The organism is Pseudoalteromonas sp. B131b (assembly GCF_037162545.1).
GTDB classification, from domain to species: Bacteria; Pseudomonadota; Gammaproteobacteria; order Enterobacterales; family Alteromonadaceae; genus Pseudoalteromonas; species Pseudoalteromonas fuliginea.
The window spans coordinates 2,018,502-2,249,187 of the sequence record NZ_JARLUZ010000001.1 but is presented as its reverse complement, the minus strand read 5'-3'; the positions used below and the strand labels follow the sequence as shown (position 1 = coordinate 2,249,187).

182 protein-coding genes, 7 tRNA genes, 1 other RNA gene and 29 pseudogenes (1 of these 219 running past the window's edge) are annotated in these 230,686 nt (G+C 39.3%); 76 read left to right on the top strand and 143 right to left on the bottom strand.

What is annotated here, in order from left to right; all coding sequences use genetic code 11:
* Both corC and lnt read left to right on the top strand, forming a co-directional pair.
* Nucleotides 1–808 (top strand): annotated as a pseudogene (gene corC, locus P4S65_RS10305) (CNNM family magnesium/cobalt transport protein CorC) (it extends 76 nt beyond the left edge of the window).
* Nucleotides 789–2,339: an apolipoprotein N-acyltransferase gene (lnt, locus tag P4S65_RS10300; RefSeq protein ID WP_337120112.1), complete on the top strand. Its 1,551-nt coding sequence runs from the start codon at nucleotides 789–791 to the stop codon at nucleotides 2,337–2,339. Before corC ends, lnt begins: the two are co-directional and overlap by 20 nt.
* A 202-nt stretch (nucleotides 2,340–2,541) precedes the next feature.
* Here lnt and P4S65_RS10295 read toward each other — a convergent pair whose 3' ends face one another.
* The 8 genes and pseudogenes from P4S65_RS10295 to P4S65_RS10260 all read right to left on the bottom strand — a co-directional run bounded on the left by P4S65_RS10295 (nucleotide 2,542) and on the right by P4S65_RS10260 (nucleotide 8,097).
* Entirely contained in the window at nucleotides 2,542–3,450 is a 909-nt protein-coding gene (locus P4S65_RS10295; RefSeq protein WP_337120111.1) for a hypothetical protein, read from the bottom strand.
* Nucleotides 3,450–4,400, bottom strand: a complete 951-nt coding sequence (locus tag P4S65_RS10290) for an ORC-CDC6 family AAA ATPase (protein WP_442961877.1) — start codon at nucleotides 4,398–4,400, stop codon at nucleotides 3,450–3,452. The genes P4S65_RS10295 and P4S65_RS10290 overlap by 1 nt, the downstream gene beginning before the upstream one ends.
* A 29-nt stretch (nucleotides 4,401–4,429) precedes the next feature.
* Nucleotides 4,430–5,218, bottom strand: a complete 789-nt coding sequence (locus tag P4S65_RS10285) for an ORC-CDC6 family AAA ATPase (protein WP_337120109.1) — start codon at nucleotides 5,216–5,218, stop codon at nucleotides 4,430–4,432.
* Nucleotides 5,215–5,385 carry a hypothetical protein gene (locus tag P4S65_RS10280; protein WP_337120108.1) on the bottom strand — a complete coding sequence of 57 codons (171 nt, stop codon included), beginning with the start codon at nucleotides 5,383–5,385 and terminating at the stop codon, nucleotides 5,215–5,217. Before P4S65_RS10280 ends, P4S65_RS10285 begins: the two co-directional genes overlap by 4 nt.
* 2 nt (nucleotides 5,386–5,387) lie before the next feature.
* The gene (locus tag P4S65_RS10275) at nucleotides 5,388–6,389 is read right to left on the bottom strand and encodes a metallophosphoesterase family protein (RefSeq protein ID WP_337120107.1); all 1,002 of its coding nucleotides are present in this window, start codon (nucleotides 6,387–6,389) and stop codon (nucleotides 5,388–5,390) included.
* Between the two features lie 81 nt (nucleotides 6,390–6,470).
* Nucleotides 6,471–6,758, bottom strand: coding sequence for a type II toxin-antitoxin system RelE family toxin (locus P4S65_RS10270; RefSeq protein ID WP_337120106.1), 288 nt, complete (start codon nucleotides 6,756–6,758; stop codon nucleotides 6,471–6,473).
* Nucleotides 6,748–6,998, bottom strand: a pseudogene (locus tag P4S65_RS10265) (type II toxin-antitoxin system Phd/YefM family antitoxin). Before P4S65_RS10265 ends, P4S65_RS10270 begins: the two are co-directional and overlap by 11 nt.
* An 88-nt stretch (nucleotides 6,999–7,086) precedes the next feature.
* A complete protein-coding gene (locus P4S65_RS10260; protein WP_337120105.1) occupies nucleotides 7,087–8,097 on the bottom strand; it encodes an RDD family protein in 1,011 nt (336 codons plus the stop codon).
* Between the two features lie 234 nt (nucleotides 8,098–8,331).
* Between P4S65_RS10260 and P4S65_RS10255 the strand changes: the two genes are divergently transcribed.
* The 3 genes from P4S65_RS10255 (at nucleotide 8,332) to P4S65_RS10245 (ending at nucleotide 9,472) form a co-directional block, all read left to right on the top strand.
* Nucleotides 8,332–8,907 (top strand): hypothetical protein, encoded by a 576-nt coding sequence (locus tag P4S65_RS10255; protein ID WP_008134668.1) that lies wholly within the window; start codon nucleotides 8,332–8,334, stop codon nucleotides 8,905–8,907.
* A 17-nt stretch (nucleotides 8,908–8,924) separates the two neighbouring features.
* A complete protein-coding gene (locus tag P4S65_RS10250) occupies nucleotides 8,925–9,086 on the top strand; it encodes a hypothetical protein (RefSeq protein WP_337120104.1) in 162 nt (53 codons plus the stop codon).
* A 74-nt stretch (nucleotides 9,087–9,160) separates the two neighbouring features.
* Nucleotides 9,161–9,472, top strand: a complete 312-nt coding sequence (locus P4S65_RS10245; protein ID WP_007378267.1) for a hypothetical protein — start codon at nucleotides 9,161–9,163, stop codon at nucleotides 9,470–9,472.
* A 65-nt stretch (nucleotides 9,473–9,537) separates the two neighbouring features.
* Here P4S65_RS10245 and P4S65_RS10240 read toward each other — a convergent pair whose 3' ends face one another.
* Both P4S65_RS10240 and P4S65_RS10235 read right to left on the bottom strand, forming a co-directional pair.
* The gene (locus tag P4S65_RS10240; protein ID WP_337120103.1) at nucleotides 9,538–9,936 is read right to left on the bottom strand and encodes an MATE family efflux transporter; all 399 of its coding nucleotides are present in this window, start codon (nucleotides 9,934–9,936) and stop codon (nucleotides 9,538–9,540) included.
* A 14-nt stretch (nucleotides 9,937–9,950) separates the two neighbouring features.
* Entirely contained in the window at nucleotides 9,951–10,910 is a 960-nt protein-coding gene (locus P4S65_RS10235; protein WP_337120102.1) for an MATE family efflux transporter, read from the bottom strand.
* Between the two features lie 154 nt (nucleotides 10,911–11,064).
* On the opposite strand from P4S65_RS10235, the gene P4S65_RS10230 reads away from it, so the two are divergent.
* Nucleotides 11,065–11,892 (top strand): AraC family transcriptional regulator, encoded by an 828-nt coding sequence (locus P4S65_RS10230; protein WP_008134662.1) that lies wholly within the window; start codon nucleotides 11,065–11,067, stop codon nucleotides 11,890–11,892.
* Nucleotides 11,893–11,904: 12 nt separating this feature from the next.
* Here the strand turns inward: P4S65_RS10230 and P4S65_RS10225 are convergent, their stop codons facing one another.
* Nucleotides 11,905–12,492: a LysE family translocator gene (locus P4S65_RS10225; protein ID WP_138584833.1), complete on the bottom strand. Its 588-nt coding sequence runs from the start codon at nucleotides 12,490–12,492 to the stop codon at nucleotides 11,905–11,907.
* 193 nt (nucleotides 12,493–12,685) lie between these two features.
* On the opposite strand from P4S65_RS10225, the gene P4S65_RS10220 reads away from it, so the two are divergent.
* Nucleotides 12,686–13,210: a CIA30 family protein gene (locus P4S65_RS10220; RefSeq protein ID WP_096792748.1), complete on the top strand. Its 525-nt coding sequence runs from the start codon at nucleotides 12,686–12,688 to the stop codon at nucleotides 13,208–13,210.
* 21 nt (nucleotides 13,211–13,231) lie between these two features.
* On the opposite strand, the gene P4S65_RS10215 is transcribed toward P4S65_RS10220, so the two are convergent.
* The 4 genes from P4S65_RS10215 to P4S65_RS10200 form a co-directional block, all read right to left on the bottom strand.
* Nucleotides 13,232–13,759: a hypothetical protein gene (locus P4S65_RS10215; RefSeq protein WP_096792747.1), complete on the bottom strand. Its 528-nt coding sequence runs from the start codon at nucleotides 13,757–13,759 to the stop codon at nucleotides 13,232–13,234.
* A 144-nt stretch (nucleotides 13,760–13,903) separates the two neighbouring features.
* Nucleotides 13,904–14,377: an FKBP-type peptidyl-prolyl cis-trans isomerase gene (locus tag P4S65_RS10210; protein ID WP_096792746.1), complete on the bottom strand. Its 474-nt coding sequence runs from the start codon at nucleotides 14,375–14,377 to the stop codon at nucleotides 13,904–13,906.
* Nucleotides 14,378–14,379: 2 nt separating this feature from the next.
* Nucleotides 14,380–16,803, bottom strand: coding sequence for a Lon protease family protein (locus P4S65_RS10205; RefSeq protein ID WP_007378260.1), 2,424 nt, complete (start codon nucleotides 16,801–16,803; stop codon nucleotides 14,380–14,382).
* 77 nt (nucleotides 16,804–16,880) lie between these two features.
* Nucleotides 16,881–17,339, bottom strand: a complete 459-nt coding sequence (locus P4S65_RS10200) for a zinc ribbon-containing protein (protein ID WP_007378259.1) — start codon at nucleotides 17,337–17,339, stop codon at nucleotides 16,881–16,883.
* A gap of 196 nt (nucleotides 17,340–17,535) precedes the next feature.
* Here P4S65_RS10200 and leuS point away from each other — a divergent pair, with 196 nt between their 5' ends.
* From leuS to lipA, 13 genes and pseudogenes are all read left to right on the top strand, one after another.
* Entirely contained in the window at nucleotides 17,536–20,124 is a 2,589-nt protein-coding gene (gene leuS, locus P4S65_RS10195) for a leucine--tRNA ligase (protein WP_096792745.1), read from the top strand.
* 1 nt (nucleotide 20,125) lies between these two features.
* Entirely contained in the window at nucleotides 20,126–20,617 is a 492-nt protein-coding gene (locus tag P4S65_RS10190) for an LPS-assembly lipoprotein LptE (RefSeq protein WP_033028517.1), read from the top strand.
* Nucleotides 20,617–21,654, top strand: a complete 1,038-nt coding sequence (gene holA, locus P4S65_RS10185) for a DNA polymerase III subunit delta (RefSeq protein ID WP_007378256.1) — start codon at nucleotides 20,617–20,619, stop codon at nucleotides 21,652–21,654. Before P4S65_RS10190 ends, holA begins: the two co-directional genes overlap by 1 nt.
* A 21-nt stretch (nucleotides 21,655–21,675) precedes the next feature.
* Nucleotides 21,676–22,310: pseudogene (gene nadD, locus P4S65_RS10180) on the top strand (nicotinate-nucleotide adenylyltransferase).
* Between the two features lie 55 nt (nucleotides 22,311–22,365).
* The gene (gene rsfS, locus P4S65_RS10175; RefSeq protein ID WP_007378254.1) at nucleotides 22,366–22,683 is read left to right on the top strand and encodes a ribosome silencing factor; all 318 of its coding nucleotides are present in this window, start codon (nucleotides 22,366–22,368) and stop codon (nucleotides 22,681–22,683) included.
* A 37-nt stretch (nucleotides 22,684–22,720) separates the two neighbouring features.
* Nucleotides 22,721–23,191 (top strand): 23S rRNA (pseudouridine(1915)-N(3))-methyltransferase RlmH, encoded by a 471-nt coding sequence (rlmH, locus tag P4S65_RS10170; RefSeq protein WP_002958522.1) that lies wholly within the window; start codon nucleotides 22,721–22,723, stop codon nucleotides 23,189–23,191.
* 9 nt (nucleotides 23,192–23,200) lie between these two features.
* Nucleotides 23,201–25,078, top strand: a complete 1,878-nt coding sequence (gene mrdA / locus P4S65_RS10165) for a penicillin-binding protein 2 (RefSeq protein WP_033028520.1) — start codon at nucleotides 23,201–23,203, stop codon at nucleotides 25,076–25,078.
* Entirely contained in the window at nucleotides 25,078–26,184 is a 1,107-nt protein-coding gene (gene rodA, locus P4S65_RS10160) for a rod shape-determining protein RodA (protein ID WP_033015254.1), read from the top strand. Before mrdA ends, rodA begins: the two co-directional genes overlap by 1 nt.
* The gene (locus P4S65_RS10155; protein WP_096792743.1) at nucleotides 26,184–26,945 is read left to right on the top strand and encodes a septal ring lytic transglycosylase RlpA family protein; all 762 of its coding nucleotides are present in this window, start codon (nucleotides 26,184–26,186) and stop codon (nucleotides 26,943–26,945) included. Before rodA ends, P4S65_RS10155 begins: the two co-directional genes overlap by 1 nt.
* Before the next feature lie 53 nt (nucleotides 26,946–26,998).
* Nucleotides 26,999–28,159, top strand: coding sequence for a serine hydrolase (locus tag P4S65_RS10150; RefSeq protein ID WP_007378250.1), 1,161 nt, complete (start codon nucleotides 26,999–27,001; stop codon nucleotides 28,157–28,159).
* A 233-nt stretch (nucleotides 28,160–28,392) separates the two neighbouring features.
* The gene (gene ybeD, locus P4S65_RS10145) at nucleotides 28,393–28,671 is read left to right on the top strand and encodes a DUF493 family protein YbeD (RefSeq protein ID WP_002958517.1); all 279 of its coding nucleotides are present in this window, start codon (nucleotides 28,393–28,395) and stop codon (nucleotides 28,669–28,671) included.
* Nucleotides 28,672–28,690: 19 nt separating this feature from the next.
* Nucleotides 28,691–29,344, top strand: a complete 654-nt coding sequence (gene lipB / locus P4S65_RS10140; RefSeq protein ID WP_096792742.1) for a lipoyl(octanoyl) transferase LipB — start codon at nucleotides 28,691–28,693, stop codon at nucleotides 29,342–29,344.
* Nucleotides 29,341–30,306, top strand: a complete 966-nt coding sequence (gene lipA / locus P4S65_RS10135) for a lipoyl synthase (protein WP_002958515.1) — start codon at nucleotides 29,341–29,343, stop codon at nucleotides 30,304–30,306. The genes lipB and lipA overlap by 4 nt, the downstream gene beginning before the upstream one ends.
* A gap of 81 nt (nucleotides 30,307–30,387) precedes the next feature.
* On the opposite strand, the pseudogene P4S65_RS10130 reads toward lipA, so the two are convergent.
* Nucleotides 30,388–31,673, bottom strand: a pseudogene (locus tag P4S65_RS10130) (VCBS domain-containing protein).
* A gap of 255 nt (nucleotides 31,674–31,928) precedes the next feature.
* On the opposite strand from P4S65_RS10130, the gene P4S65_RS10125 reads away from it, so the two are divergent.
* On the top strand, nucleotides 31,929–32,168 hold the full coding sequence (locus tag P4S65_RS10125; protein ID WP_002958513.1) for an RNA recognition motif domain-containing protein: 240 nt from the start codon (nucleotides 31,929–31,931) through the stop codon (nucleotides 32,166–32,168).
* A gap of 163 nt (nucleotides 32,169–32,331) precedes the next feature.
* The gene (locus tag P4S65_RS10120) at nucleotides 32,332–33,951 is read left to right on the top strand and encodes a M28 family metallopeptidase (protein WP_096792738.1); all 1,620 of its coding nucleotides are present in this window, start codon (nucleotides 32,332–32,334) and stop codon (nucleotides 33,949–33,951) included.
* Nucleotides 33,952–33,989: 38 nt separating this feature from the next.
* On the opposite strand, the gene P4S65_RS10115 is transcribed toward P4S65_RS10120, so the two are convergent.
* From P4S65_RS10115 to P4S65_RS09925, 39 genes and pseudogenes are all read right to left on the bottom strand, one after another.
* A complete protein-coding gene (locus P4S65_RS10115) occupies nucleotides 33,990–34,937 on the bottom strand; it encodes a PDC sensor domain-containing protein (RefSeq protein WP_024603579.1) in 948 nt (315 codons plus the stop codon).
* 220 nt (nucleotides 34,938–35,157) lie between these two features.
* Nucleotides 35,158–35,352 (bottom strand): annotated as a pseudogene (locus P4S65_RS10110) (calmodulin); the annotation flags it as partial.
* Nucleotides 35,353–35,734: 382 nt separating this feature from the next.
* Complete coding sequence (locus P4S65_RS10105) at nucleotides 35,735–35,941, bottom strand: calmodulin (RefSeq protein WP_337120101.1); 207 nt, start codon at nucleotides 35,939–35,941, stop codon at nucleotides 35,735–35,737.
* Between the two features lie 169 nt (nucleotides 35,942–36,110).
* On the bottom strand, nucleotides 36,111–36,323 hold the full coding sequence (locus P4S65_RS10100; protein ID WP_337120100.1) for an EF-hand domain-containing protein: 213 nt from the start codon (nucleotides 36,321–36,323) through the stop codon (nucleotides 36,111–36,113).
* Nucleotides 36,324–36,963: 640 nt separating this feature from the next.
* Nucleotides 36,964–38,172, bottom strand: a pseudogene (locus P4S65_RS10095) (IS4 family transposase).
* A 146-nt stretch (nucleotides 38,173–38,318) separates the two neighbouring features.
* Nucleotides 38,319–38,843, bottom strand: coding sequence for an isopentenyl-diphosphate Delta-isomerase (gene idi / locus P4S65_RS10090; protein ID WP_007378763.1), 525 nt, complete (start codon nucleotides 38,841–38,843; stop codon nucleotides 38,319–38,321).
* Between the two features lie 31 nt (nucleotides 38,844–38,874).
* Nucleotides 38,875–39,309, bottom strand: a pseudogene (locus P4S65_RS10085) (TIGR02466 family protein); the annotation flags it as partial.
* Between the two features lie 150 nt (nucleotides 39,310–39,459).
* Nucleotides 39,460–47,460 (bottom strand): RHS repeat domain-containing protein, encoded by an 8,001-nt coding sequence (locus P4S65_RS10080; RefSeq protein WP_337120099.1) that lies wholly within the window; start codon nucleotides 47,458–47,460, stop codon nucleotides 39,460–39,462.
* A gap of 1 nt (nucleotide 47,461) precedes the next feature.
* Complete coding sequence (locus P4S65_RS10075) at nucleotides 47,462–47,749, bottom strand: hypothetical protein (protein ID WP_337120098.1); 288 nt, start codon at nucleotides 47,747–47,749, stop codon at nucleotides 47,462–47,464.
* Nucleotides 47,749–48,291 (bottom strand): phytanoyl-CoA dioxygenase family protein, encoded by a 543-nt coding sequence (locus tag P4S65_RS10070; protein ID WP_337120097.1) that lies wholly within the window; start codon nucleotides 48,289–48,291, stop codon nucleotides 47,749–47,751. Before P4S65_RS10070 ends, P4S65_RS10075 begins: the two co-directional genes overlap by 1 nt.
* 318 nt (nucleotides 48,292–48,609) lie before the next feature.
* Nucleotides 48,610–50,574 carry a hypothetical protein gene (locus P4S65_RS10065; protein WP_337120096.1) on the bottom strand — a complete coding sequence of 655 codons (1,965 nt, stop codon included), beginning with the start codon at nucleotides 50,572–50,574 and terminating at the stop codon, nucleotides 48,610–48,612.
* Nucleotides 50,575–50,741: 167 nt separating this feature from the next.
* Entirely contained in the window at nucleotides 50,742–51,332 is a 591-nt protein-coding gene (locus P4S65_RS10060) for a hypothetical protein (RefSeq protein ID WP_337120095.1), read from the bottom strand.
* A gap of 68 nt (nucleotides 51,333–51,400) precedes the next feature.
* The gene (locus P4S65_RS10055; protein WP_007378770.1) at nucleotides 51,401–51,571 is read right to left on the bottom strand and encodes a hypothetical protein; all 171 of its coding nucleotides are present in this window, start codon (nucleotides 51,569–51,571) and stop codon (nucleotides 51,401–51,403) included.
* 120 nt (nucleotides 51,572–51,691) lie between these two features.
* Nucleotides 51,692–51,970 (bottom strand): hypothetical protein, encoded by a 279-nt coding sequence (locus P4S65_RS10050; RefSeq protein ID WP_007378771.1) that lies wholly within the window; start codon nucleotides 51,968–51,970, stop codon nucleotides 51,692–51,694.
* Between the two features lie 273 nt (nucleotides 51,971–52,243).
* A pseudogene (gene tnpC / locus P4S65_RS10045) lies at nucleotides 52,244–53,753 on the bottom strand (IS66 family transposase).
* A gap of 95 nt (nucleotides 53,754–53,848) precedes the next feature.
* The gene (gene tnpB / locus P4S65_RS10040) at nucleotides 53,849–54,196 is read right to left on the bottom strand and encodes an IS66 family insertion sequence element accessory protein TnpB (protein ID WP_337120094.1); all 348 of its coding nucleotides are present in this window, start codon (nucleotides 54,194–54,196) and stop codon (nucleotides 53,849–53,851) included.
* Nucleotides 54,193–54,492 carry an IS66 family insertion sequence element accessory protein TnpA gene (gene tnpA / locus P4S65_RS10035; protein ID WP_337120093.1) on the bottom strand — a complete coding sequence of 100 codons (300 nt, stop codon included), beginning with the start codon at nucleotides 54,490–54,492 and terminating at the stop codon, nucleotides 54,193–54,195. The genes tnpB and tnpA overlap by 4 nt, the downstream gene beginning before the upstream one ends.
* Nucleotides 54,493–54,709: 217 nt before the next feature.
* Nucleotides 54,710–55,801, bottom strand: a pseudogene (locus P4S65_RS10030) (IS4 family transposase); the annotation flags it as partial.
* A gap of 116 nt (nucleotides 55,802–55,917) precedes the next feature.
* Complete coding sequence (locus P4S65_RS10025; protein ID WP_002958506.1) at nucleotides 55,918–56,133, bottom strand: TIGR02450 family Trp-rich protein; 216 nt, start codon at nucleotides 56,131–56,133, stop codon at nucleotides 55,918–55,920.
* A 70-nt stretch (nucleotides 56,134–56,203) separates the two neighbouring features.
* Nucleotides 56,204–56,557, bottom strand: a complete 354-nt coding sequence (locus P4S65_RS10020; protein ID WP_096792736.1) for a cupredoxin domain-containing protein — start codon at nucleotides 56,555–56,557, stop codon at nucleotides 56,204–56,206.
* Between the two features lie 20 nt (nucleotides 56,558–56,577).
* A complete protein-coding gene (locus tag P4S65_RS10015; RefSeq protein WP_337120092.1) occupies nucleotides 56,578–58,824 on the bottom strand; it encodes a heavy metal translocating P-type ATPase in 2,247 nt (748 codons plus the stop codon).
* Nucleotides 58,814–59,257: a MerR family transcriptional regulator gene (locus P4S65_RS10010; protein ID WP_007378490.1), complete on the bottom strand. Its 444-nt coding sequence runs from the start codon at nucleotides 59,255–59,257 to the stop codon at nucleotides 58,814–58,816. Before P4S65_RS10010 ends, P4S65_RS10015 begins: the two co-directional genes overlap by 11 nt.
* Before the next feature lie 215 nt (nucleotides 59,258–59,472).
* The gene (locus P4S65_RS10005) at nucleotides 59,473–59,970 is read right to left on the bottom strand and encodes a DUF2059 domain-containing protein (protein WP_337120091.1); all 498 of its coding nucleotides are present in this window, start codon (nucleotides 59,968–59,970) and stop codon (nucleotides 59,473–59,475) included.
* Nucleotides 59,971–60,100: 130 nt separating this feature from the next.
* Nucleotides 60,101–60,433, bottom strand: coding sequence for a Na+/H+ antiporter subunit G (locus P4S65_RS10000; RefSeq protein WP_007378492.1), 333 nt, complete (start codon nucleotides 60,431–60,433; stop codon nucleotides 60,101–60,103).
* Between the two features lie 9 nt (nucleotides 60,434–60,442).
* Nucleotides 60,443–60,712 carry a K+/H+ antiporter subunit F gene (locus P4S65_RS09995; protein ID WP_007378493.1) on the bottom strand — a complete coding sequence of 90 codons (270 nt, stop codon included), beginning with the start codon at nucleotides 60,710–60,712 and terminating at the stop codon, nucleotides 60,443–60,445.
* Complete coding sequence (locus P4S65_RS09990; protein ID WP_008134633.1) at nucleotides 60,706–61,242, bottom strand: Na+/H+ antiporter subunit E; 537 nt, start codon at nucleotides 61,240–61,242, stop codon at nucleotides 60,706–60,708. The genes P4S65_RS09995 and P4S65_RS09990 overlap by 7 nt, the downstream gene beginning before the upstream one ends.
* Nucleotides 61,242–62,759 (bottom strand): monovalent cation/H+ antiporter subunit D, encoded by a 1,518-nt coding sequence (locus P4S65_RS09985; RefSeq protein WP_033028529.1) that lies wholly within the window; start codon nucleotides 62,757–62,759, stop codon nucleotides 61,242–61,244. The genes P4S65_RS09990 and P4S65_RS09985 overlap by 1 nt, the downstream gene beginning before the upstream one ends.
* Complete coding sequence (locus P4S65_RS09980; RefSeq protein WP_010554685.1) at nucleotides 62,756–63,109, bottom strand: Na+/H+ antiporter subunit C; 354 nt, start codon at nucleotides 63,107–63,109, stop codon at nucleotides 62,756–62,758. The genes P4S65_RS09985 and P4S65_RS09980 overlap by 4 nt, the downstream gene beginning before the upstream one ends.
* Nucleotides 63,109–65,900: pseudogene (locus P4S65_RS09975) on the bottom strand (monovalent cation/H+ antiporter subunit A). The gene P4S65_RS09980 and the pseudogene P4S65_RS09975 overlap by 1 nt, the downstream one beginning before the upstream one ends.
* 216 nt (nucleotides 65,901–66,116) lie before the next feature.
* Nucleotides 66,117–67,268 (bottom strand): hypothetical protein, encoded by a 1,152-nt coding sequence (locus P4S65_RS09970; RefSeq protein WP_007378498.1) that lies wholly within the window; start codon nucleotides 67,266–67,268, stop codon nucleotides 66,117–66,119.
* 10 nt (nucleotides 67,269–67,278) lie between these two features.
* Nucleotides 67,279–68,157 carry a lipoprotein NlpI gene (nlpI, locus tag P4S65_RS09965; RefSeq protein ID WP_007378499.1) on the bottom strand — a complete coding sequence of 293 codons (879 nt, stop codon included), beginning with the start codon at nucleotides 68,155–68,157 and terminating at the stop codon, nucleotides 67,279–67,281.
* A gap of 281 nt (nucleotides 68,158–68,438) precedes the next feature.
* On the bottom strand, nucleotides 68,439–70,565 hold the full coding sequence (gene pnp / locus P4S65_RS09960) for a polyribonucleotide nucleotidyltransferase (protein ID WP_337120090.1): 2,127 nt from the start codon (nucleotides 70,563–70,565) through the stop codon (nucleotides 68,439–68,441).
* 395 nt (nucleotides 70,566–70,960) lie between these two features.
* Nucleotides 70,961–71,230: a 30S ribosomal protein S15 gene (rpsO, locus tag P4S65_RS09955; protein ID WP_002958490.1), complete on the bottom strand. Its 270-nt coding sequence runs from the start codon at nucleotides 71,228–71,230 to the stop codon at nucleotides 70,961–70,963.
* Nucleotides 71,231–71,383: 153 nt separating this feature from the next.
* The gene (truB, locus tag P4S65_RS09950) at nucleotides 71,384–72,343 is read right to left on the bottom strand and encodes a tRNA pseudouridine(55) synthase TruB (RefSeq protein WP_007378501.1); all 960 of its coding nucleotides are present in this window, start codon (nucleotides 72,341–72,343) and stop codon (nucleotides 71,384–71,386) included.
* On the bottom strand, nucleotides 72,327–72,812 hold the full coding sequence (gene rbfA, locus P4S65_RS09945; RefSeq protein ID WP_007378502.1) for a 30S ribosome-binding factor RbfA: 486 nt from the start codon (nucleotides 72,810–72,812) through the stop codon (nucleotides 72,327–72,329). The genes truB and rbfA overlap by 17 nt, the downstream gene beginning before the upstream one ends.
* Nucleotides 72,813–72,970: 158 nt before the next feature.
* Nucleotides 72,971–75,631, bottom strand: coding sequence for a translation initiation factor IF-2 (gene infB, locus P4S65_RS09940; protein WP_007378503.1), 2,661 nt, complete (start codon nucleotides 75,629–75,631; stop codon nucleotides 72,971–72,973).
* Between the two features lie 25 nt (nucleotides 75,632–75,656).
* Nucleotides 75,657–77,156 carry a transcription termination factor NusA gene (gene nusA, locus P4S65_RS09935; protein WP_007378504.1) on the bottom strand — a complete coding sequence of 500 codons (1,500 nt, stop codon included), beginning with the start codon at nucleotides 77,154–77,156 and terminating at the stop codon, nucleotides 75,657–75,659.
* Between the two features lie 39 nt (nucleotides 77,157–77,195).
* On the bottom strand, nucleotides 77,196–77,651 hold the full coding sequence (gene rimP, locus P4S65_RS09930) for a ribosome maturation factor RimP (protein ID WP_007378505.1): 456 nt from the start codon (nucleotides 77,649–77,651) through the stop codon (nucleotides 77,196–77,198).
* A 280-nt stretch (nucleotides 77,652–77,931) separates the two neighbouring features.
* Nucleotides 77,932–78,008, bottom strand: a tRNA-Met gene (locus P4S65_RS09925).
* Nucleotides 78,009–78,576: 568 nt separating this feature from the next.
* Here P4S65_RS09925 and P4S65_RS09920 point away from each other — a divergent pair.
* The 5 genes and pseudogenes from P4S65_RS09920 to P4S65_RS09900 all read left to right on the top strand — a co-directional run bounded on the left by P4S65_RS09920 (nucleotide 78,577) and on the right by P4S65_RS09900 (nucleotide 83,715).
* Nucleotides 78,577–79,038 (top strand): globin, encoded by a 462-nt coding sequence (locus P4S65_RS09920; RefSeq protein ID WP_096792729.1) that lies wholly within the window; start codon nucleotides 78,577–78,579, stop codon nucleotides 79,036–79,038.
* Nucleotides 79,039–79,338: 300 nt separating this feature from the next.
* Nucleotides 79,339–80,891, top strand: a pseudogene (locus P4S65_RS09915) (cryptochrome/photolyase family protein).
* Nucleotides 80,892–81,001: 110 nt separating this feature from the next.
* The gene (locus P4S65_RS09910) at nucleotides 81,002–82,015 is read left to right on the top strand and encodes a phospholipase (protein ID WP_337120089.1); all 1,014 of its coding nucleotides are present in this window, start codon (nucleotides 81,002–81,004) and stop codon (nucleotides 82,013–82,015) included.
* A gap of 29 nt (nucleotides 82,016–82,044) precedes the next feature.
* Complete coding sequence (locus P4S65_RS09905; protein WP_337120088.1) at nucleotides 82,045–83,208, top strand: peptidylprolyl isomerase; 1,164 nt, start codon at nucleotides 82,045–82,047, stop codon at nucleotides 83,206–83,208.
* Nucleotides 83,209–83,400: 192 nt separating this feature from the next.
* Nucleotides 83,401–83,715, top strand: coding sequence for a hypothetical protein (locus tag P4S65_RS09900; RefSeq protein ID WP_337120087.1), 315 nt, complete (start codon nucleotides 83,401–83,403; stop codon nucleotides 83,713–83,715).
* Between the two features lie 455 nt (nucleotides 83,716–84,170).
* Here the strand turns inward: P4S65_RS09900 and P4S65_RS09895 are convergent, their stop codons facing one another.
* The 3 genes from P4S65_RS09895 to P4S65_RS09885 all read right to left on the bottom strand — a co-directional run bounded on the left by P4S65_RS09895 (nucleotide 84,171) and on the right by P4S65_RS09885 (nucleotide 86,432).
* Nucleotides 84,171–84,617 (bottom strand): Hsp20 family protein, encoded by a 447-nt coding sequence (locus tag P4S65_RS09895; protein ID WP_337120086.1) that lies wholly within the window; start codon nucleotides 84,615–84,617, stop codon nucleotides 84,171–84,173.
* A 231-nt stretch (nucleotides 84,618–84,848) separates the two neighbouring features.
* On the bottom strand, nucleotides 84,849–85,376 hold the full coding sequence (locus P4S65_RS09890) for a redoxin domain-containing protein (RefSeq protein ID WP_033028534.1): 528 nt from the start codon (nucleotides 85,374–85,376) through the stop codon (nucleotides 84,849–84,851).
* 588 nt (nucleotides 85,377–85,964) lie between these two features.
* Complete coding sequence (locus tag P4S65_RS09885) at nucleotides 85,965–86,432, bottom strand: DUF1643 domain-containing protein (RefSeq protein WP_337120085.1); 468 nt, start codon at nucleotides 86,430–86,432, stop codon at nucleotides 85,965–85,967.
* A gap of 171 nt (nucleotides 86,433–86,603) precedes the next feature.
* Here P4S65_RS09885 and P4S65_RS09880 point away from each other — a divergent pair.
* A pseudogene (locus tag P4S65_RS09880) lies at nucleotides 86,604–86,735 on the top strand (IS110 family transposase); the annotation flags it as partial.
* Nucleotides 86,736–86,777: 42 nt separating this feature from the next.
* Here the strand turns inward: P4S65_RS09880 and P4S65_RS09875 are convergent.
* The 5 genes and pseudogenes from P4S65_RS09875 to P4S65_RS21900 all read right to left on the bottom strand — a co-directional run.
* On the bottom strand, nucleotides 86,778–87,005 hold the full coding sequence (locus P4S65_RS09875) for a hypothetical protein (protein WP_337120084.1): 228 nt from the start codon (nucleotides 87,003–87,005) through the stop codon (nucleotides 86,778–86,780).
* A 267-nt stretch (nucleotides 87,006–87,272) separates the two neighbouring features.
* A pseudogene (locus P4S65_RS21905) lies at nucleotides 87,273–88,784 on the bottom strand (transposase).
* A 285-nt stretch (nucleotides 88,785–89,069) separates the two neighbouring features.
* Nucleotides 89,070–90,359, bottom strand: coding sequence for a group II intron reverse transcriptase/maturase (ltrA, locus tag P4S65_RS09860; RefSeq protein WP_337120081.1), 1,290 nt, complete (start codon nucleotides 90,357–90,359; stop codon nucleotides 89,070–89,072).
* Between the two features lie 626 nt (nucleotides 90,360–90,985).
* The gene (locus P4S65_RS09855; protein WP_337120080.1) at nucleotides 90,986–91,783 is read right to left on the bottom strand and encodes a hypothetical protein; all 798 of its coding nucleotides are present in this window, start codon (nucleotides 91,781–91,783) and stop codon (nucleotides 90,986–90,988) included.
* A gap of 228 nt (nucleotides 91,784–92,011) precedes the next feature.
* Nucleotides 92,012–92,145, bottom strand: a pseudogene (locus tag P4S65_RS21900) (transposase); the annotation flags it as partial.
* Between the two features lie 3 nt (nucleotides 92,146–92,148).
* Here P4S65_RS21900 and P4S65_RS09850 point away from each other — a divergent pair.
* A pseudogene (locus tag P4S65_RS09850) lies at nucleotides 92,149–92,549 on the top strand (group II intron maturase-specific domain-containing protein); the annotation flags it as partial.
* A gap of 68 nt (nucleotides 92,550–92,617) precedes the next feature.
* Here P4S65_RS09850 and P4S65_RS09845 read toward each other — a convergent pair.
* From P4S65_RS09845 to P4S65_RS09820, 6 genes are all read right to left on the bottom strand, one after another.
* Complete coding sequence (locus P4S65_RS09845) at nucleotides 92,618–93,454, bottom strand: hypothetical protein (protein ID WP_007376786.1); 837 nt, start codon at nucleotides 93,452–93,454, stop codon at nucleotides 92,618–92,620.
* 503 nt (nucleotides 93,455–93,957) lie between these two features.
* On the bottom strand, nucleotides 93,958–94,410 hold the full coding sequence (locus tag P4S65_RS09840; protein ID WP_337120079.1) for a hypothetical protein: 453 nt from the start codon (nucleotides 94,408–94,410) through the stop codon (nucleotides 93,958–93,960).
* Nucleotides 94,407–95,405, bottom strand: a complete 999-nt coding sequence (locus tag P4S65_RS09835) for a S41 family peptidase (RefSeq protein ID WP_337120078.1) — start codon at nucleotides 95,403–95,405, stop codon at nucleotides 94,407–94,409. Before P4S65_RS09835 ends, P4S65_RS09840 begins: the two co-directional genes overlap by 4 nt.
* A 238-nt stretch (nucleotides 95,406–95,643) precedes the next feature.
* The gene (locus P4S65_RS09830; RefSeq protein WP_337120077.1) at nucleotides 95,644–96,768 is read right to left on the bottom strand and encodes a helix-turn-helix domain-containing protein; all 1,125 of its coding nucleotides are present in this window, start codon (nucleotides 96,766–96,768) and stop codon (nucleotides 95,644–95,646) included.
* A gap of 409 nt (nucleotides 96,769–97,177) precedes the next feature.
* An RNA gene (gene ffs / locus P4S65_RS09825) (signal recognition particle sRNA small type) lies at nucleotides 97,178–97,274 on the bottom strand.
* A 137-nt stretch (nucleotides 97,275–97,411) separates the two neighbouring features.
* Complete coding sequence (locus P4S65_RS09820; RefSeq protein WP_337120076.1) at nucleotides 97,412–98,290, bottom strand: DUF3014 domain-containing protein; 879 nt, start codon at nucleotides 98,288–98,290, stop codon at nucleotides 97,412–97,414.
* 239 nt (nucleotides 98,291–98,529) lie between these two features.
* Here P4S65_RS09820 and P4S65_RS09815 point away from each other — a divergent pair, with 239 nt between their 5' ends.
* Nucleotides 98,530–99,675, top strand: coding sequence for a patatin-like phospholipase family protein (locus P4S65_RS09815; RefSeq protein ID WP_007376790.1), 1,146 nt, complete (start codon nucleotides 98,530–98,532; stop codon nucleotides 99,673–99,675).
* A gap of 15 nt (nucleotides 99,676–99,690) precedes the next feature.
* Here P4S65_RS09815 and P4S65_RS09810 read toward each other — a convergent pair whose 3' ends face one another.
* Nucleotides 99,691–101,664 (bottom strand): monovalent cation:proton antiporter-2 (CPA2) family protein, encoded by a 1,974-nt coding sequence (locus P4S65_RS09810; RefSeq protein ID WP_008133904.1) that lies wholly within the window; start codon nucleotides 101,662–101,664, stop codon nucleotides 99,691–99,693.
* A 133-nt stretch (nucleotides 101,665–101,797) separates the two neighbouring features.
* On the opposite strand from P4S65_RS09810, the pseudogene P4S65_RS09805 reads away from it, so the two are divergent.
* Nucleotides 101,798–102,693, top strand: a pseudogene (locus P4S65_RS09805) (GGDEF domain-containing protein).
* A gap of 108 nt (nucleotides 102,694–102,801) precedes the next feature.
* On the opposite strand, the gene P4S65_RS09800 reads toward P4S65_RS09805, so the two are convergent.
* The 6 genes and pseudogenes from P4S65_RS09800 to lpxB all read right to left on the bottom strand — a co-directional run bounded on the left by P4S65_RS09800 (nucleotide 102,802) and on the right by lpxB (nucleotide 110,751).
* Entirely contained in the window at nucleotides 102,802–103,149 is a 348-nt protein-coding gene (locus tag P4S65_RS09800; RefSeq protein WP_008133901.1) for a hypothetical protein, read from the bottom strand.
* A pseudogene (tilS, locus tag P4S65_RS09795) lies at nucleotides 103,149–104,452 on the bottom strand (tRNA lysidine(34) synthetase TilS). Before tilS ends, P4S65_RS09800 begins: the two are co-directional and overlap by 1 nt.
* 82 nt (nucleotides 104,453–104,534) lie before the next feature.
* A complete protein-coding gene (gene accA, locus P4S65_RS09790) occupies nucleotides 104,535–105,491 on the bottom strand; it encodes an acetyl-CoA carboxylase carboxyl transferase subunit alpha (protein WP_008133897.1) in 957 nt (318 codons plus the stop codon).
* A gap of 16 nt (nucleotides 105,492–105,507) precedes the next feature.
* A complete protein-coding gene (dnaE, locus tag P4S65_RS09785; protein ID WP_033028549.1) occupies nucleotides 105,508–108,999 on the bottom strand; it encodes a DNA polymerase III subunit alpha in 3,492 nt (1,163 codons plus the stop codon).
* A gap of 2 nt (nucleotides 109,000–109,001) precedes the next feature.
* On the bottom strand, nucleotides 109,002–109,604 hold the full coding sequence (gene rnhB, locus P4S65_RS09780; protein ID WP_096792712.1) for a ribonuclease HII: 603 nt from the start codon (nucleotides 109,602–109,604) through the stop codon (nucleotides 109,002–109,004).
* Nucleotides 109,594–110,751, bottom strand: a complete 1,158-nt coding sequence (lpxB, locus tag P4S65_RS09775) for a lipid-A-disaccharide synthase (protein WP_007376798.1) — start codon at nucleotides 110,749–110,751, stop codon at nucleotides 109,594–109,596. The genes rnhB and lpxB overlap by 11 nt, the downstream gene beginning before the upstream one ends.
* A 301-nt stretch (nucleotides 110,752–111,052) precedes the next feature.
* On the opposite strand from lpxB, the pseudogene P4S65_RS09770 reads away from it, so the two are divergent.
* From P4S65_RS09770 to P4S65_RS09745, 6 genes and pseudogenes are all read left to right on the top strand, one after another.
* A pseudogene (locus P4S65_RS09770) lies at nucleotides 111,053–112,635 on the top strand (cytochrome ubiquinol oxidase subunit I).
* Nucleotides 112,632–113,770, top strand: a pseudogene (gene cydB, locus P4S65_RS09765) (cytochrome d ubiquinol oxidase subunit II). The pseudogenes P4S65_RS09770 and cydB overlap by 4 nt, the downstream one beginning before the upstream one ends.
* 12 nt (nucleotides 113,771–113,782) lie before the next feature.
* Entirely contained in the window at nucleotides 113,783–113,947 is a 165-nt protein-coding gene (gene cydX / locus P4S65_RS09760; protein WP_007376801.1) for a cytochrome bd-I oxidase subunit CydX, read from the top strand.
* Nucleotides 113,937–115,729 (top strand): annotated as a pseudogene (gene cydD, locus P4S65_RS09755) (thiol reductant ABC exporter subunit CydD). Before cydX ends, cydD begins: the two are co-directional and overlap by 11 nt.
* Nucleotides 115,722–117,467 carry a thiol reductant ABC exporter subunit CydC gene (gene cydC, locus P4S65_RS09750; RefSeq protein WP_337120075.1) on the top strand — a complete coding sequence of 582 codons (1,746 nt, stop codon included), beginning with the start codon at nucleotides 115,722–115,724 and terminating at the stop codon, nucleotides 117,465–117,467. The pseudogene cydD and the gene cydC overlap by 8 nt, the downstream one beginning before the upstream one ends.
* A 567-nt stretch (nucleotides 117,468–118,034) precedes the next feature.
* On the top strand, nucleotides 118,035–120,011 hold the full coding sequence (locus P4S65_RS09745) for a pectate lyase family protein (RefSeq protein WP_337120074.1): 1,977 nt from the start codon (nucleotides 118,035–118,037) through the stop codon (nucleotides 120,009–120,011).
* 61 nt (nucleotides 120,012–120,072) lie between these two features.
* Here P4S65_RS09745 and lpxA read toward each other — a convergent pair whose 3' ends face one another.
* The 13 genes and pseudogenes from lpxA to rpsB all read right to left on the bottom strand — a co-directional run bounded on the left by lpxA (nucleotide 120,073) and on the right by rpsB (nucleotide 132,896).
* The gene (gene lpxA, locus P4S65_RS09740; protein ID WP_337120073.1) at nucleotides 120,073–120,843 is read right to left on the bottom strand and encodes an acyl-ACP--UDP-N-acetylglucosamine O-acyltransferase; all 771 of its coding nucleotides are present in this window, start codon (nucleotides 120,841–120,843) and stop codon (nucleotides 120,073–120,075) included.
* Between the two features lie 2 nt (nucleotides 120,844–120,845).
* Nucleotides 120,846–121,298 (bottom strand): 3-hydroxyacyl-ACP dehydratase FabZ, encoded by a 453-nt coding sequence (gene fabZ / locus P4S65_RS09735; protein WP_007376807.1) that lies wholly within the window; start codon nucleotides 121,296–121,298, stop codon nucleotides 120,846–120,848.
* Between the two features lie 27 nt (nucleotides 121,299–121,325).
* Nucleotides 121,326–122,347 (bottom strand): annotated as a pseudogene (gene lpxD / locus P4S65_RS09730) (UDP-3-O-(3-hydroxymyristoyl)glucosamine N-acyltransferase).
* A gap of 7 nt (nucleotides 122,348–122,354) precedes the next feature.
* On the bottom strand, nucleotides 122,355–122,873 hold the full coding sequence (locus P4S65_RS09725) for an OmpH family outer membrane protein (protein WP_007376809.1): 519 nt from the start codon (nucleotides 122,871–122,873) through the stop codon (nucleotides 122,355–122,357).
* An 11-nt stretch (nucleotides 122,874–122,884) separates the two neighbouring features.
* Nucleotides 122,885–125,356 (bottom strand): outer membrane protein assembly factor BamA, encoded by a 2,472-nt coding sequence (gene bamA, locus P4S65_RS09720; RefSeq protein WP_337120072.1) that lies wholly within the window; start codon nucleotides 125,354–125,356, stop codon nucleotides 122,885–122,887.
* 97 nt (nucleotides 125,357–125,453) lie between these two features.
* Nucleotides 125,454–126,806 carry a sigma E protease regulator RseP gene (rseP, locus tag P4S65_RS09715; RefSeq protein WP_337120751.1) on the bottom strand — a complete coding sequence of 451 codons (1,353 nt, stop codon included), beginning with the start codon at nucleotides 126,804–126,806 and terminating at the stop codon, nucleotides 125,454–125,456.
* Complete coding sequence (gene ispC / locus P4S65_RS09710) at nucleotides 126,806–128,011, bottom strand: 1-deoxy-D-xylulose-5-phosphate reductoisomerase (RefSeq protein WP_337120071.1); 1,206 nt, start codon at nucleotides 128,009–128,011, stop codon at nucleotides 126,806–126,808. Before ispC ends, rseP begins: the two co-directional genes overlap by 1 nt.
* Nucleotides 128,008–128,874, bottom strand: a complete 867-nt coding sequence (locus P4S65_RS09705) for a phosphatidate cytidylyltransferase (protein WP_007376813.1) — start codon at nucleotides 128,872–128,874, stop codon at nucleotides 128,008–128,010. The genes ispC and P4S65_RS09705 overlap by 4 nt, the downstream gene beginning before the upstream one ends.
* Before the next feature lie 20 nt (nucleotides 128,875–128,894).
* Nucleotides 128,895–129,674 (bottom strand): isoprenyl transferase, encoded by a 780-nt coding sequence (locus P4S65_RS09700; RefSeq protein WP_007376814.1) that lies wholly within the window; start codon nucleotides 129,672–129,674, stop codon nucleotides 128,895–128,897.
* A gap of 58 nt (nucleotides 129,675–129,732) precedes the next feature.
* Nucleotides 129,733–130,254, bottom strand: a complete 522-nt coding sequence (frr, locus tag P4S65_RS09695) for a ribosome recycling factor (protein ID WP_370587472.1) — start codon at nucleotides 130,252–130,254, stop codon at nucleotides 129,733–129,735.
* 49 nt (nucleotides 130,255–130,303) lie between these two features.
* Nucleotides 130,304–131,053, bottom strand: coding sequence for a UMP kinase (gene pyrH, locus P4S65_RS09690; protein ID WP_008133874.1), 750 nt, complete (start codon nucleotides 131,051–131,053; stop codon nucleotides 130,304–130,306).
* Nucleotides 131,054–131,211: 158 nt separating this feature from the next.
* Nucleotides 131,212–132,063 (bottom strand): translation elongation factor Ts, encoded by an 852-nt coding sequence (tsf, locus tag P4S65_RS09685; protein ID WP_008133872.1) that lies wholly within the window; start codon nucleotides 132,061–132,063, stop codon nucleotides 131,212–131,214.
* Between the two features lie 104 nt (nucleotides 132,064–132,167).
* A complete protein-coding gene (gene rpsB, locus P4S65_RS09680) occupies nucleotides 132,168–132,896 on the bottom strand; it encodes a 30S ribosomal protein S2 (protein ID WP_007376819.1) in 729 nt (242 codons plus the stop codon).
* A gap of 271 nt (nucleotides 132,897–133,167) precedes the next feature.
* On the opposite strand from rpsB, the gene map reads away from it, so the two are divergent.
* From map to dapD, 3 genes are all read left to right on the top strand, one after another.
* Entirely contained in the window at nucleotides 133,168–133,953 is a 786-nt protein-coding gene (gene map / locus P4S65_RS09675; RefSeq protein WP_007376820.1) for a type I methionyl aminopeptidase, read from the top strand.
* Between the two features lie 66 nt (nucleotides 133,954–134,019).
* Entirely contained in the window at nucleotides 134,020–136,638 is a 2,619-nt protein-coding gene (gene glnD, locus P4S65_RS09670) for a [protein-PII] uridylyltransferase (RefSeq protein ID WP_007376821.1), read from the top strand.
* A gap of 9 nt (nucleotides 136,639–136,647) precedes the next feature.
* Entirely contained in the window at nucleotides 136,648–137,475 is an 828-nt protein-coding gene (gene dapD, locus P4S65_RS09665) for a 2,3,4,5-tetrahydropyridine-2,6-dicarboxylate N-succinyltransferase (protein ID WP_337120070.1), read from the top strand.
* Nucleotides 137,476–137,596: 121 nt separating this feature from the next.
* Here the strand turns inward: dapD and P4S65_RS09660 are convergent, their stop codons facing one another.
* The 10 genes from P4S65_RS09660 to pspA all read right to left on the bottom strand — a co-directional run bounded on the left by P4S65_RS09660 (nucleotide 137,597) and on the right by pspA (nucleotide 146,757).
* Nucleotides 137,597–138,754 carry a lipase family protein gene (locus P4S65_RS09660; protein WP_337120069.1) on the bottom strand — a complete coding sequence of 386 codons (1,158 nt, stop codon included), beginning with the start codon at nucleotides 138,752–138,754 and terminating at the stop codon, nucleotides 137,597–137,599.
* A 20-nt stretch (nucleotides 138,755–138,774) separates the two neighbouring features.
* Nucleotides 138,775–139,227 carry a DUF6795 domain-containing protein gene (locus P4S65_RS09655; protein WP_007376823.1) on the bottom strand — a complete coding sequence of 151 codons (453 nt, stop codon included), beginning with the start codon at nucleotides 139,225–139,227 and terminating at the stop codon, nucleotides 138,775–138,777.
* A gap of 918 nt (nucleotides 139,228–140,145) precedes the next feature.
* On the bottom strand, nucleotides 140,146–140,490 hold the full coding sequence (locus tag P4S65_RS09650) for a 4a-hydroxytetrahydrobiopterin dehydratase (RefSeq protein ID WP_002958326.1): 345 nt from the start codon (nucleotides 140,488–140,490) through the stop codon (nucleotides 140,146–140,148).
* Between the two features lie 37 nt (nucleotides 140,491–140,527).
* Nucleotides 140,528–141,325: a phenylalanine 4-monooxygenase gene (gene phhA / locus P4S65_RS09645; RefSeq protein WP_002958327.1), complete on the bottom strand. Its 798-nt coding sequence runs from the start codon at nucleotides 141,323–141,325 to the stop codon at nucleotides 140,528–140,530.
* 237 nt (nucleotides 141,326–141,562) lie between these two features.
* A complete protein-coding gene (gene megL, locus P4S65_RS09640) occupies nucleotides 141,563–142,744 on the bottom strand; it encodes a methionine gamma-lyase (protein ID WP_337120068.1) in 1,182 nt (393 codons plus the stop codon).
* Between the two features lie 150 nt (nucleotides 142,745–142,894).
* Nucleotides 142,895–143,920 carry a TIGR01620 family protein gene (locus P4S65_RS09635; RefSeq protein ID WP_337120067.1) on the bottom strand — a complete coding sequence of 342 codons (1,026 nt, stop codon included), beginning with the start codon at nucleotides 143,918–143,920 and terminating at the stop codon, nucleotides 142,895–142,897.
* Nucleotides 143,917–145,335: a YcjX family protein gene (locus tag P4S65_RS09630; protein ID WP_337120066.1), complete on the bottom strand. Its 1,419-nt coding sequence runs from the start codon at nucleotides 145,333–145,335 to the stop codon at nucleotides 143,917–143,919. Before P4S65_RS09630 ends, P4S65_RS09635 begins: the two co-directional genes overlap by 4 nt.
* Nucleotides 145,336–145,398: 63 nt before the next feature.
* Complete coding sequence (gene pspC / locus P4S65_RS09625) at nucleotides 145,399–145,800, bottom strand: envelope stress response membrane protein PspC (RefSeq protein ID WP_008134760.1); 402 nt, start codon at nucleotides 145,798–145,800, stop codon at nucleotides 145,399–145,401.
* Nucleotides 145,797–146,030 (bottom strand): envelope stress response membrane protein PspB, encoded by a 234-nt coding sequence (pspB, locus tag P4S65_RS09620; RefSeq protein WP_306724066.1) that lies wholly within the window; start codon nucleotides 146,028–146,030, stop codon nucleotides 145,797–145,799. Before pspB ends, pspC begins: the two co-directional genes overlap by 4 nt.
* 67 nt (nucleotides 146,031–146,097) lie before the next feature.
* A complete protein-coding gene (gene pspA, locus P4S65_RS09615) occupies nucleotides 146,098–146,757 on the bottom strand; it encodes a phage shock protein PspA (RefSeq protein WP_007376832.1) in 660 nt (219 codons plus the stop codon).
* 186 nt (nucleotides 146,758–146,943) lie between these two features.
* Here pspA and pspF point away from each other — a divergent pair, with 186 nt between their 5' ends.
* From pspF to P4S65_RS09580, 7 genes and pseudogenes are all read left to right on the top strand, one after another.
* Nucleotides 146,944–148,008, top strand: coding sequence for a phage shock protein operon transcriptional activator (pspF, locus tag P4S65_RS09610; protein WP_007376833.1), 1,065 nt, complete (start codon nucleotides 146,944–146,946; stop codon nucleotides 148,006–148,008).
* 15 nt (nucleotides 148,009–148,023) lie between these two features.
* On the top strand, nucleotides 148,024–149,631 hold the full coding sequence (locus P4S65_RS09605; protein WP_007376834.1) for an ABC transporter substrate-binding protein: 1,608 nt from the start codon (nucleotides 148,024–148,026) through the stop codon (nucleotides 149,629–149,631).
* Entirely contained in the window at nucleotides 149,631–150,665 is a 1,035-nt protein-coding gene (locus P4S65_RS09600; protein ID WP_007376835.1) for an ABC transporter permease, read from the top strand. Before P4S65_RS09605 ends, P4S65_RS09600 begins: the two co-directional genes overlap by 1 nt.
* Nucleotides 150,652–151,545: an ABC transporter permease subunit gene (locus P4S65_RS09595; RefSeq protein ID WP_337120065.1), complete on the top strand. Its 894-nt coding sequence runs from the start codon at nucleotides 150,652–150,654 to the stop codon at nucleotides 151,543–151,545. Before P4S65_RS09600 ends, P4S65_RS09595 begins: the two co-directional genes overlap by 14 nt.
* The gene (locus P4S65_RS09590) at nucleotides 151,546–152,538 is read left to right on the top strand and encodes a peptide ABC transporter ATP-binding protein (RefSeq protein WP_007376837.1); all 993 of its coding nucleotides are present in this window, start codon (nucleotides 151,546–151,548) and stop codon (nucleotides 152,536–152,538) included. It begins immediately after the preceding gene.
* A complete protein-coding gene (locus tag P4S65_RS09585; RefSeq protein WP_007376838.1) occupies nucleotides 152,538–153,299 on the top strand; it encodes an ATP-binding cassette domain-containing protein in 762 nt (253 codons plus the stop codon). Before P4S65_RS09590 ends, P4S65_RS09585 begins: the two co-directional genes overlap by 1 nt.
* Before the next feature lie 422 nt (nucleotides 153,300–153,721).
* Nucleotides 153,722–154,211, top strand: a pseudogene (locus P4S65_RS09580) (VOC family protein).
* A gap of 66 nt (nucleotides 154,212–154,277) precedes the next feature.
* Here P4S65_RS09580 and P4S65_RS09575 read toward each other — a convergent pair.
* From P4S65_RS09575 to P4S65_RS09525, 11 genes are all read right to left on the bottom strand, one after another.
* On the bottom strand, nucleotides 154,278–156,179 hold the full coding sequence (locus tag P4S65_RS09575; RefSeq protein WP_096792697.1) for a SurA N-terminal domain-containing protein: 1,902 nt from the start codon (nucleotides 156,177–156,179) through the stop codon (nucleotides 154,278–154,280).
* 171 nt (nucleotides 156,180–156,350) lie between these two features.
* Nucleotides 156,351–156,641 (bottom strand): HU family DNA-binding protein, encoded by a 291-nt coding sequence (locus P4S65_RS09570; RefSeq protein ID WP_157847577.1) that lies wholly within the window; start codon nucleotides 156,639–156,641, stop codon nucleotides 156,351–156,353.
* 191 nt (nucleotides 156,642–156,832) lie between these two features.
* Nucleotides 156,833–159,193, bottom strand: a complete 2,361-nt coding sequence (gene lon / locus P4S65_RS09565) for an endopeptidase La (protein ID WP_096792696.1) — start codon at nucleotides 159,191–159,193, stop codon at nucleotides 156,833–156,835.
* A gap of 151 nt (nucleotides 159,194–159,344) precedes the next feature.
* Nucleotides 159,345–160,628 (bottom strand): ATP-dependent protease ATP-binding subunit ClpX, encoded by a 1,284-nt coding sequence (gene clpX, locus P4S65_RS09560; RefSeq protein ID WP_007376843.1) that lies wholly within the window; start codon nucleotides 160,626–160,628, stop codon nucleotides 159,345–159,347.
* A gap of 134 nt (nucleotides 160,629–160,762) precedes the next feature.
* Nucleotides 160,763–161,380, bottom strand: a complete 618-nt coding sequence (gene clpP, locus P4S65_RS09555) for an ATP-dependent Clp endopeptidase proteolytic subunit ClpP (RefSeq protein ID WP_007376844.1) — start codon at nucleotides 161,378–161,380, stop codon at nucleotides 160,763–160,765.
* A 165-nt stretch (nucleotides 161,381–161,545) separates the two neighbouring features.
* A complete protein-coding gene (gene tig, locus P4S65_RS09550; protein WP_337120064.1) occupies nucleotides 161,546–162,850 on the bottom strand; it encodes a trigger factor in 1,305 nt (434 codons plus the stop codon).
* Between the two features lie 377 nt (nucleotides 162,851–163,227).
* Nucleotides 163,228–163,304, bottom strand: a tRNA-Pro gene (locus tag P4S65_RS09545).
* A gap of 67 nt (nucleotides 163,305–163,371) precedes the next feature.
* Nucleotides 163,372–163,448, bottom strand: a tRNA-Pro gene (locus tag P4S65_RS09540).
* 14 nt (nucleotides 163,449–163,462) lie between these two features.
* Nucleotides 163,463–163,538: transfer RNA gene (locus tag P4S65_RS09535), tRNA-His, on the bottom strand.
* A gap of 23 nt (nucleotides 163,539–163,561) precedes the next feature.
* A tRNA-Arg gene (locus tag P4S65_RS09530) sits at nucleotides 163,562–163,638 on the bottom strand.
* A 57-nt stretch (nucleotides 163,639–163,695) separates the two neighbouring features.
* Nucleotides 163,696–163,772 (bottom strand) — tRNA-Pro (locus P4S65_RS09525).
* A 351-nt stretch (nucleotides 163,773–164,123) separates the two neighbouring features.
* Here P4S65_RS09525 and folD point away from each other — a divergent pair.
* The gene (gene folD, locus P4S65_RS09520) at nucleotides 164,124–164,978 is read left to right on the top strand and encodes a bifunctional methylenetetrahydrofolate dehydrogenase/methenyltetrahydrofolate cyclohydrolase FolD (protein ID WP_002958348.1); all 855 of its coding nucleotides are present in this window, start codon (nucleotides 164,124–164,126) and stop codon (nucleotides 164,976–164,978) included.
* Nucleotides 164,979–165,050: 72 nt separating this feature from the next.
* On the opposite strand, the gene cysS is transcribed toward folD, so the two are convergent.
* Nucleotides 165,051–166,430: a cysteine--tRNA ligase gene (gene cysS, locus P4S65_RS09515; RefSeq protein ID WP_096792695.1), complete on the bottom strand. Its 1,380-nt coding sequence runs from the start codon at nucleotides 166,428–166,430 to the stop codon at nucleotides 165,051–165,053.
* 155 nt (nucleotides 166,431–166,585) lie between these two features.
* On the opposite strand from cysS, the gene P4S65_RS09510 reads away from it, so the two are divergent.
* The 4 genes from P4S65_RS09510 (at nucleotide 166,586) to P4S65_RS09495 (ending at nucleotide 168,743) form a co-directional block, all read left to right on the top strand.
* Nucleotides 166,586–167,077: a peptidylprolyl isomerase gene (locus tag P4S65_RS09510; protein WP_096792694.1), complete on the top strand. Its 492-nt coding sequence runs from the start codon at nucleotides 166,586–166,588 to the stop codon at nucleotides 167,075–167,077.
* Between the two features lie 89 nt (nucleotides 167,078–167,166).
* A complete protein-coding gene (locus P4S65_RS09505) occupies nucleotides 167,167–167,904 on the top strand; it encodes a UDP-2,3-diacylglucosamine diphosphatase (protein ID WP_096792693.1) in 738 nt (245 codons plus the stop codon).
* 54 nt (nucleotides 167,905–167,958) lie between these two features.
* Nucleotides 167,959–168,204, top strand: coding sequence for a hypothetical protein (locus P4S65_RS09500; protein WP_337120063.1), 246 nt, complete (start codon nucleotides 167,959–167,961; stop codon nucleotides 168,202–168,204).
* On the top strand, nucleotides 168,153–168,743 hold the full coding sequence (locus P4S65_RS09495; RefSeq protein WP_337120062.1) for a substrate-binding periplasmic protein: 591 nt from the start codon (nucleotides 168,153–168,155) through the stop codon (nucleotides 168,741–168,743). The genes P4S65_RS09500 and P4S65_RS09495 overlap by 52 nt, the downstream gene beginning before the upstream one ends.
* On the opposite strand, the gene miaE is transcribed toward P4S65_RS09495, so the two are convergent.
* Complete coding sequence (gene miaE, locus P4S65_RS09490) at nucleotides 168,744–169,511, bottom strand: tRNA isopentenyl-2-thiomethyl-A-37 hydroxylase MiaE (RefSeq protein WP_096792691.1); 768 nt, start codon at nucleotides 169,509–169,511, stop codon at nucleotides 168,744–168,746. It abuts the gene before it with no gap.
* A gap of 205 nt (nucleotides 169,512–169,716) precedes the next feature.
* Between miaE and P4S65_RS09485 the strand changes: the two genes are divergently transcribed.
* Nucleotides 169,717–170,316, top strand: a complete 600-nt coding sequence (locus P4S65_RS09485; protein WP_007376851.1) for a Yip1 family protein — start codon at nucleotides 169,717–169,719, stop codon at nucleotides 170,314–170,316.
* Between the two features lie 116 nt (nucleotides 170,317–170,432).
* Here the strand turns inward: P4S65_RS09485 and purF are convergent, their stop codons facing one another.
* The 12 genes and pseudogenes from purF to fadI form a co-directional block, all read right to left on the bottom strand.
* On the bottom strand, nucleotides 170,433–171,959 hold the full coding sequence (gene purF, locus P4S65_RS09480; RefSeq protein ID WP_007376852.1) for an amidophosphoribosyltransferase: 1,527 nt from the start codon (nucleotides 171,957–171,959) through the stop codon (nucleotides 170,433–170,435).
* Between the two features lie 18 nt (nucleotides 171,960–171,977).
* Nucleotides 171,978–172,472, bottom strand: coding sequence for a CvpA family protein (locus P4S65_RS09475; protein WP_007376853.1), 495 nt, complete (start codon nucleotides 172,470–172,472; stop codon nucleotides 171,978–171,980).
* Between the two features lie 195 nt (nucleotides 172,473–172,667).
* On the bottom strand, nucleotides 172,668–173,303 hold the full coding sequence (locus tag P4S65_RS09470) for an SPOR domain-containing protein (protein WP_007376854.1): 636 nt from the start codon (nucleotides 173,301–173,303) through the stop codon (nucleotides 172,668–172,670).
* A gap of 11 nt (nucleotides 173,304–173,314) precedes the next feature.
* A pseudogene (gene folC / locus P4S65_RS09465) lies at nucleotides 173,315–174,579 on the bottom strand (bifunctional tetrahydrofolate synthase/dihydrofolate synthase).
* A 25-nt stretch (nucleotides 174,580–174,604) separates the two neighbouring features.
* On the bottom strand, nucleotides 174,605–175,480 hold the full coding sequence (accD, locus tag P4S65_RS09460) for an acetyl-CoA carboxylase, carboxyltransferase subunit beta (protein ID WP_007376856.1): 876 nt from the start codon (nucleotides 175,478–175,480) through the stop codon (nucleotides 174,605–174,607).
* 155 nt (nucleotides 175,481–175,635) lie between these two features.
* On the bottom strand, nucleotides 175,636–176,430 hold the full coding sequence (gene truA, locus P4S65_RS09455; RefSeq protein WP_007376857.1) for a tRNA pseudouridine(38-40) synthase TruA: 795 nt from the start codon (nucleotides 176,428–176,430) through the stop codon (nucleotides 175,636–175,638).
* 148 nt (nucleotides 176,431–176,578) lie between these two features.
* On the bottom strand, nucleotides 176,579–181,390 hold the full coding sequence (locus P4S65_RS09450; RefSeq protein ID WP_337120060.1) for a FimV/HubP family polar landmark protein: 4,812 nt from the start codon (nucleotides 181,388–181,390) through the stop codon (nucleotides 176,579–176,581).
* Nucleotides 181,303–181,752: a FimV/HubP family polar landmark protein gene (locus tag P4S65_RS09445; RefSeq protein ID WP_242401500.1), complete on the bottom strand. Its 450-nt coding sequence runs from the start codon at nucleotides 181,750–181,752 to the stop codon at nucleotides 181,303–181,305. Before P4S65_RS09445 ends, P4S65_RS09450 begins: the two co-directional genes overlap by 88 nt.
* A 353-nt stretch (nucleotides 181,753–182,105) precedes the next feature.
* A pseudogene (locus tag P4S65_RS09440) lies at nucleotides 182,106–183,121 on the bottom strand (aspartate-semialdehyde dehydrogenase).
* A gap of 48 nt (nucleotides 183,122–183,169) precedes the next feature.
* Nucleotides 183,170–184,291, bottom strand: coding sequence for a 4-phosphoerythronate dehydrogenase (locus P4S65_RS09435; RefSeq protein ID WP_096792688.1), 1,122 nt, complete (start codon nucleotides 184,289–184,291; stop codon nucleotides 183,170–183,172).
* A gap of 504 nt (nucleotides 184,292–184,795) precedes the next feature.
* On the bottom strand, nucleotides 184,796–187,042 hold the full coding sequence (gene fadJ / locus P4S65_RS09430; RefSeq protein WP_337120055.1) for a fatty acid oxidation complex subunit alpha FadJ: 2,247 nt from the start codon (nucleotides 187,040–187,042) through the stop codon (nucleotides 184,796–184,798).
* Complete coding sequence (fadI, locus tag P4S65_RS09425) at nucleotides 187,042–188,352, bottom strand: acetyl-CoA C-acyltransferase FadI (RefSeq protein ID WP_008138643.1); 1,311 nt, start codon at nucleotides 188,350–188,352, stop codon at nucleotides 187,042–187,044. The genes fadJ and fadI overlap by 1 nt, the downstream gene beginning before the upstream one ends.
* Before the next feature lie 306 nt (nucleotides 188,353–188,658).
* Here fadI and P4S65_RS09420 point away from each other — a divergent pair.
* The 9 genes and pseudogenes from P4S65_RS09420 to P4S65_RS09380 all read left to right on the top strand — a co-directional run bounded on the left by P4S65_RS09420 (nucleotide 188,659) and on the right by P4S65_RS09380 (nucleotide 197,960).
* Nucleotides 188,659–189,614, top strand: a pseudogene (locus P4S65_RS09420) (AAA family ATPase).
* 3 nt (nucleotides 189,615–189,617) lie between these two features.
* Nucleotides 189,618–190,562 (top strand): DUF58 domain-containing protein, encoded by a 945-nt coding sequence (locus P4S65_RS09415; RefSeq protein WP_007377763.1) that lies wholly within the window; start codon nucleotides 189,618–189,620, stop codon nucleotides 190,560–190,562.
* Between the two features lie 2 nt (nucleotides 190,563–190,564).
* Nucleotides 190,565–190,999: a DUF4381 domain-containing protein gene (locus P4S65_RS09410; RefSeq protein ID WP_004335624.1), complete on the top strand. Its 435-nt coding sequence runs from the start codon at nucleotides 190,565–190,567 to the stop codon at nucleotides 190,997–190,999.
* A complete protein-coding gene (locus P4S65_RS09405) occupies nucleotides 190,992–191,978 on the top strand; it encodes a vWA domain-containing protein (protein WP_182712767.1) in 987 nt (328 codons plus the stop codon). The genes P4S65_RS09410 and P4S65_RS09405 overlap by 8 nt, the downstream gene beginning before the upstream one ends.
* Nucleotides 191,978–193,921, top strand: coding sequence for a VWA domain-containing protein (locus P4S65_RS09400; protein WP_337120050.1), 1,944 nt, complete (start codon nucleotides 191,978–191,980; stop codon nucleotides 193,919–193,921). The genes P4S65_RS09405 and P4S65_RS09400 overlap by 1 nt, the downstream gene beginning before the upstream one ends.
* Nucleotides 193,915–195,573: a BatD family protein gene (locus P4S65_RS09395; protein ID WP_337120048.1), complete on the top strand. Its 1,659-nt coding sequence runs from the start codon at nucleotides 193,915–193,917 to the stop codon at nucleotides 195,571–195,573. The genes P4S65_RS09400 and P4S65_RS09395 overlap by 7 nt, the downstream gene beginning before the upstream one ends.
* A 60-nt stretch (nucleotides 195,574–195,633) precedes the next feature.
* A complete protein-coding gene (locus P4S65_RS09390; RefSeq protein WP_077538584.1) occupies nucleotides 195,634–196,191 on the top strand; it encodes a sigma-70 family RNA polymerase sigma factor in 558 nt (185 codons plus the stop codon).
* Nucleotides 196,191–196,943 carry a DUF3379 family protein gene (locus tag P4S65_RS09385; RefSeq protein WP_337120042.1) on the top strand — a complete coding sequence of 251 codons (753 nt, stop codon included), beginning with the start codon at nucleotides 196,191–196,193 and terminating at the stop codon, nucleotides 196,941–196,943. The genes P4S65_RS09390 and P4S65_RS09385 overlap by 1 nt, the downstream gene beginning before the upstream one ends.
* Nucleotides 196,944–197,105: 162 nt before the next feature.
* The gene (locus P4S65_RS09380; RefSeq protein ID WP_337120040.1) at nucleotides 197,106–197,960 is read left to right on the top strand and encodes a Tim44 domain-containing protein; all 855 of its coding nucleotides are present in this window, start codon (nucleotides 197,106–197,108) and stop codon (nucleotides 197,958–197,960) included.
* A gap of 47 nt (nucleotides 197,961–198,007) precedes the next feature.
* Here P4S65_RS09380 and ggt read toward each other — a convergent pair whose 3' ends face one another.
* Both ggt and P4S65_RS09370 read right to left on the bottom strand, forming a co-directional pair.
* Nucleotides 198,008–199,681 (bottom strand): gamma-glutamyltransferase, encoded by a 1,674-nt coding sequence (gene ggt / locus P4S65_RS09375; protein ID WP_337120038.1) that lies wholly within the window; start codon nucleotides 199,679–199,681, stop codon nucleotides 198,008–198,010.
* A 92-nt stretch (nucleotides 199,682–199,773) separates the two neighbouring features.
* Nucleotides 199,774–200,316, bottom strand: coding sequence for a GNAT family N-acetyltransferase (locus tag P4S65_RS09370; protein WP_008138626.1), 543 nt, complete (start codon nucleotides 200,314–200,316; stop codon nucleotides 199,774–199,776).
* Between the two features lie 51 nt (nucleotides 200,317–200,367).
* Between P4S65_RS09370 and P4S65_RS09365 the strand changes: the two genes are divergently transcribed.
* Nucleotides 200,368–200,733, top strand: coding sequence for a hypothetical protein (locus P4S65_RS09365; protein WP_008138625.1), 366 nt, complete (start codon nucleotides 200,368–200,370; stop codon nucleotides 200,731–200,733).
* Nucleotides 200,734–200,807: 74 nt separating this feature from the next.
* On the opposite strand, the gene P4S65_RS09360 is transcribed toward P4S65_RS09365, so the two are convergent.
* Nucleotides 200,808–203,030, bottom strand: a complete 2,223-nt coding sequence (locus tag P4S65_RS09360) for a TonB-dependent receptor (RefSeq protein WP_337120033.1) — start codon at nucleotides 203,028–203,030, stop codon at nucleotides 200,808–200,810.
* Nucleotides 203,031–203,603: 573 nt separating this feature from the next.
* Here P4S65_RS09360 and P4S65_RS09355 point away from each other — a divergent pair.
* The 4 genes and pseudogenes from P4S65_RS09355 (at nucleotide 203,604) to P4S65_RS09340 (ending at nucleotide 207,098) form a co-directional block, all read left to right on the top strand.
* The gene (locus P4S65_RS09355) at nucleotides 203,604–204,731 is read left to right on the top strand and encodes a porin (RefSeq protein WP_008136003.1); all 1,128 of its coding nucleotides are present in this window, start codon (nucleotides 203,604–203,606) and stop codon (nucleotides 204,729–204,731) included.
* A gap of 12 nt (nucleotides 204,732–204,743) precedes the next feature.
* Nucleotides 204,744–205,150, top strand: a pseudogene (locus P4S65_RS09350) (phosphate ABC transporter substrate-binding protein).
* 382 nt (nucleotides 205,151–205,532) lie between these two features.
* On the top strand, nucleotides 205,533–206,678 hold the full coding sequence (locus tag P4S65_RS09345) for a porin (protein ID WP_337120030.1): 1,146 nt from the start codon (nucleotides 205,533–205,535) through the stop codon (nucleotides 206,676–206,678).
* Between the two features lie 12 nt (nucleotides 206,679–206,690).
* Complete coding sequence (locus tag P4S65_RS09340) at nucleotides 206,691–207,098, top strand: hypothetical protein (RefSeq protein WP_007377777.1); 408 nt, start codon at nucleotides 206,691–206,693, stop codon at nucleotides 207,096–207,098.
* Nucleotides 207,099–207,180: 82 nt separating this feature from the next.
* On the opposite strand, the gene P4S65_RS09335 is transcribed toward P4S65_RS09340, so the two are convergent.
* From P4S65_RS09335 to rlmE, 8 genes and pseudogenes are all read right to left on the bottom strand, one after another.
* Nucleotides 207,181–208,806 carry a methyl-accepting chemotaxis protein gene (locus P4S65_RS09335; RefSeq protein WP_033023762.1) on the bottom strand — a complete coding sequence of 542 codons (1,626 nt, stop codon included), beginning with the start codon at nucleotides 208,804–208,806 and terminating at the stop codon, nucleotides 207,181–207,183.
* 207 nt (nucleotides 208,807–209,013) lie between these two features.
* Nucleotides 209,014–209,097, bottom strand: a tRNA-Leu gene (locus P4S65_RS09330).
* A 79-nt stretch (nucleotides 209,098–209,176) separates the two neighbouring features.
* The gene (gene secG / locus P4S65_RS09325) at nucleotides 209,177–209,530 is read right to left on the bottom strand and encodes a preprotein translocase subunit SecG (protein ID WP_007377779.1); all 354 of its coding nucleotides are present in this window, start codon (nucleotides 209,528–209,530) and stop codon (nucleotides 209,177–209,179) included.
* Nucleotide 209,531: 1 nt separating this feature from the next.
* The gene (tpiA, locus tag P4S65_RS09320) at nucleotides 209,532–210,281 is read right to left on the bottom strand and encodes a triose-phosphate isomerase (protein WP_337120027.1); all 750 of its coding nucleotides are present in this window, start codon (nucleotides 210,279–210,281) and stop codon (nucleotides 209,532–209,534) included.
* An 81-nt stretch (nucleotides 210,282–210,362) separates the two neighbouring features.
* Nucleotides 210,363–211,703 carry a phosphoglucosamine mutase gene (glmM, locus tag P4S65_RS09315; protein ID WP_007377781.1) on the bottom strand — a complete coding sequence of 447 codons (1,341 nt, stop codon included), beginning with the start codon at nucleotides 211,701–211,703 and terminating at the stop codon, nucleotides 210,363–210,365.
* A complete protein-coding gene (gene folP, locus P4S65_RS09310; RefSeq protein WP_337120025.1) occupies nucleotides 211,703–212,548 on the bottom strand; it encodes a dihydropteroate synthase in 846 nt (281 codons plus the stop codon). Before folP ends, glmM begins: the two co-directional genes overlap by 1 nt.
* 235 nt (nucleotides 212,549–212,783) lie before the next feature.
* Nucleotides 212,784–214,727, bottom strand: a complete 1,944-nt coding sequence (gene ftsH, locus P4S65_RS09305; RefSeq protein WP_033015932.1) for an ATP-dependent zinc metalloprotease FtsH — start codon at nucleotides 214,725–214,727, stop codon at nucleotides 212,784–212,786.
* 66 nt (nucleotides 214,728–214,793) lie between these two features.
* Nucleotides 214,794–215,422, bottom strand: a pseudogene (rlmE, locus tag P4S65_RS09300) (23S rRNA (uridine(2552)-2'-O)-methyltransferase RlmE).
* An 88-nt stretch (nucleotides 215,423–215,510) separates the two neighbouring features.
* On the opposite strand from rlmE, the gene yhbY reads away from it, so the two are divergent.
* Nucleotides 215,511–215,807, top strand: a complete 297-nt coding sequence (gene yhbY, locus P4S65_RS09295) for a ribosome assembly RNA-binding protein YhbY (protein WP_007377785.1) — start codon at nucleotides 215,511–215,513, stop codon at nucleotides 215,805–215,807.
* 78 nt (nucleotides 215,808–215,885) lie between these two features.
* Here the strand turns inward: yhbY and P4S65_RS09290 are convergent, their stop codons facing one another.
* Nucleotides 215,886–216,389, bottom strand: coding sequence for a SixA phosphatase family protein (locus P4S65_RS09290; protein WP_096792672.1), 504 nt, complete (start codon nucleotides 216,387–216,389; stop codon nucleotides 215,886–215,888).
* The gene (locus P4S65_RS09285; protein WP_337120750.1) at nucleotides 216,386–217,480 is read right to left on the bottom strand and encodes a serine hydrolase domain-containing protein; all 1,095 of its coding nucleotides are present in this window, start codon (nucleotides 217,478–217,480) and stop codon (nucleotides 216,386–216,388) included. The genes P4S65_RS09290 and P4S65_RS09285 overlap by 4 nt, the downstream gene beginning before the upstream one ends.
* A 173-nt stretch (nucleotides 217,481–217,653) precedes the next feature.
* On the opposite strand from P4S65_RS09285, the gene P4S65_RS09280 reads away from it, so the two are divergent.
* The 6 genes and pseudogenes from P4S65_RS09280 (at nucleotide 217,654) to P4S65_RS09255 (ending at nucleotide 223,372) form a co-directional block, all read left to right on the top strand.
* Complete coding sequence (locus P4S65_RS09280) at nucleotides 217,654–218,457, top strand: hypothetical protein (RefSeq protein ID WP_337120022.1); 804 nt, start codon at nucleotides 217,654–217,656, stop codon at nucleotides 218,455–218,457.
* Between the two features lie 92 nt (nucleotides 218,458–218,549).
* Nucleotides 218,550–219,407 (top strand): MipA/OmpV family protein, encoded by an 858-nt coding sequence (locus P4S65_RS09275; protein ID WP_007377789.1) that lies wholly within the window; start codon nucleotides 218,550–218,552, stop codon nucleotides 219,405–219,407.
* Nucleotides 219,397–219,780, top strand: a complete 384-nt coding sequence (locus tag P4S65_RS09270; protein WP_008136943.1) for a DUF3019 domain-containing protein — start codon at nucleotides 219,397–219,399, stop codon at nucleotides 219,778–219,780. The genes P4S65_RS09275 and P4S65_RS09270 overlap by 11 nt, the downstream gene beginning before the upstream one ends.
* A 21-nt stretch (nucleotides 219,781–219,801) precedes the next feature.
* Nucleotides 219,802–220,506, top strand: a complete 705-nt coding sequence (locus tag P4S65_RS09265) for a response regulator transcription factor (protein ID WP_007377791.1) — start codon at nucleotides 219,802–219,804, stop codon at nucleotides 220,504–220,506.
* 14 nt (nucleotides 220,507–220,520) lie between these two features.
* On the top strand, nucleotides 220,521–221,813 hold the full coding sequence (locus P4S65_RS09260) for an ATP-binding protein (RefSeq protein WP_337120018.1): 1,293 nt from the start codon (nucleotides 220,521–220,523) through the stop codon (nucleotides 221,811–221,813).
* Between the two features lie 204 nt (nucleotides 221,814–222,017).
* Nucleotides 222,018–223,372: pseudogene (locus tag P4S65_RS09255) on the top strand (sodium-dependent transporter).
* Between the two features lie 76 nt (nucleotides 223,373–223,448).
* On the opposite strand, the gene P4S65_RS09250 reads toward P4S65_RS09255, so the two are convergent.
* Both P4S65_RS09250 and P4S65_RS09245 read right to left on the bottom strand, forming a co-directional pair.
* Nucleotides 223,449–223,895, bottom strand: coding sequence for a GNAT family N-acetyltransferase (locus P4S65_RS09250; RefSeq protein ID WP_337120016.1), 447 nt, complete (start codon nucleotides 223,893–223,895; stop codon nucleotides 223,449–223,451).
* A gap of 60 nt (nucleotides 223,896–223,955) precedes the next feature.
* Nucleotides 223,956–224,699: a sporulation protein gene (locus P4S65_RS09245; protein WP_096792667.1), complete on the bottom strand. Its 744-nt coding sequence runs from the start codon at nucleotides 224,697–224,699 to the stop codon at nucleotides 223,956–223,958.
* A 265-nt stretch (nucleotides 224,700–224,964) separates the two neighbouring features.
* Here P4S65_RS09245 and P4S65_RS09240 point away from each other — a divergent pair, with 265 nt between their 5' ends.
* Nucleotides 224,965–226,536 carry a cation:proton antiporter family protein gene (locus tag P4S65_RS09240; RefSeq protein ID WP_033028584.1) on the top strand — a complete coding sequence of 524 codons (1,572 nt, stop codon included), beginning with the start codon at nucleotides 224,965–224,967 and terminating at the stop codon, nucleotides 226,534–226,536.
* A 576-nt stretch (nucleotides 226,537–227,112) separates the two neighbouring features.
* Entirely contained in the window at nucleotides 227,113–227,349 is a 237-nt protein-coding gene (locus P4S65_RS09235) for a DUF3820 family protein (RefSeq protein ID WP_337120011.1), read from the top strand.
* Between the two features lie 60 nt (nucleotides 227,350–227,409).
* On the opposite strand, the pseudogene P4S65_RS09230 reads toward P4S65_RS09235, so the two are convergent.
* The 4 genes and pseudogenes from P4S65_RS09230 to P4S65_RS09215 all read right to left on the bottom strand — a co-directional run bounded on the left by P4S65_RS09230 (nucleotide 227,410) and on the right by P4S65_RS09215 (nucleotide 230,670).
* A pseudogene (locus P4S65_RS09230) lies at nucleotides 227,410–228,680 on the bottom strand (ATP-binding protein).
* A gap of 26 nt (nucleotides 228,681–228,706) precedes the next feature.
* Nucleotides 228,707–229,399, bottom strand: a complete 693-nt coding sequence (locus P4S65_RS09225; protein WP_007378650.1) for a response regulator — start codon at nucleotides 229,397–229,399, stop codon at nucleotides 228,707–228,709.
* The gene (locus P4S65_RS09220; RefSeq protein WP_337120009.1) at nucleotides 229,377–229,781 is read right to left on the bottom strand and encodes a DUF3019 domain-containing protein; all 405 of its coding nucleotides are present in this window, start codon (nucleotides 229,779–229,781) and stop codon (nucleotides 229,377–229,379) included. Before P4S65_RS09220 ends, P4S65_RS09225 begins: the two co-directional genes overlap by 23 nt.
* A gap of 13 nt (nucleotides 229,782–229,794) precedes the next feature.
* Entirely contained in the window at nucleotides 229,795–230,670 is an 876-nt protein-coding gene (locus P4S65_RS09215; protein WP_337120007.1) for a MipA/OmpV family protein, read from the bottom strand.
* Between the last annotated feature and the right edge of the window lie 16 nt (nucleotides 230,671–230,686).

The following is a 230,686-nucleotide window of genomic DNA, read 5'->3' as shown; positions in this document are numbered from 1 at the left end:
AAGGGGAACCCCAGAATAGAGAAGAGCTGGTCGAAGTTATTGCCGATGCGCAAGAACGAGACGTAATCGATCCAGAAACAAAAGAGATGATAGAAGGTGTGCTTGGCGTGTCTGAGCTTAAAGTGCGAGACATAATGGTTCCGCGCTCACAAATGATCACTCTTGAGATCGACAGCCCGCTTGAAGAGCTAATTCCAATGATGGTCGATTCAACTCACTCACGTTTTCCAGTGGTGATTGAAGACAAAGACCATGTAGAAGGTTTTTACTCGCTAAAGATTTGCTACCGCTTATCTTAAATAAAGACGAGCACTTACCATCAATACGCGATTATTTACGCCCAGCTATGGTAGTGCCAGAAAGCAAACGTGTTGATACATTGCTAAATGAATTTCGTCAGCAACGCTACCATATGGCCGTTGTTATTGACGAATATGGCGGCGTATCGGGCTTAGTAACGATTGAAGATATTCTTGAAATAATTGTTGGCGAAATCGAAGATGAGCACGACGAAGAAGAAGAACATCAAGATATTCGTCAACTTGCTAAACATGTTCACGTAGTGCAAGCACTCACACCTGTAGATGACTTTAACGAGCACTTTAAAACAGGTTACAGCACAGACGAAGCCGACACTATTGGCGGGACTGTACTGCACGCATTTGGCCATATGCCAAGTCGTGGTGAAACGATTGATATAGAAGGTTACCAATTTAAAGTAACCAACGCCGACAATCGTCGTATTTTGCAACTGCAAGTCACCGTTCCTAAGGCTGATGATAACGACATTGAAGAAACTGCTAACTAGGCTTACCGTATTAGCAAAAGATAAAAAAGCATGGCTCGCACTCGTTGCGGGCCTTATTTTAACTTTTGGCTATGCCCCCTTTGAAATTTGGCCCATCGTATTTATTAGCCTTGCAGCCATAATTTTTTGCATCAACCCAAATAATACCGGTAAAGCACACGCAAAAAGTGCCGCTAAGTATGGCTTTATATTTGGCCTAGGCTGGTTTGGTGCAGGTATAAGCTGGGTACATGTCTCTATTGCCACCTTTGGCGGCATGCCGCTTATTGCGTCGCTCTCGTTAATGGCCTTACTGTGTTCATACTTAGCGTTATTCCCAGCCCTTGCCTTTTGGGCAACTACTCGCTTTGCCACAGGCCCTAAAAGCTTTGGCGCATCACTAATTGCCTGCTTTGCAATTAGTGAGTATTTACGTGGCACTGTACTTACCGGTTTCCCGTGGTTAAGTTTTGGCTATACACAAACTGACGGACCTTTTAGGCTGCTTGCCCCTTATATTGGCGAGTTTGGCCTGACTCTTGTGTGTATTATCATTGGTTTTGCGCTTTATCGTGCAACTCAAAAAGATTTTAAAACCCCTGTAGTTACCGCGATTACCTTTGCCCTTATTTTTACAGCAGCACTTACCACAGGGTCGGTGCAATATTCAGGTAAAAGCATGTCGACTTTACTGGTGCAAGGTAATATAAAACAACACCTGCGCTTTGAGCCAAGTGAGTTTTGGACCACAATGAGCAAATACCAAGACATGACACGCCCACATTGGGATGCCGACTTAATAGTATGGCCAGAAGCCGCAGTGCCTGAAATAGAAATGCTTGCCGATTCCTACCTAGCCAATTTAGACAGTGCCGCCTCGTTTAATAAAACCGCTCTTGTCACCGGTATTGTTGACTACCAGCGAGACACCAAAAATATATTCAACACACTTATTGTGGTCGGTAATAAAGAACGTGGCGACGAGCATGGGCATTACCATTACCTTGATAAAAACCGCTATCAAAAACACCAGCTACTACCTATTGGCGAATTTGTACCGTTTCAAGACTTTTTGCGCCCTATTGCCCCATTATTCGATTTGCCTATGTCATCGTTTACCCGTGGCGACAAAGTGCAAAACAACTTACGCGCCAATGGCTATAACTTACTCCCTGCTATTTGCTACGAAATTGTTTTTTCCGACTTAGTACGCGGTAATTACAAAAGCGACTCTGACCTACTCTTTACAGTAAGTAACGATGCCTGGTTTGGTGACTCTATTGGGCCTTTGCAACACATGCAAATAGCACGTATGCGCGCGCTCGAACTACAACGCCCTCTAGTGCGTGTTACTAACAATGGTGTAAGCGCCGTATACGACCCCATAAGCCACGCACAACAAACCATGCCTCAGTTTGAAGCTACCATATTGAAAGCTAACATTAAGCTTATAAAAGGCGACAGTGTGTACAGCCAATACGGCAATGTGTTTGTATGGGGGTTTGTGTTGTTGATGGGAGTTGTTGGGTTTGGGGTTAGGTTTAACCGATGAACTATCATTATAAACTGAGTCCAATAAAAATCTGGACTTAATCTTTTATTAATATAAATATTTAAGGTTTATAGCTTCTTAATGAACTTCATCAGTAAAAATTTACCATACTAACCCTTATGGTTAAATTAATTACTTTATGTATAAAATCAATTCTTGTTCCATAAACCTACTATTCATAAGCCTTACACCAAAATCATATCTATTTAGTTACAGAGAAAATTATCTCTTTTTGCGATGCTCGTTCAACAGGAGTCTCAGAGTGCAACGATGAAACCCTCCAGACAGGTAATTCGGGGAAAAGTTCATAGCCTAATATTACAGCAATTGCTGATAATATCTTAGGGCCTAGGGGTATTAAGACAACTCTAGAAAAGTCTGATAATGACAACAACAAAGACTTTAGATCTACATATGTAGAATAAGGCTTTGAAACATCATATGTGAAAACACTTTCTTGATTCAAACCTTCAAGCAGAACCAAATTATTTGTCCTTACATGAGTCTCAAAATCTGATAACCCATTTTTCGGAATAAAAGCAAATGTATGTTCCGCATCATAATAGTTATGTACACCTAAAGCCTTATTCTCTTCGTAACCTAAACCAAAAACAAGGCTAGTTGGCAAAGACAAATTTCCTAGACTGCCACTGAGTTCATCAATAATTGGCCCCATTTTCTTTACTGGCTGAATACCTTTTGGGGGAGCTACGAAACTTGATAAGTTATAACAAATTGAAATACTACTACCTTCTTTCAACTCATTCAGTAAAAAGTAAAGAACATTAGCAAGGCGACTTCTACACATAACTGTAATATCGACAAGTACAGATATTGGCTCCACATCTAAATAATTTTCTACAATTATGTTTTTCAGTAAAGGTACAACTTTTGAATTATCTAATTCATGAATATTAGCGCTTAAGTCTTCATAGTAAGCTTTATTTTCTTTATATCTCAAGCACTCTCTATTTGAAGTATAACCAAGTACAATTGATAACTTTGATTTGGAAGCATACCTCTCTGAAGCCGTAATTGACCTACTTTCATACCCTAAGCCGAATATAGCTAAGTTAAAATTATCTACTTCCGCTACTTTGTTGAAGTACATTAGAATAACTCCTTTTGGCTTACTAATTTCCCGGATGGATCGATAACATCAATATGTGTATTATTGAGTATCTTTATTAAATCAATTGGACGTTGATTGTTAAGTAAAAGCTTATAATCTGCAGCAAATAAATATGAAAGCCTAAACCTAGAATTTTTAATGTTATCTATTTCATGAAATGAATCTAATTTCTCTTTCTCTATAATTAATGCGCCAGAGTTTAATGCTAATCCAATTGCTTTAATATAATTCAAATAGTCTTTACTATTAAGCTTTATACTCCCAACTGGATCTGGGTTAAAGTCGTGGCTATATATCTCATATTGAAAATACTTTGCAATTTTATCAATTATATCAAATAAAGTTGGGAACATATTTCCTGTAGAGTCTATCGCAATAGTACTTAACAATGATTTAAATGATAACGAGTATTTTTTTATGCTTTCTAACTGCTCATTGCTCTTTATTTTTCCTTTTTCTTTTGCTGTAGCGGCAAATGCATTCATTATACCCACCAGCATACGAGGGTTGTATTCAAGCATTGAACATATATTATTAAATCCAATATAATATGATGGAGGTGTTTTCCTAGATGCTTTAGTATCTTGGTTTTTCATATAATAATTTCTTAAGTGAACATTAAATTGAATTCGCCGATAAACATCCCTTTTTGATGAGTCTAAATCTTCATAGTTATCAAATAGAAGTTCATTTCTTAAAATGTAGCTTTTAAATGACTCATCTTTATTCATTAAACTATTTAGATCTTTTTCCCTATTTACTTTATTCGAACTTTCAAAGTAACTTTCGATATCATTGTTCAAATTGTTTTTTCTAAAAATATTTTCACTTAATTTTTTTGCAAAATTAAAACCATCTTTTCTTACACCACTCAGGTTTATGATAGACAAGTCTTCAGCGTTCATCCCAGAAAATGCGTCTTTTGTAATATTTACACCTTGATGATAGGGTGATAATGCTAATTTAAATATAATATTCTGAGGCCCCCCCTCATTGCTGTAATTAGAGGCTGTATTAATTCTTCTGGAGCAAGCTCTAATTCATCAAAAAGAAAAGCCCATTTACCATCCCCCTCACCTAAATACTCATTAATCACTAAAATACTGTGTTCTAAAATACTGAGAAGATGTCCATCAATAATTTTAAAATCAGCGACTTCAGAATCGTCTCCTTTTGAAAGAAAAGTTGAGATCTTTTGCTTTTTCAAAGATGTCGCAATTAACAAACCTCTTAAGGATGGGATTTTACTATTTACCTCCCAAAAGTGAGATAAATTTTGCACTAACTCCGCCTCATCAAATTTACTTAAGCTGATGTGACGAAAATTATTTTTTTTACATATATTTCGATTTGTTCTATAGCAAACCACTTGTAAAAGACATTCTAAAGTATGATATAAAAAGGTCGACTCCAAGTATTTAATAAAAATATTGGATTGACTGTATTTTTTTGAAAACCTCTCATATTGGGTCTTCCAAAACCTATCAGTAGGAACAAATACACCAGAAAAAGAAATTTTTTCTCTGTATGCACTAGCATGAGGTTTATCCCAAATATCTAAAGCCTCTGCGTCAAGCATTCTCAATAAAGTTGTTTTTCCACTTCCCCGTGGCCCTATCATTATTGAGTTATTTGGCGAAGACAACAGTTCATAGTAAGCATTTGAAATAAAGCTACTCACCAAGTTAACTTTAGATGTTGCTTTAGCGTTAAACGAATCATTAAAATTTATATTTTCATCAATCATGAGCGAGCCACCTGAATTAACTTATTTCCAATAAACTCTATTTCAAAACTGTTTTTTTCCATTCTTTTCATCAATTTTTTGAATTCAACTGGGGTACAAAAATCGAGTTCTTCTTGAATGTTTTTCAAATCAACTTCTTCAAGAAACTTAGAGCCTTTTAGTAACATTTCTATATCTTGAAGAAAGTTTTGAGGACTTTTTTCAAACCAAAACCGCCTTTATGTGGTAAATGGTCACATTCTGAGGGGTGCCAACCTTTCATTAAGTTCCATGAATAAGCTTCAAACTTACCAACTAGCCTCTCTTCAGATGAAGTCTTCAATAAGTCAATTTCGATAATGTAGAATTGATTACAGGTTCTATTTTCAATTTCTGGGTATAAGTTAGCTCCAAGGCTACCAGCAGAAAATATCACTGGTGGTTCACCAGTCTGGGAAGGTCCATAAGTGAGATTCGCAAAATGTTTATGCCCGTGAATAATCAACCATGGGCCCACATCGGCTTCTTCTAATTCATTGAGCAACATTTGCCCACCTTCCATAGATTCTTCGTCAAACCGACTATCAACTTGTTCCATTTTCATTGGATGGTGATGACATAATAGAATATTAAACTTTTTTTCTTCAAATTTTGGTGACTCTAAATAATGTCTGATTTGCTTTGATGTTTCAATCGCTACACGTCCATGCCTATACTCATTATTTAATCCATGATAAGCACTAGAGTTTAATTTAATTATATTGCAATCATCAAATTCGATATGACTCCAATGCCATCCCCAAAAATGAGTGTTGGACTTTCTACTTTCAGATGGGAATGAAGGTGTTACAAATTTAATTTCGTGTATAGCGGAGAAACTAGTTCCAGGTCTAGATTGGTGATCGTGATTACCAGGAACACATAAAAGTGTGTCTATACTTAAATCGTTCTTAATTTTATTAATAAATGACCAACCAGCCTTGAACCCATCAACATCTCCTTTATTAGAAATATCCCCGGGACATACTAAAAAGTTAAAATCTTGATTAAGACTCTCTAAATACTGGATAAATGTATTACCGTGCTCACCGCTCGTACCATCACTATTAAAGGTAAGCTTTGAATCTTCACAGTGCTCTTTTCCAACACTTGAATGAAGATCTGATATTATTAAAAACTTTAACTTGTCCATATCATCCTGAATGAAACTAAAATAATTTAAATCTCAGTTCTATAAACTATTGTAAATCGATGTAGAAGATAAACCTAAAAATCACTTAATGCGCGACACTAACTTTTTATATATTGCATCTTTATCGCGTTTACCAATTGCCAGTACATAAACCACAATTTCGTCATCAATAACTTCGTAAGCTAGGCGATATCCTGCCGTACGCAATTTTATTTTGTAAACATTATCGAAGCCGCGTAATTTAGAGGCTGGCACATGCGGATTATCTAAGCGCTCAATGAGCTTCTTTTTAAACTGGCTTTTAAGTGGAGGTGCAAGCTTCCCCCACTCCTTTAGTGCCGCAGGTAAAAACTTTAACTTATAAGTCATCTATACTAACTGTAATCGCTTGAGATAAATCGCCTCTGCGGCTCTGAACAACTTTAGTTAGTTCATAATCATCCAGTTGTTCCATTAGTAGCTCATACATTTGTGCAGGCACTAAGTAAGCTGCGGGCTTATTATGATTTAATATGGCTATTGCAGCACCATCTGCTTCATTCAAAAGCGCGGTTGGATTTTTTTAAGTTCTGAAATACTTGCCGAACAATCAGCTAAAACCTGTCTCATAAAACACCTAAAAAGAACTAAATTAAGCTCTAATTTTAGACCTTTTTTTATTTTTAGCTATACTTTTTTATAATTTCGTCAGTTTTTGTTACTCTTTCACTGTATCTACAACGGTTTCAACATTTACAACTTGATTCAAGTTACCTTTAATAACCACAGTCGCTGATATTTTATCTTGAATGGCTTGCCTGTTTGGGTCCCAGTATATCTGCAGGAACCCCAATAACCCCGTAGCAAAACCTGCGCCGTAGCCGCCGTAACGACCAAAGCAATCGAGCAACCCTAATGGCTCACCATTTAAAGCAACAACACGGATATTGCATGCTTTTTTACCCGGTGTTTGGCCTCGCCAAAGTAACGAGAACAACGTAAAGTAAACAGCAGCCCAGCCAAAACCTAAGCCCAAGTCTTGAATAACGCCTTTGCTCCACTGCAAAATACTATTTGTGCTTGTTTGTGCAGGTTTTTCTTCTATTAACTGCGCAGGCTTTATTTCGTTATTTTCACTGAGCACCAATAGCTGTAAAAGTACGGTAGCAAGTTGTGGGTTTTGTAGGTCGTCCATTTCTGCTAATTTGGGAACTTGCCCTATTAAATTATCAAGCGCGCTTTGTTGGCAAGGTTGCTCACAGCTGTCATCGGCTGTTTGCGCTAAATAAGTATTTACCTGTTGTTTTTCTGTGGCGGTAAGCTGAATTTCATCTTGTATTTTTACGCCCTGAACAGCCAAACTTTGATCTGCGTTATCGTCTTCTGGGTAATCTATGCCAATTGAAAGCACAGTAAGTGCGCTTACAAATAAAATACTTGCTGCCGTTACTTTTAAGATTCTTCGCCACACATTCGACATTTTTGGAAGGTATTGCTGCGCCGTACCTTTATAAAAAGCCATTGCAGCAACAAATGCTATTAAAGTCGCGCTGAGTTTGGCTGCTAAAAATATCAGTGCAACATCAATAATAATCGCTAGTGCACGCCGAATTGGCGTAGCTAAAGGCAAGCCCAGTAAAGCACTGTCAATTTTAAAGGCGTAGGGGGTAATCACTTCTCTGGTTTCAGAATTTGATAATTCTAATTGTTCTATCTCTTTGGCTTTCATTTATTTTCTTGTTATTAAAATAGGTAACCCGGTTAACTTACGCGTTTTTTATTTTTTGCTCAACATTAACTTTACCCCAATTTACTAAAAGTATCGTCTCGGCCAATGGGATAAAAGGAAATATAAGCCTCAAATTACAAACTTTAGGTTAACATCATTTACAAATGTACCTATTGAACATATATTAATGCTCGAATTTCTTTCATCCTTAAAATTAAATACATGGAGTATATTTTGAAGTTATTAACTAACGTGTTTTTCTTGTTTTCTGTCCTTATTTTGAGTGGCTGTGCCCACCAAATAAGTTTAAATCCAGACACTGAAAAACTTCAAGTTACAGAAAATAAATCAGCATCAGCTGTAGGTTATTATATTTCTGAAGATGATATAAAAAAGCAAGTAAAAACACCTGGTGGTGGTGGCGATAATGTTAGTTACAAACCTTATAAAGACACAGAAGCAGCGCTGTATACTGTGCTTTCTAATAAATTTGAAAACGTTTATAAGCTTGAATCATTAACTAATAGTGCATTTTTAAAAGATAAAAAAATTGAGTATGTATTCATACCGACAATAACAACGGAATCTAGCTCAGATAGCTTATTCACATGGCCTCCTACAGAATTTACTTTCACGCTAAACTGTAAAACTTTAAATAACAATGGCGATATAGCATGGAATAGTGAAGTTAAAGGTTTTGGCAAAGCTGAATTTGATGAGTTTAAAAATGATTTTTCTTTATCTGCAAAACGTGCAACAGAAGAAGCATTCAACAAACTAGTTATAGAGCTTGATCAATCAAACTTATAAATAAGGACCGAAATAAAATGAAATATAAAAGTTCACTGGGTTTAATCGCAGCTTTATTTTTAAGTGCATGTACCATTCAAGTTCCACCTTATAGTGCAGATATCAGCAACGTTTCTAAACTAAAAGAAGAGTCTAATACACCAGTCTCAGTCGGAAAAATTGAATCTGAAAAAAATTAAATAAGATATCGCTTCGAGGCTCACCTCTTGTTTCATCAGTAGGCAACAGCTATGGTGAATATATTGAGAGCGCTTTGATACAAGAATTAAAACTAGCAAAACTATGGTCTGGCGTTGCAACAAAGCAAGTCTCGGGAAAAGTAATTGAGCAAGACATTGATGTAACAGGTTTCTCTGAAGGCAGTGCGTTTATAAAAGTTAAATTTACTGTATCAGATGGCGATATTACTTTATTTGATAAGGTAATATCTGCCGAACACACTTTCGACTCTTCTTTTCTCGGAGCAATTGCAATACCAAACGGGCAGCGAAGTTATGTAGAATTAGTTCAAAAATTGCTTACGAATCTATACGCTGATGAAGAATTTATAGCTTCAATAAAGTAAATAAATAAACTAAAAAGGAGCTTTATGATTTCATACAGCTCCTTTTTTATATTACATAAATTTATTTACTTTAAAATTACTAAGCGCTCATCAATAGGCTCACTTTTAGGTAAGCGATACCTAAACTCTCTGCGTAATAACATAAAACTAATAACTGCCTGAACAACAACTGTGCTTGCCGATAAATACCACAATTGCGTTAAATTAAAGCCATCCATTTGGCTTAATAAAAGAGCTGGTAAAACAAATAAAATAATCCGCAGTGTAGTACTATAAAGTGAAGGGAGTGTGTTACCGAGAGACTGAAATAGCCCCGAACACGTAAACACTATGCCCGTAGGAATAAAGTTAATACAAATAATTTGTAAAAATGTAGCTGCAACTAAAATAACATTTTGATCATCAGAGAACCCTTGCACTAGTAATTCTGGAATAAAAAAGCAAACTACGCTTAACACTGCCATTAAACTACATGTCATTAGGGCTGACCAAAAAAGGTTTCTCGGACACGGTCAAATTGCTTTGCACCAAAATTTTGACCCGCGACGGCTGGTGCAGCAAACGCAATTGCCATTGCAGGTAAAAACAATGACTGCATTATGCGAGAACCTAAACCAAAGCCAGCTTGGGCTTCAGGTCCAAAATGTTGAATTAACCAATAAATTAACCCCATATATGCAAACATTAAAAAGAATTCACCTCCTGCGGGTAATCCAATCCCTAATAAGCGCTTTATAATAGCGCTATCTACGCGCCATAAACTGACTTTAAAGGTAACGAACTTTTCAGCCTTAACAAAGTATACGCATAGCATTACTACCGCAACAACTACCGAAATAGTACTTGCCAACCCAGCTCCGGCTATACCCATTGGAAAGTCAGTTCCCCAACCTATAATTAAAATAGGAGATAAAATAATATTGACGATAATAGACAAGGTTTGAATCAACATAGTTGGCTTAACAATACCGGCTCCTCTTAACGCAGCACTAACTGCAACTAAAGGAAACTGCAATGCCATACCCGGCAAAAACCAATGCAAATAACGTTGTCCCGCTTCAATTGTTGCAAGGTCTGTTGAAATGCTAGTTAAGTATGTATCAGACCCTAAATAACCTAAAAACATGACAACCAAGGCCATTAAGCTAGCCAGCATCATACTTTGATTAAACACTGCATTTGCATCTTTGGCATCTTTTCGACCCGCTGCATGAGAAATCAACGCGGTTGTTCCCACATTAAGAATTTGCGTGAGTGCAAAAATTAAAAACATTGCATTACCCGCTAAGCTGAGTCCTGCTAAAGCATTTCCACCTAAATTACCTACAAAATATAAATCAACTAAAAAATACAATGTTTGAATTATCATTCCTATCATCATAGGAATAGCCATTTTGATTAAATGCTTCGGTATGGAGCCACGAGTTAGATCATGCATATTATTATCTTAACCATTAATAAGAATAGTTATCATAACAAGTTGCGTGCAATTAAGCATACTTTTAATAGTTATGGAAAGGTGTTTTATATAGCGTGAATTTCATACTACAACTTTGCTATACTGGCGGTAAGTCTTCATTAAAAGATTCATTATGATTCCTTCAACATACCCTCTTTTTTGGCGAGATAACGCCCTACCTTATGTAGAACTAAGGCAAGTTTTGGATGGTCGAAAAGTAACTTACGCCGCCCATTCTCATGCTCAGTGGTCAATTGGTGCTATTTTAGAGGGCCAAAGTGAATTTATTTGTGAAGACAAACTTTACCAAATAGATAAAGGCACTTTAGTGCTAATGAACCCCGATGCTGTACACGCATGCAACCCCAACCAAAACTCGCCCTGGGCTTATTATATGATGCATGTAGATAAAAGTTGGTTAGCTCAATTGCTTGTTAAGTTTAATATAAGGGCAAGTAACCACTGGTGTAATAGCCAACCTGATACATTAACAACCCCTGTATTTTACCAGCAGTTTGTTTTAGTTTGCCGAAACCTTATGTCGAATAAGCTGTCTTCTTTAGAAAAAGAGTCTTTACTTAGCCAGTATTTGATTACGTTATTTGAATACATCGATAGCACTGATATTAAAGAAAATACGTGCCTACCTCCTAATAGGCTGTATAAAGTTGCAAACTACCTCGCCCTTTATTGTCAGGATGACGAACCAATTAAGGTTATTAGCAAAAAATTTGGCTTTAATACTAGCTACTTGATACGTACATTTAAACGCCACTTCAATATGAGTCCACATGCTTATCGGATAAATCTGCGTATACAACTAAGTCAACAAGCGCTTAAGCAAGGCGATGCCATTTCAACGGTGGCTCAAAATGCAGGATTTAGTGATCAAGCTCATTTTCAACGTGTATTTAAACAGCGGGTTGCTGCAACACCAGCACAATATCGACGCTGTATTTAGAATAAAAACACATTAACTTATAATAAAAAAGCAACTCCCGGCAAGTAACACTGCCAATGCTTTATTCATAAAACGTATTTTTGCAGGACTTTGAAAGTACTGCCCTAGCACTATACCTATCCATACCCACACGCTCAGCGACAACCAGCAAATTGGTAAATACACACTGGCAAACGTAAACACTTCAAATAGCTCTGCATTAGGGATGTAAGTCGCAATTCCCGATAGTGATGCTAACCATGCTTTTGGGTTTAGCCATTGCATGATTACCCCAGTAATAAAGGTAGGTGAACTTTTATTACTGTCTGAGTTTAATTCACCATTATCTACAAATAATTGATAACTTAAATAAAGTAAAAAAGTAATACCAGCCCATTGCAATACTTCAGTGATCCATTGCAATTTATCAAGAAGATAGTTTAAACCCCATCCAATAACTAAAAACAAAAAAATAAACCCAAGTGTTGCACCGGTTATAAATATTAAGCCATTTCTTAGCCCATACCGTGCGCTGCTCAATGAAACTAAATTAACTGGCCCTGGCGATAAAGACGCAGCTAATGCAAATAACGACATTGACATAATTAAAGATAAAGTCATGGTTCACTTTCTAATTAATTCAAACTGATGGTGAGTATCTACATTAAATAGAGGCTGGTATTGAACAAAATTGACTTAATCAAATAAAAGTAAGTTATTTCGCGCATATCAATACTAGTTTTTGATTTTCAGCATTGTGAACTATTAATATTTTTAGTCGTATCAATAAAGTGTTAATTCATTAGGATCGACCATGACCACTAAACAGCTTTCGTCACTGTTTGTATTTAACTTAGTCTTAGCGACAAGCGAGGCCAATGCAAATCAGCAATGGTATGTTATTAGCGACTCTGTAATGGGCGGCGTATCTAATAGCCAAGTAACAAAAACACAAGATAGCTTGCTGTTTACAGGCAATGTTTCGCTTGATAATAACGGCGGTTTTGCATCAATACGTACCGAAATTGACACGCAAGGTCAAAACTCAAAAACTATAGCGCTGCGTGTTAAAGGCGATGGGCAAATCTATCAGCTTAGGCTCAGAACAACTACTTACCTTGATGGCGCAGCGTACATCCACTCATTTAAAACAATAAAAAGCGAATGGGTAGAAATCGACTTTACCCCGAGTGATTTTACTTTAACGTATCGCGGACGAGTGCTTGAGCAACAGCCTATTATTGATTTTGATGATATAAAACAGCTAGGCTTTATGATTGCAGGCAAGCAAGAAGGTAAATTTAAACTTGAAGTGAGTAAAATCGAATTTAAAAGCTAACCCACCAGCATGTTAGTGGCGCTATACAGTATAGTCGTGATCGCCCCGCCTTTTCATTTCACTAATAACCAGCTCAACCATTTGTTGCTTTATTGCCGCTTGCTCTGATTTTAACTCCCCTAATTGCAGCTCTAACATATCTATTTGCTCTTGCTGTTGCGTGTTTTTATATTTTTTAGAACCTAGGTGCTCAGCGTCTAAAGTTAAACTCGCATCACTTTCATCTAGCTCACTTACAGAAGTATTTATAGTTAAACTACGTTGTACGGGGCTTTGTTTAAGTTTATTAATTTGCTCTTGCAACGCAATAACTCGCCCAGTGAAGTGTTTATATACTTTTTCGAGATTTTTATACTGATCGCCAAATGTTGCGTTATCTTCACTGTATTTTTGCGCTTTGGTATCTAAAAACTTTGATAACACATATTTTGGCTCTTCCTCATTCTCTTCCTCACTTCCTTTTTCAACAGCTAGTTTATCTGATTGCGCTAAAGGTTGAGTATTTGAGCTATGTACTTGGTATGGAATGGGAGCCGCTGAAATCTTCATTATTTTGTCCCTAAAATAGCTTGCATCTTTTATAGGTATCGACCTCGTATTAAAATCCTTGAGTAAATTTTATTGTTAGCTAAAAACAAAAAGCCCCACTTTATTAAAGTAGGGCTTAGTAGTTTATTACTTCAAATAAAATTACTATTCAATTGCCAGTAACTCTACTTCAAAAATAAGTACTGAGGCAGGTGGAATACTGCCTACACGTTTTTCGCCATACGCTAATTGATGCGGTACATAAAACGTGTATTTATCGCCTGGGCTCATCAACTGTAGGCCTTCGGTCCAACCTTTAATCACTTGGTGCAAACCAAAACTAATCGGTGTTTTACGCTCTACTGAGCTGTCAAACACTGTGCCGTCGATTAGCGTGCCATGATAATGCACGTTAACCATACTTGTTGAGCTTGGTGTGTTTTCACTCTCACCTTTATGCATTACTTTGTACTGCAAGCCAGAAGCTGTTTCTACTATACCTTCTACTTTTGAATTAGCGGCTAAGTAATCTGCCCCTATTTGCGCATTTACGCCTGCTTGTTGTTTTGCTTTTTTACTATTTTTAAATATTAAAAAACAAAAAATGGCGATAACCACCGCCAAAATTATATTGATCATTATTAACCTTTTTCGTTATCTAGTTCTTCGTCTTTTTCGTCGTCATTATCGCCATTTACAATGTCGGCAATCTCTTTTAGACGCGCAAGCGCAATACCGTTTACTGAGTTTTCTGGATACTGGTCATCAATAATATCGCCTGCTTCTATATCCATTAATAAGTTAAGCGCTTGATCTACGGTTTCAACTGCGTAAATATTAAATTTACCCGCCTCTACCGCGTTGAGGATCTCGTCATCAAGTACTAAGTTAACTTGGTTTGATTTAGGAATAATAACGCCTTGCGAACCGGTTAAACCACGCATTTTACACAGTTTAAAAAAGCCTTCTATTTTTTCGTTTACGCCACCAATAGCTTGTACATCACCATGTTGGTTAATAGAGCCTGTCAGCGCGATAGATTGGCTAATAGGGAGGCTTGTAATAGATGAAATAAGCGCACAAAGCTCTGCTAAAGATGCACTATCGCCATCTATGTAACCATAACTTTGCTCTATGGCAATATTAGCACTAAGCGTTAAGCTAAACTGCTGTGCGTACTTATTGCCTAAATAGCCGGTAAGCAACATCACGCCTTTTGAGTGGATAGCTTTACCTAGTTCGGCTTCGCGTTCAACGTCTATTACGCCATCGGCGCCTGCATAAACAGTTGCCGTAATACGCGCAGGTGTACCAAACGAGGTATCGCCAATGTGTAGTACTGTTAAACCATTTACTTTACCTATAGCTTGGCCATCGGTTGCAATAAGTGTATGGCCTTCTTTTATATCGCTAAGCATGTTTTCGCTGATCTGACCGGTACGATATTGTTTGCCTTCAATGGCTTCGTCAATATGGTATGCATCAATAACCGTTAAGTTATCTTGTTTCGCGTAATAACTCGCTTCAGCAACTAATTCAAGCACATCAGCAAAGCGCGCCGAGAGTTTATTATGATGCTCAGCTTGGCGGTAACTAAATTTAAGTAACCGTACCATAGCAGCCTCTGTAGCGGTGCATTTTAATGTTTGCTCGCAATACTCAGTCACTTTGGTAATAAACTGGTACTGTAATTTATCGCTACTTGGTAAGTAGTAATCAAAATCGGCAAGTACTCTAAATAGCTCAGCAAATTCTTCGTCGTATTCACCTATGGTGTAGTACAACTCGCGCGAGCCCAATAAAATAATCTTCACATCAAGTGGAATAAGTTGCGGGCGAAGCGTAAAACTTGTCCCGACTGTGCTGTCTTGATAGGGTAAATCATTTTTTATTTGATGTGTTTTTAAACACAGCTTTAAACCATCCCACACTTGTGGATTAGCCATTATTTTTTCGGCATCCATTATTAAGTAACCACCATTGGCACGATGCAATGCACCGGGCTGAATTGAGCGATAACTCGTAATCAATGTACCTTGGGATGTAGCGTATTCAATTTTACCAAATATATTACCAAAGGTTGGGTTTGGCTCATAAACGACTGGCGCTGCGTCGTCTTCTTTAAATTCAACTAAAATGTTAGGTGCAAAAAAGTCGGTAAGCATACCTTTGCGGTCAAAGTCTTCTTTGCTTTCTTCGCTTTCGTCTTCGTCATCTAGCCATTCAAGTACCGCGTCGATAATTTCAACGCGAATATCTTTTAAATAACGCAGTACGCCAATGTGTGTCGCGTACTTATGTTCTAAGTCTTTTAAAAGTGGTTTAGTGGCTTGCTCTGCGGTCGATTTTTTAAGATTACGAAGTTTTTCTTTTGATTCGCGTTTCCACCGTGGTAGCTCTATTAACGCTTCTATTAATGCATCTTCTAGCTTTTCGATTTTTTCAAAAAACTCTTCGCGCAATGTTTCTTCAAGCTCACCAAATTCACTGTCGCTCAATTGTTTTCCATCAACAAGTGGTGCAAAACCCACTGAGCTTTTTTCTTCTACTAGAGCAACACTTTGCTCAAGTGCTGCGATTTCAACTGCGGTAATTGCGCTGTCGTAAGCGTCGTTAAACTCGCGATCGATTGATTTTTTCTTGCGTTGGTACGCTGGATTATCAAATGCCGCTGGAAAAGTGTCGAGCACTTCATCTAAGAATGAGTCTATGTCGTCGCTAAGTTGCTTACTTTGCCCTGCTTGCATAAAAAGTGCGATAGGCTCACGGTGATCGGCGTAATTATTTACGTACAACCATTCATTAGGCGTTGCTCTGTCTTTTGCGTGTTGCTTAAGTTTATCTTTGACTAGCGTATAACGTCCATGAGCCGCTTCGCCCATTACATAAACATTATAGCCAGGTAAATCCATACCTAATGAAAAGTCGAGCGCACTTTGGGCACGTTGTTGGCCTATAAAAGTAAGTTGCTCTGGGTACGGGTTACTCATGCATGTATGTACATGATTACTAGAAATACTCGGTGCGAGCTTTGAAACAGATAGTGGCAGCAATTTTTTCGTCATTCTAACTTCTTTGTTTACCAGCATATTCACTGGCTTTTGGGCGTATTAAGTGGCACGCAGCCACCTAATACCAATATTTAAGGGTTCAGCGCCTTACGACTAAAGTAGATTCCATCACATTGCGTGCAAGGTATTATTTGCGTTGCGTGATAAATGTCGTGGCTATGGTTGCAATTCTTACATACTAATGTGCCCATGGCTATCCATTCGCCTGCGTGATACACCCCATTGTGCTTAAAATCTTGGCTTAAAGATTGCCACTCTAGTTGTGTTTTATCTTCTATGTGCGAGAGTTCAAACCATAAAGATTCTTTAAGTTCTTGCCATGCAAGCGAATTGTAATAAGCTTCGTGCTCAATAATGTGTTCAATATCATGCTTTAAGTAACTTTTATAAAGTTCATACCTTTCTTGACTTAAATCTTTGATTGCTTGCTCAGATTCAACAAACCCAGTAACTACATCTTTTACACCATGATCTTTTACATCTTTTAGCCAACTAGTAAAACTGCTAAGCCATGCTTTGTAATCAGTCATTTTTTACTCCTTCAAAATTGCTGTTAAATCAGTCTGTAACTTATGTATTTAGCTAACTACATTATAAAAAAGCAGGTTAACCTGCACTGAAAGTTACAATTTAATAAAAGCATGTTTTTGACGCTGTGAATAGTGTTTTATTTGGGGTATCCTAACGGCAATTTTTTATTAGTTTGCAAGAAGTCTGGAACCATAGATGCAAGAGCAATATAACCCGCAAGATATAGAGTCAAAAGTACAAAGCTACTGGGAAGAAAACCAGGTATTTAAAGTCACTGAAGATGAGAATAAAGAAAAGTATTACTGCCTTTCTATGTTTCCTTATCCGAGTGGTCGACTGCATATGGGTCATGTACGTAACTACACCATCGGTGATGTTGTTTCTCGTTTCCAGCGCCTGCAAGGCAAAAACGTAATGCAACCTATGGGTTGGGATGCGTTTGGTTTACCTGCAGAAAACGCCGCTATTAAAAACAAAACAGCACCAGCTAAGTGGACATACGAAAACATTGATTACATGCGTACACAGCTTAAACAATTAGGTTTTGGTTATGATTGGGATCGCGAAATTGCGACGTGTCATCCAGAATACTACAAGTGGGAGCAGTGGTTTTTCACTAAGCTTTACGAAAAAGGCCTAGTGTATAAAAAAATGTCGACAGTTAACTGGGATCCAGTGGATCAAACAGTATTAGCTAACGAGCAAGTTATTGACGGTCGCGGTTGGCGTTCAGGCGCTGTGGTTGAGCAAAAAGAAATTCCACAGTGGTTTATTAAAATTACTGATTATGCACAAGAGCTACTAGACGACTTAGATCAGTTGGAAGATTGGCCAGAGCAAGTTAAAACAATGCAGCGCAACTGGATTGGCCGCTCTGAAGGCTGTGATATTGAATTTAAACGCACCGATAACGACGAAACATTTAGCGTATACACAACTCGTCCAGATACCTTTATGGGTGTTACGTATGTTGCTGTTGCCGGTGGTCACCCTATTGCGCAAGAAGCGGCTAAAAATAGCGATGCTATTGCAATGTTTGTTGAAGAATGCAAAAACACCAAAGTTGCCGAAGCAGACATGGCAACAATGGAGAAAAAAGGCATTGCAACAGGCTTTTACGCCACTCACCCATTAACGGGCGAGCAAGTACCAATTTGGGTTGCTAACTTTGTATTAATGCATTACGGCTCAGGCGCTGTAATGGCAGTACCTGCACACGATCAACGCGACTTTGAGTTTGCAACCGCTTACGGTCTTGATATAAAACAAGTCATTGCACCGGTTGAAGGTTCAGACCTTGAAGTAAACCTTAAAGAATCAGCGTTTACTGATAAAGGCGTACTTGTAAATTCAGGTGAGTTTAACGGCCTTGATTTTGACGCTGGTTTTAAAGCCATTGCGGATAAATTAGAAGCTCTCGGTGTTGGTGAGCGCAAAGTAAACTTCCGCCTGCGTGACTGGGGTGTGAGCCGTCAACGTTATTGGGGTTCACCAATCCCAATGCTTAGCGACGAAGATGGTAAAGAGCTTGCAGCAACAGAAGATATGCTACCCGTTCGCTTACCTGAAGATGTGGTAATGAACGGTGTAACTTCACCACTTAAAGCAGACCCAGAGTGGGCTAAAACAACAGTTAATGGCGCACCTGCGTTTCACGAAACGGATACGTTTGACACCTTTATGGAGTCTTCTTGGTACTACGCACGCTACTGTAGCCCACGCTACAACGAAGGCATGCTAGATCCCGCGGCTGCTAACTACTGGTTGCCAGTAAACCAATACATTGGTGGTATTGAGCACGCTATTTTACATTTATTGTACTCGCGCTTTTTCCATAAATTATTACGTGACTTTGGTTTAGTTAATTCAGACGAGCCGTTTGACCGCTTACTTTGTCAAGGTATGGTGCTTGCTGAAACATTTTATCGTAAAGATGAAAAAGGCGGCGATATTTGGATCTCGCCAAGTGATGTAAACACTGAAACCGACGATAAAGGCCGCGTGACTAAAGCATGGCATAAAGAGGACGGTGAGCCAGTTTTCTCATCAGGCATGAGCAAAATGTCCAAGTCTAAAAACAACGGTATAGACCCGCAACATGTAATTGCCCAATATGGTGCAGATACTGTGCGTTTATTCATGATGTTTACAGCACCACCAGAGCAAACGCTTGAATGGTCAGACTCAGGTGTTGAAGGCGCGCATCGCTTCTTAAAACGTGTATGGAAATACGCGGTAGACGTTAAAACAGTAGGTTACCAAGCACTTGATAAATCAGCGCTAACAAACCCACAAAAAGTATTACGTCGCGACTTACACAAAGCGATTGCTAAAGTGACTGATGATGTTGAACGTCGTCAAACCTTTAATACCGCCATTGCAGCTATTATGGAGCTTTCTAATAAATTATTAAAAGCACCTTTAATAGATACCCAAGATATAGCAATTGCAAACGAAGCATTAGAAGCGCTTATTATTATGCTTGCACCTATTACGCCACATTTATCGCACGAGCTTTGGAAAGAGTTAGGTAAAGAAGGTGAGATTTTGGATGCTGCATGGCCAAAAGTTGATGAGTCGGCACTTGTTGAAGATGAAAAACTAATCATCGTACAAGTAAACGGCAAGCTCCGCGCTAAGTTAACCGTTGCAGCTGATGCAACGCAAGAGCAAGTAGAAACCCTTGCGTTTGCAGAATCTAATGTAACTAAATTTACTGATGGCTCAACCATTCGTAAAATCATTTACGTACCAGGCAAGCTACTTAACGTGGTAGCTAACTAATATGGCTGCATTTAACGCCATTAAAAACGGACTAGCCTTAGTGCTAGTCTGTTTTTTGATAACTAGCTGCGGGTTTCATCTAAAAAAAGCCTCTAGCATGCCTGATAACCTAAAACAGCTAACTCTTGTAGGTGATGATGAAAAGTCAGCCTTATTTGAAAGCCTTAAAAACGAGCTAAGAGCGAGTAATGTAGAGCTAATATCAGCAGCTAAAGATAAAGCCCAATTATATTTGTATAAAGAAAGTATTGAACGTCAAACACTATCGTTATTTCAAAATGGTCAAGTAGCTGAATACGAACTCGCTTATGGCGTATCGTATGTAGTTAAACGCCCTGGCGAAAAAGCCATTGAAAAGCGCTTTGAGCTTTACCGTAATTACCAAGACGATCCAGATCATGCGCTAGCTAAAGCAAAAGAGCTTGAGCTACTCATTAGCGAGATCCGTGAGCAAGCCAGTCGTCGTATTGTTAGAGAGCTGTCGCAACTATAATGCGCTGTTATGCTAATCAACTACCGAGTGAATTAAATAAAGGGCTAAAGCCCTTTTATTTAGTGTTTGGGGAAGAGCCTTTTCAAGAAGCACAGTGCGTACAACAAATTCGCGACAGTGCTAAAGCACAAGGCTTTGACGAAGTAATTAAGTTTACTTTAATGCAAGGATTCGATTGGCAAGAAATCATAGCTCAATATCAAAGCATGTCACTATTTAGCGCGCGCACTATTATTGAGCTTGATTTAAACCAACAAAAACCAGGCGTTATTGGCAGCAACACCTTTAAAAAAGTAATTGAGCTGGTTAATCCAGATACTATTTTAATTGTTAAAGGCGCTAAAGCCAGCCAAGAAGTACAACGCGGTGCATGGTTTAAAGCCCTTGATAAGCAAGGCGTATTTGTACCTTGCTACCCGCTTACCGGCACGCATGTAAAACGATGGCTTGATGAACAGTGCCAACGCTTATCGCTCAACATGCAAAACGATGCCAAACTGAGTTTAATAAATGCCACAGAAGGTAACTTATTAGCGTGCTTCCAAGAGCTTGAAAAGCTCTCACTACTGCACGGCAATGCATTAATTACTCAGCAATTAGTAATGCAAGGGCTGTTAAACCAAGCCAAGTTTGATATTTTTGATTTAAGCGATGCACTATTAAATGGCCACGCTAAACAAGCTATAAAAGTATTAAACAAACTTGCCAGCGATAACACCGAAGTGGTGAGTATTTTATGGGCTATAACCAAAGAGCTTAATACGCTAATAAATGTGCAACTTGGTTTATTAAATGGCGAACCAATCGCTAATTTATTTAAACAAAATGCTATTTGGAAAAACCAGCAAGGGCCAGTTCAAAACGCAATTAACCGCTTAAACATACACACACTTGAACAAATAAATAGTGATGTAGCTTTGTTTGATGCCAGTTATAAGCAAGGTAATTTAATTGCCCCTTACCAAGCGCTTGCTCATATTTGTATTAAATTTTGCCAGCCGCTCAACATTCCTATGCCGTGCCACGCGGTTAATTAATAAATAGCTAATAGGTGTTAAATGATCGCAATTTTTGGTGGCACTTTCGACCCTGTCCATTTAGGCCATATAAATATGGCGCAGCAATGTGTTAATGCGTTTAATTTAAACACGCTTTATTTTATGCCTTGTGCATTACCGGCGCATAAAGCAGCGCCTGGTATTAGTACGCAGCACCGTATTAATATGCTAAACGCGGCTATTGTGCCCTACCCTCATTTTAAACTCGATTTAAGAGAACTTAACCGAGCCGGCCCATCGTATTCGTTACTTAGCTTGCAAGAACTTCGTAAAGAGCACCCTACTACACCTATCTTATTTTTAATTGGTATGGACTCATTTAACAATCTCGATAAATGGTTTGAGTGGAAGGCAATTACGCAGCTTTGTCATATTGTGGTATATCAGCGCCCTGCTCAACATTGTACTGCAAGTGGTGAACTAAAAGGCTATATGCAAGATGCGAATGTAGACGAAGCAACCTTACTTGAGCACTCACTTGCTGGTAAACTTTATTTTTTACCGGGTAAAATGCTCGATGCTGCTTCGAGTACAATTCGCGAACAACTGAAAAAAGCAATAAAAAGAATGAACTATTACCCGCTGCAGTGAGTCATTACATAGAACAGCATCAGCTCTATCAAATTGATGCTTAAAAACGCCTAGCGTGTTAAAATGCGCGCCATTAAATTTTTAAATTGAGACAAAACCTTGGATTCAAAACAACTACTCGCCTTTGCAATGGATAAAATTGACGATATGAAAGCACGTGACATCGTTCATATTGACGTAACAAAGACATCAGATATTACAGATTACATGGTAATTTGTTCTGGTACTTCTAAACGTCACGTGCAGTCAATTGCCGATCACTTAGCAAAAGAAGCGCGTCACGCAGATTCAGAACCATTAGGTTATGAAGGTGAAGGCGATGGCGAATGGGCACTGGTTGATTTAGGTGATGTAGTTGTACACGTGATGCAAAACGAAGCACGTAGCTATTACGATCTAGAAAAACTATGGGGCTAAACACGCACTCATTTTAGACAATGCTTGGAAGTAATACGTGAAAATACAAATGATTGCTGTTGGTACAAAAATGCCAGCATGGGTAGAAACGGGATTTGCAGAATATCAGCGCCGTTTCCCTAAAGATATGGCCCTTGAGTTAATTGAAATCCCTGCCGGTAAACGTGGCAAAAACGCAGACATAAAGCGCATTTTACACATTGAAGGTGAAAAAACATTAGCGGCTATTCCAAAAGGCAATCGTATTGTAACGTTAGAGGTAACAGGGAAAGCACTGGATACTCACCAACTTGCTAAAAATATGGAAAAATGGCAACTCGATGGTCGTGATGTAAGTTTACTTATTGGCGGACCTGAAGGGCTTGCTCCAGAGTGCATTGCAGCGTCTGAGCAAAAATGGTCGTTATCTAATTTAACATTGCCGCACCCCTTGGTGCGTATTATTGTTGCAGAGAGCCTTTACAGAGGCTGGAGCTTAAATAACAACCATCCTTATCATCGCGAGTAATGCCTTGCCATGCTAAAACATAGACCCACTATTCGTGACCACTCCGCAGAAGCAAATTTATTTGCTAGGCGAGCATTTGTGGGTTTTGTTTTTGTATTAGCTATGGTGGCTATTTTGCTGTCAAACCTATATAAAATTCAAGTAGAGAACCATCAAGATTACCAAACCCGCTCTAATGACAACCGTATTAAAGTTATTCCTATTGCACCCAACCGTGGTTTAATTTACGACCGTAATGGTGTACTCCTTGCTGAAAACAAACCAGTTTACAATCTTGAAGTCATTCCCGAAGATGTAAACGATTTAACCGAATCGCTCGATCAAGTCAGTAAAATAATTACTATTAGTGAGCAAGAGAAAGAAGATTTTTTAAAAGATATTAAACACACTCGGCGTTTCAAATCGCAAATTCTTAAAGCACGCTTAAACGAAACTGAAGTCGCTAAGTTTTCTGTAAATCAACATAAATTCCCAGGCTTTAGTATTGAAGCACGCCTAGCCCGCTACTACCCCTTTGGCGATACCCTAACCCATGCACTCGGTTATGTGGCAAAGCTTAATAAAAAAGAACTTAATAAACTAGATCAAGAAGGTCAAGCAACCAATTATCGAGCCACATACGATATTGGAAAATTAGGCATAGAAAAATATTATGAACAATTATTACACGGTGAAGTAGGCTCCCAGCGCGTAGAAGTAAATAATCGCGGCCGCGTTATTCGCACACTCAGTATGATCCAACCTAAGCCTGGTAGTGATATTGTACTTACGCTTGATATTGGGCTACAGCAAATAGCACAACATGCGCTTAAGGATATGCGCGGCGCTATCGTCGTTATGGATGCAAAAGATGGTGGCGTACTCGCACTTTATTCAAATCCAAGCTACGATCCAAATTTATTCGTACATGGTATAAGTAGCAAAAACTACAAAGCATTGCTTAACCAAGATCGCCCGCTAATTAACCGAGCAACACAAGGTCGTTACGCGCCAGCTTCGACTGTTAAACCTCACATGGCAATTTTAGCCCTTGAAGAAAATATTGTAAGTGAAAGCACTTCTATTTGGGATCCTGGCTTTTTTGAAATACCAAATGTGGAACATAAATGGCGCGATTGGAAACGCTGGGGTCATGGCCATGTTGATGTATATAAAGCGATTGAAGAGTCGTGCGATACTTATTTTTATGATGCAGCTTATCGCTTAGGTATTACTAAAATAAGCGATTTTATGGCGCGATTTGGCTTTGGTGATTTATCCGGTATTGATATTCATGAAGAAACCACTGCAATTTTACCTTCAAAAGAATGGAAAGAAGGCCGCTTTAAAGAATCATGGTGGCGAGGTGATACTATTTCTGTAGGTATTGGACAAGGCTATTGGACGGCAACCCCGATTCAAATTGCTAACGCAACGAATATTCTTGTTAATAAAGGGATTAATCATCCACCGCATTTAGCTCAAGTTGCAAAAAAAGAAGATCAAGTAACGCAAATTAACGGTGATGAAAAACCGCCGGTAATACTTAAAAACCCTGATAACTGGCGCATTGCAATTGATGCAATGCATAACACGGTAAAAAAAGTAACAGGTACCGCACACAAAGCTTTTAAAGGTGTAAGCTACGATCCGGCGGGTAAAACAGGTACTGCGCAAGTAGTTAGCATTGCCCAAGGCGAACGTTACGACGCTAAATCATTAAAAGAGCGTCAGCGTGATAACGCCATTTATGTTGGTTTTGCACCTTATAACAACCCACAAATTGTGCTCTCTATCGTTGTAGAAAACACTGGGGGCGGAAGCTCGGTAGGTGCGCCAATTGCTCGTCAATTAATGGACTACTATTTTGCAGCTAATCCTGTTGAACTTGCAGGGAATATAAAATAATGACCATTTTACACGATAAACGATCCATATGGATGCGAATGCATCTAGACCTACCATTACTCATCGCTTTGCTTATCATGATGATTGGCAGTATTACCGTTGTATATAGTGCAAGCGGGCAAGATACAGCAATGATGATCCGCCATATGACTCGCATGGGCGGAGCCGTTATAGGCATGATTATTCTAGCCCAATTTTCTCCAGCAACACTTAAACGTTTAGTTATCCCACTTTACTGTGTTGGCTTACTCATGCTGGTGGGTGTACTTTTATTTGGGGTCAGCTCAAAAGGCGCTCAACGCTGGTTAAACTTGGGGATCACTCGCTTTCAACCATCAGAACTAATGAAGCTAGCCGTCCCAATGATGGTGGCTTGGTACATAGGCAGAAACCACTTACCACCTCGCCCACTGCATTTAATTATTGGCTTTATGATTGTAATGCTTCCGACATTATTAATTAAAGAACAGCCAGATTTAGGTACGTCTATACTTATTGCGAGTTCGGGTATATTTGTGTTGTTTTTATCCGGTTTAAGCTGGCGCTTAATCGGCTTTTTAAGTTCTGTTGTTGCGCTTGCTGCATGGCCATTTTGGCACTATGGTATGCACGACTACCAAAAACAACGTGTACTTACTTTTTTAGACCCCGAAAGCGATCCGCTTGGTTCCGGTTACCATATTATTCAGTCAAAAATAGCAATAGGCTCTGGTGGTGTTGAAGGCAAAGGCTGGCTGCTTGGTACACAATCGCAATTAGAATTTTTACCTGAGCGTCATACTGATTTTATATTTTCGGTTTTAAGCGAAGAGTTTGGCTTATTCGGCGTATGTGTTTTACTTAGCCTGTACTTATTTATTATTGGCCGAGGCTTGTACATTGCCGTTAATGCGCAAGATGCATTTGGTAAATTACTGGCAGGTGCACTCACTCTGACATTTTTTGTTTATGTATTTGTAAACATAGGTATGGTATCAGGGTTATTGCCTGTTGTAGGAGTTCCTTTGCCTCTAATCAGTTATGGAGGAACATCGATGGTGACGCTCATGGCTGGCTTTGGCATTATTATGTCAATAGCGACAGATAAAAGGATGCTTTTAAAATAATGAAATTCACTTTGCGTGTTCTAATAACTGTTTTTTTAATACTCACCTTAAGTGCATGTAGTAGTTCAAGTAACCGCTACCATATGCGCCATGATTCAGCACCACTTAGAGCCCCAACTGCACTTGAAATGCAAGACGCAATAATCACTGATGTTACTAAAAGCGCCAGTGCAAGTCGTCCATATACAGTGCTTGGTAAAAGTTATTCGCCAATGCTTGATGAGTCAGGCTACTCTGAGGAAGGCATTGCCTCTTGGTATGGTCGTAAATTTCATGGTTATCACACCTCTAATGGTGAAACCTACGATATGTTTGCCATGACTGCTGCGCACAAAACACTGCCGTTACCTAGCTTTGTTAAAGTAACCAATACAGCGAACGGTAAATCAGTAATCGTGCGCGTGAACGACCGCGGCCCATTTCATGACGATAGAATAATTGATCTTTCGTACGCTGCCGCTTACAAACTAGGCTATTACACCCATGGTACAGCAAGGGTTAAGCTAGAAGCCGTTACGCTTGCGGGTGCATCTGCCCGTCAAACCTATATTCAGGTAGCTGCAGGTAGTACACTTGCTAATATTGAAGCGCTTGCCAGCACATTGCGAGAGCAATACAAATTACCAACAAATATCGTGCAAAAAGACGATATTTACAGACTGCATTTAGGGCCAATAAAAGATACCCCTCATGCAGACGAAGTATTAAAAAAATTAAAACAAAATCAATTTCAAAACGCGTTCTTGCTTTACACTCAGTAAGACCTTTAAAATGGCGTAACGCGAATCTTTAACTTTAACCATTAATGAGTATGATGAAATCTATTAAACATAAAATCCTCAAAGGTGTATGCGGCTTAGTTTGTACAGCCGCCGTATTTTCAGCCAGCGCCCAAATTATCCCGGCACCACCTCAAGTTAATGCAAAAGGTTATTTTTTAGTAGACTTTACAACAGGTAAAGTAATTGCCCAAGGTGAAGCTGATACGCAGCTAGCTCCAGCAAGCTTAACTAAGATGATGACCAGTTATGTAATTGGTACTGAAATTAAAGCCGGCAATATTGCACCAACAGATATGGTAACTGTGAGTGAAAAAGCATGGGCTAAAAACTTCCCTGAATCGTCTAAGATGTTTATTGAAGTAGGTAAGCAAATTAGTGTTGATCAGCTTAACCACGGCATTATTATTCAATCTGGTAATGATGCCTGTGTTGCAATGGCTGAACATATTGCTGGAAGTGAAAGCGCATTTGCTGATTTAATGAATGCACATGCTACTAAATTAGGTATGAGTAACAGCCATTTTATCAATAGCCACGGCCTTGATACGAATGAGCATTATACTACTCCACGCGATATGGCAACCTTAGGCGCAGCACTTATTCGTGACGTACCGGATGAATACGCACTTTATAAACAAAAGTCGTTTACTTATAACGGTATTAAGCAATATAACCGTAACTCACTATTATGGGATGAAAGCTTAGACGTAGACGGTATAAAAACAGGCCACACCTCGGAAGCTGGCTACAGTTTAGTCACTTCAGCAACTAAAAATGGTATGCGTTTAATTGCCGTTGTAATGGGCACTTCAAGCGAACGTGCTCGTAAAGTGGAAAATAAAAAACTACTTAACTACGGTTTTCGTTTCTATGAAACAATTACTCCGTACAAGGCCGGCGATAGCTTTGCTGAGCAACGTATTTGGATGGGTAACAAAGAAAATGTATCTTTAGGTATTTTAGAAGATACACCAATTACTATTCCACGTGGTCAACATAAAAACCTTAAAGCTAACTTTGAGCTAGATAACACGCTTGAAGCACCACTCGCTAAAGGCACTAAAGTAGGTACGTTATTCTTACAATTAGAGGGTGAAGACATTGCTCAATACCCACTAGTAACACTTGAAGAAGTGGAAGAAGGCAGCTTCTTTAGTAAGATTTATGACTACTTACGTTTACAAATAATGTAGACGTAAAAATAAACTCACAGCTATTGTGAAAGTTAAACGAGACGCCTCTATTATGAGGCGTTTTTTTTGCTTGAAAAATGCTAGAATACGCCCCATATAAAGCAATCATATTGAGTTGTTATTTTTGGCACTCCAAAAAAGCAGCATTAGCTCAAGATTGTCATAACCCTTTCAGTTTAGCGCCTAGCATTTTGCTCAGAGCCAATACTTTATTTGTTTGAGGAGTCACCGTCGTGGTTCAACCTGTTAAAGATACAAAATTTGATGAGTACTTAGAGTACCCTTGCCCATTTACATTCAGAATAATGGGTTTAGCTAACGTAAACTTAACTGATCAAATTTTAGCTAAGTTACAACCAATAGCACCTGGCGATTATGCCCCTAAAGTAAAACCAAGCAGCAAAGGTAATTACGAGTCAGTAAGCCTTGTAGCAACAGTTACTAGTGGCAAACACATTGAAGAAATTTACAACGTGATCAGCAATATTGATGACGTACGCCACATGCTTTAATCCATAGTTGAGATTTGTTGTGAACGAAAACACTTTGATCGTACGCCAACTGGGTCGTCAGCGTTATATGCCTATTTGGCAAAAAATGCAGGACTTTACCGACACCCGTGATGAAAATACGCCAGATGAAATTTGGCTTGTAGAGCACGAGAGTGTATTCACCCAAGGTCAGGCTGGTAAGGACGAACACTTACTAGCTCCTGGCGACATTGAGGTGATTAAAGTTGACCGTGGCGGGCAAGTAACTTACCACGGCCCTGGCCAGCAAATGATGTATGTATTATTTAATCTACGTCGTTTAAAGATTGGTGTACGTGAACTGGTTACGTGGCTTGAAGAGTGCATTATTGAATCACTCGCCGAGTATGGTATTGAAGCTTATGCTAAAGCTGATGCACCAGGTGTATACGTTAACGACAGCAAAATTGCATCCCTTGGGTTAAGGGTTCGTCGTGGCTGCTCGTTTCATGGCTTAGCATTAAATGTTAACATGGACCTAAGTCCATTTTTACGCATTAACCCATGCGGTTATGCGGGCATGAATATGGTGCAAACTAAAGAATTAGATGGTCCTCAAAACCTAGAAAGTGCGGGTGAAGGATTGGTAAAACACATGATCAATAAGCTTAATGCAACACAGGTTAAGCATACTGAAGGGTTTGAAAACGAATGAATAAACCAGTCAAAATGGAACCAGGTGTAAAACTACGCGACGCAGAAAAAATGGCGTTGATCCCAGTAAAAGTTTTACCTACAGAAAAAACTGAAATGTTGCGTAAGCCAGAATGGTTAAAAATTCGCTTACCTAAATCAACCGATCGTATTGACGGTATTAAAAAAGCACTACGTAAGCATGGCTTACACTCGGTATGTGAAGAAGCTTCGTGCCCTAACCTATCTGAATGTTTTAACCACGGTACAGCTACCTTTATGATTTTAGGTGCTATTTGTACTCGTCGTTGCCCATTTTGTGATGTTGCTCATGGTCGCCCATTAAAACCTGATGCCACTGAACCTGAAAAGCTAGCACTTACTATTAAAGATATGAAGCTAAGCTACGTTGTAATCACTTCGGTTGACCGTGATGATTTACGTGATGGTGGTGCACAGCATTTTGCAGATTGTATTCGCGAGATTCGTAAACATAATCCAACTATCACTATCGAAATTTTAGTACCTGATTTTCGTGGTCGTATGGACCGCGCACTAGAGATACTAATCGAGACGCCACCAGATGTGTTTAACCACAATCTTGAAACTGCGCCACGTTTGTACAAACTAGCTCGTCCAGGTGCTGACTATAAATGGTCATTAGAGTTACTTCGTCGCTTTAAAGAAGCTCATCCAGAAGTAAAAACTAAATCAGGCTTAATGGTTGGTTTAGGTGAAGAAATTAGCGAAATTGAAGAAGTACTTCGCGATTTACGTGCACACAACGTTGACATGCTAACTGTAGGCCAATACCTACAACCTTCTAAGCATCACTTACCGGTTAAACGCTACGTGCCACCAGTAGAGTTTGACGGCTTAAAAGCGTATGCAGACGAAATTGGCTTTACTCACGCGGCTTCTGGTCCGTTTGTACGTTCAAGCTACCATGCTGATCAACAAGCAGCGGGTAAAGAAGTGAAATAATCACTTTTCTCAAAAAATTAAAAAAGCCGTTAATGATGCAGAATCATTAACGGCTTTTTTCATGCTAATTGATAAAATAGCTTACTGCGCTATCTTACCTTTTGTAATAGAAAAATCAGCAAACCTAACACGTTCTTCATCAGCGCGAAGGCTGTCGGTTTCAACAATTGAGCGGTATATTCCCCACTTAGGACGAGCAAAATCAGCATCACTAAAGCCGCGCCACATATCTATGTTTTGCTCGCTTATATTAAATATCTCTGCGTTGTCGCTTAAGCGCGTTAACGTCATATCAAACTTGCCATTTTCACTAAATGTAGCTTGTACAAATACTTCGACCCATTCATCTGTAATGAGTGACCAGTCGGTTTCAATGAGGTTTTTATCAAGCCCTGTGCTGTTACCGTTTTCATCAAAGCCTGCACTATATCGCACTTGCAGCTGATTTCCTGTACTGTTTTTTGAGCCCCAGAGAGCGTAATAATAGGCTGGTCGTCGTTGCCATTAGTATTATCGTTGCTGTCATTTCGGGCTTTTATTTGAAAAAAATGGCTAAACTTACTCGTAAGCTCAAGCTCGCTGCTTACTTTAAATTTCCAGCTATATTGAAATGTCTCACCCTCAAACGCCAGTGTTTCTTGTGGTGATTTATCGTAGGTTTTTATTTCGTTACGTTGTCTATCACTTGCGCCTTTGTCTTTATCTTGGTCATCATCTCGGTGAGCTAAAAAGACAAAATGGTTACCAATTATCGTATCGGTATCTTCAATAATATGGACAACACTTTCATGATTGCCAGCGTATAAGTCTGGAGATTCAATTGACCCTTCGCCGAAGGCATTTTCAATAAGTGTGTATGCGTCAAGCCCCGAATTAACGCCATCTGATCGCAATAAAACGTGTGATATTTTTTCAAAGCCATCAGCTTGAGCTATTGGTGCACCTACAATTGTTATGATAATTTGTGCGCTAGTACCATCTACAGAGTTTACTGTTATTGTATCTTGTAGTGTTTCACCTTCACTTAAAGATGTTATTGATGCGTTTAAATCGTCAAGTGTGTATGACCAATCTCCACCAGCATTTAAGCTAAAAAAACCATAGCTTGTAGCGCTATTTTCTTGTGCTGCAAAAGCAGCTTCACCTGATTGTTGATCCGCAATAGTTAACGAGCCTGTTATTGCATCATTACTATCGCTAATAACTTCACCTAGAGTGTTACCAGCAATTGTTGCAGGCGTTTGTGAAGAAATCGCTTCATTATTTTGCACCGTAGGATCAGAGCCTGAGCTGCCACAACCAGTAACTAAACAAGATAGAAGTATAGCTGTAACTGTATTGCACGGTTTAAGGGTATATTTAGACATGATTAGTTCTGTGGTTAATAGCAAGTTAATTAAATGTGAATTTACCAATTTATTGTACAAATAACCACAATTCAATTACCAATTAACATTACCAATTTACTGATATTTCAAATTTAATTATAAAATCTATTATTTTCATAGTGATACAAAAAATTATTTCTATCGAGTGTTTATTTATATTTGTTTTAAAATAAAATTAGGTTAAACCTGAGTTACTTGAGATAATTAGTACTGACATAATTATTTAGGTTCATTATGAAACTATTAGTTCGTAACTTGTCTCGTGCTACCACTGAGCATGAGCTTCGTACTTTATTTGCAGAGCACGGTAAAGTGACTACCTGTAACTTGGTACTTGATAAAGAAACTGGCCAATCTAAAGGTTTTGCCTTTGTAGAAATGCCAAACGACATAGAAAGTAAAAGCGCAATTACTGCACTTAACCAATCTACTGTTGATAAAAGTAAGATCCGCGTGAAATTAGCGGATGCTTAAGTAATAATTTATTACTTAAAGTTAAAAGAACCAGCTTGCGCTGGTTTTTTACTAATGACTGATAGTTAATCTGCAATTGAATGAAAAGTTCTCTATAAAAATTCGACATCGCTGCGGTGCTTCCTTTATATTGAAAGCCTATTTAAATAACAATATGAAGACTATGGCATCTACTCTTTTAAAAAGCGCTAGCCTAAGCCTGCTAGTTGCACTCTTTGGCTGCTCAGAGCCTGCAAGCGAACAAACTCCATTAGAAAATACAGCAGGTGTAAGCCTTAGCAATATTAAACAGCATATTAAAACGCTAGCCTCTGATGACTTTCAAGGCCGAGGCCCGCTAACTCATGGTGAAGTGAAAACCGTTGGCTATTTAAGCGAGCAATACAAAGCGCTGGGGTTAACCGGCGCTTATAAAGGCAAATACTTACAGCCTGTAAAAATGGCAATGGTGACAGCTAATCAGAATATGCAGTTAAAGGTAGGTGATTTGAGCTTTGAATCAGGTAAAGACTTTACCGCACGTACCGAGCAACTTCAGCCATTAATTGATGTAAGAAGCTCTGACGTTGTATTTGCGGGCTACGGTATTAATGCGCCAGAATATAACTGGAATGACTATAAAAATATTGATGTAACGGGTAAAACAGTGGTTGTGCTAGTTAACGACCCAGGCTTTGCGACTCAAAACGATACGCTTTTTACTGGTAATGCAATGACCTACTACGGTCGCTGGACTTATAAATATGAAGAAGCGGCTCGCCAAGGTGCAAAGGCTGTATTTATTGTTCATGAAACAGCCCCTGCGGCATATCCTTGGGGCGTAGTTGAAAGTTCAAACACCGGCACTAAATACACGTTAATGGATAACAACTTAAACGCGTCAAAATTACCGGTTATGGGCTGGCTAACAATTGATGCGACTGAGAAAATGTTTAACGCCGCAAAGCTTAACTATCAAGATTTAAAACAAGCAGCATTAAATGACGACTTTAAAGCGACGCCACTTAACTTAAAAGCAAACCTTGCCTTTAAAAACGAAGTGTCACATGCCAAATCACATAATGTAGTTGCACAAATTACAGGAAGCGAATCGCCTGACGAATACGTTGTTATTAGCGCTCACTGGGACCACTTTGGTACTAAACAAACTGACACCGGCCCTAAGATTTATAACGGCGCGGTAGATAACGCTTCAGGCACTGCAGCCACGCTTGAAATAGCACGTATAATGAGTAAAAAGAACAAGCAAAAGCCATTTAAACGCTCAATTATTTTTGCTAACTTTACAGCAGAAGAAACGGGGTTAATTGGCTCTGAAGAATTTGCATCGGGTGCGGTTGTACCTACAAAACAAATGGTCGGTCTATTAAATATTGATGGCATGAACGTGCTTGATGGCACTGACTACATTTTACAATACGGTAAAGATTTATCGACAATGGAAAACTATTTAGCAAAAGCTGCAAAATCACAAGGCCGTTTTGTTAAAATGGATCCTCGCCCGCAAAATGGCTTGTTTTTTAGATCAGATCATTTCTCGCTTTCTAAGCAAGGCGTGCCTAGTTTATTATTTATGAGTCTGGGTGATACCGATCCTGAGTACATTGCGCATAAATACCATAAAGAAGCAGACGACTACTCAGCTGATTGGTCGTTAGGTGGTGTTAAGCAAGATATAGATCTTATTGTTGATATAGCCACACAGCTTGCAAATAATGGCGATTGGCCAAAGTGGACGAGCGAGTCTGACTTTAAAGCCAAGCGCGCGCAAGATAAGCAATAAATAGCTATTAAATAGAGTTATGTAATATAAAAATCCTCCTACTTGGAGGATTTTTGTTTTAAACGAGCGCGCATTAATAGCGTTTCGGCCTTTGCCCCTAAATAAACATAAATAGCCAGTGCAATTAAAAGCCCTACCACTGCCAGCATCATCGCTATGGCAGGCATTAAATATTCCGATTGCCCCAACGCCGCTTTAAACATAGTTAACAGCGCCTCAATTGATATAGCAATCAACACAGTAGAGATAAACCGTGTAATAGTGCGCCGCGTAGACGAGTGCCTAAAAATATCCTTATGCATAAGGATTTCTTCTTCGAGTATTGTTTTACCTAAATCAAACACTGCTAGTGCCAAAGTGATGTAAATAATGATACTAAAAGGCTCAAGTGGGTCTGATGAGGTATCTACATGGGTTAATAGCGCGTATATATCACTAAAAACGATATTCAATAAAAATAATACTAAGCAAAATAAGCACGCCACAATAATACCGTAACCTGCTTTGAAGTAAGGCGACATATTAGCGCGCGCAGTATCACCCATTACAAACTCAATAAGCTGCGTTAAGCTCACATCAACGACCAAGTAATGCTGATTATTAATTGGTTTTTTTAGCTCTTTAATCGCCGATATACATAAATGGTTAGTCGCTATAGAAATGTAGGGATCAGTAAAGCACACTTTATCACTTGCTTTAGCGTTCAAAAAATAGGGTCGCTCGCTTAAATCTTGTTGATTACCACTTTCACCTAGTTTTTTGCTGTATGCGCGTTTAAAGCAGACATTATTACCCTGCTGCAAACCTTCTGCATTTAAACAATATTGTAATTCTAAAAATGGGTACTGCTTAATCAGGTAGCGGGTATCACGCTCTTTGGTTAATCCGTCCTCAATACTCATTAAAATAGATTCAAGTAAACTGTGTATTACATGCTCATATTCGTGGTAGCGCTCAACACTACTGATATAACTCATTCGCGCCATTTTAAATACTCATTAACCTAAGTTATAAATAGATTTGCAAGTTTAAAACCAACAATAAAATAACTTAATAATCAGTAACTTGACACTATTCAAACTCAAGTTTTGCACCACTTTGGTGACTAAAAAGTAATATATTAAATTAAATGCACAAAAAAGCAGCTAAGTATTAATTACTTAGCTGCTTTGTGAGTATGACTGGTAAGGTTCTACATAGAGCTTATTACTGAACCTTCGAAAACTCTTCTTTAGATAACTCGCCATTTCCATCTGCATCTAATTGATCAAAAAGCTGTACTAGTTGCGAGTTTACTTGGGCTTCTGTTTTATTAATTACGCCGTCGCCATCTGTATCAAAAGAATCAAAATCTACCGCAGCAAACGCCGCTGAAGAAGAAGCTAGGGCTACAAGTGGTAGGGCGTGTTGATCTTTGGTGGGTGAATTTGCAGCAGTATGTTTGGTTTTTAGGCAAGGCAGAGCCTATGTAGTGTGGTTATTCCCCATAAATAGGCGATAACGCAGCATAAATACCAAACATGCGCTGCCCTTTGGGTTCTTTCTAGGGACGATTAACTCTTTGTTGCTCGGTTTTTACTTAGCCCACTAGGTTACAAACCTCGCGCCGCGATTTAATCTCCCCTAGATTGAACAAATTTCAATGCACAAAGATCAATACGCCCTAAAGTTTTGTGTAATGTTTTCATAATCGTTTCCTTAGGCTTTGGGCCTGATTAGGGGTGACCTGATTAGGGGTAAGAAGTCCTTTTCAAAGATCCTTTAGGAGTAAAGTGTCTATAAATTAATATTCAAAAAAATCATTTTCTGTCGGGCCACCGCTACTTTGAACATTCAGCTCGTCAAATTGATCTATCACTTGCGCCGATTCTTCAGAGCGACTAATTGAAGCGTTGTCGTCTGCATCGCGTGTTTCAAAGTCTGTGTTTGCAAATACTACTGACGAAGAAACAATAGCCATAAGTACAAATGTTGATTGTAGCTTTTTCATAATTTAATCCTTCAAAAGTATGCGGTGTCCTAAATAAACTTGCTCTATAGTGCTCTCTAGTCACTTCCTGGTTATTCTTTTTAGTAAGCTCCCTTGCCTACTTAGGTTGTCTTTGGCAACTCAGAATTTAGATAACATTACAGAGCATTAACTGTTTAAGGCTTTAATTTTAGGCCTTAGAAAACTCATCTTCAGATAGCTCACCATCTTGGTTTGTATCGAGTTCATTAAACTTGCTTAAAAGCTCAGCATCTACTGAAGCTTCGGCTTGGCTGATTGCGCCATTACCATCTAAGTCTAGCGTATCAAAATCTGTTGCTGCAAAAGCCGCTGATGAAGAAGCTAGCGCCATTAGTACTAATATTGATTGAAATGTTTTCATAATAGTATTCCTTCATTGGGTTGTTGCGATTAAGGCCTTTGGCTTTCATCACGTTTTGTTTAATACACTCTAGGTATTACAACTTCGGTGCCACTTTTTATTTATTATTTAAAAACAATGATTTAAATGATATAAAGCGAGAAAAGCTTAATTTGGGGAGATGTTATTGTTGCTATTTAGCAACAGCCATTCAACTAAAAAGAATAAACCATTATAAATCAATTTGTTAAGTTTAATTAAAAAGACACACTTTGGCTAAAAAGCCAATAAAGGGGGCGTTTAGGTTAGCCTTCAAAATAAACTGAATATGAACATGGAAATGACATCGGATTTATTTGCGGCTATTAAATAATTAATTTATTTTTAATCAGTAAGTTACATTATTTTTTTGAGATTTATTATAAGAATTCTGAAAGGATATTTTGAAATTAACTGTTTTGTTGCCAAATGGCGAATTTATCTAGGAAAGTTGCAATGTGAAAGCTAAGTTGTAGCATTCAACTCATAATTTAATGCGTTGTAAAATATAGGTTCGCTTGAGTTAAGCAAACCTACATCGTGTGCCAGCTATCTGCAAAAGTGCCGATATTGGAGGGAGGTAAATTATATAGATTTAAACCTGAGGGATCCCCACGAATATTTATTCATGTAATCCCTCAATATTGACTGTTAAATTTGAGAGTTCGGACAATACATAAATGTACTCTTCTAATGGTATGAAATACCTATCGTCATCAATGATTTCACGCGCAATCGTTATTATTGATAATACCATTCGCGCTTTTTGTGTATTCGCTTGCAATGAATAGTGGAGCTTTTTCATGACTGCGGCACACCTATACACCATAATAAATATAAAATAAGCGCCGCTATAAGCAGTAAATTATCAAATCGGTTAACACTTCGGGAGTTAGCGCACTCCAAGCCTATCCCTAATTTATTATTTTTTGTATCTCTAAAATTTTCTTCTATTTGCATACGTTGGCTATAAAGGTTCACTGCTGTTTTTGCACTCTTCATAAACTTTCAAGCAAGTTAAACACCAGTAACCACGGCTCTTTCGCATCTTTTTGATGAACTTTATCTGTTGTTCTTTGTGACGTCCCGCCTCGTTTTTTCTTCGCTTGTCGGCCTTTTGGCGTTCGCTTATAAATTGCTGCATTGCACGGGAACTTTGCCGTTTTACCATAGTAAATTGAGCCAAGGTTATCAGCCTTACCAATACGCGCATCGGCAAACCATTGATAACTGATTTTCCATTCTTGCTTATCTTGGGAGAGAGATACTCACCCTCTTACTCTCCCTATCCAATACCAATTTTTTCTTCAACTATTTTAAACCATGGGGCATGATAGATAGCATCTGACACAATGATTGGCATGCATCCTTCAGGTAATATTTGTTCGAGCGTGTCTAAAAATGCTTGATGTGCTTTATTGGTATTCAGTTCGCTCTCAGGATGAATTTTTTCATAGAGCGTTAAGCTTCTCCCATTCATTGGAATACTGGCGCGCAATACTTGAAACATCCCTTGTCCATTAATAGGTAACCAATCGACTAATATGATGGGGGACTTTTTATTTCCAATTAACTGCGCTGACATATAGCCATAAAAGAAAAGGCGCTCGCTGTGTAAGAGCGTGTTACCGATTAAGCGGTCAGCGCGTTTAATATCATTTTTATTTGTTATTTTTGATAAGCTTTTCAATCCCCCACCTAAATATGTCACAGACACACGTTGATCATACATACCAGAGTCAATGAAGGTAAATAACGTGTTTAATCGAGTAGAGTGAATTTCAGGGTAGGCAGCAGCGATATCATTCTGTATTATATTTGTGATCTTCATGGCTATTGTTTTAAGTTGTTTTTGGCGAAGTAATTTGATCACAATTAGTCATGAAGGTCGATCCCCTTTACTCATCTTTTTTTAATTCATTTCGTGGGGATTCGTCAGGTTTGGATATAGATTGAATAAATTTCAATCCTAAAAGGCTAATATCCAACAAGAAATGGCTGTAGTTTTTGCAGGGCAATGGGTAGCCAACGAGTATAATGCTCGGGGTTAGTCGCTAATTGTGATTGAATATCATCTAGGTTTTCCCAGCGCCAATCGGATACTTCTTCAAGATTAACTTTTGGACTACCGTCGTAATAGCCCACTAAAACATGATCAAACTCATGTTCGAATAGCCCGTTTTCCATTTTACAAATATAAGTGAAGTGAATTAATTCTGTAAGCTGGGTAGTAAAACCCATCTCTTCCATTAATCGCCGCTGACCTGCGTCAACAACAGACTCACCTTTACGTGGGTGACTACAACATGTATTAGTCCATAACCCTGCTGAGTGATATTTATTAGCGCTTCTTTGATGGATCATTAACTGGTTATTTGCGTTAAAAATAAAGATAGAAAATGCGCGATGTAGCACCCCTTTTTGATGCGCTTCTAATTTAGGCATAAGTCCTGTCTCGTTTCCTTGCTCATCCACTAAAACAACGTTTTCAAATTCTGACATATAAGGTTTCCACGCTCGTTGCTCTGGTTAATTAACTAAACGCGACGTTAAAGCTTAATGCGATGCGGTCATGTTCGGATTCGTTTTGGCTAACATGGTGCGGTACTTGGCTGTTAAATAAGATAAGCCTACGCTCAATTGCTGGATAACTAACAGTGTTAAAGTTTTCACGTTTGGTTCTCTGCGACAACCACATATTGTCTTCTAGGTTCTCAAAATAAATATCGCCACTGTTATCTGGTGCTTTTATGTAATATACCCCACTAATGTATGATCCCGGATGCGAGTGCATACGTTCATAATTCCCTTTAGATGAAATGCTTACCCACGAATTAGTGATAATAGGGTTTGCCGTTTCACGGGTTTCTATTTGAGCCAAATAGGCACCTATATTTTCACTTAAACGCGCTTGTAATAAGTCAAAAGGCGCTTGTTGCAAAATATTGTTAATTGTTTGGTAAGTTGTATAAAGGTTATCGCGCGTGGAGTGCGGTAATTCTTTTTTAGCGCGATGACTGCCCGAGCGAGCAGATTATTCTGCTCGTCAGACAATACCTGATCCTCATAGTAAAATGTTTTAGGAAAAAAGAACTCAAAAGGCATAAATATCTCTAATTTACTCTGAATAATTACCAGATACGCGGCTTTTCACTTTGCCACCTGAAACAGCCCCAGAAAGTGCTGCACTAAACACAGTCTGCCCTAACCCGCTATCCCAATCATTGCCTGATGCTAGATTCATTGCGGTATTTTTGGTAATGCCTATTGCTTCACTTTTAGCAATAGCTTTTGTCGCGTCGGTAATATAGCCTTTTATACCCGGAGCAGCACGTGTATCGGCAACGGTTTCTCCAAGCCAAACAACGCCTTTTTTTGCCCCATTAAGCACTTTACCTGCATTGGATAGCTCACTGGTAGATGCTTTTACGCCTTTAGAAGCCGACGCCGCAATGCTACCCGCAGCTTCACCAGCAAAAACGGACAAGCCCCCAGTGATAAAGCCAGCGGCCGCACCAATACCCATATCAACACCGTACTCTTTCCAGTTAAAATCGGTCGCGTTAAACACTGAATAAGTTATCGCAGAGACACCCGCACCGTAAAAAGCCCCTGCAGCTGCGGCTAATGCTGCTGACGCTGGGGTGGACAGGCCTCCGGTGATAACTTCTAACACTCCAGCGACAACATCGATGACTACTCCGACCAGTATTTCAACAGCACCTATAATTGCGCCTGCGATTGCACTAAACAGGCTAGAGATTGAAAAACGACCTGTTGGATCGATGTAAAGTACAGGATTATTGGACGCATAAATGTATGGACTAAAGTACTGTTTGTCAGGATCGGTTGCAATAAAGCGGCCTAATTCCGCATGATAGAAACGAGCTCCAAAGTTGTACATGCCAATTTCGCGATCAAATTCCTGGCCAGTGAACAAATAAGGCAGAAATCCTGGTTCAGGCTCTATGGCTTTGCTAAGTGCACCAAATGTTAGGTAATCGTATTGCGCTATTATCTGGGCATTTTCATCAAATACTGTACGTACCGAGCCTAAATGGTCTTTACCTACACTGTAATTTTTATTGCCTTTTCTGAACGCAATTAGTCCAGTTGGGCCGTAAAAGTAGATCATAGATGAAGTCGCCACATCGTGCTGCTGGCTCGAAATTTTAGTGAACTCGGTTAACGGCTTACCATTTAAGTCCCTGACATATAATTTTTGTTGGTACTCGCCACTTGCACCTTGAACCGTTTTTAATACTCGTTGATTACCTCTCCCATACGCAAAGTGCAACGTATTGCTTTCAGGGCCTCCCGTGTCGGTAATTTGTGTTGTCATTTTGGAACCGGGATCGTAGTCCAATCCAAGTTCATGTGGTTGCAAAGACAAATGAGTATTAAATTTCGCTGTCGTCGCATTGCCATTGAGGTCATACGCATAATCTGCTAACACGGTATTATTGCTGGTGCTGTTTGTAATGGATTGTACTTGCTGCGTGCCAGAAATATATTTATAAACGTAGTCACTACTGCCAAAGGTGACGTTTTTAATATTGCCGTTGTTGTCATAGCCACGGCTGCCATTTATTTTTAAAGTGTGCTCTGGGCTTAATTCGCTATTCGCGTCGGTAATACCGCCAACATCATCAACTGCGTATTTAAATTGGCTTGTGGGCTTGTCGTTAATAGCCGTGGTTGATGAGGCAATGGTGCCGTCAAAATATGCAGCCCCCTCATATCCGCCCTCAGAATAAGAAAGTGTTTGTTCAAACAAAGGTTTGTTTGCACCAGCCAAAGTTTGGTTTATTTCTTTTAACCATTCTGGTGAGTTGTAGTTCAACTCGCGAATTATCTGCAACCCCGCCTCAGTTATCACTTGCTCTCGATACACTTGTCCGTTTGCCAGATAACTAAAACCAGCTATTTGACTGTCAAAACTCGGGGAGCCAGATATCGCGCTAACGAGGTTTTGCCTATTTGTATTGAAGTAAATAGCGTATCCGTCTGCAGTGCCGTCTGGGTAGATAGTTTTCGCTGTATTACCTAAATTATCAAACGTGTACTGCACGCTTTGTTGTTGATTGCCATCAAAATCGGCGACCGACAGCGTACGCAAAGTTGTATTTCCGAACACATCAAATGAGAAAGTTTCATTAACGTCCGTTTGCCCTGCGATACCATTATTGGACTCAGTTTTATAAGCTCGCCCTATCGCATTGACAGATGCGTCGTCGTAACATAGTTTTTGTCGCCAAGTGTTAGGCGTTGCAGGCCAATTAGGGCTTACATCGCTATGCGCTTGCAACGCAGTGTGATCCCAACTACCGACGACATAACCTTTTTCAATATCCCGCCCCACACGGTTATATTTTACGTAATTGTAGTTACCACTTTGTTGCCCCTGTTGGTCTTGTACGAAGCGAATTCGACCACTTTTATCGTAAACATAGTTCGTTGTTTGCTGATGCTGAGTGCTCGATATCATATTACCATTAAAATCAAACGCTTGAGTTATCACCCAATCTTCAGGAACGGAGCCTGTAGGTGGAGAAAAATAGTTTGGCGACTGAATTTTAATTGCGTTTCCGGCATCATCAAATAAGGTGGTACTTTTGTTTTGCCCTTCCCCATTAATCGACACTTTACTTAAAAGCTGATCGCGCTGATTTTTAATTTCATAGTAAACATTTTGGTTTGGATCGGTAGAGACAAGTTTGTAAAACTTATTGTCTACGTTAGTATATTGGTAAACACTCGGATGTGCGTCTACCTGAAATTTAGCCCCAGGGTTACCAATTTTATTTACTCGTGCCAGTGGCGATGTTTCATATACTTCACGGGTATAGCTGTAACCCCCGTCTGCTGGATTGGCAGTATCAACAAGCCCAGTCATTTTCCCTGTATGCCAATTAAGGCTTGCCAAATTAGAACCGTATTTAAATAGTGGGTTTTCACTATTTTTTACAAAAACACTTTTAGATGTAACCGCCGCGCGGCCTAGGTTATCGGTCACTTTTTGATGTGCCACAACTTGTTTATCGTCCAAGCTTTGCTCTTGAATTAACACACCTCTAGAATCTTTATATTTAACTTGAGCTTGCGGACTAATCAGGTGAGCAATTTCAGAAATAATAACTTTGTTATTGAAGAACAATTGTGGTGCACTATTTAGCACATGTGCTAACTGACAACTAAATATTAACTGACCATTTGCCCAAAACAACAGGGTTTTGTCATCAATAATCAGATCCCAATTTGTTTGTGGACGATAAACCTCAATCGAGTCACCATTTTGGTTTAACTGATATAAGTACCGCGTATTCTCACTGTTCAAAGTCCAACTAATTTGGTCAACGGGGCCAGTGACCACGCTTGCGTCTTGGCTTAACGGGTAATCTGATTTAGCAAACTCATTGAGCAGATTGTTACTGATTTCACCTTGATTAAGCTCATTTACATAAGGCATGCTCGGTACACTAAATATTGACTGGTCGCTTGCAAGTTCTGTTGAGTCTGATTGAATGAGTTGCCAATTAAAAAGACTCGGGTTCCACTGAATTTTAGTGTTGTCATCAAGCTGAATGCCAAGCGTACCATCTAGTGCTTCTCCAGTTTCAAACCTCACAGCTAACGCATAACGATTATTATTGGGAGCGTTTAATAAGGTCAGTGTACCCGGTTGATTATGTGCTTTTTGACTTAATCTGCCTGCTTCGACTTGCCAAACGTCGGGACTTGGTTGCCAACTATTCTGCCACTGTGCACCGCGTTTAAAATTACAAAGGGTTCCACCCTCGGCAGCTTGAATGGCCAAATCATGATTTGGCGACTGAGTAGAGTATTGCCCTTGATTGCCTTGAGATGAATAGTAACGACTTTTAACCGCGGTCATTACATCACCAGCATTGGTGCTTAGCGATCCTTGCTCAAGCTCATTGTAGGTAGATTGCTGCGTTTCGCCATTTGCGGCTAACTCTGCGATTACAGTCCAGTTTTTACTGTTATATACACTTGCGGTATAAGTACTATCAAGTGGCGAAAAGCGAAGATTATCAATATAAACTGGTGCTTGGGTATTTTTATTTTTACAGGTAATGGAAATTGACGTATTTGCATTGGTGACATCAAATGTTTGATGAATATAGAGCCATTCACCTGTCGTTTCAGGAAAATCCAGCTGAACGTAGTCACCACTAGAAAGCTCGATACACCAAACCGCGTCACCTTGGTTATTTTTGAAGTCGGCTGGCTTTTTGACCCATGCAGAAAAAATAAACTTAAGATCCGTTAGTTGTGGGATAAATGTTGCTGTTATTCCAGAGTTATCTTGCGTATTAGGTGCTAATTGGAGGCTATTTACCCCAGTATGTGCATCAATCACGGTATTACCTACGCTAGGAATAATAGTGCTATTACTACCTAACTGCCACATACCACTTTTTTCATATGATTCAAATCCATAGTAGCTCGCTTCTTGTTGTGAAATAGCGGCTCCTGGGAATTTAGCAATGTTATAGCGTTCATTTTCATCATAAATAAAGGACGTTGGTATACCGTCTACATTAAGCTGTTCGTGAATAGCGCCACCTATCTGACCGCGCTTTGTCACTTCTGACAGCAGCAACCAATTTTCATTTTCTTTCCCTGAAGAATAATCGAAAATAGGTGCGCTCGCACCAGGGGCAGTCCAAACATATTTTTGGTGTGCGGCAAGTTTGATTTTATTTGGATTGTCAGACCAATTTTTATAGGTTGTTATCGTACTTTTGGTGAAGTTACTGGTACTTGCTTCGCTGTTGACGACACTGGTAGTTTCTTCAATAACGGTATTAAGGATGTGTGCGGATAGAAATAACGATTGGTACTTAGGCTCTTGCCATGCATACTTTGTATGCGTACGCATTAATTTACGTGTGCCATCATTAGCGTAATATTCTTGTTCGTGGTTAACCGGCAGGCCTGTTGTGTCATCATAGGTGACATAATTGTTGGTTCTTACGCCATCTAATACACTATTTGTTTGTCTTGATCGCACATACGCACCGTACAGCCGCTTTCCATCGCTATTGTTGATGATTTCCCAGTAATTAAGCTTACTTCTAACCAGTCGATTAGCCGAGTCAAACTCTTTTTTGGCTAACAACATTCCATTGAGAATATTAGCGTAGTTATAAGTCCACGTTGCTTGTGGATATAACCCCGCGTGACCAGAAAGACCATTGGAGAAATAACGTTCAGTTCGCCCTTCAGGTGTTTCTGGTGGTGTGTTATTGGTCGATTTAACGCCTGCTACTTCAATTACTATTGGGAATTGTGCGAGCCCAATTTTACTATTGTAGCTGATTTGAGACTCATTTGAATTAGCGTAAAAATAAGACTGGTAAAAAGATGCCTCATTATCGTGTGCGTCTTCAATTTCAATATAGGCTACGGGATGTATAACTATATTATCGCTTAAACTTTTGTCATCGACATTGAGTAAGAAAAGTTGGTCAGCTGCGTCAAACTCAGCACTGGTATAACTCACGATGAAACGAGGCCCCACGAGGTTGCTTCCAACCAAGGGGACACCATTGTGCTCTGGCACCGTAATTTTTTGTGAGCCACCAGGCATTTCAATAGAGTTACTTATCTGACCATTATTGGTCGTGATTAAGTAACTATTAGCGTCGGCATTAAGATTGTTTTGATAAGCAATAAAATTAGGCCCGCGATTTTGAATGGTTGATTCTGCAGTGGTCATAATTTCGTTAGCTTGGGATTGCCATTGACCATTTACATCGCGCATGTAAACCCTTGCTCCCATAGTGAGAACATTAGCTTGCACCGTTGGCAAGGTTCCAGCTTGTGTTATATCTTTCTTTTCCCAAGCCGAGTTATCAGGGATGTTAGGGTTGAATGTCAGTAGTTGATTGGTGTTAATTGTACCGTCTGATGAAGACATAACAAATGTGTCTTGTGCTGCCGCCACAGAAAATTCGGTTGTATTGTTTGGATTCAGAAATTGCTTCGACAACCAAGTACTATTGGCCCCTGTGCCGACTTTACGAAGGTTAACAATATTATTGTTAACAAAAGTACCATCAGTGATGGTTTGAAAAATATCGTACAGTGCTTTTCCATTTTCAACTGGAGTAACTAAATCTTGGCTCACAGAACCAGCAGGGTTCAGAATTTGAAAGTGCTCATCCCAATCGTATAACGTGACGGTATAAGAAATTGTTGCATCGTCGACTTTTGATATATAGGTTAACGCAACGCCTGTTGGAGTAGCGATGAGTGAAAACAGGTACTTCCCTGCATTCTCAACCACTTCGATACCACTGGTTTTCCATTGTTGTTTTGGTTGCCAATTCCCTTCTAAATCTCGAAATACAATTTCAAAACTAAGCGACTGAGTTGAATGAGTGTAATTACAATTAACATAGTAATTTTGCAGCGCAGCAACATAGCCCGTATCCCCACCTGTAATTGGCAGTGTATTAGGTGTTTGCCACTGGCCTGTTTGCCAATGAAATGAGCGTACTTGATACGTCTGTTGAGTATAACCTTTGTTGTGGGCAACAAAGAACTCACTACCAGACGTGATCAGAGAAGAGCCAGCATCACCCTGCACATAAAATAAGTATGGTTGATCATTAGAAAGATTCCACTCACCAAATTTTTTATCGTCACGCATAAACACATAGATTTGATCGCATGAACGGGCCTGATTTCTTACGCTTAGTAAAATGTAACTAGAGTGAGCCTCGACCTGGACGCTTTGTGGATCGGCTGTAATAGCAGCCATATCAGAAGATGTTAGTTCGGCTTCGACCCAACGCCCTTGCCATGACTGTACAAATACCTTAAACCCAGCACTGTTTTTATTACAAAAAGTGAAGACCACGTAATCATCACCGTGCCAAACTCCGGGAGTACTGCCTGGCAGTGGGTTATCTATGGCAATGCGTTTTGGTGAATTAATTTGAAGTTCTTTATATGTAATCCGTGCAACGCCGCCTGTGGGGTAGGTTACCGATTTAAGTGTCCCAGGTGATATTGCTTGGCCGTCGTTATAGTCAAAGTGCAGGCCAGGTAATGATGTGCCGTCAGGCGTAAATTGAAAAACAGATTTAAGCACACGCTTCCAACGCAGTTCATAGTCAATGTCACTTGGTGATGCGTTATTGATGAAGTCATACGTATACTTCATAGTGTAAAGGTGTTCGCTATCGGCATTGATTACATCAAGGCTATCTAGATAACGTGTTTCGTATTTATTCTGAAACGCGTTTGGTTCGGGCGATTGCGCGTTTTCGGCTTGATATTCAGCAATCCCTTGCGCACTTTGATTCAATGCACCATATTTTTCTTGGTAATTAAATTCAACTTTGCGGCCAAAGCTATCGGTCACCGTTTTTAGGTAAGAGGCCTGTGTAAATTCAAGACCCGTTTGTCCTACTCGATGCATTACGTTTTCATAATCATATTGCACCTTATGTCCCCAAGCAGATTCGATTGAAATGAGGTTCCATGCGCTGCAATATTGTTTTTGTTCAGATGCATTAACACTGCTACCAATCCAGTTCCCCCAACGCACTCCATATTGACATGCGTTTTGGTTTCCACCGTAGCGATATTGAGTGCCATCTTCTTTTATAATGAGCCAACTTTCATCTATTGGGTCGTAACTAATTTTCCAAAACTGATAATTTCTCGTTTCAAACAACCAAATACCGCCTTGTTCGCCCACTTTTACAAGCGGGTTAGCACTGCCCCCTGAGACCAAATAAAATAAATCAGAACCCGAGTTTTGACTGTTTGCTTTGTATACCGAGATAAACTCAAACGACATATCCCAACCAAGCCCTAGAACGCCTGTCGGCGCTTCGATATTCCACGTATCTAGGTTATTTTTAATGTTACTCCCGTACATAGCCGAGACCTTGATATCTAAGCCCTTATAACCGGTTAAGGTCAGAAAATCGATAGGAAGTTGAATGTTGCCACGAAAGTAATTAACCCCTGATTTGATGTTACCAATCGCCTTATCATCAAGCTCGAATGAACGAATTTCAGGGGTTTGCGATTGTTGTTGTGCTGCTGGATTATTTGCGACAGATTGTGTATTCATTTTAAACCTTCTCCGTAAGGGATAATAAATTATGATGGGTTTCCTGGGATGTTGGCGTTGTAACGGGCAAAATAAACTTAGGTTTTAAATGGTTTGGCCTGCAACCTAATTGGTGAGAAATATAAAAATCCTCTTCAACATCATATATTTCAATTTTCTCAGGCGCATTTTGATAATCTCTGTGGCAATAAATTAAATTGGACTCAACAGGTACAGCCACACCCGCTGTAACCACTCTATCATGATGCGACTTGTTGGAAGGTGAGCCATGAATAATTCTATTGTCCATTAGCAGAACTTCCCCGGCTGCATCGAGAGGTATGTCATATACTCATTTTCTATTGTTTCAACGAGGTTTGGGTATGCAAATACACTCGCATCGCGATAATCAGTATTGAAATGATGGCTGCCGGGAACAACGCCTAACCAGCCATTATTCGCATTTACACTTACTAGCGGGCACCAAATGCTTAAGCCGACATACTTGCCTTCGTTTTCGATAAAGGTGATGTCTTGGTGCAATGCTACTTTACTGTGCTCTGAGTTCGCTTTTTTTGACGCAAAGCTTCCTACTACTAGTCGATAGTTTTCCAAAATTGGTCGAATTCGACTCGAAAACACACTGCGTATCTCTCGGTGAACATACTCCCTCAAGGGCGTATTTTGGATAAGTACCGTTGCGGTAAAGGGAAACGCATGATGATCAGCAACATTGTCATAGAGTGCTTTTAACTGCAAAACATCTTCATCAGACAACAACTTTTTAATAATAAAACCTTGTTTACTGAATAAATCATTATCTGTGTTATTTTTAAATATTGTATGTGTCATCGTATAGGCCTTACAAAGCGTATTTTGGTCAAGGGTTTGAGTATTCGTTTAATGTAGTGCCAATAGATAGTAATAATTGCACGCGGCACTGCGCGAAATACGTCATTAGCAAGCCAATACTTCTCATGTGAGATCAGTACTAACTGACCTTTCCAATCAGGGATATTAATGGGTAACCGGTGTGCTTGTTTTGAGTCAATTGCGTATCGCTGAATACAACCCAAAGATAACAACACAACGATGGCGGACAACCGCCGGCAAGGGGGACATTGGTGGCAGTAGCGCAATTTATAGCGAGGCACACCCTTAGCATAAAAATTATCCATCTATACTTCCTTTTAATGGCGGTAATATTGATAACAATTGAGTAAGCACCCGAATAATCGTCGCGGTCGTTATCGTTCCGTTCAAATCAGTATAATATTTACCTTCAGGGTGATCCCAAGGCTCATAACAAGTGTTTTCAGTAACTCGTAAATTTGCGCAGCCCTGCCACACACCAGTGGCTTGTTGCCAATTTAATAAGGTACGCAGTGCTTGCGCATTGTGGCTTTTACGTTGTGAGCGAAAATAATGAATTCCGAGTGCACATGCAAGATCAAATGCGTTGTCAACAGCCATGCTTGGTTGCTCTGTTATCGGTGTGTCTAAGTGCAATAAATTTAATTGTTCTAGCACCTCAAGTGTTTGAAAGGTGCTGTAAAACGGCGTTCGCCACCAATAGCTTCGATAAAACCCTTGCGCCGTATGATTATGTTTTAAACCTTGCATAAAAGCTGGTTTGAAGGAAAGTTGCTCTTTTTCAGGCAGTATCAGGTAACCAACTGGGGTAACATCCCAATGAGCGTCTCCCCATGCATTTGCCTCTTTGTATGTTGCTAAGCCCAGCTCATGGTCCCAATGGTCAACTATAAAATCATGATCTTGCTTATCGATTGGCAGTTTCAGTTCACGCAGTAACGCCATTGCCATTGCGCTGGAATCTGCATCGGCACCTGTTGTATGGTTATATCCCCAGCCTGCGTGATATGCGCGCTTTTTTATCAGCCACTGCGCAGCATTTATCGCCGCTTTTAGCGCTTTGGAATGATTTAGCTGATTGCCCGCTCGAGCTAATGCCAGACCAACATAACCCGTGATCCACTCAGTTGATTCTCCTACAGGTAGTTTATAATCTGACCACAGTCCATTTTGCTGTTGCAGCCCTATGAGGTAATCAATAGCATCATCAATTGCTGCCCGCGTTTCGTCCTGGCTAGGTAATTTATAATTTTTAGAATTATTCAAATAGATATTGAGGCGGTTTTTGCCTTTGCTATCGAGGCCAAAACCAATAAACGCAACATTACACCCTTGCTGATTTAAAACCTTTTTTAAATCTAACGGCTTTAAGCCAAATGTTTGCGTTAATCGCGTACTGACTTGTTGCCATTCGGCATTTGTGTATTTTAGACAGTGACCACATAAGTCCAATTTAATATCTGCTACTTCACCGTTTGATAGATTAATACCAAGTCCTAGAAGCAAGCCATCTGCATCGACACCATGTGTCCCCATAGCAATAGTAAGGTATTGTAAAATAGATGGATGTGTGTATAAATCAAGACCTAAATCTGAAAGTGAAACCTGTGGTTTCAAACGAAAATATATCTTTGCTCGCGTATTTTCAGATGTCGTACCTTCTAAACCAACACTCGCAACATTGGCACACTGTTTAATATTGGACAATAATATTTGTACGTTTGCAGACTCTGGCAGTAAAGCATCGAGCCATTTTTCAACACGTTGCCATGCGAGTTCTTGGCCCAAGGGAGCGGTTTCAAGATAAAAAGCAACACCTGCTTTATCTGGACTTAACGCTAGCCAAACAAACCCTTTTTTGTAATTATCACGTACTCGTTTATCATTAGGAATTATTTGGGTCAGTGTTGTTTCGACTAAAGGTAGTAGCTTCTGTGCACCTCCTTTTATGACGCCACGTTTTAAGGCTTCTACTGATTGAAAGTAACGATCCTCAGTGTCATAAATATCTGAGCAAGGGTCTCCAATAACCCTTAATACGACTTCTTTTTCTGATGATGATAGACATAACTGTAATGGAGCACCATCGTTATTTAACGCTGATGCTCCAATAAGGTGTCCATCCAAATTTTGAGGAGTGGATAAAACATCACGACATAGCTCCCGCGCTAATCTCGCATTACAAGATAAGCTTTCAGCCACTGCGGTTAGTGCCTCGACTTTTAGTTTTAGACGTTTAGAGCTGTTAGGTATGGAAACCATGTCGTATTCTCCTTATACTGGACGTTGACCTTGTCTAACGTTAATCGTACTCAATTGGCCGCCTGAATCACCCGGTGCACCTGATTGACCGACATTACCGGCGTTACCACCCGTGCCGTTTGAACCACCTGGACTACCACCTTTACCTGCACTACCGCCTGCGCCACCTACACCACCGCTCCCCCATTACCTGGTTGGCTTTTGACTTGTACAGGAACGAATTCACTGTTTTGACTTTTTTCACCGTAGGTGATGTCAACATTACTGCCGTTGCCTCCATCACCGCCTTTACCGCCGTTACCGCCACTACCGCCACTACCGCCGCTACCGCCTGAATAGCCACCTCTTGAATAAGCCCCGCTACTAGAACCATTACCACCAGCACCACCAGCTCCACCGCCGCCGCCATTGCCGCCTACTCCACCATCACCACCATTACCGCCCGCACCTGCTACAAATACTGTGCCAGTCAATTGAGCAACGTAGATTTTTGCTGGTAACACATTATCACCATCAGCACCTTGCGATGCCAACCCACCGCTACCACCGTCGGTACCATTTGAACCATTAGAACCATCGTCACAACCGCTGGCCCAATTACAACTGGCATTTTGACCTGTCGCCCCTTCTTGACCAGTTTGGCCTGTTAAACCATTAGTACCGCTTTTTCCGTTATCTGCAAAAACAGTAATGTCAGGTGTAGATTGTCCATTAGCTAATGCTTCTGAGATTAAATTGTTATGTGCTTCAATATCCATTGAATTTCTCTCAATATTGTTTGGTTGATTTCAAATAATTTGACGCGTGTGAACGCATGAATACCCAGTTACTGCTTTACCAGGTGTTCAATTATGACCTGTGCAGCCGTTTGGATTGCGAGTTGACCACCCTGTTCTATAGTGACTGTACCAAAGTTGCGATCATTATCTGTAACAGGATAAATATCACCAGCCTTTACTGTGATATCTTTTTGTTCAGTATTCGTATCGTTTGTCATCGTACTTTCCTTTCTACTTTGTGTTTATGTTTGGCTTTAAAGTTAAGCCTCCTAAAGGTGTCGACCTATGACTTAATCGACACCAATTCGAATACATATTTTCCAATCGAAAGCTGTAAACTAGTGATGTTGGCAGTGCTCGATTGACTCTTGAATGCCATCCCAAATAGCACTTGTCGGAACAAGCATCGGCTTTTTTATTATGGTGTATTGAATCGACTCTTTGTCTGGCATGTAATTGAAGCCGAGTACCACTTTCCCAACAACCGAGTCTGTTGTAGCTGTGCCTTGAAGTGCATCAGCGGGTTCATAAACAGTACTGTGCTCTTGTTCGCTCGTACGTTTAACACAAGACCATACTGCTTGGGTGACGCCGCCAAATGTCCGTTTTTTAGTCATTTCAATCTCCTTGTTTATATGAATTTTTATGTGTAAATACGCGAACAAGTGAAAAATCAGGGCCACTTGTTTTGTTAAAAACAACAATAGCATAGAATTTTATTGCAAGTTATTACACGTTATTACAGCGTTTTTGGAAGAGATCGCGACGTTTCATACCCATATAAATATGTGGAAATGTTCTAAGTGTTTGAAGGATAATGTGGTTCGCATCCAAACCACCTTAATATGCGAGCGTCGTTTAAATTAAAGTAAGCGTATAGCTAACGGCACCTAGCTTTGCTTTATGTTCCAAGGTAGCAGTGGCGCTAGATTATCTGGCTGCTCCGCAATATGTTGTAAGCAAGTAGTAATATAGTCATGCACCACAAGGTCATTTGCCTTTGCGGTTTCAACAAGACTGTAGAGTATGGCGCTGGCATGTGCACCATTGCAGGTATTTGAGAATAGCCAGTTTTTTCGCCCTATCACGAACGGTTTTATGGCTCGCTCTGCGCGGTTATTATCAATACTGAGCCTGCCATCATCGAGGTAACGCCTGAATTTCTCAAACTGATTTATCGCATAGCTAATTGCTTTACCTAGCGCCATTTTGGGAGGGATTTTATCTTTGTGCTTGAGTAGCCATTGATACAATTCATCAACGATTGGTTTCGCTTTTTGTTGCCTAACATTGAATTTTTCATCGTGCGTTTTATCTTTGATGCTTTGTTCAATACCGTAAAGTTTGCCTATCAGGTTGAGTGCAACATCTGCTTTACCTGTTTTTTATTGTTCCCTTTCGCTTCGATGAATTTACGACGGATATGGGCTAGACATGCGACGAGTGTTGCTTTTTTTGCTCGTATGCCTTGTTGCCGTCAACGTGCATATAGCCTTGGTAACCATCAAGAAAATCAACCACACAGTGTCCTGCGCGACTGTTATGATAATCAAACAGGACAATATTCGTGCCTTTACCCGGCTTATCATCGCCACAACAATACAACCACATATAGCTGGTCGCTTTCTCTGCGTTAATAACGTTGAGCGGAGTTTCATCACCATGAATAACTGCTTGAGATAACAACGCCTCTTTTAAGCGTTGATACAAGGGGGACAGCAGGTCTGCGCAGCGTAGCATCCAACTCGACATGGTTTGCCTACTCAACTCAATACCGATATCGGCAAACAATGTTTCTTGACGATAAAGCGGTAAGCCAAACTAGTATTTACACATGATTATTTGGCTCAGCAAGCTGGGCGTTGCGATGCTTTTTGGGACCGCTGTTGTGGGCATAAGGGCGGTTTTTACCACACTTTCAATGGCTTCACGCTCACAGTGACGGCACGTATATTTAGGACGAATGGTTTTGATAACTTTGATATGCGCTGGCACAAACTCGAGCGCTTCACTGCTGCTTTCACCCATTTTATGTAGTGGGCTGTGACAGCAATCACACATTTTGCCACCCTCTTCAAGGTCAACAATCACCTCAATTCGCGGTAACTGCGCCGGCAGTGGACGGCGTTTCGGTTTGGCTTTTTCTTTCTTTACTGAGGCCGGTGTCGCCAATAGCGCTTTATCATGTTCATCAAGAATATCTTCTGCTTCATTGAATACTTCGCCTGCCCCCGGCATCTTTTCAGATTTCTTGGCGAACTCTTTGGTAAGCTTAGCGTTATAAGCTTGAAGCAATTCGTGAATTTGAGCATTTTTTTCAGCAACGACTTGTTGCAACTCAAGCACCATGCGCTTGAGTTGTTCTGGGTCGTCAGGAAGTGAGTGTACATCAATTTTCATGTTCGCAATTTAACAGAATTTGACGCTGTTTTCTTGCTTGACGCAAAGATAAAACAGACGGTGTGGCAACGAGCATTTACTGTCAATATGATCGATTAGATCATCGATTGATACTGCAATTCTTCATGACCAAGCACATCATATCCCGACAACAACCAATCCAATTGTTGAGGACTGAGTTCAAATTCCTGCAAGCTGATTTTGTTTGGCCATTTGAACTTTTGTTTTTCTAAGCGCTTGTACCACAAAGCAAACCCCGTTTTATCCCAGTAAACCAGCTTGAGTTTATCTTTCGCTTTATTGCAGAACAAAAATAATGCGCCAGTGTAAGCGTCACGTTCAAGCTCGCTTTCAACGAGTGCGACCAGACCATCAATGGACTTTCGAAAATCCACGGCGTCACGATGCAAGTAAATACGCGCGGGTTCAACAAACATTTTCATAAGGCAAGCTCACGCAATAATTGACTCAAATAAGCGACAGGCATTGTGGGTGGTAAGCTAATTTTTACGTTGCCGATAGCAAGCGTGATTGACTGTTGCTGTTCGATAACGTCAACGTGTTGAGTCACTTTAGCGCGAACAAAACTACCGGATTCAGTATTAAGCTTACTTCGTGCCGCATAAAAGCTTGTTTTTGATAAAGCATTTTGCTGGCAATAGTCAGTGATAGTTAAATTACTGACTTGTTGTTCTTCGATAATACTGCGCCACTGTTCAAGGCTACGTGTTTTTCTCATGACTATCTCCTCATTGAAATTCGGAAATAGCTTAATCATTTTGACGAGTTACTGGCAGGTGCACTTTGCTAGACGTTTACAAATTAAAAGCAATTTAGGCATGTAGATAATGGTTATTCTCTTGTTAAAGTCAGTCTTTTATGAAAGTAACGCAGCATAAATCATTTAAACCAGCCCTTTTGGCTGGCTTTACACAGGTATTTACTCTTCGCGTTGTTATTATTGATAATACCATTCGCGCTTTTTGTGTATTCGCTTGCAATGAATAGTGGAGCTTTTTCATGACTGCGGCACACCTATACACCATAATAAATATAAAATAAGCGCCGCTATAAGCAGTAAATTATCAAATCGGTTAACACTTCGGGAGTTAGCGCACTCCAAGCCTATCCCTAATTTATTATTTTTTGTATCTCTAAAATTTTCTTCTATTTGCATACGTTGGCTATAAAGGTTCACTGCTGTTTTTGCACTCTTCATAAACTTTCAAGCAAGTTAAACACCAGTAACCACGGCTCTTTCGCATCTTTTTGATGAACTTTATCTGTTGTTCTTTGTGACGTCCCGCCTCGTTTTTTCTTCGCTTGTCGGCCTTTTGGCGTTCGCTTATAAATTGCTGCATTGCACGGGAACTTTGCCGTTTTACCATAGTAAATTGAGCCAAGGTTATCAGCCTTACCAATACGCGCATCGGCAAACCATTGATAACTGATTTTCCATTCTTGCTTATCTTGGGAGAGAGATACTCACCCTCTTACTCTCCCTATCCAATACCAATTTTTTCTTCAACTATTTTAAACCATGGGGCATGATAGATAGCATCTGACACAATGATTGGCATGCATCCTTCAGGTAATATTTGTTCGAGCGTGTCTAAAAATGCTTGATGTGCTTTATTGGTATCCAGTTCGCTCTCAGGATGAATTTTTTCATAGAGCGTTAAGCTTCTCCCATTCATTGGAATACTGGCGCGCAATACTTGAAACATCCCTTGTCCATTAATAGGTAACCAATCGACTAATATGATGGGGGACTTTTTATTTCCAATTAACTGCGCTGACATATAGCCATAAAAGAAAAGGCGCTCGCTGTGTAAGAGCGTGTTACCGATTAAGCGGTCAGCGCGTTTAATATCATTTTTATTTGTTATTTTTGATAAGCTTTTCAATCCCCCACCTAAATATGTCACAGACACACGTTGATCATACATACCAGAGTCAATGAAGGTAAATAACGTGTTTAATCGAGTAGAGTGAATTTCAGGGTAGGCAGCAGCGATATCATTCTGTATTATATTTGTGATCTTCATGGCTATTGTTTTAAGTTGTTTTTGGCGAAGTAATTTGATCACAATTAGTCATGAAGGTCGATCCCCTTTACTCATCTTTTTTTAATTCATTTCGTGGGGATTCGTCAGGATTTAAACTACTTCCACCCTTGTAGCCACTTTTGGTTATCTTTTAAATCTCGCCAACTAATTGGATATTGATTTTTTGACATAACAGCCTCGGTAATACATTCAATTACGTTGCCATCTTCATCAAATTCCACCTCAACAATAATGAAGTGTTTTTCTTTATTTATAGCAGGTGTTGCGGTCCATTTACTATTCAATAATTTTTTAGGGTTTAATTTATTCATTTAATATAGCGACTCCTACTCGTAACTTACATAAGGCAACTATACGACCCCAACACCTACTTAGTTCAGATTACTCTGCAACTAGCTTGCCTTTGTACATTTGCATTTGGCAATGAAAGTCATACTCACCGGCTTCAAGCGCGGGTAGTTTAACTGTATTGCCATCACCCATTGCCAGCGTTTTACTTATATCAAGCTGTGGAAATACCACGGTTTCGGCGCACGGCGCGCTGTCTTTTCTGTCAAAGGTAAGTACAACCTCTTTGTTGACTGCCACTTTAATGTGTCCTGGCTTATAAACACCGTTATCAACGACTATCGTTACTTTGTTATCATCACTTTTTGTTTGCTCTGGTTTGTATAGCCAAAACCAATAAATAATTGCGGCTATTAACAGTGCACCACCTATATTAATCATCAACATAATGTACTCCTTAGCTTAAATTACGATTTATTTGGTTTGAAAAAACGTAAGCGATTAGCGTTACTTACCACTGTAAGCGATGAAAGTGCCATAGCTGCACCTGCAACAACAGGGTTAAGTAGTATTCCAAAAAATGGATACAACACGCCGGCTGCAATCGGAATACCCGCCACGTTATAAATAAAGGCACCAAATAGGTTTTGTTTAATATTTGATATAGTTGCATTACTCACTGCAATTGCATCAGCAAGGCCATGTAACGAACCACGCATTAAGGTAATGTCTGCACTTTCTATTGCAACATCGGTACCTGTGCCAATTGCAAACCCTACATCCGCTTGCGCAAGTGCTGGGGCATCGTTAATACCGTCACCTGTCATACCCACTATTTCACCGTTTGCTTGGCGCTTTGTTACTTCGTTTACTTTATCATCGGGCATTACTTCTGCAATAAAGTCATCAATACCAACTTGTTTAGCAACGGCTCGTGCAGTGGCTTTGTTGTCACCTGTTAGCATAACTAGATGGATACCTTTATCTTGCAGGCGTTTAATAGCCTCAACTGAATCCTCTTTAATAGGATCTGCTACTGCTATAATAGCGTGGAGCTTATTATTACTTGCAAAATACATGGGCGTTTTAGCATCACTGGCAAGTGTTTGAGCTTGCTCGGTTGCATCATCAACGGCTACATTGTATTTATCCATTAGCGCTTTATTGCCAAACAATAATGTTTGCCCGTCAACACTGCCGGCTACACCTTTACCTGTAATTGCATCAAAGTCGGCTACTTTACTTAAAGCTAAGCCCTGCTTTTGAGCATATGCCGTAATTGCTTGGGCCAGTGGATGCTCTGAGCTACTTTCAAGGCTTGCGGCCAGTTGCATTACTGTATTTTCATCACGGTTGTTAAAGGTAACTACATCGGTAACTTGTGGAGTGCCTTGAGTAATAGTACCTGTTTTATCTAAAATCATGGTGGTGATTTTAGATGTTGTTTGCAGCGACTCACCATTTCGAATTAATATTCCTGACTCTGCAGCTTTACCAATACCCACCATAACCGACATAGGGGTTGCGAGTCCTAGCGCACAAGGACAAGCAATAATAAGTACGGTGGTAACCGCAACAACGGCATAAGCAATTGATGGCTCAGGTCCGAAGTTTAACCATGCAAGGCCTGCAAGCACCGCAATAATCATGACTGTTGGTACAAATATTCCTGATATAACATCAGCTAAGCGCCCTATTGATGGCTTAGAGTTTTGTGCACGCTTTACCATATTGATAATATTGGCAAGTGTGGTTTCGCTACCAATGTACGTGGTTTTAAATAATAAAGTGCCACTTTTATTAATACTTCCGGCAACGACTTTATCGCCCGTTTTTTTGCGGACGGCCATTGGCTCACCAGTAAGCATTGACTCATCAACCGTACTGCTGCCTTCAATAACATCGCCATCCGCAGGGATTTTTTCACCCGGGCGTACGCGTACTTCATCATTTTTTACAACATCACTCATGTCGATGTCTTGCTCTTGCCCATCGCGAATTACGCGTGCAGTTTTTGGTTGCAGGCCAATTAAGCGTTTAATTGCTTGTGAGGTGCGCCCACGTGCTTTTACTTCAAAAGCGAGCCCTAAACTAATTAAACCGATGATCATCGATGATGCTTCAAAATATACGTGTCTTGCAACTTGTGGTAATAAGTTTGGTGCTATTACTACGAACATTGAATACAACCACGCAGTACCTGTACCAAGCGCTATTAATGTATCCATATTGGCAGCATGGTTTTTGAATGCCTGCCAAGCACCGTTGTAAAATTGCTTACCTGATATAGCCATAACCACAAGCGTGACTATACCCACTAAAAACCAGGCTATTCGTTGTGTGTCGGTGGTCACACTCATGTCAAAAATAAGCCCGTATATCATTAATGGTGCACCGACTCCTAACGCTAATATCATATTACGCATTAGCTTTTTGTAATGTGCCTCGTCCGACTTTGCTTTTTCATCAAGTGCATCTTGATCAGACTCATTACTCATTGGCTTAGCTGAATAACCAATGTTTTCGACTGCTTTAATAAGCGTGCTTTCGCGGGCTTTACCTTCTACACGTACTGTACGCTGTGCAAAGTTCATTTCCACGTTTTGCGCGCCTTGCACGCTATTAAGGGCTTTTTCAATTTTAGCCACACAACTGCCGCAATTAGCGCCTTCAATAATAAAGTTCTGCGCGGTGTCTTTTGTATTAGTCGTCATTACGCTGCTCCTTATTTGCAGAATCGTTTATTGGATCAACAAAAGATTCTATTAAACTACACACGTCACTGGCATTTGCACCATCGGCTGATGTATCCCATTGATCCAGAGCTGCATGCATCCTGTTTCGTAGTTTTAATGTTTCTTGAAATAGTGCTTCGGTTTCTTCTAGGCGTTTAGTAATGAGTTTTCGCGTTAACGGACAAGGACAATTCCCTTGCTCTGACTCGCCTATAATGTGTTGAATATCTTTGAGTGAAAAACCAAGTTGACGCGCACTAATAATAAACTTTAAACGTTGCTGGTCTTGCTTTGTATATTCTTGATAGCCATTTTCTTCACTGCGTATTGGGTTAAGTAACCCAATACGTGTGTAATGACGGACAGTATCGGCAGTCACGCCCATTAATTTGGCAAGTTGTTTAACATACATAATTTAGCCCCGTGGAATTTCAATAGATCAATAATAAACCTATGTGCAACACACAGGTCAATAGAGAGGAGCATTAAAGCATAATTTAAATTTACTGAAACTGATTTAGCGAAAAAGTGAAAGCGCTCTGGCTAGAGCGCTTAAATAAGAGAGGTAAAAGTATTGAATCTATTGTTCTTTAAAGGTTAAATTTAACCAGCAAATATCAGCAGTCTCTAGTTAGCATGCTCGCGTGAAGCTTTTAGCTCTTCGCTTAGCTTGCCTGCTATACCTTGAATTTTAGGCATAGCATCTTTCATTAAGCTTTGTGACATTTGCATAGACTCTTGCATTACAACAGGCATTTTTTCAAGTATTTTTTGCCCTGTATCTGTTTTATAAAACGCTAACATATCAGCAATTTCTTGCTCACTAAAATGTTTGTCGTACACGCTAATCATCATTGGCTGCATTTTAGCCCAGCTCATTTCGGTTTTTAATACCGTTGTCATGTCGCCGTAGTATTTATCAAAAATAGCCTGTTCAGAAGGCTTAACGCCCATTTGGTCTGACATGCCTTTCATCATACCTTCAACCTGGCCGTACATAGAATCAACCATTGCATCCATGTTCATTACATTAATGAGTTCATCTATTTTTTGCTGCTTAGAATTTTGTTCAGCATACAAACTACTAGAAAAAATCAGTAATGATAAAAGTAGTACCTTACCCATAATAATATCCTTTCATATAAATAATGGACTTATGGTCACATGAATAATTTGTATTGTAAAGGGTACAAGTAATCATTAAAAAGGCCGAATAAAATAAATTTATTCGGCCTTTTATAAATATATTTTTATGCTAATCGTCTTCTACATTATCTAGGCCTTTAGTGCCTTCTTTGGCTTTTAGCTTATGATGGATAGCAGACTTTATTAACATGTAGCCACTAATCGGTGCCGTAATTAGTAAAAATATAGTAATGAGTATTTCTTTAACACTTAGGCCATGCCCTGAATTTGCAAAATAAACCATAGCAGCAATTAACATACTCGCCATGCCCAACGTGGTTGCTTTAGTTGGTCCATGCAAACGCATAAAAAAGTCAGGTAGTTTAATTAAGCCTATTGAGCCAATTAAAATAAACGTACCACCAAATAACAATAATATTGATACAACCCATTCGCTGATCATGTTTTCACCTTATTCAATTATATCGCCACGTAGTAAATACTTACACACTGCAACTGTACTTATAAAACCGAGCATAGCAATAAGCAGTGCAGCTTCAAAATAAAGCCCTGTATCCATACTAATACTGTATAAAATAATCAGTGCGATGACGTTAATGTACATAGTATCGAGCGCTAAAACACGGTCAGGCACTGACGGACCGATGATCAATCGCCATAAATTAAGTAATAATGATAAGCCAATCATCGAAAAAACAATGAGTAATACAGTATCTAACATTGAAATATCTCCTTTAGTGGAGCTTCGTAGCGTTGTTTTATTTGTTTGATAAGTGCTTGTTCATCTTTAAGATCAAGCACATGTATTAATAAGTAGCGTTGCGTTGGCTCTTCACCCTCAAGTAACGATTCAGCAATTGGGTAAACCTCTGCACTCACAGTACCAGGTGTAAGCGATACACAACTGGCCAATATAGTAATTGGCATATCATGGGTTAAATCTATCGGTACTTTTATAAAGGCCGGACGCAAATTTTTAGATGGCCCAAGTATAAGTAAAGCCACTTGTAAATTTGCTACAACAATATCGTACAGCACAATAAGCAACTGCTTGAGAGCCAAGCCCGGCTTTAAAATTAGCGGCTGAGGCTCGCGAAGCGAAAAACTTAATATCGGGATAAGTATTGCAAAAATAGTCGCTAATACTAAGTGCCCTACCGACACGCTATTATTTAACAATAGCCAAACCATAAACAAAAATAAGCTACGAAATGGCGTTGGTAACCAACGAAAACGGGCTTGTAATCTCATCACATGCCTCCTTTAAGTACAGCATTAATGCCGCCGCTTATGTCATGTAACTGCACAGCAGCACCCAGCATATATTCACTAATGGGCCCGCCAAAAATTACTAATAATGGTGAACACGCAAGTAAACCTATAATTACAATTACTTGCAATGGGTTCGCATTTACACACTCAGCATTTTCACTATTTTTACTTTTATGCTCCCAGAACAAGGTTGTGCCAGCGCGCGAAAGCGCTACTAACAACGCAAAACTTGTTACTAAATATACTGGCCAAAATAGTAAAGCTTGCTCACTGTTTAATGTCGCTTTAAGTATCCAAATTTTACCTACAAAGCCTGATAGTGGCGGCATACCAACTACCGTTAAAGCCGCAATAATAAAGCACACACCTAATAAAAATGGCTGTTTAACAGAGCGACCCGCCACAAGCCTATCGCCAACTTTACCGCGCTGGATTGAAACTAAGTCTGCTAGTAAAAATAGAGCGGCACTAACAAGTGTTGAATGCACTAAATAATATAAAAGTGCAGCAGTGGCATTTACATTTTGCAATGCAATTAGCGCAACCAACGTACCTACCGATACTAATACTAAGTTAGCCGTTAGTTTACGTAAATCTTGCGCTGCCATAACACCAATGGCACCCACTATAATGGTGGCAATTGCTAAGCCCCAAAGCCAAGGCTGCGCCATGTGTTCAAGCGCTCCGGCTTGTTCGCCAAATATCACAGTGTAAACTCTAAGCATGGCGTAAACGCCTACTTTGGTCATAATCGCAAACAATGCAGCAACCACAGGTTTAGCACTTGCATACGTATTTGGAAGCCATAAATGCAGAGGTAATAGTGCGCCCTTTAAAGCAAATACAATGAGTAATAATAAACCACCTGCTTTTGCTAGGTATACATCATCGCCCGAAAGCTCCGATACCTTTTGCGCCATATCTGCAATATTGAGCGTACCAAGTACACCGTACAAAATACCCAAACCGATTAAAAATACGCTTGAGCCAACTAAATTTAATATTACATATTGCAGCGCAGCACGGGTGTTTTGTTTATCACCTGCGTGCATTAACAATGCATATGATGCAATCAGTAATACTTCAAAAAATACAAATAGGTTAAATAAATCGCCAGTTAAAAACGCGCCATTTACACCCAATATTAAAAAGTGAACAAGTGGGTGATAAAAACTGCCTTTTTCATCATCGCCAGCACTACCATATAAAATAGCGCCCAAACCTAAAAGTGAAGTTAACGTAACCAATAAGGTAGACAACATATCGGCTACTAAGACGATTCCAAATGGTGCAGACCAATTACCAATAGCGTAAACGTTAATACCCGTATTATTAATATGTACAAGTAAAAATACACTAATGGCAAAAGTAGCTATTGCCATTACAATTGAAACTAAGCGGCGTATTTTAACGCTTTTACCACATGGTGGCAGTAATAAAATAACGGCCGTAAGCATAGGTAATAAAATAGGGAGCGAAGCTAAATGTTGGATCATTTTTGCTCCTTGTTATCTGCTGAGGTATTAGGCACATAACCATCAACATGGTCGCTACCTAAATCGGCGCGTCCACGTATTGCCAAAATAACCACGAATGCGGTCATCGCAAAACCAATAACAATAGCTGTAAGCACTAAAGCTTGAGGTAGAGGATCGGCGTATTCTGTGCCAGTACCAAGTACTACCGCTTTATTAATAGTAAGACGACCTGCTGAAAACAAAAATAAGTTAACAGCATATGAAATCATAGTAAGCCCAAGTACTACAGGGAACGTACGAGCTCTTAGCAGTAAAAACACACCGCAACTGACCAATACTCCAACGCAAGATGCGTACAATAATTCCATTAAATATTTACCTCTTTTTTCTGGGTATCTGCCGTCATATTACCTAAGCTTGCTAAAATCATTAGCGTAGCGCCTACAACCGTTAAGTAAACACCTAGGTCAAATGCAATCGCGCTGGCAAGCTCTGTTTTACCGACAAACGGAATATCAAAGTAGTCAAACCAAGTTGTTAAAAATGGCTTATCAAAGAACCAGCTACCCACACCTGTAAACAGTGAAATACCAATGCCTGAAGCTATGATTTTACGATAATTAACATCAAAACGTTCGTTTATCCATGCCGTACCATGCGCCATATATTGTAAAATAAACGCGATTGACGTTACCAGTCCTGCAATAAAGCCACCACCAGGTAAGTTATGCCCTCGTAAGAAAATATACGCCGACACCAACAACGCAAGCGGTAATAAACTTTGTGAAATACTCGCCAATAATATTGGATGACGTTCTTTAGCCCATGGGCGGCCTTCGCTGTCACTTGCAGGCATAAATAATGGAATTCGAGAAAGTACTTTAAATATACCTAATGCGGCAATGCCTAATACGGTAATTTCTCCAAGCGTATCAAAGCCCCTAAAGTCGACCAAAATAACGTTAACTACGTTAGTACCACCGCCACCAATTTTAGCGTTAGCAATAAAGAAGTCTGAGATTGAATCTAATGGGCGTGTGAGTAACGCGTAACAAATACTTGCTATAACTACACCTAAGGTAGAGGCTATTGCTAAATCTCGAAGTACACGTAATGAACTTGATTCTTTTGGCGTATGTTGGGGCAAAAAAACAATGCCAGCATAAGTAAAATAATAGTAACCACTTCAACGGTTAGCTGCGTAAGCGCTAAATCTGGAGCAGAAAAACGTGTAAATACAACCGACACCATTAACCCCACAATTGAGAGCATTAACAACGATACCATTCGAGAGCGATGCCAAATAACGGTGGCAAGAGCACCAATAATCAATAAGCCTGCACCAATTGCATTGTGCACATCAACAGGCGTAAGTGGCATGCTACCGGCAAGTTGTTGCATTTCAAATAATGGCCAACCTGCACACAGTAATACTACCGCTAACATAATTACAAGGTAGCGCTGCAGCGATCCATTTTCTGTACTGCTTACCTTTGACTGACACCAAGCAATAACGCTTAATATTACACGTTCAAACGTTTTTTTAGCGTTTAGAGGTGGTAACGATGCTTGAAATTGAAATAGATATTTACGATTAACATAAATAAATAAGCCGCCAACAACAGCCATTGCACTCATAAGTAAAGGTAAGTTAAATCCATGCCAAATAGCTAATTCGTAATGTGGCATTTTTTGCCCTAATACAGCTAAGGATGCCGCAGATAAGATGCCATCAATTGCAAAGTGCGGAAACATCCCTACTAATAAACAAATGACAACGAGTATCTCTATTGGTACACGCATATAACGTGGTGGTTCATGAGGTATTCGTGGTAAATTAATTGGATCACCGTTAAAAAAAACATCGTGAATAAAGCGTGCGGAATACGCAACCGCAAATGCGCCTGCAACAGTTGCCAGTACTGGTATTAGCCACGACATAGAACCAAGTACTTGCTGATGCAGCGTTTCTGCAAAAAACATTTCTTTAGATAAGAACCCATTAAGTAATGGTACACCCGCCATTGCAGCCGCCGCGACCATCGCAAGCGTTGCAGTGTATGGTAAGTATCGCCACATACCATTTAATTTACGCATATCGCGCGTGCCTGTTTCGTGATCAATAATACCAACGGCCATAAATAACGACGCTTTAAACGTGGCATGGTTAATGATGTGGAATATTGCCGCAACAGTTGCAAGCTCAGTATCAAGCCCGAGTAACAGCGTTATTAAACCCAAATGGCTTATTGTTGAATAGGCTAACAAGCCTTTTAAGTCATGTTTGAATAATGCTATATAAGCACCAAACAACAGCGTAGCTAAACCCGTTAACCCAACGAGCAAGAACCACGTATCGGTGCCGGCTAAAGCAGGGTGAAAACGTGCTAACAAAAATATACCGGCTTTTACCATAGTTGCAGAATGTAAATACGCGCTCACTGGCGTAGGTGCAGCCATTGCATGAGGAAGCCAAAAATGAAATGGAAATTGTGCCGATTTAGTAAATGCACCCAATAGCACCAATACCAATGCTACTTCGTATAAATCGTGAGATTGAATTATTGCTTTACTCGCTAGAATAACATCTAAGTCATAACTACCAACAATATCACTCAATAACATTAAGCCAGCAAGTAATGCTAAACCGCCAGCACCAGTCACAGCAAGCGCCATGCGCGCGCCCTTGCGTGCTTCGGACTTATGCCACCAAAAGCTAATTAATAAAAATGAGCTGATGCTGGTTAATTCCCAAAACAACCACAGTTGAATGACGTTGTTAGACATAACAATACCAAGCATTGCAGTCATAAATAGCATTAAGTAACTATATAACTTGGCCATTGAATCGTTAGCGCTTAGGTAGTAACGCGTGTAGAGGATAACGAGCAAGCCTATGCCTAAAATCATAAACATAAACAATAAACTGAGGCCATCTAACCGCAGAGATAAATCGAGTCCTATTGACGGGATCCAAGCTAATGAATAACGAATGGTTTCGCCCGCTAAAACTGCAGGTGCATGGTATAGAGTAATCCCCAAAGCCGTCAAAGGCGCGAGAGCCGTTAAACTAGTGCTTAAATTGCGGGATAACTTACCTGTGCATGCAGAAATAACACTGCCAATTAAGGATAACAAGGGTATCCAGAGCAAAGTCATAATGTAGGGCCTTTTATAATCATAAGTTTATCAGGGCGTCACTCTTTTAGGATTAAGTGATGCTTTTACTGCCTGTTTTTTAACGACATTAATAGTTATAGTTATACTGAAAAACACTAATTTTGTCTATATAAAGCGGGGTTATATGAATGTTTTCAAAACAAAAACTAACAATTTTTTCAAGCTAAAAAATCAATATAGCATTGCTGACGATTGTTAATTTAATATAGCCTTATTTATAGACGTAAGCTCATCTGAGTGACGGTAGAAGTCCCCCTTAGTCATATCTAAATACTTCAACCAAAGTTCCCTGTATTGCGTTGAGAGCCCTAATTGTTGATACTGCATAATAGACCACTTTTCACTTGGTTTATAAGCAATACCTCCTTGTTGACAACTTTCACTTTTATGCCAACCTTCTGGTGCAGGTTCACCATGTGTAATATATAAATTTGGTGCTACAAACCCACTTTGTGCGCACAACCATGCTTGTTTTGATATAGGCAAAGTATACTCATCCTCAAAACGGTTAAAGTGCATAAGTTCGTGTAAAAATATACTGTAGTTTGCCTGTGAGTTAATAAGCATTTTGCCTTTACTGACATTTGCAGTGCCATGCTTTGGCATCATTACTAAAAAATCATAATTGCTAAGAAGCTCATTTTTAAATCTAGAGGCCTGCCAATCACATTGCGCAGCATTATTGATATTACTTTTACAATTGAGCGCAGTCGCAACATACACGGGCTTTGAAAAACAAAATATATTTTCGCGTGGCTCTGGCTGCCGATTGTATGTAGTTATAAAGTCACCTAATTTATATAAACCATTTCGGTGATCGCTCATTACAATTACATTAAACATACAGTGCTTTTTAGGCTCATCAATATCCTCTAAAAAAGAAAAACCCAAATTTTGTATAAATTCACGCGGTATATTATTTTCCGCTATAGATAAATGCAACCTGAGGTGATTAAAAACATCCCCTTCTGGTAACTGCTTTATATCGGCTAAAAGCTTTAAATCATCCCAACGTGATTGAGCTAATAACTGAACAGCTAACTCTTTACGCTCAATTGCATTTAATTTATTTATACCTGCCAACCAAAATTGTTTAGCCGTATCACTGTCGTTATTATTTAAAAGTCTTATTGAATAAGCATATTGTGCAGAGGGAATGTGATTTCTAGCCAATATAGCAAGGGAGGTATCTGGTAGTTGCGGTAAATGAACCGCAAAATAATTAGGGAAGCGTCTATAGACTTTTAACACACTGGCCTTTGTGTTCAAAACATGCCAAAAGCCAATCGCGTCAAGGTGATTACCAGAGCCTGTTATTAAAAGGCTACACAGTAATACACCTGCCAATTTTAATGCCTTAACTTGCGTCGTCACCAGCCATTAACTCAAGTTCTAAACGTGCATATTTATACTCAATAAACTCATGTACATTAGTTGCTAGAGCTAATCTAAAATAATCAGCGGCTAAGTATTTATCACCAGCAGCCTGATGCAATTTAGCTAAGTAAAAATAAGCTTCACATAAACGCTGAGCATATTCTTGTTCCGACTTAACACCCTCACTAATGCCAGATAAAAAAGCATGCTCGCTCATATCACCTGCAAAAAGCGAAATTAGTTGAAACGCCCATTGTGAATCGTCAAGTGCTGTTGCATTCGTTTTAAGTTCAACAAGAGCTTGCTCCTTATTTACCTTAGCATCTGCTAAATAAACCCATAATACACGATAAGGGTCATTTGGAGAGCGAGCTAAAAATGCACTAAAATCGGTTTTAGCAATACCAGACCTATCACCATAATAAAGTGCAATACCTCGATTTAAATAAGCATATTCATGATCTTCATCAAGCTCAAGGGCCGAATCGAAAAATTCATAGGCTTTTTCATATTGTTGCATTAGCGTATGTTGAATACCCAAAAAATTATATACTTCAGCTAAATCAGGCTTAAGTTTTACAGCGCGGTTAAAATCAATACGCGACAGCGTAGTCATGCCTAAGCTATCAAATAACACACCACGGTCATAATATAACTTCGCTTGTTGATCAGGGCTTAAATCTGCTCTATTCAATAACTCTGAGTAGCGTGCAATAGCAATTTCACTTCTAAAGTCAGAGGCCAAAGGTGCAGTAAATGGCACATTAACAATCGGGGTTGGTTCTGATTCTGTTGTAGTTTGGCAAGCGCTTAAAGACAAAATAGCGAAAGATGCCAAAGCTAAATGTTTGAGTATCATTAAAATCCTTAATACCAAGATAGGTAGCAATATGACAGACGATGTCTCAATAGGTTCATAGCAAATGATGAACTATTATTGCTCTAGGTAAACTGCTCAGTAATTAGGTAAAATTATGTTGTGAGTTTGTCACTTTTAAATTTGAACACTATTTATGAGTAATTTAGCTTCCTTGAATAATCTTTGTTTAAATTTAATTAGCCTCATTAAAGCATAAAAAAAGGGGCTAAACAGCCCCTCTTTTATATTATCCAGTAAATATCTGGATGAAGTATTAGCAATTACGCGTCAGTTGGCGCGTCAGCTGCAGGTGCTGCTGATTCCATTGCTTCTTTAATACTTAGACGTACACGGCCTTGGCGATCTACTTCTAGTACTTTAACTTTAACTTCTTGACCTTCAGAAAGGTGATCAGCCACGTTATTAACGCGCTCAGTACTAATTTGAGAAATATGTACTAGACCATCTTTACCAGGAAGAATGTTTACAAACGCACCGAAGTCTACGATACGTACAACTTTACCTTCGTAGATAGTACCTACTTCAAGTTCAGCTGTTAATTGCTCAATACGGCTAATCGCATTAGCTGCACTTTCGCCATCAGTAGCGGCAATTTTAATTGTACCGTCGTCACCGATTTCAATCGTTGTACCAGTTTCTTCAGTAAGCTGACGAATAGTTGCGCCACCTTTACCAATAACTTCAGCGATTTTCTTCTGTGGGATTTTCATTGTGTATATGCGAGGAGCAAACATTGATAGCTCTTCAGAAGGAGCAGAAATCGCTTCATCCATCACTTCTAAGATATGTAAACGTGCAGCTTTTGCTTGTTTAAGCGCAATTTGCATGATTTCTTGAGTGATACCTTCGATTTTGATATCCATTTGAAGTGCAGTAATACCCGCAGCAGTACCGGCAACTTTAAAGTCCATGTCACCTAAGTGATCTTCATCACCTAAAATGTCAGAAAGAACAACGAATTTATCGTCTTCTTTAACTAGACCCATCGCAATACCGGCAACAGATGCTTTAATTGGTACACCCGCGTTCATAAGTGCTAGAGAAGTACCACAAACAGACGCCATTGAAGAAGAACCGTTTGATTCAGTAATTTCAGATACTACACGAATTGAGTAAGGGAACTCAGTAAGTGTAGGCATTACAGCTGAAATACCACGCTTAGCAAGGTTACCATGGCCGATTTCACGACGCTTAGGAGAACCAACAAAACCAGTTTCACCTACACAAAATGGAGGGAAGTTATAGTTAAGCATAAAGTGGTTTTTATGAGTACCCGTTAAATCGTCGATTAACTGTGAATCACGTTCTGTACCAAGTGTCGCTGTTACTAACGCCTGAGTTTCGCCACGAGTAAAGATAGCAGAACCGTGAGTACGCGGTAATACGCCAGTCATTACATCTAGTGCACGAATCATATCTGGTTCACGACCATCGATACGTTTTTCGCCAGCAGCGATACGGCCACGAACGATTTTCTTCTCAAGTGAACCGAAGATTTTGCCAATTTCTTGCTTGTCTAAAGACTCGCCTTCAGCAAGTTCAGCTGTTAATACTGCAACAACTTCATCTTTAGCTTCACCAAGTGCTTCTTTACGCGCTACTTTATCAGTGATTAAGTAAGCTGCGCCTACCTTATCAGCAGCGATAATTGCTACTTTATCTTCAAGTGCAACATTTTTCTCAGGTGCAGTCCAATCCCAAGTAGGCTTGCCTGCTTGCGCTTTAAATTCTTCGATTGCAGTGATAATCGCTTGAGATTGCTCATGACCATATACAACAGCACCAAGCATTACGTCTTCAGCAAGTACGTTAGCTTCTGACTCAACCATAAGTACCGCTTTATCAGTACCGGCTACCACTAAATCAAGTTGGCTTTCTTCAAGCTCTTTTAATGTAGGATTAAGTACGTATTCGCCATTGATGTAACCAACGCGAGCTGCACCAATTGGGCCACTGAACGGGATACCAGAGATAGCAAGTGCTGCTGAAGTACCAATCATCGCAACCATATCTGGTTGGATTTCAGGGTTAACAGAAACAACAGTTGCAATAACTTGTACTTCGTTTACAAAACCGCTTGGGAAAAGTGGACGAATTGGACGGTCAATAAGACGTGCAATAAGTGTTTCGCCATCGTTAGGACGACCTTCACGCTTTAAGAAACCACCTGGGATACGACCAGCAGCATACATACGCTCTTGGTAGTTAACTGTTAGTGGAAAAAAGTCTTGGCCTGGTTGTGCTTCACGCTTACCAACAACAGTGACTAAAACTGAAGTATCGCCAATGCTTGCAAGTACTGCGCCGTCTGCTTGACGAGCGATTGCACCAGTTTCTAGTGTCACTGTGTGTTGACCTAGTTGAAATTCTTTAATAATTGCTTGCACTTAAAATATTCCTTAAATGTATTCTAATAAGTTGTCATCAAAGTACCAATTACAGTACATAATTGTATTCAGTTGGAAATCAATTAAGTACTACAATTGGCAATGATGTGGATAAGCGTAGATAAACCTTTTTATCTACGCGCATAGTATATACCAAAGCTACTTCAAAATGCGAGTCTAGGGTGTGTTGTTCTTTGCGGATTGAAATTTGTTCAATCTAACTACTCGATTTCAGCTGGGCTTATTTAGCGGTTAAATACAATAGCTCTTGGTAAGCTATGAAATGGGGGTTTTATATTGCAATTCAATAGGTTTAAGAATTTTCTTAATTTAAAAACACAAATTTCAGGCACAAAAAAAGGAGCTAAAAAGCTCCTTTTTCTATAATCTAGTTCTTAGCGACGTAGGCCAAGTTCTTTGATTAGTGCAGTATAACTAGTGATATCTTTACCTTTAAGGTAATCAAGTAGTTTACGGCGAGTGCTTACTTTACGAAGCAGACCACGACGTGAGTGGAAGTCATGCTTGTGATCAGCAAAGTGACCTTGAAGCTTGTTGATATCATAAGTAAGTAATGCTACTTGTACTTCTGATGAACCTGTATCGCCTTCTGCACGTGCAAATTTAGCAATGATATCGATTTTTTCTTGATTGCTTAGTGACATAGTAACTCCAAAAATTAAATTTAAAAGGTGTCTTAGCCGATCACTAATTCAGCCAAAACGATTAAGCGGGCGTATTCTACCAACTGTGGGAATAACTACAAGTTAATTATCCCCATCTACAACTAATAAGCCACTACTGGGCACATTAGTTGCTTATTCAGGCTTTACGTAATCATCTTGCTGGCTAGCAAGACCACGTTTAACCTTTAAATGTCCATTTGAGTTGCGCTCACCAGTACCAATAAATATATTATCCGCAACAACTTTAATTGCACCATCAGGTAAAGCGATTGGTAATTCTACAGCTTGCCCGTGACTAAAAACTCCCCCTTGTTCTTTTGTGATTTCAACAACGGGTAAATCAGTTAAAGCAGTGTCTATAGGTAATAACAACGAGTCTAAATAAGTTGAAGGCGCAAGCTCTTCTTCTTTCGCTTTAGCAAGTAATGCTTCAATTTCATCAAGCGATACCATTTTATCTGCCGGATACTGACCAACAGCGGTTCTGTGGAGCATAATAACGTGTGCACCGCAGCCTAGGTTTTCGCCTAAATCGTCAACGATTGTACGAATGTACGTCCCTTTAGATACATGAGCCGTCATTTGTAATACGTTGTTTTGTTCATCAAATTCGTCAAACGATAAGCTAAACACGTTTATTTTTCTGCATTTGCGAGGTACTTCAATACCTTCGCGAGCGTACTTATATAACGGTCTACCTTGATACTTAAGTGCCGAGTACATTGACGGATATTGATCAGACTCACCAACAAAAGCAGCAATTTCTTTTGTTAGCTGTTCACGCGTTACGTTCACATCTTTAGTGCTAACAATTTCGCCATCAGAATCTGATGTTGTTGTACGCTCACCCAGTTGTGCACGAACGATATAGGTTTTATCTGTATCGAGTAAAAACTGCGTAAACTTAGTCGCTTCACCAAAACAAATTGGCAGCATACCTGTAGCAAGTGGATCTAAAGCACCTGTGTGCCCAGCTTTTTGCGCAAAATAAACACCTTTTGCTTGCTGTAATGCTTTATTTGATGAAATGCCTTGCGGTTTGTTTAACAACAAAATACCGTCAACTGCACGGCCTTTACTGCGCTTTGCCATCTGTATCAGTGCCTTCTTCGCTATCTGTATCGTCTACGTGCTCAGTACTTTCTTCGCTATCTAAAACTTCATCAGCATCAACACTTTCTACGTCTTCATCAACATGCTTTGCGTTATCTTCGCGGATAATAGAATCCACTAAATTAGAAATACGCATACCTTCCATTAATGAGTTATCAACAACAAACTTTAACTCAGGCATTATACGTGCACGAATACGCTTACCAAGTAACGAGCGAATATAACCCGTTGCTTCATTTAGTACTTTTGCGCTTTGCTTTGCTGCATCTTCATCTTGTGTGTTAAACACAGTAATGAAAATTTTGGCATAAGATAAATCGCGCGATACTTCTACCGCTGACACTGTCACCATACCTAAGCGTGGATCTTTAATTTCGCGTTGTAAAATTACAGCAATTTCTTTTTGGATTTGCTGTGCAACACGATCAGTGCGAGAAAATTCTCTCATTATACTTGTCCTAAAATAATAACTTATTGAAATTAAATAATAAGTTAACTAAATAATGGATATGCAAATGGGGGCTAAGCCCCCATTTAAAATCTTAGCGTAGAGCGTGTAGAACGCCCGGGCGTTAACCTTAAGCGTTCAATACACCCTAGTAACAATTATAGAGTACGTTGTACTTCAACTGTTTCAAATACTTCGATTTGGTCACCAACACGTACGTCATTGTAGTTCTTAACGCCGATACCACATTCCATGCCGTTACGAACATCAGCAACATCGTCTTTAAAGCGACGAAGTGACTCAAGCTCACCTTCATAGATAACCACGTTTTCACGTAGTACACGGATTGGAGCGCTACGTTTGATAACACCTTCAGTAACCATACAACCAGCAATTGCGCCAATTTTTGGAGACTTAAATACGTCACGAACTTGAGCAAGACCAATGATTTCTTGTTTAAACTCTGGCGCTAGCATACCTGACATGGCTTGCTTAACTTCTTCGATTAAGGCATAAATTACGCTGTAATAACGAAGGTCTAAGTTTTCAGTATCAATCACTTTACGAGCAGAAGCATCAGCACGAACGTTAAAGCCAACTACAATTGCGTTAGACGCTGCTGCTAGGGTTGCATCAGTCTCAGTAATACCACCAACACCTGAACCAACAATCTTCACTTTTACTTCATCAGTAGAAAGCTTAGTTAGTGAATCAGAGATTGCCTCGATAGAACCTTGAACGTCTGCTTTAAGTACCACGTTAACTTCAGAAACATCGCCTTCAGTCATGTTAGTAAACATGTTTTCAAGCTTAGCTTTTTGCTGACGTGCTAGCTTAACATCGCGGAACTTACCTTGACGGTATAAAGCAACTTCACGCGCTTTACGCTCGTCTTTAACAACAGTCGCTTCGTCGCCCGCAGCTGGAATACCAGAAAGACCTAAAATTTCAACTGGAATAGATGGACCAGCAGATTTAATGTCTTTACCGTTTTCATCGCGCATTGCACGAACACGCCCATACTCAAGACCACATAATACAATGTCACCTTGGTTAAGCGTACCAGATTGAACAAGTACTGATGCTACTGGACCACGGCCTTTATCAAGACGAGATTCAATAACAACACCTGCAGCCATACCTTCAGTAGGTGCAGTTAATTCTAAAAGCTCAGATTGCATAAGCACAGCTTCAAGAAGGTCGTCAATACCTAAACCAGTTTTAGCTGAGATATGAACATACTGCGTATCGCCGCCCCACTCTTCTGGAATAACGTCAAGTACAGCTAGTTCGTTTTTAACGCGATCTGGATCTGCGCCTTCTTTATCCATTTTGTTTACAGCAATGATTAAAGGAACGCCAGCTGCACGTGCGTGCTGTACCGCTTCTTTAGTCTGTGGCATAACGCCATCATCTGCTGCAACCACTAGGATTACGATATCTGTCGCTTTAGCACCACGAGCACGCATTGATGTAAATGCAGCATGTCCTGGTGTATCTAGGAACGTGATCATATTGCCGTTTACATCAACATGGTATGCACCAATATGCTGTGTAATACCACCGGCTTCGCCTGAAGCAACTTTTGCAGAGCGAATATAATCAAGAGTCGATGTTTTACCGTGGTCAACGTGACCCATAACAGTTACTACTGGAGCACGTGGCTCTGACTTACCATCTTCATGGCGGTCATTAAGTACTGTTTGCTCTAATTCGTTTTCTTTAACAATGATAACCTTGTGACCCATTTCTTCTGCAACTAATTGTGCAGCTTCTTGGTCAATCACTTGGTTAATGGTAACCATGTCACCCATTTTCATCATTGTTTTTACAACTTCAGCGCCTTTAACAGCCATGCGTGATGCAAGCTCAGCAACTGTAATTGTTTCGCTAATACGCACTTCATTTTTAACATCAACAGTTGGTTTTTGGAAACCATGCTGCAGCGATGCTGGTGCTTTTAACTTAGACTTGTTACGGCCTCTTGACGCTGCAAATTTATCTTTTGCTGGCGCTTTTTTCTTTTTCTTAGCACGGCGTGTACCTTGCTCATCACGAGCATCGGCAACATCTTCTGCTTCACGTGCGTAAGTAGAAGTCGTAAGATGGTGATCCGCTGTTTCTTCGCGTTTCTTACGCTCTTCTTCTTCTTTCTTCCAGCGTGCCGAGTTTTCTTCAGCTAGCTTTCTTGCTTCTTCTGCTTGACGTTTCGCTTCTTCTTCAGCTTTCTTCAATGCGGCCTCTTCTGCTTCTTTTTGCAGACGCTCAGCTTCTATGCGATCTTTCTCAGACTTAGCACTTTGCTCTGGGGTCATCTGCTTTTGTTTCGCTTTACGCTCTGCATCTGCTTTGCGTTTAGCTTCTTCTTTGGCTTTACGGTCAGCGTCTTCTTTCGCTTTGCGCTCTGCCTCTTGTTTCGCTTTTAATTCTGCGGCTTCTTGCTCAGCTTTTTGCTGCTCTTCAAGACGTACTTTTTCTTCAGCGGCTAGGCGTGCTTGCTCTTGTTCTTGTTCCATTGCGCTTTTTTTCACGTACGTACGTGTTTTGCGAACTTCAACTTGAACAGCTTTAGCTTTACCCGTAGAGCCAGTCACACTTAATGTGCTTTTGCTCTTACGTTGTAAAGTCATACGCGCTGGACCATCTGAACCTGTACCGCCATGATGCTTGCTTAAATGATCAAGTAACGTTGCTTTTTCAGCTTCTGTTACATTATCAGTTGCTTGCTTAGTGATACCTGCTTGTGAAAACTGCTGTAGCAATTTATCAACAGTTGTACCTATATCGCCGGCTAGTTTTTCAACATTTACTTCTGCCATAGTGTGTAATACCTCCGTTAATAAATTACTCGTCTGCAAACCAACAAATGTTTCGTGCAGCCATAATTAGTTCACCCGCTTTTTCAGATGAAAGTTCTGTAATATCAACTAATTCGTCAATACCTTGCTCTGCCAAGTCTTCAAGTGTAACAACACCCTTGCTTGCCATAACAAATGCTAAGTGACGCTCTAAGCCTTCAAGCGCAAGTAAGTCTTCAGCAGGCTCTGCGCCTTCTAAGCTTTCTTCCGTTTTAAGTGCTTTAGTTGTTAATGCATCTTTTGCACGTGAGCGCAGCAGATCAACTGTTTCTTCGTCTAAGCCATCAATTTCTAAAAATTCAGATGCTGGTACGTACGCTACTTCTTCAAGTGTCGAGAAACCTTCATTTATAAGTAATGAGGCAAACTCATCATCAATTTCTAAATTTTCAGTGAATAAGTTAAGCAACTTATCTGATTCAGCTTCATTTTTAGTACGCATGTCTTCAACAGTCATTACGTTTAGTTCCCAACCTGTTAGTTGGCTTGCTAAACGAACATTTTGACCATTACGACCAATCGCTTGCGCTAGGTTATCTGCATCAACTGCAATATCCATTGAGTGAGTGTCTTCATCCATTACGATTGAAGCAACTTCTGCAGGTGACATTGCATTAATAACAAACTGCGCTGGATTATCGTCATAAAGAACGATATCAACACGCTCGCCGCCAAGTTCTGACGATACAGCCTGAACACGTGCGCCACGCATACCAACACATGCACCAATTGGGTCAATGCGTTTGTCGTTAGATTTAACTGCAATTTTAGCGCGAGAACCTGGATCACGCGCAGCTGCACGTAACTCAATCATTTCTTCGCCAATTTCTGGCACCTCAATGCGGAATAGCTCCATAAGCATTTCAGGCTTAGAACGCGTTACAAATAATTGTGCGCCGCGAGCTTCAGGCTTAACTTCGTATAAAAGACCACGGATACGGTCACCCGGGCGGAAGTTTTCACGTGGAAGCATATCATCACGGTAGATAACAGCTTCAGCGTTATTGCCTAAATCAAGAACGATAGAATCACGTGTTGCTTTTTTAACAACACCGGTTACTAACTCACCAACTTGATCTTTGTATGCATCGACTACTAAAGCACGCTCAGCTTCACGTACTTTTTGTACGATTACTTGCTTAGCCATTTGTGTAGTTATACGGTCAAATTTAATTGAATCTATTTGCTCTTCAACGTAATCGCCCATCTGCAAATCAGGTTCTTCAACCTGCGCAGCTTCTAACGTAATTTCGCTGTATGGGTTCTCTAAAGAACCATCTTCTAATACTGCTGCAATCTGCCAACGACGGAACGTATCGTAATCGCCGGTCTTACGGTCAATTGCTACACGTACTTCAATTTCGCCATCATGCTTTTTCTTTGTCGCTGTCGCTAATGCGAACTCTAAAGCTTCAAAAATCTTTTCTTTTGGAACCGCTTTCTCATTGGAAACGGCTTCAGCAACCAATAATATCTCTTTTGCCATGGGTAATGCCTCGCTTGCCCTATTCCTTCGCACTCGAATTTAAAACTTAGCGATTAAATTCGCACGTTCGATGTTACTAAGCATGATTAGATGCTCTGCACCATCACTAGATAGTGTGATCATATCGCTGCTAACTGCTACTAAGTCGCCCTTAAAATTACGGCGACCATCCTGTGGAAGTTTAGTACGCACGCGTACTTCCTCTCCTTGCGCCTGCTCGTAATGATCTTGTTTGAATAATAGACGATCAACACCAGGAGACGATACTTCCAAATCATATTCATTTGTAATTGGGTCTTCGACGTCTAAAATCGCACTAATTTGGCGACTTGCATCCGCACAGTTATCAACTGAGATCCCATCCTCATGAGCAATATACACTCTTAAGGTAGAATGGCGACCCGCTTGTACAAACTCAAGACCATGTAATTCAAAGCCTAACATTTCTACCGCTGGCGATAACATGGTTACTAAATCTTGTTCAAGTTTTGTCACGAAAATCCTCCATACAAACAAAAAAAGGGCTTATAGCCCTAAAATACTGAGTTTAAGTTTTGATTTGATGACAAAAGCCATAAATCGAAAGGTGCAGATACAACAACGCCCCGAACCAAGCGGGGCGTCACACCAATAAAGCATAAAACTGTGTGGCCGAGGGCCGAGCTTGGTTGCGAGTCAGTAACTGACCAAATTAAACTACATTAGCCTAAACGCAAAACGCGCATTACTTAGAATGCGCGATATAAATTAATAAGCTTACACTTATTAGTAGAATTGGTTGCGGGAGCCGGATTTGAACCGACGACCTTCGGGTTATGAGCCCGACGAGCTACCAGACTGCTCCATCCCGCGCCAATAGATATTAAACCTTAATTTAATATCGCTGTTAGCGGTTATACAACACACTAAACAATGGCGGCTATTATAAGGATGTGCGGGATAATTAGCAACCATAATAACTAATAAGTTTATAAAATTTGCAATTCGTCAAGTTGTTAATTTAATGTATTACAAATTAACATTTGTTGTAATAACCTTTAGGGCCTCATTATCTTGTGAGCCTAAATTTAAAGCACCCGTTTAGCTTCTACGCAAGGCTGTGTCGATCATGTGTGGTTATTCCTCACAAATAAGCGATAGCACAGCATAAATGCCAAACATACGCTGTCCTTAGATAAAACAGATTTAATCCTCAAAGATCAACAACCCCAATCGTGGCATTGAAGTAAATATTAAACAGCCATCCCAATGAATAGATAATCAATCTCATTAACAAAAACAAAATAAATAAAATCAGTAACTTATTAATTAAACCCTCTATTTAAGCCAATAAACCCGTGCGGTTTCAACTTCTCTAGCTATAATAAAAGCAACGAAAGCAATAACAATCACAATCACACTTAATGCAAAGAGGCATTTAATGAACACAAACCAATCAGTATTATTAAAAAGCCTACAGATTGTTAAGCCGAATTTCCATGCTTTTACAGCACGCTTTCATCGTAAATTAGCAGAATCAGGTATTGTAATGAATTACCCAACTGCAAATCAATTCAACGAAAAAAGTTATACGTTTTACTGCGTGCTAGAGCGCATAATTAAACATTTAGATAATCCATCTTCTGTCACTCCTTTTTTAACACATTATTTAGAACACCTAAATAAACGTAATATTCAGCAAACTGATATTAAAATATTGTGTGATATTTTTTACGCTACTTTAGAAGCTCATCTTGGTCAGCATTTTTGCTTACAAAGCCAAACCGCATGGCAAGAACTTCTAACCTTTTTTGAAAACTGCACTAACAGTTCACTTTTCAATATAAGTAACGTTATTTCACTTCAACAACGAATAAGCAAAACAAAAAATAATACCAATTAGAACCTGTATTTATTGCTCATTCTTTTATAACAAATGCGCTTATATATAAGTAGGTATTGAAATACATATAAGCTAAGCATAACAACACTCAAGTTTATAATGAGCCGGTTAAGCTTCATTAAGTAGTAAAAAACAGCCCCTTATAAAACCAGCAAAGCTCAATACCTTTTTAGAATTAGCTCATCGAGCATTAAAAACACCAGCTATTGTAAAACTCCACGCATAATTAAGCGGTACTACAACACCTTTAAAAGATCGTTTTACGACACTTTGGCGTACTAAACATATTTGGTTCTAAGTATGAAACACTATAAAACACTCAGGCTTATTTTGGGCGACCAACTAAACCCATCGCATTCTTGGTTTAAACAAAAAGATAATGAGACCCTTTATATTATTGCTGAACTTGCACAAGAAACTCATTATGTTAAACACCATATCCAAAAATTATGTGCTTTTTTCCATGCTATGGAAAACTTTGCTTCAGCGTTAAGCCATGCTGGTTTTAATGTATTGCATTTAACCTTAGATGAGACTTGTAACGACAACAATTTACCCGATTTGCTTAACCGTATTGCAAAACAATACCAATGCTCGGTAATAGAGTATCAATACCCTGATGAATTTAGACTTCACTCGCAATTAGAACAATTTAAAAAAACGCATATGCTAAGTGTGAGGGCTGTGGATAGCGAACATTTTTTGTTCCCCTTTTCACAAATTAAAAAACGCTTTGTAAAAAACAAACATGTAACGATGGAGCATTTTTATCGCGATATGCGCAAGCAGTTTGATATTTTAATGGACTCCGGTAAGCCAGAGGGAGGTAAATGGAATTTTGATAGTAACAACAGAAATAAATTTTCTAAGAACGACATACACGACATCCCCTCTCCAAAGCTATTTACTAATGATGTAAAGTCAATTATACCTCGCTTAAACAAACATAAAGTCGCTTATTTTGGCAGTATAGATAATCAACTCTCTTGGCCAACAACGCGAAAGCAAGCAATTAGTAGCCTTGATTACTTTTGTGAGTATTTGCTCGTTAATTTTGGCAAATTTCAAGATGCTATGACTGACCAGAGTAACCATAATACTAGCCTTTACCATAGCCGTTTATCGTTTGCTTTAAATACAAAAATACTACACCCGCTTTATGTAATTAAACGCGTAATTGCTGAATATGAACAAAGACCCAACGAAATATCCATTTCACAAGTTGAAGGTTTTATAAGGCAAATACTGGGTTGGAGAGAATACGTACGCGCCATCTATTGGGTTAACATGCCCGACTACGCAACTAAAAATCAACTACAAGCCAATAATAAGATGCCATCCTATTTTTGGACAGGCTCTACTAAAATGAATTGTTTAAGCCACGCACTTACACAAAGTTTAGAAACCTCATACGCGCATCATATTCAGCGCTTAATGGTTATTGGAAACTTTTGTATGCTCACGGGAATTAATCCTGATGACGTAGATAATTGGTATTTAGGTGTCTATATAGATGCAATCGAGTGGGTAGAAATGCCTAATACTCGAGGAATGAGCCAATTTGCCGATGATGGCATTATTGCTACAAAACCCTACGCAGCAAGCGGAAACTATATTAATAAAATGAGCGATTACTGTAAGAGTTGCCAATACGATGTTAAACAAAAAGTGGGAGAAAAAGCATGCCCCCTTAATAGCCTGTACTGGAACTTTATGCACACCCACCGCAGTAAATTAGAAAAAAACCCGCGTATAGGCATGGTTTATAAAAACTGGGACCGACAAACCGAAGAGCAAAAAAAGCGCTGCTAAAACAAGCTGCTGCGCATTTAATTGATTTAGAAAGTTTGTGATATATAAAACAGGTGAATTTGTTAATTAAATGTTTAATTTCTCTGTCACTGTAATGTAATAGCACTATCTTTTAATAGCGTTAATTTTTAAATACAGCAATGAGATAAAAATGAAAAAAATATTAACATCGGCAATTATATTACTTACAAGTATCAACCAAGCACATGCATTTAGCCAAGAAACCCATAAGCGGATTGTTATTGACGCTGTAAGTTATATGGAGCAAAACCCACAATCAACGAAATATGCGGAGCTGTCGCAATATGCTTTACAAAATAAAATGTCAGTTTCACAGCTGGCTGAGCTACTAGGGCAAGCAGCCTATGATGTTGATGATTTTGAAGATACTTTTTTATGTGGTGCCATTACCGGCTCATGTGTCCAAGCTCCTCTTTGGGGCGCGGCTGAAAGCATTGTAAAATATACTAGCTATTGGCACTTTCAAAACCATACGCAAGGCGCGGATCAGCATGGTAATGATTTTGGCGGCTATAACTACGACAAACTCACTGTATGGGGCACCATTGATAGCTTAGCTGCGGCTTGGTTAAAAGGGGACTATTTAGATGATGGAAATGGAAGAGAAACAGGCTGGTTTAATGCTGACTCTTCAAAATATAATAGTTATGACATTACCGAAGCTCATTACCGAATTGATAGTCAATCAAACTATAGTATGTATGATGATTTTGAAAAAATCCCTTTTCAACCAATCGATAACTTAGGCCAATACTGGTTTCAAAGCTATTTAGACAGTGGTAATCCACAAGTACTGGGCTTTGTATTCCATACAACTGATTTACTTCAGCCGCATCACACATGGACAACTTCAGATTTAAATCACTCTAGCTGGGAAAGCTGGATAAAGGATTATTATGATCAAGAACAACTCAATGATCCTAGCTTAATAGGTCAAGCAATAAATACCTTTTCACCGTTAGATAAAGCCTCAACGGATGTACGTCCATTGCTAACACAGGGCGGTTCTTTTTCGTACGCTCAAGGAGGTATTGTGCTTAATTCGGAAGATCATTACGACCGTGTTGATACCGCAAAACAAGTTATCCCTCATGCTATTGCAATGGTTGTACATTTATTAAACCATGCCATGGTTGCCCGCTAATGAGGTATTTAGTCTACCTATGTGCAGTAATGTTTGGGCTGCTTTACAGCAGCCAAGCATTTACGAGTGTTGAAAAGTACACACCCGCTGAAATACAGTTGATGCATCAAATATATCAACAGCAAAATAGTGACATTGGTCTTTCGCAAACACGTTATCGTTTATACGAGAACCAATTTTTACTAAGTGAGGCACAACGCCTAATGCCCAACAAGGTAGCGCGTTTATCTGATGTAGGTTTTACCACCGATTACCATGTAGAGCGCTACCTAAATAACCTTTTTATAAATCAACTACATTTACCACCGAGCATCGAAGCTTCTAATAATGTTAAACATTTTACGACCAGCTGGCTTACGAATACATTAGGTGAATATCCTGCGAATGGACAATATTCTGAAACGCAAAAAAACACATTAAATTTAGTAAAACTTGAAAACTTTGCGTTTCCTACAATGTCTGTTTATGACTTCATTAAACCACTTTCTATGCAAATACGATTTAGATTGCATCAAGGCGATAACCAGTTATTTCATACAGAAATAGCTAAAAAGCATCAATATTTTATAAATTTAGAAAAAGCGACCAACGTATTTAAAGCAAAAGATATCAACATTGATAATTTAATAAGCATTGCTCAAGGTGACATATTGCGCCCTTCGATTCAAAGTTGGCTTGGCGTAAAAGACATGATGCATGGACAAAGCCCGATACTCGAACAATTAGAAAAACAAGTTTCTGAACAACAAATAAATCAGTATTACCAAAAGAATAAAAGTCGCTTCAAATATTTATACCAAATAACAGCCCAAGGTGCTGAATTTAAAAACAGAAATGACGCGGTTAAATTTAAAAATGAAGTGGCAAAGAGTACTTTCAAAGTTGCTTTAAAAGCGGCTAATATGAATGATATTTATAGTAAATTTAATAATAATATCAATCGAGAGCATAAAAAAGAGTGGGTAGTACAACTTGCATTTACTCAAAATGAGAATGAGCTTTCTGAAGTCATTCGTTCGCCAAAGGGATTGTGGGTTGTGGTGTTAACTAGTAACTATGAATATAGGTATTTTGCAGCAACGGGCCAAACAGTTCGCTATCAAGCGATTAAGTCTGTGGCGTTACAAAATGCTCATCAGCAATACCAGCAAAAGTGGGCTGCGTGGCACACACAAAATGAGATTAAGTTATGAAAATAAAGCTCTCGGCACTCATTATAATGTCTTTAGGCATCACCCTCATATACTACTTATCTGGCTCCACCGAGCAGAAAAAATGGCACTAGCGACTAAACAACCAACAGATGAGGGCCTTACAATAAAGCAAACAGTACACGCCGTAAAAAAATTGAAGATGTACATTTTTCAAATATTAAAAAAAGTACCTTGGATGAGCATGCTCAACAGGCAATTACCGAACCGAATTACTTACCCCCACTAAATAAAAGTAAACTAAGCAGTGTTCAATACAAGGGGGATTTAGACGACCATAAAGCCTACGAACAATTTCAACAAGAGAAGCAGCACGCACTAGAAAGTAGCTTTGTAAGTGCTGTTAATAGCAAAGTAGCAACGCTAGAAAACTTACTTGCTAAAGGGCGTAAACAAGGAATGAAGCAAGAGCAGCTTCAAGAAGCGATTGATAAAATTGCTCTGCTGAAAAAAACACAAAAGCACTTAATTAACCTGAACTCTGGTTAAGAGATTTACTAACGTATTGAATAATAGTGATATTTAAATTTATTTTCTCTAGCCAACGATTTGCAGTGAAAACAAGGCGGATTTACGCGTCAATAGCTAGCCTATTGCAAGTAAATTCAACGTAGTTAGCGCTGAAAATAGCTGCTTGAGATAGATTTATTATCCAGAGTTCTGGTTATACCAATTTGCTTATATATGGGGTCTATTTAACGTTAAGAAAATTACGCTAGAACTAGGCAAAAGTTTTTGTATCTAGTGTTCTAAATAAAAAATTTTAACGCCGTTATAGTGCAATTTAATTCGTTAAATTGATCAAAGATTTATGCAGGTTGGTATTACTTAGCCAAGATTAAGAGAACGTTCTAGATTCAAGACCATTTAAAACTCTATTGCATAAAAAAGCCGTCTCAAGCGAAACGGCTAAACAATCAGGGGAAACTAAGGTTAAACAGGGTTTATTTGTCTTCGATTAAATGGCCTTGCCCTATCTCTATTTTACGAGGTTTAAGTGCTTCCGGTATTTCACGCTGTAACTCTATGCTCAATAAGCCATTAGCTAAGTCTGCACCAAGTACTTTTACATGGTCGCCAAGCTGAAATTTACGCTCAAAGTTACGCTCCGCTATACCTTGATGAATAAACTTACGTTCATTATTCTCATCTTTATTAGCTTTAATACCGGCGACTTTCAACGTATTGTTTTCTGACTCAATGGTCAACTCGTTATCACTAAAACCAGCAACGGCCATAGTAATTCTGTATTTGTCTTTATCAAGCGCTTCAATGTTATAAGGAGGAAAACTTGGCTGCTTGTCTGTATTTGCTGCCGCATCCATAAGTGATGCTAAATGTTCGAAGCCGATAAATGAACGATAAAGTGGTGATAAATCTACTGTACGCATAATAATATCCTCATATTTAAGCGATATTTTGCATGTGCTTTTCTATTGAACAAGCTCAAGCAAAGTATAATTAATAATATAAATTTCAATTGTTTAAGTTTAATTTAGGACCCATCAGGCGTCCTACTTAACTATATATGGACGGTAAAATTGTTTTCAAGTAAATTTATTAAAAAATAAAATATAAATTTAAGCGCGCTATTAAACACGCCTAAATTTATGCATAACAACTTAAGAAAATGTTCCTCTAATAGGGTAATCATTTTCGCGTGTATATTGAATACCTGAAAGTAACTGCTGCATATCAGGGCGTGAAAACGGGCTGTTTGATTTATCTAAAACTTGCACTTGATTTTGCTCGTTTAGGACAATAATTGCAGGCTCTGCAAACGGATGATCTGTCTCAGTGTTACTTCTTGGCTCACTGATATACAAACCTAATTCAGTCATTTGCTCAAGCGTTAAATTATAATAAAGAGGAAAATTAACGTCTAGCTTTTCAAAGTGCGCTTCCAACTGAGCATGGCTATCACCACTTACAGCAACAACTTCAACACCAATATCTTTAAAATCTTGAGTCATTTTAGCCAAAGCATTTAATTGCTTCGTACACATAGGGCAATGCTGACCTCGATAAACAACTATCATTTTCCATGGAGCATCTGTTATACGCTGCGTAATATCAACCTGTTCTCGCTCTGTATTACTTACAATCAGCTCAGAGAGTTTTGATGCGGGTTTTACTGTGTTATTACTCATAATGTTCTCCTTAAGAAATGTTATAAACCATTTACCAAATAGACCTTAGGGCAGATAACTAATTTTCAAGAGGATAAATTGTAACCAAGATTGAATTATCGACTCTAATAACATCAATACATACATAATCTATTTAAATAAACTTAGCTAAACGCATTATAAAAATACCTCTGAAGCTTCGTAGCTAATTAAAAACATTTTCTGCATCGTGTAATTAATTATGCTTATGGCACGCTTTATAAAGCTTAAAATATAGCCATTAATGGTAAAGCTTAAAGGAAGGTTGGTATTAGACCCAAAGGTCGTTTTATTGGTAAGCAGATTTATTTTTGGTAACAAATTTATGACGATTTTTAATGCGCAATATGTCATTTTATTTTGTACGCTAAAATTAACGATTGAAATTTGGGTAAACTGTAACTTTATGTCAGCTTATTCGGATTAATTGGGCTACAGCTAATCAAGTGAAGTATATGCCGGCATAAAGTTACAAACAAAGCCTTATAAAGTTAGATTCCTGAAAGCACAATCGACTGGTACGGACTGCGCTATGCACCATGAGAGGACGTTGGCAATGTTAATTGCTTATTATATGCCCATCGGTATAGGCTTTAACTTAGCTGATAAATACAAAGGATGAGCAGGCTCCCCTGATTTATTTAATTTTAAATAATTTAAGTTAGGCATTAGTTCCAAAATTTGTTTAGAACGCTTTAAAAAAGAACCGTCATTACCCCATGCACAAATAACTAATTGTGCATCATTGGATAATTTTGTAAGCCAAGCGTCATTATTTGAACCAATAGGATCTTTAGCTGCTTTCATATCTCGTGGTTCGGTTGCTCTATATGCAAATAAATTAGACATGCATACACCACCGTAACCCCAAAATTTAGCAAAATTTATACAACGAATTAGTGTTGGATCATCATTATTTTCATCTGCCGTCGATGGATTTAAACCAATAAACATAACTATTGGTTTTGTTGCATCCCATGTTCTCCATAGTGCATATCTGTATTTACGGCATTCAGAAAGTTCAGCAGTATTCTTCATGTCTGGAACCTCTAAGGGTATATAACGAGGCTATAGAATAACTCCAACAGCAAAATCCAATTAAAAATCGAGTTCCTGTAATTAACGCTAAGCGCTTTTAAAGCATTAGGTAATCATCTGAAAACCATAAAACAGGCTTTTTTCTTAAAAAGAGTAATTCTACAGCCTCCATTGGCATTTAAGTGGATACGAATCCTATTTTGCTGGAAAGCACATACGCCCTACGATGAATCAACTTACTTAACCGCATTGAAAAGTAAGGGATTACCGCTGTTAAAATTTGCGGTGGAAAGTGAGCTTTAGCACTTGCTGTCCACCTCAGGGCGTGTTGTTATGTGATTGTACTCAAACCGATGCAATTGATATTTTATCGCAACCTAATTCTTTTAACATATCCATGATTATAGGAATCTTTTTATGCTCGATATTTCTATCAATCATTAAAATTACTTTCCCCTGACAATCAAATGATTCTTGGATATATTGTTTGAGATCATCAACTATTTCTTTATCAACAAACAAGCCTTCATTTTTTACTTCAATAATTAAATTATCAAATTCGTTAGCATTCATATAGTGGGTATTTAACAACAGAAAGATAAACAAAACATATTTGAACACACTAAACCTCAGAATCACATAACGAGCCTGTAGATTAACTCGTTTTTTTATTTGTTTTTATTGATAAACAAACCATAGCTGAGTTCCTATTTTGGTTCAATTGATTACTGTATTTTTCATAGAATATAAAAGCTGGTTTGGTATTGTTTTAACTGGCGTTTTGGAGGGATTTACGGGTGTTTCAGTGGCTTTATTTTAGGTTAAAAGGACTTCCCCTTCTTAATGTATCGTATTTTGCAGCTTTTCTATATTATGAACTAGGCAATACAGTTGCCATTGCGCATTCACTTTCGTTTGACCCCGTAAGGTCAATTTATTCATCCCTTTATTCACTGTGATATTACCGAACACTGGCTCTATACAGCCTAATCGCTTACTGTATTGTCGTCGACCTATGGGGCTGTCTATTTTTACTTTCATCTTATCAACATAGCTCAGCTTTTTGTGCGATTCATTATTTATAAACTGTACTTGTCGCCCCGTTTTAATGGGTGGCTTTCGCATGCATTGCTGCTGTAGCGGGCACGTTTTACAGTCTTTTAAATAACCGCAGAATCGCGTGTATTGCTGGTTGTGGCTTTTTACATTGATACCACTTCGCCACATGGCATTGCCTGCGGGGCAGCGGCGAGTTTGGGTTGCTTCATTATAATGAAAATCATCTGAGGTAAATAATCGTGGCTTGCCTTTGCTGCGTTTTAGTCGGCGCTTTTCTTGCTCCGTTTCGTATGTTTCGCTGTCTTTAAACAGCGGATTTCGTTTTCTAAACTGATTATCCGCAATGTAGGTATCGAACCCACTTTTCGCCATATATTCAAGGTTCACTTCGCTGTTAAACCCGCTGTCTGCGGTGAATTTAATGGTGTGTTTATCTGCCATTTTTTCTGTATTGAGTTTAGCGAGTTGCTGTTTTAATTGTGCAACGGCTGGCTGCAGAGTTTGTTGTTCGCCCACTGAACCCCATGCTTGAGCTTGCCGCTATTTACCCAATGCAAGTATTTGGTGTTTATCGTCATTAATCGCGATGCCGTTGTAGCCTTGAATTGTCCCTTTTGAGGTCGTCATTTTCGCGCTGTCGGGGTCGGTGATATTACTTTTAACAGGCTTGCCTTTGCTGCCTGTTTTTTCTTTGTGAGTGGCTAAGAACTCGGTGATTTTATCTGCACTTTTATCCAGCTTTTCTTTTTGTTTTAAGTCCTGAGTTATCAACTCTTTGCCCAGTCCATCTTGTGATTGGTGGCGTTCAATAATACGTTTTCTTGCACGTTCTAGTTTTGCTTTTTTACGCCCTAGCTCATCGAATGTGCCACTCCACTCTTTACTCGCATTGGACTTTAATTTACACCCATCAATGGCAAACATGTTGCGGCCTATCAAGTCTTCCTCATCACATATCATCAGCACTTGCGTAAAAAGCGGCTCAATCTGTTTATGCATTTTAGCCACAAAACCCGCTATAGATGTATAATGCGGCTGGATATCTCCCGACACACTCATAAATAAAATATTATGCTCGCAAGCCTTTGCAATCCGACGGCTACTGATAAAACCATGTGCATAGCCCAATAAAATAATCTTTAGCATTACTGAAGGCGGATACGCAGCAGCGCCCGTTTTGTCGTTGTTATACCACCCGTCAAATCCCGATAAATCGAGTTTATTTTCGACGATATAACAAAGGGCATATTCAAATGTGCCAGGCAAAATTTGCTCAGCGAAATTGATAGGAATGAATTTATTTTGACAGGATAAGTCAGGCTTGACTTATAACCTAAAAAAAGTGCCACAACAGTTTACCATGGGTGAATAATATCTATTAGATCACAGCGAACAGATGGATTCAAGGTTAAAAAACAATCAATTGGAAATAGTAGAATACGTTCCTAAAAAGAGTAATTCTACAGCCTATCGTGGTAGAGCGACCTATTGCTAGGCCGACCCCACACAGATCCGGACGTGCGGAACTACCGCATCCGGCTCTTCAGTTATATATTCACTCGTGTAAAACACACTACCCTAGTACCAATCAACAAAGATATTTCGCTTGCTGACTTTGATACTCTCAATGTTAAAATACCCTATCATCTTCTTGAAATTACTCCAGTTATAACTTCGTCGACCACTGCGTCTGTTCAACCATTTATATAAACTATGTAGCACATAGTCATATATTGTGGATAAGCTTCGGCTGTTGTCTGGTAAACCAAAGTAATTTCTAAATCCTATCAGTTTTCGTCTCAATTGAGGTAGCCAGCTTTTCAATTTTAATGAATACCTTGCTTTGATCCATCGATAATATTCACTCAGCGTCGCCTTTTGCTTCTTCGCAGCCGTTCGTCGCCTAAGTCGTGGCTTACCATTTGAATCTGTGCCCCAATAGAACTCAAACCCTAGAAATACAAAGTGACGTTTTCGACCAACATGAAATCTACTAAATCGCATTAGCGAGGTTTTGTCTTGCGCAACGTCTAAATTAAATTTCTTTAATCGCTTGGGTAACACTTTATAAAAGCGCTCTGCGTCATTTGCAAATTGAAATGCGCAAACAAAATCGTCTGCATAGCGGATCATCATTGCACTTCCACGCATCCTCGGCTTTACTTTCTTTTCAAACCAGAGATCTAAAGCATAATGCAGATATATATTAGCCAACACTGGGCTGATAATTCCACCTTGAGGGCTTCCACTTGATGGTTTAGTGAATACGCCATCGGGTGATTTTATCCGCGCTTTTAACCACTGGTTGATTAAATTAAGCATTGCCTTATCATCAATGCGTAACGCTAACATTTTCATCAGCCATTCATGCTCAAGGTTGTCGAAGAAGCCTTTAATGTCAGCTTCAACGATATAACCATATCCTTTAAATTGAAGATTCATTGTTAGGCTATGTACTGCTTGATGTGCACTTTTATTCGGCCTATACCCATAGCTATTGCGCATAAAGTCTTGCTCCCAGATACTTTGCAGGATCTGACTAACACTTTGTTGCACAAGTTTGTCATCAACTGTTGGAAGCCCTAGCGGTCGTTCTTTACCATTGGGTTTTGGGATGTAGATGCGTTTAATATCATTAACTCGATAACTTTTCTGTTTGAGTTGCTGACTTAAACGTTCGATATTTTCAATTAACGTCGACTTGTATTTTGGCATCGTAATGCCATCAATACCCGGACTGGCTAATTTATTGAGTTGACCCCAGCTTTCATACAGGCTTGCGGCATCTAGCAATCCATATAGATTCTGAAACCTGTGCTTAGGGTGAGTATGTGCTTTAAATGCAAGGGTATTAAGTGTTGTTGTCATAATATTTCCAGCCCTACTTTGTCCGGTCTATGTGTCGACTTAGTACCCGATATAACTGTCAGCTCCTTCGCCATGTACAGGGCTTTCCCCTGCCCAGACTACTATGGGCTGATCTGACTTCCAAAAGGTCATCGTTAGCTTTGCTTTTCGTTAAGCTTTCCTACCACCATCCTTGTGGAACACCTTTGGATCTCTCAAGTTCTCAAACCATCTCTTTATACATGCCACGGCTTTGAAACTCCGCTGACTCGCCACAACCTTACTAACACGGCTGTTTTGCATGGACTTCGGTGGCGTTGCAAACCTCGTCAGTCAGATCTAATATTTATCGGAGCGATATCAGCACTTCAGGATCACGATAACCCCTATGGCCTACATAATTCTCTGTGTACGCTTCGCCAATCTTGTTCGTGTGATGCTATCCTCATAACTGAAAAGCAATTGCTAATCCCACACTCCGCCAAAGGCGCAACACTCGATACAGGAGGTTAGTTAGACCTTGCCCGACAGGGACTTGCACCCTGCAAGATGGATCAAGCTTAGCTTGACGCACCAACGCCGCAGTAAACGGCGAGCAATAGCGAGTCCGGGGAGCTCAGCGGACGTATTTGACCGCATTGTTAGCATTATTCGTAATCCCACAAGTCTTCACAGTCAGCCTCCAATGCCTTTAAATCCTGACGAAGCCTAGAATAATAGCAATCTGTAGATGTTTTTTTGAAACAAAGAACAGGCGGTGTCTTTCTCGCTTTTGAATAGTAGTATGGGGTGACAACCGCCCTGTGCTCACTTAAAAATGTAGATTGGGGGTTAAAGTAGTGGTGTCCAACTATTCTAATGTGATCACCTTTTGTAGAAATCTCTTGAATCATTTTTATTGATTCTCTGATTTTAATTCTAAAGCTACTTTCATCACTTCCGACTTTCTTACAGATAATCTCAACCATATTTGAGTCCGGGTGTTGAAGAAATATTGTTGTTTTCTTCTTCTCATCTTTAAATCGCTCCTCTAAATGCCGGAGATTATTGGAAATCCAAGTTCTACCATCATTCAAAACAACCCGCAGAACTTCTGAGTTTTTTATTATATCTCCGTAATCGTATGCACCCGACGATCCGAAAGAATGCGTTAATCCAATCTCTTCCTCATGGTCTATAGCTGATAGTCTATTTAATATTTTATCGGAGTTCTTTTCCAAAACTTTTATGAACTCCTGCCGGAGTATCAACTCGTATATTCCACCCCAAACACCTCCAATTAAAAATACCGAAGATAATTGAGATAGTACCGATGCTTCTATTGATGATTTATTGTCGGAGAAGGCATACAAAACCAAGAGCCCAAGACCCAATATTAAAAGCACTAAAGTGGCTAATAGAGCACCACTTCTATATTTAAATTTTTCTAAAGTTCCATCAGTCATACTCAATTCCCAATTTAAAATGTGACAATGCTAACGAGCCTGTAGATTAACTCGTTTTTTATTTATTTTTATTGATGAATCAACCATAGCTGAGTTCCTATTTTGGTTCAATTGATTACTGTATTTTTACGCAGAATATTGAAGTGTTTGATATTGTTTTAATTGGCGTTTTGGAAGGGATTACGGGTGTTTGAGTGGCTTTTATTTAGAGTAAAAGGGCTCCCCTTCTTAATGCATCGTGTTTTGCAGCTTTTCTATATTATGAACAAGGCAATACAGTTGCCGCAGCATAAACTAAAGGCATTCACTTTCGCTTGACCCCTTAAGGTCAATTTATTCATGCCTTTGTTCACTGTAATATTCCGCTAAAGAAATTTAAAGCAAGTGTAAGAGAACTCACTAACCGCAACTGGGGATCTCAATGACCCTACAAATTCATAAACTCACGCAGTATTTACGTGGCTGGGGACACCATTACCTAATAGCCAACACTTATCAGTTAACGGTGGATTTAGATCATTGGATCCGCCGTAGGATAAGAATGTGCTACTGGCGGCAATGGCGAAAACCTCGTACCAAAGTACGCAGTTTAATGAAATTAGGTGTTAGCAAACGACTCGCCATAGCCTGTGGTATCACCAGTAAAGGCCCTTGTCGAAGCTCAAAAACAAAAGGAATTAACATTGCGCTAGGCAATGATTACTTAGCGTCACAAGGTTTAGTGTCATTGAGAGATATTTGGATCAATATTCATTACGGGAGATGAACCGCCCATTGCGGACCCGCATGATGGGTGGTGTGGGGGCTGGAGGTTAGAGACCTCCGGCTACCCGATTATACACGCATTTCAGCAAGCTTCTGAAAGAAATTCACTCCAGAAAGTGTAATGCCATCTTCGAAATAGCCGTTATCCTCTAAATCTCGGATATAGGCCCGAGGTTGTTCACTCAAAAAGTCGTTGATACGCCTCATGGCATGAGTAGTACTAGAAGTAAGTAATACTTTTTCTCCAATTTGAGGAATTATGTTGTTGTAAGTGTAATCCTCGAATCCTTTTTCAAACTCTCGGCCTTCTTTTTTACGCATTCGATCCATGAGTAACCTTTTACCCATTTTATTCAATTCTTTTTGAGAAGAAGATAGCTCATCTTCTTTTTCTTTTAATTTTGATAGAATTTGACTTTTTTCTTCTTCTTGAAGTTGTGCTCTATCTAGTAAATTACTAACAATTTCATTTCTTTCTTCTATGACTTTTTCTATCTCTTCTTTTCCGTCTTTAATTTTTTCTTTTGTTTCACTAATTTCACTATTTATAGAGGGAGAGTTTTGTAAATAATCCCTCATTGAAGAGTAACCTTCATCGAGGTTTCTCAATTTCTCACCAAAGCCACTCTCCATTTTAGCAAGTAATTGAGCAATATTTTTAGTGAAATTATTCGTATTATCATAGAATGTATTACTGGTTTCAGTCGCTTTAAAGTAAAAAAGAGCAGCTAACGCTACAGAAAATAATGCTAATAAAAGCGAAAGTAATGTTGGAAAGTCTACTGTTAAATCAATAGGCGTTAAATACACCTTGTAAGACAGAACGCCTACAACAGTAATAGTACAAATAGCCTTAACCCAATCCCATAACCCGGCTTTAGTTAAAGTATAAATTTTTTCGGTCAATTCAAATTCTCCTTGTGTGTATAACACTTTAGTATTTATGCAACACGCAGTTTGTGTTGCATAATCGCTTGTTGGGCTGAGGCGCTACCTGCTCGGTGTGTCAGAGTAGGTGTTGTTTATGCTATGGGAATTTGCTTTTTATGGCCTAACCAATATCTAGCCAATTTAATTGGCGTGTATATCGTATCTAAGCTGTCCCTGCATTGCTCAGCGTTTATTATGTCCTTATTACACCTAAATTTGGCTTGATAAGCAACCACTGTAGACTATTTCAGTTTTTACTTGTTCAATGAGTGTATTCATGGCTTACCTTCAAGTAATGGGTGGCCAAAATCACTGTACCACTACAATGTGCTATTTGCAGACGGTCAGGAGTATAACGTCTAAAGTCTGGATTCTGACCCGTCTGGATTTGTCTGGCTTTCTGAAAATTCGCAATATTTTGCATAGTATTTTCCATTCGATTTCAGTTTATATAACAGTCATAAGCTTTTATGACATATTTATTGGAGCGTGTTAATAGTCGTTTGCCTATTAGCGGTAATGTATTTTGCTAAGTCTTTCACTGCCTCATTCGAATTTATTACTTGGTTCGACAAATAAACATCTGGTTCGATAGGTTGCTGACAATGCTCTTTTCCAGATGGGCGAGTAAAGATAAGTGTCGGCATGGTTAGTTCTAAATTAGAACCAGACAAAACATGAGTTTCTATACGCCCAGTAGTGCAAGACCTTACATTTGAGTGACCCGCAATGACAGCTTGTCGAGAGTCCTGTAGTGAGGTTAAAAACAAAAGAGTGGATGAATAACTGAGCGGCCCCATTAGTAAATATGCCCGTCCAGGTATCTTTAAACCCTTATGCGCGTCGACAGGCACTAATTGATTAAATGTGCCTTCAATAATCTCACCTTGTTTACCCTGAATAGGTCCTAGTTTAATATTTCGTTCCGTCATACGAATTTTAAAGTTTGACAGAAATGGAAATGGCTTGCTCGCAATGTAAGGTGCAATACCTTGCTGCCAATAGTGATCGGTCCCCCCGGGTTGTGGCGAACGTCGATAATCACATCTTTGACGTTCGCATCTTTAAACGCCAGCCACGTTTCATCTAGAAATGTGAAAAAAGGTTGTTCTTGTTCTTGAGAATAAAAAAAGCGATCGACACGCAAATACCCTATGTCATTGTCTAGTATTCGACTTTGGACAAATTCCCTCACACCACCATTGTGATTTTCTGGGTCATCACTGACACCCATTATAGATAATTGCTTGCGCTTATTTTTATGCATAAACTCAATTTGATAATCTTTGCTACTACCAAACAGTAACCAGTACATTTTGTTAAATCGACTGGCAGTAAAAGCAGCCCTAAACTCTAATGAGTCGCCATACATTCTTGCCAACATAGTTTCAATTATTTTTGATGCCCTAACTCCGTTGACTGAGGTAATCTCATCACCGATTTTAATATCTGAATAGCCCTCAAGAGTTTCCGCCACAAGCAAACGTTGGGATGCATCTATCATTACGTCAAATGGAAATAGACGACCACCTTTCTGAATGTGGCTCTTAAATTGCTCATCAAGCTGTGGCGAAGCAATTAGCATGTGTCCATCTTTAAAGTAAGGATTCAGCTGAGAGAAGTATTTCCATGCTTCATAATGTGTCATGGGTGAAGTTATACCTTCTGACAAGGATTCTATCTGCGATTTAACTTCAGATACATCCATAGTAAAGCCCGGATCTGGGTGGATCGTATCAAGGCGTTCACTTAGCTCAGTCAGGTTGCTTTTTAATGCCTTAATGCTCACTATCTTGCCAGATGAAGACAGGTTAGTCTGAGTATTACCTTCTTGCGTTATTGTGTTTTTTGCAAATGGCTTTGGTTCATTCAAGCTAGTGCAGCCAACTAAAAACGCAATAAGCAAAATTAAAATTATATTCTTCAATTTTTTGTCCTCATTTCTCTTTTCCACTATATAAATCGACTGATGAACCTTGTTATCCACTTGCAAATAATTTTCAAGTTTGCTTGATACAGCGGCAAAAGTAGCTACTCGTACCCGAGGTTAATAAATATTCACCAAACGTTTTATCCACGGCGATTAGGAGCTGTATTAAAGAGGTGTTCATGAGAAAAAGCGTCTGATTTTGACGAGTTGGGCGTGCGATTCGGTCGGTTCGCACTTATTCACTATCGAGTTTCAGTTGTTTCCTATACTGGCTTGGGGTCATTCCTTTGAATTGCTTGAAAACGGCATTAAAGGTACTTTTTGAGGAAAACCCAGCAGATAGAGCTAGATCAATAAGTCTCTCTTTTGGATTAGAAGAGATTTGAGAACAGACTGTTTTTATTCTGTATTCGTTAACAAATTGATAAAAGTTCTTATTTGCTTGCTGATTGAGGATTTCAGATAAGTGATGACTACTAAGGTTGGTATATCTTGCTAGCGCATCTAAGGTAAGTTCACTTTCTAGATAAGGTTGCTCTTCTTCCATATATTGAACAATGTTTTCTAATAATTTGGCTCTAGTATTAGAGTCGAAGCATTGTGCCTTGGTTGTCGAGTTGAGTGCTTCCGCTGGAGTTTCACCCAAGTTACCAATGACAAATAAGTTTGGCTCACGCCACTGAGCCATCGAAACGCTGTATATCAAAGTAAAGGCAATGAGATCACTAGCAATAGCCAAAGTAGAATTTGCACCGATTATTGTGCTGACAGCTTCTGTCAGCAACATTCCTGCGTACAAATTTAATACTATCCATAACCAGGTAAATATTTTGGGATTAAAGTTGGAAAGCGTGTCACGCGCATGGCGTCCACTTTTAGTTATCAGTTTGACACTCAATGCTAAATAAAAAAATGCCTGTACGAACATAATAATCTGAGTCAGCAGTTGGATATTTTCTTTGTGTAAAGCGTTATTAGCGATGTTGATTTTTTCAGTCGGGGTAGAAAATAAAAAATCTATATTTAAGAGAAGACAAAGTAATAAAGGCGTAGCGTGAATACCATCCTTTAAATGGAATGACTTTTTAATTATCGCTGACCGAAAATATAAATATAAAAATGCACCAAAGCTGGCGGGAACAAAGTAGCCCCATCCAATTAAATTGGCAAAAACAGTATCCTCAGCATGCACTACAATCAAAGGGCTGCAGAAATAAAATGCTTGAAAAAGACACCAAACGCCCATTATGCGCCCAGTATTGTTAACGCCTGCACTAAACAAAAGCATTGCTGCTAATAAAATGCCTTGGAATGTTCCGATGGCATGAAGATATTGCATTGGCAAGGAAATAAACAGCATGGGGATAGTTGTAAATAGAAATTAGGTAGATGTTTAATGTTGCTAGGTTAGCAGATTGCTAAACTTATTGTTAGCTGTGTCTGACATTTTATTCAGTTTGAGCTGTAGAGGTGATTCCAGAAAACAGAGCCAACGAGATCAAATCTTGACTTCATACTTTACAATTCTTGACCGTCCGCCGTTCGCTCTAAATCGACCATTAATTACTATACAAAGACACTGATTGTATTGAATGCTAACTTGCTACGCTTAATTGCTTTTACAGTATGTTATTTAAGTAGAACTTGCTGAGTTTATTTTAAAGTGTGTGATGGCATGGGTAATGAAATAAAAAATAAATTTTTATTAATGTGCTTTAGGTTAAATTAGATTGGAGGTTTAACACCCAAATGAGGAATTTGGGTGGCAGTCTTACCAGCCACATCTCGGCACACACGTCACAAACTGTGGCTGCTCCCTTCCGGGCCTGACCAGGTTCGCCTGCTAGTGTTGCGAGAGGACCAATAAGACTACCATTGAGGGCCTTGGTTGGCGCGGGGGGATTATCTCTACTTTTGCTCTGTTATTCAAGGGATAATCTAAAAGAAAGTGCGATTGCATACTTCATATACAATCGCGGTGCATTTAGCTGTTTTGATGCGTATTAATTACTCTCTAACTGAGTTTTAATATTACGTAATGCTGCTTTTACTTTTTTCATGTTCTCAGGGCCCATGCGTAAAAGTTGTTTTTGTGCGGCTGGTAATTGCTCCCACTCTGAAAATGCGTATTGATATGTTACTGAATTACGAAGTAATGGTAAGTCGCCCTCAGGTTCTGGCGTATCAAGTAACAAATCAATTGCATCGGTTAGGGTTTGATTAAACTCATCATCGCCATAACCTATTTCAGTATATGCACTATTAATAAGCGGTTTATATTCTTCGTACATACGCACTGCTTGAGCTGCACTCATACTGGTGAATACTTTTACATACGGTGTATAACGCTCATAGCTATTAGGATCAATCGTTAAAATATCCCCTTCTGTTACGCTAAAACTCTCTTCTGGCTTAATAACAGGTGTATGCTTTTTGGCTATTTTGCCTTGGGCAATGTTATCTATAAATACAACACCACGGCGAATCACATCGTCGGTTACCATTAAGCTCATCACAGAATCACTTAAGTACTCATCCATTTTAGCAACAACCACCGCGTCACTTTCGTCAAGCGTCACTAATGGTTCTACTTTTGGGGCCGGCTCAACAGGGCGTTGTGTTGGCACTTCAAGTTCTTCAGGTTCCTCTGATTTTACTGCAGAAGGAGTATCAATAATAGGAGCAATTTCTGGTTTAAGCTCCATTATTGGCTGCTCTTTAGCTGGCGGTTCTACCTCTGTGCGTGTTACTTCTTCATCACTTGGTTTAAGTAATACGAAAGCAGCCGCGCATGCTACGACTATTAAAATAATAACGGCAAAAAGAAGATTGTTATTAGGTGGACGTTTTTGAACATCTGACACTTCTGGTTTATCTGACATACGAACTCCATAAAAAATTAAAATGCGATATCACTTAGAATACGCTAAGTGGATTAAATTCATTCTGACACACATACTATGACATTTAATAACACGGCAATAATAGCTCAAAGGTTAAGCGCTAAATTGCAAAGTTAAATAATGTAATGAGTATAAGGGCAGTTATCCTTTGATTCTTCTAGCTTAAAGACTTACAGTGAATAAATAAAGCAAAGACGTAGAACAGTTTAACCACCAATATGAAAATCAAGCAAGTTGATCCCAAAAAACCTAAAATAGCCTTGTTACTTACAGGTGGTGGCGCACGTGCTGCTTACCAAGTGGGCGTACTAAAAGCACTCGCTCATAGCATGCCGCGTACAGCTCCATTACCATTTAGGGTAATAAATGGCACCTCAGCTGGGGCAATTAATTCTGCAGCGTTAGCATGTTACGCCTCGTGTGCGCATTTGGCTGTACGAAAGCTCGAATCTGTTTGGAAAAACTTTTCAACCTCTATGGTGTATAAAAGCGACTTTTTAAGTGTGTTTGGTCATATTGCGCGTAATATTTTAACGAGCTTTCAGTCAGAGCATATTAATCACCCGCCTGCGAGCTTGCTAAATAATCGCCCTCTTCGTAGTTTATTAAACGAAATTTTAGATTTACACCGCATTGAACGCAATTTACATCGTAATTATTTAGATGCGCTGTCTATTACGGCCTCAAGTTATACAACGGGTGACTCGGTTGCATTTTTTCAATCTAATACGCAAACATCTTGGCAGCGTGCTAAACGCGAGGGTCGTGCTACGCGCATTAATGTTGAGCATTTAATGGCGTCGAGTGCCATTCCGATGGTATTTCCTAGCGTAAATATTTATAACCATTACTTTGGTGATGGCTCTATACATCAGCTTTCACCGCTTAGTCCGTCGATTCACTTAGGGGCTGAAAAAATATTTATTATTGGGGTCGATCAACCTAAAGAATTACACCCACCGGGTTATTCTGCGCATTACCCAGGGCTTTCTGCTGTCGCAGGACATTTACTCGACAGTGTATTTACCGACACTATGCAATCGGATTTAGAACGTTTGGACCGTATTAACCGAACCTTAGGGCTATTACCTGCACGCGATAAACATCAAGAGCTTAAACAAATTGATACGTTTGTAATTAACCCTTCGCAAAATTTTAATGCCATTGCAGCGCAGTATTACAACGATATGCCATGGGCTATTAAAGTATTGCTTCGTACCATAGGTGTAAAAAAACATTCGCAATCGAGCTTAACCAGTTATCTATTGTTTGAAAAACGCTACACCCAGCATTTAATGCAAATTGGTTATGAAGACGGTATGAAAAAATTACCGGAGATACGCAAGTTTTTAGAACTAGATTAAGCCCAAACAGAAACGTTATTCTATTCCGTCGAGCAGGTAGTGCTCTACCCGCTCAACGCGCCTTGGTTTTCCTTGCAGTACTAATATATCGTTAGCCAGTAATAAGGTTTGATCCGATGGAGCGTCTATTTCGCGATCTTGCCTGCGTAACGCTTTTATAAACACTCTTCGTTTTGTTAAATTAAGCTCACTAATACTTTTATTTACAGCAAACGCTTTATCGGGCAAAGCTATAACATGCAGGTATTCTAATCTATCGCTATTATTTTCATCGCTATCAATGTGCTCACCGGAAAAAAAGCTTTGCAAAAATTTATAGCGATTACGGCGCTCTTTACTTACACGCCTAACAATTCGGCTCATGGGTACACCCGACATAGATAAAACATGCGACACTAACATTAAACTTGCTTCTAAAGTTTCGGGCACAACTTCGGTTACCCCCAATTCTTTTAACTTTTCGAGCTGACTGTCATCTCGCGTGCGTATAAGTATTTTAACTTCGGGCGCTATTTGCTTTATAGCGTCTATTACTATTTGTGTTTGCTCAAATTCAGTAAAGGTAATAATGACTAAGCGTGCACGCTCTACCCCTGCACATTTTAAAATGTCTTTTTGTTTAACGTGTCCAAATATTACGGGTTCTCCAGCGGCTTTACCTTCTTGAACGAGTATTGGGTTACTCTCAATAGCGACATATTCTATTGCCTCAGGCTTTAAAAACCGCGCAATGGTTTGCCCAACTCTTGAAAAGCCACAAATAACAACATGATTACTATAAAGCGCGCTACTTTTAGGTTCATTTTCCCATCCCATACTTGCGCGTTTTAATACGCCTAAACGTTTTAAAATAAGCGGTGTTTTATCAATTAAAAATGGTGTAAAGGCCATTGAAAGTACACCCAATGCAATTAAAAATGAGGTTTGATCACTCGTTAATAATTGCTGTTGTCCACTTAAGGCAATAAGTACAAAACCAAACTCTCCCATTTGCCAAAGCATAATTGCACAAGCCAATGCATCTTGTCTTCGCTCCCCCATAAGCTGCGCGCTTATTGCAACAACGGTTATTTTTAAAATTAATAAGCCAAGTAACGCACCAATTATAAATAAGCCATTACTAAACACATATAATAAATCAAGCTGCATGCCGACAGTTACAAAAAATAGGCCCATTAAAATATCGCGAAAGGGCCTTATATCAGCCTCTAGTTGGTGTCTGTAATGACTCTCGCCCAACATCATACCGGCTAAAAAAGCGCCAAGAGCCATTGATAGACCAAACATATATGTTAGCAACGCGGCAAATAACGCAACCAGTAATGTTGTAAGCACAAATAACTCATCGGTGCGTACTAGCGCTATTTCGTTAAATACTTTAGGCAGTATCCATTTGCCTATAGCCCATAACAATAGGCAAACAAATGCGCCTTTAGTTAATGCAAAAGCAAGCGCCCAACTAATGCTTTGTGAATCGCTAGATGCTAATAAAGGAAGAATAATAAGCAAGGGAACAACCGCTATATCTTGAAATAACAATACACCAACGGCTAGTTGTCCACGACGCTGGTTTAGCTCGCCGGTTTCTTTTAATAACTTAACCACCACGGCAGTGGATGAAAGCGCCATAATGATACTAATAGCAAAGCTAGTTAATAAGCTGAAATTTAAGCAATATAAAACAACAATAAGTATCAGGCTGGTCACAACTACTTGTAGTGACCCAAGGCCAAACACAATATTGCGCATTGCCATTAAACGTGAAATAGAAAACTCTAACCCTAAACTAAATAACAAAAATACAATACCAAGCTCTGCCACAAAGTCGATTTCATGCGTGTGTGCCATCCAACCAATACCATGGCTGCCAGCTAAAACCCCTGTTGCTAGATACGCCAAAATAGGCGGCAATCCAATGCGCTTAAAAAACCATACAAAAAGTACTGCAACAACTAATAAGCCAAAAAATTGAACATTAATACTCTGCAAACTGAACCTCACGCTTAAATTAAACCAAGGGACTTACATTAAATATAGCAACCATCTGTTTTTCGGCCAGTTTTAAAATATGGCATAAAAATAGCTTAGTAATTGTAAAGCAACACCCTCGGGGGAGAATTTAATGGAAAACGTCCATATTTTGACACAACGTGTATCAGGTCGCGGTGATTTTTTGCCGTTCTCGGCAGAACACACACGTGTAGATGAACCAACTGAAACACACGAACTTGTTACTGAACTACAAACTAGTTTAGTTATTGAAGATGTTTTAGCTATGTATGCTAAGTTCGCAAAACAATTGCTAAACTTTTCGGGTATACAGTTTCAATCGACACTTGGCACAGCGCAAACATCAGATAGTGATACAAACAATACACCCTATATTTTTGACTTAACAATAGCAGCAGAACACTTAGGACAACTAATTTACTTTAGTAAATATCCTCTTAGTGCTGTAATTGAAAAAAATTACGCGTTTTACATACCGCATTAATTTACCCACTTCGAAATGCGATGATGTATAGCCGAGTATTAAAACTTGCGACAAAAGATACCTTAACGGGATTAAATAACCGTAGTCAATTTAATGATATTTTGTCGCAAAAACTCGAAAATTGTCGCCGCTACCAACGTCCTTTTAGCTTAATGCTGCTCGACTTAGATAACTTTAAACAAGTTAACGATAACTTTGGTCACAAAGTGGGCGACGATACATTGAAAGAATTCGCTAAAGTTTTATGTAGCAGTATTCGTGGTACAGACTCAGTATTTAGGTTTGGCGGCGATGAGTTCTCAATTTTAATCGAAGACCCTGAGTTTACAACTAACAAAGTAGTTGCTGAACGGATCATGCGCCTTGTTAGAGAATCAAGTTTAATGTCGCAATATGGCGTAACAACCAGCATAGGTTTTACCTTAGCAAGCAGTCAAGATTGTGATAATGAGATATTTGCTCGCGCAGATAAAGGCCTGTATAAAGCAAAGGCCTCGGGCAGAAACTGTGCTAAAGCATATTAAAATTTAAAAATACATTTAAAATAGAAGAGTCTAACTTCCCCCGTTAGGCTTTTTATTTTGCTGTATTGTCCTATTTAAAACTCAGGACAACACACTAAAAAGCATGGCTTAACGCTCTGACTTTATTGGTAAAAATCTATATATAACAAGCACTAAGCAAAAGCCAAAAAAGAAACCACTCACTAAGTTAAGCAATGCAGCACTTTTTGCAATTGGCGTGAATAAAACTAAAATTAACGGCGTACTGACTCCTAAAACAAAAAACAGCCCACCTTTACCTAACCAATAAGCCAGTAATAATGCACCACATAATATTCCACCAGCAATAGCGTGACCCAAAGTAATTAGGTTAAGCGAAAACAAGGCATTAGCTAATACCGCAACGATAGCTGTAACTAACATCCCCAGTGGTGCTTTGTTTACTAGTGATAAGCCTACATGTGGTTGTTCTGTCATTATTTACACTCCCAAAAAATACCTGTTTCGTCAAGATGATTGGCACTCATAAAGTAGCCAACCACTTGAACCAATTCGTCATTATAAAAAATTAATGGCACATTAGCACGTAACCAAGGGGCTACTTTTGCATCTTTAAACCAATGTTTTAATGTATTACCACCTGGTTTTTTTTCCGGTTTGATCCGCGCATTGTTACAGTTAAAACGCACAGTAACTTGTTCATGCTTAAACGGCGGTCGAATACCCTTGCCATTTTTTTTATTAGCAAACGGTCATCATTAAATTTAAGCTCATCACTTACAAGCATTTGATCTTGTAATATTTGATATGGATTCACAAAATACAAATAGCCTTGATGGCGACGTACTTGCCCACCAGCCAAATCAATAAGCATTTGCGAATCGCTCTTAGCGCATATAGCTTGATTAATAATTTGCTCAAGTTGTTTTTGCGATGGCATAATTTGTGTAAATAATGCAAGCCACGCACGCACTATATTTGCAATGCGCGTAGTGCTGTATTCGCTTATTTTATTAATACACAATGCTTGATGCTGGTTAATACACTTATTTAAATCAAGCTGAGTATATTCATCTAGTAATGTTTGTTGCTGCTGCAGTAGCTCAATACTTCGCGCTGTACATTGCTCAAACCCATTAAAGCGTTCGGCTAATAATGGAATAACTTTGGAACGTAAAAAGTTTCGATCAAAGCGCTCATCTGTATTAGAGTCATCAGTAATATGCTTAATATTAAACTGCGCCGCAAAGGTTTCTATATCACTTCGCTTTACATTCAATAACGGCCTGAAACACACACGGCCACTTTGTAGAAAACGCGCTTGGTGCATAGCGCCAAGCCCTTTTAAACCCGAACCACGCTTTAAGCGCAGTAAAAACGTTTCTACTTGGTCGTTTAAATGTTGGCCCAGTAAAATAATGCTGCCTTGTGGGCTTAGTTCATCAAGTGCTTTATAACGGGCGTCGCGCGCTTGGGCTTCAAGGCTCGTGCGCGACTGCTGCTCAATTACCACTTTCGCAGCTTCAAAAGGCACATTGAGCTCAACACATACGTTTTTGCAAAAGCGTTGCCAGTCATCAGCATACTGGCTTAAACCATGGTGAACATAAATAGCCGATACATCAATTACAGGGTTATCTTCTTTTAACGCACGCATTAAATGCAGTAACACCACAGAATCAACGCCACCAGATAACGCAACTGTAAAAACAGTCTTACCTTGCTCAATATAGCTACTTAGTGATTTTTTTAATTGTTGATAAATTGCTGATATATACATGTGTCCGCACTTTAATATAAAAACTCTGAGTATTTTAAAGTAAAAAAGCCGCATAAGCGGCTTTTTTTAACATTTAATGTGCTTAGCAATAGCCAAACGACATTAAACGCTTGTAACGCTGATCAAGCATTTCTTCAAGCGTAAGAGCTTGTAGGTCAGCTAAATCTCGTTTTAGGCGCACTTTTAAGTTACGTGCCATAGCATCGTAATTACGGTGCGCACCACCTAGTGGCTCATCAACTAAGTTGCTGATTAAATCTAGTTCTTTAACGCGCTCTGCGGTTACACCCATTGCTTCTGCTGCAAGGGGTGCTTTGTCGGCGCTTTTCCAAAGAATAGACGCACAACCTTCAGGCGAAATTACAGAATAAGTACTGTATTGCAACATATTAACTCTGTCGCCAACACCAATCGCTAATGCACCGCCTGAACCACCTTCACCAATAACTGTACATATTGTCGGCACTTTAAGTGTCGCCATTACTTTTAAGTTACGTGCGATTGCTTCAGATTGGCCACGCTCTTCAGCGCCTACACCTGGGTATGCACCCGGCGTGTCGATAAAGGTCATGATTGGCATTTTAAAACGCTCAGCCATTTCCATTAAGCGTAATGCTTTACGGTAACCTTCTGGCTTTGGCATACCAAAGTTGCGTTTAATTTTTTCAGCAGTGTCGCGGCCTTTTTGTTGGCCAATAACCATTACTGGTTCGCCATCTAAACGCGCTATACCACCTAAAATAGCCGGATCGTTAGCAAAAGTTCGATCGCCAGCAAACTCGTCAAATTCCGTGAAAATACGCTCGATATAATCTCGAGTATAAGGACGCAACGGGTGACGTGCCAACTGTGATACTTGCCAAGCGCCAAGTTCAGAGAATATCTTCCCTTTTAACTGGTCGCTTTTCTCTTTTAATTTGCTGACTTCCTCTTCTAATCCAAGGTCTAATTCGCCAGCGCGGCTTACATTTTGTAATTCTTCAATTTTCGCTTCTAATTCTGCAATCGGAAGCTCAAAATCAAGATAATTGAGGCTCATGCTCTAAACTACCTAATTAGTTAAATTCCAGTTCTACATCTTGCGCCGCCATTAGCGATAACTTATGAATTAAGTCATCACTTGGCGTAACACACCATTCGATCCCAAGAGTTAATTGTGCCAACGCATCTGGACGTTGGTAATAAACCTTGATCGGACACGTTCCCATTTTGTAGGGTTCGAGTACTTTTTGTAATTTATCGAAGAAACCAGCCTCGATTTGCACCATGTTCAGCGTCATTTTAATCGCTTTAATACGCTTTTCACGCGCCTGAGCAATGGTGTTTATTTCTCTGGCGGTCATTGTAATACCACCAGAGAAGTTATCAAAGCTGACCTGTCCAGATATTACCAAGATATTATTAACTTGGAGCATATCTTGGTACTTTTCAAACTCGTCTGAATACAAGCGTACATCAATGCGTGCACTCTTGTCATCTAAAGTTACTAAGGCCCAACGATTTCCTTTTTTATTAATTAGCACCCTAGAAGCAATCACTAAACCAGCAGCTGTGGCAAACACATCGCGATTAGTAGGCTGTAAATCAACTATTTTCCCACTGGTGTAATGCTTAAGTTCACGGCGGTATTGATTTATCGGATGCCCTGTTAAATAAAGGCCTAGGGTCTCTTTTTCGCCCTCTAACCATTCGTTATCAGTGAGGCCTATGGCTTTAATAAAAGCTTGTTCAACTTCATCAGGCTCAGTGGCTAATAAACCAAACAAGTCACTTTGCCCTAATAGCTCAGCTTTGTTGTGTTGGTCGGCCGCACGCATTGCACTTTTTAAACTAGCCAATAACGTGGCACGTCCAGGTTGCGTTTTTTCAGGCCCAAGCTTATCAAGTGCGCCTGAGTAAATTAATTTTTCGGTCACACGCTTATTTAAGCGTTTTAAGTCAACGCGGGCACAAAAATCAAATAAATCTTTAAATGGGCCGCCTTTTGCACGCGCTTCTAGGATTGCATCAACCGGTGCTTCACCCACGCCTTTTATTGCGCCAATGCCGTAAACAATTTCACCTTCAAGGTTTACTGTAAACTTAAACTCACCTGCATTTACGTCTGGCGGTAATAAGGTGAGTTTCATGTTTTCACATTCATCCACCAAAATAACGATTTTGTCGGTGTTATCCATATCGGCCGACATTACAGCAGCCATAAACTCTGCCGGATGATGGGTTTTCATCCACAATGTTTGATACGAAACCAGTGCGTAAGCTGCCGAGTGAGATTTATTAAATCCGTAACCTGCGAACTTTTCTACCAAGTCGAAGATTTTTATCGCGAGCTCGCCGTCGATACCGTTATTTCTTGCGCCATCTTCAAATGTTGAACGCTGCTTTGCCATTTCTTCGGGTTTTTTCTTACCCATTGCACGGCGAAGCATATCGGCGCCGCCTAGCGTGTAACCTGCTAGTACTTGCGCAATTTGCATTACTTGTTCTTGATACAAAATAATGCCGTACGTTGGATCAAGTATTGGTTTTAAGCTTTCGTGCTGATATTGCGCATCAGGGTATGAGATTTCTTCTCGGCCCAGCTTTCGGTCGATAAAGTTATCTACCATGCCTGATTGCAGCGGACCTGGGCGGAACAAGGCCACAAGTGCAATCATATCTTCAAAGCAGTCGGGCTTAAGTCGGCGTACTAAGTCTTTCATACCGCGCGATTCTAGCTGGAATACAGCAGTCGTTTCAGCGCGAAGTAGTAGCTCAATACTTTTTTTATCATCCAGTGGAATAGTGTTTATATCGACAGGGTCTTTACCTTGGCGCTCCATGCGCACGTTGGTCATATCGACCGCCCACTGCAAAATAGTCAGTGTACGTAAACCCAAGAAATCGAACTTAACTAAGCCTGCAGTTTCTACATCATTTTTATCAAACTGTGTGACCGGAAACTTACCTTCGTCATCGCAATAAAGCGCGGCGAAATCGGTAATCGTGGTTGGCGATATTACTACGCCACCAGCGTGCTTACCGGCGTTACGTGTACACCCTTCTAGGATGCGACACATGTCGATTAAATCTTTTACTTCGTTATCGCCATCGTAGGCTTCTTGCAAGCGCGGCTCTATATCAAACGCTTTAGCAAGTGTCATCCCAGGATCGCCTGGAATCATTTTTGAGATACGATCAACGAATCCATAAGGATGCCCAAGCACTCGCCCAACATCGCGTATTACCGCCTTTGCAGCCATAGTACCAAAGGTAATAATTTGCGAAACCGCATCTCGACCATACAAAGCCGACACGTGATCAATTACTTCGTCTCGTCTATCCATACAAAAATCGACGTCGAAATCGGGCATTGATACACGTTCAGGATTCAAAAATCGCTCAAAAAGCAAGTCGAATTCAAGTGGATCCAAATCGGTAATTTTAAGCGCGTACGCAACTAATGAACCCGCACCTGAACCACGACCAGGTCCAACCGGAATATTGTTATCTTTACTCCACTGGATAAACTCCATTACGATTAAGAAGTAACCTGGGAATCCCATTTGGTTAATTACGCCAAGCTCTATATCAAGTCGCTCATCGTATTCAACGCGTTTTACTTTTCGCTCTTCTTCATCAGGGAATAAAAACTGTAGACGTTCTTCAAGGCCGTCTTCTGACACTTTAACTAAAAACTCATCAATCTTAAGTGAGCCAGTTGGGTAATCAGGTAAAAAGTAAGTCCCTAGCTGAACCGTTACATTACAACGTTTAGCGATTTCTACGGTGTTTTGTAGCGCTTCAGGAATGTCGCTAAACAGCTCAGCCATTTGCTCTGGTGTTTTTAGGTATTGTTCTTCAGAGAATCGTTTAGGCCTGCGTTTATCATCAAGTGTGTAACCGTCAAAAATAGCAACACGAATTTCGTGCGCTTCAAAGTTTTCAGGTTTTAAAAATACCACTTCGTTGGTGGCTACAACAGGTAACTGCTCTTTAGCTGCAAGCTCTACCGCCATGTGTAAGTAATCTTCTTCAAGCGGGCGATTGGTGCGAACAAGCTCTAGGTAGTAGTTATCGCTAAAATGCTGCTTATAAAAACTAACAACCGATTCAATTACACTCGGATTATTTTTTAATAACGCCTTACCTAAATCACCGTCTTTAGCACCCGAGAGAATAATTAAGCCTGCTTTTAGCTCAACTAACCACTCACGATCAATCACAGGGCGATGAAATACATGCCCACGTTGATACGCTTTAGATATTAATAAGGTAATATTTTTATAGCCGTCGTTGTCTTTGGCTAATATGGTTAAGCGGCTTGGCTCGTCAGGAAATTCTGGGCTACGAACCCAAAAATCAGCACCCACTATAGGTTTAATACCTGCATTATGTGTTGCGCCATAAAAGCGCACTAAACCACAAAAGTTCATTTGGTCGGTAATCGCAATCGCGGGCATTTGCAGCTCTTGCGCTTTAGCGACTATTGGCTTTGTTTTAGCAAGGCCGTCAACCATCGAAAAATCTGAATGAACTCTTAAATGAACAAAATCAGGAGCAGCCATGCTTAGCCCTCACCATTGGCTTGCGCCAATACACGCTGCACAGGTTTAAAGCTTTTACGATGCTCGTCAATCGCGCCGTACTGCTCAAGCGCTGCAAAATGCGCTTTAGTTGGATACCCCTTATGCCCTGCAAAACCATATTCAGGGTGGCGTTTATCAAGCTCAATCATTTCGTCATCGCGCGCTACTTTAGCTAAAATAGACGCTGCTGAAATTTCTGCCACTAGGCTATCGCCTTTAACAACAGCTTGCGCTGGCATAGTGAGTTTTGGCAAACGATTACCATCTATAAATACAAATTCAGGTTGCGTACTTAATGCCTCCACTGCGCGAGTCATGGCAAGCATAGTCGCGTGTAAAATATTTAATTCATCAATTTCTGTTGGACTGCAGCGACCATATGCGTAACACAATGCTTTTTCTTTAATTTCAATTGCCAGTGCTTGGCGTTTTTTATCCGTTAATTTTTTAGAATCCGCTAAGCCAGCAATTGGTTTAGTGGGATCTAAAATAACGGCGGCAGTAACTACATCACCAACAAGCGGGCCGCGCCCAACTTCATCTACACCGGCAATTAGGGTTACATTTGGTCTATCAATTTGCATTTATTAACTCCGCCACAGCGTTGGCTGCTTGTTCACTGGCATTTAATCTAATTTTTTCGTGAATAGCTAAAAAGCGTGCTTTTAGCGCTTTGTTATCTGTGTTGAGCATAGGGGTAAGTGCGTTTGTTAAGTTAGTCACATTACACTCACTTTGTAAAAACTCAGGCACTAGCTCTTCGTCGGCTAATAAATTAGGCAGCGAAAAGTACTTAATATTAAACGTAAATAGAGTTTTAAAAATCCAATAGCTCAAAGGCTTTATTTTATAACCCACTACCATTGGCTTTTTATAAAGCATGCCTTCAAGTGTTGCAGTGCCCGACGCTAATAAAATAGCATCGGCAGCTTGCATCGCTAATTTTGATTGCCCATCAAGCAGATTAACATTAAGGTCGGGCGCGGTGGCGTTTAATATTTCAGTAAACTGCGCTTTGCGCTTTTCGTTTACCAGTGGCACCACAATTTTAAGATTTGGGTTTTGCGCTTGCAGCTTTTCAGCTGTTTTAATGTAAGTTTCACTTAGTAAACCAACCTCAGAGCCTCGACTACCAGGTAGCAACGCCAGTACTTTGTCATCAAGGCTTAAGCCGAGTTCTTCACGCGCTTTGCTGTCGTCGTGTTCAAGTGCTATATCGTCTGCCAAGGTATGACCCACAAACGTACACGGTACTTGATGCTTATCATAAAATTCTTTCTCAAAAGGCAACAATGCAAGAACTAAGTTAGTCGCTGCACTTATTGTATGAATGCGCTTTTCGCGCCACGCCCAAACAGATGGACTTACGTATTGCACCGTTTTAATACCCGCATCTTTGAGCGGCTTTTCTACTCGTAAGTTAAAGTCGGGTGCATCAATACCTATAAATACATCAGGTGGGTTATCTACAAAATGCTGCACGAGTTGTTTACGTATTTTAAGCAAACGCGGTAAACGCCCTAACACTTCAACAAGCCCCATTACCGAAAGCTCATCCATGTCGTAAAGTGTTTTACAACCCTGCGCTTGCATTTTAGGCCCCGCTATCCCTTCAAAAATAGCGTCCGGAAAGTGCTTTTGAAGGGCTTTAATTAAGCCTTCACCTAAAATATCGCCCGACAGTTCACCTGCCACAATACCAATTCGTAGTTGTTTTTTATCTTTATTCATTTGATTTTATTTCACAAGTAAACCAGGCGTTCATGCTTATTAGTTTACCGTGTTTTACTGTTTGATTAAACGCTTTAAATAACTGGTTTTTTATCACCTAAGTTAAGCCTTTATGTTGTTTGTTTTTAATACTGATGTAGCATATAAAATATATATTAAGTTTTACTAATATACATATTGACAAAAATTGCACAAACGTAAATAATATTACAAACTTTCAGTAATTACTGAAAGTTCATTAAATATTAACTTTGCCAATTAAGCATTGCCCTGTTAATCCGTCACTCTCAAGGAGCCAATAATGATAGATGAAACCTTTGTGGATCTATCGCGATTACAGTTTGCTGTTACCGCTCTCTTTCATTTCTTATTCGTACCGTTAACTATAGGTATGACCTGGATTTTAGTTATTATGGAATCGGTTTATGTAATGACCGGTCGCGAAATTTATCGTGATATGACTAAGTTTTGGGGAAAATTGTTTGGTATTAACTTTGCGATTGGTGTGGCCACAGGCCTTACCATGGAGTTTGAGTTTGGTACTAACTGGTCTTATTACTCGCATTACGTAGGTGATGTTTTTGGAGCTCCCTTGCTATTGAAGGTTTAATGGCATTCTTTTTAGAATCGACCTTTGTAGGTATGTTCTTTTTAGGCTGGGATAGACTCTCTAAACGCCAACATTTAGGTGCAACCTTTTTAATGGCCATTGGTACCAACATGTCGGCGCTGTGGATTTTAATTGCCAACGGTTGGATGCAAAACCCAGTAGGCGCTGAATTTAACTATCAAACCATGCGCATGGAAATGACCAGTTTTGCAGAGCTTGTGTTTAACCCTGTAGCCCAAGTTAAGTTTATTCATACCGTATCGGCAGGTTATGTAGCTGCATCTATGTTCGTTCTAGGCATAAGCAGTTGGTACATATTAAAAGGCCGTGATTTAGCATTCGCTAAACGTTCTTTTTCAGTCGCATCAGGCTTTGGGTTAGCGTCAATTTTATGTGTAATTTTACTCGGTGACGAATCAGGCTACGAAGTAGGCGAAGTCCAAAAAGTGAAACTTGCCACAATTGAAGCCGAATGGCACACAGAAGAAGCTCCGGCTGCGTTTACCGCATTTGGTTTTCCTGATTCAGAAGAGCAAGTAACACATGCGGCGGTTAAAATACCTTACGCACTTGGGTTAATTGCTACGCGCTCACTTGATGAGCAAGTAACGGGTATTAACGACCTAGAAAAACAACATGAAGTACGTATTCGCAACGGTATGATTGCTTATGAATACCTTACAAAACTCAGAAACGGTGAAGATACGCCAGATAATATTGCCAAATTTAATACTCTAAAAGATGATTTAGGTTATGGCTTGCTACTTAAGCGCTACACACCTGATGTTGTAGATGCGACTGAAGAGCAAATTCAAAAAGCAGTTAAAGACTCTTTTCCTAAAGTAGGGCCTATGTTTTGGTCATTTAGGATTATGGTTGCCTGTGGTGTAGCCATGCTTGGTGTATTTATATTGGCTTTTTACTACAACGCACATCGCGTTATTGAGCAAAAACGCTGGTTGTTATGGGCTGCCGTATTGAGTATTCCACTACCTTGGATAGCGATTGAATTTGGCTGGATTGTTGCCGAGTATGGTCGTCAACCTTGGGCTATATCTGAAATACTGCCGACCTTTTTAGCCACGTCGTCACTAACAGTAAATGATATTTTAATTAGCTTAACTGGGTTTGTTATTTTCTATACTGGTTTAGCCATTGTTGAAGGCTGGTTGATGATCCGCTTTGTTAAGCAAGGACCAAGCTCGCTACATACTGGTAAGTATCATTTTGAATTACCAAACAAAACTGATCAAACTGAAGGAGAGCAATCATGATTTTTGATTATGAAACATTAAAAATGCTTTGGTGGTTGATCATTGGTGTGCTGCTTATTGGTTTTGCTATTACCGATGGCATGGATATGGGCGTTGCTATGTTACTTCGCCTCGTTGGTAAAACAGATTCAGAGCGCCGCACAGTAATAAACACAATTGGCCCGCATTGGGATGGTAACCAAGTATGGTTTATAACTGCAGGCGGCGCGTTATTTGCAGCGTGGCCCATGGTTTATGCTGCCGCGTTTTCGGGCTTTTACTTTGCCATGATGCTAGTACTCTTTGCTTTGTTTTTAGACCACTTGGGTTTGATTACCGCAGTAAAGTAGATTCAAAACGCTGGCGCAATAACTGGGATTGGGGTTTGCTTGCAGGCAGCGCGATTCCAGCATTAGTTTTTGGTGTTGCGTTTGGTAATTTATTTTTAGGCGTACCGTTTAATATTGATAACCTTATGCGTGTTAGCTACCAAGGTTCATTTTTTGGCTTGCTTAACCCATTTGGATTACTTGCAGGTTTAGTGAGTATTACCATGTTAGTTGCGCATGCGGGTATGTGGTTACAACTTCGCACAGCAAGTGTGGTTGCAGAGCGTTCGGGTCAATATGGTCGCTATTCTCTGATTGTGTTTATCGTGTTATTTGCTGCAGCTGGCTTTTGGGTTGCTAATTTAACGGGATACCAAATTGTATCTATGGCTGATACACAAAGTCATGCAGATCCTCTAGCTAAAGTAGTCACTACAGCGCAAGGTGCTTGGTTAAGTAATTACAGCACCCGTCCGTGGACAATGACCTTCCCTATTTTAGCCTTTGCAATGGCATTAAGTGCACTTGTGTTTTCAAAATTAAATAAACCTGCACTTGGTCTTATTTCAACAAGCTTAATGTTAATTGGCGTAATTATGACGGCCGGTGTTTCACTGTTCCCATTTATTATGCCATCTATCAACAACCCTAATATTAGCTTAACAATTTGGGATGCGGTATCGAGCCATAAAACGCTCAATATAATGTTTATTGCAGTGTGTATTTTTGTACCACTAATTTTGTCCTACACTACTTGGTGTTACGTAAAAATGTGGCGCAGAGTAACGGTAGAAGAAATTGAAAACAACACTCACGGTAGCTATTAAGGAGACTAAACTATGTGGTATTTCGCTTGGATTTTAGGTGTACTTTTGGCCTGTACCTTAGGTGTAATTAATGTAATGTGGTATGAGTTTCATCAAAATAAAAACAGTATTGCTGATGATGAGCAAGTTATGCATGATTTATTAAATGAAAATAACTCGACCAAAGATGACGACTAACCCCCGACCAGATCGCGCGCAGCAGCAATCACTGCGCGCTTTTTTAAAGCGTCAAAGTAAACCCGCTGCAGTGTGGTTAAAGTTAAGCATTGCATTGGGTACTTTTAACGCATTACTAATGATTGCAGGTGCTTATTTACTGGCTCAAGCTATTCATAATGTAATGTTTGAAGGTAATAACTTAGCCCAAGTCACTCATTTATTATGGCCCTTAGCAGGCATTATTTTATTGCGCGCGGTGTTTTTAGCGTTAAGTGAGCGCTTAAGTGCATTTGCTGCGCTTAAAATAAAATCGGCTATGCGCCAAACACTTCTCCATAAGCTCAGCTTACTTGGGCCTAGTTATATAGAACAACACGGCCAAGGCGCTACATTAAACACCCTGCATAATGGCGTAGAAGCACTTCACGACTATTATGCTAAATACTTGCCAGGTGTTGCTTACAGTGCACTTATTCCGCTGGCAATATTGGTTGTTATTTTTCCGACAGATTATAAAGCAGGGCTGATATTTTTATTAACCGCCCCGCTTATTCCTTTTTTATGATTTTAGTAGGCTCAAAAGCCGAGGCTTTAAACCAAAAACGCTGGAAGCAACTTGCTGTACTAGGCAATTACTTTTTTGACCGCGTACAAGGTTTAACTCAACTCAAGCTATTTAATGCAACACGTACCGAGCTTAAACAAATAGCTAAAATTTCAGACGACTTTAGACACGCGACACTCGATGTTTTAAAAATCGCGTTTTTATCATCATTTGCACTTGAGTTTTTAGCCACTATTAGCGTGGCACTCGTTGCCGTAATTATTGGTTTTAGACTATTTTTTGGCACTCTTGATTTTGCTACTGGCTTTGTGGTGCTACTTTTAGCGCCTGAATTTTATTTACCACTGCGCCAGCTAGGTAGCCATTACCATGCACGTTTACAAGGTATTAGTGCGGCGGCCGATATGGTTGCGATTTTAAATGCGCCATTGCCAAGTGACGAAAATGCGTTAGTGGCTACAAGCACGCCTGAAAATAATTTAACTTTAAATACAATTAACTCAATAAGTATTACCGACCTTAATTTTATATACCCAGATAGTAACGAAGGCATTAAAAATATAAATTTAACACTGCCAAATAAAGGCTTAATTGCAGTTGTGGGCAGTAGTGGCTCAGGTAAAAGTACGTTGTTTGATTGTCTATTAGGGTTTCACCCTGAAGTGATTAACAACCTATCTATTAATGGGCAGAGTTTAAGTACAACCGATATTACTTACTTGCAAAATAATATTGCATGGATACCACAAAAAGCGACGCTATTTTACGACACCATTGCTGCCAACATTAAATTGGCCAAACCCACTGCCACACAGCAAGAGCTTGAACACGCGGCAAAACAAGCTGGTGTGCTTGAATTTATAAATACCCTACCCGATGGTTTTAACACGCTGATAGGAGAGCAAGGCGAAGGGCTTTCTGGCGGTCAAAAGCAACGTATTGCACTGGCTCGTGCATTCATAAAACAAGCACCAGTCTTAGTGCTTGATGAGCCCACAGCGCACCTTGATAGCCAAACAGAGCTGCTTATTCAAGATGCTATTAATGAATATGCTAAAAACAACTTAGTGTTAGTTATTGCCCATAGATTAAATACGGTTAAACATGCCAGCAATATCATTGTGATGCACGATGGGAAAATAGCTGAGCAAGGTCACTTTGAAACACTTGCAGCGCAAAATGGTGCATTTGCTGACTTACTAAAAACGGCTGAACAAGGGGTGGCGCATGCGTAATTTTATTCGCTTATTAAAGCTTTGTGCTCCTCATTACAAAGCTATGCTATTGGGTACATTTTTAGCAACGATTACGGTATTAGCTAATGTGGGCCTGTTGGCTATATCTGGCTGGTTTTTAGCATCAATGGCCGCTGCTGGTATTGCGGGCGTACAAATGAATTATTTTACTCCTGCCGGCACGATTCGTTTTTTAGCTATTGTGCGAACAGCATCGCGCTATGGCGAACGCCTAGTTACTCATAACGCCACGTTTTTATTACTAAGTGAAATACGTACCAATGTATTTGCAACGTTAAGCAAGCTTAACAATGTTGATTTAGCAATGAGCCGCAGTGCTGATTTAGTTAACCGATTACAAAACGATGTAGACGCACTCGACAAATTTTATTTAAACGTTTTACTGCCTATGCTGGTCGCTCTTTTAAGTGTGCCAATCATCATGCTGTTTATGTCGGCCTATAATGGCAACGTCGCCCTTATTTGCTTTACTGGCATTATACTTATTGGTGTAGTTATACCTGCCCTACTCAGCGCAAAGCTCACTAAAAACAGCTATAAAGAAACACAACTTAGTGCACAACTTCGCTCTGAGCTTTCAGATACACTCACAGGCCTTAGAGAGCTTAGTATTTATCAAGCCCGTTCGCAGCAGCTTAATAAGTGCGACGAATTAAGCGAGCAGTACAATCAGCAATTATTTATTCGCCACAAAGCACTGGCAAACTCTGATGGGTTAAGCTTGTTGGTTGTTCAATTAGCCATGCTTGCTAGCATAGTAACCATTGTCCCACTAGTTTACGCAAACAGTATGGTAAATGTAGAGCTTGCTATGTTGAGTTTATTTGTACTGGCAAGCTTTGAAAGTGTATTGCTACTACCCAATGCGTTTATAGAGCTTCCGAGTGTTTTAAAAGCAGCAGAGCGATTGTTTACACTTGAAGATAAGGCTGCTAGTTCGCAAATTGAAAGCACACATATAGACGTTGATGAAAACTTTAATGCGCAAAACCACACGTTAGTACTTAACAATATTAGCTACCAGTATGGTGAGCAGACGGCACTAACGAATGTCAATTTTGAACTAAAGCCCCAGCAAAAAGTAGCGATTGTAGGTAGAAGCGGCAGCGGTAAAACGACGCTTGTAAATTTACTAACTGGTTTATGGCCTTTGCAGCAAGGCAGCATAACGCTAAAAAATCAAAATAGCGTTGTTGACTTACATTCGTTAAATAATGATATACGCGCAAATGTTATAAATATACTCGCCCAGCAGCACCATATTTTTGATGGCACATTAAGTGAAAACTTACGTTATGCCGCGCCAAATGCAACTAAAGAGCAAATGATTGAAGCGCTCGCATTAGCTCAATTGAGCCCATGGTTTAATGAGCTAAAAGAAGGTTTAAAAACACGATTAGGCACTGGCGGGCGTAACGTGTCGCAAGGTCAATCTAGGCGTATAGCTATTGCCCAAGCATTACTTAAAAACCCTGCTATTTTGGTTCTTGATGAACCAACAGAAGGTCTTGATAATCATTCTAAGCAAGGAGTAATGCAAGCAATAATGCATGTTATGGATAACGCAAGCGTGCTGACAATTACGCACGATCCCGCTCTACTTGCTCAAATGGATAATGTTGTGTGGTTAGAAGACGGCAAAGTAGTTGCGCAAGGCTCTCATAAAGAGCTCAGTGGCACTTATCCCAACTATGTGGCGCTCACTACTCGGTTTTAGTTAAAGTCACCTGAACTCTGGATAATAAATCCTTTAACCAGGGTTCAGGTTAAGTAACAATTCCATTTTTAGTTTTTCAGTTGAACAGTACCGCTTAAACCAACCTGCATAAATTTTTGAGCAATTTAACAAATTAAATTGCCCCTGAGCAAAACCGTACGGGCAGCGCATGTTTGGCATTTATTCTACGTTATCGCCTATTTATGGAGAATAACCACACTACATAGGCCCTGCCTTGTCTAAACACCAAGCTTACTGCTGCAAGTTCAGCCTCGAAAGATAAACAGGCCCAAAATGAAGTATTTCTTAGTCGATTACAAAAAAAGGCTGTGATTACAAATATACACACTTTTTTAAATGCATGATATTTATATGTTATTTTATTGTAAATTAATTATTACAAAAAAGATCGCTCCATCTAATCCTTTTTACTTATTGTTATTATTATTATTTAAAGTGAATATGCCACCGGTGGCATTTGTAGTTCAAGAATAAAACTTGTTAATGATCACTGCAGTCTTAAATACAAAAGTTTTTACACTGAAAACCATTTTAATTGGAGTTAAAATGAAAAAAACTAATATTTTAAAATACTCTTTACACACAACAGCAATATTAGCCGCAATTTATGGCGGCAGTGCCCTAGCTGCAAATGCATCTGGATATGCTTCAACAAACGGTAATACAACAGGTGGTGCCGGTGGTGATATAGTATATGCAACAACAGGAACCCAAATACACCAAGCTTTATGTAATCGTGCATCGAGTGATACACCAATTATCATTCAAGTTGAAGGCACAATTAATCATGGTAATACAAGCAAGGTATCTGGTGATAGCTGTAACACTGGCCCTGACTTAATTGAACTAAAAGAAATTAGTAACGTTTCTATTATTGGTGTTGGCAGTGGTGCTTTATTTGACCAACTCGGTATCCATATTCGTTCTTCGTCAAACATTATTATTCAAAATGTTCATGTACGAAATGTAAAAAAATCAGGCTCACCAATCTCAAACGGAGGTGATGCAATTGGTATGGAATCTAATGTTCGAAATGTATGGGTTGACCATGTAACACTTGAAGCAAGTGGTGGTGAAAGCAGTGGCTATGATGCACTTTTTGATATGAAAAATAATACAAAATACGTAACTTTATCTTATAGCATTTTGCGTAATTCAGGTCGAGGTGGTTTGGTTGGCTCGAGCGACAGCGATGATGCTAATGGCCCTGTAACATTCCATCATAACTACTATCAAAATATAAATTCACGAACACCCTTACTCAGACATGCAACAGCCCATGCTTATAATAACTACTATAGTGGCATACAGTCATCTGGGATGAATCCACGCATAGGTGGTAAAATACGTGCAGAAAATAACTACTTTCAAGACTCTAAAGATCCACTAGGTACTTTTTACACTAACGATATGGGATATTGGCAAGTAAGCGGTAATATCTGGGACAATATTGATTGGTCTGAAGATAAAAGTAAGCTTCACCCAGCAGGCCCAAATCCTTCATCAACTACTTCTATTAGCATACCTTATAACTATCAACTGGATAATACTCAGTGTGTTCCTGCAATTATTGCAGCAACCGCAGGTGCAAATAAGGGCTTAAAAGAGTCCAATGGTGAATGTGGTACGACTGAGCCCACAGATCCAACTGAGCCGACTGATCCAACAAATCCACCTGAGCCGACTCCTTCAGGGGAAAATCTTGCTTTGACTGCAGGTGTAGATGGCAGCTCTAAAGCCAGCGGTACAAGTTATGGTAATGTTAAAGATGGAGATACATCCACTTACTGGTCGCCAAATTCCTCTACTGGCACAATAAATATTAAAAACTTAAATACGACAATTAATGCAGTAAAGATTATTGAAGCGTCAGGTGCTCAAGGAAATATTACTTCATGGTCGCTGGTTAATTACGATACAGGCACAACGCTCGCTAATGGCGGGGCTGTACCTAATGTAATCACCTTTTCGAGTGTAAATTTGTCAAAAGTCAGTTTTGTTATTAACTCTTCAAACTCAACACCGAGAGTTGCTGAATTTGAGGTTTACAATGGCTATAACGACTCAGGTAGTTCAGTCACTAATACCCTAGTTAATGGCGTATACAGGGTTACACCTAAGCACAGTGCTAAATCACTTGATGTAGCTAATTGTGCAAATAGCAATGGTGCTAACATATCGCAATGGTCATGGTTAAATAACGATTGTCAAAAATTCAATATATCAACGGTCGATGGTATTTGGCATAGAATTTCACCAGTTAATGCTCCATCGAAGGGCCTTGATGTAGCCGCTAACTCAACGGTTAATGGTGCAAACATTGCTCTGTACACATATACCGGTAGTTATAATCAACAATTTAGATTCCAAGCCGCTGGTACAGGAAAATGGCGGATAATAAATCGTAATAGTGAACTTTGTTTTGATGTTGAGGGAAATAAAGCAAATGACGGGGCAAATCTATTGCAATGGACTTGCAGCGCTGGATCTGAAAATCAAATGTTTGAACTAACGCGACAGTAAACTTTAAATAATAAAAAACCACCTTCGATTTCTCTAAGGTGGTTTTTTTATTAAGAAGCCGTTATCTTACAATACCGCGCTCAGAACCTTTAACAAAGTCGATCATCAACTGCACTGCAGGATACTTTGCAGCATCTTCACTAAGCGACTCAATAGCTTCTTCAGCACCTAGGCTCTTACGATAAAATGCTTTATATGCACGGCGTACAGCCATAATTTCGTCACTTTCAAAACCACGGCGTTTCATGCCTTCTTTATTGATAGCTGCAGGGCCTGCTGGCATACCAATGGTAGTAACAAATGGTGGTACATCTTTGTTAACACCAGAATACATGCCAATAAAGGCATGTGAGCCGATTTTACAAAACTGATGAACTCCCGAATTACCACCTAAGATAACCCAATCGCCTACATGAACATGCCCGGCCACACTTGCGTTATTGGCAAAAATTACGTTATCGCCAATTACCGCGTCATGTGCAACGTGTGTATAAGCCATAAACAAATTATTACTACCAATTTTAGTAACGCCTTGGTCTTGAATCGTACCACGGTGAATAGTGGCACATTCACGGATAACGTTGTTATCCCCCATGATTAATGTGGTTGGCTCGTTGTTGTATTTTTTGTCTTGGCAGGCTTCGCCTACAGACGCAAATTGAAAAATATGATTGCCAGCGCCAATAGTTGATGGCCCTTTAACAACAACGTGAGACTCAATAATACAGTTATCACCGATAACAACATCATTGCCAATATAACTATACGGACCAACTGAGACATTGTTGCCTAGTTTAGCGCCAGGTTCGATTATTGCTGTAGAATGGATCACTATTAAAACTCTCTTCTAGCACACATAATTTCGGCACTACATACTATTTTGCCGTCGACTCTTGCTTCTGCCGAAAATTTCCAAATGTTGCGACGTTCCTTTAAGAACTCAACATGAAGATGCATTGTATCACCAGGAATTACCGGTTGCTTAAAACGCGCATTATCGACTGCTGCAAACAAGTAAAGCTCGTTTTCGCTACGATTTTCAACCGTTTTAAAACCAAGTAAGCCCGTTGCCTGAGCCATTGCTTCTAAAATTAACACACCTGGAAAAATAGGCTGATTTGGAAAGTGCCCAGTAAAAATAGGTTCGTTTATAGAAACATTTTTAATAGCATGTAAAGATTTACCAGGAGTAAAGTCAATAACACGATCTATTAATAGCATCGGATAACGGTGCGGTAATAAAGCTAAAATTTCTTGAATATCAAGGCTATTTAATTCGTTTGCCAAAATAGCATCCTTATTAGTGTTCAACGTTTATGACTTAGCCAATGCTTCAAGCGCTTTAAGACGAGATTTCATATCTGAAAGGTTACGCAAGTGAGCTATTGATTTACGCCATTCTTTGTTTGTTGTATGGGGCATACCAGATGAGTAAATACCTGGTTCGGTGATTGATTTTGTCACCATACTCATGCCGGTAATTATAACACCATCACATACAGACATGTGACCATTAATTGCAACCATGCCACCAATTTGACAGTTTTTGCCAATGGTAACGCTTCCAGCAAGTACAGTGCAGCCCGCAATTGCGGTGCCTGAATTAACTTCAACGTTGTGCGCTATTTGACATTGATTATCGATAATAACATTGCTATGGATGATGGTGTTGTCCAGTGCGCCACGATCAATTGTTGTGCTAGCACCCACTTCAACTTTGTCACCTATGATCACAGAACCTAGCTGGGGTATTTTAACCCACTGCCCGCGTTCGTTCGCATAACCAAACCCATCGCTACCTATAACACTATTTGCTTGAAACAAACAATCTGTACCAATTTCGACATCGTGATAAATAGTCACACTAGGCCAAAGCTTAGTGCCAGAACCAATTTTAACACGTTCCCCGATAAAACTGTTCGGACCAATTTGCGCGTTGTCACCTATCACTGCATCAGCTTCAATGACTGCGTTAGCACCAATAGCCGCGCTGTCACTAACAATCGCTGTTGAATGGACAGTGGCACTTGGATGAATACCCGTCGAGGCTGAGCGTGGCGTAGTATCCATAAATTGCGCTAATTTAGCGTAACTTACATACGGATTAGCAACAATAATTTTACTGCCATTAAAGTACTGTGCATCGGCTTGGCTTACTATTACAGCACTAGCTTGAGTAGTCTCAAGTTGCGATCGATATTTTGAGTTCGCTAAAAATGCAATATGCCCAGAATGGGCATTTGCAAGTGTCGCTATTTTTTTATTTCTAAAGCGCCATCACCCTGAAGTTCGGCGCCTAGAAGTTCCGCAATTTGCGAAAGCGTATAATTTTGCATGGAGTGATTATTTCTTACTAACAGCGGCTACAACTTTAGATGAAAGATCGGTAACTTCTTTAGGGTTAAAGTAAATTGTCGTGTCTTTTACTTTAACTTCATCAAAGTCGCCATCTTTAGCAATTTCTTCAATTGTTTTAATAATAACACCCTGAACTTTAGCAAGTTCTTGGTTTTGGCGTGCTTTAATTTCTTGCTCTAAAGGACGACCTTGTTCCGCAAGGTTTTTTTGCATACCTTGAATTTTGTCACGTAGTGCATCTTTTTGAACTTGGCTCATCGTTGTGCTTTCACGCTTAAACTTTTCAGCCTCAAAGCGAATATCACCTTGTAACTTTTCAAGTTCTTGACGGCGCTCAGCAAACTCTGTTTGTAAAGACTGTTCGATTTTTGCCATTTGAGGAATTTGTTTATAAATTTCCTGCATATCTACGATACCGACTTTATGTGCAAGTGCACTCGCAGAAGTTCCCATAATAAGTGTTGCTAAAACAGCTACTGCTGTTGATTTAAATAATTTTTTCATAAAAAGCTCCTTTAAAAAGTGTTACTAATATTAAAACTGATGGTTTTCGTATCGTCATCTTCTTCTTTTTGCAATGGATACGCAAAACTTATCAGCATAGGACCCATTGGAGAGATCCACTGTAATGATAAACCGGTTGAAATCCTAAAACGCAGCGGATCTGAATAATCGTCTAATTTGGCACGCTCATCAACACCTAAGTTTTGAAAGCGATCTACATTAAATTCAGTATCCCAAACGTTTGCCGCATCAACAAAGAAACTCGTACGGACAGAACTGGTATTTTCTTCATCTAAGAATGGCGTAGGAACAATTAGTTCCATTCCAGCTACCGCTTTAGCATTACCACCAATTCGACCTTGAGGTATTAATACATCAAACTCAGACGCACCGCCTATAGTGCCTGTTGTAGCACCGTCTGTGCCCGGTGTACCCGGAATAGACTGCGGTATACGCGATACAGCACGTGGTAATATTGTATTACGGTCAAAGCCACGAAGTTCCATTTCAGTTATACGAAAGTATTCTTGAAATGGTAATGTTTGATCATAACCATTTGTTGAACCGTAACCGTTACCATAACCAAGCGCTGCACGCGTTGAAAATACCCAACGGTGGTCATTTGATATAGGCCAATAAAAACGTGAATCGTAATTCAGTTTAAAGTACTGAAGATCAGAATTTGGCGTTGTCGCAGTTAGGTTAAGTGTTTGACGTGAGCCCGCTGTTGGAAATAAACCACGGTTAACAGTAACGCGCGACCAACCTACACTTAGCTCATATTTATTAAAATCGAAACCAGCATCTGGGTTTTCCGGATCTAAGAATGTTTCACGCAATACTCGTGTTTGCTCATACTCAGCAATATCCGATAGCTCTTCTTTAATCCAGCGCACACCAAAGTTAATACGATTAATCGCATCAATTGGGAAACCTATATTTGTACCGATACCGTAACTTTTCGATTTGTAGTCAACAAGGCTAAAGGCACTCGCATCATAGTTACTGTAAAAAATACTACTACCTTGTGATACACCATCAGGCGTAAAGTAAGGGTCAGTGTACGATAAACTTACACGTTCAGAACCCTTAGAGGTATTAATATTGAATCCAATTTGGTTACCAGTACCTAAAAAGTTAGATTCTGTCACACCAATATTAAATTGTAAGCCTTGGTAAGAACCATATGCCAAACCGGCATTAAAGCTACCGGCTGATTGCTCTTTTACTGTAAAATCAACATCTACTTGATCATCCACACCAGGGACTGGCACTACATTAAAATCAACTTTTTCCATGTAGGCCAAACGTTGAATTTGTAGTTTTGAACGCTCTAGGTTTTGATTAGATAACCAAGCGCCTTCAAGTTGTGTCATTTCACGGCGAAGTACTTCATCAGCCGTATTTTGGTTACCACCAACAATAATACGACGCACATAAACACGTTTACCCGGATTAACCGACAACGTTAATTGCACTTCTTGCTTTTCGTCGTCAATCTCTGGAATAGTACGTACTTCAGCATTTGCGTAGCCAAAACGTGCTAAGTAACTTTTAATAAACTCTTCAGAAGACGTTACTACTGAACCGTTATATAACTCGCCTGCACGAAGTGGAATAACACTTTTAATTAAGTCTTCGCGGCCAAGTAAGTCACCAATAAAATCAAAACCCTTAACTTTGTATTTTACGCCTTCAGTTAAGTTGGCTGTAACATATACTGACTCACGTTCTGGACTTACTGACACTTGTGTTGAATCGATATTAAATCGTAAGTAACCACGGTCTAAATAAAAGCTGCGAATTTTTTCTAAATCACCTTCAACCGTTTGCTTTTGGTAACGGTCGCTGCCCATAAATTGCCACCACGGTAAATCTTGTTGTGACTCGACAAGCTTTAATAAGTCTTCATTAGAAAAAAGTTCGTTACCAACCAAGTTTATTTGGCGGATGGAGGCGGCATCACCTTCATCAAACTCTAATTTAAGCTTAACGCGGTTACGTGGTAATTTAGTTACACTAATATCAACTTTAGCGTTGTATTTACCAATACTGTGGAAGAACTCAACTAACCCTTTTTCGATATTATCGATAACAGTTTTATCAAGCGGTTCACCTTGGCGAATATCTTGTTGTTCAAGCGACTCATTAAGTTGCTCGTCTTTTATATCTTTATTGCCTTCAAACTCAATAAAGCTAATCGTAGGACGTTCTGTTACTTTAAAAATAACATTATTGCCATCACGAAGTGCTTTTATGTTGTCAAAGTGACCAGAGCGGTAAAGTGACTTTATTGTTTTTGAAATCGTATAGTCGTCAACATTATCGCCCACATTGATAGGAATATGCGTTAATGCAGCACCCAGTGCTACGCGCTGTAAGCCTTCAACTTTAAGATCTTCAACAATAAAGGAAGTTTGGCCCAGTGCTGCAAAGCTTGCACCCAATAAACTTGAAACTGCCAAATGTTTTTTTATAGCCATTTTATTATCTTTATCCTATACAACTGTATTACCGCTTAGCACCTAAAATTAATGATGCTTTACAATCGTGTTCTAATTAGTAATTGTCACGCTGTAGCTACAAACGTGATACATCATTGAACAAAGCGAAACATGTTAGAAAAATGAGTAGCAAGGCTCCCACTTTAAAACCAAACTCTTGTGTCTTTTCAGAGACTGGCTTTTTACGAAAAAGTTCAATTATGTAATACATTAAGTGTCCACCATCAAGCACTGGCAAGGGTAATAAATTAAATACACCCAAGTTAACGCTAATCAAGGCTAAGAAGCTTAAAAATGCAACTAAGCCATAGCTTACGCTAGTTCCAGCACCGACTGCAATGCCCACGGGACCACTTAAATTTTTAACAGAAACTTGGCCTGTAATTAAATTACCTATCATGTCAAAGCTAAGAGTAATCAAGCGCCATGTTTCTTTTGTTCCTCGGACAATGCTGTCAAGAGGGCCGTATTGTCTAGTCTCTACATACCCTTCTGGCCATTGTTGAACAACCGGTGCTACGCCCAAAAAGCCCTGTTCAATACCGCTATTATCAAGGCGGCTTTGCGGGGTTACTGTAATGCTTTTTATACTATCTTGTCTTTTTACACTAAATTGTAAAGATTTGTTAGCCGATTGCGTAATAAGATTAACTAATTGCTGCCAACTGCTTATTGTTTCGCCATTTACAGCCAAAATAGTGTCATTAACCTTCAAATCTGCTTGTTTTGCTGCTGAATTTTCAGTCACAGCGGCAATAGTCAGTGTTGCCTGAGGTCTAAATGGAACAATACCTAACGAACTCAGTGGCGGAACATCTTGCTGATCAAGTTTCCAACCATCTAAATTAAGCGTTTTAATACGTGGTTGTAGATTTTTATCACGAACCGTAACCTCAACGCTTTCCTCACCTAAGCTCGACATTAGTGCAAATGTAGCATCTTGCCACGTTGTTATATCGTCATCGCCAATTTTAATAATATGCTGGCTTGGCATTATGCCCGCCTGCTCCGCTCGACTCCCTTCAGTAACGCTGCCAACAACTGGCTTAACCGATTGCACACCCACCATATACATGGCAGCAAGTGCAAAAATAGCAAACAAAAAGTTTGCCATAGGACCCGCTGCAACAATAGCAATACGCGCTTGAACCGATTTAGCATTAAACGATAAGTGACGTTGGTTTTGTGGTACTTCATCAACGCGCTCATCAAGCATTTTTACATAACCGCCTAGTGGTATTGCTGCAATTACGTATTCAGTATTATATTTATCGTGCCATTTTATAAGTGGTTTACCAAAACCAATTGAAAAACGCAGCACTTTAACGCCCATTTTGCGCGCAACCCAAAAATGGCCGTACTCATGTATGGCCACTAAAATACCAAGCGCTAAAATAAATGAGCCTAGGTTCCAAAAAATCAAACATATTAATGCGCCACTTTTGTTATAAATTGCAAAGCGCTAATCCGCGCTAATTTATCGCACTCTAAAATTTCATCTAAGCTTTGCACATTGGTGTACGTTGCAGCTTCAAGTGTTTGTGCATTTATTTTGTATATATCGGTAAAACCAATTTTACCATTTAAGAACGCGTTTACTGTTATTTCATTCGCTGCATTTACTGTCGTTGTAGCACCTTGCCCTGCACTACATGCATCAACCGCAAGTTGTAAATTAGGATAACGGGCGTAATCAGGCTTGGTAAATGAAAAGTCTGTAATATCAGAGAAATTGAGAGGCTTTACACCCGCATTAATTCGCTCAGGATATGCAAGTGCATGGGCAATAGGAGTGCGCATATCAGGGTTACCCATTTGCGCTAAAATAGAACCGTCGTGGTACTGCACCATTGAATGAATAATGCTTTGCGGATGAATAACTACATCAATATCACTGGTGTCACAATTGAATAACCACTTGGCTTCAATAAACTCCAAGCCTTTGTTCATCATAGTGGCCGAATCTACTGATATTTTTTGACCCATAGACCAATTAGGGTGAGCGACTGCTTCGCTAACAGTGACATCTTTTAACGTATTTATATCACGGGTTAAAAATGGGCCACCAGAACCGGTAAGCAAAATTTTACTTACGCCATGTTGCTGTAAATTTTGATCGCCTTTGGCATTTTGTAACGAAGAAGGTAGACATTGAAAAATAGCATTATGTTCGCTATCAATTGGTAGTAAAGTTGCTTTATGTTGTTTAACTTTGTCAATAAACAACTGGCCAGACATCACAAGTGATTCTTTATTGGCAAGCAGTACTTTTTTACCTGCTTCTACTGCACTTAATGTTGGCAATAAACCAGCTGCACCTACAATTGCCGACATAACAACATCAACATTAGGATAAGCACACACGTCACTCATAGCTTGCTCGCCATGCCTTACTTTAGTTTTACACTGAGCATTAGTTAAATACGATGACAACTGCTCAGCAGCCGTTTGCGAAGCCATAACTGCATATACAGGTTCATGCTCTATGCATAACGCAGCCATTTTTTTTGCATTTTGTCCGGCGGTTAAAGCAAAAACATCAAATAGTTCTTTATTTAGCGATACAACATCTAATGTGCTTAAGCCAATAGACCCTGTTGCACCTAAAATAACCAGTTGTTGCTTTGAGCTCATAAACTCAGCGTCCATGCATAACACATAACAAACATTGGAGCCGCAGCGGTTAAGCTATCAATTCTATCTAAAATCCCACCGTGACCAGGTAAACAATTACCACTGTCTTTTAAGCCAGCTTCGCGTTTAAACATGCTTTCGAGTAAGTCACCTACAGCAGAAAACAACGCAATCAAAGCGGTCATAATGGCGTATACAGGCCAAACAACTAAATCAACATCGGTGAAATGACAAAATATTAAGACAAAAATAACAGCAGCAACGACACCACCGGCGAGCCCTTCAATTGTTTTATTTGGGCTCACTTTAGGCATCAATTTATGCTTACCAAAACTTTTCCCGGTAAAGTAGGCACCCACATCAGCGCTCCACACAATACCTAAAACGACTAAAATCAGCATAGAACCAAAATGAGCCGATTCAGCATACTGCGCACTGCGTAAGGTATTAAGTGCAAGCCACAATGGCACAAGCGTTAGTAAACCAGCGATGCCTCGCATCACAAGGCCTTCATTCCAAGCTTTCGCCATAGCGGGATAACGCCATACTAAATAACTGGCAACAATCCACCAAGCAAATGCAAGTGTAAATAAATAATTTGCATCACCCACTAATTTACCATTTTGCCATAAAGCTTCAATTGGCCAATGTAAGTTGAGCACTGCGAGTAAAGCCGCAACTAAAAGCACAAAAGCACTTCTTTTGAGTTTGTCACACAGGCCCATAAATGCAGACCATTCCCATGCACCTAATAATACTATTGCACCTGCAAAATAACTAAATAAAGTAAGCGGTGTATAAAAAACCAATGCTAATGCTAAAGGCGCTAGCACGAGCGAGGTTAAAATGCGTTGTTTTAACAAAATTGTGACCCTTATTCTATTTAGGTTTGAGCGAGTAATTGTTTTATTTGTTCGCCCGTACAACCAAAACGTCGCTCTCTGGCAACGTAACACGCAATGGCCTCAGCAAATGCTGCTTCATTAAAATCAGGCCAAAGTGTGTCGGTAAAGTAAAGTTCTGCGTAAGCGGCTTGCCATAATAAAAAGTTACTAATACGAACATCGCCACCAGTGCGAATAAGTAAATCAGGTTCTGCCTGATCTGCCATGCTCATATGCTGCGCTAAACGCTCTTCGGTAATATCTTCGGCGTTAAGTGTGCCTTTTTCTACTTGCAACGCAAGTTGCTTAGCTGCATTAGCCATATCCCAACGACCACCATAATTAGCTGCAACATTTAAGTGCAGCCCGGTGTTATTCTCAGTCAACGCTTGTGCGGAATATACTTTACTACGCAAGCTCTCCGAGAATCGTGATAAGTCTCCAATAATGGTCAGTTTTACATTGTTTTTGTGAAGCTTTTTAACTTCTTTTGTTAAAACAAACAAAAAAAGCTCCATTAACGTATTCACTTCATCCTCAGGTCGGCGCCAGTTTTCACTGCTAAAAGCAAATAAAGTTAACGATTGTATCCCTAACTTAGTGCAAAACTGAACAGACTGACGAACGGCATCCACGCCTTTTTTATGCCCGTATACACGAGGTCTATTTCTAGCTTGCGCCCAACGTCCATTACCATCCATTATGATGGCAACATGTTTAGGTAAACATTGCTGTGAAATTGTGTCAGCGTCTAGAACCATAAATATTGAATATTCCATAAAAAAACGCCGCCTAGTATACCCCAGACGGCGTTTCAAAACTAATAATTTTAGTTGCCTAGATTTCCATCAATTCAGTTTCTTTGGCAGCTAATAGCGTATCCATTTCTTTAATAAACTTATCAGTAAGTTTTTGAATCGCATCATCTGATTGACGCGCTTCATCTTCTGATATGTCTTTATCTTTTAATAACGCTTTCACATCGCCATTAGCATCGCGACGAATATTACGAATAGCAACACGACCACCTTCAACTTCAGCGCGTACAATTTTGATTAAGTCTTTACGACGCTCTTCTGTAAGTGGAGGAAGTGGTACACGAATAACAGTACCTGCTGACATAGGGTTTAAGCCTAAGTCAGACGCCATAATCGCTTTTTCAACAGCTTGCGCCAAAGACTTATCAAATACACCAATAGCAAGTGTACGAGAATCTTCAATTGTCACGTTAGCAACTTGGTTTAAAGGCGTTGGTGCACCGTAGTACGACACCATAATGCCATCTAAGATAGCTGGATGTGCGCGGCCAGTACGAATTTTAGATAATTGGCTACCTAGTGCAGTTACACTTTTTTGCATGCGCGCTTGCGCGTCTTTTTGAATATCGTTAATCACGGTTTAATCCTAATTATTTGATTATTTCATCTGAGGCTTGTGAAGAAATAAGTGTTCCTTCTTCTTCACCCATAATTACGCGTTTTAGCGCGCCTGATTTATTCATGTTAAATACGCTCAACGGCATATTGTGATCGCGGGCTAGAGTAAATGCCGCTAAATCCATAACTTTTAATTCTTTATCGATGATTTCATTGTAGCTTAAGTGGCGATAAAGCGTCGCTTCTGGGTTTTTTACAGGGTCATCACTGTACACGCCATCCACTTTCGTTGCTTTAATTACAGTATCCGCTTCAATTTCGATACCGCGTAAACACGCTGCAGAATCAGTCGTGAAGAATGGATTACCCGTACCCGCTGCAAAAATAACAACGCGGCCCGTTTTTAATAAGCTAATTGCTTCAGCCCAGTTATATGCATCACACACACCATTTAATGGGATAGCCGACATTAAACGACAATTTACAAATGCACGATGCAGCGCGTCACGCATTGCAAGGCCATTCATAACTGTTGCAAGCATACCCATATGGTCACCAACAACGCGATTCATACCTGCTTCTGCAAGCGATCCACCGCGTAAAAAGTTACCTCCACCAATAACTAAACCCACTTCTACGTCGAGCTCTACTAGCTCTTTAATTTCTTGTGCCATACGGTCTAAAACTTTAGGATCGATGCCGAAGCCTTCGTCTCCCATTAAAGCTTCACCACTTAATTTGAGAAGAACACGTCTAAAAATAGGTTTACGATTGATAGTCATAGTATTGGGGCCAACTTTTATTGAATTATGGATAAAAAATAACCGCGCTTATGTTAAACATAAAAGCGCGGTTATTTTAAAGAATTTCTAGCTGTGAAGCAAAACCAAATAGTACTTTAATTGCATCTAATTTCCTTTTGCATCACAAATAGTTAATCTTACTGACCTTTAGCTGCAGCAATTTGAGCAGCAACTTCAGCAGCAAAATCTTCTTCTTTCTTCTCGATACCTTCACCAACTTCTACACGTACGAAGCTAGTAACTGTTGCGTTTTTCTCTTTAAGAATATCGCCAACAGATTTTTTAGGTTCCATGATGAAAGCTTGACCAGTAAGAGAAACCTCACCAGTAAATTTCTTCATACGACCAACAACCATCTTCTCAGCGATTTCAGCAGGCTTGCCTTCATTCATCGCGATTTCGATTTGTACTTGCTTTTCTTTTTCAACAACATCAGCAGGCACATCAGAAGGTGTTAAGTATTCAGGGCTAGATGCAGCAACGTGCATTGCAACGTGCTTAAGTGTTTCTTCATCAGCAACACCAGCAACAACAACGCCGATACGATCGCCATGACGGTACTCAACTAGGTTTTCACCAGTTACGTACTGTATACGACGTACGTTGATGTTTTCGCCAATTTTAGTAACTAGCTCAACACGGTCTTCTTCAAACTTAGCTTGTAAGTCTTCGATAGAGATTGTGTCAGCAATTGCAGCGTCAGCAACTTTGTTAGCAAATGCTAAGAAGCTTACGTCTTTTGCAACGAAGTCAGTTTGACAGTTAACTTCTACTAGTACTGCAACACCCGCATTTTGCTTGATGATGATAGTACCTTCAGCAGCAATGTTACCTGCTTTTTTAGCAGCTTTAGCAGCGCCACTTTTACGCATATTTTCAATCGCTAACTCGATGTCGCCATCAGTCTCAGTTAACGCTTTTTTACAATCCATCATGCCAGCGCCTGTGCGCTCGCGTAATTCTTTAACTAGGGCAGTAGTTACAGCCATTAGTAAATCCTCAAATCTGAAATCTGGTTTAGATAAGCGGGTTACCCGCTCTACAAGAATAGCAAGTCTTCACCTTAAAAAGATGAAGACTTGATGACAGCTAATTACTCAGCTTCAACGAAATCGTCTTTCTCAGCTTGAGCAACGATGTTATTCTCGCGACCTTCAGTGATAGCAGCTGCAACAGCGCTAGTGTAAAGGCTTACAGCACGGATAGCATCATCGTTACCAGGAACGATGAAATCAACGCCGTCTGGATTAGAGTTAGTATCAACGATTGCAACAACTGGAATACCTAGGTTGTTAGCCTCACGGATAGCAATGTGCTCGTGGTCAGCATCGATAACGAAAAGCGCGTCTGGAAGACCGCCCATGTTTTTGATACCACCAAGGCTTTTTTCAAGCTTGTCCATTTCGCGGTTAAGCATTAACGTTTCTTTCTTAGTTAATTTCTCGAAAGTACCGTCTTGGCTTTGTACTTCAAGGTCTTTAAGACGCTTGATTGATTGACGAACTGTTTTCCAGTTAGTCAACATACCACCTAACCAACGGTGATTAACGTAATACTGGTCGCTTGCAATAGCTGCTTCTTTAACTGCTTCGCTTGCTGCGCGCTTAGTACCAACGAAAAGAACTTTACCTTTGTTTGAAGCAGCACCAGTTAAAAACTTAAGTGCGTTATTGAACATTGGTACTGTTTGCTCAAGGTTGATGATATGAACACGGTTACGTGTACCGAAGATGAAAGGCTTCATCTTAGGGTTCCAGTAACGTGCTTGGTGACCAAAGTGAACACCAGCTTGAAGCATATCGCGCATTGAAACATTTGCCATTTTATAGATCCTCTATAGTTGTTTAGGGTTAGGCCTCCACATATCCCATAGCACCAACACCGAAGTAATTAAACTTCAAATGCACCCAAGTGTATGTGACGATACGTGTGTGTGTTAAAATCAAATTGTGTTTGCCTTAAATACAAAAAATCATTTAAGAATTTATTTGTAAAAAGACGGCGCGCTTTATACCATATTAAAATTAAATACTCAACGTCGCGTGCAAAATTTGTTCGACGATAAATGTTAAAAACTCAACTTTGGAGCCTCAATGAGCGCTATTATCAAGACCCCTGAAGAAATAGAGAAAATGCGCGTAGCTGGGCGCTTAGCGGCCGATGTACTTGAAATGATCGGCCCTCATGTAGTGCCAGGTGTTACCACCGATGAGCTAAATACACTTTGTCATGATTATATTGTTAATGTGCAACAAGCAATCCCTGCTCCATTAAATTATCATGGCTTTCCAAAATCAGTTTGTACGTCAGTTAATCACGTTATTTGTCACGGAATTCCAAATGACAAAGCATTAAAAGAAGGCGACAGCGTAAATATTGACGTAACTGTCATTAAAGACGGTTACCACGGCGACACATCTAAAATGTTCCACGTTGGTACACCAAACATTCAAGCTAAGCGTCTTGCAGAAGTAACACAAGAAAGCTTATACCTTGCTATTAAAATGGTAAAACCAGGTGTGCGCTTAGGCGATATTGGCTCAGCGATTCAAAAATATGCAGAAAGCTTTAACTACTCAATCGTACGTGAATATTGCGGTCACGGTATTGGCGCAGGGTTTCATGAAGAACCACAAATAATGCATTATGGTAAAGCCGGCACTGGCGAAGCCTTAAAAGCAGGTATGTGTTTAACTATTGAACCTATGGTTAATGCGGGTAAACGCCAATGTAAGCTTCTTAAAGATGATTGGACAGTAGTAACACGCGACCGTAGTTTGTCTGCACAGTGGGAACATACTTTATTAGTGACCGAAAATGGTGTTGAAATTTTAACGCTACGATCGGATGATACTATCGACAGGATAATAGAACACTAATAAAACCGAAACACTTGATAAGACAAACCTTATCCGTGTGAAAGGTTCAACAAGGAGCCAGCCCACGTGGCATTACCCAACAAAGTAAAAAAGTTGCTTAGCGATGCTGAGCAACTTAGTGATTATCGCGATTGTTCTAGCTATTTTTATAAATGGCTACATAACGAATTTTCTAAGCAACCGGTTGGGAATTTAATTAATGCCCGGGCTGAGTTTATTGACCGCCTATTAATTAAGCTCTTTCATGTTTATGAGTTATCGCACGAACCTGATTTAGCGCTAATTGCTGTGGGCGGATATGGACGCGGCGAACTTCATCCTTATTCCGATATTGATTTTCTACTTTTAGTCACTGAACAACCCAGTGAAGAAATATGCGAAAAAATAGGCCAGTTTGTCACTATGCTGTGGGATCTCAACTTAGAGATTGGCCATAGCGTGCGTACCATTGAGCAAGCTATTGAGCAAAAACGTGAAGACGTCACCTTTGCCACCAGCTTGCTCGAAAGTCGGCTTATTTTTGGCAACCATATCGAGTTCGAAAAACTTAAAACCTTTGTACTAGAAACCCCTGTTTGGGGTTCTAGCGACTTTTTTGTTGCCAAAGTACAAGAGCAAAACTTACGTCACAGAAAGTGCCACGGCACTGCGTATAACCTTGAACCAAACATTAAAGAAAACCCCGGTGGCCTTCGCGACTTACAAACCATCATTTGGGTTGCTAAAAAACACTTTAGAGCCGAAACACTGCAAGAGCTAATTAGCCACGGTTATCTGACTCACGAAGAGTTTCAAGAGCTATCAGAGTGCCTAGAAAACCTATGGAACATTCGTTTTGCCCTTCATTTGGCTGCAGGGCGTTCAGAAAACCGTTTATTGTTTGATCATCAACCCCAAGCCGCCGAAATTTTAGGTTTTGGCAGCGATGGTAAAGCCTCGGTTGAGCGTATGATGAAACGCTTATTTAGAATAATGAGCCGCGTACGCGAGCTTAACCAAATGCTGCTTTCGTATTTTGAGCAAAGCATTTCACCGCAAAACAGTGAAAATGTTGTAGAAGTACTCGACAGAAATTTTGAACGTGTTGGCCATCAAATACGCGTAAAAGATCCATCCGTATTTTTTAGACGTGACCAGCTCTTTGTATTGTTTGAGCACATCGCCGACAACCCCGAAATCACCCATATTTACCCAAGTACTATTCGTACTATTCGACAAGTACGCCGTCGTTTATTGGGTGATTTACAAGATTATGCAGCCTGTCGTGAAGCATTTTTACGCTTAGTCAAACACCCTAACGGTATGGGACGCGCATTTACGTTAATGCACAAACATGGCATGCTTGCCGCCTACTTACCGCAGTGGCGTAATATATTTGGGCAAATGCAGTTCGATTTGTTTCATGCTTATACCGTAGATGAGCACACTCACAAATTAATCAAAAACATTTACGAATATTTTGATAAAACAGGCATTAGCGAGTTTCCTATTTGCAGTGAAATAGTCACTCGCATGGATAAACCGGAGCTACTTTATTTAGCCGGTATATTTCACGACATCGCTAAAGGCCGAGGGGGCGATCACTCAGAGCTTGGCGCTGTTGATGCTATAGCCTTTGCTAAATTACATGGTTTTTCATCGGCTGATGCAAAATTAGTAGCATGGCTTGTAAGTAACCATTTACTTATGTCGGTTACCGCGCAGCGTAAAGACATTAACGACCCTGCTGTAATAAAAGACTTTGCAACACGTATTAAAACAGAGCGCCAACTCGACTATTTATATTGTTTAACCGTTGCCGACATACGTGCAACCAACGACAACTTATGGAACGATTGGAAAAACACCCTACTGCGTGAATTGTACTTGCACACGCAACGCGCGTTGCGCTTAGGGCTCGAAAACCCAATGGATCAACGCGACCAAATTCGCGATAAAAAGCACCAAGCTAAACAACGTCTACTTAACTTGGGCTATCAAGAGGAAAAAATTGATTTAATTTGGAGTCGCTTTAAAGCCAATTACTTTACCGCCTTTAGCGAACAGCAAATATCGTGGCAAAGTGAGCATTTATTAAGTAGCACCGATTTAAGCCAACCTAGTGTAATTGTATCTAACAAAGCCATGCATGGTGGTACACAAGTATTTGTATACAGCCCTTACTCTGGTGCACTATTTGCGAGATTAGTGAGTGTCATTGGCTCTAAAAAAGCACAAATACAGCACGCGCAAGTACTGACCACCAAAGACGGTTACGTCCTGTTTAGCTTTGTCATACTTGAAGTAAGTGGCGACCCAATAGCGAGCGGTCGAGCGCAATCAATTAAACGCGGGCTTGAGCAAGCACTTAGCGATCCACGTAAAAAAATTCGCTTTAAAAAGAGCCGCTCTCAACGCTTTAAAGATTTTAATATTAAACCTAAAATTGTGTTGCGCCCACATGCACGCAAAGACCGTAGCTTAATAGAAATTCAAGCCGTCGATATACAAGGTTTACTAACCAAAATAGCCGAAGTTTTCCAAGCGCATTTACTACACATTCACGCTGCCCGTATTACCACGGTAGGTGAACGTGCAGAGGATTTCTTTGTTGTATCTAATAACGAATACCAAGCGCTGACTGATGAAGAGCAAGCAAAAATTCATCAGGCATTACGTAAAAAATTCAACGCCGAAACTGAATAGAGGACACACATGTCAGATTTAAAAACGATGATCGAAAACGCATGGGACAACCGCGATAGCATTAGCCCAAGCACAGTATCAAGCGACATAAAACAAGCTATTATCGACGCACTTGATTTACTTGATAGCGGCGCAGCACGCGTTGCCGAAAAAATATCAGGTGAATGGGTTGTACACCAGTGGCTTAAAAAAGCGGTTTTACTGTCGTTTCGTATTCGCGACAACCAACCAATGAACGACGGCGTAAACCAGTTTTACGACAAAGTACCACTTAAATTTAGCGACTACACGCCAGAGCAATTTCAGCAAGGCGGTATGCGCGTAGTACCAAACGCTGTAGCACGTAAAGGCAGCTTTGTAGGTAAAAACGTCGTACTTATGCCATCGTACGTAAACATTGGCGCATACGTTGACGACGGCACCATGGTTGATACATGGGCGACTGTAGGCTCATGTGCACAAATTGGTAAGAACGTACATTTATCAGGTGGCGTTGGCATAGGCGGCGTTTTAGAGCCTCTACAAGCTAACCCAACCATCATTGAAGACAACTGTTTTATTGGCGCACGTTCTGAAATTGTGGAAGGCGTAATTGTTGAAGAAGGCGCAGTAATTTCAATGGGTGTTTACATCAGCCAAAGCACTCGTATTTATGACCGCGAAACTGGCGAAATTCACTATGGCCGCGTACCAGCAGGGGCAGTAGTTGTTCCAGGCGCACTACCGTCAAAAGATGGCACTCACAGCCTTTACGCTGCAATTATCGTGAAGAAAGTAGATAAGCAAACACGTGAAAAAGTAGGCATCAACGCCCTACTACGCTCAATTGATGAGTAACACGTAGGTTGGGTTGAGTGAAACGAAACCCAACGATACTTTGAAGTGAAGTGTTTTAGCTAAACTTTAATTGTATATAGAAAGCTCTAAATCTAATGTTTAGAGCTTTTCTATAAATAATTTAAATCGACTTTTGTAATGCATGCCCTGCCATTTTGTACAAAGCACGAGTCATTATCTCAAATACCGAACGTATAAGTGCAACAGTTAAGGAGCCTACATCATGATATTGTCCAGCAAATACCAACATGTGTCCTAGTAGACCTTTAACATCTTCTTTTTTACTCTTAGAAATTTCCACAATTTTATGGATTGTTCTAGCCAAAACATCGTAAAGTGTCATAGTACATGACCCTGCAACATTTAATAACGCTGATACTGAATAACCTGCATCTACTAGCAAGCTCATCAATGCGTTTGAGATTTTCTGTGCCCATTCAGCAGAAAATCTAGCTTGATTACGGTTTTTATAGTCCAATTTAATACGCTGTCGGGCACTTAGACAAGATATCTTATTAGCAATATCATCATAACTTTCATATGAACCTGCAGTATTGACATAGCCAGGTGTTGGCTCAACCATGGAGTGAGCACCTAAACTAAATCTAGCCCCCTTATTACTCGCAAGTAAATACTCATCATCTGCATGCATAAATGGCCATAATGGGATCCACGGCACAGGATCCATTCCATGTGTAACTCTATACGTAGGAATAAATGCCTTAATTTGTGTGGCAAATGATTGGTCACCAACTCTAGGTGCACCAAAAGTATAAATGCTAGTTGAGATCCCATATTTAGATTGCAACCACGAAGCTGTTAATGTAGCAAGTGCTCCACCTAGACTGTGACCAACACAATAAACATGCTTAGGATTATGCTTACTGATATATTGTTCAAAAGAGGGGATTAAACTATTAAAAGCTTTCATAAAACCAGCATGAACGTCTTTATTATTTGGACCCGTAGTAAAGCCTATATTTAAGTTACTCATCCAGTCAGGCACCATAACTTTAGTTCCGCGAATAGCTATAACATGATGGTCTTTGTTATTATCATTTTTTCCTTTCGCAGTAATAGCAAACCCATATGTTTTGTTAAATAACTGAAAAGGTAAACCTCCCGAGGTACCTTTAATTGCACCATCAGAAAGACTTACTTCGAATAGATTCGAAATATTCCTGGAAATAATATCGAAAGATATAGGTGCTTTTCTAATAAACTTATATGGTAAAGCAGCCAGTTCAGCTGCTACTTGTGGTGATAGTTTTTCATGCATTTTTCATTCATCCTTGATAATTAATAAATCTGAAAATCATTTTCCCAGCGACATATACCTCTAGCACTATATGTCCGTTGAGAAAAATCACTTTTAAACTCGAAGGTTACAATCGGGTTACTCAAATCACAATTTAGTGCTTTCAATTTGTAATTGAAAGCTTCTAAAGGCTGTCTCCCTTCCAATACAGCTTGCCATAATGGGATTTTTTCATCTTTGTGTTCTATATAAATTAATTGATTAGTTATACTTTCAACAAAAGCTCGGCCAGGTAATTTTGAACGAATTTTACATTCTGGTAAATAAAACTCACCTTTAATATTCGTAATAGCTGAATCTTCACGCTCGACTTCATCTGTATAACATAACCAACGATGAACCGTTAAATTAGAGACTGGTTCCCCATTGTCTAACACTTTCCCTTTTACTTCTGGGCATAGGTGAACATCGTATTTTTTAAATAAACCAAACATAGGCTGCCCCATCAGTTTTATTCACTGCTAATCGAGCCCTTTTTGATAAACTACTTTTAATTGGATATGAGACTTGTGCTAAACTAAATACAAGCCTAGATAAAATTGCAAGCATAGTGTTTCCTTACATTAATAGTCATTGATATTAAAAATTAACCAATATCCGCATATGAAGATACATAAAGGTTGATATGATAAGATTTCATTAGGCTACTTTGGAAGTAACATAACTACTTGAGATCGCATACCACCAAACTCTCTAGTACCAATTTCATAGTGTATTTCGGTCTGTATTTAAACCTAAAAACAGCTCATTTAAGGGTTTGATTAGTTTCCATATTTTATTTGCACACTATACTTGACATAAATTATAGCCGCGCTAAAAACATAGTTAGTCTGTATTACAGACATGCTTTATCAAAGATATTATCTGGTTTTCGATATTTCATTATCACTTTTGTAAAAGAAAACTCACCTTTTCCATTTGTAATGGTATGTTCTAATTGCTCTTTACCATCTTTTTATCCATCATATGCCATACTTCTTTCTACCTGCACACCTGATAATGGCTTGCCTCTTTCAGTTATTCGACCTGATACCTCCGGCGACATTTTTACAGTATATGATTTAAATAGACCAAACATGGCTTGTCGCTCTGTTTAGTTTAATGAAAATATGAGGGAAGTATAAATAAAAGGCATTATTAAGATCTTACGTAAAAACTGAAAACTCTGACTTTGAATATGTTTATTGAATTTGTAGAAATAAACAATAAATCACTTCCCTGATATTTACCGATATTGGGTTTATATTAGCTTTTTTATAAATATTCATCAAGTAGAGTAACCAACATCATTCCTAACCAAAAAAGCACTTATAAAAATAAGTGCCCTTTTGGTTTGCTCAATTAATTTTTAACTACAGCGCGTTAAATACGTCGTCTGTTTTAGCTGCGCAAATAAAGTCGTTTTTATGTAGGCCTTTAATTGAATGGCTCCACCATGTAACGGTTACTTTGCCCCACTCGGTTAATAAACCTGGGTGATGGCCTTCGTCTTCTGCCATGTCGCCTACTTTGTTAGTAAACGCGATAGCCTGTTTGAAGTTTTTAAATTTATAAACACGTTCAAGCTGCATAATGCCGTCGCGTACTTCTGGTACCCAGTCTGGGATTTTAGTAATTAATTGCGCTAACTCTTCGTCAGATACTTTTGGCGCATCTACATGACAGGCTTCGCATTTTTGTGCACTTAATGAAGACATTCTAAATCCTTACTTTTAGCTTTTTTAGCATTAATATTTAACTGGCTAATTTTTCTTTTGGTGGAAATTTTGGGTCGTGCAAACCAAGCTCTTTAGCTCGCTCAACCAAAGTCATAATATCCATTTGCGATATATCAAACAGATCATGAATCGAATTTATGGTGTAGTACTGTGGTTGCATAATATCAATACGGTACGGCGTACGCAGTACATCAAGCACATTCATTGGGCTAATTTCTGGCGTATTTGAGTATACGTACTGAGTCTCCCCTGGGCTTGATAAAATACCGCCGCCGTAAATACGCAGACCGTCTTCGGTTTGCATTAAACCAAATTCAACCGTAAACCAGTATATACGCGCAAGGTATACACGGTCCTTTTTCTGCGCTGCGTAACCTAATTGCCCGTACTTATGCGTAAACTCGGCAAAGTCAGGATTAGTTAGCATGGCGCAATGGCCAAATATTTCATGAAAAATATCAGGCTCTTGTAGGTAATCAAATTCTTCGCGGCTACGAATAAATGTAGCTACCGGAAACTGCTTGTTTGCCAGTAATCTGAAAAACTCGTCAAAGTCGATAAGCGCAGGTACTGGTGCAACTTGCCAACCGGTAGTGGCTAGTAACACTTCGTTTAGCTCGCTTAACTGCGGAATACGGTCGTGCGGCAGGTTAATCTTTTTTAACCCTTGCATGTACTCGTTGCAGGCTTTGCCTTCAATGCATGCAAGTTGGCGCGCTACAAGCTCAGACCAAATTTTATTTTCTTCATCACTCCAGTGTATAACACCATTTTCGTCTGGTGTTTTGGATGTGTATTTACTTGCTTTAGCCATAAGTACCTTCTTGGGTGTGAGCCCTAAATCGGTGTCAGTGTGATACTCAAACCTGTTGAATATCGAATGACCCCATACTATGCAAAAGTGAAGAAAAGTTTAATAGATAGGCTAACATCAGTATTTAGCGCGATCACTTAGATCGTAAAGTTAAAATTACACTCGTGGCACATTAAAAATACAGACCTTTAAATAAAGGCCTGCAGCTTATTTTTAAGTGTATACAATTAAATACACCTAACCAATTTTAGTAAAAGCTTGGTCTAAATCACTAATAATGTCGTTAACATCTTCAAGCCCAACCGAGAGTCTGATCAGCCCATCACTTATTCCAGCGGCAGCTCGCTCCTCTGGCGTATAAGGCGAGTGAGTCATAGATGCAGGATGCTGAATCAGTGTTTCAGCGTCGCCGAGGCTTACTGCAAGTGTACAAAGTTTCATACTATCAATAAATTGTGCGCCATCATGTAGCGTGCCTTTTATCTCAAACGCAATAACACCACCAGCGGCTTTCATTTGGTTACCAATAAACCTATAACCTGGGTGCAATTTAAGCCCCGGGTAATATACGGTGCTTACTTGTGGGTGCGCTTCTAGATATTCGGCTATTGTTTGTGCACTTTGACAATGGCGCTCTATTCTAATAGCGAGTGTTTTTAGGCCTCGATTAATTAGCCATGCATCGTGCGGGCTTATGGTTGCACCAATATCTTTTAGTACGGTCATTTTAATGTGTGTTATGTGCTCAAGCGATCCACATACAATACCCGCGACTACGTCTCCGTGGCCGTTTAAGTACTTGGTCGCACTGTGCATTATAATGTCGATACCGTATTTTTTGGGTGATTGCAGTAGCGGCGTTAAAAAGGTGTTGTCGACTACACTAATTAAACTGTGCTCTTTAGCAACTGCGCCAATGAGTGCCAAATCAATAACCGCCATAGTGGGGTTGATTGGCGTTTCTACAAATATCATTTTTGAATTAGGTTTGATGGCAGCGCGTAGTTCGTCCTCATTGGTCATATCAACAAAGGTGACTTCGATTCCCCAGCGCGGCAACATGTGCGAGAAAAACGCAAAGGTACAACCATACAAAGCACTTGAGGCAACAAGGTGATCTCCTTGCGATAAAAAGCTCAGTACTGAGGCAGATACGGCCCCCATACCTGTTGCGGTTGCAGCAGCTGCTTCACAGCTCTCTAGTTGAGCAACTTTTTGTTCAAGCTCTGTGGTTGTAGGGTTTCCTAAGCGCGTATAAATATAGCCAGGTTCGTCGCCTGCAAAACGCGCAGCACCTTGTGCGGCACTTTCAAAATGAAAGGTAGAGGTTTGATACAAAGGAGAAGTGAGTGCGCCGTGCGGGTCGTTTGCTTTTTGTGGTCCGTGAATACACTGGGTGTTTATATGATGCTTGCTCATTGTAGGCTCATTTTTTTGATTATTATGTTTTTGCGATTCAACAATCAAAACGTATGCGCTTACAAACAGCAAGCATGCCGGATGCTCAGATGGCTATTTGTGTAAAAACCATGCAGCGCACGTTTGTACACAAATATTGCCACTGCTAATCTAGTGTGTTGGTTCCGCCTTTTTACGGCTCATAATTTTACCTGCGATGCTTTGCACAGTGCCTTTTAGTAAGCTGCGCTTGTTTTCAAGCCTTGGTAATGGGCGACTAAGCTCCATTGCTTTGTAACCAATACGCGCTGTAAAAATACCGGCACTAACCCCTTGCGCAGCTCGTCCCGAAAGCTTACCTAAAAGCTCAGCACTTAGTGCAGTTGCAGCAAGGTCAGATACAAGCTCTGCACTGCCTACAAACATTACTTGTTTTATCAGCATACGGTACAGTTTTATACGGCTCGCGTAGCCAAAACCAATGCCGTAAATTTTACCAATTTGTTCTATTAACTTAGTACCGCGCCAAAGCACAGCCATCATATCCACCAGCGCAAGAGGGCTTAGGGCAACTAGTAGAGCTGATTCAGTCGCAAAACGATTTATAAGCTTTTTAGCTTTGGTGTCTTGGGTTATTAATAAACTGTTGGCGTACAGCGTCATTATTTCTTTGTCGCTGTGATGCGTCGCTACTTGGTTTTTAAAGGTTTCAAAGTTATCAAGCTCCTGATGTTTATTGAGCTTTTCGAGCCAAGGTAATGCACCGCCTACTTGCTCGCTGTTTAAAAGCCTGTCGGCTTCAACTCGGTGCAGTTGGTTACGCTTTAAACTGCGCAGCATTCGGTACTCTCGCCACAATAAGCGCCCAATTAGCAGCACGCCACTTACAACTGCGGTTAAATAAACACTGCCTAAAATAATTGACTGCTCGAAAGCAAATAATAACGAGTACGCAAATTCTAAAAGCACCAGTACTATAAAACTAAGAGCAAAAACACCTTTAAGCGTTTGCCACTTTGACTTTTTATAAACAGGTTCCAGATCTATTTCTGGCTCTAGTGCTTCATCTTCAAGTTCTTCGTAATCACTTTGTCCGTGGTGAATAATTTTTGCAGGTGCTAAAACGGGTTCGTTTTGCTCAATGCTTTGCGTATCTATACGACGCCCTGCTTGAAATGGTTGGTTTGACTCACTCATGTTAATTTGTCTCCTAGCAGGTACTGCATGACATGATCTAATCGAATATGTTTTAGTTGTTTATCGGGGCTCGGCATTGGGGAGAACGATAAAAACTCAAATCCCTGTGCTGGCCACTCATTTTTATTAAGCATCCGCGAGGGAGGTTGCGGCGGTAAATACGTAAGCCAATCAGGCTCGTTTAACGGTTTACCGTAAATACAATCAAGCGTTTGACCTTTGTCGGTAACTTGGCGCGGCTGCGTTGCTGTAATTGACGACATAGCCATGGTTTCTATTTTTACACCATCAAACTTTAAATGATTACTTTGCTCATGCACGAGCGAATCAAGTAGCAGTGCTAAATCTTTATGGTGCTTAGCACTTATATGATCTGATTTATTAGCTGCAAATAATATTTTGTCTATGTTGGGCTTAAATAAACGTTTAAAAAAGCCCGACTCGCCATAGTTAAAGTGTGCGAGTAATTGGTTTATTACACTGCTTTGCTCTTGGAGTGTTTCATGGCCTTCGTTTAACGCACTAAGTACATCCACAAGTACAATTTGGCGATCGAAGTGCCTAAAATGCTCATTATAAAATGGTTTTACAACTTCTTTTATATAGGCGTTAAAACGCTTAGTTAAATGCGCTAAATTAGAACCCGCAACGACATCGTCACTATTTACTTTACCCGATACCGGAAAAAACAATAACAATGGCGCACCTTGTAAGTCGCCAGGCATAAGCATGCGCCCAGGTTGCAACATGGCAAGTTTGGTGTCTTTTTTAAGCCCGACTAACATGCTTTGATAAAGCTGAGCAATATGAGCAAGTGCGTTTTCATCAACGGGAGCGTTTAAGTCAAGTTGCTCTACGGCCGCTAAAAAATCACTTGATGTGTTTACGCGCGAAGGCTGAGTTAATAACGGGTATTGCTGGTCGCACCATTGAGAATAGCTTTGCTCAAGCATAGGTAAATCAAGGAGCCATTCACCCGGGTAGTCAATAATATCTAAATAAAGCGTTGATTGCGGCGAAAAGTGGCCGCGCAGCCCTGCATTACTTAGATACTTTATTGCCAAGCGCAGCGTATTAATCCGCTCAGTTGATGCAGGCCATGTAGGCATCCCATCGCTGGGTAATAATGAATTTAGTGCGCGCGTATAATTAAACGTAGGGACTTTTAACGCCTCTTGCGGCACAACTTTAGTGGCCACATGGCGGTGCTCGCGCATTACATCAAAAAAAGGTAAGTTTTTATCGTCAGTTTGGGTTGTTAAGTGTTTAACAAGCGCGGTAATAAAGGCTGTTTTACCACTACCACTTAGGCCCGTTACGGCCAGCTTTACGTGCTGATCTAAACTGCGATGAAGGGCTTTTTGTGCTTTGCCTTTAATACTTTTAAAGGTCTTTTTTGCAAATGATTGGCTCATAAAGTGTCTTGCACCTAATTTGCCGTAATTTATCACGCTGCAAATAAGGTGCTATTAAATCCTTTAAAGTTTGTTAATTTCACGGCTCACCGTAAACTCGCTTGAAGTTACATGGCGCTCCATATCTTGAAGGCGAGTATCTACACGCGTTAAACGCTCTTTTAAATCTTGCAATGCGCGGCGCGGTGGCTCGCCTTTTTGCCATACTTTAAATTTTACTTCTAGCGGATCGTCAGTTTTAGTTGAGCTTTTTGTTTGCGCCGCTGCGGGCTCTTTTTTATCTAAAATGAACCAGGCTGCAATATACGCTACCACAAATAATGGGCCACCCGTTAGCAGTACCGCACTAACAAATATAATGCGAACTAACCATAACTCCATATTAAAGTAGTCACTTAATCCCGCACATACACCGGCTACTTTACCGCGTTGAGGGTCTCTTAATAATTCGCGTTTGGCACTCATACTTTGCGTCTCCATTGTGGTGACTCTTGATCAAGCAATGCTTCAAGTGTTTCTAATCGATCAGCCATTTTTTCAGCTTTGTGTGCAAGCTCAAGTAATTGGCGATGTTCGTGTTCACTTAAACCTTGGTTTACTTGTTTTTTGCTGCGGTAGTGTAAAATTAGCCACAGTGGAGCAACAAAAATCATAAACAAAATAAATGGTGCAACTAATATCTCTGGATCAAACATAATCCTCTCCTGACAATCCGTTTTGATGTTTTTAAGCAGTGGGGCACTTTAAGTGCCCCTTTATAAATTATTTATCAGCTAACTTCTTTTTAAGTTCGGCTAGCTCATCATCTATCTTTTCATTTTTTTGTAGATTAGCAATTTCATCCGCTAACGTCTTTTTACCTAAATCGTACGACTCAATTTGAGATTCTAGTCCATCAATTTTGGTTTCGTAACGTTCAAAGCGGTTAAGTGCTTCTTCTACTTTTGAGCTATCAAGTGTCTTTTTCACTTCAAGGCGCGACTCAGCCGAACGTTGGCGAAGTATAATCGCTTTTTGACGAGATTTAGCATCTGCTAGCTTTTCTTGTAGCGTCGTTACTTCTTGCTGTAATTTCTCAATATGAGACTCTACATGTTCAAGCTCACTCGCTACTGAAGCAACTGCATCTGCCGACTTTTGCTTTTCAAGTAAGGCTGAACGCGCTAAATCGTCGCGGTCTTTACTTAAAGCCAGTTCGGCTTTATCTTGCCAATCACTTACCTGCGCTTTAAGTGTATCTAAGCGGCGTACAATTTCTTTTTTCTCAGCCAATGTTTTAGCTGATGTAGAACGTACTTCAACAAGCGTATCTTCCATTTCTTGAATAATCAGACGAACCATTTTTTCTGGGTCTTCTGCTTTATCTAAAATGGCGTTGATATTAGAATTAACAATATCTGCAAAACGTGAAAAAATTCCCATAACATTTACCTCTGTAATTAAAACTTAGTTAGTCTGCTATAACTAGTATCAATATGCTTGCCAACTTTTTAAAAGTTAAAATACACTTTATTTTCATTACGTTAAACTAAATATACAAATTTCTTTAGTTATCCCTAATTATGAAATACACTAACTGTTAGTAAAAATGACTAAGAGTTAGGAAATATGAGCCAATATCGCCAACAGGATAATTTACTCGGCCAATCAGATAGCTTTCTGTCTGTATTAGATCAGGTATCGCAACTGGCTAATTTAGATAAACCGGTACTTATTATTGGTGAACGCGGCACAGGTAAAGAGCTAATAGCAGCACGCTTACACTTTTTATCAAAACGCTGGGATCAAAACTACGTAAAGCTTAACTGTGCAGCGCTTAACGAGAACCTACTCGAAAGTGAATTATTTGGCCACGAAAGCGGTGCTTTTACGGGGGCAAGCAAACGCCACGAAGGTCGTTTTGAACGCGCTAACAGCGGCACACTGTTTTTAGATGAATTAGCTAATACCTCAGCTATGGTACAAGAAAAACTGCTGCGCGTTATAGAATACGGTGAGTTTGAACGTGTTGGCGGCAAGCAAACTGTAAAAGTAGATACCCGCTTAGTGTGTGCGACAAACGAAGATCTTCCTTATTTGGCCGAGCAAGGTGAATTTAGAAGTGATTTACTCGATCGCCTTGCCTTTGATGTAATTACCCTGCCACCACTGCGCGAACGCCAAGACGATATTATGCTTCTTGCTGAGCAGTTTGCGATGAATATGGCGCGCGATTTAGAGTGGGAACTGTTTAGCGGTTTTACCCGAAGCGCAACAGAAACACTGCTTAGTTATGATTGGCCCGGCAATATTCGTGAACTTAAAAATGTGGTTGAACGTAGTTTGTATCGCCATGGCAGTGAACATATCCCCGTTCACCAGATTATTTTAGACCCATTCGATAGCCCATTTAGACCAAAAGCGCGTATTAAAGCACCTATAGCGGCCCAAACTGTTAATGTCGAGCCTATTGTTGTTGCGCCGCCGATTGCTCAAGCAAGCAGTAATATAGCCGTTGATATTCAATTTCCGTGTAGTTTAAAAGAGCGTTCAAACGACTTTGAAATAAACATGATTAATAAAGCACTCGAACATAGCCAATTTAATCAAAAGAAAACTGCAGAAGTACTTGGTTTAACGTATCATCAATTACGTGGTTATCTTAAAAAATACAATTTGTTGGATCAACAATAGTTAGAGGTTATGCGGGTGCATAAATTATTACTTACTTTACTAGCGGTCACCTTAGTAGGTTGCATTGATAACAAAGAAGAAATCATAGAAGAAAAAAACCAAGGCTTAGTTTATTGCGCTGAAGCTAACCCTGTGTCGTTTAATCCACAAGTTACGACCACCGGTTCTACTATTGATATTATTGCCAACCAGCTATACGACCGCCTAATTAGCATTGACCCTGTTACGGCAGAGTTTCAAAGTGAGCTGGCAACCGATTGGAAAATAAGTAAAGACGGTAAATCTATTACCTTCACATTGCGCAAAGGTGTGAAATTTCATACAACTGCTTATTTTACCCCTACTCGGGATTTTAACGCCGACGACGTTATATTTACCTTTAGCCGACTATTCGATGTCTATAATCCATATCACTTTGTGGGCGATGCCAATTACCCGTATTTTCAAAGTGTGGGGATTGATCAACTTATTCGTAAAATTGTGCGTGTTACTGATCATCAAGTTCGTTTTGAATTGTTTAATCCTGAAAGCAGCTTTTTAGCTAATATGGCCACCGACTTTGCCGTGGTGCTTTCAGAAGAATACGCCATGAAACTTAAGAAAAATAATCAAGAAAACTTATTTGATCAGTACCCTATTGGCACCGGCCCATATATTTATAAAGAATATCGCCGAGATCACCTCGTACGCTTTTACCGAAACCCACTTTATTGGAAGCACCACGTCGCACTTGAACAATTGGTTTACGACATAACGCCTAACGGCACTACGCGTATAGCAAAAATGCTGACTAAAGAGTGCGATGTAACGGCTCATCCAAGTAGTGCGCAATTGAGTATTTTAGCGCAGCGCGACGATATAAACGTTGAAAAAGAAACAAATTTAAATATTGGTTACTGGGCTTTTAATACGGAGCGCGCCCCGTTTGACGACTTACGTGTACGCCAAGCACTTGCCCACGCCATTGATATCGATAAAATTATGCAAGCTGTATATTATGGTAATGGTACACGTGCACAATCTATTTTACCGCCAACCTCATGGGCATTTGAGCCACAAGCAAACATGCCAAGTTTTGATCCAGAACTTGCTAAAAAGTTATTAATTGAAGCTGGGTTACCAGATGGTTTTGATATGACTATTTGGGCGATGCCCGTAAGCCGTATTTATAACCCGAATGCGCGAAAAATGGCAGAACTAATGCAAAGTGACTTACGTAAAATAGGCGTTAATGTCAGTATTGTAGAGTATGAATGGAATACGTTTATTCAACGTATTGGCGAGCACAGGCATGATAGTGTATTGCTTGGTTGGGCCGCTGATACACCTGATCCGGATAACTTTTTTAGCCCTCTTTTAAGTTGCACTGCAACCTTTACCGGTAAAAATCCTGCTAACTGGTGCAATCCGCAATTTGATTTATTACTTACAAAAGCGCTCGATACGACTGATTTAAACATGCGAAAAAAATACTACGATGATGCACAAAGCTTAATTGTTGACGAGTTGCCATTGCTGCCTATTGCACATGGCTTACGTTTTCAAGCCAGTAGCGCAGACGTTGAAGGTATAACGCTTGGCCCATTTGGTGCAATTTCACTAGCTAATGCGAGGAAAAAATAATGATCTTAGATTATATTTTACGTCGTTTAGGTTTATTGCTTTTTATGACCCTAATGCTGAGTGTTTTTACATTTTCAATTAGTTATTTGTTCCCAGGCGATCCATTAAGTAATTTAAGTGGTGTACCAAGTAGTAACTTTGCTCAACACAGTGAGCTTGAAGATAAATATTTATATAACAGTAACTATTTTGTTCAATATATAGCCTTTTTAGGACGAATATTCCAAGGCGATTGGGGGCTTTCTTTTGCATCAGGTGACAATGTATTTAGCCATATTGTTGATTTATTACCCGCTACACTGGAACTAAGTGTTTATGCATTAATTGTATCGATTGTCGTTGGCGTACCCGCTGGCATTTTAGGTTCTGCGTACTATAAACGTTGGCCTGATAAACTTATAAATTCAACCACTATGGTTGGTTATTCCATGCCCGTATTTTGGTTAGCACTATTGCTTATTATGGTTTTTTCTCTCAAACTGGGCTGGTTTCCGATGTCGGGAAGAATGGGGTTACTTTATGAGATCCCCGCCAATACAGGCTTTATTTTAATTGATATTGCACTGGCTGGATTTCCATATAAAGGAATGGCATTTTTAGACGCCCTGCGCCATTTAACACTACCCACAATTGTGCTCGCCATGTATCCGACCACCGTATTAGTGCGCTTTACTCGTGAGTCTATGCTTAAAGTTATGGACCAAAGTTTTATTAAAACCGCAAGGGCTAAAGGCCTTAACCGCAGACAACTTATAATTCATCATGCACTGCGTAATGCGCTATTACCGGTAATTAAACAAATTGGTTTGCAATTTAGTACGCTAATAACGCTTGCGATGATTACTGAAGTTATTTTTTCGTGGCCCGGCATTGGCCGCTGGCTTATCGATAGTATTTATCAACGCGATTATCCAGCTATACAAGGCGGCTTAATGGCAGTGTCACTATTTGTTATATTAGCCACTATTATTGCAGAGCTTACTTATACGCTATTCGATCCACTCTCGCGGAATCAAGCCCATGGCAAAGTTTAATATATTTTCTGAAGAGTCGAATAAATCGCCACTTGCACGATTTTGGCGAAAATTTAAAAATAATCACCCTGCGTTAGTTGGCTTGTGGATATTTGTAGCATTTGCTTTACTTGCCGCCAGTGCTCCATTTTTAGCACCGTACGGTGTTAACCAACAGCATAGTGATGCATTACTTATTCCGCCTTCGTGGCGGGAAATGGGTGATGTACGCTTTATTTTAGGTACTGATGACTTAGGCCGCGATGTACTTTCGCGTTTAATGAATGGTGCAACTTACACGTTTGGCCTCTCTGTTGTCGCCGCGCTTATTACAACTATTATTGGTGTATTAGTAGGTACATTTGCAGGTATCAGCAGAGGTATTCGCTCAAGTTTTTTAAATCACTTACTTGATATAACGCTCTCTATACCTTCTTTGCTACTGGCTATTATCATCATAGCAATTTTAGGCCCAGGCTTAATGAATACGGTATGGGCAATTATTTTAGCGCTATTACCACAATTTATTCATTCAATCAGAAACCTAATTGTTGATGAACTAAACAAAGATTATATTACCGCGTTTAGACTCGATGGCGCGTCTAATTGGCATATTATATCACGCGGTATCTTTCCTAATATTTATGAGCACATTGTGGTTATATTTACGATGGCGCTCTCTACTGCGATTTTAGATATTTCTGCATTAGGTTTTTTAAAGCTTGGTGCTCAGCCACCTACCACTGAATGGGGAGCTATTTTAGCCGAAAATTTAGGGCTAATTTATTTGGCACCATGGACTGTTGCGCTGCCAGGCGTACTGTTATTTTTAGCTGTGTTATCGACTAATTTAGTAGGCGATGGCCTGCGACAAGTGTTAAAAGCACGTAAGGCTGATTAAATGCAATTACTTGATGTTCGAAATTTAACCATTGAGCTGCGTACCTCAGAAACGATAATTAGAGCCGTTGACAAGGTAAGCTTTAGCTTAAAAGAAGGCGAAGTACATGCCCTTGTAGGTGAGTCTGGTTCTGGTAAAAGTTTAATTGCAAAAGCAATTGTGGGTGTACTAAACGAACGCTGGAATATTACTGCCGACCGTATGCATTGGCGTGGTGTTGATTTAATGCGCTTAACACCCGAGCAACGCCGTAAAACGGTAAGCCAAGATATTGCCATGATCTATCAAGACCCTAGCCGTTGTCTTGACCCTACAGCAAAAATGTTTGATCAAATAGCCGAAACCTTACCTGAAAATCCAACAAAGGGGTTTTTCTTAAAACGTAACCGCGAGCGAAAAGACAGAGTAAAAGCGCTTATTCATAAAGTGGGTATTAAAAATCATGAAGCCGTGCTGGATAGCTATCCACATGAGCTCTCAGAAGGCGTATGTCAAAAAGTAATGATTGCAATGGCCATAGCCCGCACACCAAAACTTTTAATCGCTGATGAGCCCACTACAGCACTAGAAAGTACCACTCGCGCACAGGTATTTAGGTTGTTGAAAAGTTTAAACCAGCTAAAAAACATGTCGATTTTGATGATTTCTCACGAATTAGAAGAAATTGCACATTGGTCACATGGGATCCATGTTTTATATTGCGGGCAAATGGTTGAAGCTGGCCCAACTCACAAAATTTTTAGTCAGCCTCGCCACCCTTATACACAAGCTTTATTAAAAAGCTTACCTGATTACGAACAAGGCCTAGCTCATAAAGAGCCTTTTTACGCATTAAAAGGCACCATACCTACATTACAGCATTTACCGATAGGTTGCCGATTAGGGCCACGCTGCCCACAGGCTCAAAAAGCCTGCGTAGTTACACCAAAGCTTACAAAGCACAACGGGCACAGCTACGCGTGTCATTTCCCGCTGATTAAGGATATGAGATAATGCAACCAGTATTGAAAGTACAAGCTTTGTCTAAAACATTTAATATTCGTGCAGGCTTATTTAGTCGTAAAAAATTTGCGGTACTTAAAAATATTTCATTTTGCATTGGCAAAGGTGAAACTATTGCTGTTATAGGCGAAACGGGAGCGGGTAAAAGCACACTTGCCAAACTGCTTTCAGGCGCTGACAGCGCAGACTGCGGACAGATCTTATTAGAAGGCAATATTATTGAAGATAACGGTATTCGTGATAATCAGTGTCGCTATATTCGTATGATTTTTCAAGATTCAGCGGCCTCTCTTAATCCAGGTTTAACCATTGGTGATACGCTTGATGACTGCCTACAATACAATACTGACTTTGATAAAGCTGAACGGACTGAAAAAATTAGCGCTACGCTGTCAAAAGTTGGATTATTAGTCGATCACCAACATTACTATCCACACATGTTTAGTGTGGGGCAATTACAGCGTGTAGCACTTGCTCGTGCGTTAATTTTAGATCCAAAGGTTGTTGTACTTGATGAGGCACTGTCATCACTAGACCCTTCTGTTCGTGCACAAATAGTTAATCTACTTCTCAAATTACAACAAGAAACAGGCCTGACATATGTGATGATCACTCATCATTTAAGCTTAGTTCGTCATATTAGCGACCAAGTTCTTGTACTTGATAAGGGAGAAGTCGTTGAATATGGCGCCACTGAAGTTGTTTTCCAAACACCTCAATCGAAAATCACCCAACGTTTATTAAGCTGTTAAAACAGCATTTTTTTCGTATCTAACCTGAACTCTGGTTAAGAGATTTACTATCATATTGAATCATGGTGATATTTAAATTTAATTTCTCTAGCCAGAAATTTCCAGTGAAAACAAGGCGAATTTACGCGTCAATAGCTGCTCGAGATAGATTTATTATCCAGCGTTCAGGTTATCTATTCTGCTTTGTAATATAACCTCGTTTATTAAGGTCTCTTGTTAAATACACTGCATTTAACAGTTATACCAATTCGCTTAATTAAGTGATCTATTTTGAAGTAAGAAAATCGTGTCGATAACAAAGCAAAAATTTCGTTATTTAGTTGTTCTATATCAGAAATTTTTAACGCAGTTAACGCCAGATTTAATCCCTCAAACTTATTAAGTATTATTGCGGATTGGTATTAATACTACAAAGAGGATTTATGTTAAAAAAGGCACTACTCGCTAGCATTTCATCGCTATTACTTTTATCAACAACGGTTATCGCCGATGTAGCACCTAATTCAAATGTTAAAAACTGGGTTGGCGGAGTTGACCACTTAGGATTAACCGTGTCAGACCTTGATTCGTCTAAAGTTTTTTACTGACGTACTTGGTTTTAAAGTGCTCGGGAGTAACCCAAGTTACCCAGCTTACTTTTTATCAAACGATAAAATAACGATTACGTTGTGGCGTGTTAAAAATGATGAAAAACGTGTGGAGTTTAATCGAGCAGAAAATGTGGGGTTACACCACTTAGCACTCAGTGTTGAGAGTATTGAAAAGTTAGCGCAGCTACACGATCATTTAAAAACGCAAAATAATATTAAAATAGAGTTTGCACCCGAAAATCTAGGTAAAGGTCCAACAAAACACATGATGATTAGAGAGCCTAGCGGTAATCGCATAGAGTTTATTGCAAGAGGCAAATAATACCAACTATATTGAAGACAATAAAAAAGGCGCTTTAAAAGCGCCTTTTTTTATGAGCTAAATTAATTACTCAACGGGTTGTGCAACCGTTGGTAAGTTAAGCTCAGCATTCGCTTTTAACGCTTCAATAAATACCATGTAGCTTTTATTAGCTTGCGCCATAGTGATACTTTGCTTTGCTTGTGGGTCAATATTAGCTGTAACTTGTGCATCTGTTACCGACTTAAGTGCAACAATTGCAGCATCACCATTATTTAAATCAACTACTTCAAACACTGCAGAACCTGCAGGATGAGCCATTTTAAATGCTTTAGTTACAATTGCTGGCGAAACAGTATAGCTTTGACGTGTTAATTGCGCTTCTTGGCGAAGTGTTAAGCTTTGCTCATTGGCTATATCACTTAAACTCTTACCTGCTTTTACTTCTGCAAATAAGCTACGTGCTTTATCTTTAGCAAGCTCAGATGATTTTTCATTAACTAAACGTGCTTTAATTTGCTCGCTTACTTCACTTAGTGGCTTAGTGGCAGCTGGTTTGTGTTCATTTACACGAACAATAATCGCATGCTCATCGCCAAGCTCAATAACTTCAGAGTTAACTTTATCTTCCAGTAAATCAACTGACGATAACGCAGCAATTACAGATGGCGTATTTAACGGCTCTGGTAATGCGTTAATTGCTAAAAGCGGCGTTGATTTAATCTCTACCTCTGCAACTTCGGCAGCATCGTCTAAGCGATCTGAAATTTCAAATGCTAGTGCACCCATTTCAGTTTGCTTTTCGTAAAAGGCATCTATTTTTTCAGCTTGTTCAAGCTCCGCACGTAAATCAGCTTTAACATCATCATATGCTTTAACTTGTTGCGGCTGAATATCAGTAAGTTTAATTATGTGGTAACCAAACTCTGATGCTACAACCTCTGAAAAGTCACCTTTATTTTTAAGCGCAAATGTCGCGTCTTCAAATGCAGGGTCCATTACATCGCGTTCAATCCACTCAAGATCGCCGCCCATTTCACCACTAACAATATCATCAGATGATGACTCTGCTAATTCAGCAAAATCTGCACCTTGCTCTAATTGTGCGTGCAGTGCATTGGCTTTTTCTTTTGCTGCATCATCGTCTTCGCTGTTATCGATTAAGATATGTGAAACACGGCGTTTTTCTGGCTCAACGTATTGTGCCTTATTTTGATCGTAATACGCTTTAACATCATCTTCAGTAACTGACTCAACCGTAATATCTGTGGCTTTAAGCTCAATATAATTAACTGAGATAAGTTCTGGCGATAAAAACTGTGATGCATTTAGCTCGTAGTAATCAGATACTTCTTGCTCTGATACTTCAACACTTGCTGCTAGCGCTTCTTTGTTTACAACTAAGTAATCAATGCTGCGCGTTTGCTGCTGTAGAGAAATAGCGCTTTTAAGCTCGTTCTCAAGAGCAAAGTCAGTACCGGCTACGGCAGTAACAAGTTGACTGCGCGTCATATCTTTACGAAGGTATTCACGAAATGCATCTGGTTGAAAATTCATTTGACGAATAACTTGTAGGTAACGGTCGTTATTAAACTGCTCACCTACTTGAAAATACGGTAATTCTAAGATTGTTTTACGTACACTTTCGTCGCTTACGCGAAGGCCTAAATCAGCCGCTAGCTGTGATTGCAATTCTTGTTGTACTAAGCGGTCAACTACACCTTGACGTATTTGTGCCATGTAATTTGGATCTGCAGAAATTTGTGCAAAATATTCACCAAATTGTTGTTCTAATCGACTACGCTCATTTTGGAACGCACGATTAAATTCAGTTTGGCTAATTTTAATTCCATTTACTTCAGCAACAGGTTGTTCCGTGGTTTGACCTAGGTAACTACCAATCCCAGCTAAAGCAAAAGATAAAATCACCGCGCCTAAAATTATTTTGGCTACAGGTCCTTGTGAACCTTCTCTGATTTTCTCAAGCATTTGTTTATCTCTTTTTGATCAAGGTTTTTACCTTGTCACATGTAAAAAAAGCGTATCTTACCAGATACGCTTTTTCACTTGAAGTAATTGGCGGTAAAGTTACTTAATTCATCATTTAGATTGATTAAGTAAATTTACATTCGCCATAACTAAACTGTATGAAAACAGTGATTAGTTTACTGCGTCTTTAAGCGCTTTACCGGCTTTAAAAGCAGGAATATTTGCAGCAGCAATTTGAATAGCTTCACCAGTTTGCGGGTTACGACCTGCACGTGCAGCACGCTCACGTACTGAGAAAGTACCAAAGCCAACAAGTGCAACTGAGTCACCATCTTTTAGCGCACCAGATACAGATTCGATGAATGAATCTAGAGCACGACCTGCAGCCGCTTTAGAAATGTCAGCATCAGCTGCGATTTGATCGATCAATTGAGATTTATTCACAATATCATCCTCTTTCATTGTTATTATCAAGAGCGATGGTTTTTTAAACTAACATCACTTTTTTGAAAATTTTAGAGCAAACTAATTATGCTCACATGATTATATTTTTCTTAAGCCTAGGCCCCGTAAGGGCTAGGCTTGAAAACCAGTGCTTAACTTATCATATCGTTTAGATTTGAAAAGCCCTAAAAAGCACTTTTTTCGGTTTTTTACTGTTTTTTTGGTGTTTCGACTGAAAAACTCTCAACCGGATGCACTAAAGCCAGTTTTAAAACTTCGTCAATCCATGTAACTGGGTGAATATCTAAGCCCGCCAGCACATTGTCTGGGATCTCTTTTAAATCACGTTCATTAATTTTTGGAATGATGACTGTTTTAATCCCACCACGATGCGCCGCGAGTAATTTTTCTTTTAAACCACCAATTGGTAATACTTCACCACGTAGTGTAATTTCGCCGGTCATTGCAACATCCGCACGTACAGGGTTGCCCGTTAAACTAGACACTAAACCAGTCACCATAGCAGCACCTGCGCTCGGACCATCTTTAGGTGTTGCACCTTCAGGCACATGCACGTGAATATCACGTTTTTCGTAAAAGTCGCTATTAATACGAAATGTATCTGCACGATTACGCACGACCGTCATGGCCGCCTGAATCGACTCTTGCATTACATCGCCCAGTGAACCTGTATAAGTAAGCTTACCTTTACCTGGTACCGCTGCGCATTCAATAGTAAGTAAGTCACCGCCTACTTCAGTCCACGCAAGACCAGTTACTTGGCCAATACGATCGCCATCTTCCGCTTTACCGTAATCGAAACGCTGTACACCTAAAAAGTCTTCTAGATTATCTTGATTGATAGTCACGGTTTTAGTGTCTTTTTCAATTAAGATATTTTTAACCGCTTTACGACATAGTTTTGAAATTTCACGCTCAAGATTACGTACACCCGCTTCACGCGTGTAGTAGCGAATAATGCCAATAATTGCACTATCAGCAATCTCAATCTCATGCTCTTTCAGGCCATTACGTTTCACTTGTTTAGTAATTAAGTGCTCTTTTGCGATGTTTAGTTTTTCATCTTCGGTGTAACCCGATAAACGAATAACTTCCATACGGTCCAGTAATGGACCAGGAATGTTAAAGCTGTTTGATGTCGCTACAAACATAACGTCAGATAAATCGTAATCTACTTCAAGGTAATGATCGGCAAAATGGCTGTTTTGTTCAGGATCAAGCACTTCTAATAGCGCTGATGCTGGGTCGCCACGCATGTCTGATGACATTTTATCGATTTCATCTAGCAAGAATAATGGATTTTTAACACCCACTTTAGTCATGTTTTGAATTAACTTACCTGGCATTGAACCAATATAAGTACGGCGATGGCCACGAATTTCAGCTTCATCACGCACACCGCCTAGCGCCATACGGATATATTTACGACCTGTAGAGCGTGCGATAGATTGCCCAAGTGATGTTTTACCCACACCCGGAGGGCCAACTAAACATAAGATTGGACCTTTTAGTTGATTAGTACGCTGTTGCACCGCAAGGTACTCCAGAATACGTTCTTTAACTTTATCAAGGCCATGATGATCACTATCAAGAATTTTTTGCGCGCCTGCTAAGTCTTTTTTAACTTTAGAGCGCTTTTTCCACGGCACATTAATTAATGTATCTATGTATGAACGCACTACGGTCGCTTCTGCTGACATTGGCGACATCATTTTAAGTTTATTAAGCTCTGTGGTCGCTTTATCTTGTGCTTCTGTTGGCATACCAGACTCTTCAATGCGCTTTTTAAGTGCTTCAAATTCATCCGGTACATCATCAAGCTCACCCAGCTCTTTTTGGATGGCTTTCATTTGCTCATTTAGATAATACTCACGCTGAGATTTTTCCATCTGCTTTTTAACGCGAGTACGAATCTTTTTCTCAACTTGCAGTAAGTCTATCTCGCCTTCCATAAGCGCCATTAAATATTCAAGACGCTCTGTAACGCTTGAAATTTCTAGCACTTTTTGCTTTTCAGGTACCTTTAATGGCATATGAGCAGCCATTGTATCGGCTAGCCGCGCAGGATCATCAATACCTGAAACTGACGTTAGTACTTCTGGTGGGATTTTTTTATTTAGCTTTACATAGCCTTCAAATTGGCTAATTGCGCTGCGAATAAATACATCTTGCTCTTGCTCATCAATTAAGTCAGATTCAATAAATTGAGCATTAGCAACAAAAAAGTCTTCGCTATCAACGAAGTCTTCAATTTGTGCACGTTGCGTCCCTTCTACTAAAACTTTAACGGTGCCGTCTGGTAACTTTAATAACTGAAGTACAGTAGCAATAGTACCAATACGATAAATATCATCTTGTTCTGGCTCATCTACAGTTGCATCTTTTTGTGCAACTAAGAAAATTTGTTTATCTTTGTCCATTGCCGCTTCAAGGCATTTTATTGATTTTTCACGGCCTACAAAAAGCGGGATCACCATGTGTGGATACACCACAACATCGCGCAGTGCTAGCACTGGGATTTCGACTCGGTCGGTTCTCTCAAGCGTCATTATAATTTCTCTTCGCACTTCATTTATTTTAAAGATTACTCAAGTATATGGGGATAACCTAATTAAAGTTCAACAATTTTCCCATACTCGATTAAATTAATTATAAAAAAAGGAGCCTAAGGCTCCTTTTTTCATTCAAATAGCTTAAAAACTATTCTGATGCAGCTTTATCTTGTTTATTATTTTCATAAATCAAGATTGGGTCAGATTCACCTTTAATAACGGTTTCATCAATAACCACTTTACTTACATCATCCATTGAAGGAAGCTCGTACATTGTATCAAGCAATACACCTTCAACGATTGAACGAAGACCACGCGCACCTGTTTTACGCTCCATTGCTTTGTGGGCAATTGCAGCTAAGGCATCATCGCGGAACTCAAGTTCAACGTCTTCCATGCCAAACAACACTGAAAACTGTTTAGTAATCGCGTTTTTAGGCTCACTCAAGATTTGTACAAGTGCTGCTTCATCAAGCTCAGTTAACGTTGCAACTACTGGCAAACGGCCTATAAATTCAGGGATTAAGCCGTATTTAACTAAATCTTCTGGTTCTACGTCTTTAAATGTTTCACTTAAAGAACGACTCGCCGCAGATTCTTTTACGCTAACGCCAAAACCGATACCGGTATTTTTATGACTACGTTGTTCAATTACTTTATCTAAACCTGAAAACGCACCACCACAAATAAATAAGATTTTAGATGTATCTACTTGTAAAAACTCTTGCTGTGGATGTTTACGACCACCTTGCGGTGGAACTGAAGCAATTGTACCTTCGATCAGTTTAAGTAGCGCCTGTTGAACGCCCTCACCCGATACGTCACGCGTAATTGATGGGTTATCTGATTTACGAGAAATCTTGTCAATTTCATCGATGTATACAATACCACGTTGTGCTTTTTCAACATCGTAATCGCACTTTTGTAAAAGCTTTTGAATGATGTTTTCAACATCTTCACCTACATAACCCGCTTCGGTTAATGTAGTGGCATCGGCCATAGTAAACGGCACATCAAGTAGACGCGCTAACGTTTCTGCAAGTAATGTTTTACCACTACCAGTTGGGCCGATAAGCAAAATATTACTTTTACTTAATTCAATATCTTGCTTAGTCGATTGATTGCGCAGTCGTTTATAGTGGTTATAAACTGCAACAGACAATACTTTTTTAGCATGATCTTGACCAATAACATAATCGTCTAAGTGTTTACGAATTTCTTTTGGTACAGGTAGTTTATCAGACGTGTCATGCTTAGGAGCAATGTCTTTAATTTCTTCCCTGATAATATCGTTACACAACTCTACACATTCATCACAAACGTATACTGATGGGCCTGCAATTAATTTACGTACTTCATGCTGGCTTTTGCCGCAAAAAGAGCAGTATAACAATTTATTACTTTTGTCGCCGTCTGTAGGAGTGTCAGACATTCAGCTACCTCATTTTATTACGTTGGCCACCAAAACTGTTGGTGGCTATTTCAATACGCTTTAACTATACCAAAATTTATTGGTTTTCGCATAGTAACTCTAAGTGGCAAGCAGATAACCTGCTCACCAAGCGCTTACTTTTTATCGCGATTTGTAAACACTGAATCAACCAAGCCGTAATCTACAGCCTGCGAAGCACTCATAAAGTTATCACGATCAGTATCTTTGGAAATCACATCTAACGGTTGGCCTGTATGCTCAGCCATTAAGCGATTTAGTTTGTCTTTGATAGACAGAATTTCTTTCGCATGAATTTCAAAGTCAGATGCTTGACCTTGGAAACCACCTAATGGTTGGTGAATCATCACGCGTGAGTTAGGTAGGCAAAAACGCTTACCTTTAGCACCAGCAGTAAGTAAAAAAGCACCCATGCTTGCAGCCTGACCTACACATATTGTACTTACATCAGGTTTGATGAAGTTCATAGTGTCATATATAGCCATACCTGCAGTTACTGAGCCACCTGGTGAGTTGATGTATAAAAAGATATCTTTATCAGGGTTTTCTGATTCTAAAAATAGCATTTGCGCTAAAATCAGATTTGCCATGTTGTCTTCAACTTGACCTGTTAAAAAGATAATACGCTCTTTTAATAATCTCGAATAAATATCATACGAGCGCTCGCCTTTAGGTGTTTGTTCAACAACCATAGGGACCAATGCATTTAGGGGATCTGTAATACCAGTATTCATACTTATTTAATTCCTTATGCGCTTATACTTATCCTTACTATAAGAAAAGCATAATTATCGTTTTTCGCAAATTAAAGGCCAAAAACTAAAATGGCCCGGGCACGCTGTATAAACAGAGTAGCACGAGCCATTTAATCGTTAGCGAGAGCTTAAGTCAATGACTTATTAAGCACCTTTCTGTGGATTCATGATGTCATCAAATGCTTTTTCAACGTCAGTTACAACTGCTTTAGCTAAAATAGCTTCAACAGCTTGCTCTTCCATTGCTACATTACGCATTTGCTGCATAAGTTGATCATTTGCTTTGTAGTATTCTACTACTTCAGTTGGATCTTCGTATGCAGAAGCAACTGTTGCGATTAATGCTTCAACTTTAGCATCATCAACTTTAATCTCGTTAGCTTTGATCACTTCACCTAATAAAAGGCCAGTTTTAACACGTGTTACAGCTTGCTCATGGAACAATTCAGCTGGAAGCTCAGGCATATTTTTAGCATCACCACCAAAACGTTGAGCCGCTTGCTGACGTAGTGCATCAACTTCTTGATCAACAAGCGCTTTAGGCACTTCAATTTCGTTGTTAGCTAAAAGACCTTTGATTGCTTGGTCTTTAACACTTGCTTTAACCGCTTGGTCTAGCTCACGTGTCATGTTCTTTTTAACTTCTTCTTTAAGCGCGTCTACGCCGCCTTCGGTAACACCGAATTTAGTTGCAAACTCTTCGCTTAATTCTGGTAATTCTTGCGCTTCAACTTTTTTCACTGTGATAGTGAATTGAGCCGCTTTACCTTTTAAATTTTCAGCGTGGTAATCATCAGGGAACGTTACATCAGCAACTACTTCTTCGCCTGCTTTTTTACCTACGATGTTATCTTCAAAACCTGGGATCATACGACCTTGACCAAGTTCTAATGGGAAGTCTTCAGCTTTGCCGCCTTCAAATACTTCACCGTCGATAGTACCTACGAAATCAACTGTTACACGGTCGTTTTCGCCAGCAGCTGCATCAACATCAGCCCACGCTGCATGTTGCTTACGAAGTGTTTCTAGCATGTTAGCTAAATCTTCGTCAGTTACTGTTACCGCTGGTTTCTCAACAGTAATCTTATCTAAACCTTGAACTTCAACTTCAGGGTAAACTTCAAACGTTGCTGAAAACTCTAAATCTTTACCTGCTTCAAGTGATTTAGGAGCGAATGTAGGCGCGCCAGCTGGATTGATTTTTTCAGAAACGATTGCTTCGTAAAAATTACGTTGCATTACTTCGCCAGCAACTTCTTGACGAACTGCAGGGCCAAAACGCTTGTTAATTACAGATACTGGAACTTTACCAGCACGGAAACCATCTATACGCTGTGTTTTTGACAGTTGTTGTAGGCGTTTTTTTACTTCGGTCTCAACGTTCTCTGAAGGAACGGTGATAGTTATACGGCGCTCAAGGCCTTGGGTCGTCTCAACAGAAACTTGCATGATTTACCTCAATATTCAATTTTGGCGATTGTTCGCCTTCCTTACAAACAAAGTGATCTGCATGAGTCTTGATAAAGTTTAAGCGGTTTTTCACACTTAAAAGCATCCGTCGCTACCATGAGATACCATTGCTGCTTTGCCCTTCGGGCACTATGTTAAACAATAGACGCGGCATTATAACCTAATATTTATGATAGTCGAGTATAGGGCGCAATTATTTGGACTAGATATAGGACTATAGAAGCTAACTGAATAAAAAACAGACTAACTAAGCGTTAGATGAAATGAAATACAAATTATTTAATATAATTATAGGTTAACGTGTATTGATTTATAATATTAGAGGATTTTATTTACTAATCTTACTAGATAAGAAATGGTCGGCGATGCAGGATTTGAACCTGCGACCCCTTGGACCCAAACCAAGTGCGCTACCAAACTGCGCTAATCGCCGACATTGAAGAATTAACTTTTTTTCATACTGAACACTTAAACTGAGAGCTTAAGACCATTTTAAGAAATGGTCGGCGATGCAGGATTTGAACCTGCGACCCCTTGGACCCAAACCAAGTGCGCTACCAAACTGCGCTAATCGCCGATATTCGTTGTAAATGGGGTGACTGATGGGGCTCGAACCCACGACAACCGGAATCACAATCCGGGGCTCTACCAACTGAGCTACAATCACCGCTATATTTACATGTTTTCAAATGGTGCACCCAGAAGGATTCGAACCTTCGACCCACGCCTTAGAAGGGCGTTGCTCTATCCAGCTGAGCTATGGGCGCATCGAAAACTTCGTAGTTTACCAATAAGCTATTCGATTATAATAAATTATAAAAAAATGGTCGGCGATGCAGGATTTGAACCTGCGACCCCTTGGACCCAAACCAAGTGCGCTACCAAACTGCGCTAATCGCCGATACTTACTATTGTTTGCGAGTGACCTCGTTGACAACGGGGTGCATAATAGTGATTTGACGGGGTTAGGTCAAACGTTTTTTTATTAAATCAATCAAGTGTTCATTTTTAGTGCACAATGGTTAAATATTATAATAGAAGACTGAATTTTAAACTATTTAACCACTCAAGTACTATATAACTTAAAAGCAACTTGGCGCTGCAATGCTTTTCTGCGAAAATAGTAGGCACATTATAAAACGAGTTAAATAAAGACTGTATTTTCTTTATTAGCATTTTTACCCCTATTTTATTATGCATTCGTTTTTAGAGTATCGGTATCTAGTTAATTAACCCCAATTAAAGGTCACCCATGACGGCAAACATCATTGATGGTAAGGCAATCGCAAAACAAGTACGTAGCGCTGTAGCAGAACGCGTAAGTGAGCGTGTAGCAAATGGTTTACGTGCACCAGGACTTGCAGTAGTACTTGTAGGACTTGATCCAGCAAGCCAAGTTTACGTTGGTTCAAAACGTAAAGCCTGTGAAGAAGTAGGTTTTATTTCTAAATCATTTGATTTACCTGCGGACACACAAGAGCAAACTCTTTTAGATTTAATTGACGAGCTAAATAATGATGCCGAAGTTGATGGAATTTTAGTGCAGTTACCACTGCCCAAAGGTCTTGATGCTGAAAAGATTTTAGAACGTATTACCCCGCATAAAGATGTTGATGGATTTCATCCATATAACATTGGCCGATTAGCACAACGTATGCCTGCTCTTCGCCCATGTACGCCAAAAGGTATTATTACATTACTTGATTCTACGGGCGTACGTTATAAAGGTATGCATGCAGTTGTCGTTGGCGCATCAAATATTGTGGGTCGTCCAATGTCGTTAGAGCTTTTATTAGCCGGTTGTACAACCACAGTATGCCATAAGTTTACTCAAGACTTAGAAACGCATGTTCGCCGCGCTGACTTATTAGTTGTGGCTGTCGGTAAACCTGAATTTATACCTGGAGATTGGATAAAAGAAGGCGCTATAGTCATCGATGTAGGCATTAACCGTTTAGATACGGGTAAATTAGTCGGTGATGTTCAATACAGTGTGGCTGAACAAAAAGCGCATTTTATTACACCTGTACCAGGTGGCGTTGGCCCGATGACGGTCGCAAGCTTAATTGAAAACACACTTGAAGCGTGTGAGAAATATCACAGCTAAGCTGTTAAAAAATCAAAAAAGGGTTGCCATTTGGCAACCCTTTTTTAGTTGAACGTGAATTACTTTAAACGCTTACGCTTTACGCCACGTTGTTTTACCGGCTGAATCTTCAAGTATTACACCTAACGCATTAAGTGCATCACGAGCTTCATCAGCAGCAGCCCAATCTTTACTAGTACGCGCTTCATTACGTTTTACAATTAATGCTTCAATTGTCGCCACTTCGTCATCATCTTGCCCGCCTTGTAAAAAGGCTTCCGGTGCTTGTTGAGCAACACCCAAAACGTTACCAATACTGCGTAATATAAACGCAAGTTGCCCAGCTTGAACTACGTCACTTTCTTTTACGCGGTTTAACTCTTTAGCAAGTTCGAACAACACAGGTAATGCTTCTGGTGTATTAAAGTCGTCATCCATCGCTTTTCTAAATTTAGCAACAAACTCATTACCTTCTAAATCGCACTCTACCGGTTCGACATCACGAAGCGCTGTATAAATACGTTCAAGTGATGAACGCGCTTGGTCTAAATTTTCTTGCGAGTAATTTAATTGGCTACGGTAATGACCTGAAATTAAAAAGTAACGAACAGATTCAGCATCGTATGCTTTTAAAACTTCACGCACTGTAAAGAAATTATCTAACGACTTAGACATTTTTTCTTTATTTACTTGTACCATGCCAGTATGTATCCATGTATTTACATACTTGCCGTTGTTTGCACAGCACGACTGGGCAATTTCGTTTTCATGATGTGGAAACTGTAAATCAGACCCCCCACCGTGAATATCAAAATGCTCACCTAAATGCTTTGAGCTCATTGCCGAACATTCAATATGCCAACCAGGACGCCCTTCTCCCCACGGTGATGACCATGATGGTTCACCTGCTTTTGCTTTTTTCCATAACACAAAATCAAGTGGATCGTCTTTATCTTGCGCCACTTCAACGCGAGAACCTGATTGCAACATTGTTAAATCTTGCTGAGAAAGCGCGCCATATTGCTCAAACGTTGATACATCAAACAATACATCGCCATCAGCTGCGACATAGGCATGGCCTTTTTCAATCAAGCGCTTAACCATAACGATAATTTCATCCATATGGCTTGTAACTGTTGGTTCAATATCTGGGCGTAGCATATTTAGGCTATCAAAATCTTCATGCATCGCTTTAGTCATGCGAACAGTTAAGTCGTTTATTGACTCACCATTTTCGTTCGCACGTTTAATTATTTTATCGTCGATATCTGTAATGTTACGAACATATTTTAAATCGTAACCAATATGACGTAAGTAGCGCACAATAACGTCAAAACCAACAAAAGTACGCGCGTGTCCAATATGGCAGTAATCATAAATGGTGATACCACACACATACATGTCGATTTTTCCTTCGACCATCGGTTTAAATTGCTCTTTTTGTCGCGTGAGTGTGTTGTATATATTTACCATTTACTTTGAGTCCTTGACTATTTACTTGAACAGTTATGTTACCACTTGAAAAGCCCCTGCTCTAGCGCTTTATAACAAACCAAACATCTACTTTGTTAATCTTAGCCAACTACGATAAAATAGCGCCAATATTTAAACCGGATATAGGAAAACACATGGTTGTTCTACACACTAATTTTGGTGACATCACCATTAAAATGTTTGAGCAAGAAGCTCCAAACACAGTTAAAAACTTTTTAGAGTATGCAAATGCTGATTTTTTCAACGGCACTATCTTTCATCGTGTAATCGATGGTTTTATGGTTCAAGGCGGTGGTTTTGTTCCAGGTATGGAACAAAAAGAAGTAAACGACCCAATTCAGAATGAAGCTAATAATGGCCTGTCTAATAAAGTAGGCACTTTAGCTATGGCACGTACACCTGATCCTCATTCAGCTACAGCACAGTTTTTCATTAACGTGAACAACAACGACTTTTTAAACCACAGCAGCGAAACATCGCAAGGTTGGGGTTATTGTGTTTTTGCTGAAGTTGTAGAGGGCATGGACGTAGTCAATAAGATTAAAGCAGTTGCAACAGGTAGTACTGGTTTTCACCAAGACGTACCTCTTGAAGATGTGATCATCGAAAGCGTTACTGTTAGCTAATAGTACGTTTACCCACGTAATGTGGAGTACCAGCGGGCATTTACGCAATGTGTATACGCCCGCTTTATTTATATCGAAAAGATTGATCTATGACTCACCAAACTTACTTTATTGCAGATTTACATCTAAGCGAAAACCGCCCCGACATTAGCGCTGCATTTTTTGACTTTTTAAATACACATATACTAAATAAAAATGTAGATGCACTTTATATTTTAGGTGATTTTTTTGAAGTTTGGGTCGGGGATGACTACATTACTGCACTGAGTGCCGATGTAGCAAAGCACCTTAAAGCAGTCAGTGATAGTGGCACTCCGGTGTATTTCATTCATGGCAATCGTGACTTCATTATGCGCAAGCAATATGCAGACATGGCCGGTATGACATTACTTGCTGAACAAACGGTCATTGATTTATATGGTACGCCAACAGTCATTTTACATGGCGACGAAATGTGCACTCAAGATACTGAGTATCAAAACTTTAGAAAAAAGAGCCGTGGTTGGTGGTGGCCAAAACTAATGCTTGCAATGCCGCTTTGGTATCGTAAAAAAATAGCGCGCAACGCCCGCGAAAAAAGTAAGTTAAGTCAAGCTGATAAACCTATCGAAATTTTAGACGTTGTCGATGACGCTGTACTTGCAACCTTTGCCAAACATAACGTTACTAATATGATTCATGGTCATACTCACCGCCCTAATGTTCATACATATAAAATTAATGAACAAACACTTACTCGCACAGTGCTAGGTGACTGGTATACCCAAGGTTCTTATTTAGTGGTCACCCCTAAATCACAAGAGTTAATCAACACGCCTTTCGCATAATTTCGAATTCTGACTACTCTTGTTCAGTAAAGTTTAATAAAAGTGAGGGGCTAAATGATAAAGCTGATAATTTTCATCCTAGTGACTGTTATTCCAACAAAGGCATTATGCGAGCAAACATGGCAAATTGTTACTGAGAACTTTCCCCCATACTTTAGTAATGACTTACCTAAAAACGGCTGGCTCTATGAGATAACCCGCGCGGCCCTTATAACACAAGGTATTAATAGTAAAATAGAATTTACCACATGGGATCGCGCTTTAAAATTATTAGAAAAAAGAGAAAAACAGCTATTTTAGGCGCTTTTTATTCTGCAAAGCGGAATGAGGTTTTTTATTATTCTCGTCCACTTGCACGTGCCCACACTGGAATTTTTAAACGAAAAGAAAGTACAATTAATTTTGATGGCACCACTCAATCATTAGTACCTTATAGTATTGGTAAAGAAGATAGCGCTTTTATAAGCCAAGAATTCACTAGAAACACCGAATTGGCAATCACGTCCACTAAAAGCCTCCCTACTAGCTTATACTTACTGCAACAAGGGCGTATTGATCTGGTCGCAGGCACTAAAGAGGTTGGCAAGTATTGGCTTGAGTACAGTACAGAAGTTAATTTAGATAAGAATAAAATTGAGTACTTGTTACCCGATCTTGCTACTCACAAGTTATATTTAGTTATTTCTCAATCAAACTATAGAGCTAAAGAATATTTACAAAAGTTTAATAGGGGGATTGATGCAATAGTAGAAAACGGAAGTATTGCTGATATTATGAAAAAACATAATTTCAGCAATGAAAAAATTACTGAATACATTAATTTTTTAAAAGAAAATTAACTAGTTTGACACTGTAGGTACGCCACTATGAAACTTAAAGTCAGTGTCAGTTGTAGAAATTAGTTCTTTTTCTTTTTCACCAAAAAAGTTCACGCGTTCGGTAATATCAAAATCAGCTATTTCTTGCGCTAAAGTTAAATAATCTTGGTAATGACGCGCTTCTGAGCGTAATAACGAAATATAAAAATCACCCAAACGTTTATCAACATGTGGCGCAAGCTTTGCAAAACGCTCACACGAACGTGCCTCAATATAAGCGCCTACTATTAGCTTATCGACTAATGCATCAGGCTCGAATGTTTTAACATGACGAAGCATACCTTTTGCATAACGACACGGTGTAATGCTTTGATACTCTACACCGTACTCGTCCATAATTTCGAACACTTGATAAAAGTGATGCAGCTCTTCTTTTATTAATAAAACCATTTTATCGATTAGGCCTTGCCCGTATTGTGAGCTAGATTTAGGTATTATTGATTTAGTGAGTTTATTTTTAGCCGCCAGATCGCGCCAGTTACCTTCACGCTTATAAATAAGTGCTTCAAATGGCTTTAGCCATTCAAGTAAGGCATCACTTCCCTCTTTATCAACAGCATATTTACGTATTAAAAACATCGCACTTTGAGCCGCTTTTAATTCACAAATTAAGTGATCTATTAAAATGACTGATAGGTTTTCTTTTTTAATTGCTTGCTCCACCCATTGCTCTGGGGTGGTACACAATAAAAAGTTATTAATCGGCTCTAAAAGTTGGCTGTGTGGCACGTTGACTGCTCATTACTAAATAAATTTGATAGACCATTATTTTAACACGAAATTTTGCTTGGGATAAATCAAAGCCCTAACTTGCGTAAAAGTGTTAATAGCGAGTTAACTTGACTTTGCAAAATAAGTGAACCATAACTGTACATAGACTGTATAAAAATAAACCAACCAAAACAATGATACGTTCCTTTATGGAGTAAATACTATGATACTAAACCATCTTTGGGGAATCTATGCTCATCCCCTAGAAGAGTGGCAAACAATCGATAACCGCCACGAAAGTTTAACCTACAGCTTGTCACATATTTTATTAATTGCTCTGTTCCCCTCAATAATGGGCTACTACTCGTCTGTTTATTTAGGATGGAGTATAGGCGCAGGTGATGCGGTATTTTTAACACACGATAGTGCACTGCTAATTGCAGGCGCGATGTATTTTGCTTTAATAGCGGGCGTATTCGCATTGGCGTATTTAGCCCATTGGATGGCGGTTACATTTGGCTCTAAGCCTACATTTACACAAACACTTGAACTTGCAGCATATACTGCAACTCCAGTGTTTATGTCGGCACTCGCCGCTTTTTGGCCTGTACTTTGGTTTGTAGTGTGTGTTGGAATTATTGCACTGGCTTACTCGGTTTATTTACTCTACACCGGCGTACCAATACTTATGCATATCCCAGAAGAGCGTGGCTTTATTTACGCCAGCTCGGTAGTAACGTGTGGATTAATATTACTGGTTATTATTTTAGCTGTAACAGCTATGCTTTGGACAAATGGGATTGTTAGCCCAATGTTTACTTAATAAAGTTTACCTAATAGAGAGTCGTGTTTGATAGAAATGTTCCCTTTCTTTCCTTCGCAAAAAAGGAGCTAATTAGCTCCTTTTTTTATGTGTAACGACTTTTTATTAACTAACTATTAATCAGCTTCGTTTTCGTCTTGGTTGTGTATCTCTAAACCTGAAGACATCGCACTTTCGCGGGTGCTTTTTGCAGAATCGTTACGTAGCTTATCAATACGATTTAAATAGTTTTGATCAATATCGCCAGTAATATATTGGCCATCAAATACTGACGTTTCAAACTTAGTAATTTCAGGGTTTTCTTGGCTAACCGCAGCAATTAAATCTTTTAACGATTGAAAGATTAAACCGTCAGAACCAATACTTGCATTAATATCTTCTACTTCACGTCCGTGAGCAATAAGCTCAGCTGCAGAAGGCATATCAATACCGTACACATTAGGGAAGCGTATTTCAGGCGCTGCTGATGCAAAGTAAACGTTTTTAGCGCCAGACTCTCGGGCCATTTCAACAATTTGTGCTGATGTTGTACCACGCACAATTGAGTCATCAACCAATAATACGTTTTTACCTTTAAACTCACGATCAATTGCATTTAGCTTTTGACGTACTGACTTTTTACGCATCTCTTGACCAGGCATGATAAACGTACGACCAATATAACGGTTTTTAACAAAGCCTTGGCGGTATGGTAAATCAAGCACACGTGCGATTTCCAGTGCTACATCACATGACGTTTCTGGGATTGGGATAACGACATCAATATCTTTGTCAGCCCACTCACGTGCAATTTTTTCGCCGAGTTTAGTCCCCATGTTTACGCGTGTTGCATACACAGACATACGGTCTATTGTTGAATCAGGACGTGCAAAATAAACGAATTCAAAAATACATGGCGAGTAAGATGCCTTATCAGCACAACTAAGCGAATGAAATTCACCTTCTTCTGTAACATATATAGCTTCGCCAGGCGCAACATCACGAATAAACTCAAAGCCATCAGGCTTTAACGCAACGCTCTCTGAGGCAAACATGTATTCCGTACCCTTTTCGGTTTCGCGTTTACCAAATACAAGTGGGCGAATACCATTGGGGTCGCGAAAAGCAACAATACCGTGACCGATGATCATAGCAATTGTTGCATAACCACCGCTTACTTTATTATTTACTTCGGTTACCGCAGTAAAAATATCTTCAGGGTCTAAATGCAACTTATCAGATTTGCTTAATTCATGTGCCATAACATTAAGTAAAATTTCAGAGTCTGATGTTGTATTAACATGACGACGTGCTTCTGAGAATAACTGCTCTTTTAAAGTTTCTGCATTAGTAAGGTTACCATTATGGGCAAGCGCTATACCAAATGGTGAGTTAACATAAAAAGGCTGTGCTTCAGATGAGCTTGAAGATCCTGCGGTAGGATAACGCACATGGCCAAGACCAATTGTACCTTGTAATCGTTTCATATGACGAGTGTGAAAGGCATCTTTCACTAAGCCATTTGCTTTGCGTAAGCTAAACGTATTATTCTCAATGGTAATGATACCCGCGGCGTCTTGACCACGGTGCTGCAAAACAGTTAAGCCATCATAGATCGCCTGGTTAACAGGAGATGTTCCGACTATTCCAACGATACCACACATGTAATTTATCCTCGCCGATTAACGGTTTACTGAATTTAAAAAGCTCGAGTTGTTTTCTAGGTACGAAAAGAACCATTCAACAACAAAGCCAAATTCTGGAATCAAAATAGAATTGCCCCACCAGTGCGTATTGGGTGCACCAGTAAAAGCATCAAGAAAGAAGAGTAACGCGCTCACGACCAACACGCCTCGTAGAGCACCAAACACTATGCCAAAAACACGGTCGGTACCCGATAAACCAGTACGATGTACTAGCTCACCTAAAATATAGTTTAGTAAACCGCCTAACAGTAGCGTCGCAAAGAATAATATGGCTATGGCCGCAGCATTTCTTAAAAGGGGTTCAGAAATGGTTGTTAGAAAGGAAGCTAAATATTGGTAAAACAAGCTAGAGATGATAAAGGCGCCAGCCCATACCGCTAATGACATTGCTTCTTTTACAAAGCCGCGTATTAAACCGATGATGGTAGACAGTGCAATGATGCCAATAATGGCGTAATCAACCCAGATCATAAGAACCAATTAGTCGCTAATTTGGGGCGCATTCTATACCCAAACATCGTTAGTATGCAAGTTTAAACGGGAGAATACTGGGTTGTAGTCAATACAAAAAATTAACATTTTAGAATGGGTATTGCGGGCGAGTGATAATCATAAAAACAAATATTAATAAATAAAAAAGGCTTGTTATACAAGCCTTTTTTATAATTATTTTGTTACTTCGTATTGCGTAACTTTACCATTTAATTTAGTAAGCTTTTTAAGCTGGGGGAGCTGCTTTTGTAATTCACTTTTATCAAGTGAAGGGCCAACAAATACTTTGGTTAATGTCCCATTTGGGGTTTTAATCGGTTTAGTAAACGTTTTAAACCCTTCAACCTTTAGTTTAGCTTGTAATGCTTTTACGTTTGCAACATGTGAAAAACTACCTAATTGAATAACATAAGCCATACTCGTTAGGTTTTCATCACTTTTACGCGGTGCAATCGGTTTTGGTTTAGCTTGAACAGGAGTCGTTGGTTTTGCTTTAGGCTCTATGCTTGCTTCAACGACTTTATCCTCTACAGCATAATCACTTTCCACTATTGCATTTTGCTGCTCAAAAGCCTCATCATCAGCTTGAATATCTTCGATTTCATCTTGCTTTAGTGGCTCTGCGTTAGCAACATTTTCATCAATTGACTCTTGAAGATCGATTGTTTTGAACTCAGGGCGATCAGGAATCGCTTTAAAGCCTTCTTTATAATGCACTTTTTCGCCATCGAGTATATTAGGGATAAACACAATTGCTGCGATCACCACTATACTTGTTCCGACTAAGCGATTAATAAAACTTGAGTTCACCGACATCCTCTCTATTTTTTAAAGTAATTAATAGCGCCGGCCACAGTAAAAAAGAACCAAATACAATCAACATAGTATCACGTTGTTGTTTTGGTAAAATTACACTTAGTGCCTGTGCCACACTATCATAGCTATTGATAGTATTATGATGAGACAATTCCTGCAGTGCATTTTGTAAATTACTTGCAGTGTCGCCTCGCGGGCTACTTAAGCTCGCTAACGACCACTCATCGACCAGGTTGCTTACTTCTTTAAGTACACCGACTTTGTCTTTATCAGCAAGCATAGCGACTAATGCATGAATTTTAAAGCCTTTATCTTTATAGCTTGATAACTTATTGGCTAAATAACGCGCCGACTCAGGGTTATGTGCCACATCTGTAAAGACTAAAGGCTCAGTACTTAACTGCTGAAACCGCCCTTCTACAACTAAATTAGCTAGGCAATCTCTTATTATCTGCACACTAGGTAATAAGTTTAAAACACTTAGCGCAGTTAGCGCAGTGGCTGCATTTTGACACGGTATTGCTGGCTTATCTATTTCAAGATTATGCTGTTTATATTGCCAATTAAAGCTCTCAGCATTTTCTTTGAAAATAAAGTCACTGCCCGACAACGTCATATTGGCATTAATTTCCTTGCCATAATCAGTCATTGTGTGAGGAATATTTAAATCCCCGATAATAGCGGGCGTATTTTCACGAAAAATACCGGCTTTATCATAAGCCACCAACTCACGGGTATCACCTAAATACTCTTTATGGTCTAAGTCTATAGTGGTAATCACACTTGCATACGGCGTTACTATATTTGTAGCGTCAAAGCGCCCACCTAAACCAACCTCAAGTAATACATAATCGACGTTACAGCGTTTAAAAATTGCCAATGCCCCCAAAGTACCATATTCAAAATAAGTCAGAGGAGTGTCTTTACGGCCTTGCTCAAGCTGGTGAAAAGCATCTATATGAAATTGGTCTGCCAGTTCTTCGCCATTAACTCGTACACGCTCGTTATAACGAATTAAATGAGGAGATGCGTAAGTGCCCACGCTAAAACCTTGCGCTAGTAATAGCGACTCTAAGCAACGTGCTGTGGTGCCCTTACCGTTTGTACCGGCAATAAGAATAATTTTACTTGGAGTGTTTAAAAGGCCAATATTGTTGGCAACATTAGCAACTCGTTCTAAGCCCATTGCAATGTTAGCTGGGTGAACACTTTCTAAATAAAAAAGCCAATCATCAAGGCTTGATGATTGGCTAGGAATTGTTTTTGTCATAGCGTGTAATCAGTAAAGCTGAAATTTACGCTACTCTATGCTCTTGTTCCGTAGAAGGCAAGTTCATAAATTTAGCTAAAATGCGTGCAAGGGTATCGCGCATTTCACGGCGGTCAATAATCATGTCAATTGCACCGTGTTCAAGCAAAAATTCACTACGCTGAAAACCTTCAGGTAATGTTTCGCGAACAGTTTGCTCAATAACACGAGGACCTGCAAAACCAATTAACGCTTTAGGTTCTGCAACGTTAATATCGCCCAGCATAGCAAGTGATGCAGATACACCACCCATTGTTGGGTCAGTCATTACTGAAATAAACGGAAGGCCTTTTTCAGTCATTTTTGCAAGCGCAGCACTTGTTTTAGCCATTTGCATAAGCGACATAAGCGCTTCTTGCATACGTGCTCCGCCTGATGCAGAAAAGCAGATAAGCGGCATATTGTGCTCTAAACATTGATCAACAGCATCAACAAAACGAGCACCAACAACCGAAGCCATTGAACCACCCATAAATGAGAACTCAAATGCTACCGCTGCCACTGGAATACCTTTTAATCGGCCTTTCATCGCCACAAGTGCATCTTTTTCACCACTTGCTTTTTGGGCTGCACTGATACGGTCAGAGTACTTTTTAGAATCTTTAAACTTAAGAATATCTTTAGGCTCATGTTGTGTACCAAGCTCTTGACGATCACCTTCATCTAAAAAGTGCTCTAGGCGCTTACGGCCACTAACACGCATGTGGTGGTCACACTTAGGACATACGTTTAATGACTTTTCTAATTCAGCTTTATATAAAATTGAATCACACGATGTACACTTAGCCCAAACACCTTCTGGGATTTCTTTACGACCTGATGATTTTGTCGTTTTAGGTAAGATTTTTTCTAGCCAACTCATTTGCAACTCTCTTAATACTGTTCTGTGTCGCGAGCCTGCTAATAGCAATTAGCAGACAAATTTTTTCAATTAAAACATGAATTACACTAACGCGGTATAAAAAACTGGTCTTAGTAGTTAAAAGTGCTCATAAAAAGCACTTATACTAACCTTAATTAAACATCTATATCCGGCAAAAATAAAGGGCCTAAAGGTGTTTGAGGAATATCAAATTGCTCAGGGTAGTCAACATCCACTAAATACAAACCAGCAGCCTTAGCGGTAGCACTGGCCTTTGCGCGTTCTTTACAATCAAGTAGCTCTTTTATCCATATAGGTTGGTGTTTATGTAAACCAACATCCATTAAACTGCCTGTGATATTACGCACCATGTGATGTAAAAACGCATTCGCTTTAATATCAATAATAACGTAAGTACCTTGGCGACGTACCGATAAATGATGAATTGTTCTTGTCGGTGTATTCGCTTGACAATGAATGGCCCTAAAAGAAGTAAAGTCATGTTTGCCAATTAAATACTGACACGCTTCCTGCATTTTGGTTTCATCTAGTTGATGATGGAAATGCGTAACGCCTTCATTTAGTACAGCTCCTCGTAAAGGCGAGTTATAAATAATATAACGATAACGACGTGCTGTAGCACTAAAACGAGCGTGAAAATCATCTGCAACGGGTTGAGCAAAACGAATAGCAATATCTTTAGGCATTAAAGTATTCATACCTAGTGTAAATGCAACCATATCGCGATCGGCCTCAGTGTCAAAGTGTATTACTTGGCCTGTACCGTGTACACCCGCATCTGTACGACCCGCACATATAACTTCAACTGGATGATTACAAATGCGCGACAGCGCCTTTTCTACTTCTTGCTGTACGCTATTTACATGAGATTGACGTTGCCAACCACTATAACGTGCGCCGTTGTATTCAACTCCAAGTGCTACTCGCATAATTACTGCTTTACCTACTGTGCTAATGAACGAGGCATTTTATGCTATCTAACGATGCAATAAAAGGAGACCTGTCGTAATCAAACCAATACACATAAAAAAACCCGTATTTAGCTAAGCCAGATACGGGTTCTTAGAAACATTTTAATTATTTTAGTTTAGCTTTTAAACTAAGCGCCTCTTCTTGAACTTCTTCAGGACCTTTGTTAATAACATCCTCAATGACTTTAAGCGCAGAATCAAAATCATCAATTTCAATATAAGCACGCGCTAAATCTAATTTAGCTGAGTAGCCACCACTTTCAGCATCAACATCCGTCGGATTATCACCGGCAAGTAACGCGTCAAATTCACTCAAGCCAACATCCATATTAACGTCGTTGTAAGGTTCGTGTTCAAGTTCAGCGTCGTCACTTTCTTCTAATAATGAATCAATATCTACAAATTCATCATTATCAAGTTGCTCAACATTGTTACTTTGGACAAGCGGTTCTTCAACAACTAACGCCTCATCAACTCCTAAGTCTTCTTTTAGCAAACTGTCAAAATCAACGTCAAACTCACTACTATCTTCAACACTTAATTCTTCTGGTTCAGCTAATTCGTTAAGTAATGAATCAAAATCAGTTTCCGTTAGCTCAGCCATAAACTCATCATCAAGCTCATCATCTGATGCTATATCACTGCTATTAAATAACTCAGTTCGGGTTATTTCAGCTTCACGATCGGCATTCGTTTTCTCACCAGCGAGCTCATTAGAAAGCGCTTCATCTGGGTTTTCCGAAATCATAGTTTCAGAGCCTGCGGTGCTTTCTAATTCAGCATCAAGTTCCGTAAAATCATTATCAAGTAACAGCTCGTCGTCAAAATCATCATCCAAGTTATTTAAATCGTTTCCAGCTGAGAGCGCATTCATTAAGTCTTGTTCGGTTTGACTCGGTAATGAATGTGTTGGTTCGTCATCTAAATTTACCGATAATTCATCGCTATCAGCATCATCCTCTACATTAAGAGTTTCATCTATTTCAGCGTTTGAATTATTTTGTGGCTCAGCATCAATTGCTAAATCTGTATCAAGCTGCGCAGAATCATTATCGAGTAATGATTCGTCGTCCGGCTCTGTAGGTTGAGTTTCTTCAAGCTCGGGAGTTTCAGACTCATTAACCGTAATAGCATCATCTAAATTTACCGATAATTCATCGCTATCTTCTACATTAAGAGCTGCATCTATTTCAGCGCTTGAATTATTTTCTGGCTCAGCATCAATTGCTAAATCTGTATCAAGCTGAGCAGAATCATTATCGAGTAATAATTCGTCGTCCGGCTCTGTAGGTTGAGTTTCTTCAAGCTCGGGAGTTTCAGACTCATTAACCGAAATACCAGCATCTGAATTTACCGATAACTCATCGTTATCCTCTACATTAAGAGTTTCATCTATTTCAGCGCTTGAATTATTTTGTGGCTCAGCATCAATTGCTAAATCTGTATCAAGCTGAGCAGAATCATTATCGAGTAATAATTCGTCGTCCGGCTCTGTAGGTTGAGTTTCTTCAAGCTCGGGAGTTTCAGACTCATTAACCGAAATACCAGCATCTGAATTTACCGATAACTCATCGTTATCCTCTACATTAAAAGCTTCATCTATTTCAACGTTTGAATTATTTTGAGGTTCAGCATCAATTGCTAAATCTGTATCAAGCTGAGCAGAATCATTATCTAAATTTACCGATAACTCATCGCTATCTGTATCAAGCTCCGTAAAGTCATTATCAAGCAATAATTCATCGTAAAAATCATCATCTAAGCTATTTAAATCATTTTCAGTTGAAAGTGCATTCGCTAAATTTTGCTCTGTTTGACTCGGTAATGAGGGTTTTGGTTCGTCATTTAAATTTAGTGATAATTCATCATCATTGATTAGATCTGTATCAAGCTCAGTAAAATCATTATCAAGTAACAATTCGTCGTCAGGTTCTAAAGGTTGAGTTTTTTCAAGCTCTGGAATTTCAGATTCATTAACCGTAATATCATCATCTAAGCTTATCGGTAATTCATCGTTATCGAATTCGTTAAGATTTTCATCTATTTGACTGTTTTGTAGTTCAGCATCAATTGCTAGATCTTTATCAAGTTCAGTAAAGTCATTATCGAGTAACAGCTCATCGTCTAAATCATCCTCGAGGCTATCTAAATCGCTTCCTTGAGCAAGTGCACTCGCTAAATCTTGTTCAGTTTGACTTGCTATAACTTGTTTAGTCTCAGATTTTAAATCAATATCTTGCGTAGACTCAACATCTTGTTCATCAGTAGCACCTGAGTAAGGTTCGTCTATATCTAATTCAGTATATTCGTCTGAATTTTCATCACTCACTACCATATTGGTATCTGAATGTTCAGGTAATCGATTTGTGCTTGCATCATCTGCTAATGGATCATCACCTAAATCAATTTCAACTTCTTCAATATCATTATCTAAATCTTCTAAAGACCACTCTGGCGTTTCAATATAATCATCTTCTACTTGCTGTAACTCATTTAAGAGTTCATCAACACTTTTTAGTTCGTCATCATTGTATTCTTCTAGTGCATCTTCTGGATCAAGTAAGGTCTCTGAAGTATCTGAAAAATCATCTAGGTCTGCCGCAAGTTCAGGCTCTTCTATAAGCGCAGGCTCTTCTGCAAGTTCAGGCTCTTCTTCAAGTTCAGGCTCTTCTGCAAGTTCAGGCTCTTGTTCAAGTTCAGGTTCTTCTAAAAGCGCAGGCTCTTCTTCAAGTTCAGGCTCTTCTAAAAGCGCTGGCTCTTCTTCAAGTTCAGGCTCTTCTAAAAGCGCAGGTTCTTCTAAAAGCGCAGGCTCTTGTTCAAGTTCAGGCTCTTCAGCAAGTTCAGGCTCTTGTTCAAGTTCAGGCTCTTGTTCAAGTTCAGGCTCTTGTTCAAGTTCAGGCTCTTGTTCAAGTTCAGGCTCTTCAGGCTCTTGTTCAAGTTCAGGCTCTTCTACAAGTTCAGGCTCTTCTGCAAGCTCAGGCTCTTCTTCAAGTTCAGGCTCTTCAATTAATGTAGATGCTAGAGACTCTACATCAGCAACATTTAATTCTTCCTGCGCTTCGGCTAAATCATCGGCAGAATCGGCTAATGCCACATTAATATCAGAGTCACGCTTTTCAGTCTCAGCTTCTTCATCTGCGGATTCATCAATTAAACTATCAATACCATCTAAATCAAAATCATCATTTTCTTCGACTAACGCATCAGCAGCACTGTCATCCCCAGCGTCATCAATTAAACTATCAATATCATCTAAATCAAAATCATCACTTTCTTCGACTAACGCATCAGCAGCACTGTCATCCCCAGCGTCATCAATTAAACTATCAATATCATCTAAATCAAAGTCATCATTTTCTTCGACTAACGCATCAGCAGCACTGTCATCCGCAGCGTCATCAATTAAACTATCAATATCGTCTAAATCAAAATCATCTTTTTCTTCGACTAACGCATCAGCCGCACTTTCATCCGCAGCGTCATCAATTAAACTATCAATATCGTCTAAATCAAAATCATCTTTTTCTTCGACTAACGCATCAGCAGCACTTTCATCCGCAGCGTCATCAATTAAACTATCAATATCGTCTAAATCGAAGTCGTCACTTTCTTCGACTAAGGCTTCATCAACGCTATCGTCTGTAGCCTGGTCAATTAAACTATCAATATCATCTAAATCAAAATCATCACTTTCTTCGACTAAGACTTCATCAACGCTATCGTCTGTAGCTTGATCAATTAAGCTATCAATATCGTCTAAATCAAAATCATCTTTTTCACTTGAAAGACTATCTTCTGTATTATCTAAATCTGATTCAGTATTTGTTTGATCTAATAAGTCATCAATATCAAAATCATCATCTTCAGCGAGTTCTTCGCTAAGCGCGGCCATTTCATCATTCGATTCTAAGCTATTATCTTCTTCTATATCGTTTGTTTGTGGTGAGTCAAACTCCGATAAGCCATCATCTTCATTAAATAAACTATCTAAATCATCATTACTTAAAATATCATCACTATTTGATGATTCTAGTGGCAAATCTAAATCAATATCACCTTCTGGGCTATCATCAGGTGATTTATCGAAATCTTGTTGCATGAAAATATCAAGTTCATCGTCTTCAATATTTTCATCGTCAAAAACAATATCATCGCTTAATAAACTTTCTAATTCATCCTGATCAAGTAGGCTATCAGACTCAGTAAAGTCCTCTAGGCTGTCATCAAAAGCAATATCATCATCCGGTAATGGGGTATCATCGTCCGGTAAGATATCATTTTCTAAACTATCATCTAGCTGAATACTTAAGTCATCAAGTGGTTCCGGGACGATAGGGTCTTCAATATTTTGAGTATCTAAATCGTCATCGTTTGCGTAGGTAGGTGTTTGTGGTAAAAAATCATCGTCGCTTTGGACATCATCTTTACTAGCCCGCTTGCGTAAGAACATCACAACAGCAAAAACAATCAATAACCCAGGAATAACCATCAATAATCCAAGAACAAAAGGATTAGATAAAAAAGATCCCAGATCAAATTCAGCTTCTGGCTCTATTTTCTCAGCCTTTTGCTGTTCTATCATTTCATTTTGTTTAATTATTAGTTCTTTTAACTGTTGCTGTATTTCACTGTCTTGACCGAGCTGCATACGCACATTTTCAAGCTCTTTGGAGATGCCCGTAAGCTGTTTTTTTAAATTATTATTTTCAACTAAAATTTCTTCTACGTTATCAACTGAACTTTTAAATTGTTGTTGAAGCTCAACTAACTTACTAGTTTGATCTGTTTTAATTTCTTTAATTTCTTTTTGTAATTCTTTTTTTGCGTCATCTACATCAACTTTACGAGCTTGAGTAACTTGAGTTTGAGCTGAATTAATTTCACTTTGCGTAAGCGTACCGTTTTTTTCTTTTCCCATAACGCATCATCTTGTTCAGAACGTTGTTTAGCGAGTTGTGTATTAACATTTCTAATTTCAGCTAGAGTAGGAATTTTTAAATAGGCACCACTTTGCATGTGGTTAAGGTTTTGCTCTAAAAATGAATTAGGATTTTTGTTATACAAAGCCTGCATAACTTGATAAATGCTAACCGAGTTGTCCGGGCGTACCTTAGCCGCTATACGCCAAAGCGTATCCGTCGGTTTTATTGGCCCAATAGATCGCCCTTGCGCACCATAGTCAGCGCCCTTTGGCCCCTTTAACTGGGTACTGTCTTGAGAGTAAACTGATGTTACTATCAATGCAGACGCTAATATAATAAGTGTAGCTAAACCGCGCATGCTGATCCTTTAATGTTTAAATGTTAACGCAGCACCGAGAAAGTTAAGTGCATAAACATTGATTAATCTTGCTTTTATCAGTCAAATGACTGATTCACATTTGTTATTACAATCTATTTTTGTTGCAAGCTCTATTCCAATTACAAACTATAAACCAGTTCAGGAGTAATATCCATTGCAACACATTGAAAATAAATACCTAAAAACATTATTAATAATATAAATTTATCGAGGATTATCAGTAGGTTTATATACTTCGTGAGATAAGTGGCAAAAAAATGGCGGTAACCCGAATAAAAAGCGGCAAACAATTGGTGCTTACCGCTTCTAAACTAATCGTTAGCTATAAAATATTACATGTAATTAGCAATAAGTTCTTCTGCAATTTGTATACTGTTAGTTGCAGCGCCTTTACGCGTGTTGTCACTTACAACCCACATATTTAAACCATGAGGGTGCGAGATATCAGCTCGTAAACGACCAATATAAACAGTGTCATTTCCGCTTGCATCAGATACTGCCGTTGGATAATCACCTTCATCGTCAATCAACTCAACACCAGGGGCATCTTTTAAAAGTTGCTTAACATGCTCAAAGTCATAAGGCATACGCGTTTCAATATTAATTGATTCAGAATGTCCAAAAAATACAGGCACACGTACGCATGTAGGATTTACAGCAATAGTCGTATCACCCAAAATTTTATGGGTTTCATTTACCATTTTCATTTCTTCGCGTGTGTAGCCGTTCTCTTCAAAGCTATCAATTTGAGGAATAACGTTAAATGCTATTTGCTTTGGAAAAACTTTATTATCCATAGGACGAGCATTCATTAAATTAGCAGTTTGTTTTGCAAGTTCATCAACCGCTTCTTTACCTGCGCCCGATACAGCTTGGTAAGTAGATACATTGATACGGTCTATTCCGTAAGCATCATAAATTGGTTTAAGTGCTAGCATCATCTGAATAGTTGAACAGTTAGGGTTAGCGATAATATTACGATTTCTAAAATCAGCTAGGCTTGAAGCATTAACTTCTGGCACTACTAATGGGATTTCAAAATCATTTCTAAAGTGTGATGTATTATCAATTACAATACAACCGGCGTCTGCTGCAATAGGTGCATATTTTTCAGATACACTGCCACCAGCAGAAAACAAACCTATGTGCGCTTGGCTAAAGTCAAAGCCTTCAACGTCTAATACTTCAATGGTCTCACCACGAAACTTTATATCTTCACCCGCGCTGCGGCTGCTAGCAAGTAAAAAAGCTGATCAACAGGAAACTTACGATCTGCTAGCGTTTCAATGATTTGACGGCCTACTAAACCAGTAGCGCCAAGTACGGCAACGTTATATTTTTGCGACATATTTCTTCCTCTATAAACGACATTAAAACAACATCGTTAGTTAAATAACTATTTAGCTATGGTAAAACCAAGTTGACTAAGTGCAGCTAGTTGTGAGCTATCACCTTGTATCGACAAGGTGCTAAATTCTCGTCTTACCGGATAGTTTTTTCGTAAACTATCAAAACCATCACTTTCTAAATGGCGAAGTAAAATACCATCATCACGGCGAACGTCGTAAATTAAATGCACTAAACAGGCAACATCCTGCTCATTGAAGTTTGGCGTAATAACCGCTTGTGTAATAGCTGGAGTAGGTAAAAAGTCATTCAACGATTTACTCGCATCGACACTTTTCAGTTCACACAGTTTTTGATACAGCATTTGTGTACCACGAGCTTTGCCTTCAAGCGTATGACCCGCAATATGCACACTGGCGTAGCGAACATGTTCTAGTAATTCAGTTAAAATATTGGGCTCTTTTTCCCATACATCAAGCACTAAATCCAGATCAGCTCCCGCTTCCATTACCTCAAGCAACGCTTGGTTATCAATTACATCGCCTCGGCTTGCATTAATCAGCGTAAGCCCTGGCTTAAGTGCTTTTAATCGCTCTTTACCCATCATGTGCAGCGTTTTATGCTCGCCACTTTTAACAAGGGGAACGTGAAAAGTAACAACATCTGATCTTGCTAATAACTCATCAAGCGCTATGTGATCTTGTAGTAAGCCTTGTTCGTGCTTAATTGGATCGCATAACAGTACATCAACATCTAGTGCTTTTAATTTTTCAGCTAAACACGTACCAATGTTGCCCATCCCGACGATACCTATTGTTTGACCACACAATGGGCGCGCATTTTCTTGGCTTAATGCAAATAAGCTACTAATTACATATTCAGCTACCGCAACGGCATTACAACCAGGCGCGCTAGTAAAAGCGATATCTCTATCATGCAGTAATTGCGTATCAATATGGTCAATGCCAATTGTGGCTGTACCCACAAAGCTAAGCTTATTAGCTTGTGACAACAGCTCATAATTAACATTGGTCACTGAACGAGTAAGGAGTACATCTACATCAATTAATTGTTCAGGGGTTAATTTACGACCATCAAAACGCTCAACCTCACCAAAGTCTGCAAAGTACTGCTCAACTAAAGGCATATTTTGATCGGCAAGAATTTTCATTACAGAGTCCGTTTGGCAATTAAGAGGCGCTATTGTAGCGAACAACCTAGCCTTTACACAAACTAAAAAGCGAGGGCTTGTTGACCTTTCAGGATTAAAATTTGCTCGTTCTATGGGCAATTTAATTGCGGCATGAGGTTGTAACTTAGTGGGCTAAGTAAAAATCGAGCAAAGCTTCCGCCCCTTATCTACACCCATTTAGGCAACAAAGAGTAAATTCCCCCTAGGGCTAACGCAAGGACAATGTATGTTTAACCTCGAAAATAAACAGGATCTAGTCAGTTCATTTTTGAAAAAAATCACCTTTAAAGGATCATATTAAGCTTTTGGATTACCGGTCAATTTAGAGAGGATTTATCACAGTATTATATTTTTAACCTGTGAGCTTAATAACGACACCGCTGTATATTTAATTTCTAAAGATAAATATATGTTGAAGTAACTCCCTAAAAAAATGCAGCTCATCTAAACGAGCTGCATTTAATCAAAAGTAACTTTGAAGGATTACTTTATTATTTTATCTTCGTTTACTTCAACAACCTCAGGCGAGGCTTCTGTAGCATCTTCTTGCGTAACTTCAACGTCCGCTTTAACCGCAATCGCTGCATCCACAGTTGCTTGCTCACCAGCTATATCGGCTTGTAAAACAGTGTAAAAAGTAGCACTAGAGCTTGCCATTGTTACCAGTGATTCACATGGTGCAAAGTTAGCATCGCTGTTAGCTAATGTAGACATATCAGAGCTTATTTTACTTGCGCCTAATTTATCCATATAGCTAAACGGGCCACCTAAAAATGGTGGAAAACCAATACCAAATATTGCACCGATATCGCCATCACGTGGGCTGGCAATAATGCCATCATCTAAACAGCGTACTGCTTCGTTAAGCATTTGCGATACACAACGCTTAGCAATTTCGCTCTTGTTTAAACGTGGAGCCGGGGTAACACCCAGTAGTTCGTAAACTGACTCATCAACCTTTTTGCCTTTTTTGTCGTATTCATAAAAACCACGACCTGATTTACGGCCAAGGCGTTTTGAATCAATCATACGCACAAATGCATCAGGGCCTTTAAAACGCTCACCTAATTCTTTTTCAAGAATTGGGGCAATTTTAGAGCCAATATCAATCCCTACTTCATCAAGTAGAGCCAGCGGTCCTACCGGAAAGCCAAACTCGACTAGGGCTGCATCAATCTTTTCAATTGGCTCACCCGCAAGCATTAAATTAGCAGCTTCATTTAAGTAAGGCGCTAAAATACGGTTTACGTAAAAACCAGCCATGTCTTTTACAACAATTGGCGTTTTGCCTTGCTTACGTGCAAAGTTAACAACGCGAGCAATGGTCTCTTGAGACGTACCTTCGTGTGGAATAATTTCCACTAATGGCATTTTTTCCACTGGTGAAAAATAATGTAAGCCAATTACATTTTCAGGACGTGCTGCCTGCGCTGCAATTTGTGATATTGGTAATGATGACGTGTTACTAGCAAAAATGGTATTTGCTTGGCATTGCTGCTCTACGTCAGCAACCATACCTTGCTTAAGTGCAAGATCTTCAAACACCGCCTCTATCACTAAGTCAATGTGTTTAAAGCCACTGTAGTCAGTTGTACCTGTAATGCGGTTCATTGTTAACTGCACATCAGCTTTAGACATAATACGACGCTTAAGGCGCTTATCTAAAATTTTGTAGGTGTAGCTCATTGCATTACTAATGCCCTGCTCTGCTACATCTTTAATACGCACCGGTACTTTAGCTTTAACAGCACTTACGTGCGCAATGCCTGCGCCCATTAATCCACCACCTAAAACAGCAGTTTTGCTGATTGCTGGTGCGCCATCATTGCGCCACTCTTTTTTCATTTCAGTGGTTGCAAAGAAAATACCGCGAAGCGCTTTAGATTCGTCACTCATTACAAGTGTTGCAAAGCTTTCAGCTTCTGTTTTATACGCTTTTAGCTCATCAAGCTCTACACTAGCACGCACTGCTTTAATAATAGCGAGTGGTGCTGGGTAGTGCCCGCCCGTTTTTTTAAGTACGTTTTCTTTGGCTTTTTTAAAGATAAAGTTACGACCAAACGGGTTTGACTCTAATAATTTACTAATATTGTCGAGTTTTGGCTCTTTTGCTTGTGGCTTTTTCTTAGTCGCAAATTCTTTTGCAACTTTTAACAGCACACTGTGCGGTACGCAATCATCAAGCACGCCTGATTTTTTAGCTTGCTTAGGGCGAATTTGTTTACCTGTTAGCATCCACTCTAGTGCTTTTTGAATACCAACAATTTTAGTTAAACGCTGCGTGCCGCCGCCACCTGGTAGTAAACCAAGTTGCACTTCTGGTAAGCCAATTTTTGTTAAATCGCTGTCGGTACCAACACGGTAATCACACGCTAAAGCAAATTCTAAACCACCACCTAATGCAGCGCCATGAATCGCACTTACTGTAGTGTATGGCAGTTTTGTCATATCAAAAAATGCTTGATGGCATAGTTCGCTAATAGCTAGCGCATCTTCACGCTTTTGAACGCTATCGAGCATTTTTACATCGGCGCCCGCGATAAAGTTATCGCTTTTTCCGCTTATAAATACCATGCCTTTTACATTTTGCGACTTAGCGTCTTCTAATAATGCTTTTAAGTCATCGGCAAAACTACTGCGCAGGGTATTCATTTTCTCCCCTGGCACATCAATAGTTACAACGGCGATTTTATTTTCATCTACCGCTAAATTAAATACTGAATCTGTCATTACGCACTCTCCAATACAAAGGCGGCACCTAAACCACCAGCAGCACACGCTGTTGTTAATGCTAAACCGCCACCACGACGTTTAAGCTCGTGTAAGCTTTGCGTAATTAAGCGTGCACCTGTTGCTGCAAATGGGTGACCATATGCTAAAGAGCCGCCGTTAACGTTAAACTTATCCATGTTAATTTCGCCAATTGCTTTGCTGCGACCTAAATGCTCTTGTGCAAATTTGTCTGAGGCAAACATTTTCATATTGGCAAGTGTTTGCGATGCAAACGCTTCGTGCATTTCAATTAAATCTAAATCAGCAAGCGTAATACCCGCTCTATCTAGTGCAATAGGCGTTGAATGAGCTGGGCCCATTAACATGTCTTTTTCTACACCAATTGCCGAAAATGCAAAGCTACGTACGTAACCTAGTATTTCGTAGCCAAGTGCTTTTGCTTTGCTTTCGCTCATCATAAGTACAGCCGCTGCACCATCAGTTAATGGTGTTGCATTTGCGGCGGTAACAGTACCGTGCTGACGGTCAAAAACAGGCTTAAGCTTTGCGTAGCCTTCAACCGTTGAGTTTTTACGAATGTTGTTATCTTCTTCAATAAAGCTTTTATATGGCGGTAAATGCGCCGTCATTACTTCATCTTTTAACTTACCATCAGCCCATGCTTGCGTTGCAAGTGAGTGAGAACGATGCGCTAATGCATCTTGATCTTCACGGCTAATATTATGTGTTTTAGCCATTTGCTCAGCAGTTTGCCCCATTGAAAGGCCTGTTGAATACTCTGCTACAGCAGGTGGCACTGGTAATAAGTCTTTTAAACGCAGTTTTGAAAATATTTTTAAGCGTTGACCAAGCGTACGCGCTTTATTTAAATCAACTAAGCTGCCTGCTAGCTTTTTACTAACACCAATCGGTAGTACTGATGACGAATCTGCGCCGCCTGCAATACCTACACTTACAGATCCCGCCATAATAGACTCAGCTACATTAGCAATAGCCTGAAAGCTGGTAGCACATGCGCGCGATACAGAATATGCATCAACCGATACCGGCATACCTGTGCCCAATACAATTTCACGTGCAATATTTGGCGCTTCTGGCATTTGTACTACTTGACCAAATACAAGTTGATCAATTTCTGACTTATTGAAATTTAATCGTTCAAGCATTTCGTTAACCACCAATTTACCCATATCAAGTGCTGGTACATGGTGAAACGCTGTTGCTTGCTTTGCAAAAGGTGTACGTAAGCCGCTAACTATGGCAATACGGTCGCCCTTTGGTGTTTTTAGTATGTTTTGCTCAGACATTTATGCTCTCCCGCTGACAGGTCTGACCTGTTTGTTTTCCTCGATTCTAAACAACCCGTGCCCTAAAGCCAATAGATAAACACAAATTTATATAAACAGTGTTTAATTACGACTATCACAATAGGCTTTTTTAGACGCATTTACAAAGTTTTGTGGTACGCTAAAATTCGTTAAAAAATAACGAACTATTTTAAAAAATACAGTCTAACTCTTGAGTTACCCAATTATAAACCTTATAAATAGGTCAGTATTTATCACCTAACACTATTAGGTACAAACCCAGCTGACGAGGACAGTCCACTTATTATGGCAGCTAACGCATTTTCACAATTAAAAACGTACTTAGATACACAAATCATTGGCCAGCCAGAGCTTACACAAGCGCTACTTATTGCTATTTTAGCTGATGGTCACTTATTAGTAGAAGGCCCTCCTGGGCTTGCAAAAACACGTGCAGTTAATGCACTTGCTAAAGGCATTGAAGGCTCATTTCAGCGCGTACAGTTTACGCCAGATTTATTACCAGCTGATGTAACAGGTACCGATATTTACCGCCAACAAACTAGCGAGTTTGTATTTGAAAAAGGCCCTCTTTTTCACAACCTAATTTTAGCTGACGAAATTAACCGCGCACCAGCCAAAGTACAATCAGCACTATTAGAAGCCATGGCAGAGCGACAAGTTACCGTGGGTAAAAATACCTATCCGCTTAGCGAACTGTTTTTAGTTATGGCAACACAAAACCCGCTAGAGCAAGAAGGGACTTACCCGTTACCAGAAGCCCAGCTGGATCGCTTTTTACTGCACCTAAGTATTGGCTATCCTGGCGCAGAGCATGAGCTTGATATACTGCGTTTAACTCGCGGCGAAGCGCTTAACGAGCAACAACCAGTATTGCAAAAATTAGTCAAAGCGATTTATTTGCAGCCCGAAAAGAAATACTAGGCCTTTATTTAGCAGAGCCGCTTGAGCAATATTTAGTACAACTTATTATAGCCACTCGTGAAGGCGCTAAATTAGACGCACAACTTGGTAGCTGGATTGAGTTTGGTGCAAGCCCGCGTGCAACAATAGCACTTGATAAATGTGCTCGTGCTCATGCATGGCTTCAAGGCCGTGATTTTGTAGCACCTGATGATATTCAAGCTGTTGTGCATAATGTACTGCGTCATCGCATTATTTTAAGTTACGAAGCCCAAGCCGATGGCATTACTAAAGATCAAGTAATAAGCCGTATAGTTGAACTTGTAGCCGTACCATAAGTTATGCAAAAACAATTAGAAACCCAAGCATGGCTCAAACAGAGCCATAGCCACGGTGTTAATTTAGCACTCAAAGAGCTGATGTATTACAAAGCCAAAGCGCAATTGCTTGAACTTGCCCCTAAGGTAAAAATAAAAAATACCTTAACAGGGCAATACCTTGCACCGCACAAAGGCCGAGGAATGGAATTTGCCGAAGTGCGACATTATCAGCAAGGTGACGATATTCGCTCTATTGATTGGCGAGTTACCGCGCGTACCGGCGAGACTCACACAAAGCTCTTTCAAGAAGAAAAAGAGCGCCCTGTGTTTGTATTTACTGATTTTTCAAACTCAATGCTGTTTGGTTCAAAGTTACTATTAAAGTCGGTGCAAGCTGCGCATATAAGCGCTCTTGTTGCATGGTCGGCGTGTCAGCGCGGCGATAGAATTGGCGGTATTGTGTTTAATCAGCACTCGCATTTGGAGTTAAAGCCCAGCGCCCGTGAAAAAGCAGTCCTTAAGCTTTGTCATAATTTATGCGACAACCACCAGCAAGCACTCAACAACATTGATAAAACAGCCCCTAACAACTTTAGCGATAACCTAAAGCGCCTTAATCATTTAGCAAAACCAGGTAGCTTAGTGTATTTAGTGTCTGATTTTAATGCTCTGGATGATGCCAGCTTTAAGCAACTCGAAATATTAAGCCGCCACTGCGAGCTGATTGGTTGCCACATAAGCGATCCATTTGAGCATCAGTTACCTGCGTTTAAGCAAGCCGTTACTGTTAATGCAAATGGTCAGGACTTTGCCCTACCATTAATGGATAACAGCTTTAGAGAACGCTTTGCTAAAAATGCTGAGCAAGCATTTAGCGCGCGCTTTAATCGCCTAACTAAATCGGGTCTTAATTTAATATCATTCAATGCAGCAACACCGCTTGAGCTGCAATTAGTGAGAAAATAACCATGCAAACCAATCCACTCGATGGCCTGCACGATATAATAGCGCCAAGCCAAGTTAATTGGTGGCCACTCGCCCCTGCTTGGTGGGTTATTATTGCACTGCTGTTTTTAGCACTGTGCGCAGCTATTTATATATTTTATAAAAAACATAAATTTAAAAAGCCTAAACGCTACGCAATACAATTGAGCCAAAGTGAGCAAAACCCTCAGCAACTGCATATAATTTTAAAACGTTTAGTGATTGAATATTACGACAAGCGACTTGCTGCGCAATCTACCTCTAAATGGTGCACAACACTTAATACACTCACCGGTTTAAGCTTTACAGAACAAGAAATACTAAGCTTGTATAACCCCAGCCAAAAAGATACAACACTGTGCGAAAAATTTCGCCAAGGTATTAAGCAATTTAAAATAAAGGAGTCAGTAAATGTTTGAATTTAGCTGGCCATGGTTATTTTTATTACTACCCTTGCCTTTATTACTTTTACTATTAAAACCCGCTGCAAGTAATGCCAGTACGCGTTTACGTATACCCAGTTTTGCAAAGCACAATTTAACCAGCCAAAGTATCGAGCCACACGCACGACGTTTAAATCCCCTCGAGTGGGTAATTTGGTTATTACTTGTTACTGCCGCTGCCAATCCAACATGGTTAGATGAGCCAATCTCATTACCAAATGAAGGACGCGATATAATGTTAGCAGTTGACTTATCAGGCTCGATGACCGAACAAGACATGGCTTATAATGGCCAATATGTTGACCGCCTTACCATGGTAAAAGCTGTACTCAGTGATTTTATAGAACAGCGTCAAGGCGACAGGCTTGGGCTGATATTATTTGGCGACACCGCGTTTTTACAAACCCCGCTCACCCGCGACGTTAAAACAGTAAGTAAAATGCTCAGCGAAGCGCAAATTGGTTTAGTGGGGCGCGCAACAGCCATTGGTGATGCATTGGGTCTTTCGGTAAAACGCTTTGCCAATAAAGATGAAAGTAACCGTATTGTGGTGCTATTAACCGACGGACAAAATACCGCTGGTAATTTAAACCCAGAAGATGCCCTACTGCTAGCTCGCGAAGAAGGTATTAAAGTGTATACCATTGGTGTTGGCTCAGATAATCCGCGCGGCTTTAGTCTCTTTAATGTGGGAGGCTCTAGTGGCAGTAATTTAGATGAAAGCTTACTTAAAAAGATTGCCGAGCAAACTGGCGGATTATACTTTAGAGCCAAAGATGTAGCAGGCCTTCAACAAATTTACGCAGAGCTTGATAAACTTGAACCTATTAGCGCTGATGAACAAACATTTCGCCCACAAAGCTCATTATTTTACTACCCGTTACTTATCGCTATTTTACTTATTAGCTTAAAAGTAATGCTTAGTACACTGCGTGCATTAAAGGAGCCAAACTAATGGATTTTGAATTTATTCGCCCCGCTCTTTTATGGTTACTCATACCTGCTGTGGCATTATTTTTTGTTGCCTTAATTAAGCATAAAAAAACGACTAGTGAGCAGCTAATTGCACCTCATTTAGCACAATTTATAATGAGCGAAGCAAATACTAAAGCCAGCCAGCCACTTTGGTTAGTTGCTTTGTTTTGCAGCCTTGGCATTTTATTTAGTGCTGGGCCTAGTTTTGAGAAAAAACAAGTTCCTGTATTTCAAAGTAAAAGTGCCCGTGTAATTGTTATGGATATGTCGTATTCAATGTACAGCACCGACATTTTGCCAAATCGTTTAATGCAATCACGCTTTAAAGCGCTTGATATGATTGAGCTATTTAAAGAAGGTGATACCGCGCTTGTAGCTTACGCAGGCACGGCCTATATAATATCGCCACTAACAAACGACGCCACAACACTTAGTAATTTAATTCCAAGCTTGAGCCCTGAAATAATGCCAGACAAAGGCTCAAACGTTTTAGCGGGTCTTGATATGGCCAAAGAGCTATTAACGCAAGCGGGTTATATTGATGGCGACATTATTTTAGTGACCGACGGTATTGACCAACAAGAACAAAGCGACGTTAGTAGTTTTACCAGTAACACCCAATATAGATTAAATATATACGGTGTAGGTACCGCTCAAGGCGCACCAATTAAGTTACCTGAAGGTGGTTTTTTGAAAGACAGATACGGCCAAATTGTAGTACCTACTCTCAATGCCAGTCAGCTTAAAAATTTAGCATCGAGCAGTGGTGGTAAATTTGCTAGTTACCAGCCTAGTAATAACGACATAAATACGTTTGCCCCAAATGCACAGAGTGAATTATTGAAAGACGAAAAACAAAGCCACGCACTTTGGCGAATAGATGCCGGTATATACGGACTCTTGTTATTACTGCCATTTGGCTTGTATTTATTTAGACGCGCTGCCTTGCTGGGGGCTTTTTTAGCCTTTAGCTTTTTACCGCAGCATAATGCGTATGCCGTAGAGCTTCCTACTCTTTTGCAAAATGCAGATCAACGTGCATTGCAGGCTTACAAAAATAAAGAATACGATGCAGCAACACAGGCGCAATCGAGTGAGTTAAAAGGCGCGGCGCTTTACCAGCAAGGTAATTTTGATGCTGCACTTAATGAGTTTAGTAATGATAAGTCGGCTACCGGTTTATACAACTACGGTAATGCCCTTGCCAAAGCTGGCAAGCTTGAGGACGCCATTGAAGCCTACAAACAAGCCCAAACCTTACAAGACGACTTTACACAAGCAACTGACAACCAAGCTTTAGTTGAACAATTACTCAATCAACAAGAGCAACAAAACCAGCAAGATCAGCAAAGCGACGGCGACGATTCTCAAGACCAAGATGATAGCCAGAAAAAAGATGAGCAAAACCAAGGGCAAAATTCTGAACAGTCAAAACAGGATCAGCAACAAAATGGTGATAAAAGCGATTCTGAAAAAGGCGAAAACGAAAGTCAAAGCTCAAGCGATGAAAAATCTGATAAAGAATCAGATAAAGAGTCTGAACAATCAAAAAATCAACAAGGTGAGCCTGACGAACAATCAGACAAGCAAAATGAACCTGATATGCAAGCTCAGCCACAAAGTGAGCAAGGGCAAAATAAAGACGCTGACCAGCCTAAAGAGGACGAGCAGCAACAAAGTAAACCACAAGCAATGAGTGAGCAACCCGCCACTGATGAGCAAAAACAAAGTGCTCAGCAACAAGCGATGAAAGCCCAAGCAAGTGAGCTCACCAATGAAGAAAAAGAAAAAGCACAACAGCTTAATCAACTACTTAGAAAAGTCCCGGATGATCCGGCTATTTTATTACGGAATAAAATGCAATTAGAAGCCCAAAAAAGACAATATAAACGTCGCCCTACAGGAGTCGAAAAATCATGGTAATGCGATTATTTTGCTGTTTATTGCTATTAAGTGCGATGCCTTCGTGGGCTGCCACCAAATTAGAAGCCAGCGTAGATAAAAACCCTGTATTAGCGGGTGAATTTTTTATGCTTAATATATCGGTAGACGATACAGTTAAAGGCGAGCAACCAGACACCTCATCGCTGTTAAAAGACTTTGTTGTAGGCCCGACGAGCTTAAGCTCTCGTACCAACATTATTAATGGCAGCATTAATAAACAAACTACGTGGTCGGTCAAATTAATGACTCGCACAGAGGGTGATTACACGATTCCGGCATTTAGCGTTGCAGGGTTAACCTCAAAGCCTATTAAATTAAAAGTGGCAAAACGCTCAGTTGATGCAGATAAAAATAACGAAATATTTTTAAAAACGTCGCTCTCGAGTAATTCATTATTTGTGCAAGAAGCAGGCGTTTACACTATTAAACTTTACCTTGCGAAAGAATTGCTTGATGGCAGCCTAAGTGCACCAAGTATGGAAGACGCTCAGCTTACTCAATTAGGTAAACAAACCGAGAGCTATGAGCTGGTTGATGGCAAGCGCTACCTTGTTATTACTCGCGAGTATTTAATTCAGCCACAAAAAAGTGGTGTCTACACGATTGCAGGTCCTGCTTTTCAAGGGCGAGTACAACAAAATTATCGTCAATTAGAAGTATCCGCTCTTGGCGACGACCAGCAAATAGAAATCAAGCCAATTCCGAGTGATTATAAGGGAACGTGGTTACCAAGCGAGTTGGTTAATCTAGACGAAGAATGGCAACCTAACGACAACACCGTAGAAGTCGGTACGCCTATAACACGTACTATTACACTTACCGCTCTTGGCGTTACAAAAGAGCAATTACCTGAAATCTCTATGCCTACCATTGATGGCATACGCAGCTACCCTGATAAAAAAGAAAATAACAATGCAGTACGTGACGGACGTGTTGTATCGCAGCAAACTGCATCGTATGCATTACTGCCGCAAAAACCAGGTACTTACACTTTACCTGAAATACAGCTGCCTTGGTTTAATACTAAAATGAACCGTATTAGCGTAGCTACATTACCCAAGCGTACTATAACTGTTACACCTAGTAGTACAGCTATTAGCTCAACAACTAACAGTAATCAACAAACTATCGATACGCTAACATCTTCGCCAAATAATAATGTAGATGCTACACAGTTAGAATCAATGCAAGTACAAAAAAATATACCATTGTGGCTTATTGCTGTTGCGATATTAGGTTATGTTTTATGGATTGTGACTGTAATTTTTTATTGGTTTAACCGTTCTACTAGCAATACCACTAAGAAAGTACAATCAACTGCGGATATAATTAACCAACCAAGCTTGAAAAAGCTGGTTGCGGTAGCAAAATCAAACGATAATAAAGTGTTTTATAATGAGCTTAATAATTATGCGGTCCTGGTTACGAATAAAAATGTGGGCGCAATTGATGAACTATGCTGCATTGTAAGCAATAGTGAGTTAAATAACTATATTATGCAATTGCAGGCACAGCTTTACAGTAATAGAACTACAAACTGTGATCTTAATGCTATCATTAAAATTCTTGAGAAATATCAAGCTCAAGCATCAAAGTCGCAACAACCTGTATTAAAAGATCTTTATAAATAATTACTACGATACTCAGGTCTTCTTTTGCAATAAATTATAATTTTTAATAAAAAAGTACTTATGCTTGGAAAGAAAAAATCAAACAATCAGGTCTTAATTAATATGGTAGAGAAACAAAAACGCTATGAAGCCTTGGTGCACGTTTACAATAAGGAGCTTTATCGCTTTGCTTATTGGTTGTGCCGAGATCCGCACATAGCAGATGATTTAGTCCAAGAAACGTTTTTACGTGCTTGGCGTTCACTTGACTCTTTACTTGACCAAAAAGCAGCTAAACCATGGCTACTGACTATATTACGCAGAGAAAATGCACGCAGATTTGAACGTAAACAGTTTGATTACAGCGACGTAGAAAACGACACGCTTGTTGATGAAACCAGCCATTCATTAGACGATGAAATGGAACAAACGGTAATTCAACGTCAAATTGCACTATTGTCAGATGAATACCGTGAGCCATTATTATTACAAGTTGTAATGGGCTGCTCTGGTGAAGAAATTGCAGACATACTCGATTTAAATAAAAACACGGTAATGACTCGTTTATACCGTGCTAGAAATCAACTTAAAGAGGCCTTAAGCCGTGATGATGAACAACTTAAAGGGGCATCAAAATAATGGATGAACTTGAGTTTCGTCGCCGCACTATTGCGCAGCCAAACGACATTGATAAGGAGCTTATGGAGTTTGCCGACAATAACCCAGAGCGACAAAGTTTTATTAACGACATGAAAGAATTTGATAAATTTATTCAAGATTCTTTAGACATACCTGTGCCTGAAAACCTTGCAGATCGCATTCTTTTAAACACATCGTTAAAAGAAAAAGCACTACAAGAAGAACAAGCAACAGGAAAAAATGTAGTTGATGCCCGCTCGCGTTTTAAGCTTGACCGCGTGCATCTTGCGTTAGCAGCATCTTTTGTAGTGGCGATTAGTGCCTTCTTTTTTAGTACAGAGCAAAATATTGCACACGAAGCGGGTGAACATGCACTAGCTCATGTGTACTACGAAATTAGTGCGCTTGATAAAAAAGAGCCCATTAGCTTGCAAAGTGTAAACGATAAGTTAGCTGTTTTAGGCGGTCATATTGATGAACTTCCTGGTGCAGTCACTTACGCTATGTTTTGTGATTTTAAAGGCGAAAAAGGCCTGCATTTAATATTTGAATCTGACTTTGGCCCTATGACCGTATTTATAGTACCTTCTGAAAATCAATCATTTGGATTTGGTGATGATGATTTTAAAGATGAGCGCTTTGAAGGCCATATCAACCGAGGTTCACAAGCTGATACTATTTTAGTGGCAAGTGTTGGAGCACCTTTAAATACTTATAACGAACGCGTTACAGGCGCCATTCGTTGGCTTTAAAAAACAAATTTACCGCTTAGTTTCTACTGAGCGGTTTTTTTATTAAATACCCTCTAATAAATCCTCCCTTTTATACCTAAAAACTCTGATTTTTAAACTAATTAATTAAATTCCTCATGAAAGTAAATTATAATCGCGGCTCGATTAAAATTAAGGAATTTCATGAAGAATATCATCGTTATTTTTTCACTATTGGCATTGTTATGTACTGCCAGTTTTGATGCACACGCACGTAAAAAATTTGGCAGCAGTAAACGCGGAAAAACGCCTGCAACACAACAAACAGCGCAAAAACAAAAAGCTGATACAACAACCCCAACGACTGCCCCAAAAGCTAAATCAAATAAAAAAGGCATTATGGCAGGCGTTTTAGGTGGCCTTTTAGCGGGTGGCTTAATTGCAGCAATGCTAGGCGACAATTTTGAAGGTTTTCAGCTATTAGAAATGATTTTATTAGCTGGCGGACTCTTTATTTTATTTAAGCTAGTAACGGGCTTTTTACGTGCTAATCGTGCCCCACAACTTGCCAGTGCAAGTACAAGTGCTCAGCAAAATGCTTTTAAACAAGCACCTATTGAGCAACCAACAAGTACCGGCTTTGCAAGCAGCGCCCCACAAGGTGAAAGTGTGCCTTTTAATTTACCACCTAACTTTGACGTTAATGGCTTTTTGCAAGGTGCCCGTAGTCATTACCATACGCTACAAACTGCATGGAACAATGCCGATTACACCACAATGGCTGAATACTTAAGCCCTGCACTTGTTGCCGAGTTTAAAGCTGAACGTGAAGCTATACAAAGCGTAGAAACAGAAGTGATGTTTATTGATGCCGAACTTGTGCGAGCAGATACAAACGCGCAATCGTGGCAGATTAGTGTTCGCTTTAAAGGTAAGTACCGTGATTTAGGCGATAAAAAAGAAGAGCCTATTTTAGAAATCTGGCACTTAGAGCGTCTAATTTCAGACGACGCTCCATGGCTAATAGTGGGTCTTGAAGATTTAATTGATACTCAATAATTTTGTATTGTTTAAAGCACCGCGCTTTTAGCGCGGTGTTTTTTTATTTAAAAAACAATTGATTTACCACGTCCTGATGCTTCAGAAGCGGCATCTAATTGGCCCTCTTTATTAATAATAACGTGTAAGTCACCAAAGTGATTCTCATCTATGGTGTAGCCCATTTTTGTAAGCTCTGCTTTTACGCTATCGGTTAAACCTATGTGTGTTCTAATTATATTTTTAGGCCACAGTTGATGATGAAAACGAGGGCTATTTACAACCTGCTCTGCAGTCATATCAAACTCTACCGCATTTAAAATAGATTCGTACACAGAGCTAATAATTGTTGTGCCACCAGGCGAGCCTGTCACCATTTTAACGGTGTTGTCTTTAAGGAGTATTGTAGGCGTCATAGAGCTAAGCATACGCTTGTGCGGCTGTATTTCGTTAGCTTTGCCGCCTATTGCACCAAACACATTCATAACGCCTGGTTTGGCACTAAAGTCGTCCATTTCATCATTTAAAATAAACCCTGCACCTTCAACAACTACACCGCTACCAAACCCTAAGTTTATTGTGGTGGTATTTGCGACAGCGTTACCCATTTTATCAACGATTGAAAAGTGTGTAGTTTGCTCACTTTCTTTAAGGCCCGGTTTAATATTTTCGGTAGTCGAGATCGCGGTTAACGAAATGCCATTACTTCGCTCTTTGAGGTAGTTAATATTAGTTAATGCGCTGACTGGTACATCAAAAAAATCAGGATCGCCTAAATACTCCGCCCTATCTGCAAATACACGTTTACCTATTTCAGAAAGTAGGTGTACATACTGAGTAGAGTTATGCGCTAAGCCCGCATCTGGTTTTTGTAACTCATACATTTTAAGCCACTGTAAAATAGCAATACCACCTGAACTCGGCGGTGGCGAAGTAAGTACTTCATAACCATTCCAACTCGCTTTAATAGGTGTACGTGATTTAGCGGTATAATTTTTTAAATCATCTTGATTAATAATACCACCATGCTGGTGCATAAATTTAGCAATAATATTTGCAGTTTCGCCTTTATAAAACCCATCTTGGCCGTTATCACGGATACGCTTTAACGTTACCGCTAACTCGGGTTGCTTAAATACTTTATTAGTTTTTACATCAGCAAAATATTTTTCGAAGTTTACATTTATTTTTTGCTCTTTTAGATGGGCTATATAATGGCTAACACCTTTTGCTAACTTAGGCGGAACGACAAACCCTTGCTCAGCCAACGTTACAGCAGGCTGTACTAGTGTTTCCCACTTTAAAGTGCCATGCTTTTGATGGGCAAGCCACATACCCGCTACACTGCCAGGTACACCGCTTGCGTGAATGCCATATATTGATTTGTTTGCAATAACATTACCTTGATCATCTAAATACATATCACGATGAGCCGCTGTTGGCGCTGTTTCGCGATAGTCTATAAAATCGCCCTTGCCATCTTTTTGAATAAGCATAAATCCCCCGCCGCCAATATTGCCGGCTTCAGGAAGCGTTACTGCAAGTACAAATTGTGCCGTTATAGCCGCATCAACAGCATTACCGCCTTGCTCTAATATACTTTTAGCAGCATCGGCACTGAACGAGTCAGGCATTGCGACCGCGCTTTGCGATAAAGGCTGCGCTAAAACACTAAAAGCAGCGAACTGTAAAACCAGCACACTTTTGACGATTAATTTACGTGGTGAAAAAAACAATCCCATACAACATCCTTAATTTATTATTTTTGTTGCCCATATTAATGCACGTCATTTAAAGACAGGTCAATCTTTATACTATTGATATTTAATCATCTTCAAACTTTTTTTGAATAAAGCACCGCTGGTAAATCGCCTTGCTCATCTGTATGTGTGTAATTTTTTATAAATTGCAGACCTAACTTTTTCATTATTTTTATAGAGGCTGTATTATCTTTGAGTGCCGTTGCACTTATCGCCTTAACGTCATCTTGTTTTATAAGTTCATCACATAATGCTAAAGCCGCCTCGGTTGCATAACCATGCCCCCAACTTGATTGCTTAAAACGCCAGCCTATTTCAATATCACCGTAATTTGGTGCATCACTAAAAAAATCCATAGGCCTTATTAATACCCAGCCTATAAATGTATTGGTTTGCTTTATCGTGATACTCCACAGCCCCCAGCCTTTTAGCTCATTTCGATATGCGAGCATACGAGGTACTCCCTCATTTTTTATTTGCTCTAAAGAGGTAGGCACACCTCGCGTTAAATACTGCATTACAGCTGGGTCTTGGTCGAGCTCAAATAATTGAGGCCAATCATGCTCATTCATTAATTTGAAATTTAATCGTTTTGTTACGGGGGCGTTCATTTTCATTGTTGTATAGTCTACCTTGAATTAATTATCAGTCTCTAAAGGAGATAGCACATGAATAAATTAGCAGGTTTAGCTTTATTAGGCACTTTAATTACATTAACTGGTTGTGAAGATGCCAACGAAGTAAAAGAAGATGCAAAAGATAAAAGCGCACAAATGCAAGAAAAGCTTGGTGATGCATGGAACGACGTTAAAGAGACAACTAACGATCTTAAAAATGACGAGTCTTTAAACGAGCTATTAGAGCAAAGTAAAACAATGGGCTTAGACATGTACGACGACGGCAAAGAGATTGCGGTTGACGCATGGGTTAAAAGCAAAGAAGCTGCTGGCGAATTAACTGAAAAAACCAAGCAAAAAGCGCAAGAAATTGCTGACGAAATTGAACAAGCGCGTAAAGAACATAACGAAGGTTAATTTTACCTTCAATAATAAAAAAGGAAAGCCTCGGCTTTCCTTTTTTGTTTTCAATATTTGTTAATACTGACTAATTATAGCTCAAAATCTTTTTTGAATTTCAAACCAAACTCGCTGCGGTCATTACTGCGCATTACACCAACAAAACCTGATTGTTGTAAGCGACCTACATCATAAACTTCATTTAGAACATTCTCGCCGTATAACGTTACTTCCATATCGCCATATGGATTCGTGTACGAAATATTAAAGCCAACCAATTCTCGAGAATCAATCGTTTCACTTTTGTTAAAAACAGATTGACCTTGCATATCACTTCTAAATGAATAATTAGCATTAAGTGCTAACGTTCCGCCATTACTTAAATCCATAAAGTAAGATGGTGCAATCATTACAGTCCAGCGAGGTGTCAGTGCTGGTGAATCACCTTTACCAATACCTTGAACCCCTTCTGATACTTCGGTAATTTCAGAGTCTAAGTAGCCTACCGCACTTCTAATTGTAAAATCATCAGTAATAGCCACTGTTGTTTCAAGCTCAATACCTTGCGCTTTAGATTGACCAGCATTTTCGACAATAGTCACAAACCCACCACCTGAAGTAGGGTCAGAGAACGGTAATGCTAAATCGGTGTAATCAGTCACAAATACCGCAAGCATCATAGACACATTTTCGTGTACTTGACCCTTTAAGCCTATTTCGTAGTTAATCGCTTTTGTTTCATCAAACGATACAAACTGGTCTGGCCCGCCAAATGGGCGCGGTGGGAAACCACCTGTTTGATAGCCTTTTTGAACTTGCCCATAGACATTCATATTATTGCTAAGCTGATAAGAAGCATTTATATCCCACGTAACTGCATCAAAATCTGCACTGACATATTTACGAGTTGGGAATGATGGGAATATAGCATTTGCATCTTTTTCATCTTGTGAATAGCGAAGACCACCACCAAGCGTTAAATCGTCAGTTAAATCGTAGCTGGCATTGATGTACGCGGCATATGAGTTAGTTTCTTGGTTAATTTCAAAGTCGCCGTAACCACCAAACGATTCCGTTACACCATCATTTAATAAACCATTAGGTGTATTAAATGGGCTAAAAACAAACGGACCTGAACGTGTAAAGCCATCTTCATTAAAAAAGTAAAGACCCGATACAAAGTCCATATTATCGAATGTGGCGTTTAGCTGAACTTCAAAAGAGTACTGATCTGCACCGCCCTCTTCAGGGAATTCAGATAAGTTTAAAGGTGATGCATCATCATCTAGGCCACCTTCATACTCAGATGTACGGTAGCTTGAAATGAATTTAGCAGTATAAGTATCGTTAATTGCCCAATCAGCGGTAAACGATGTACCCCAACCTGAGTAAGACGTAGATTCAATACCAACAACCGTTGTGCCTAGATCATCAGGGTCTGATGGAATTAAATCTTGAGTTAATAATGGGAAATCACCATTAAAAACATCATTTGGATCGAGGGGTTCTGTCAACTCAATTGTATAAGGCGACTGGCCAGATTCATTATCAACACCATCTAAAGAAAAAGTAAATGCTAAATCTGAATTAGCTTGCCACTTAAGTGCAATACGACCGCTAAACTCTTCTTCTTCGCCTATTTCTTTTTCTGGATTCGTTAAGTTAACAGCTTCGCCCACACCATCACGTGTTTTGTACGATGCACTGGCAGACATACTCACATCATCAGAAAGCGCGTTATTAAAATACACATCACCAGCAATTCGCCCACGGCTACCAACTTTTGCTGTCGTTGTAATAATACCTTCATCACCGGGTTGTTTTGTAATTACATTTACTGCACCACCTAATGTATTACGGCCATATAAAGTACCTTGTGGACCACGAAGTACCTCAACACGCTCAACATTTGGTAATGATAAGTTAGAGCCCATTTGACGGCCTAAATAAACACCATCAAGATAAACACCGACTCCAGGGTCAGTAGTAATAATGTGATCTTGCAAACCAATGCCACGAATAAACACTGAAGCATGAGCCGCATTACCTACGCCATAGCGAGTAATATTAAGGTTTGGTACATATTTTCCAATATCTTCAAGGTTACTCATATTGGCTTTATCAATTAAGTTGGCACCAATTGATGTGATAGCGGTTGGAGATTCGAACAGACTCTCTGTACGTTTACGCGCTGTTACTTCGATTTTTTCAAATGCATCTTGTTTTGCTGTTGTTTTAGCTTCTTCAGCATGTATTGAGGTCGTCAGTGCAGCAAGAATTGCTATGCTTAGCTGTGAGAGGTTGCGTAGTTTCAAAATATTCTCCAAAGGATACCGTATGATTAGTTATGCGTTTATATTTTGATAATATAAATTTCAGGTATAAAAAAAGACGCTAAATAGCATCTTTCCTCTGGAGGGGTATTATATGGCAGAATTGTAAAGAAATGTATAAATTTTTCATAAAACATCTATAAAAGCGACTTATGTTGTTACTTAACCTGAACTCTGGTTAAGAGATTTACTAATATAGTGAATCATGGTGATATTTAAATTTATTTTGTTTAGCCCGATATTCTCAATAAAAAACAAGGCGAATTTACGCGTCAATAGCTTGCCTACTGCAAGTAAATTCAACGTAGTTAGCGCTGAAAATAACTATTCGAGATAGATTTATTATCCAGTTCTCAAATTAATTAACGCAACCACAGCTCGGGTTTATCTACATAAAACTTATCAAAGAATTTCATTATACATTTATAGCCTTCTGACTTAATCTCGTAAAATGATAAAGTTAAACAACAAAATCATTCTGTTAATTAGATAAATTGTTTTTATGCTACTACAATTAAAGTGAATTAACATTTAAACAACAAGTAGGAAACATACATGAATAAGCTATCAGTAGCAGTAGCGGTTTGTTGCGCGATTGCAACAAACTATGTAAATGCCGAAGTAAGAATTAATGGCTTTGCATCAATTATAGGCGGAAAAAGTCTAGATAGTGAGCAAACTATTTATGGTTATGACGACGACATATCATTTAAAAATGAAAGTGTTTTTGCATTACAATTATCAGCGGATTTACAAGAGAAATTAACAGCCACTGCACAGATTGTTGCTCGTGGTGACAATGATTTTGATGCCGATTTTGAATGGGCTTATTTAACATATCAATTAAACGATGAAATACAAATAAGCGCAGGTAAAATGCGAGCTCCATTTTATAAGTACTCTGATTTTTTAGATGTAGGCTATGCATATAGATGGGTACGTCCCCCACAATCAGTATATAGCATTGCTTTTTCAACATATGAAGGATTAAGCTTGCTATATGATACTCAAATGGGTGATTGGGACTCTTCATTACAACTTATTTATGGATCGTATGATGGAAACCTCAACGGCTCTGCTTCTAAAACTATATTAAATGATTTTACTGGTATTAACTGGTCTGTAACACGAGACTGGTTTAGTGCGCGAGTAGCATATTTACAGGCAGAGTCATCTACAGAGCTATCAACCGATAGCTCACTATATGGCTTATTAGCGACATTGAACGAAAATGGTCTTGTCGAGCAAGCAAAAAGTTTAGATATAGATGAAGAAGATGCACGGTTTTACGCTTTAGGCTTTTCTATAGATTATAATGATGTGCTTTTTGATGCTGAATACACTAAGTTAAACCCAGGTGACAGCCTACTACCAGAAGAAACACAATACTATGCATCTATCGGTTATCGAATGGATGAAATAATTGTTCATTTTACTTATGAAGATAATGATGATGCTAATGACTCATCAAGCTATGATCAAATACCAGAGATCCCTGCACTAAACGCTGCAATTAATGGCTCTTTTGATGCATTCAATGCCCAAGATAATGTCTATACAATAGGTGTTCGTTATGATTTTCATCCTTCAGCAGCCTTTAAAATTGACTTCAGCCGATATGAAAATAACATAACAGACACTGAAACTGATGTTGTTGCTGTCGGCGTTGATTTAGTATTTTAATTGGAGCAAATGATGAAAAAAATTATTTTAGCTGGCGTATTTTCATTGTGCTCAATCAACACATTTGCAGAAGTAGCCGTTATTATTAATCCGAGCAACGCAAGTAATATTGATGCGGACACAATCAAAAAGATCTACTTAGGAAAAAGTAAGTCATTTGACAATGGAACAAAGGTCAATCCGGTAAATCAAAATGACAATGCAATAGCCGACGAATTTAATGATAAAGTTGTTGGAAAATCGAGTAACCAACTTAATGCATACTGGTCGAAACTTATATTTACAGGCAAAGGGACTCCCCTGTAAAATTAGATAACGACCAAGCAGTGCTAGATTTTGTCGCAGCAAATGGTGATGCTATAGGTTATGTCGAAAGTGGGAAAGTAAATGATAAAGTCAAGGTCGTTGGAAAGTTTTGAGACTAACTTTATTGTTAAGTGCTTATCCGATATAAAACAGCGTTAGCAATACACATATTTAAAATATGAATTAACAAAAAATACAAAAATTGTAACTTAGCCTGCTAAGTTACAATTTTTTTGTCATTGAATGACCTTCCATTTTCAACTAATTAAAACCTCAATAATCCCAACAATATTAATCGTCAATACTTATCCTGTGTCGGGAGTCACATTATTAATATAACAAATAACAACAATTCGTATAATTATTATTATCACCTTTAAAAAGAAGCGCTTATATTTTATATAATATTATAAACGTCTCTATTTATTAGATATATTTTAAATAAGTACCTATAATGAAAATGAAATCAACATTTAAATTAAACAGGAAATACATATGAAAAAGCTATCTGTAGCAGTAGCGGTATGTGCAGCTTTAGTATCAAGTTATACAAGTGCTGAAGTACGAATAAATGGATTTGCATCAATTGTTGGCGGAAAAAGCCTAGATAGTGATAACACATTATATGGGTATGACGACAACATTTCGTTTAAAAACGAAAGTGTATTTGCGCTGCAGTTATCTGCGGATTTGCAAGATAAGTTAAGCGCAACAGCTCAAATTGTAGCCCGTGGTGATAATGATTTCGACGCGGAGTTTGAGTGGGCATATGTTACTTATGAGTTTTCAGATGAGTTGCAGTTAAGCGCAGGTAAAATGCGAGTTCCTTTTTACCGTTATTCTGACTTTATTGATGTAGGCTATGCCTATAGATGGGTTAGGCCTCCACAATCTGTTTACAACATTCCATTTTCAACTTATGAAGGCTTAAGTCTACTACACAACACTCAATTAGGTGATTGGGATTCAACCCTACAGGTTATTTACGGTGGTTTTGATGGTGAAATTGATGCTGTAAGTGCTAACGATAAAGCCGAGTTAAACAATTTTGCAGGTATAAACTGGACAATGTCTCGCGATTGGTTAAGCCTCCGTGCAGCTTACTTAGTTGCTGAAACCTCTTTTGAGCTTGATTCAAATGACTCAACAGGCGCAGCATTGAACGGCCTGGAAGATATACTTAGAGCAAGTAATTTGACTAGCCTAGCGGATGATATAGCTATTGATGAAGATAATAGCACATTCATTGGTTTAGGTTTTTCAATTGACTACAACGACATTTTGTTTGATGCAGAATACACACAGCTTGAAGTTGAGAACAGTATTTTAGCTGAGCAATCTCAATATTATGCATCAGTAGGTTACAGATTAGATGACGTCATCATTCATTTCACCTATGAAGACAATGACGATAAACATGATTCTTCTCGTTTTGATAAAATTCAAGCGATTCCAAGTCTTAATGCCGCAGTGAATGGCGCTTTAGAAGGTGTTCGTGCACAAAGTAATGTTTACACTATTGGTGCTCGATACGACTTCCACCCTTCTGCTGCATTTAAAATAGATTTTAGTCGATTTGAAGATGACATAACAGATACAGAAACTGATGTTATTGCTGTAGGCATAGACCTAGTATTTTAATTGGAGCAAACCATGAAGAAGTTAATTTTAGCCAGTGCACTAACATTATGCTCAATCAGCGCCTCTGCTGAGGTAGCTGTTATCGTAAATGCGAGTAATACAAGTAACCTTGATGCAGATACAATCAAAAAGATTTATTTAGGTAAAAGTAAATCATTTGATAATGGTGCGAAAGTGAATCCAGTAAACCAAAATGGCAATAGTGTTGCCGATGAGTTTAATGATAAGGTTGTTGGTAAATCGAGTAGTCAGCTCAATGCCTATTGGTCAAAGCTGGTATTTACAGGTAAAGGAACCCCTCCTGAAAAGCTAGATAATGATCAAGCAGTACTCGACTTTGTTGCAGCAAACAACGACGCAATAGGTTATGTTGATAGTGCAAAGGTCAATGATAGCGTAAAGGTAGTTGGTAAATTTTAATTTACTGATGAATAAAAAAACCACAATTATTTTTAATTGTGGTTTTTTTAGTTTTAATAAATATAGTTACTTAAAAGTATTACTACTCTATTCTAAATTTAGCTGTTGCATCTAATAAGTTATCTGATAGGTAATGAAGGTTTTTAGCAACATCACGTGCTGCCAATAATGAGTCCATGGTATCCTCAAACGATACGTGCATATTCGATACGTTTTCTACTACCATTGCAGCTACAGAGGTTTGTTCTTCCGTAGCAGCAGCTATTTGAGAGTTCATTCCATTTATTTCGAGCATTTGCTCTGCAATTTTTTCAATAGAAATCCCTGTTTTTTCTGCTGCGGTCGCATTATCAGTAGCCATGTCTCTTGCCGAAGTCATCGCTGTCACAGATTCATTAGCAGCCGTTGTTAATGCACCTAATAACTCGCGTATTTCATTGGTCGAATGTGCTGTACGAGATGCTAATTCACGAACTTCATCAGCTACAACAGCAAAACCACGGCCATGCTCACCAGCACGAGCTGCCTCAATGGCGGCGTTAAGTGCAAGTAAATTAGTTTGATCTGCAATAGAAGTAATTACATTCAATATTTGTGATACATTTTTTGTATCATCCGCCAGTTTATTTATTGTAGTAGCAGCTTGGTTTATTTCATTACTAAGCGTGCGAGATGCAGTTACTGACATCTGTACTTGAGTTCTGCTTTGTTCGACCTCTTTTTCTGCTGTTTCAGCTGCATGGGAAGCACTAGCGGCTGATTGAGATATATCACCAACGCTTTGCTTCATTTCTTCCATTGATTGCTTAACAATTTCAGCATCGGTAGTTTGTTTCGTTGTGGCACGCTCAGCTTGCTCCATCCCCTGAACAAGTCGCGTAGAATTTTCCATCAAAGGTTCGCACACGGCAATAACCTCAAGTACAGTTTCTCTAAGCAGAGTAATAAACGCATTAAAGTTAATTGATACTTGCCCTATTTCATCTTCAGAGCTTACTTTTAATTGTGTACTAAGAGAGCCTTTACCGCTTGCTAATAAGCTTAAGTTATTTGCAGCATCACTAGCTGACGAGCCAATCCCTCTGGCAATCCAAACGGCCATAAATAATAGTAATATTAACGATACGACGGATACGACTAGCATTAAAGTTAATGCATAGTCAGAACGATCTTTGGTACTAGTAACAAGTTCAAAAAAACGATTGTCTGCTTTTTGTTGCGCACTTTTAAAATTACTTAAGACCTCGTTATAAAGAGATGTTTTTAACTGAGCTTGCTGTTGAATTTTACTAAAATCAGCAGTGCCACTAACCATCCCATTGGCAATAATCGAAGATATCTCTTCATAATTAGCTAACTGCTTTTTTGTCTCACTGTTTATATAGGATTCATTTATCTGTTCAATTAAATTAATATTCGTTTCTAACAATTTATAAGTGTCACTTGCTTTAACAACAAGGTCTTGCTCACCGAATGTGACAGCTTGAGTATAAAGCTCGTCTAACTTTTCTAAAGTACTAACATTTTCTGAAGTAAGCTTAACAACCTTGTATGTAGAGCTCTCCATTTCATTAAGTGATATCCTATTATCATTCATTGCAAAATAATTGATCAGAACGATCGCTAAAAAAGCCAAAACTGCAATACATGTTATTGCATGTATTTTTTTAGTTATGCTTAGGTTTTGAAAAGAGAAGCCTGCGGCCATATTGATTACCTTATTTTATTGTCTATAACTATTATCGGCTTAATAACCATAAGTGTTAACTATATTTGTAATATTTCTAGTTTTTTTGTGATTTTTCGCGAATTTATATGAAATAATTTAAAAACAGGCTGAGTAGTTCGAAAAACAATCAAAATTATTTTTATTAAAAAAAAACCAGTAACATTGCTGTTACTGGTTTATTAAATTTGGTGCGGATGGGGGACTTGAACCCCCACGCCCTAAAGCACCACCCCCTCAAGGTGGCGTGTCTACCAATTCCACCACATCCGCATTTCAAGCTTTCGCTTAAGTGTTAAACTTAATGATTTAAATGAGGAATATAAATCGTCTAACATTTATTTAAGTTAAATTAATTTGGTACGTCAGAGCTTTTCTCTTTCGTAGATGTTACAGGAACATCCTCTTCTACAGGAGACACTGTTTCAACTGCAGGCGCTGCTTCTAGATTTTCCCATTCGTCAGTCTTTTTAATTTGACCCGCAGTAAGGTTACCTAAAACAATGCTTAAAACAAAAAATACAGTTGCCAAACTTGTCGTTGTTTTCGTCATGAAATTACCAGCACCTGACGATCCAAAAACAGTAGCAGACGCACCGGCACCAAATGAAGAGCCCATATCTGCGCCTTTACCTTGTTGGATTAAAACCATACCAACTAATGCCAAGGCAACAACTAAATAAACTACTAATAAAATTTCGTACATCTTATACGGTTCCTTCTGCACTTTTACAAATTGCAATAAATGAATCTGCTTTTAGACTAGCACCACCAATTAGGCCACCGTCTATATCTGTTTGTGCAAATAATAATTCGCTATTTTTTTCATTAACGCTACCACCATATAAGATGGTAAGCCCTTGTGCTAAATTGCCATCTAATGAAGCAATTTTATCACGGATAAATTTGTGAACGTTTTGTGCCTGTTCTGGCGATGCAGTTTTACCTGTGCCGATGGCCCAAACGGGTTCGTATGCTATCACAGAATCTTTTAGTGCCGCTACACCTAATTTATTAATTATTGCATCAATTTGTGTAGAAACGACAAGCTCAGTTTTACCATTTTCTTGCTCTGTTTCACTTTCACCCACACATAAGATTGGAATGAGACCAACATTTTGAGCTCGAGCAAATTTTTCAGCGACCGTAGTATTACTTTCATTATAAATACTACGTCGTTCTGAATGACCTACTAGCACGTACTTCGCGCCTAAATCTTTAATAAGTTTCGCATCAACTTCACCGGTAAAGGCGCCTGGTTCGTTTTCAGAAACAGTTTGCGTTCCTGTACAGACTCCGGTTAAAACCATTGATGATACTAATGGGAAAGGGGGAAATAAGACAATGTCTATCTCTTTTGATTTAACATTGTTGATGGCACCAGACATTTCTTTAATTAGCTCTAACGAACCGTTCATTTTCCAGTTGCCTGCGATCATTGGCTTGCGTATTGCCATTTTTCCACTCCACATTAGAAAGCGGGCGAGATATTAACTTTTCTCGCCCAAAGTTACAAGAGGTTATTGTTATCAATCAGTTTATTTGCTCATAGATTCGACAACTGTCGCAATTTTTTGCGCACTATCGAGTACTATTTTTTCTTGTTCTGCTTCAACCATAACACGCACAACAGGCTCAGTACCTGATTTACGAAGTAAAACGCGCCCTTTATCGCCTAAGCTTTTCTCTACTTCGGCAACAGCTGCAAGGACCTCTGTTGTACTCGTTGGATCAGTTCCCGGTGTATAACGTACGTTAATCATTTTCATTGGGTATTTAGTAAAGCCTGCACCTAAGTCTTGTAGAGTACGGTTTTGTGCAACCATTGCAGCCAATACTTGTAGGCTTGAAATAATACCATCTCCGGTACTTATCAAATCTAGATTTAGAACATGGCCCGAGCTTTCCCCACCAATTTTCCAACCCTTCTGTTGCAGTAATTCCATAACGTAGCGATCGCCTACTTTACTACGTGCGAACTCAATTCCTTTGGCTTTTAAAGCATTTTCAAGACCCATGTTAGACATAACAGTCCCAACTACGCCACCACCTAAGTTATCTTCTTGGGCTGCTTGACACGCAATTATATAAACTAGATCATCACCATCAAATACACGGCCATTATGATCAACCATCATAACGCGATCACCATCACCATCATAAGCAATACCTACGTCTGCTTTAAATTCAAGTACTTTACGTTTAAGTGTATCTACGTGTGTAGCACCACATTCATGATTTATGTTTACGCCATTTGGCTCACACGCATGGGTAATTACTTCAGCACCAAGTTCGCGCATAACAGAAGGAGCAATATGATATGTAGCACCATTAGCACAATCAACGACGACTTTGAGACCCTCTAATGACAAACCTTGTGGAAACTGACTTTTACAAAATTCTATGTAACGACCATCTGCACTGACTAAACGAGATGCTTTACCTAATTTATCAGATGCAACGCAAGTCATTGGCTCATCAAGCATCGCTTCTATTTGAAGCTCTACGGAATCAGCTAGCTTTAGGCCTTGTCCGTTAAAAAACTTAATACCATTATCGTAATAAGGGTTGTGTGATGCACTAATTACAATTCCCGCTTCCGCACGAAACGTTTGCGCTAAATAGGCAACAGCAGGCGTTGGCATAGGGCCAAGTAACACGACGTCAATACCTGCGGCAATTAACCCAGCTTCAAGTGCTGTTTCAAGCATATAACCTGAGATACGTGTATCTTTACCAATAATTACTTTTTTAGTGCCACCCAGAGATAAAACACGCCCTGCTGCCCAACCTAATTTCATAGCAAACTCAGGGTTAATAGGTGCTGTACCAACTAATCCACGCACTCCATCAGTGCCAAAATATTTTCTTTCTTTCATTATTGTATTCCTTGTTCGCAGGCTCGTAATACACTAAGCACGTCTGCGGTTTCTTTTACGTCATGTACGCGAATAATTTTTGCGCCATTTTGCGCCGCGATTAGCGCACCTGCTAAGCTACCTGCCAATCGCTCACTTGTTTCTCTATTTAATAAATTACCTATCATCGATTTACGAGATAAACCAGCCAATAATGGCAAACCCAATTTATTAAAATCATTAAACTTAGCCAATATTTGATAGTTATGGTTAAGCGTTTTTCCAAATCCAAAACCAGGATCTAGGATAAGTCGTTCAAACTTAATCCCGGCTGTTTCACAGGCTTTAATACGTTGACTAAAAAACATATTTATATCTGCAAACAAATCATCATAATGAGGTGCACATTGCATACTGCGAGGTTGCCCTTGCATATGCATTAAACAAATTGCTACATCTTCATAGTGCGCAACCGTTTCTAACGCATCTAATTCTTGCAAAGCTCTTACATCGTTGACTATATCAGCCCCTGCGAGTATTGCTTGTTCCATTACTTGCGCTTTACTGGTATCAATTGAAATAATGCAATCACTGTGCTCACGTATTGCTTTAATAGCGGGAATTACGCGGGCAAGTTCATCTTTCAAACTCACATTTGGTGCGCCTGGGCGGGTAGATTCTCCGCCTATGTCTACAATTTTCGCACCATCATCCAATAACTGCATTGCACGTTTCAGTGCTATTGTTGGGTCTAAAAACTGCCCACCATCAGAAAATGAATCCGGCGTTACATTTAATATTCCCATAATAACGGGCTTTTCAATATTAAGCGTACGTCCTCTGGGAAGCTTTAATATGTTAGTCATTGCCAACCTTTATTCTTTTTCCAATAAAATTAAATTAATGATCTATTATAGCGATAAGTAAATAGCTTAATTACAAGGCGGAATTATGACATATAGTTATTCTATATAAATAATTTCTCAGCGAAGTTAGTGAGTTATTTAATTCGCTAGAATGAACATCCATCAATAAAATTGGTATAAATAACTGATACAAAAAAGCCCCGAAGTACGGGGCTTTCATTCGCTATTTTAACGATTATTCAGCTTTATCATCAAGGTTTGTTTCATCTTTTTTCGATGAATCATCCGATTTTTGACTTTCATCGCTAACTGGCTCTTGAGATTCTTCAGCTTTTACCGGTTTTGCTTCATGGCGGTCATGTGCATCACGCGGTTCACGCACTGGTTGGCGCGCCATTAAATCATCAATTTGCTTAGCATCAATAGTTTCATACTTCATCAGGGCATCTTTCATTGAGTGAAGAATATCAATGTTTTCTTTTAATATTTCTTCTGCTCGTTGATAGTTACGATCTGAAAGTAATCGAACCTCTGCATCAATTATCTTTGCTGTGTCGTCTGACATGCTAGATGCACGACTGCCGCCGCCACCCATATACATTTCATTTTGATCTTCAGCGTAAAGTAACGGACCGAGCTTTTCACTTAAACCCCAGTGTGTAACCATTTTACGAGCAATATCTGTAGCTCGTTCAATATCATTACTCGCACCTGTTGTTACTTTATCAGCACCATAAATAAGCGCTTCAGCAATTCGACCACCGTAAAGGCTAGAAATCATTGATTCTAAAAGCTCTTTTGAATGACTAACACGGTCTTGTTCAGGCAAGTACATTGTTACACCTAGCGCACGGCCACGTGGAATAATAGATACTTTGTAAACTGGATCATGTTCAGGAACCATACGACCAACAATTGCGTGACCTGCTTCATGATACGCAGTCATTGCTTTTTCTTGCTCGCTCATCACCATGGTTTTGCGTTCTGCACCCATCATGATTTTATCTTTAGCAGCGTCAAATTCAGCCATACTTACAACACGCTTATTGCCACGTGCGGCATAAAGTGCAGCTTCATTTACTAAGTTCGCTAAATCAGCGCCAGAAAAACCAGGTGTACCACGTGCAATAAGTGCCGCTTCAACGTTATCGCCTAATGGCACCTTACGCATGTGTACTTTAAGTATTTGCTCACGGCCACGAATATCAGGTAAACCTACTTCTACTTGACGGTCAAAACGACCTGGACGAAGTAATGCTGGGTCTAATACATCTGGTCGGTTAGTTGCTGCAATAACGATAATACCTTCGTTACCACCAAAGCCATCCATTTCTACTAGCATTTGGTTAAGTGTTTGCTCACGTTCGTCGTTACCGCCGCCCATACCAGCACCACGTTTACGACCAACAGCATCAATCTCATCTATAAAGATAATACAAGGCGCTGCTTTTTTAGCTTGCTCAAACATGTCACGTACACGTGATGCACCAACACCTACAAACATTTCAACAAAATCTGAACCAGAAATTGTAAAAAACGGTACTTTCGCTTCACCCGCAACAGCCTTTGCAAGTAACGTTTTACCAGTACCAGGAGGACCAACCATTAGTACGCCTTTAGGAATACTACCGCCAAGTTTTTGAAACTTAGAAGGGTCACGTAAAAAGTCTACCAATTCGGTAACATCTTCTTTCGCTTCATCACAACCAGCAACATCTGCAAACGTTGTTTTAATTTGATCTTCGCTCATTAAACGCGCTTTACTCTTACCAAATGACATAGCGCCTTTACCGCCGCCGCCTTGCATCTGACGCATGAAGAATATCCATACACCAATAAGCAGTATCATTGGGAACCAAGAAATAAATATACTTGCTAAAAATGACTGTTCTTCAGGTTTTACACCCTTCACATTCACATTACTTTTTAATAAGTCATTTAAAATATCTTTGTCATAAATAGGCATAATCGTTTGAAAACGTTCGCCACTGGTTTTAGTACCTGTAATTGTCCCACTGGTACTTTCAATTGCCACTTCTTGTATAGAGCCATTTCGGGCGTCTTTAACAAATTGACTATAGCTTGTCTGACGATCAACTTGATCGCCACCATTAAAGCTCTGAAAGACTGACATCAGCACAACTGCAATGACCAGCCATAGTATTAAATTTTTCGCCATATCGCTCAAGGGGTTAACCTCTTGTATCCAATTAATTTAAATTCAACTAAACGCCAAGCAACTGTACTACAGTTTGTATCCAGTCGCTACTATATATACTTCCCGAGAACGGGCACGCGAGGCATCAGGTTTACGTATCTTCACTACTTTAAAACTATTACGTACGTCTTGTAAGTATTGATCAAAGCCTTCACCTTGAAACACTTTAACAATAAATGCACCATTTTTCTTTAGCACTTGGCTACACATATCTAATGCAAGCTCTACCAAATACATACTACCAGCTTGATCAACTGAATTATTACCACTCATATTTGGTGCCATGTCAGAGAATACCACATCAACATTTTTCCCATCAATGCGTTTTAATAATGCATTTAATACAGCCTCCTCACGAAAGTCACCTTGTAAGAAGTCTACACCTGCAAGGGAATCCATCGGTAAAATATCACATGCTATTACTTGACCTTTATCACCCACTTTTTCGGCTAAATATTGTGACCAACTACCCGGCGCGGCCCCTAAATCTACAACTGTCATACCCGGACGCAGTATCTTATCTCTGTTCTGAACTTCATCTAATTTAAAAACCGCTCTAGAACGCCAGCCTTTTTTTGCGCTTCTTGAACATATTTATCATCAAAATGTTCTTTCAGCCATCGCTGTGAACTGGCTGACTGTTTTTTATTTGTCATAAATTAACACGCAACTAATTAGTAATATTCTTTAGATGGCGGTAGAATACCCTTAATTCAACCCATATTCAGCAAAATTTGTATAAACATGACATTATCAAATAAACAAAAGCAGTTTTTAAAAGGTCAGGCACATAGCCTCAAGCCAGTAGTTTTACTAGGTTCTAACGGTTTAACCGAAGGCGTAGTAATGGAAATTAAAAGTGCGTTAGAAATTCACGAATTGATTAAAGTGAAAGCGCCGACTGACGATCGTGAAACTAAAGCTCTTATTTTTGAAGCTATCGTACGTGAAACTGGTGCGACTAAGTTACAAACAATTGGTCACACTATTGTACTTTATCTTCAAAGTGCTGAGAGAAAAATACATTTACCACGTAACTAAATTACTATTTTAAGTAACCTAGTGTGTTTAATGAAAAAACCAGCTTAATGCTGGTTTTTTGTTATTTAACGTTTTAAATTAAAAACTCATTTTATGATGGGTTACATCATATTCACTGCCAGTACTACTGGGCTTCTTATTTAATATAAAGTACTGAGTAAATTGTGTTTCACTCATTGCTAGCACTTTTTCATTCGAAAGTAGCTCGGCTAGTTGCGGTGTTGTATTACTGTGCCCAATAACAACAACTACACCTTTTAGTTTTAGTAACTCATTTTTTAAATCACTTAGCTCACCTGCGTTATACACATTTACGTCGATATTAAAATATGCCTGCAAAGGAGCTGCTGTTTGTAACGTACGTTTATAGTTGCTGCTGAAAATATGTATCTTTTGATATTCTTTAAAAAAAGTAACTAAATTATTTGCACGTGCCTTTCCCGCCTCTGAGAGCGCTGGATTTTTACCCGCTAATTTTTCGCTATGACGAAACAAATATATTTCATCCGGTGTTGCAAATGCCAAACTACAATTAAATAACATAACTAAAAAAATGATTGCTAATATTATTTTATTATTCATATTTTTTTACCTCGTTTGTATTCTAATAGTCTGTCGATGAATTCAGTCGTTAGTTCATTGATTACGCCAGTTTCAGCATTAACTATTAAGCTAAAACCAATATTTAAGTGAGGAAATACAACCACATCACTTCTATAGCCTTGCACCCACCCGCTATGATAATAAAGCGTTTCTTCCGCGTAGTTATAAACACGCCAGCCTAAGCCGTAATATGCTTCATTAAGGTGCTTTTTCCACACCCTGCGATAAAGTTCTTTTTTTGTATGTGTATAAGGACGTGTTTGTTTTGCTAACGCATCTAGCGATAGAACATCAGGGTATTGTCCTAGTTGCGCTTTTAACCAAATAGCCATGTCACTAGCACTGGCATTAACACCTGCTGCGGGCCCTACTTTATAGTAATTTTTTTTAAGTTTAGCAGTATACCAACGCTTTTTACCACGCACGTGAGGGAGTGCAAAATTTTTATCTTTTACCATACCGTCATAACCTAAACTGGCATCTGCCATTTTCAGAGGTAAAAAAACAGCTTTACTTAACCATTGGGAATAACTTTTATTTGTAGCGTGAAAAATCACATCGTCAATTAAGCTAAACATTACATTTTGATAACCGTAGCATTGTCCGGGTTCACAAATTGGCTTAACGCTAAGTAGCTTTTCAACAATATCGGGGTAGCGCATACGCGACTCAATTAAGTTATCGTATGCATTTGGTACTAAACCACTTGAGTGACTTAAAAGGTGAAATACTTTTAAATCATCTTCATACACTGTGTTTTTGAACTCTGGAATATAATTACTTATTGGTTCATCTAACCTTAATATCCCGTCAGAGGCTAGCTTTGCAGCTAACGAACCTGCAAAGGTTTTAGACACAGATGCCAATCTAAAACGAGTATGAGCATCAACACTTTGCCCATTACGTGCTTTGGTAGCTCCTATCGGATGAATGTAGTCACTATTTTGAATATTAACTATCGATAATGCCGCACCGGGAATACCTTTACTCTTTAGTTTCTTTTCGGCATAGCGACCGTACTTTTTTACAAATGAATCCCAACCGGGATCCGCTTTTGCTACTACATCTATTGAGCTAAGCAATAAACACAGCGCTAGAAGGCCATACAATACAGGGGGAGGTACTTCATTTTTTATAATTTTTATCTTTTTAAACTACATCTAGGTACATAATATCATGAAGTTTTGTTTGGACTAACGTACAATACGACGATTATTGTATTTTTAGTGGGTGTGAAGTACTTATGCGTTTTTTAGTTGTGTCACTTTTTATTTTATTTTTAAGCGGGTGTGTTATCACAAAACAACCAGCGGAGCCTTTAGCTATGCCGTTGAAGCCTAACTTAAAAAGCCAAACATACCAGCTTGAATATGAAACGACTCATTCGTCACCAAAAGTTAAATCTGTTCAATTACCTGCACATAAAGTTATAAAAAATCAAACTGTTAAGATAATTTCAGACAAAGCAAGCCTAACAGACACACTATTATCGCAAATAAGCCAAGCATTAAACGACAAAGCATTAAAAGTAACGACAAAAAATAATAGTGACTATGTTCTTACTATACAGCAGCTTGATTTGTCATTTACAGACGATACAAAATATTTAATTAAACAGCCAAAAAAGCCCTTTTCGTTTTATACAGAGGTTGCCCAACAGTACCCAATTCAACAATGTGCCACTATTTTTGCTCAAGTCAGCATGCGTCTAACTCATAAAAAGTCTGGCGACATTGTCTGGTTTGCTAAGTCTTCAATCGACAGCGCAAGCTTTCATCGTGAGCCGCTAGTGTATAGTTTTAATGAAGAACAAAAAATTACGAATGAATTAGAAGTTGTTGCCTTTATCCACCAGCAAAATACAGAAGAGGCACGTTTAGCAAGGTTAGGTAAAGAAATACAAATTCCTAGCTACAAAACACTATCTAAGTTATCAAGCTTAACAAAGCTTAGCGGTCCATGTAATCGTACAGAAATAAGTGCATTAACCCCAATGATGCAATTTTATTTAAGCAGTATATTAATCGATAAAATTAAAGTTCAGTAATTTCTAATGTTTGCTACATTTTTTTACAGATTTAAGGAACGTATTAACAATATACTACGCTTTATAACATATAATAATTAGGCTCTTTTGAGATGAAAAACGCTTTACTTAATTATACTTTTTTTATCATTACACTCTTATGTATGAGTATTTTTAGTACTTCAAGTATGGCAAGTAATCGTTATTATGCTGATAACACCTTAGAGCCAACTCAAGGTTTTGCATGGGATTGGAGCGCTGGTGTTGGTTATCATATCGGTGACTCTTACCTAATAGGTGTCGACTCTTATGACCATGGAATGCTGGTTGACTTAACACTTGCCCTATCTTATGAAAATTTTTATCTCGACTTTGATCATAATCAACTAAGTGGCGGCCTTGTTGTAGGTTACAGCCTGATAGACAAGTTTGATTGGGGTCTCGATATTTTAGGTACAAATGTTCAAAGTGGCTTTAACGATAAAGGACTTGGTCTATACAATGATGGCATTATCGATGAGTTAAGGGGTATAAAAACACGTAACTACGATTTTGATACCGGACTCAGATTAACTCGTCGATTTGAAAACTCACAAATTTCTTTTGAATACCTTCATGACATTTCTGGCACACATAATGGCTGGATCGTAAATACCTTTTTTAGCCATATTTTACCCTGGCGTAACTGGGAGTTTAGAACTGGAGTTGGGTTGAGTGCTTACTCTAGTGACTTCACCAATTATTATTTTGGTATAGACAGTAGTGAAGCGACGAGTGATCGTCCAATTTATAGAACAAATGCAAGTAGCAGTATGATGTTTGAATTCCATGCTGAGTACCCAATTAACCAAGATTGGGTCTTTTTAGCAGGATGGCTGACGACTTGGTTTTCAAATGAGATTGATGAAAGCCCTATTATTACTCGAAGATATCAACACCAAGCCAAGGTAGGCCTTCGTTATGTATTTTAGATGGGTCTGTGCTTTTCTGCTTTTCCCTACGGCATTTTTATCAAAAGCAGATGAAATGCCCAATGCTCTTATTGCGCTTCCAGATACTTGTGTCGCACTTAGAGAAGGAAGAAACTGTTATGCTGATATCACTCTAACATGGCATCAGCCAACGTTTGGCAATTACTGCTTACGCGATGCGACCTCAAAGTACATTATGCAATGCTGGCTTAAACAAAAGGAAGGAACTTTTAATTATGCTTTTGATTCACAGCAGAGTATCTCATTTGAGCTCTTTGATAGTAATACATCTAAAGTTATTAGCCTTACAGAAGTAAAACTACAGTGGGTATATCAAAACAGACAAAAGAAACGCCGTTGGCGATTATTTTAATAAACACATTAAGGATAATTTATGAATAACTACGGCACTATTTTACTCGTTGAAGATGATGTATCGCTCGCTCAGTGGGTTGCAGAATACTTAACGGAGCAAGGTTATACGACCCATGTATGCCATCGAGGCGACGAGGTTATTGGCCAAGTAAAAACCTTAAATCCTAGCATTGTCCTACTTGATATTATGCTTCCTGGACAAGACGGAATTAGCGTATGCAGAGAACTGCGTAGCTTTTATAACTCCCCTATTATAATGCTCACCGCACGCGATGAAGAAATGGATGAAGTAATAGGGTTAGAAGTTGGTGCAAGTGACTATGTCATGAAACCAGTTCGCCCTCGTGCACTTTTAGCTAGAATTAAAGCTGCACTTCGCCAAAATAATGAACCAAACAAATCACTGGCAAACGAAAAATTAATAACGGTTGGCGCGCTGAGTATTAACACAGAATCTAGAAGCGTAAAATTAAACGATCTTGATATAAATATATCCAGCGCAGAGTATTTACTTCTTCACTATTTAACGAGTAATGCGGGTCAAGTCGTATCACGTGATGCTGTTTTTAAAGCAACAAAAGGCCGTGAGTATGACGGCTTGGATAGAAGTGTTGACGTACTTATTTCAGCACTGCGCAAAAAATTTAATGATGATCCACAAAATCCGACTAAAATTAAAACTATATGGGGACGAGGTTACTTACTCGTATCTACCGCATGGTAAAAAGTGATACATAAGTGAAGACGTTTTATATTTCACTACTTAGCAGTGCGCTTTTATCTATCGTTGTACTTGGCTGGTTAATTGATGCATTTAGCCAACAAACACAAACCTCAGAAGATGAATTTAGTGTACAAGGTAAGATGATAATGGGCTTTAGCAAACAATTAGCTAATATCCCAACTTCTGAACGTGGTCGTTATGTAAAGCAACTAGCGAATGAGTTTAATTTATTAATTGATTACAAGCACAATGAATCTCTCGCACTACCTCCTTCATTATTATTACAGATGCACACTGCCGGTGGGTTGATTTTAGAAGATCAACAAGGCTTCTATATGCTTTATAGTAGTCAAATATTAAGCCCCTTTCATATATCAATGCGGTTAGACAAACGCGTAGATACTGAGCAGCGCAATGATATATTTTTAACACTACTATTTTATGCTGGTTTGTGCGTATTTATGGGGTTTATTATTACCCCTCTTGCAAAGCGCTTAACAGTCTTAAATGAAGCAGCTAAAAAGTTTGCCTCAGGTAATGTACAAGCAAGAATTAAAGTGTCGCACTTCACCTACATAAAAGATGTAGAGCTCACATTTAACAGAATGGCCAGTCAGATAGAAAAACTAGTCGCCGAAAATAAACTAATGGCGTCAAGCTTATCTCACGATATTCGTACACCCATTGCGTGCCTGCGCTTTGGATTAGATGCGGCTATTGATAGCTATGATGAGCAACAAATAAAAAAATATTTATCCCGTATGGAAAGCGATTTAGACCATATGGAGTCTATGTTAAAAAGCTATTTAGCCTTTGCAACGCTTGAGCAAAATGCCAACAAATTGACCTACTCTTCAACTAATATTAAGCACTATCTCAGTGATATATTAATACAACTTGCACCTAAATTTGAATCGCAAATGCTCAACGTACAACTTAATAGCTCAAGTGACATTATCAATGCCGACTTACATTGGCTTGCTCGTGCAATAACTAACTTATTAAATAATGCTTGTGACTTCGCAGAGCTACATATTTATCTAAGTGCTAAAGTGTACGGACACCAGCTTGTAATCACTGTTGAAGACGATGGCCCTGGTATAGCAAAAGAAAATTTTAACAACGTATTTAGCCCATTTTTCAAAGAAGAAGAACATCGTAACCGCGCAGATAAAAGCTATGGGCTTGGCCTTGCGATTGTTGAAAAAGTAGCTGATTGGCATCATGGCAGCGTAAAAGTAAGTAAAAGTAACCAATTAGGTGGAGCCTGTTTTACACTTATTATCGTTCAACATCACAAAGCGTAAAGCATTAATTACACCCTGTAATTAACATTTTAAAAACAAAAACAACCTGTTAACTTTAACTATACAGTAACATTTATTAAAAACATCGCGTATACCATACTACTGGCATACTAAATTGTGTGAGATCAGCAAATAAGCACTTTTTATTTTTTTACATTTCCAGTAGATTGTCTGCGCCGTCAAAAAATAGAGAAGTACAATAATATGAGCGCAGTTAGAGGCGAGTTTAGTTCTCGTTTTGGTTTTATTATGGCCGCCGCAGGTTCTGCTGTTGGCTTGGGTAATATTTGGGGATTCCCTACACAAACAGCCAGCAATGGTGGTGCTGCTTTTTTAGTTGCATATTTAGTACTCGCGTTCTTTTTGGCTTACCCAGCTTTAATGGCCGAACTTATGATTGGTCGCCATGGTCAAGCAAATGCAGTTTCATCGCTTCAAAAAATATCTAATAGACCTTGGCAAAAACACTTCGCGTTTATTGTTGGTTTTGGCGGTATTTTATGTGCTGGATTTATATTAAGTTTTTACGCGATTGTTGCCGGTTGGATGCTCAGCGCAACAGCAGAGCCAATAGCGACGCTTGTTGGTGCAAACTCTACATCCACATGGCTAAGCGAGCAATCACTTACGCGAAATATTATATTTACTATGATCTTTATCTTATTAACCGTCGCTATTATTAGTCGAGGTGTTGAAAATGGTATAGAAAAATGGTCAAAGCGTTTAATGCCTGCATTACTGGGAATTTTATTTTCATTAATTGCTTATGTAATGACGCAAAATGGCGCAATGGAAGGCTTAAAGGCGTACTTAGTTCCTGATTTTTCTTCTATTTTTGATCCTCAGTTATTAGTCAGTGCGTTAGGCCAAGCTTTTTTCTCATTATCATTGGGTACCAGTGTAATGATTATTTATGGCTCATACATTAGTAAAAAAGAGAACCTCGTTTCATTAGGTGCTTATGTAACCCTTATTGACGTCTTCATTGCCTTTGTAGCAGGTTTACTTATTATTCCTGCAATGTATGTCGCTCAAGCACAAGGCGTAGAAATATTTTCACCGGTAACAGGGAAGCTGTTATCAGAAGATACATTAGTATTCCAAGTACTACCTGCATTATTTGATGGTATGGGTAGCGTAGGCTTATTTGTTGGCTTTGCATTTTTTGCGTTGATGAGCATAGCAGCGCTAACATCATCAATCTCAATGCTTGAAGCACCGGTATCATACACAGTAGAACGCTTTGCAATGAAACGTGTGCAAGCTACTTGGTTCATTGGCGCTTTAATTACTGTCGTTAGTATTACAATTGTATGCAATCTCAGCTCTTTATTTGGTCTGGTTATAACACTTACAACGAAAGTTGCCCAACCACTATTAGGGTTAATGTGTTGTATATTTGTTGGTTGGATTTGGTACAGGGGTTCACTACTCAAAGCTATTCAGCAGGGAAACCCTGAAGTCCATAATACATTTTTTGGAAAATATGGCCTTGGTATACTAAGTTTGTATGCCCACTAGCAATAGGTACAGTTTTTTTACATTCGTTATTAGGTTAAGCACTATAAAAATAGCCCACATTTGTGGGCTATTTTGTTAGCTATTAAATTAAGTCACTTAGCGTAACTAAAATCACTAAACCACTTTTAAAATCATGTCTTGATGAGGAATACCATCTTCAAGGTACTCTTCCCCCACACTTTCGAAACCAAATGAGCGATAAAAGTCGAGTAAATATGTTTGCGCGCCAATGTAAATATCACGCTCAGGCCACTGGTCTTTACAACAATTTATAGCTGTAGCTACAAGCTCACTTGCATAACCTTTGCCTCGTACCTTTTCATTCACTAAAACACGCCCTATTGAGCTGTACTGCGCGTTTCTATCATAACAACGAGCGTAGCTAAGCAACTTATTATTATCAATGCTATATATGTGCCGAGTAGTCACAGCAACATCATTATCATCAAACTCTGGGTAAGGACAAGCCTGCTCAACTACAAACACATCCACCCGACCGCGTACAATAGTAAAAAGTGTATGTGTATCAAAAGCCTCAAATGACTCACATTTAAACTGCATATTAAATCCTATAGACAAAAACCCAGCCTAAGCTGGGTTTGTTTAAATCACTGGCGAGTATTAAGCAAATAAACGCTCTAACTGATCACAAAGCTGTGAAAGATTAACATGATCATGCTCTATTGTTACGTCAATATAACCATCACCTTTAAAAGCACGATCGAGCTCAATTAAAACATGTGTTTTATGCGCTTCCGGCACAAACGACAATTCAATTTCCTGAATGCCAAATAAGCTTCTGCTATTAGGTTTATATTCAAGCTCTTGATAACAGCCAGATACAGACTGAAATGTAGATGCGCGTAAATGCCCCTTCTCCACATCAGCTTTAGCTAAGCTAAAACCTAATTTTTCCATTGCCTGCATACAGGTTTTAACTGCTTCATTAGGGTAAATATGCAAATGGTCTTTATCAGTAGGGTCAAGTGCTAAATCAATATCCAAACCAGTTTCTAGCCAAACGTGAGATTGATTGTAACCTGCATTAATTTCTGTAATTGGTGTTTCAGAGTGAAGACGCGCCTCAAAAGGAATACTTTTAACTTCGCCAGGCTCAATTGTACCAATTTCAGTGATGCGCCACTGATCAATTACATGATTAGTAAAATAATCCCCATCATCTCCTGCTACTTTAACACGAGTCATTAGTAGCAAATCTAAGCCTGATATTTCTTGGCTTATATCACCTGCAGTAATTACAATTTGTGCATTGAAAAGCTGACCTGGTTGCAAGTGCTCTGTCTCTAAAATAGTGTCTACTTTAGCGGCACCAATACCTACCGATGCTAAAATCTTTTTAAACATATATTTCTCCTTAAGCTGAGCGGCTCTGTTATATGCTCTAACTTAAACCTCTTCGTTATCGCATCTTAACCATATTTAAAAGCGGTTGTCAGTGAAAAAGTGTTATTTACATGCTATTTACGATTAAATACGTGTTATATGAGCATTTTTCATACGCAGTAAAGTATCAACTTCATTAAATGAGCATGTCTTTACACTATATTTATTTTCATTGATATGAGTTTTTCGCTACACTGCAATACCAAATGAAGTGATATTAAGAATTATGGAACTAATCTATTTTGCTACCGCGTTTGTTTGTGGTTTTGCTGTTTACCAATTAAAACTACCTCCTCTTATTGGCTTTTTATTAGCAGGCTTTGCTTTAAATTTATCGGGTTATAAAAGTACAGAACTGCTTGATACAATTGCAGCCCTTGGTGTTACCCTTTTATTATTCAGCATTGGCTTAAAACTCAAAGTTAATAGCTTAATGAAACCGCAAGTCTGGGCACCAGCCACGCTTCACATTATTTTTAGTAGTGCTTTATTCAGTGGCTTTATGTTATTGCTTGGGGTCTTCGCCCTCCCTCTTTTTGTCGACTTGAGTTGGCAAAGCGCCTTATTAGTTGGATTTGCCCTAAGTTTTTCTAGTACTGTATTTGCGGTGAAAGTACTCGAAGAACGCGGAGAAATGGCAAGCTTACACGGCAAAATTGCCATTGGTATATTGGTAATGCAAGATATATTCGCCGTAATATTTTTAGCAATTAGTACAGGCAAAGTCCCTAATGTTTGGGCGTTAGCGCTTATTGTTGCTCTACCTTTATTGCGCCCTCTTATGTACTGGGTGCTTAATCGCTCTAAACATGGTGAGCTACTCCCATTATTTGGCTTTTTCTTTGCGCTTATTGCAGGTTATAACGCATTTGAATATGCAGGCCTTAAAGGTGATTTAGGAGCACTTATAATAGGAATGATGTTTGCACCGCATAAAAAAGCTGGCGAATTATCAAAATCGTTACTTAATTTAAAAGATATATTACTGGTTGGTTTTTTCTTAAGCATTGGCTTAAATGCCGAGCTAACGATTAATTCTTTAATTATTGCCATCATACTTATTTTTGTATTACCGATTAAAATAGCCCTTTATTATTTATTTACAAATGCATTTAAACTACGTGCTCGTACGTCGCTACTTACAGCCTTTAGTTTATCCAATTACAGTGAGTTTGGCCTTATTGTATGTGCGGTAGCGGCTACAACGGGGATGATTACCTCTGAATGGTTAGCGGTAATGGCTATCGCTGTCTCTATCACCTTTGTGATTGCATCTCCTCTAAACAAGCGTTCCAACGAGTTATATGTAAAAGTAGAACATTGGCTATTAAAGTTCGAAAGTAAAACACGCTTAGCAGAAGAACTACCTGTAAATCTGAACGATACTAAAATAGTTATTTTTGGAATGGGTCGAATTGGTACTGGTGCATACGAAACAATTAACGCTACGCACCCAAATTTAGTTGCTGGTATTGACATAAAACCTGAGGTGGTTGATAAACATATTAATAGAGGCAGAAAAGTGCTGATTGCAGATGCAACCGATCCCGACTTTTGGCAACGCGTAAACCACTCTCATGTAGAAATGGTTATGCTTACTATGCCAAAGCATATGCAGAATATTTTTGCCTTAGAGCAGCTCCAAGCCTCAGGTTATAAAGGTCAGGTAACTGCCATTGCAAACTACCCAGATCAACAAAAAGAGCTTGAAGATATGGGCGTACACTCGACCTATAACTTTTACCTAGAGGCTGGTAGTGGTTTTGCTGAACATGTAAAACAAAAACTGTTTACGTAAAGTGAGATCTAGTCCTTAATAATTACTAAAGATAATTTAACCTTTTTTCCTACACGGATGTAGGTAATGGGCGTTATCAGAACGTAGAAACGTGTTAATAATTTTTATTTAGAACAACTAGGTAAAAAAATTTGCCTAGTTCAGCGCAATTTCCTTACCGTTAAATAGACTCCATATAGAAGCAGATTGGTATAAATCCCCCAAGTTAGAACAAATTTTAATCCGGAAAGATCAACAAGCACTAGCTAAAAAATAAAAATAATGAACTATACATTTATTTTAATACTTTTTGATGACTGAAAATCAATTCTATTTACATTCCTTTACAAGCGGGCCAACTAACATGTAAAAAAACAGGTAGACTGTTCGTGTTGGTTAAATAAGCTTCATGTTCTAAGACTTAATTAATTAGACTCCAGCTAATTAAAGTTCAACTAAGTTTAATTTTCTAACATAAATTCTTAATTAAGAGGGCCTACTCCCTCACTCAATAGGCTGTTTCTTGCCCGTCACAGCCTATTTTATTTCCTTAAAACACCTTACACTTAACTATGTCTTATACATTGAAGTAAGTGAATGGATCCAGAACAATTAAAACTTGCCATTAATACCAAAATGCCGTTTGGAAAATATGCAGGACGCCCATTATTAATGCTGCCAGAGCCTTATCTTGTGTGGTTTAAGCAACAAGGCTTTCCTGATTCAAAACTAGGTAGTCAATTAGCAATGATGTACGAAGTAAAGTTGAATGGGCTTGAGCAAATGTTGATGCCGTTATTAGAAAAAAATAAAATAATTGGAAACTATTTTTAAAATACACGGTCTACTACTTTGCTACTTGTTGATTTTGGTTTTAACCACAAAAAAAGCGCCTTAAGGCGCTTTTTTTATATCCTCCGTGAAACTACTTTTTAGCGGCAAGCTAATGACAAATTTAGCCCCACCAAGGACTGATTTTTCAACCCAGTAATCACCTTGATGCCAAGATACAATTTTACTCACAATAGCGAGTCCTAAACCAAACCCACCTGTTTTTTTGTCTCTACTCTTATCGAGGCGCGTAAAAGGTTTAAACACATTTTCTCGCTCCATTTCAGCGATACCTATTCCATCGTCTTCAACAATAAATAGTATGCTGCGAGGCTCTGTAAGCAGTGTTACTTTTACTTGGCTTGTTGCGTATTTAATAGCATTACCAATCAAGTTCTGAAATACGCGAGCAATGAAATGACTATCGCATTTATAACTTAACTTATCAGGCAAGTTATTTATAAGTCTAGTTCGCGTGTCAAAATTTAGCTTTTCAATACTTGTTTTAACCAATCCGACTAGATCACAACTTACAGACTGTAAACTTGGTTGCTGAGAGTCTAACCTTGCGTATTCAAGCATTTCTGAAACAAGTGATTCAAGTTCATTTATATCAGCGCTCATATTAGCTAAATATTTTTCGCTTTTATCATCTAAAAGTTGATCTTGGAGCATAGCAATTGCAAATTTAAGACGTGCCAACGGCGTTCGAAATTCATGAGAAACAGACGATGTAAGCTCCTGCTGAGCTGTTAATAAAAAAGTTATACGTTGTTGCATTACTTTTAGTGTATCGGTAACGGGTAAAAAAACGATTTAGAGGTATTTGTTAATTGAAAATCTTGCAAGCCTTCGACGGCCTCACATGCGTGTCGCAATTTAGAAAAATCACGCCAAAGTAAAAAGCTCCAAAGACCTACAGGCACACCAACAATAATAAGTAATAATAAATATGGCCAAACAGAAGTGGGGGTAGACGTTGATACTCCTACAGGACCAACCTGTAGCAGTTCATTTTCGCTAAGCTCTACATACCATACAATACGTTGTTGTTTATCGTATAAATAGAGGTAGTGATTGTCTGTTAATTTCGCTTGTTGTGCTAAAGGTAATATTAAATCACGTCGAGCAATTATGTGGCTTTCAAAATTATGTTCTAGCTTTTTTAGACCGTTAGGAGTTTGTGAGAGCAACCAAAGCGATTGCCCAAACTCATCGTCTAATAATACTTGCTGCTGTGAGTCTTCATAAGGCCATAACTGTTCAACTACACCGCTTACTACGAATAAAGAAACCACGATGTAAATATATAAACTCGTAAACAGTTTTCCCATTAAAGCCGACTAACCCATAACATTAATTATAATTCCCATGCATCAGAAACAAATAAATAACCTTGTCCCCACACTGTTTTGATACGATAAGGCTTATCGCTATTGTCACCTAGTTTTTTACGAATGCGTGATACCCTAACGTCAACAGTTCGATCAAGGCCGTCGTACTGACGTCCTATCATATGTTGATGGACATGTTCACGACTAAGCACTTCACCCGCATTAGAGGCCAGTAACCAAAGTAGTTCAAATTCATGAGAAGTAAGCGTTATTTCATTATTATTTAATTTTACGATACGGCTTGTTTTATCTATGCTTAGGTCACCAAACTGTAACTCTTCACTTGCTTTCACGATAGGTTGACCACGGCGTAACAGCGCATTTATTCTAGCTAGTAATACACGCGGTTCGGCAGGCTTTATAACGTAGTCATCAGCACCAAGCTCTAAACCAAGTACCTGATCAAAATCTTCACCTTTGGCTGTTAGCATAAGAATAGGCAGAGTATATTTATCGCGAACTTGACGGCAAACGCTAAAACCATCTTTTCCTGGTAGCATTACATCTAAAATAATTAGATCGACTGGATTAGCTTCTAAGTAGTCAAAGACTGCATCGCCACGATCTAACACTGCGACTTCTAAGCCGTTATGTTCAAGATAATCTTTTGTTAATTGCTGTAAGCCGAGATCATCTTCAACAAGTAAAATTTTTGGCATTAGTTGCTCCTAATTTAAAAAAGCTCCACGGAGAGCGAAGTCTGCGCCTATTTTTCTTTGCGTGCGCGCTCTGTACTTCAACCTGTATTTTTGCTAATAGTACACCCGTGTGAGGATTGATTAGGGAGTATATGGTCTCTACCTGAACCCGCGCTTTATAATTGAATTGCCCCGAACGTTGCTGTTTCCAACAATAAATTTTTTCATCTTGTTGATATAAACAAACATCACTCAATGCTTCTTGCTGCCAATTAAATTGTAAATCAAGATCACAAAATGCTTGTTGCTCAGAAATCACACATACTTTGGGAGAGACGCTAAAATTAGCGGTTTGTGCTCTGCAAGAACCACTAAATAGCGATGCTATAAACACAATAAACATTAAATACTTCATATTAAAAAGTATGATCTAATCCTATAAAGGCAGTCATTGAATAAGCATGTTCAAAGAGCGGACTACCATCCATAGCCGAATAATTGTAATATGCTAAATGAAAACGAAGTGAGTTAACCTTACTCAGCGGCCAACGGGCGTCGATTTTAGCATAAGGCTGCCAACTACTGCCAACATCAATTTTACCTAATTTAGTTTCGTCGGCTTTTAGTCCATAGAAATAGTCATTTAGTTCAGCCGATTTATAATTTATTCCCAGCGTCGGTTTTATTTTTAACTTTCCAACTTCAGCATGATATTGCCACTGCAATGCACCACGCAATCCGTTATAAACACTGGTAACATCATGAAGTGCTTGAATAGAAAATACGTTAGCATCATCTACATAGTGATATGCAATGCCCGCATCGAGGGCAATATGGCGTTTTTCTATGTCATTTATATTGATATTTTTGGGAGATGAAGTACTTTGTTGCTGCACTAACTGACTGTTTAACGCACTCGTTTGCAGAGTAAAAATATTAGTAGGATGCCAATCAATAAAAAAACGAGACTCTGCATTTAATTCACTAACAAGGTTTAAATTATGTTTTTGACTTTGTATAAAAGAATAACCAAGCCTTCCATTATCGAAAAACCAGTGCTGGCCATAAAAAGCCACCTGCGGAATCAACACAAGGGGAATGTTGTCCCCACCTCGTAATGGGTTTGTAACAACTCCAGCACCAGCGCTTAGACTAAAATGCCACTGCTCTATAGCTATATGTTGCTCTTCAAACTCTTGTGTTACATTTTTAGCTTGCTGTCCATTGGCAGCAAAGCATGCAACTAAAGTGATCAGCAAAAAAGCTGTTAATATTGAAAAGTTAAACCGCATCAGTATAAGTCAAAGT

Coding starts and splice junctions, on each gene's coding strand:
- P4S65_RS10005 (WP_337120091.1), bottom strand. CDS start 59,970: ATGGGTAAGGTACTACTTTTATCATTACTGATTTTTTCTAGTAGTTTG.
- lipA (WP_002958515.1), top strand. CDS start 29,341: ATGAATAAACCAGTCAAAATGGAACCAGGTGTAAAACTACGCGACGCA.
- rpsB (WP_007376819.1), bottom strand. CDS start 132,896: ATGGCAAATGTTTCAATGCGCGATATGCTTCAAGCTGGTGTTCACTTT.
- P4S65_RS10020 (WP_096792736.1), bottom strand. CDS start 56,557: ATGTTGATGATTAATATAGGTGGTGCACTGTTAATAGCCGCAATTATT.
- P4S65_RS09335 (WP_033023762.1), bottom strand. CDS start 208,806: ATGGCCGCAGGCTTCTCTTTTCAAAACCTAAGCATAACTAAAAAAATA.
- P4S65_RS09370 (WP_008138626.1), bottom strand. CDS start 200,316: ATGAAAATGAACGCCCCCGTAACAAAACGATTAAATTTCAAATTAATG.
- tnpA (WP_337120093.1), bottom strand. CDS start 54,492: ATGAGAAAAACACGTAGCCTTGAACAGTGGCGCAGTATTATCGAAGAA.
- map (WP_007376820.1), top strand. CDS start 133,168: ATGAGCGCTATTATCAAGACCCCTGAAGAAATAGAGAAAATGCGCGTA.
- P4S65_RS10225 (WP_138584833.1), bottom strand. CDS start 12,492: ATGACTTTATCTTTAATTATGTCAATGTCGTTATTTGCATTAGCTGCG.
- P4S65_RS09275 (WP_007377789.1), top strand. CDS start 218,550: ATGAAAAACGCTTTACTTAATTATACTTTTTTTATCATTACACTCTTA.
- accA (WP_008133897.1), bottom strand. CDS start 105,491: ATGAGCCTCAATTATCTTGATTTTGAGCTTCCGATTGCAGAATTAGAA.
- glmM (WP_007377781.1), bottom strand. CDS start 211,703: ATGAAAGAAAGAAAATATTTTGGCACTGATGGAGTGCGTGGATTAGTT.
- P4S65_RS10285 (WP_337120109.1), bottom strand. CDS start 5,218: ATGATTGATGAAAATATAAATTTTAATGATTCGTTTAACGCTAAAGCA.
- P4S65_RS10280 (WP_337120108.1), bottom strand. CDS start 5,385: ATGTTACTAAAAGGCTCTAAGTTTCTTGAAGAAGTTGATTTGAAAAAC.
- P4S65_RS10100 (WP_337120100.1), bottom strand. CDS start 36,323: ATGAAAACATTTCAATCAATATTAGTACTAATGGCGCTAGCTTCTTCA.
- lon (WP_096792696.1), bottom strand. CDS start 159,193: ATGACGCTTGAGAGAACCGACCGAGTCGAAATCCCAGTGCTAGCACTG.
- pspB (WP_306724066.1), bottom strand. CDS start 146,030: ATGTTTGATCCAGAGATATTAGTTGCACCATTTATTTTGTTTATGATT.
- P4S65_RS10125 (WP_002958513.1), top strand. CDS start 31,929: ATGAAACTATTAGTTCGTAACTTGTCTCGTGCTACCACTGAGCATGAG.
- rodA (WP_033015254.1), top strand. CDS start 25,078: ATGACCATTTTACACGATAAACGATCCATATGGATGCGAATGCATCTA.
- P4S65_RS09700 (WP_007376814.1), bottom strand. CDS start 129,674: ATGGAATATTCAATATTTATGGTTCTAGACGCTGACACAATTTCACAG.
- infB (WP_007378503.1), bottom strand. CDS start 75,631: ATGGCAGAAGTAAATGTTGAAAAACTAGCCGGCGATATAGGTACAACT.
- phhA (WP_002958327.1), bottom strand. CDS start 141,325: ATGGCTAAAGCAAGTAAATACACATCCAAAACACCAGACGAAAATGGT.
- pyrH (WP_008133874.1), bottom strand. CDS start 131,053: ATGACTATCAATCGTAAACCTATTTTTAGACGTGTTCTTCTCAAATTA.
- P4S65_RS09570 (WP_157847577.1), bottom strand. CDS start 156,641: ATGAAAGAGGATGATATTGTGAATAAATCTCAATTGATCGATCAAATC.
- P4S65_RS09280 (WP_337120022.1), top strand. CDS start 217,654: ATGCGTTTTTTAGTTGTGTCACTTTTTATTTTATTTTTAAGCGGGTGT.
- P4S65_RS09390 (WP_077538584.1), top strand. CDS start 195,634: ATGCTTGGAAAGAAAAAATCAAACAATCAGGTCTTAATTAATATGGTA.
- P4S65_RS09450 (WP_337120060.1), bottom strand. CDS start 181,390: ATGGGAAAAGAAAAAAACGGTACGCTTACGCAAAGTGAAATTAATTCA.
- ispC (WP_337120071.1), bottom strand. CDS start 128,011: ATGAGCTCAAAGCAACAACTGGTTATTTTAGGTGCAACAGGGTCTATT.
- P4S65_RS09225 (WP_007378650.1), bottom strand. CDS start 229,399: ATGCCAAAAATTTTACTTGTTGAAGATGATCTCGGCTTACAGCAATTA.
- P4S65_RS09405 (WP_182712767.1), top strand. CDS start 190,992: ATGTTTGAATTTAGCTGGCCATGGTTATTTTTATTACTACCCTTGCCT.
- P4S65_RS09485 (WP_007376851.1), top strand. CDS start 169,717: ATGATACTAAACCATCTTTGGGGAATCTATGCTCATCCCCTAGAAGAG.
- P4S65_RS09815 (WP_007376790.1), top strand. CDS start 98,530: ATGAAAATCAAGCAAGTTGATCCCAAAAAACCTAAAATAGCCTTGTTA.
- P4S65_RS09505 (WP_096792693.1), top strand. CDS start 167,167: ATGACTCACCAAACTTACTTTATTGCAGATTTACATCTAAGCGAAAAC.
- lpxB (WP_007376798.1), bottom strand. CDS start 110,751: ATGAATAAAGATAAAAAACAACTACGAATTGGTATTGTGGCAGGTGAA.
- P4S65_RS10000 (WP_007378492.1), bottom strand. CDS start 60,433: ATGATCAGCGAATGGGTTGTATCAATATTATTGTTATTTGGTGGTACG.
- P4S65_RS09495 (WP_337120062.1), top strand. CDS start 168,153: ATGGGATCGCGCTTTAAAATTATTAGAAAAAAGAGAAAAACAGCTATT.
- P4S65_RS09875 (WP_337120084.1), bottom strand. CDS start 87,005: ATGAATGCTAACGAATTTGATAATTTAATTATTGAAGTAAAAAATGAA.
- bamA (WP_337120072.1), bottom strand. CDS start 125,356: ATGGCTATAAAAAAACATTTGGCAGTTTCAAGTTTATTGGGTGCAAGC.
- dapD (WP_337120070.1), top strand. CDS start 136,648: ATGTCAGATTTAAAAACGATGATCGAAAACGCATGGGACAACCGCGAT.
- P4S65_RS09820 (WP_337120076.1), bottom strand. CDS start 98,290: ATGTCAGATAAACCAGAAGTGTCAGATGTTCAAAAACGTCCACCTAAT.
- P4S65_RS09905 (WP_337120088.1), top strand. CDS start 82,045: ATGTTTGGGCTGCTTTACAGCAGCCAAGCATTTACGAGTGTTGAAAAG.
- P4S65_RS09410 (WP_004335624.1), top strand. CDS start 190,565: ATGCAAACCAATCCACTCGATGGCCTGCACGATATAATAGCGCCAAGC.
- P4S65_RS10235 (WP_337120102.1), bottom strand. CDS start 10,910: ATGCATGATCTAACTCGTGGCTCCATACCGAAGCATTTAATCAAAATG.
- fadI (WP_008138643.1), bottom strand. CDS start 188,352: ATGTCTGAGCAAAACATACTAAAAACACCAAAGGGCGACCGTATTGCC.
- P4S65_RS10115 (WP_024603579.1), bottom strand. CDS start 34,937: ATGGCGCGAATGAGTTATATCAGTAGTGTTGAGCGCTACCACGAATAT.
- idi (WP_007378763.1), bottom strand. CDS start 38,843: ATGTCAGAATTTGAAAACGTTGTTTTAGTGGATGAGCAAGGAAACGAG.
- megL (WP_337120068.1), bottom strand. CDS start 142,744: ATGAGCAAGCATCATATAAACACCCAGTGTATTCACGGACCACAAAAA.
- P4S65_RS10050 (WP_007378771.1), bottom strand. CDS start 51,970: ATGACTAAAAAACGGACATTTGGCGGCGTCACCCAAGCAGTATGGTCT.
- rpsO (WP_002958490.1), bottom strand. CDS start 71,230: ATGTCACTAAGCAATCAAGAAAAAATCGATATCATTGCTAAATTTGCA.
- P4S65_RS10215 (WP_096792747.1), bottom strand. CDS start 13,759: ATGAAGATTTCAGCGGCTCCCATTCCATACCAAGTACATAGCTCAAAT.
- ltrA (WP_337120081.1), bottom strand. CDS start 90,359: ATGACAACAACACTTAATACCCTTGCATTTAAAGCACATACTCACCCT.
- rbfA (WP_007378502.1), bottom strand. CDS start 72,812: ATGAGAGAATTTTCTCGCACTGATCGTGTTGCACAGCAAATCCAAAAA.
- P4S65_RS09395 (WP_337120048.1), top strand. CDS start 193,915: ATGGTAATGCGATTATTTTGCTGTTTATTGCTATTAAGTGCGATGCCT.
- rnhB (WP_096792712.1), bottom strand. CDS start 109,604: ATGCAAATTGATAGACCAAATGTAACCCTAATTGCCGGTGTAGATGAA.
- P4S65_RS10055 (WP_007378770.1), bottom strand. CDS start 51,571: ATGACAAACGATACGAATACTGAACAAAAAGATATCACAGTAAAGGCT.
- folD (WP_002958348.1), top strand. CDS start 164,124: ATGACGGCAAACATCATTGATGGTAAGGCAATCGCAAAACAAGTACGT.
- dnaE (WP_033028549.1), bottom strand. CDS start 108,999: ATGGCTGCTCCTGATTTTGTTCATTTAAGAGTTCATTCAGATTTTTCG.
- P4S65_RS10200 (WP_007378259.1), bottom strand. CDS start 17,339: ATGACTGATTACAAAGCATGGCTTAGCAGTTTTACTAGTTGGCTAAAA.
- P4S65_RS09855 (WP_337120080.1), bottom strand. CDS start 91,783: ATGACTGATGGAACTTTAGAAAAATTTAAATATAGAAGTGGTGCTCTA.
- P4S65_RS10060 (WP_337120095.1), bottom strand. CDS start 51,332: ATGGATATTGAAGCACATAACAATTTAATCTCAGAAGCATTAGCTAAT.
- purF (WP_007376852.1), bottom strand. CDS start 171,959: ATGTGTGGTATCGTTGGAATAGTCGGAACATCTCCTGTTAACCAGGCG.
- P4S65_RS09725 (WP_007376809.1), bottom strand. CDS start 122,873: ATGAAAAAATTATTTAAATCAACAGCAGTAGCTGTTTTAGCAACACTT.
- mrdA (WP_033028520.1), top strand. CDS start 23,201: ATGCTAAAACATAGACCCACTATTCGTGACCACTCCGCAGAAGCAAAT.
- pspC (WP_008134760.1), bottom strand. CDS start 145,800: ATGAGTGCCAAACGCGAATTATTAAGAGACCCTCAACGCGGTAAAGTA.
- P4S65_RS10025 (WP_002958506.1), bottom strand. CDS start 56,133: ATGAATAAATTAAACCCTAAAAAATTATTGAATAGTAAATGGACCGCA.
- cydX (WP_007376801.1), top strand. CDS start 113,783: ATGTGGTATTTCGCTTGGATTTTAGGTGTACTTTTGGCCTGTACCTTA.
- P4S65_RS09445 (WP_242401500.1), bottom strand. CDS start 181,752: ATGCGCGGTTTAGCTACACTTATTATATTAGCGTCTGCATTGATAGTA.
- P4S65_RS10295 (WP_337120111.1), bottom strand. CDS start 3,450: ATGTACTTCAACAAAGTAGCGGAAGTAGATAATTTTAACTTAGCTATA.
- P4S65_RS09250 (WP_337120016.1), bottom strand. CDS start 223,895: ATGCAGTTTAAATGTGAGTCATTTGAGGCTTTTGATACACATACACTT.
- P4S65_RS09895 (WP_337120086.1), bottom strand. CDS start 84,617: ATGCGTACAGTAGATTTATCACCACTTTATCGTTCATTTATCGGCTTC.
- P4S65_RS09340 (WP_007377777.1), top strand. CDS start 206,691: ATGAAGAAGTTAATTTTAGCCAGTGCACTAACATTATGCTCAATCAGC.
- fadJ (WP_337120055.1), bottom strand. CDS start 187,042: ATGACAGATTCAGTATTTAATTTAGCGGTAGATGAAAATAAAATCGCC.
- folP (WP_337120025.1), bottom strand. CDS start 212,548: ATGACTAACATATTAAAGCTTCCCAGAGGACGTACGCTTAATATTGAA.
- P4S65_RS09400 (WP_337120050.1), top strand. CDS start 191,978: ATGGATTTTGAATTTATTCGCCCCGCTCTTTTATGGTTACTCATACCT.
- P4S65_RS10240 (WP_337120103.1), bottom strand. CDS start 9,936: ATGGCAGTGTTAAGCGTAGTTTGCTTTTTTATTCCAGAATTACTAGTG.
- P4S65_RS09415 (WP_007377763.1), top strand. CDS start 189,618: ATGCAAAAACAATTAGAAACCCAAGCATGGCTCAAACAGAGCCATAGC.
- P4S65_RS09365 (WP_008138625.1), top strand. CDS start 200,368: ATGAATAAATTAGCAGGTTTAGCTTTATTAGGCACTTTAATTACATTA.
- P4S65_RS10260 (WP_337120105.1), bottom strand. CDS start 8,097: ATGAAAGCCAAAGAGATAGAACAATTAGAATTATCAAATTCTGAAACC.
- frr (WP_370587472.1), bottom strand. CDS start 130,254: ATGCAAAAAAGTGTAACTGCACTAGGTAGCCAATTATCTAAAATTCGT.
- P4S65_RS09890 (WP_033028534.1), bottom strand. CDS start 85,376: ATGAGTAATAACACAGTAAAACCCGCATCAAAACTCTCTGAGCTGATT.
- P4S65_RS10155 (WP_096792743.1), top strand. CDS start 26,184: ATGAAATTCACTTTGCGTGTTCTAATAACTGTTTTTTTAATACTCACC.
- P4S65_RS09990 (WP_008134633.1), bottom strand. CDS start 61,242: ATGAGATTACAAGCCCGTTTTCGTTGGTTACCAACGCCATTTCGTAGC.
- P4S65_RS10270 (WP_337120106.1), bottom strand. CDS start 6,758: ATGACTTATAAGTTAAAGTTTTTACCTGCGGCACTAAAGGAGTGGGGG.
- P4S65_RS10190 (WP_033028517.1), top strand. CDS start 20,126: ATGGCTGCATTTAACGCCATTAAAAACGGACTAGCCTTAGTGCTAGTC.
- P4S65_RS10075 (WP_337120098.1), bottom strand. CDS start 47,749: ATGGACAATAGAATTATTCATGGCTCACCTTCCAACAAGTCGCATCAT.
- P4S65_RS09995 (WP_007378493.1), bottom strand. CDS start 60,712: ATGTTAGATACTGTATTACTCATTGTTTTTTCGATGATTGGCTTATCA.
- P4S65_RS09290 (WP_096792672.1), bottom strand. CDS start 216,389: ATGAATAATAAAATAATATTAGCAATCATTTTTTTAGTTATGTTATTT.
- P4S65_RS10010 (WP_007378490.1), bottom strand. CDS start 59,257: ATGTATGTTAAACAACTTGCCAAATTAATGGGCGTGACTGCCGATACT.
- ggt (WP_337120038.1), bottom strand. CDS start 199,681: ATGGGATTGTTTTTTTCACCACGTAAATTAATCGTCAAAAGTGTGCTG.
- tnpB (WP_337120094.1), bottom strand. CDS start 54,196: ATGAAAATGTTTGTTGAACCCGCGCGTATTTACTTGCATCGTGACGCC.
- tsf (WP_008133872.1), bottom strand. CDS start 132,063: ATGGCTGTAACTACTGCCCTAGTTAAAGAATTACGCGAGCGCACAGGC.
- P4S65_RS10015 (WP_337120092.1), bottom strand. CDS start 58,824: ATGACGACTAATACAAAAGACACCGCGCAGAACTTTATTATTGAAGGC.
- P4S65_RS10220 (WP_096792748.1), top strand. CDS start 12,686: ATGACCACTAAACAGCTTTCGTCACTGTTTGTATTTAACTTAGTCTTA.
- P4S65_RS09575 (WP_096792697.1), bottom strand. CDS start 156,179: ATGCTTGAGAAAATCAGAGAAGGTTCACAAGGACCTGTAGCCAAAATA.
- P4S65_RS09270 (WP_008136943.1), top strand. CDS start 219,397: ATGTATTTTAGATGGGTCTGTGCTTTTCTGCTTTTCCCTACGGCATTT.
- secG (WP_007377779.1), bottom strand. CDS start 209,530: ATGTACGAAATTTTATTAGTAGTTTATTTAGTTGTTGCCTTGGCATTA.
- P4S65_RS10120 (WP_096792738.1), top strand. CDS start 32,332: ATGGCATCTACTCTTTTAAAAAGCGCTAGCCTAAGCCTGCTAGTTGCA.
- P4S65_RS09510 (WP_096792694.1), top strand. CDS start 166,586: ATGGTTGTTCTACACACTAATTTTGGTGACATCACCATTAAAATGTTT.
- P4S65_RS10275 (WP_337120107.1), bottom strand. CDS start 6,389: ATGGACAAGTTAAAGTTTTTAATAATATCAGATCTTCATTCAAGTGTT.
- P4S65_RS09910 (WP_337120089.1), top strand. CDS start 81,002: ATGAAAAAAATATTAACATCGGCAATTATATTACTTACAAGTATCAAC.
- truA (WP_007376857.1), bottom strand. CDS start 176,430: ATGCGAGTAGCACTTGGAGTTGAATACAACGGCGCACGTTATAGTGGT.
- P4S65_RS09920 (WP_096792729.1), top strand. CDS start 78,577: ATGAACACAAACCAATCAGTATTATTAAAAAGCCTACAGATTGTTAAG.
- tpiA (WP_337120027.1), bottom strand. CDS start 210,281: ATGGCAATACGCAAGCCAATGATCGCAGGCAACTGGAAAATGAACGGT.
- P4S65_RS09660 (WP_337120069.1), bottom strand. CDS start 138,754: ATGCATGAAAAACTATCACCACAAGTAGCAGCTGAACTGGCTGCTTTA.
- P4S65_RS09240 (WP_033028584.1), top strand. CDS start 224,965: ATGGAACTAATCTATTTTGCTACCGCGTTTGTTTGTGGTTTTGCTGTT.
- P4S65_RS09435 (WP_096792688.1), bottom strand. CDS start 184,291: ATGAAAATTCTTGCCGATCAAAATATGCCTTTAGTTGAGCAGTACTTT.
- cysS (WP_096792695.1), bottom strand. CDS start 166,430: ATGGTAAATATATACAACACACTCACGCGACAAAAAGAGCAATTTAAA.
- P4S65_RS09585 (WP_007376838.1), top strand. CDS start 152,538: ATGCAACCAGTATTGAAAGTACAAGCTTTGTCTAAAACATTTAATATT.
- P4S65_RS09235 (WP_337120011.1), top strand. CDS start 227,113: ATGGATCCAGAACAATTAAAACTTGCCATTAATACCAAAATGCCGTTT.
- P4S65_RS09265 (WP_007377791.1), top strand. CDS start 219,802: ATGAATAACTACGGCACTATTTTACTCGTTGAAGATGATGTATCGCTC.
- P4S65_RS09595 (WP_337120065.1), top strand. CDS start 150,652: ATGGCAAAGTTTAATATATTTTCTGAAGAGTCGAATAAATCGCCACTT.
- P4S65_RS09630 (WP_337120066.1), bottom strand. CDS start 145,335: ATGAGCCAATCATTTGCAAAAAAGACCTTTAAAAGTATTAAAGGCAAA.
- P4S65_RS09500 (WP_337120063.1), top strand. CDS start 167,959: ATGATAAAGCTGATAATTTTCATCCTAGTGACTGTTATTCCAACAAAG.
- P4S65_RS09380 (WP_337120040.1), top strand. CDS start 197,106: ATGAAGAATATCATCGTTATTTTTTCACTATTGGCATTGTTATGTACT.
- P4S65_RS10205 (WP_007378260.1), bottom strand. CDS start 16,803: ATGACGAAAAAATTGCTGCCACTATCTGTTTCAAAGCTCGCACCGAGT.
- P4S65_RS09635 (WP_337120067.1), bottom strand. CDS start 143,920: ATGAGTGAGTCAAACCAACCATTTCAAGCAGGGCGTCGTATAGATACG.
- P4S65_RS09885 (WP_337120085.1), bottom strand. CDS start 86,432: ATGAAGAATACTGCTGAACTTTCTGAATGCCGTAAATACAGATATGCA.
- clpP (WP_007376844.1), bottom strand. CDS start 161,380: ATGAATACTGGTATTACAGATCCCCTAAATGCATTGGTCCCTATGGTT.
- nusA (WP_007378504.1), bottom strand. CDS start 77,156: ATGGCAAAAGAGATATTATTGGTTGCTGAAGCCGTTTCCAATGAGAAA.
- leuS (WP_096792745.1), top strand. CDS start 17,536: ATGCAAGAGCAATATAACCCGCAAGATATAGAGTCAAAAGTACAAAGC.
- P4S65_RS09245 (WP_096792667.1), bottom strand. CDS start 224,699: ATGTTTAAAAAGATTTTAGCATCGGTAGGTATTGGTGCCGCTAAAGTA.
- P4S65_RS09655 (WP_007376823.1), bottom strand. CDS start 139,227: ATGTTTGGTTTATTTAAAAAATACGATGTTCACCTATGCCCAGAAGTA.
- P4S65_RS09215 (WP_337120007.1), bottom strand. CDS start 230,670: ATGCGGTTTAACTTTTCAATATTAACAGCTTTTTTGCTGATCACTTTA.
- P4S65_RS10250 (WP_337120104.1), top strand. CDS start 8,925: ATGAAATATAAAAGTTCACTGGGTTTAATCGCAGCTTTATTTTTAAGT.
- yhbY (WP_007377785.1), top strand. CDS start 215,511: ATGACATTATCAAATAAACAAAAGCAGTTTTTAAAAGGTCAGGCACAT.
- P4S65_RS09600 (WP_007376835.1), top strand. CDS start 149,631: ATGATCTTAGATTATATTTTACGTCGTTTAGGTTTATTGCTTTTTATG.
- P4S65_RS09840 (WP_337120079.1), bottom strand. CDS start 94,410: ATGACGGAACGAAATATTAAACTAGGACCTATTCAGGGTAAACAAGGT.
- P4S65_RS09650 (WP_002958326.1), bottom strand. CDS start 140,490: ATGTCTTCATTAAGTGCACAAAAATGCGAAGCCTGTCATGTAGATGCG.
- P4S65_RS09355 (WP_008136003.1), top strand. CDS start 203,604: ATGAATAAGCTATCAGTAGCAGTAGCGGTTTGTTGCGCGATTGCAACA.
- P4S65_RS10230 (WP_008134662.1), top strand. CDS start 11,065: ATGATTCCTTCAACATACCCTCTTTTTTGGCGAGATAACGCCCTACCT.
- P4S65_RS09745 (WP_337120074.1), top strand. CDS start 118,035: ATGAAAAAAACTAATATTTTAAAATACTCTTTACACACAACAGCAATA.
- P4S65_RS10065 (WP_337120096.1), bottom strand. CDS start 50,574: ATGGTTTCCATACCTAACAGCTCTAAACGTCTAAAACTAAAAGTCGAG.
- accD (WP_007376856.1), bottom strand. CDS start 175,480: ATGAGTTGGCTAGAAAAAATCTTACCTAAAACGACAAAATCATCAGGT.
- P4S65_RS10105 (WP_337120101.1), bottom strand. CDS start 35,941: ATGAAAAAGCTACAATCAACATTTGTACTTATGGCTATTGTTTCTTCG.
- nlpI (WP_007378499.1), bottom strand. CDS start 68,157: ATGATACTCAAACATTTAGCTTTGGCATCTTTCGCTATTTTGTCTTTA.
- P4S65_RS09800 (WP_008133901.1), bottom strand. CDS start 103,149: ATGACAGAACAACCACATGTAGGCTTATCACTAGTAAACAAAGCACCA.
- clpX (WP_007376843.1), bottom strand. CDS start 160,628: ATGTCTGACACTCCTACAGACGGCGACAAAAGTAATAAATTGTTATAC.
- P4S65_RS10070 (WP_337120097.1), bottom strand. CDS start 48,291: ATGACACATACAATATTTAAAAATAACACAGATAATGATTTATTCAGT.
- P4S65_RS09830 (WP_337120077.1), bottom strand. CDS start 96,768: ATGCTGTTTATTTCCTTGCCAATGCAATATCTTCATGCCATCGGAACA.
- holA (WP_007378256.1), top strand. CDS start 20,617: ATGCGCTGTTATGCTAATCAACTACCGAGTGAATTAAATAAAGGGCTA.
- truB (WP_007378501.1), bottom strand. CDS start 72,343: ATGGCAAAGCGCAGTAAAGGCCGTGCAGTTGACGGTATTTTGTTGTTA.
- P4S65_RS10150 (WP_007378250.1), top strand. CDS start 26,999: ATGAAATCTATTAAACATAAAATCCTCAAAGGTGTATGCGGCTTAGTT.
- P4S65_RS10080 (WP_337120099.1), bottom strand. CDS start 47,460: ATGAATACACAATCTGTCGCAAATAATCCAGCAGCACAACAACAATCG.
- P4S65_RS09980 (WP_010554685.1), bottom strand. CDS start 63,109: ATGGAATTATTGTACGCATCTTGCGTTGGAGTATTGGTCAGTTGCGGT.
- P4S65_RS09590 (WP_007376837.1), top strand. CDS start 151,546: ATGCAATTACTTGATGTTCGAAATTTAACCATTGAGCTGCGTACCTCA.
- pspF (WP_007376833.1), top strand. CDS start 146,944: ATGAGCCAATATCGCCAACAGGATAATTTACTCGGCCAATCAGATAGC.
- P4S65_RS09220 (WP_337120009.1), bottom strand. CDS start 229,781: ATGTTTATTGTGTTTATAGCATCGCTATTTAGTGGTTCTTGCAGAGCA.
- P4S65_RS10210 (WP_096792746.1), bottom strand. CDS start 14,377: ATGATCAATATAATTTTGGCGGTGGTTATCGCCATTTTTTGTTTTTTA.
- P4S65_RS09385 (WP_337120042.1), top strand. CDS start 196,191: ATGGATGAACTTGAGTTTCGTCGCCGCACTATTGCGCAGCCAAACGAC.
- P4S65_RS09345 (WP_337120030.1), top strand. CDS start 205,533: ATGAAAAAGCTATCTGTAGCAGTAGCGGTATGTGCAGCTTTAGTATCA.
- tig (WP_337120064.1), bottom strand. CDS start 162,850: ATGCAAGTTTCTGTTGAGACGACCCAAGGCCTTGAGCGCCGTATAACT.
- P4S65_RS09475 (WP_007376853.1), bottom strand. CDS start 172,472: ATGATCTGGGTTGATTACGCCATTATTGGCATCATTGCACTGTCTACC.
- pspA (WP_007376832.1), bottom strand. CDS start 146,757: ATGGGAATTTTTTCACGTTTTGCAGATATTGTTAATTCTAATATCAAC.
- P4S65_RS09985 (WP_033028529.1), bottom strand. CDS start 62,759: ATGATCCAACATTTAGCTTCGCTCCCTATTTTATTACCTATGCTTACG.
- cydC (WP_337120075.1), top strand. CDS start 115,722: ATGCGTAATTTTATTCGCTTATTAAAGCTTTGTGCTCCTCATTACAAA.
- ftsH (WP_033015932.1), bottom strand. CDS start 214,727: ATGGCGAAAAATTTAATACTATGGCTGGTCATTGCAGTTGTGCTGATG.